General features: G+C 47.9%; 170 protein-coding genes, 1 tRNA gene and 2 pseudogenes (1 of these 173 only partly in view). 92 read left to right on the forward strand and 81 right to left on the reverse strand.

Going from position 1 to position 205,955, the window contains the following annotated elements:
• A protein-coding gene (locus GC178_04360; GenBank protein MBI1286792.1) for a hypothetical protein crosses the window boundary here: on the forward strand, nt 1-192 show its 3' portion. 312 nt of this gene lie to the left of the window's left edge; 192 of the gene's 504 nt are visible here — the last part of the coding sequence; its start codon lies off the left edge, out of view; it ends in the stop codon at nt 190-192.
• Here GC178_04360 and GC178_04365 read toward each other — a convergent pair.
• The 6 genes from GC178_04365 to GC178_04390 all read right to left on the reverse strand — a co-directional run bounded on the left by GC178_04365 (nt 176) and on the right by GC178_04390 (nt 8,744).
• Nucleotides 176-1,828, reverse strand: a complete 1,653-nt coding sequence (locus GC178_04365; GenBank protein ID MBI1286793.1) for an alpha/beta hydrolase fold domain-containing protein — start codon at nt 1,826-1,828, stop codon at nt 176-178. The two genes, GC178_04360 and GC178_04365, sit on opposite strands and share 17 nt — an antisense overlap.
• Nucleotides 1,825-2,682 carry a redoxin domain-containing protein gene (locus GC178_04370; protein MBI1286794.1) on the reverse strand — a complete coding sequence of 286 codons (858 nt, stop codon included), beginning with the start codon at nt 2,680-2,682 and terminating at the stop codon, nt 1,825-1,827. Before GC178_04370 ends, GC178_04365 begins: the two co-directional genes overlap by 4 nt.
• Before the next feature lie 15 nt (nt 2,683-2,697).
• On the reverse strand, nt 2,698-3,495 hold the full coding sequence (locus GC178_04375; protein MBI1286795.1) for a glycerophosphodiester phosphodiesterase: 798 nt from the start codon (nt 3,493-3,495) through the stop codon (nt 2,698-2,700).
• Between the two features lie 75 nt (nt 3,496-3,570).
• Nucleotides 3,571-6,420: a T9SS type A sorting domain-containing protein gene (locus GC178_04380; GenBank protein MBI1286796.1), complete on the reverse strand. Its 2,850-nt coding sequence runs from the start codon at nt 6,418-6,420 to the stop codon at nt 3,571-3,573.
• A gap of 12 nt (nt 6,421-6,432) precedes the next feature.
• Nucleotides 6,433-7,350, reverse strand: a complete 918-nt coding sequence (locus GC178_04385) for a T9SS type A sorting domain-containing protein (GenBank protein ID MBI1286797.1) — start codon at nt 7,348-7,350, stop codon at nt 6,433-6,435.
• Nucleotides 7,347-8,744, reverse strand: coding sequence for a T9SS type A sorting domain-containing protein (locus tag GC178_04390; protein ID MBI1286798.1), 1,398 nt, complete (start codon nt 8,742-8,744; stop codon nt 7,347-7,349). The genes GC178_04385 and GC178_04390 overlap by 4 nt, the downstream gene beginning before the upstream one ends.
• A gap of 474 nt (nt 8,745-9,218) precedes the next feature.
• Between GC178_04390 and GC178_04395 the strand changes: the two genes are divergently transcribed.
• Nucleotides 9,219-11,399 (forward strand): prolyl oligopeptidase family serine peptidase, encoded by a 2,181-nt coding sequence (locus tag GC178_04395; protein MBI1286799.1) that lies wholly within the window; start codon nt 9,219-9,221, stop codon nt 11,397-11,399.
• Nucleotides 11,400-11,510: 111 nt separating this feature from the next.
• Nucleotides 11,511-12,212 (forward strand): methyltransferase domain-containing protein, encoded by a 702-nt coding sequence (locus GC178_04400; GenBank protein ID MBI1286800.1) that lies wholly within the window; start codon nt 11,511-11,513, stop codon nt 12,210-12,212.
• Between the two features lie 213 nt (nt 12,213-12,425).
• Here the strand turns inward: GC178_04400 and GC178_04405 are convergent, their stop codons facing one another.
• From GC178_04405 to kynU, 12 genes are all read right to left on the reverse strand, one after another.
• Nucleotides 12,426-13,301 (reverse strand): methyltransferase domain-containing protein, encoded by an 876-nt coding sequence (locus GC178_04405; protein MBI1286801.1) that lies wholly within the window; start codon nt 13,299-13,301, stop codon nt 12,426-12,428.
• A 65-nt stretch (nt 13,302-13,366) separates the two neighbouring features.
• A complete protein-coding gene (locus tag GC178_04410; protein MBI1286802.1) occupies nt 13,367-15,697 on the reverse strand; it encodes an OmpA family protein in 2,331 nt (776 codons plus the stop codon).
• Nucleotides 15,698-15,730: 33 nt separating this feature from the next.
• Nucleotides 15,731-17,386, reverse strand: a complete 1,656-nt coding sequence (locus GC178_04415) for a hypothetical protein (protein ID MBI1286803.1) — start codon at nt 17,384-17,386, stop codon at nt 15,731-15,733.
• 46 nt (nt 17,387-17,432) lie between these two features.
• Nucleotides 17,433-20,162 (reverse strand): DUF3352 domain-containing protein, encoded by a 2,730-nt coding sequence (locus GC178_04420; protein ID MBI1286804.1) that lies wholly within the window; start codon nt 20,160-20,162, stop codon nt 17,433-17,435.
• A 42-nt stretch (nt 20,163-20,204) separates the two neighbouring features.
• The gene (locus tag GC178_04425; protein ID MBI1286805.1) at nt 20,205-20,867 is read right to left on the reverse strand and encodes an ATP-binding cassette domain-containing protein; all 663 of its coding nucleotides are present in this window, start codon (nt 20,865-20,867) and stop codon (nt 20,205-20,207) included.
• Nucleotides 20,868-20,977: 110 nt separating this feature from the next.
• Nucleotides 20,978-21,940 carry a type II site-specific deoxyribonuclease gene (locus tag GC178_04430; GenBank protein ID MBI1286806.1) on the reverse strand — a complete coding sequence of 321 codons (963 nt, stop codon included), beginning with the start codon at nt 21,938-21,940 and terminating at the stop codon, nt 20,978-20,980.
• Complete coding sequence (locus GC178_04435) at nt 21,933-22,343, reverse strand: modification methylase (protein MBI1286807.1); 411 nt, start codon at nt 22,341-22,343, stop codon at nt 21,933-21,935. The genes GC178_04430 and GC178_04435 overlap by 8 nt, the downstream gene beginning before the upstream one ends.
• The gene (dcm, locus tag GC178_04440) at nt 22,333-23,091 is read right to left on the reverse strand and encodes a DNA (cytosine-5-)-methyltransferase (GenBank protein ID MBI1286808.1); all 759 of its coding nucleotides are present in this window, start codon (nt 23,089-23,091) and stop codon (nt 22,333-22,335) included. The genes GC178_04435 and dcm overlap by 11 nt, the downstream gene beginning before the upstream one ends.
• 24 nt (nt 23,092-23,115) lie before the next feature.
• On the reverse strand, nt 23,116-26,547 hold the full coding sequence (locus GC178_04445) for a T9SS type A sorting domain-containing protein (GenBank protein ID MBI1286809.1): 3,432 nt from the start codon (nt 26,545-26,547) through the stop codon (nt 23,116-23,118).
• 12 nt (nt 26,548-26,559) lie between these two features.
• Nucleotides 26,560-27,633 carry an alpha/beta fold hydrolase gene (locus GC178_04450; protein ID MBI1286810.1) on the reverse strand — a complete coding sequence of 358 codons (1,074 nt, stop codon included), beginning with the start codon at nt 27,631-27,633 and terminating at the stop codon, nt 26,560-26,562.
• A 9-nt stretch (nt 27,634-27,642) separates the two neighbouring features.
• On the reverse strand, nt 27,643-28,239 hold the full coding sequence (locus tag GC178_04455; protein MBI1286811.1) for a ribonuclease HII: 597 nt from the start codon (nt 28,237-28,239) through the stop codon (nt 27,643-27,645).
• A 92-nt stretch (nt 28,240-28,331) separates the two neighbouring features.
• On the reverse strand, nt 28,332-29,594 hold the full coding sequence (kynU, locus tag GC178_04460) for a kynureninase (GenBank protein MBI1286812.1): 1,263 nt from the start codon (nt 29,592-29,594) through the stop codon (nt 28,332-28,334).
• A 313-nt stretch (nt 29,595-29,907) separates the two neighbouring features.
• On the opposite strand from kynU, the pseudogene GC178_04465 reads away from it, so the two are divergent.
• The 3 genes and pseudogenes from GC178_04465 (at nt 29,908) to GC178_04475 (ending at nt 32,798) form a co-directional block, all read left to right on the forward strand.
• Nucleotides 29,908-30,048, forward strand: a pseudogene (locus GC178_04465) (xylanase).
• A gap of 367 nt (nt 30,049-30,415) precedes the next feature.
• Nucleotides 30,416-31,780, forward strand: coding sequence for a hypothetical protein (locus GC178_04470; GenBank protein ID MBI1286813.1), 1,365 nt, complete (start codon nt 30,416-30,418; stop codon nt 31,778-31,780).
• Nucleotides 31,781-31,784: 4 nt separating this feature from the next.
• Nucleotides 31,785-32,798, forward strand: a complete 1,014-nt coding sequence (locus GC178_04475; protein MBI1286814.1) for a DUF1295 domain-containing protein — start codon at nt 31,785-31,787, stop codon at nt 32,796-32,798.
• A gap of 14 nt (nt 32,799-32,812) precedes the next feature.
• On the opposite strand, the gene GC178_04480 is transcribed toward GC178_04475, so the two are convergent.
• The 4 genes from GC178_04480 to GC178_04495 are packed head-to-tail and all read right to left on the reverse strand — an operon-like array spanning nt 32,813 to nt 36,294.
• Nucleotides 32,813-34,219 carry a hypothetical protein gene (locus tag GC178_04480; protein MBI1286815.1) on the reverse strand — a complete coding sequence of 469 codons (1,407 nt, stop codon included), beginning with the start codon at nt 34,217-34,219 and terminating at the stop codon, nt 32,813-32,815.
• Between the two features lie 11 nt (nt 34,220-34,230).
• Nucleotides 34,231-35,040, reverse strand: coding sequence for a hypothetical protein (locus GC178_04485; protein ID MBI1286816.1), 810 nt, complete (start codon nt 35,038-35,040; stop codon nt 34,231-34,233).
• Between the two features lie 9 nt (nt 35,041-35,049).
• Nucleotides 35,050-35,892, reverse strand: coding sequence for a hypothetical protein (locus GC178_04490; protein MBI1286817.1), 843 nt, complete (start codon nt 35,890-35,892; stop codon nt 35,050-35,052).
• A gap of 3 nt (nt 35,893-35,895) precedes the next feature.
• Complete coding sequence (locus GC178_04495; GenBank protein MBI1286818.1) at nt 35,896-36,294, reverse strand: hypothetical protein; 399 nt, start codon at nt 36,292-36,294, stop codon at nt 35,896-35,898.
• Between the two features lie 20 nt (nt 36,295-36,314).
• On the opposite strand from GC178_04495, the gene GC178_04500 reads away from it, so the two are divergent.
• Together GC178_04500 and GC178_04505 are read left to right on the forward strand one after the other, a co-directional pair.
• Entirely contained in the window at nt 36,315-37,058 is a 744-nt protein-coding gene (locus GC178_04500; GenBank protein ID MBI1286819.1) for a response regulator, read from the forward strand.
• The gene (locus GC178_04505) at nt 37,042-38,853 is read left to right on the forward strand and encodes a hypothetical protein (protein ID MBI1286820.1); all 1,812 of its coding nucleotides are present in this window, start codon (nt 37,042-37,044) and stop codon (nt 38,851-38,853) included. Before GC178_04500 ends, GC178_04505 begins: the two co-directional genes overlap by 17 nt.
• A gap of 15 nt (nt 38,854-38,868) precedes the next feature.
• Here the strand turns inward: GC178_04505 and GC178_04510 are convergent, their stop codons facing one another.
• Complete coding sequence (locus tag GC178_04510; protein ID MBI1286821.1) at nt 38,869-40,848, reverse strand: mucoidy inhibitor MuiA family protein; 1,980 nt, start codon at nt 40,846-40,848, stop codon at nt 38,869-38,871.
• A gap of 99 nt (nt 40,849-40,947) precedes the next feature.
• On the opposite strand from GC178_04510, the gene hemL reads away from it, so the two are divergent.
• On the forward strand, nt 40,948-42,246 hold the full coding sequence (hemL, locus tag GC178_04515) for a glutamate-1-semialdehyde 2,1-aminomutase (GenBank protein ID MBI1286822.1): 1,299 nt from the start codon (nt 40,948-40,950) through the stop codon (nt 42,244-42,246).
• Nucleotides 42,247-42,248: 2 nt separating this feature from the next.
• On the opposite strand, the gene GC178_04520 is transcribed toward hemL, so the two are convergent.
• Nucleotides 42,249-43,280 carry a c-type cytochrome gene (locus GC178_04520; GenBank protein ID MBI1286823.1) on the reverse strand — a complete coding sequence of 344 codons (1,032 nt, stop codon included), beginning with the start codon at nt 43,278-43,280 and terminating at the stop codon, nt 42,249-42,251.
• 105 nt (nt 43,281-43,385) lie between these two features.
• A complete protein-coding gene (locus GC178_04525) occupies nt 43,386-44,561 on the reverse strand; it encodes a hypothetical protein (protein ID MBI1286824.1) in 1,176 nt (391 codons plus the stop codon).
• A 25-nt stretch (nt 44,562-44,586) separates the two neighbouring features.
• Between GC178_04525 and GC178_04530 the strand changes: the two genes are divergently transcribed.
• The 5 genes from GC178_04530 to GC178_04550 all read left to right on the forward strand — a co-directional run bounded on the left by GC178_04530 (nt 44,587) and on the right by GC178_04550 (nt 49,435).
• On the forward strand, nt 44,587-44,964 hold the full coding sequence (locus GC178_04530) for a hypothetical protein (protein ID MBI1286825.1): 378 nt from the start codon (nt 44,587-44,589) through the stop codon (nt 44,962-44,964).
• Nucleotides 44,965-45,013: 49 nt separating this feature from the next.
• Nucleotides 45,014-46,114 (forward strand): P-loop NTPase, encoded by a 1,101-nt coding sequence (locus GC178_04535; protein ID MBI1286826.1) that lies wholly within the window; start codon nt 45,014-45,016, stop codon nt 46,112-46,114.
• Nucleotides 46,115-46,122: 8 nt separating this feature from the next.
• Entirely contained in the window at nt 46,123-46,362 is a 240-nt protein-coding gene (locus tag GC178_04540) for a NifU family protein (GenBank protein MBI1286827.1), read from the forward strand.
• Between the two features lie 60 nt (nt 46,363-46,422).
• Nucleotides 46,423-48,303 carry a 2-oxoacid:acceptor oxidoreductase subunit alpha gene (locus GC178_04545; protein ID MBI1286828.1) on the forward strand — a complete coding sequence of 627 codons (1,881 nt, stop codon included), beginning with the start codon at nt 46,423-46,425 and terminating at the stop codon, nt 48,301-48,303.
• A 106-nt stretch (nt 48,304-48,409) separates the two neighbouring features.
• Complete coding sequence (locus GC178_04550) at nt 48,410-49,435, forward strand: 2-oxoacid:ferredoxin oxidoreductase subunit beta (protein MBI1286829.1); 1,026 nt, start codon at nt 48,410-48,412, stop codon at nt 49,433-49,435.
• On the opposite strand, the gene GC178_04555 is transcribed toward GC178_04550, so the two are convergent.
• Genes GC178_04555 through GC178_04565 form a run of 3 tightly spaced genes read right to left on the reverse strand, consistent with a single transcriptional unit; the run spans nt 49,436 to nt 52,371 of the window.
• Nucleotides 49,436-49,840, reverse strand: a complete 405-nt coding sequence (locus tag GC178_04555; GenBank protein ID MBI1286830.1) for a hypothetical protein — start codon at nt 49,838-49,840, stop codon at nt 49,436-49,438.
• 12 nt (nt 49,841-49,852) lie between these two features.
• Nucleotides 49,853-51,490 carry an NAD+ synthase gene (locus tag GC178_04560; protein MBI1286831.1) on the reverse strand — a complete coding sequence of 546 codons (1,638 nt, stop codon included), beginning with the start codon at nt 51,488-51,490 and terminating at the stop codon, nt 49,853-49,855.
• Between the two features lie 56 nt (nt 51,491-51,546).
• Nucleotides 51,547-52,371 (reverse strand): outer membrane beta-barrel protein, encoded by an 825-nt coding sequence (locus GC178_04565; protein ID MBI1286832.1) that lies wholly within the window; start codon nt 52,369-52,371, stop codon nt 51,547-51,549.
• Between the two features lie 47 nt (nt 52,372-52,418).
• Between GC178_04565 and GC178_04570 the strand changes: the two genes are divergently transcribed.
• The 3 genes from GC178_04570 (at nt 52,419) to GC178_04580 (ending at nt 55,822) form a co-directional block, all read left to right on the forward strand.
• The gene (locus tag GC178_04570) at nt 52,419-53,432 is read left to right on the forward strand and encodes a hypothetical protein (protein ID MBI1286833.1); all 1,014 of its coding nucleotides are present in this window, start codon (nt 52,419-52,421) and stop codon (nt 53,430-53,432) included.
• Between the two features lies 1 nt (nt 53,433).
• On the forward strand, nt 53,434-53,760 hold the full coding sequence (gldC, locus tag GC178_04575) for a gliding motility protein GldC (protein ID MBI1286834.1): 327 nt from the start codon (nt 53,434-53,436) through the stop codon (nt 53,758-53,760).
• A 121-nt stretch (nt 53,761-53,881) separates the two neighbouring features.
• Nucleotides 53,882-55,822 carry a T9SS type B sorting domain-containing protein gene (locus tag GC178_04580; protein MBI1286835.1) on the forward strand — a complete coding sequence of 647 codons (1,941 nt, stop codon included), beginning with the start codon at nt 53,882-53,884 and terminating at the stop codon, nt 55,820-55,822.
• Between the two features lie 48 nt (nt 55,823-55,870).
• On the opposite strand, the gene GC178_04585 is transcribed toward GC178_04580, so the two are convergent.
• Nucleotides 55,871-56,491, reverse strand: a complete 621-nt coding sequence (locus GC178_04585; protein ID MBI1286836.1) for a YihA family ribosome biogenesis GTP-binding protein — start codon at nt 56,489-56,491, stop codon at nt 55,871-55,873.
• The gene (locus tag GC178_04590) at nt 56,491-57,249 is read right to left on the reverse strand and encodes an alpha/beta fold hydrolase (GenBank protein ID MBI1286837.1); all 759 of its coding nucleotides are present in this window, start codon (nt 57,247-57,249) and stop codon (nt 56,491-56,493) included. Before GC178_04590 ends, GC178_04585 begins: the two co-directional genes overlap by 1 nt.
• A gap of 255 nt (nt 57,250-57,504) precedes the next feature.
• Between GC178_04590 and GC178_04595 the strand changes: the two genes are divergently transcribed.
• From GC178_04595 to GC178_04685, 19 genes are all read left to right on the forward strand, one after another.
• Nucleotides 57,505-57,978 (forward strand): division/cell wall cluster transcriptional repressor MraZ, encoded by a 474-nt coding sequence (locus tag GC178_04595; protein ID MBI1286838.1) that lies wholly within the window; start codon nt 57,505-57,507, stop codon nt 57,976-57,978.
• Nucleotides 57,965-58,864: a 16S rRNA (cytosine(1402)-N(4))-methyltransferase RsmH gene (gene rsmH / locus GC178_04600; protein MBI1286839.1), complete on the forward strand. Its 900-nt coding sequence runs from the start codon at nt 57,965-57,967 to the stop codon at nt 58,862-58,864. Before GC178_04595 ends, rsmH begins: the two co-directional genes overlap by 14 nt.
• Nucleotides 58,861-59,226, forward strand: a complete 366-nt coding sequence (locus GC178_04605; GenBank protein ID MBI1286840.1) for a hypothetical protein — start codon at nt 58,861-58,863, stop codon at nt 59,224-59,226. Before rsmH ends, GC178_04605 begins: the two co-directional genes overlap by 4 nt.
• Entirely contained in the window at nt 59,223-61,322 is a 2,100-nt protein-coding gene (locus tag GC178_04610) for a PASTA domain-containing protein (GenBank protein ID MBI1286841.1), read from the forward strand. The genes GC178_04605 and GC178_04610 overlap by 4 nt, the downstream gene beginning before the upstream one ends.
• Entirely contained in the window at nt 61,319-62,779 is a 1,461-nt protein-coding gene (locus GC178_04615) for a UDP-N-acetylmuramoyl-L-alanyl-D-glutamate--2,6-diaminopimelate ligase (GenBank protein MBI1286842.1), read from the forward strand. The genes GC178_04610 and GC178_04615 overlap by 4 nt, the downstream gene beginning before the upstream one ends.
• Nucleotides 62,779-64,029: a phospho-N-acetylmuramoyl-pentapeptide-transferase gene (locus GC178_04620; GenBank protein ID MBI1286843.1), complete on the forward strand. Its 1,251-nt coding sequence runs from the start codon at nt 62,779-62,781 to the stop codon at nt 64,027-64,029. The genes GC178_04615 and GC178_04620 overlap by 1 nt, the downstream gene beginning before the upstream one ends.
• Nucleotides 64,029-65,360 (forward strand): UDP-N-acetylmuramoyl-L-alanine--D-glutamate ligase, encoded by a 1,332-nt coding sequence (gene murD, locus GC178_04625; GenBank protein MBI1286844.1) that lies wholly within the window; start codon nt 64,029-64,031, stop codon nt 65,358-65,360. Before GC178_04620 ends, murD begins: the two co-directional genes overlap by 1 nt.
• Nucleotides 65,361-65,380: 20 nt before the next feature.
• Nucleotides 65,381-65,926, forward strand: a complete 546-nt coding sequence (locus tag GC178_04630) for a hypothetical protein (GenBank protein MBI1286845.1) — start codon at nt 65,381-65,383, stop codon at nt 65,924-65,926.
• Between the two features lie 3 nt (nt 65,927-65,929).
• Nucleotides 65,930-67,150 carry a cell division protein FtsW gene (locus GC178_04635; GenBank protein MBI1286846.1) on the forward strand — a complete coding sequence of 407 codons (1,221 nt, stop codon included), beginning with the start codon at nt 65,930-65,932 and terminating at the stop codon, nt 67,148-67,150.
• The gene (gene murG / locus GC178_04640) at nt 67,143-68,300 is read left to right on the forward strand and encodes an undecaprenyldiphospho-muramoylpentapeptide beta-N-acetylglucosaminyltransferase (GenBank protein MBI1286847.1); all 1,158 of its coding nucleotides are present in this window, start codon (nt 67,143-67,145) and stop codon (nt 68,298-68,300) included. The genes GC178_04635 and murG overlap by 8 nt, the downstream gene beginning before the upstream one ends.
• A complete protein-coding gene (locus GC178_04645; protein ID MBI1286848.1) occupies nt 68,297-69,316 on the forward strand; it encodes a DUF1016 family protein in 1,020 nt (339 codons plus the stop codon). Before murG ends, GC178_04645 begins: the two co-directional genes overlap by 4 nt.
• Before the next feature lie 19 nt (nt 69,317-69,335).
• A complete protein-coding gene (locus tag GC178_04650; protein ID MBI1286849.1) occupies nt 69,336-70,685 on the forward strand; it encodes a UDP-N-acetylmuramate--L-alanine ligase in 1,350 nt (449 codons plus the stop codon).
• Nucleotides 70,682-71,476 (forward strand): hypothetical protein, encoded by a 795-nt coding sequence (locus GC178_04655; protein MBI1286850.1) that lies wholly within the window; start codon nt 70,682-70,684, stop codon nt 71,474-71,476. Before GC178_04650 ends, GC178_04655 begins: the two co-directional genes overlap by 4 nt.
• The gene (ftsA, locus tag GC178_04660) at nt 71,476-72,870 is read left to right on the forward strand and encodes a cell division protein FtsA (GenBank protein MBI1286851.1); all 1,395 of its coding nucleotides are present in this window, start codon (nt 71,476-71,478) and stop codon (nt 72,868-72,870) included. Before GC178_04655 ends, ftsA begins: the two co-directional genes overlap by 1 nt.
• A 135-nt stretch (nt 72,871-73,005) precedes the next feature.
• A complete protein-coding gene (gene ftsZ / locus GC178_04665) occupies nt 73,006-75,141 on the forward strand; it encodes a cell division protein FtsZ (protein ID MBI1286852.1) in 2,136 nt (711 codons plus the stop codon).
• Nucleotides 75,142-75,386: 245 nt separating this feature from the next.
• The gene (locus GC178_04670) at nt 75,387-75,890 is read left to right on the forward strand and encodes a hypothetical protein (protein MBI1286853.1); all 504 of its coding nucleotides are present in this window, start codon (nt 75,387-75,389) and stop codon (nt 75,888-75,890) included.
• Nucleotides 75,881-76,102 (forward strand): hypothetical protein, encoded by a 222-nt coding sequence (locus GC178_04675; GenBank protein MBI1286854.1) that lies wholly within the window; start codon nt 75,881-75,883, stop codon nt 76,100-76,102. The genes GC178_04670 and GC178_04675 overlap by 10 nt, the downstream gene beginning before the upstream one ends.
• A gap of 293 nt (nt 76,103-76,395) precedes the next feature.
• Nucleotides 76,396-77,529: an AI-2E family transporter gene (locus GC178_04680; protein ID MBI1286855.1), complete on the forward strand. Its 1,134-nt coding sequence runs from the start codon at nt 76,396-76,398 to the stop codon at nt 77,527-77,529.
• Nucleotides 77,530-77,691: 162 nt separating this feature from the next.
• Complete coding sequence (locus GC178_04685) at nt 77,692-78,390, forward strand: hypothetical protein (GenBank protein MBI1286856.1); 699 nt, start codon at nt 77,692-77,694, stop codon at nt 78,388-78,390.
• A gap of 482 nt (nt 78,391-78,872) precedes the next feature.
• Here the strand turns inward: GC178_04685 and GC178_04690 are convergent, their stop codons facing one another.
• Nucleotides 78,873-79,226 carry a hypothetical protein gene (locus GC178_04690; GenBank protein ID MBI1286857.1) on the reverse strand — a complete coding sequence of 118 codons (354 nt, stop codon included), beginning with the start codon at nt 79,224-79,226 and terminating at the stop codon, nt 78,873-78,875.
• 114 nt (nt 79,227-79,340) lie between these two features.
• Between GC178_04690 and GC178_04695 the strand changes: the two genes are divergently transcribed.
• Both GC178_04695 and GC178_04700 read left to right on the forward strand, forming a co-directional pair.
• Nucleotides 79,341-80,738, forward strand: a complete 1,398-nt coding sequence (locus GC178_04695; GenBank protein ID MBI1286858.1) for a T9SS type A sorting domain-containing protein — start codon at nt 79,341-79,343, stop codon at nt 80,736-80,738.
• A 46-nt stretch (nt 80,739-80,784) separates the two neighbouring features.
• On the forward strand, nt 80,785-81,204 hold the full coding sequence (locus GC178_04700; protein MBI1286859.1) for a hypothetical protein: 420 nt from the start codon (nt 80,785-80,787) through the stop codon (nt 81,202-81,204).
• A gap of 62 nt (nt 81,205-81,266) precedes the next feature.
• On the opposite strand, the gene GC178_04705 is transcribed toward GC178_04700, so the two are convergent.
• The 4 genes from GC178_04705 to GC178_04720 all read right to left on the reverse strand — a co-directional run bounded on the left by GC178_04705 (nt 81,267) and on the right by GC178_04720 (nt 87,183).
• Complete coding sequence (locus GC178_04705; GenBank protein ID MBI1286860.1) at nt 81,267-83,366, reverse strand: methyltransferase domain-containing protein; 2,100 nt, start codon at nt 83,364-83,366, stop codon at nt 81,267-81,269.
• Nucleotides 83,363-84,838: a glycosyltransferase gene (locus tag GC178_04710; GenBank protein ID MBI1286861.1), complete on the reverse strand. Its 1,476-nt coding sequence runs from the start codon at nt 84,836-84,838 to the stop codon at nt 83,363-83,365. Before GC178_04710 ends, GC178_04705 begins: the two co-directional genes overlap by 4 nt.
• 140 nt (nt 84,839-84,978) lie before the next feature.
• A complete protein-coding gene (locus GC178_04715) occupies nt 84,979-85,671 on the reverse strand; it encodes a glycosyltransferase (protein MBI1286862.1) in 693 nt (230 codons plus the stop codon).
• 27 nt (nt 85,672-85,698) lie between these two features.
• Nucleotides 85,699-87,183, reverse strand: a complete 1,485-nt coding sequence (locus GC178_04720; protein ID MBI1286863.1) for a helix-turn-helix domain-containing protein — start codon at nt 87,181-87,183, stop codon at nt 85,699-85,701.
• 222 nt (nt 87,184-87,405) lie between these two features.
• On the opposite strand from GC178_04720, the gene aceB reads away from it, so the two are divergent.
• Together aceB and GC178_04730 are read left to right on the forward strand one after the other, a co-directional pair.
• Nucleotides 87,406-89,001 (forward strand): malate synthase A, encoded by a 1,596-nt coding sequence (aceB, locus tag GC178_04725; GenBank protein MBI1286864.1) that lies wholly within the window; start codon nt 87,406-87,408, stop codon nt 88,999-89,001.
• A 161-nt stretch (nt 89,002-89,162) separates the two neighbouring features.
• Entirely contained in the window at nt 89,163-90,752 is a 1,590-nt protein-coding gene (locus GC178_04730) for an isocitrate lyase (protein MBI1286865.1), read from the forward strand.
• A 78-nt stretch (nt 90,753-90,830) separates the two neighbouring features.
• Here GC178_04730 and gldN (GC178_04735) read toward each other — a convergent pair whose 3' ends face one another.
• The 12 genes from gldN (GC178_04735) to GC178_04790 form a co-directional block, all read right to left on the reverse strand.
• Nucleotides 90,831-91,673: a gliding motility protein GldN gene (gene gldN, locus GC178_04735; GenBank protein ID MBI1286866.1), complete on the reverse strand. Its 843-nt coding sequence runs from the start codon at nt 91,671-91,673 to the stop codon at nt 90,831-90,833.
• Between the two features lie 143 nt (nt 91,674-91,816).
• Nucleotides 91,817-92,659: a gliding motility protein GldN gene (gldN, locus tag GC178_04740; protein ID MBI1286867.1), complete on the reverse strand. Its 843-nt coding sequence runs from the start codon at nt 92,657-92,659 to the stop codon at nt 91,817-91,819.
• A 33-nt stretch (nt 92,660-92,692) separates the two neighbouring features.
• Nucleotides 92,693-94,315 carry a gliding motility protein GldM gene (gldM, locus tag GC178_04745; GenBank protein MBI1286868.1) on the reverse strand — a complete coding sequence of 541 codons (1,623 nt, stop codon included), beginning with the start codon at nt 94,313-94,315 and terminating at the stop codon, nt 92,693-92,695.
• Between the two features lie 52 nt (nt 94,316-94,367).
• On the reverse strand, nt 94,368-95,150 hold the full coding sequence (gene gldL, locus GC178_04750; protein ID MBI1286869.1) for a gliding motility protein GldL: 783 nt from the start codon (nt 95,148-95,150) through the stop codon (nt 94,368-94,370).
• A 50-nt stretch (nt 95,151-95,200) separates the two neighbouring features.
• On the reverse strand, nt 95,201-96,472 hold the full coding sequence (locus tag GC178_04755; GenBank protein ID MBI1286870.1) for an SUMF1/EgtB/PvdO family nonheme iron enzyme: 1,272 nt from the start codon (nt 96,470-96,472) through the stop codon (nt 95,201-95,203).
• Between the two features lie 180 nt (nt 96,473-96,652).
• Nucleotides 96,653-97,588 carry a type IX secretion system membrane protein PorP/SprF gene (locus tag GC178_04760; GenBank protein MBI1286871.1) on the reverse strand — a complete coding sequence of 312 codons (936 nt, stop codon included), beginning with the start codon at nt 97,586-97,588 and terminating at the stop codon, nt 96,653-96,655.
• Nucleotides 97,589-97,749: 161 nt separating this feature from the next.
• Entirely contained in the window at nt 97,750-98,922 is a 1,173-nt protein-coding gene (locus GC178_04765) for an arginase (GenBank protein MBI1286872.1), read from the reverse strand.
• Nucleotides 98,919-101,222 carry a type I DNA topoisomerase gene (gene topA / locus GC178_04770; protein MBI1286873.1) on the reverse strand — a complete coding sequence of 768 codons (2,304 nt, stop codon included), beginning with the start codon at nt 101,220-101,222 and terminating at the stop codon, nt 98,919-98,921. Before topA ends, GC178_04765 begins: the two co-directional genes overlap by 4 nt.
• Nucleotides 101,223-101,285: 63 nt before the next feature.
• Entirely contained in the window at nt 101,286-102,284 is a 999-nt protein-coding gene (locus tag GC178_04775) for a two-component sensor histidine kinase (protein ID MBI1286874.1), read from the reverse strand.
• Nucleotides 102,284-102,937: a response regulator gene (locus GC178_04780; GenBank protein MBI1286875.1), complete on the reverse strand. Its 654-nt coding sequence runs from the start codon at nt 102,935-102,937 to the stop codon at nt 102,284-102,286. The genes GC178_04775 and GC178_04780 overlap by 1 nt, the downstream gene beginning before the upstream one ends.
• Nucleotides 102,934-106,293, reverse strand: a complete 3,360-nt coding sequence (locus GC178_04785) for a PAS domain S-box protein (protein ID MBI1286876.1) — start codon at nt 106,291-106,293, stop codon at nt 102,934-102,936. The genes GC178_04780 and GC178_04785 overlap by 4 nt, the downstream gene beginning before the upstream one ends.
• A gap of 67 nt (nt 106,294-106,360) precedes the next feature.
• Nucleotides 106,361-106,433 (reverse strand) — tRNA-Phe (locus tag GC178_04790).
• Between the two features lie 93 nt (nt 106,434-106,526).
• Between GC178_04790 and GC178_04795 the strand changes: the two genes are divergently transcribed.
• The 8 genes from GC178_04795 (at nt 106,527) to GC178_04830 (ending at nt 113,793) form a co-directional block, all read left to right on the forward strand.
• A complete protein-coding gene (locus tag GC178_04795; protein ID MBI1286877.1) occupies nt 106,527-107,243 on the forward strand; it encodes a type III pantothenate kinase in 717 nt (238 codons plus the stop codon).
• Nucleotides 107,218-108,582, forward strand: coding sequence for a hypothetical protein (locus tag GC178_04800; GenBank protein ID MBI1286878.1), 1,365 nt, complete (start codon nt 107,218-107,220; stop codon nt 108,580-108,582). The genes GC178_04795 and GC178_04800 overlap by 26 nt, the downstream gene beginning before the upstream one ends.
• A 2-nt stretch (nt 108,583-108,584) precedes the next feature.
• Nucleotides 108,585-109,946 (forward strand): hypothetical protein, encoded by a 1,362-nt coding sequence (locus GC178_04805; GenBank protein MBI1286879.1) that lies wholly within the window; start codon nt 108,585-108,587, stop codon nt 109,944-109,946.
• Nucleotides 109,882-110,541 carry an LPS export ABC transporter periplasmic protein LptC gene (lptC, locus tag GC178_04810; protein MBI1286880.1) on the forward strand — a complete coding sequence of 220 codons (660 nt, stop codon included), beginning with the start codon at nt 109,882-109,884 and terminating at the stop codon, nt 110,539-110,541. Before GC178_04805 ends, lptC begins: the two co-directional genes overlap by 65 nt.
• Nucleotides 110,510-110,728 (forward strand): hypothetical protein, encoded by a 219-nt coding sequence (locus tag GC178_04815; GenBank protein MBI1286881.1) that lies wholly within the window; start codon nt 110,510-110,512, stop codon nt 110,726-110,728. The genes lptC and GC178_04815 overlap by 32 nt, the downstream gene beginning before the upstream one ends.
• Nucleotides 110,725-111,975, forward strand: a complete 1,251-nt coding sequence (locus GC178_04820) for a DUF21 domain-containing protein (protein ID MBI1286882.1) — start codon at nt 110,725-110,727, stop codon at nt 111,973-111,975. Before GC178_04815 ends, GC178_04820 begins: the two co-directional genes overlap by 4 nt.
• A 71-nt stretch (nt 111,976-112,046) precedes the next feature.
• Complete coding sequence (locus tag GC178_04825) at nt 112,047-112,727, forward strand: response regulator (GenBank protein MBI1286883.1); 681 nt, start codon at nt 112,047-112,049, stop codon at nt 112,725-112,727.
• 166 nt (nt 112,728-112,893) lie between these two features.
• The gene (locus GC178_04830; GenBank protein MBI1286884.1) at nt 112,894-113,793 is read left to right on the forward strand and encodes a sensor histidine kinase; all 900 of its coding nucleotides are present in this window, start codon (nt 112,894-112,896) and stop codon (nt 113,791-113,793) included.
• Here GC178_04830 and GC178_04835 read toward each other — a convergent pair.
• Nucleotides 113,777-114,832 carry a glycosyltransferase gene (locus GC178_04835; protein ID MBI1286885.1) on the reverse strand — a complete coding sequence of 352 codons (1,056 nt, stop codon included), beginning with the start codon at nt 114,830-114,832 and terminating at the stop codon, nt 113,777-113,779. The genes GC178_04830 and GC178_04835 overlap by 17 nt on opposite strands.
• Nucleotides 114,833-114,931: 99 nt before the next feature.
• Between GC178_04835 and GC178_04840 the strand changes: the two genes are divergently transcribed.
• Nucleotides 114,932-116,833, forward strand: a complete 1,902-nt coding sequence (locus tag GC178_04840; protein MBI1286886.1) for a CocE/NonD family hydrolase — start codon at nt 114,932-114,934, stop codon at nt 116,831-116,833.
• A 48-nt stretch (nt 116,834-116,881) separates the two neighbouring features.
• Here GC178_04840 and GC178_04845 read toward each other — a convergent pair whose 3' ends face one another.
• On the reverse strand, nt 116,882-117,538 hold the full coding sequence (locus GC178_04845) for an MIP family channel protein (GenBank protein ID MBI1286887.1): 657 nt from the start codon (nt 117,536-117,538) through the stop codon (nt 116,882-116,884).
• A 356-nt stretch (nt 117,539-117,894) separates the two neighbouring features.
• Here GC178_04845 and GC178_04850 point away from each other — a divergent pair, with 356 nt between their 5' ends.
• Nucleotides 117,895-118,491 (forward strand): hypothetical protein, encoded by a 597-nt coding sequence (locus GC178_04850; GenBank protein MBI1286888.1) that lies wholly within the window; start codon nt 117,895-117,897, stop codon nt 118,489-118,491.
• Nucleotides 118,492-118,495: 4 nt separating this feature from the next.
• Here the strand turns inward: GC178_04850 and GC178_04855 are convergent, their stop codons facing one another.
• The 3 genes from GC178_04855 to GC178_04865 are packed head-to-tail and all read right to left on the reverse strand — an operon-like array spanning nt 118,496 to nt 122,422.
• Nucleotides 118,496-119,542 (reverse strand): RluA family pseudouridine synthase, encoded by a 1,047-nt coding sequence (locus tag GC178_04855; GenBank protein ID MBI1286889.1) that lies wholly within the window; start codon nt 119,540-119,542, stop codon nt 118,496-118,498.
• Nucleotides 119,539-121,491 carry a T9SS type A sorting domain-containing protein gene (locus GC178_04860; GenBank protein ID MBI1286890.1) on the reverse strand — a complete coding sequence of 651 codons (1,953 nt, stop codon included), beginning with the start codon at nt 121,489-121,491 and terminating at the stop codon, nt 119,539-119,541. The genes GC178_04855 and GC178_04860 overlap by 4 nt, the downstream gene beginning before the upstream one ends.
• Nucleotides 121,478-122,422 (reverse strand): PASTA domain-containing protein, encoded by a 945-nt coding sequence (locus tag GC178_04865; protein ID MBI1286891.1) that lies wholly within the window; start codon nt 122,420-122,422, stop codon nt 121,478-121,480. The genes GC178_04860 and GC178_04865 overlap by 14 nt, the downstream gene beginning before the upstream one ends.
• A 63-nt stretch (nt 122,423-122,485) precedes the next feature.
• Here GC178_04865 and GC178_04870 point away from each other — a divergent pair, with 63 nt between their 5' ends.
• The gene (locus tag GC178_04870; protein ID MBI1286892.1) at nt 122,486-123,466 is read left to right on the forward strand and encodes a D-alanine--D-alanine ligase; all 981 of its coding nucleotides are present in this window, start codon (nt 122,486-122,488) and stop codon (nt 123,464-123,466) included.
• 25 nt (nt 123,467-123,491) lie between these two features.
• On the opposite strand, the gene GC178_04875 is transcribed toward GC178_04870, so the two are convergent.
• Complete coding sequence (locus tag GC178_04875) at nt 123,492-124,067, reverse strand: non-canonical purine NTP diphosphatase (GenBank protein MBI1286893.1); 576 nt, start codon at nt 124,065-124,067, stop codon at nt 123,492-123,494.
• A gap of 78 nt (nt 124,068-124,145) precedes the next feature.
• Here GC178_04875 and GC178_04880 point away from each other — a divergent pair, with 78 nt between their 5' ends.
• The 27 genes and pseudogenes from GC178_04880 (at nt 124,146) to GC178_05010 (ending at nt 150,550) form a co-directional block, all read left to right on the forward strand.
• Complete coding sequence (locus tag GC178_04880; GenBank protein ID MBI1286894.1) at nt 124,146-125,777, forward strand: hypothetical protein; 1,632 nt, start codon at nt 124,146-124,148, stop codon at nt 125,775-125,777.
• A gap of 24 nt (nt 125,778-125,801) precedes the next feature.
• On the forward strand, nt 125,802-126,632 hold the full coding sequence (locus GC178_04885) for a hypothetical protein (GenBank protein ID MBI1286895.1): 831 nt from the start codon (nt 125,802-125,804) through the stop codon (nt 126,630-126,632).
• Nucleotides 126,629-127,252, forward strand: a pseudogene (locus tag GC178_04890) (ATP-binding cassette domain-containing protein). The gene GC178_04885 and the pseudogene GC178_04890 overlap by 4 nt, the downstream one beginning before the upstream one ends.
• A gap of 575 nt (nt 127,253-127,827) precedes the next feature.
• Nucleotides 127,828-129,801, forward strand: a complete 1,974-nt coding sequence (locus tag GC178_04895) for a glycosyltransferase (protein MBI1286896.1) — start codon at nt 127,828-127,830, stop codon at nt 129,799-129,801.
• Nucleotides 129,802-129,820: 19 nt separating this feature from the next.
• Nucleotides 129,821-130,762 (forward strand): glycosyltransferase, encoded by a 942-nt coding sequence (locus GC178_04900; GenBank protein MBI1286897.1) that lies wholly within the window; start codon nt 129,821-129,823, stop codon nt 130,760-130,762.
• Complete coding sequence (locus tag GC178_04905; protein MBI1286898.1) at nt 130,720-131,700, forward strand: glycosyltransferase; 981 nt, start codon at nt 130,720-130,722, stop codon at nt 131,698-131,700. Before GC178_04900 ends, GC178_04905 begins: the two co-directional genes overlap by 43 nt.
• Before the next feature lie 29 nt (nt 131,701-131,729).
• On the forward strand, nt 131,730-132,587 hold the full coding sequence (locus GC178_04910) for an ABC transporter permease (GenBank protein MBI1286899.1): 858 nt from the start codon (nt 131,730-131,732) through the stop codon (nt 132,585-132,587).
• The gene (locus tag GC178_04915; protein MBI1286900.1) at nt 132,587-133,840 is read left to right on the forward strand and encodes an ATP-binding cassette domain-containing protein; all 1,254 of its coding nucleotides are present in this window, start codon (nt 132,587-132,589) and stop codon (nt 133,838-133,840) included. Before GC178_04910 ends, GC178_04915 begins: the two co-directional genes overlap by 1 nt.
• Nucleotides 133,841-133,847: 7 nt before the next feature.
• Entirely contained in the window at nt 133,848-134,516 is a 669-nt protein-coding gene (locus GC178_04920) for a methyltransferase domain-containing protein (protein ID MBI1286901.1), read from the forward strand.
• Nucleotides 134,486-135,292: a DUF616 domain-containing protein gene (locus tag GC178_04925; GenBank protein MBI1286902.1), complete on the forward strand. Its 807-nt coding sequence runs from the start codon at nt 134,486-134,488 to the stop codon at nt 135,290-135,292. Before GC178_04920 ends, GC178_04925 begins: the two co-directional genes overlap by 31 nt.
• Before the next feature lie 55 nt (nt 135,293-135,347).
• Nucleotides 135,348-136,439, forward strand: a complete 1,092-nt coding sequence (locus tag GC178_04930; GenBank protein MBI1286903.1) for a DegT/DnrJ/EryC1/StrS family aminotransferase — start codon at nt 135,348-135,350, stop codon at nt 136,437-136,439.
• A complete protein-coding gene (locus GC178_04935) occupies nt 136,436-137,173 on the forward strand; it encodes a dTDP-4-amino-4,6-dideoxyglucose formyltransferase (protein ID MBI1286904.1) in 738 nt (245 codons plus the stop codon). The genes GC178_04930 and GC178_04935 overlap by 4 nt, the downstream gene beginning before the upstream one ends.
• A complete protein-coding gene (locus GC178_04940; protein ID MBI1286905.1) occupies nt 137,173-137,871 on the forward strand; it encodes a hypothetical protein in 699 nt (232 codons plus the stop codon). The genes GC178_04935 and GC178_04940 overlap by 1 nt, the downstream gene beginning before the upstream one ends.
• Nucleotides 137,868-138,497, forward strand: a complete 630-nt coding sequence (locus GC178_04945; protein MBI1286906.1) for a methyltransferase domain-containing protein — start codon at nt 137,868-137,870, stop codon at nt 138,495-138,497. The genes GC178_04940 and GC178_04945 overlap by 4 nt, the downstream gene beginning before the upstream one ends.
• Nucleotide 138,498: 1 nt before the next feature.
• Nucleotides 138,499-139,152 carry a sugar O-acyltransferase gene (locus tag GC178_04950; protein ID MBI1286907.1) on the forward strand — a complete coding sequence of 218 codons (654 nt, stop codon included), beginning with the start codon at nt 138,499-138,501 and terminating at the stop codon, nt 139,150-139,152.
• Complete coding sequence (locus GC178_04955; GenBank protein MBI1286908.1) at nt 139,149-140,084, forward strand: hypothetical protein; 936 nt, start codon at nt 139,149-139,151, stop codon at nt 140,082-140,084. The genes GC178_04950 and GC178_04955 overlap by 4 nt, the downstream gene beginning before the upstream one ends.
• Before the next feature lie 6 nt (nt 140,085-140,090).
• Complete coding sequence (locus GC178_04960) at nt 140,091-140,918, forward strand: phytanoyl-CoA dioxygenase (protein ID MBI1286909.1); 828 nt, start codon at nt 140,091-140,093, stop codon at nt 140,916-140,918.
• Entirely contained in the window at nt 140,915-141,637 is a 723-nt protein-coding gene (locus GC178_04965; GenBank protein MBI1286910.1) for an FkbM family methyltransferase, read from the forward strand. Before GC178_04960 ends, GC178_04965 begins: the two co-directional genes overlap by 4 nt.
• Entirely contained in the window at nt 141,549-142,574 is a 1,026-nt protein-coding gene (locus tag GC178_04970) for a glycosyltransferase (GenBank protein ID MBI1286911.1), read from the forward strand. The genes GC178_04965 and GC178_04970 overlap by 89 nt, the downstream gene beginning before the upstream one ends.
• A gap of 61 nt (nt 142,575-142,635) precedes the next feature.
• Nucleotides 142,636-143,664 carry a hypothetical protein gene (locus GC178_04975; GenBank protein MBI1286912.1) on the forward strand — a complete coding sequence of 343 codons (1,029 nt, stop codon included), beginning with the start codon at nt 142,636-142,638 and terminating at the stop codon, nt 143,662-143,664.
• 31 nt (nt 143,665-143,695) lie between these two features.
• Complete coding sequence (locus tag GC178_04980; GenBank protein ID MBI1286913.1) at nt 143,696-144,547, forward strand: glycosyltransferase; 852 nt, start codon at nt 143,696-143,698, stop codon at nt 144,545-144,547.
• On the forward strand, nt 144,544-145,560 hold the full coding sequence (locus tag GC178_04985; GenBank protein ID MBI1286914.1) for a glycosyltransferase: 1,017 nt from the start codon (nt 144,544-144,546) through the stop codon (nt 145,558-145,560). Before GC178_04980 ends, GC178_04985 begins: the two co-directional genes overlap by 4 nt.
• Nucleotides 145,557-146,570 carry a glycosyltransferase gene (locus tag GC178_04990; protein ID MBI1286915.1) on the forward strand — a complete coding sequence of 338 codons (1,014 nt, stop codon included), beginning with the start codon at nt 145,557-145,559 and terminating at the stop codon, nt 146,568-146,570. The genes GC178_04985 and GC178_04990 overlap by 4 nt, the downstream gene beginning before the upstream one ends.
• A gap of 41 nt (nt 146,571-146,611) precedes the next feature.
• Complete coding sequence (locus tag GC178_04995; GenBank protein MBI1286916.1) at nt 146,612-147,631, forward strand: glycosyltransferase; 1,020 nt, start codon at nt 146,612-146,614, stop codon at nt 147,629-147,631.
• Nucleotides 147,632-147,750: 119 nt separating this feature from the next.
• On the forward strand, nt 147,751-148,458 hold the full coding sequence (locus GC178_05000) for a methyltransferase domain-containing protein (GenBank protein ID MBI1286917.1): 708 nt from the start codon (nt 147,751-147,753) through the stop codon (nt 148,456-148,458).
• A gap of 2 nt (nt 148,459-148,460) precedes the next feature.
• Nucleotides 148,461-149,411: a glycosyltransferase gene (locus GC178_05005; protein ID MBI1286918.1), complete on the forward strand. Its 951-nt coding sequence runs from the start codon at nt 148,461-148,463 to the stop codon at nt 149,409-149,411.
• On the forward strand, nt 149,408-150,550 hold the full coding sequence (locus GC178_05010; protein MBI1286919.1) for a glycosyltransferase: 1,143 nt from the start codon (nt 149,408-149,410) through the stop codon (nt 150,548-150,550). The genes GC178_05005 and GC178_05010 overlap by 4 nt, the downstream gene beginning before the upstream one ends.
• Here the strand turns inward: GC178_05010 and GC178_05015 are convergent.
• Both GC178_05015 and GC178_05020 read right to left on the reverse strand, forming a co-directional pair.
• Nucleotides 150,545-151,603: a glycosyltransferase gene (locus GC178_05015; protein MBI1286920.1), complete on the reverse strand. Its 1,059-nt coding sequence runs from the start codon at nt 151,601-151,603 to the stop codon at nt 150,545-150,547. The two genes, GC178_05010 and GC178_05015, sit on opposite strands and share 6 nt — an antisense overlap.
• Entirely contained in the window at nt 151,600-152,676 is a 1,077-nt protein-coding gene (locus tag GC178_05020) for a hypothetical protein (GenBank protein MBI1286921.1), read from the reverse strand. The genes GC178_05015 and GC178_05020 overlap by 4 nt, the downstream gene beginning before the upstream one ends.
• A gap of 42 nt (nt 152,677-152,718) precedes the next feature.
• Between GC178_05020 and GC178_05025 the strand changes: the two genes are divergently transcribed.
• Nucleotides 152,719-154,497 carry a hypothetical protein gene (locus tag GC178_05025; GenBank protein ID MBI1286922.1) on the forward strand — a complete coding sequence of 593 codons (1,779 nt, stop codon included), beginning with the start codon at nt 152,719-152,721 and terminating at the stop codon, nt 154,495-154,497.
• Between the two features lie 145 nt (nt 154,498-154,642).
• Entirely contained in the window at nt 154,643-155,794 is a 1,152-nt protein-coding gene (locus GC178_05030; GenBank protein ID MBI1286923.1) for a glycosyltransferase, read from the forward strand.
• Here the strand turns inward: GC178_05030 and GC178_05035 are convergent.
• Entirely contained in the window at nt 155,774-157,051 is a 1,278-nt protein-coding gene (locus GC178_05035) for a glycosyltransferase (GenBank protein MBI1286924.1), read from the reverse strand. The genes GC178_05030 and GC178_05035 overlap by 21 nt on opposite strands.
• An 80-nt stretch (nt 157,052-157,131) precedes the next feature.
• On the opposite strand from GC178_05035, the gene asnB reads away from it, so the two are divergent.
• Nucleotides 157,132-158,964 carry an asparagine synthase (glutamine-hydrolyzing) gene (asnB, locus tag GC178_05040; protein MBI1286925.1) on the forward strand — a complete coding sequence of 611 codons (1,833 nt, stop codon included), beginning with the start codon at nt 157,132-157,134 and terminating at the stop codon, nt 158,962-158,964.
• On the opposite strand, the gene GC178_05045 is transcribed toward asnB, so the two are convergent.
• On the reverse strand, nt 158,940-160,361 hold the full coding sequence (locus GC178_05045; protein MBI1286926.1) for a hypothetical protein: 1,422 nt from the start codon (nt 160,359-160,361) through the stop codon (nt 158,940-158,942). The two genes, asnB and GC178_05045, sit on opposite strands and share 25 nt — an antisense overlap.
• Before the next feature lie 77 nt (nt 160,362-160,438).
• Between GC178_05045 and GC178_05050 the strand changes: the two genes are divergently transcribed.
• Nucleotides 160,439-161,659, forward strand: coding sequence for a glycosyltransferase (locus GC178_05050; GenBank protein MBI1286927.1), 1,221 nt, complete (start codon nt 160,439-160,441; stop codon nt 161,657-161,659).
• 74 nt (nt 161,660-161,733) lie between these two features.
• Here GC178_05050 and rlmH read toward each other — a convergent pair whose 3' ends face one another.
• Complete coding sequence (rlmH, locus tag GC178_05055; protein MBI1286928.1) at nt 161,734-162,204, reverse strand: 23S rRNA (pseudouridine(1915)-N(3))-methyltransferase RlmH; 471 nt, start codon at nt 162,202-162,204, stop codon at nt 161,734-161,736.
• A 99-nt stretch (nt 162,205-162,303) separates the two neighbouring features.
• On the opposite strand from rlmH, the gene GC178_05060 reads away from it, so the two are divergent.
• From GC178_05060 to GC178_05085, 6 genes are read left to right on the forward strand one after another with little or no spacing between them, the layout of a single operon-like run.
• The gene (locus GC178_05060; protein ID MBI1286929.1) at nt 162,304-162,693 is read left to right on the forward strand and encodes a DUF4783 domain-containing protein; all 390 of its coding nucleotides are present in this window, start codon (nt 162,304-162,306) and stop codon (nt 162,691-162,693) included.
• Nucleotide 162,694: 1 nt separating this feature from the next.
• The gene (nadC, locus tag GC178_05065) at nt 162,695-163,528 is read left to right on the forward strand and encodes a carboxylating nicotinate-nucleotide diphosphorylase (protein MBI1286930.1); all 834 of its coding nucleotides are present in this window, start codon (nt 162,695-162,697) and stop codon (nt 163,526-163,528) included.
• A 4-nt stretch (nt 163,529-163,532) separates the two neighbouring features.
• On the forward strand, nt 163,533-164,519 hold the full coding sequence (locus GC178_05070; protein MBI1286931.1) for a YihY family inner membrane protein: 987 nt from the start codon (nt 163,533-163,535) through the stop codon (nt 164,517-164,519).
• Between the two features lie 40 nt (nt 164,520-164,559).
• Nucleotides 164,560-164,832, forward strand: a complete 273-nt coding sequence (locus GC178_05075) for a hypothetical protein (GenBank protein ID MBI1286932.1) — start codon at nt 164,560-164,562, stop codon at nt 164,830-164,832.
• A 40-nt stretch (nt 164,833-164,872) separates the two neighbouring features.
• The gene (locus tag GC178_05080; GenBank protein ID MBI1286933.1) at nt 164,873-168,067 is read left to right on the forward strand and encodes a M1 family peptidase; all 3,195 of its coding nucleotides are present in this window, start codon (nt 164,873-164,875) and stop codon (nt 168,065-168,067) included.
• A 52-nt stretch (nt 168,068-168,119) separates the two neighbouring features.
• Nucleotides 168,120-168,551 carry a DUF2147 domain-containing protein gene (locus GC178_05085; GenBank protein MBI1286934.1) on the forward strand — a complete coding sequence of 144 codons (432 nt, stop codon included), beginning with the start codon at nt 168,120-168,122 and terminating at the stop codon, nt 168,549-168,551.
• Here GC178_05085 and GC178_05090 read toward each other — a convergent pair.
• Genes GC178_05090 through carB form a run of 8 tightly spaced genes read right to left on the reverse strand, consistent with a single transcriptional unit; the run spans nt 168,548 to nt 180,931 of the window.
• Nucleotides 168,548-169,681 (reverse strand): glycosyltransferase, encoded by a 1,134-nt coding sequence (locus GC178_05090; GenBank protein ID MBI1286935.1) that lies wholly within the window; start codon nt 169,679-169,681, stop codon nt 168,548-168,550. The two genes, GC178_05085 and GC178_05090, sit on opposite strands and share 4 nt — an antisense overlap.
• Nucleotides 169,681-171,159: an oligosaccharide flippase family protein gene (locus GC178_05095; GenBank protein ID MBI1286936.1), complete on the reverse strand. Its 1,479-nt coding sequence runs from the start codon at nt 171,157-171,159 to the stop codon at nt 169,681-169,683. Before GC178_05095 ends, GC178_05090 begins: the two co-directional genes overlap by 1 nt.
• Nucleotides 171,160-171,216: 57 nt before the next feature.
• Nucleotides 171,217-173,028, reverse strand: a complete 1,812-nt coding sequence (locus tag GC178_05100; GenBank protein ID MBI1286937.1) for a T9SS type B sorting domain-containing protein — start codon at nt 173,026-173,028, stop codon at nt 171,217-171,219.
• Nucleotides 173,010-173,987 (reverse strand): hypothetical protein, encoded by a 978-nt coding sequence (locus GC178_05105; GenBank protein MBI1286938.1) that lies wholly within the window; start codon nt 173,985-173,987, stop codon nt 173,010-173,012. The genes GC178_05100 and GC178_05105 overlap by 19 nt, the downstream gene beginning before the upstream one ends.
• Nucleotides 173,984-175,270: a glycosyltransferase gene (locus GC178_05110; GenBank protein MBI1286939.1), complete on the reverse strand. Its 1,287-nt coding sequence runs from the start codon at nt 175,268-175,270 to the stop codon at nt 173,984-173,986. The genes GC178_05105 and GC178_05110 overlap by 4 nt, the downstream gene beginning before the upstream one ends.
• Nucleotides 175,271-175,275: 5 nt before the next feature.
• On the reverse strand, nt 175,276-177,717 hold the full coding sequence (locus GC178_05115; GenBank protein ID MBI1286940.1) for a hypothetical protein: 2,442 nt from the start codon (nt 177,715-177,717) through the stop codon (nt 175,276-175,278).
• A gap of 26 nt (nt 177,718-177,743) precedes the next feature.
• Nucleotides 177,744-178,022, reverse strand: coding sequence for a DUF4834 family protein (locus GC178_05120; GenBank protein MBI1286941.1), 279 nt, complete (start codon nt 178,020-178,022; stop codon nt 177,744-177,746).
• Nucleotides 178,023-178,036: 14 nt separating this feature from the next.
• Nucleotides 178,037-180,931, reverse strand: a complete 2,895-nt coding sequence (gene carB, locus GC178_05125; GenBank protein ID MBI1286942.1) for a carbamoyl-phosphate synthase large subunit — start codon at nt 180,929-180,931, stop codon at nt 178,037-178,039.
• Nucleotides 180,932-181,041: 110 nt separating this feature from the next.
• Between carB and GC178_05130 the strand changes: the two genes are divergently transcribed.
• The gene (locus GC178_05130; protein MBI1286943.1) at nt 181,042-181,857 is read left to right on the forward strand and encodes an alpha/beta fold hydrolase; all 816 of its coding nucleotides are present in this window, start codon (nt 181,042-181,044) and stop codon (nt 181,855-181,857) included.
• Nucleotides 181,858-181,924: 67 nt separating this feature from the next.
• On the opposite strand, the gene GC178_05135 is transcribed toward GC178_05130, so the two are convergent.
• Nucleotides 181,925-182,083 carry a 50S ribosomal protein L34 gene (locus GC178_05135; GenBank protein MBI1286944.1) on the reverse strand — a complete coding sequence of 53 codons (159 nt, stop codon included), beginning with the start codon at nt 182,081-182,083 and terminating at the stop codon, nt 181,925-181,927.
• A gap of 145 nt (nt 182,084-182,228) precedes the next feature.
• On the opposite strand from GC178_05135, the gene GC178_05140 reads away from it, so the two are divergent.
• Nucleotides 182,229-184,064, forward strand: coding sequence for an ATP-binding cassette domain-containing protein (locus tag GC178_05140; protein MBI1286945.1), 1,836 nt, complete (start codon nt 182,229-182,231; stop codon nt 184,062-184,064).
• Here the strand turns inward: GC178_05140 and rsmG are convergent.
• From rsmG to GC178_05155, 3 genes are read right to left on the reverse strand one after another with little or no spacing between them, the layout of a single operon-like run.
• Nucleotides 184,061-184,711: a 16S rRNA (guanine(527)-N(7))-methyltransferase RsmG gene (gene rsmG, locus GC178_05145; GenBank protein MBI1286946.1), complete on the reverse strand. Its 651-nt coding sequence runs from the start codon at nt 184,709-184,711 to the stop codon at nt 184,061-184,063. The two genes, GC178_05140 and rsmG, sit on opposite strands and share 4 nt — an antisense overlap.
• On the reverse strand, nt 184,708-185,322 hold the full coding sequence (locus GC178_05150; GenBank protein ID MBI1286947.1) for a sigma-70 family RNA polymerase sigma factor: 615 nt from the start codon (nt 185,320-185,322) through the stop codon (nt 184,708-184,710). Before GC178_05150 ends, rsmG begins: the two co-directional genes overlap by 4 nt.
• Complete coding sequence (locus GC178_05155) at nt 185,313-186,488, reverse strand: glycosyltransferase (GenBank protein ID MBI1286948.1); 1,176 nt, start codon at nt 186,486-186,488, stop codon at nt 185,313-185,315. The genes GC178_05150 and GC178_05155 overlap by 10 nt, the downstream gene beginning before the upstream one ends.
• Before the next feature lie 34 nt (nt 186,489-186,522).
• On the opposite strand from GC178_05155, the gene tgt reads away from it, so the two are divergent.
• Nucleotides 186,523-187,653 (forward strand): tRNA guanosine(34) transglycosylase Tgt, encoded by a 1,131-nt coding sequence (gene tgt / locus GC178_05160; GenBank protein ID MBI1286949.1) that lies wholly within the window; start codon nt 186,523-186,525, stop codon nt 187,651-187,653.
• A 3-nt stretch (nt 187,654-187,656) separates the two neighbouring features.
• The gene (locus tag GC178_05165; protein ID MBI1286950.1) at nt 187,657-188,736 is read left to right on the forward strand and encodes an LptF/LptG family permease; all 1,080 of its coding nucleotides are present in this window, start codon (nt 187,657-187,659) and stop codon (nt 188,734-188,736) included.
• A 74-nt stretch (nt 188,737-188,810) separates the two neighbouring features.
• Here GC178_05165 and GC178_05170 read toward each other — a convergent pair whose 3' ends face one another.
• The 11 genes from GC178_05170 to GC178_05220 form a co-directional block, all read right to left on the reverse strand.
• Nucleotides 188,811-189,551 carry a hypothetical protein gene (locus GC178_05170; protein ID MBI1286951.1) on the reverse strand — a complete coding sequence of 247 codons (741 nt, stop codon included), beginning with the start codon at nt 189,549-189,551 and terminating at the stop codon, nt 188,811-188,813.
• Nucleotides 189,552-189,638: 87 nt separating this feature from the next.
• Entirely contained in the window at nt 189,639-190,997 is a 1,359-nt protein-coding gene (gene aroA, locus GC178_05175) for a 3-phosphoshikimate 1-carboxyvinyltransferase (protein ID MBI1286952.1), read from the reverse strand.
• Nucleotides 190,994-192,007, reverse strand: a complete 1,014-nt coding sequence (aroB, locus tag GC178_05180; protein MBI1286953.1) for a 3-dehydroquinate synthase — start codon at nt 192,005-192,007, stop codon at nt 190,994-190,996. The genes aroA and aroB overlap by 4 nt, the downstream gene beginning before the upstream one ends.
• Complete coding sequence (locus GC178_05185) at nt 192,004-193,074, reverse strand: 3-deoxy-7-phosphoheptulonate synthase (GenBank protein MBI1286954.1); 1,071 nt, start codon at nt 193,072-193,074, stop codon at nt 192,004-192,006. The genes aroB and GC178_05185 overlap by 4 nt, the downstream gene beginning before the upstream one ends.
• Nucleotides 193,074-194,156, reverse strand: a complete 1,083-nt coding sequence (aroC, locus tag GC178_05190) for a chorismate synthase (GenBank protein ID MBI1286955.1) — start codon at nt 194,154-194,156, stop codon at nt 193,074-193,076. The genes GC178_05185 and aroC overlap by 1 nt, the downstream gene beginning before the upstream one ends.
• 70 nt (nt 194,157-194,226) lie before the next feature.
• A complete protein-coding gene (locus tag GC178_05195; protein ID MBI1286956.1) occupies nt 194,227-195,015 on the reverse strand; it encodes a DUF1295 domain-containing protein in 789 nt (262 codons plus the stop codon).
• 92 nt (nt 195,016-195,107) lie between these two features.
• Nucleotides 195,108-195,719 (reverse strand): 2-hydroxyhepta-2,4-diene-1,7-dioate isomerase, encoded by a 612-nt coding sequence (locus tag GC178_05200; protein ID MBI1286957.1) that lies wholly within the window; start codon nt 195,717-195,719, stop codon nt 195,108-195,110.
• Entirely contained in the window at nt 195,716-196,495 is a 780-nt protein-coding gene (locus GC178_05205; protein MBI1286958.1) for a 3'-5' exonuclease, read from the reverse strand. Before GC178_05205 ends, GC178_05200 begins: the two co-directional genes overlap by 4 nt.
• Nucleotides 196,495-198,534: a hypothetical protein gene (locus tag GC178_05210; GenBank protein MBI1286959.1), complete on the reverse strand. Its 2,040-nt coding sequence runs from the start codon at nt 198,532-198,534 to the stop codon at nt 196,495-196,497. The genes GC178_05205 and GC178_05210 overlap by 1 nt, the downstream gene beginning before the upstream one ends.
• Nucleotides 198,431-202,471: a hypothetical protein gene (locus GC178_05215; protein ID MBI1286960.1), complete on the reverse strand. Its 4,041-nt coding sequence runs from the start codon at nt 202,469-202,471 to the stop codon at nt 198,431-198,433. The genes GC178_05210 and GC178_05215 overlap by 104 nt, the downstream gene beginning before the upstream one ends.
• 53 nt (nt 202,472-202,524) lie before the next feature.
• A complete protein-coding gene (locus GC178_05220) occupies nt 202,525-205,689 on the reverse strand; it encodes an OmpA family protein (protein MBI1286961.1) in 3,165 nt (1,054 codons plus the stop codon).
• Nucleotides 205,690-205,955 lie beyond the last annotated feature (266 nt).

The following is a 205,955-nucleotide window of genomic DNA, read 5'->3' on the forward strand; positions in this document are numbered from 1 at the left end:
GGTTCAAAGGAATTCCTTCTTTACCGCTTGGACGTGTTGCCAGGGATGAGCATGACAATGTATGAGGTAACCGACAATATTGATGAACAATTCACCGATCCCAAGCAGATGCGGGAGTTCTTCAAGAAGTACATGAACCTGAGTTTCTTCTACAATAAGGATAGTGTGAAACTCATCAGAATGAAGGAGTAATGTTCCGTTTTTCCTCACGGATCACGTTCATATCCTGATCGAAATAACGCAGTAGCAGAAGCTGCTGTCCGTTCCAATATCTGTTGATCAATTCCTTTTCGGAGGCGAATACTCCGAGCAACCTTCCCTGAAGATCGTAAACGCGTATTTCCTTGACCATCCCTTTTGGTAATGGGAGTTCCTCGATACCGACCATGACCAACGGTTCAGAGAATGAACTGCATCCTTCGGCTGTGAATGATTGCACCATGAATGTTCCTGATGAAGTTGGAACATACTGCGATTGATCGGCCCCAACGATCGGATTTCCGTTCAAGTACCATTGATACGAGGCGTAACCTGGCGAGGCTTCCAGCACACCGCCATTCTGGGTAATGGAAACCCATGGATTGGCAACTACTTCAACCTGAACCGAAGTTGGAACCGAATACGCGTCCAAATGATTGATAGCCACAGCCGAGACCTCATAAACGCCTGGGTAATTCCAGACCACGGTCAGTTCGGATGAATCGGCATTGGCATCAATGACCAATCCGCCTTGCACCGTCCAACAGACACGTCCATTCGCAGGAACATTGGAAGCGATCAACTGCGTTGTATCATCCTGACAGACATTGAATGGCGAGATCACCACGGGTTCAGGCCGAATGTTCTCGTACAGGAACGAAATGATGCTGTCCGTTATCGGAACCCAATATTCGGTCGGACCACCAACCAATTGGTTGTTCACGTTCACACCCCAAATATTGTGTCCAACGCCCTGAAATGTGTTCAGTTCGGCATTGCCGCCCAAATGATTGACCCGTGCCGCCACATTGAACGAACCGTAAACTTCAGGCATCAGGAACAGCGCAGTGAAAGGAAATCCATGATCATAAGGAACGATCGCATCGTTTGTCCCATGGAAAAGCGTCATCGGCACCAATTCTTCCTGCTGGATGTAGTTGGTATCGAGCAGCGCGCCCCACAGATTGATGATTCCCCGAACATTGGCCGTGTGGTTATAGCTGTTCCCTGCGCAGGCCAAACATCCCAGATCGGGATTGATGCCGCCAAGCCCTGATTGATATGTTTCCGCAGGGCGCTCGCTTTCATCCATAAAAACGGCATGCATGGCCGAAAAGCCACCAGCGCTTACTCCACCAACGAAAATGTAATTGGTATCAATTCCGTAGGTGTTCGAGTATTCTTTGATATGTCGGATGGCCGAATGGTAGTCTTGCGCAGCGCGATAGATGGCACGCACCGCACTTGCAGGATCGGCCACGTTCATATTCATGCGGTAATTGATGCTGGCCGTTACGTAGCCTTTTTTGGCCAAACTGTCGCACGTGGCCCACACATCCTCGTCTTCCTTGCTTCCCACCAAGTAGCCGCCACCGTATGCCAAAATAACCGCTGGACGTTTTGCAAGCGCATCTCCCACAGGGAAGAAAACATCCATTGTCATCTGTTGGTTGACGGTGACATTCTCCGCCACATAAACAGTGGTCAACGCTGGGGAATTCCCAAACACAACATCCTGTGAAACAGATGATTGAAAAATATTACTTAAATATCTTTCTGAAGTACATGTCTGCGAATTTGCGACCAGCGCAAACACGGATGAAAGTAAAAAGAGAAAGCCCCGTTTCATGCTTGTAATGCCCTGATAATATCCTCTGGTCGTGGACGAAGTCGGTAGTTCTTGGTCAGATCTGCAAACACCACCTTCCCTTTTTCATCCAGAACAAAGGTTGTCGGTTTCGGAACATTGGATTCGTAGCCAAGAACCTCATATCCTTTCGGAAGTCCATCGGTGTGAAGAATGCCCAATGTTCTGGCCGCAGCGTTGTCCACATCCACCAGAAAATCATAATCCGCACCCACCTTCTGCGCGTGGCGTCTGCTTTTCTCATGCGATTGCGGACTTATGAGCGTAATTTTCAAACCGAGTTCGTTGAATTGCTTCTCGAAGTTACGGAGTTCATTCACTTGTGCGGTGCAGATCGGACACCAATTTCCACGATAGAAGATAACCAGCCGCTTATCGCCTACCCAATCATCTGAACTCAATCTGCGGCCGTCATAATCTTCCAATTCGATCTTGGGCAGCCTCTTACCAACTTTGATCCTGTCTTTGCTCCTATCTCCTAATTCTGAAGACCATCCCACATAAGCCAACCAACCAGACAAGGAGATGAACGCCAACAGGGGAGCTGCCGAGGCGATCTGCTGCGCATAACTGGCATAGACCGAATAGAGCGTGGCTGCAAATATGCCAACGGAGAAACCCATCAGTCCAGGCGAAGTACGCGGAACCTGCGCCACCTCCAACCATAGAAAATACAGCGCAATCTGTGCTGATGCCATGGTAACGGCCAGCCAAATGGAGAACGAGCCCAGTTCGCTTATAAGCATGAATCCGCCACCCAGAGTAACTGCCCAACTATAAACGACCAAGCCGCTCAGAAACCACGATTTCAACTTGTTCTCCAGTTCGCTGCTCATAATTTCAAATGTAGATCAATTTCTTCCCAACAGTTTTTTCGTCCTGTCGGGATAGTTGCCAATGATGCCATCCACCCCAAGATCGATCATTGCTTGAATGTCCTCCTCGCTGTTCACCGTCCAAACATGCACCACTTTACCAAGATCGTGGATCTTCTTCACCAACTTCTCCTTGGCAGCGCTCTTGGCTATGCCAAAACCCTCCACGTAATCATACTTGGACAACTTGACGGAGTGCAGTTTGAAATCGAGCATGACTCCTGCTGAATAGGACACAAAGAGTTTCTGCAATCGGATCTCTGGATAATTCCTGTGCAGATACTTAAGCACCTTATCGTTGAAGCTGTGCACCAACGCCCATTTTTCGGCCTTGTATTTCTTGATGAGTTTGACCACGTTATCCTCAATGCCTGGATAGGTCTTGTTGCCCGCTTTGATTTCAATGACGAACTGCGTCTTTCCATCCATCAATTCGAAAACCTGTTCCAAAGTCGGAATCGGCTCATTCGGGAATTCGGATGGGAACTTACCATAGGCCTTCACCTGTTTCAGCTCCTCCCAGGTTTTCTTGCCCACTTTTCCTTTGGAGTCGGTTGTACGATCAAGTGTTTTATCATGCATCACCACCACAACGCCATCAGAACTCTGCTGAACATCAACCTCAATGCGGTCTACCCCAATTTCCAAAGCCTTTTTAACGGCAGAGAGCGTGTTCTCAGGCGCATAACCCGAAGCACCCCGATGAGCCGTTACCAATACATTCTGACCGAAAACCTGTGTGGAAAGCACCATGAGGAGCAGCAATTGTCGCATGGTGCGAAAGTAGACGGTTATACGATTATTGCAACCCTTATCTTGGCATGGTGCTCTCGGTTTCAGAGCTACTTCCTACCGCTGCAACACCACCATTTTGGAGATACGGTTGCCGCTGGTGGTCAATGTAAGAATGTACTGTCCGTTGGCAACGGACCGTGTACTTTGGTCAGTTCCGTTCCATACGGTACGCATACGGTCGGCATAGCGCATGCCTTTGCCCAATGTTGTCACCAAACGACCGGTGAGATCATGCACCTGTAGGCTTACGAACTGCTGGTCGCCCAAGAGGTAGTCGATATAGAACATGTCTGCACTCGGATTGGGAAAGACCATCATACCTAACGGATTGTCTGCAAGGTCAGCTATACCATCAGGTCCCGGCTGCGGTGTGAAGGATGTGTCCGGTACATCCAGTTGCTGATCGGTGTAGATGTAGTACTGGCCCGGTTCGTAGTGCAGCGTCATGTTGGTCTGATTTACTTCCAAGGGTTCTCCCGTAAGGTAGTTGTACCACGTGCCGGTGTGCTGAAAGTCCGGTGTCATGTCAAATCCGTTCACATCGAAGTTGGCCGTTACGCTCACATTCATGTCTGGATGCGATAGCCACATGCGCTTGCCCGTTCCACTGAGGTCCAGACCGTAGGTGGTACACGAATAGACAGGTTGCATGTGCTTGAGCGCATTGATAGCACTCCAAACCTTGTACAGTTTTTGACGAGGTTCCTCCCAGTAATAGTTCCAGCGGATAGGCTTGGCGGCCACCCTCGAAAGGTCGAGACCGGAAGGCCAGAAAATGGAAATATCGTAACCCAATTCTCCGAACTGCCAGATCATCTTAGGCCCTGGAACCAATGAGAACATGGCCGCAGCGGCCTGCATGCGATAAAGGGCCGTGGTGGTATCTGCACAGTTGTATGGCGCATTGGTATCGTTGCCATAGCTCACATTTTTGAACATGATGCGTTCCTCATCATGGCTTTCCATATAACCTACCGCACGGGGCATGTTCCAGCCTTTGGCCTGATAGCTCATTTGCCAGCCCCAGTCGGCATTGGTGCTCCAACCCATGGTGGCCTGATTGTACTGCTCGCTGGCCTTGCTCCAAAGCATCATGTTGCCGTTGGCAAGAACGGTCTCTTCGCTATTGTCGGCCAAATGCTCCAAAATGAAATGAAAATCTGCATCGTAGGACCAAATGGTGTTGGCATAGTCGAAAAGAATATTGATGCGGCTTTGGTCGTACTGACTCCAAGCACCCACGTCATTTCCGCTCCACGTCTGCGTCAGGCCCTTGGAGAGGTCGAGACGGTAACCGTCAATGTGAAACTCTTCGATCCAATATTTGAAGATGCGATGGAACATCGTCCGGGTGTAAGTGCTCTCGTGATTGAAATCGTAACCCACGCTGTACGGGTGGGTGGCCACAGGATTGAAGAACGGACTGTTGGCCGCAGGACGCTGCAAGCCCGGATCCCAATACAACTTAACGTACGGACTTCTGCCAAAGGCATGATTCGGCACAATGTCCAAGATGACGGCAATGCCCCGCTGGTGCGCTTCATCAATAAGGCGTTTGAGCTCGCTGGCCGGACCATATTTCTTATCTACAGCCGTAAAGAAGATGGGATTGTAGCCCCATGAGTCATTCCCTTCAAACTCGATCACAGGCATCAGTTGGATGGCATTGATGCCCAGTTTGTGCAAATAATCGAGCGAATCGATAACGGCACCGAAACTCTTGCGGAAGGCGAAATCACGTATCAGCAGTTCGTAGATGACCAGATCCTCCTTGGCCGGACGCTGAAAGTTCTGTGCCTGCCATTGATATTGCGGCATGTCGGTCTCGTACACCGAAACGTTGCCGTGGGTCTGATCCGGATAGTCGATCAGGTTCGGGTAGATGTTCGGATTGATGGCCGCATCAGACTGTTCTTCCAGGATCTTGTACGAATACGGATCGGCCACCTTGAACATGCCATCCACAAAATACTGGAATCGATACTCGGTCTGTGGCGTTACATTATTCAAAGTGATCCAGTAGCGTTCACCATCTGTAGCGCGCTTCATCTGGTAAGCAGGGTCCACTTCCCAGTTGGTGGCATCGCCAATAAAATAGGCAAACTGCTTATTGGGCGCCAACAGGCAGAAGGTAACCGTGGTGCTGTTAATGAAATTGATACCGGGAACTACTCCCTGTGGCGGATCCTGCGTCACGGCATTGTCGCGCACAATGAAGTACGTGGTATCGGCCACGGTCTGCCCTCCCACTTCCACCGTATAACTGAGGTAATACTTGCCGGGAGTTGATGTATTGACCGATGCACTCGCAGCATCTCCCAACGCCTGACCTATCAGGGTTCCATCCTGATACAGATTGATCAAACTGTTGGGGTTGTTGGAACGCACATCAAAGACCAACGGGTCGTTGGGTTCCACCGTTTTTCCATCCACAACCGGATCCAGCACTACGGCATCCAGATCGGTGGTCGTTTCAAATACCGGTATCAGAATATCGCTGCCATTGGCATTGGTACCGACCGTATTGCCAGCTTCATCGCGGAAAACCATGGCCAAGGCCAACACACCATCCCATGTCCCAGTGTTGTAAAAGCTTTCGATGTTGATGCCCAAGGTCTGAATGCCCCCTCCTTGGTTGTTCATCAGCAGTTCGGGGTCTGCTTGCCCCCAAATGCCCCGTTGGTTGCCCCAAGCACCTTCGTAGTCGCTCGATTCTTTGACCAATCCGGTGTGGATATACACCTGTCCAGTACCAGAAAGTGCGCCATTGCCCAAGTTGCTATTGAACGTAAGTGTGATGGAATCCTGCACCGTTATATATGGTATATCGGTAGTGACCACTTGTGCCATCAACGCACTTGAAAAGAAAAGACATACCGCAAAAGCGGCCAACGATCGGGTCATCAACGTATGTTTTTAGTGACTTACAACCAGTTTCTGCTGCGTTACCACACCTTTAGGGCTACGGATGGAGAGAGTGTAAAAGCCATTGGCCATGGTACTGGCATCAAAGGTCATGTAGTTGGTTCCGAGAAGAAGGTCGCGGGTCTCGCTGTGAACCACCTGACCAAGCATGTTCACCACCTCCAAGGTGCTGTTCGGCAGATCCTGAACAATGGAAACACGCACCGAGATGTTGTCTCTTGCAGGGTTGGGCCCCACGAACACATCGTACGCAAGATCCTGCTCCACAATACCCACAGAGTTTTTGGTGAACGTGACGTAGTTGCAGGTAGAATTGTCTGTAGAATTGATCACTGTAGGATTCTCGGTGTCCACGTTGATGATGAAAATATCCTGACAGCCCTGCTGATCGCGGCCAGAGGCCGAACCATCCTCATTTCTGAAAACCAGACCGATAAGGTAGATGGGGTTGTTCGGATCCAGTGGCGCACTTTGGGTCGTTCCGGTAGAATTGATCTCGTTGTTCACCAAGTTCGGGTCGCTGTAGTAGTCTTCCATCACAAAGGTCTTGCTGTAAACCCCGTTTCCAAGGTCATCCATCTGCCCTACGCCATCGTCCTGAGGCGCCTGTCCCCAGTTGCCTACCACGTGCTGCCACACATCCGATGCGTACGGAACGATCTGATCGGCACAGTAATCATGGGCCGACTGCTGTGGATCGTTGCCTCTGTTCTCAGAACAGGCACCACTGTGCATATAGACCTTGTTCACCTGCGCAGGGCCTCCGGCACCATCGCCAAGTAGGTTACAGTCCACATTGAACATCAATTTGGTATCGATGGCAATGGTCACTTCGGTATGTGGCTGCGCCAAGGCCGCCAAGGCAAATACGGCCCCTGCCGTGGTAAGTAGAACTCTTTTCATGGTCATAGTTTTAAGATGCGTTCGTTAATGATTCCTTTCGATGTGCTGACGCGCAAAACGTAAACACCGTTTTTCAATGGTGCCAGTTGCAGGTTCCGGGCATTGCTGTTGGCCGATGGGAAACGTAGAACCACCCTTCCCTGAACATCCAATAGCACCATATCGTTCACCGACACTCGCGAATCGGCCACACTGACCCGCACCATGTCCGTGGCCGGATTTGGATAAACCGAAAGGCCTATCTGCCCTTTCAGTTCCTCAATTCCAACGTCATGCACCAGCACGTTCTGCGAACTGGTGTCCGTTCCGCAACCGTTCTCCGATATCATCACCACCCCAAAGACGCTTTCTGCACCGAAATCGTACTGCACCGAAGCACCTCCGGCCGTGGTCTCATCAATGTTGCCGTCTCCGTTAAAATCCCAATAGACCGTAGTGGCCCCCGAACCGATATCGGTAAACTCAACAGTTGTACCCACCGTTGCATTGTAAGAGAAATCTGCCGTAGGCGATGTTCCCGTGCTAATGTGTATCAGATCGATACCCGTACACCCTGCCTGATCGGTCACGGTCACCGAATAATCTCCGGGCTGGTCCACTTGCAACGTTTGAGATGTTTCGGAGGTTGACCACTCATAGCTTGCAAAACCGGAACCGGCATCCAAAGTGATGGTCTCTCCATCGCACAGCGAAGTATCGGCTCCCAAGTTCACCTGCACGCTACCAGCACCGAAGGTTACTTGCACGTTATCGGTACTCTGACAACCGAGGCCATCGGTAAATGTAACCGAATATGTTCCTGTTTGAGTGACCGTGATGGAAGTGGTCGTTTCGTTGGTGCTCCAAAGGAAGCTTCCCGTGCTTCCGGGAATATCCGTTCCGGTTACACCTCCGAAATCGCAGGTGTTGCCGTTGGACGTATAAAGGAAAATGTCACCATCGTTGTCGTCCTTGCCCGTGGCCGAACCATCCCCGTTTCGGAATACCATCCACAGTCCGTTCACATTCGTCCCGCCCGGATAGCCGTAATAACTGGCCACGTGGATGGTGATCTGCCAGAGGTTGTTTCCGAGCGGGGTCATCTGTCCTACCCCATCGTTCATTCCCCAATTGCCTACCGTGTATTCCCATCCACCGAAAGGCACCGTTTGTATGCCCGAGTGGAAATAAACCTCCGAAGCACCCACCAGCCCCGTAACGCCCTGCGTGGCATCGTACGTAATGCGAAGCGAATCTTGCGCAACACCTCCCGAATACACGGGTGTAAGTGTAACGGGGTTGCCGTTGCATTGCAGAACGTCATCGCCCAAATTGACCGAGCATTGACCAAGAACCAACAATGGAGCGGAGAACAGACCGAGAAAGAACAACCGAAAATTCATCATATTACTTAGTGTCATTTTAACACTTACTAATACAATAGTAGGAAATTTCTCTTAATGAATATGGTCAGCCATTGGCATTTGGCTGCAAGCCGTCTGTAAAACCTCACAGCCCGTTCCTTCGTCAGGGAAAGAACTGGAAGCGCTGGCATGACAATTTGCTTCGCTGAGGAACCAAGCGTCTCACCTATCATCCTTTACCGAACCCATCTAACGCCCCATGTCCATCACTTAAATCTCCATCTCTTGTCTCCATTATCTAATTTTGAAACAGCATGGACTTCAAACACAAGGGCCGTTTACCGTGGCTCAGCCACTTCATCTATTCTCTTCGGCATCGGGGGTTGATGAACACCTGCTCCATGGGTTTGAAGGAATGGCAGAGGTTCACACATAGACCTGTTCAAAAGAGGCGATTTATAACAAGATTCAGTTTATTGGACAGAATCATTGGTATATTCGCCTCGATCTTTTTAGGACGTAGAAAAGTAGGTGAACAAACGATTAAAATACTTGATCGGTACCATACTGAGCTTATGCTTCCTATCATCAGCATACGGCCAGGCAGATTTAAAAAAAAGCGCACGCTTGGATTACCCGAAACTGAAGAAGGATACCACTTCCACTACCCTTTTCGGTCGAAAATTCACAAACCCGTATAAGTTCACAAAGGGTAATTACAAAGAGGCAAAAGACTGGTTGCTGGCTGAGAAAGAGCTCACAAGGATGTATTTGCGACAATGCAGGTTCAAAGATCGAATCAAAGAGAACATCAGGCACTACGCTGGCGTCAACAATGCAAGATTGACGAAGGAAGGAGACTATTACTTCCGTTTTGGCCTTGATCCAGACAATTATGGATCACTCGCTCTCTTCTCTCGCAAGAAACTGGATGAAGATGATAAAAAACTGTTATCGTTCGCTTCATTGCCCAAAGAGAAAAACGAACGGGTAGATGTTGATGATTTTATCCTTTCCAATGATAGTAGGTACCTCGCACTGACATGTTCAAAGAACAGCAAGGAAGCAGAAGACATCTACGTTTTTTCGATTGAAGACGATTCCCTGACCAGAGATCACATCAGAGGATTTGCTTACTCCGACATGATCGATCAGAGCAATGGACTTGCTTGGCGCAAAGATGGCTTTTACTATGTAAGAAGGGGCAACGTGAAAAATCTTGCGCCCATTGACCTTAAAACCTATGACTTCCAAAATCCAGACAAGGCGGATCAGGCCCAGTATTTATACTATCACAAATTGGGAACCGACCAATTGGATGATCAAGCGATTTTTGTACGAAAAAGCAATCCACAAGCATATCTGAATGTGTTCGTATCATCGGACGAAAGGTTCTTGGTCATTATTGAGTGGAATTCTATCACCGACAAAACCAACGTTTTCGTTGATGACTTTGAAGATCAAGTGGATGGATTGAAACTGGCATTGAAAGGAATAGACGGATATATACGGTTCATTGAATCGCTGGACAACCGCCTTTTGATACTGACCGATGCAGAAAATGACAATTTATGGTTAGGCTACCTTGACCCGAATAGACCCAACGAACTGGCAAAGGCGTTGAACGTTGATGAAACAGGAAGCCTTTTGAAGAATGCCTATGTTGCCGGTGAGAACATCATTACTATTTACACAGCAGAAGACAAACAGATCATGTTGGTATTCGATTTGTCGGGCAATCTCCAATACCGTGTGATGGTGGAAGATGGCATGTCATTCACCCGGTTCATGGGAAGTAAGGGCGACCCCGAACTATTTGTTTTCATTGAGTCAAAGGTCCAAGGAAGGGTCTGTGGGGTCTTCGATCTGAACCAGAACAAGTTTGTAGCCAAATTCGGTGCTAAGAATGACCGTTTCAATGAAGACGATTACCTGTACGAATACCATACGTTCATCTCTTCCGATTCTGTAGAGATCCCTGTAATGACCATTCGTCACAAAAAAAGGTTCAACCCTGATGGAGACAACCCGATGTTGCTCAACGTGTATGGAGGATACGGGCTTACCATGGAGCCGTATTTTGATGCATCAGTGGTATACCTGTTGGAATGTGGGGGTGTTTACGCCCAAGCCTTTATCAGAGGGGGCGGTGAACTGGGTCCATCATGGCACAAACAAGGCTCTGGACTGAATAAACAGAACACGGTCAATGACCTGATAGAAGCGGCAGAGTATCTGATAGAGAATAAATATACCACGGCCAATAAATTGGCCATTACAGGCCAATCGCACGGTGGTTTTGTTGTTGCTTCGGCCATGGCCAAACGACCCGACCTGTTCAGAGTGGTCATTCCCCGTGCCGGTATCTATGATCTTTTGGATCTGCAGTTTCACGGAAGCGAATTCGGAGCTCCCATTGATTCCACAGCATTCTTCAATAAAATCGATCTGTCTGCATATCATAATCTGGGCAAGGCCATGTACCCTTCAGTTTTGTTCATTACGTCATTGAACGATCAGCGAGTAAGTCCGACACAGGCTTTCAAAATGACCGCCAGACTTCAGGAAGAGTCGATATCCGACAATCCCGTTCTCCTCTATGCTTTCGGTAGCGGACATTATCAGGCATACTCATGGTCAACTTGGTTGCAGTTGCGTACATCCATGTTATCCTTCATGTTCAATGAAATGGGCATCAAGCCTCGGTTTTGATCAATATGGTCACCGACCTGGTCCCAATAAACTCCATACCCCCTCTATCTCTTTGTGTCTCCATCACTTAAATCTCCATCTCTTGTCTCCATTATCTAATTTTGAAACAGCATGGACTTCAAACACAAGGGACGTTTACCGTGGCTCAGCCACTTCATCTACTCTCTGCGGCATCGGGGGTTGATGAACACCTGCTCCATGGGTTTGAAGGAATGGCAGAAGGAGCGCGAGCTGGGCATCGATACCTTTGGTGCGAAGGGGCCCGATGAACTTTCCATCGATGCCGACAGCAGACCGGAAGGCCATCTGTATCAACCCTCCAGTTCGGTCATCTTCAAAAAGGCCATGAATGTGCTGCCCATCCATTTCAACGAGAAGGTGTTTTTGGATATCGGTTCGGGCAAAGGCCGCGCATTGATCCTTGCGGCAGAGTTCGGTTTCAGAAAGGTGATCGGTGTGGAATATGCTGCCGAGCTCAATGACGTTGCTTACACCAATATTGAACGGGTCAGAGAACGTTTCCCGAACACGGAATTCATCTTGAACGAAGGTGATGCCCTGACATTCGACATCCCAGAGGAAGTGGATGTCATCTACCTCTTCAATCCGTTTGATGAGGAGGCCACCCGCAAACTGCTAATGAAGGTGAAACCTACCTTCAAACAATCCAAGCAGATGTATCTGGTGTACGTGAATCCCGTTCATTGCAATGTTCTTCAACAGGAATTGGGAGAACCAACTGCCATTGTCAAAAACGCAAAGGGAATTCCGGAAGTGAAAGTTTTCAGTAACAGAAAAGGCCCTCATTTATGAACGGTCATTAACAATATAACCGCAACACGCCATAATTCCTGTGTAAGGCTCGGTAATAGCTCCGCCAATGCCAATAATGAAACTCCGTCCATAGATAGGTACGGTAAAATGAATATCCCAGCAGCATTCGTATTTCCTAAACCCTGACCAACTCAGCTTCAAATGGTATCGAAACTCCCATGATCAAAGGTTCCCACCATCATCCAACGCCAATCACTTCTTCACAAACCAACCTTTCAGCGAGTTGCCCACACCGAATAGGGTGAGTTTCCAGTTGATGATGTCCTTCGCGATTCTGAGCAGCGGATTACTGGCAACCTGATTTCGCAGTTTTTCATCATCTGAAGTGGCCGAAATGGTTGCCTGGTTCGATTTCCCTTGGCTCTTTTTGATGCGCGTGATGCTTACACCTGTGGTCTCCATTTTCTTGGCCTCAAAGCCTGTTTCCTTGAAAACACGCTTCAAGGTGGAAGGTGTGTAGTACGAAAGGTGTTCGGGGTAACCGAGCACGTTCCATCCCGATTTGAGCATGTGCCGTTCCACCGCATTGAAATTGGGCGTGGTGCAATACACCAATCCGCCTTTGCGAAGGATCTGGTTGAAATGGCTCAGTTCCTCGCGTGGGTTGTTGATGTGCTCAATGACCTCGAACGAGGCAATCACATCAAAGCTTTCGGGTTCGTAATTGTCTGGGTTCAGCACACCCAATTGCATCTTGGCACCTTTAACCTCGCAGATCTTCACGGCCTCTTCCGTGAATTCCGTCCCGTAAACCTCCCAACCTCTGCGCTTGGCCACTTCCAAGAAGTAACCGATACCGCAACCGACATCGATCAGTCGGTTGGTCTTTCGGAAAGGTTCCATTTTATCGAGAACCTTCTCATAGGCTTGGATGGTCAGATCACTCAGATAGTCGTTGCGGCCGTAGCCTTCGTAAACCTTGTCCAGTTCTTCTTTGGAAGGAATCGGTTTGCAGAACACAAAACCGCACGAGCCACACTTCACCAAATGGTGTCTCTCGAAACCGACCAACGGTTTCAGCTTCGTTCCTTCGCAGACAAGGCATTTGCTATGTTCTCCCAGCGGCACGGAACGAATGTAGCTTATTCAACCAATCGTAGAACTTCAACGCGGAAATAGAAGGCGACCTTCCATCAATCGAACACCACCTCCATTTCTACACGTCTGTTCTTCGCACGGCCTTCGGGCGTATCGTTCGGATAGATCGGTTTGGTTTCTCCGAACCACTCTACAATGAGACGTGAACTATCGACACCTTTATTTGTGAGATAATTGCTGACCGATCTGGCCCGTTTCTCCGATAGCTTCATGTTGTTCTCATCGCTTCCCACATTGTCTGTGTGACCAGATATCTTCAGTTTGTAAGATTCTTTCTTCTTGAGCAGTTCGGCCAATTCGTCCAATGACGCGTAAGAGGATGCTTTGATCACATCTTTTCCGGTCTCGAACTCAAGGTCATCGAAGGCGGTGTTCAGCACTTCCTGTTCTTCCTGTTCAATTACGGGACAGCCTTTGTTCTCAGCGGGCCCCGGTGTACGCGGACAATCATCCTCCAGATCGATCACACCATCGCCATCTGAATCCTGGTACGGGCATCCATCGTTATCGGCCGGGCCAGGAACTTCTGTACAGCGGTCAACGTTGTCGAGCACGCCATCGCCATCCTTATCGCCCCACGGACAACCATTGTTCTCGGCCGGACCTGCCTCATCCGGACACTTGTCCTCATTGTCAAGAATTCCATCATTGTCGCGGTCTCCCCAAGGGCAGCCGTTGTTCTCAGCAGGACCTGCTACATCCGGGCAGGCATCGACATTGTCTGTTACTCCATCTCCATCTCGGTCGCCCCACGGACAACCGTTGTTCTCGGCCGGACCGGCCTCATCCGGACATTGATCCTCAAAGTCGTTCAGGCCGTCTGCATCCTTATCGCCCCACGGGCAACCTCCGTTCATTCGTGGACCAAACTCTGTAGGACAGTTGTCCATGTGATCAGGGATGCTGTCAAAATCCGTATCAGGACAACCGAGATATGCTTCCAAACCGAACTGATCGGGGCAGTTATCATCCTTATCAAGAATGCCATCGCCATCGCGGTCGCTCTTCTTGCCTTCTTTGTACCCTACCACGAAATTCAGCCCGCTGTGGAAATGCGCATTCTGCGTGTGCTGCGGCATCATCGGTGCCAGAATATTGTCCATGGCCAAGTACCACTGAACGGGGCCAAGGGTCAGCGCGAAACCCAATCCGAGATTGGCAAAGCTGCGATTGTTGTACATGTAACTTCCAGACAGTTGGAAGATGGTTCCGAACTTGCGCGTGTAGTTGAAGGCCACGGCAGGCTCAAAGTGTGTCTTGAAGATCTCTCCGTAGAAATCCAATCCCAATCGGTCCTTCTCGGTGAATTTGTACGCACCGCTCACATACACCTGCGAACTCAGGTTGGTATGGTATGAATTGGTGTTGTCCTGCACATTGAAAACCGCCTTTAGCGTATCTGCAAAACGTTGGAATTCGTCTGCGCTGTCAGGCTGCGTGAGATACTGGGCCAGATCCAATCCTTGATATTTGAACTGCGCATCGTTCAACTCATAATTCTTCACATTATCTTTCCAGAAGATCATCCCAAGGTCGTTGACGCTGGCTGCCACTTCCCAATGATCATCGATCATGTAATGCGCTCCCAGATTGAATGCAAATCCGTGGTTCCCAGAGAAGATGATATTGGTGGCATTGACATTATCCAGATTGTTGAAGAACCCTGAAGTTCTGGCAGTAAGATCCACCTTGGCGGTGATGTTGTAATTGTTCGGGTCGGTGTAAAGCGTTGTGCCACGGTTATCGGTTGAAGCGTTCATTTGCCCGTTCAGATATTTGACCGTGATGCCCACTCGCAACTTTTTATCGAGCAACTTTCGTGCATAGCTGATGCCGTATTCGGTGAAAACTGAAGCATCTCCATTCATCCTGCTCAGATCGAGTGTTTGGCTCAAGAATGCACCGTTTCCTTTCCAAAGAAAATCGATGAGTTTGCTTGGCATGGCCATGCGCATCGCCACGCGCTGCGTGATGTTGGCGTAGATGAAGTTGTTCTTGTTCGGACCGACCGTAAAGCTGAACGATAGCAGATCGATCCGTGCATTCATCGACATGTAATTCGTCTTGCCCATCTTGTTGATGGCATTCTGCAGATCGACATACAAGGAGTCATTCCCATCTTTTTTGATGAGCTGCGAGTAGGTGTGAGCATTGTACCCAAGCGTGAAGTGATTGCTCGAAAGCGCAGGAATGCCGATGTGCCATTTACTATCAGGCACAAACGCGGGGTTGATGTACATGCGCTGCGGCACCATCGTCATGCCCTGCATGGTAAAATCGTACTGCGCCTTGGACTGGAAAGCCGCAAAAACAAGTACGGCTGAAATCAGAAACGCGAGGCTTTTTCTGTTGAATGGGTTGGCCATGATTGCTGGTCTGGTCGTTACTTGGTTCGGTTATCAGAATTTGTTGATGTCGGATGGTTTGGCCTTCAGTTTTACCCGAAGCCCGATGCGCACCTCAATGTTGTCCTCTGTGTAGAGTTTAATGTTCCTTCCGGCATCGTCTGTTGAAGTAAGATCGGCATAGATCAATAGATAGCGCGAATCAAAGAGGCTGTTGATCCGTGTGGTATCGAGCTCAACGTCATTGTTCGTCTGTGTGGAGGCAATGGTTTTGCCATCTGCATTCACCTGTCCGGAGCGGATGATGAACGAACCATCGGTCAGAACTGAATCAAGTACCACATGATTGGAGTCCGCAAAATAGAGTTTCAGCAGCCCATCGACCGGGAAATGACTGACCGTGTTGATGCGCAGCAGACCATGCTCAATATTGTCGGCAAAGTCAGAAGCATCATCGAACGGAACCTCCACGGTATCGATAATGGTAAAGTGATCGGAGTAGCCCCAGAATGGCAATTCCACATCCGCCACAACTTCAATCGCGCTATTCAACGTGGCGAAATTGGTGGCCGGTCCATTGGGATTCACTTGTGCACTAAGCGCATGGTTGACCTTATCATAGTCGCCATTTACCACTTGGCTGATGTTGCTGTTGTCCTTCGTAAAATAGAAATCCGTGATGGATGAATCGCCCACACTTGGCGCACCGGCAATGGTGAACTGCCCGGATGGAATAAGGCTAGAAACATCAATGTTCAACTGACCTGCATTACCTGATGCATACAGCTGATCGATACCTACTTGGATCTCAGCACCGATGCTGTTCTTCACGTGTAATTTGAAACGTGGGTCCTCGAAATAAAGATGTCCTCCATGGCTTCCTTGTTCCACATCCAGTTCCACTTCACCCGGATTGATGACCAACGAGAAGTTTCCAAAATCGCCATCGGCATATTGCATCACCATTTCCTGGAAACTGTGAGTGATCTGAACCTGATTGACAGGCGTTGGAACGGCTCCGTTCCCTTGGTTCAGCGTAAGCGTGTAATCGATCGGAATCGTGTTAGGGCCGTTACCGTTGTTCAGGTTCATGGTGTAACCTGCCAGCGGAATATCAATGGTGTAATTGACCGAACCACCCTGATAATTGATCGGATAGGATTGTAGGAACGGTACTCCGTTCAGCTTCATCTCTGGCATGGAAACCTGTAGTGTTCCGCTATGCTGAAAATCACTTGTAAAAGCGATGGTCATCGTTCCGCTGTGGAAGGTAACGTGGTCAAGCTGAGAACCTCCGGGACCGGAAATTCCGAATGTGATTCCGCTATTCGTTGTGGTAGAAGCAGAACCGTTGGCCGTGAACTGCGCGATCTCCACCGCACCGAAACTCATGTTCTCGTTTACCTGTTGATTGAATGGGAACTGGAAAAAGTCGTTCACCGTCTGTGAAAAAACCCTTCTGCGATAGATGAGCGTAATGAAGTTGTTGCCATCGTACTGATAGATGTTGGTGGAGTCTGAAATGCTGATGATCTCCTCCGCATCCATCGTAGAATACACGATGGGAAAAGCAATGTCCGGTTCCCAAGTGATCGGATCCTGCTTTACTTTATTGAAGTCGAAATTGTCTTTGTAGCAGCCGGAAAGCGCAAAGATGGCTGCCCCAATGGCGAACAGCGCGGTGAAACCACCGATCGGGAATTTTCTCATGGCAAAATAATTTGTCGCGTACGTTGCGAAAATAGGAACTTAAACCTTAGCGAATGTTCTGAATGAGCAGTCCACCTTCGGGTGCGGCAGTAACAAGAAGCATGTGGTCTCCAGTAAGCAGAAGATCGAATTCTGACATTCCCGAAACGGGAAATCCGCTCACCATTTCTCCTTTGGAATTGAAAAGCACCAATTGCTGCGAATCGGGATAACTGAAACCGATACCGGTTTCTTCAACCAGATCGACAAGGAAAGGTGCAGATGCGTTCGGTTCAATACGCACCTCAAACAGCTTTTCCTTCTTGTAACTGAAGACCTGCAACAAGTTCAGGTCGAAGAAAATGAACTCCGGACCACCGTCCTTGTCGAGGTCGGTCACCAGAAAATGATGTTCCGGACTGAACTTTCCAAGTTCCATCGGTTGTACGTCACCATCAAGTGCCACCCGGAAGATCTTCCCTGTCTCATCCGTAATGTAAACACCCGTGAACGCAGTTTCTGAGGACCTGAAAACCTGCAAGTGGTTGTTCTTTGAACTCGGTATGCGTTTTTCCACCGTCACACGGTTCTTGCCTCTGCGGTCAAGCAGATGGATCTTGCCGTTGCTTTCGCCCGTTATGATATAATCTTTGCCCGAAACAAGCAGCCGCTTGAACGGATGAATGGTGGGATCCGAAGCGCGGTTGTGGTGCCAGCCGCTCACCTTCTTGCCTTTGATGTCGTAGTTGTAGATGTGGTTGTTCTTGCACGTGATCAGCATGCGGTAATCCTTGTCCTTATCGTAATCGAAAACCACCAGATCGGTTTCGGCAGGTGAGTTCAATTCTATCGGATAACCATCCACCAGATTTCCTTCTCTATCAATGAGATAGATGAAATTCTTGGTATTGAAAAGGTATTGGAGCTTGCCATTTTTGAATGCGTCCACCTGAACGGGACGGCTCAAGATCGGCTCTTTTATCTCCGCTTTGAAAAGCTCCTGCCCCAGCTGATTGAACAGATAAACATTATTGGTTTCGTCTTGCACAAGAATTTCGGGTTCGCCACTGATGTGGTTTGTCACGAAAACGGGCGGAATGATCGGTGCTGCATCCATCTGCGCCAACCAATGCGATTCTTTCTGCGCTTTGGAAGAAGGGTTGTATTTGATAAACGTATTGGAGTAAAAAGATTGACCTGTGGAAGAAAACTGCGTGCCGATGGCCTCGAATTTATTGATGTGTTCACGGTTGCTTTCCAGCATACTGACAGCATCATGATTCAGGTAAGATTCAAAGATCTTCTCCGAACTTGGGATGTGATTGTAACTGAACATGTTGAAGGCAGAGCCCAGATTCTCCACAAACCGCGAGAAGGAAAGATCCTTGCCCAGCGTGCGGTCCGCCTGTAAATGTTCGATGTAATCGGCCACCGATTCTGACGAAGTTCCGAACACGACACACCCTTTGTAAATGGCATAGAACGGATTGTCGTATTCCTTCAGCGTTTCGCCAAACAGAACTCCAAGAATCCCATCCAATCTCAAATGTCGGATCTGCGTTCCATTCACCTCTTCGGATTCCAGTTCCTTTTCGTGTTTTGCGTCCAGTTCATCCGCAAGATCGGAAAGCAGCTTTTCGGCCAACTCTTCCGAGCGGGTCTCGAAAACCAGATAACCGTTATCAGCAAACGATGGGCTTGTCGGCCGAGTGATGCACATACCGAAACTGTTACCCATCCAGGCCAGCAGATTCTGCTCCAGATCAACCCCCAAGAGCTGATTCGCGCTGTCCAATTCAGCTTCCATTTTGCTCAGATCGCCCTGTTTGCTCAGCAATTCGCGGTAGCCGCTCGAAAACGCAATGACATCTTCAATTCCGTAAAAAACGAACGAAGCCGTATTGGACGGAATGAATTCTGCAAACTGCATGCTCTGCGGTTTCTGATCCAGGAAAAGCGACAGAAACTGCGGCAGCGAATCATTCACATACGTGAAACCATTGAGTGTAAAACCCTCCGATTTCATGTTCACATCAAATTCGCTCCAATCAGCAAACTCCACCATCGTTCGGTTCAACGACTGAAGCCCAGGCTTTAGCGCACCCGCCAAATACTTGGGCAGGTTTCCGTAGTTCACATACAGGTTGGCGTCCACGTTCTTCCCAGCTGTTTCCAGCGCAGAGCGGAAATTGGCATCGTTGCTCAGGTTTTGGCCTCCTGCCAATTGGCTCAACGACTGTTTCAGCAAACTGGCGGAAGAACTGGAAAGCAACAGTCCGTTTTTCAGCGTAAAGAATGAAATTGAGTAAGGGTGCGAAGTGACCACTTTGAAAATCGAGGTTTCTCCGTTCTTCTCTTCCGTAATGGCTCCTGCATCGCTTCCGAAACTCTTTTTCCACGCTTCCAACGCACGGGCACCAAAACCCGATCGCACCTTAATGACCTGAAAAACCTGCAACGAATCGGCCTCAGTGGCATGATACGACCGCCAGACCATCGCGCCCTTCAACGCTTCTTTCAGTTCTGCGTCTTTGGTAAGCAACGAATCGAGCCGCGCATTACGGGCCAGAAAAACGGTCAGCTCATCAATTTCATGCAAAACCCTGCTGTAATCACGCTCTTGGAAAGCCGACCACGTTGCCGTCAGGTTCGGATAGGCCATGATCAGCGAAGCAGAAGTTGGAATCGCATCCACCGGATCGGAATCCACTTCGGGCTGTTGCAGCGACTTCCAATAGATACCACCTCCCGCAAGGAGAATCGCCAGAACGGCCAAGGCTATCAGAAGCTTTTTCACAGAATGGGGTCGTTTAGAAAAAGGTACGTGATCAAGGCAAAGTTAGTATTCGGCCTGAACGATCTGTCCATCCTTCATTTCCAGTTTGCGGTCGGCCATGTCGGCCAGTTCCTCATTATGCGTTACGATGACAAACGTCTGATTGAATTTGTCACGCAGATCAAAGAACAGTTGGTGCAGTTCTTTGGCAGATTGGCTGTCGAGGTTTCCTGAAGGTTCATCCGCCAGCACAACTGCTGGTTGGTTGACCAACGCCCGTGCCACCGCCACACGCTGCTGTTCGCCACCAGAAAGTTGCGATGGCTTGTGGTCCGCACGGTCGGCCAGACCGAGAAAGCCGAGCAGTTCCTTGGCTTTTGCCTGCGCTTCTGCCTCGCTTTTCCCTGCAATGAAAGCAGGAATGCACACATTCTCCAGCGCAGTAAATTCTGGCAACAGATGATGGAACTGGAACACGAACCCAATGGCGCGATTGCGGAAATCAGACAGCTTTTTGTCTTTAAGTTTGCCTGTTTCGATGTTGTTGATGGAAACAGAACCGGAATCTGCTTTATCCAGCGTGCCGATGATGTGCAGCAGCGTGGACTTTCCAGCACCCGAAGCACCCACAATACTCACAATTTCCCCTTCAGCAATTTCGAGGCTCACGCCTTTCAGCACTTCCAGTTCGCCATAACGCTTGTGAATGTTCTCCGCCTTTATCATCACGTGCGAAGATAGGCGAGACTTCATGCTAAATAGTAATTACACTAACGAACTGCTAACAGGTGGTTTTTAATGAGTGGGGAGAAGAGCGGTTGCCAAGTGCAGCCACATTATTTTGACACTATCCAGTTACATAGTGACAAAAGTTGATTGTCTACCGTCAGATTAGCACAATTGGCAATTCTTCCATCGGAATACTGTGCGAAGATTTCACGGGACATACTTGTTTCAATTGCCGCACCGATGAATACCAGAGGAATATCAATTCGGTTCTTCTTGAATCCATCTCTAACACGTGTCAGGGCAGTATTTGCTGTTTTCCAATGTTCGTCTGCTCCTGCGGGATCAATACCACCTTTAAGCTCTCCGAGCATGACGTAGCTCTTGGCGTTTTCAATGATTGACTTAAAGGAACTACCACTAATTTCCTCCGAGTGTTTATTGAGAATTACTAAGTCAATGTTCTTCTTTACAATCGGTACGGTCAAATTATATATGAGTTGGCGTTTCTTACCTGACTTCAAAACCCATCTAATGGCTCTTATATCGGGAACTTGGTCAATTGTGTACTTATTTGATGCCAACCAGAGTTTTGATTGTTTGTCATAGAATTCAAACGGAAGGCCAAGCACTTTTAATTGAGAAACGATATTTCTCGTAAGTTTTTCGTTTGCAATTGAACCTACCAAGTTTCTCATTCTACCACCGAGAGCATCTCCAGAGGTAAGCAAATACCGGTAAATAAGTTCATCAATGTATTTCGATCCAGCAGGTTCAAGAAACTCCTTGATAAATTCTTCAAGAATGCCCTTTAAGTCATTCGATGTCAAATAGTTGTTTGCTTTGACAGAAACACCAGCGGCCTCATAACAGCTACTCTGTATTTCATCCATATTCAGGATGTCCCTTGGTTGTTTGGTTTTTTGTTCCAATATCAACTTCAGAGCCTTTGCTTTGTCGATGTATGGAATAGACTCCTTACTCTTTCTCAAGGCGTATTCCAAAAAACCACTTCTGGTTGACTCATGTGTATTTACAAGGTCAGAAGCCTTCTTTACAAATGCATTATTCATCTGATTCGTTTTCAAAGAGTTGCTCCATTATTGAATTAGCCAATGCACATGCTAAAACGGGCGGAACCGCATTTCCAACCTGTCCAAATTGAGTCATTGAAACTTCTCGTTTACTACTGTAAGAATCTAATCTTGTACCTGTAAACTCCCAGTCTTCGGGGAACGATTGTAAACAGGCCAATTCACGCACAGTAAGCATTCGGTTTTCGTATGGGTGAATAAAATCCCTATATCCGCTTCTTGTGACAGTAGGAGAAGGTTTGTCGGGGTCAAGTCGTCTGTAGGTAGAACCAAATGTTTGAAGAATGTCAGAAAGCTTTCCGCCAATCGGCACCATTTCAATCTTCTCCATCGTTGAAGGAGAATGTGCTGTTTTTTGATGATTCTTAATCTTAGTAGCCATGATTCTTAATTCTTTCCTTGATGGTTTCAGATACTCTTAATGCAGTTTCAGAAGGCTCATCTGCGACAGGTAAATCGCCAATGGCATCCCATACCGAACGGTGCTTTTCCAATTTTTGTCCGAACAGGTCAAGGGCTACATTCTCTCCATCCGTGTGTGTTGGTAATGGAAATTCAAACTTTCTATTTATCCGATTGCCAACTATAAAAACTCTCTCCCGAAATTGTGAAACTCCATAATCCGCAGCATTGAGAACGGATTTGGTCACTTTGTACTCGTACTTTTTACCTTCAAATATGATTGGCTCAGAAATTTCATTCATAATGGCCTCGATAGCTTTCCCACCTTCCCAGTTCACCATGCCTTTTACATTCTCCATAACAAAAGCTACGGGTAAACTCTCACGCACAACTCTTATGAACTGAAGTACCAACATTCCTCTTGGGTCATTCATACCCATCCGTTTTCCCGCTAAACTGAAAGATTGACATGGTGGACCGCCAATAACCAAAGCCGCTTGAGTTGGTTTCAAATTGGCCGCGTTTAGAATTTCTTCTGTCGAAATTTCCGCTAAATCTCCTTGAATGATCGGTAAATCAGGCTTGTTGGCCTTCAGCGTTTCACAACAGGATTTGTCATATTCAACAGCAACTGCTGTTTTAAAACCAGCCATTTCAAATCCGATGTCCATACCACCTGCACCGCTGAATAGGCTAATAACCTGATTTTGCTTCTTGGACTTCTTCATTTAACAAATAACCGATTTTCAGTTCTATCGCACCACCAATACCTCTTTTTTAATGCGTTTGCTCGATGAGAGCATGGAGATGTACGTGCCTGCCGCCAGGTTCGAAATGGAAATGTCTGCGATCGGGTTGTGTTGCTGGTGGTAAATGCGTTTACCGTCCATCGAATACACATCTACCATGATCATTTCGTTCAGGTTCGAATACAGATGAACCGTTCCGTTTTCGGCCACAGGATTCGGGTAGAGCGAAAGGATCGTTTCTTCCTCAGGTTCTTCCACCGCCACCACATTCACCGCGTCAATATTGATGTTATCGAGATACATGTTCTGTCCCCATCCACAATGGAAACGGAAAACGATCATCACATCCTCATTTCCCATAAAACTGCTTAGGTCAATGCTATCGGTGCGCCATTCGTTGGCCGCTGGAACAAACACATCGCTTGAGTTGTCGGGAGCCGTGGCAATGTCGGTTCCGCCCTTGAAATAGAGACTCTGATAATTCGCTCCGCAATCGGTGGAAACAAGCACTTCCAACGAATCGGAATAGCCGCCACCCCAGCGGGCGTAGGCCACATCAAAGGTCAGCCAGGCATCCTGCAAATAGGTCATGTCAACGCTCACCACAGCGTCATCAATCTGTCCAGCAGCGTTGTAATCATACCCACGGATGTACATGCATTGGTCGCTCGCATCAAAGCCACCGACCGTGTCCTGCAATTCCCACGTAATGTTCTCGTCCGAGTTCTTGATCTCGAATCCGTTCGGAGGAAAAACCATCTCGAAACCTTCCTGCAGATCGCTCAGCGGCTGGTAGGCGTCAATGGTGATGTAGAGCGAATCGATGCTGAAATCGCCATCGCTTTCGGTCACTTTCAAAATCGTCAAATGCGTTCCGGGCGAATCGTAAGTCACATCCGCATTCCACGTGTTTGCCGTGGATGGCGTTCCGCCCTGAAAGGTCCATTCCCACGTGGCGTTGTCGTGATTGAGCATGGAATGGCACACGTAGTGGAACGTGTCTGCTTCGCAATGCTGTGTGGTTTGGAGTTTGTCCACCATCACTTGCGCGATCGGATTTGATTGCGCTTCGTAGAAATTGCTTTCCCAGATGCCTTTTCCGTAAGACGCAATGCGCATTTTCCCATCGCGGTAAAACGGTCGCGCAATGCACGTGTTGGTCACAACGGGAAGTCCATCACCGAAATCCACCCAATCGTTCATGGAATTGTTGCGATAGAAAATGGTCTTGTTGGTGGAGAGGTAGATGCCGCCATCCGTGCCACCGATCAGGTTCAACGACCGTGGAGCTTGGCCATCGAGGGTCGAAGTGGTCAGATTCGTCCAACTGCCGCCACCGTTGACCGATCTGTAAACGCGCTGTCCGTTTCCCGTGCTGGCAAACGCGATCCAGACTTTTTCAGGATCGGTGGGGTCCACCTGGATCAGCATTTTCCGGCTGTTGCTTACCGATGGCAGCGTGACCGTATTCCAGTTCTGGCCGCCATCGGTGGTTTTCCAAAGCGTTCCGCTTGATGATGGATTCACGTTCTGCTGGCACACGTACATCACATTTGGGTCGGACCACGATTGCTCGATGTAAGTGACCTGATTGTCTGCATCCGAACCGAACTCCGCGAAGAGTTCAAACGTTGTGCCTTTATCGTCCGTTCGCCAAAGCTGATGGTCCTTGCCCGTGTAGGCAATGGAATAGCAGCGCGGGTCGAATTCCATTTCGGAAGATTGCACCACCGAATAACTCTCGTTCGGGTCGATGCCGAAACCGACATTCTCTACGGTTTCTCCAATGTTCTCAGGCATGATCTTTCCGTTGATGTCGGATGAATAGACTCTTCGATTTTCGCCTTGGTTCACGTAGCCGCTGGCAGGTTCGCCACCGCCAAGCTGTAGGAAATTTCCCTCGCCATAATTCTCGTAATACGAAAGATTGCCGTTGTGATAGAGGCCACCGATCAGCACATCCTCGTTCCAGCCGCTACCGAAACCCCAATAATCTGCACTGCTGATGCCGTACATTCTTGGTTCAAAATTGGCGGAGTTGAAGAAATCGGTCGAGCGGTAGATGCCGCCATCGCAGGTGATCCACGTGGTGTTGCCAATGGCTCGGAAATCCTGCATATCCACATGCATGTTGTACGGACCGCCCACATATCCCGCCAAGGCGTAAAACGTGGCTCCGCCATCATCCGAACCGTAGAGATTCAAACCTCCCAAACGGATCTGATCTGCATCGGTGTTCGAGGCCATCAGCGCACAATTGTAATAACCTTGATGGTATTGCCAGTTCACCGTGCCGATGGCCAAATTCATGTGATTCGCATCATACGGACCACCCGCAGGACCATTCGGCAGCGTCCATGAAGTTCCGCCATCCGTGCTTTTCCAAACCCCGATATAACCTGTGTCGCCAGCCTTGGCCTCCCCGATCAGGTAAGCGTAAACGCGGTTGGGGTTGGCATCGGTCACCGCCAAGCGGCCGCCACCATCATTCCTGTCGGGATCGGTAGAGGAGAACCAACCGCTGGATTGCACCGCGAAATTCGCACCCGCATCGGTAGAGCGCAGGAACTGGCAAATGTTGAGCGCATCGCTGTGTTTGAGCAGATACACCATATTGTCGTTGCTGGTGTTACACTTCAGGTCAAACGCTCTTTCGGAGTACAATTGCGACCAGTTTTGTCCACCATCGGTAGTTCTGAAAACGCCTTGATCGGTGGCGGCAAGCACCACATTCGGGTTGGATGGAATGATGAGGATCTCGTTGGCGTTGAGCTGCCACGTGTAAAGCGACTGATTCCATGTGGCACCGCCATCGGTCGATTTGAAAATGTAGCTGCCTGAACCGATGTAAACTGTGTTCGGGTCGGTGGGATGAATGTCGATGGCGCGGACAGCTCCGTCCAACGGGTCATTCAAACTGACGTTGAACCAGTTGTTGCCGCCATCGTTGCTGCGGTAGCATTCGCCCGTCTCCGATCCACAATACAGCACATTAGTGTTTGATGGAGCTTGGTCAATGGAATAAATGTTCGATTGCTGCGAAACAGGATTGCCATTTGTATTGTAGGCCACCAACGGCCCCACCAGCGACCAGTTTCCTGCACGGCCGGAACCGACACTTGCCGCCATTTCTTGGTGTTCTCGAAGGAAATCCTGTTCGGTTGGCATGTCCACAAAGCCATGTATGTCAATGAAATCATCTACCGAGCGCCTCCACCGTTTGTAGAACTGCGTGTGGTAGCTCTTCTCAAATTCGTGTTCGCGATAGTATTCCCGATATGCCTTATCGACCGCAAAAACATTCGGGTTTTCCGCGTACATCATCTGCGCCCAAGCAGGTGCTTTGGAAATTTCATAGTCTGATGGACGGTACATTTTCTGCGCAAAACCGCTGAGGGCAAGCAGCAGAAAAAAGGCAGGTAAGAGTTTCTTCATGCTCAAATCTAATCAGGGCATCACGGCAGATGTGTCTGCGGCAGACAGTTCTGCGGAGTTGCCAGCGTTTGCCATCAGTGCAGTCATTCGCACAACCATGGTATCGGCATACATTCTTGGAAGCGTGTGGCCCATGCCGTCTATCCAAAGTGTTTCTGCATGTGGGATGAGTTTGGCTGTTTTTTCGCCATGCGCAAATGGAATGAGTGGATCGGTTTTTCCGTGGATGACCAAGGTTGGCGTTTGCAGTTGTTTCAAGGCTTCCTCTCGCGAACCCGAAACCTCAATGGCCTTGGTCTGCTGAAGCCCCGATTGCTGATTATAACCGCTTCGTTTTTCAATATCATATCTGGTAAGCTGTGCAATTCCGTTTATGTCCAGATCGTATTTCTCCGAACCCATCAATAGCGACCTGATGGCAATTCTCAACTTAACGGCATCCACCACATCTCCGCTCAGTCCGTACTTGATGGTGTTGATGCCGATCTGCTTGAAAACGTTGAGGTCAATGGCTGGCATTTCGGGATCATCCGCCCAAGCGGTTGACATGATTGAAGTGAGACTTTGTGCTCGCTCAGGATGCTCAGTGCAGAGCGTCTGACCGATCATCCCGCCCATGGATGCACCGACCACGTGCGCTTTCTCAATTTTGAGCGTATCCAAAACCGCAATGGCATCATTGGCCATATCGCTCAGCGTGTACGGATTTTCTGGATCGAAGGCATTCCAATCGCTGTTTCCAACGCCACGGTTGTCAAATCGGATGACCTGGTAACCGCTGTCCACAAACGGCTGATAGAAGAAATCGGGCCACACCAGTGCATCGGCCGAAAGGCCCATGATCAACAGCACACTTCCTTTTATGGTGTCCTGAGGTCGATGAACGTCATACCAGATCTTCACACCATCATTCATGGCATAACCGGCCTCACCAACCAACTCTTGAAGTGGAGCATTGACCGCGGCTTTTATTGCTGCGGTTTCCTCATCAGAGAATTCCCGTGCGCTCAGCTGGATATAGGCATAACCGAAACTCACCGCAGCAAGAACAAGGATGAGCAACCCGATAAGTATTCGTTTAAGCATCTGTCAAATTTAATGGAACGGCAGTTCAGGTTGCAGCAACTGAAAACTCATGCGGTGCCATTCCGTTGGGCCGTGCTGGCGAATGGCCAAACGGTGTTCCTTGGTCGGATAACCTTTGTTCCGATTCCAACCGAAATGTGAGTATTGATCGTGCAGCTTTCGCATGATCTCATCACGGTGTGTTTTGGCCAGAATAGATGCTGCCGCGATGTTCATGTACTTGCCATCGCCTTTTACAATGCACTCGTGCCGAACATCCTTGTACGGAATGAACCGGTTGCCATCCACCACAATGAACTCAGCTTTGGTCTTGAGTTGATCCAATGCGCGATGCATCGCCACGAAACTTCCTTTCAGAATGTTTATCTGATCGATCTCTTCATTGGAAACGATTCCGACCGCCCAGGCCAAAGCTTTGGCCTCCACTTCGGGTCTGAGCAACTCTCGTTTTGCTTCGGTGATCTTCTTGCTGTCATCCAAACCTTCAATCGGGTTTTTGGGGTCGAGGATGACGGCAGCGGCAACCACAGGTCCTGCCAAACAGCCGCGGCCTGCTTCATCGCAGCCTGCTTCGAGGAGTTCGGTTTGATAGGAGTTAATTAGCATGATTTAACCGCAAAGACGCGGAGAAGGCGCAAAGTGCGCTGAGATTAAAAATAGTTCTTTGTGTCCTTTGCGAAAACTTTGCGCCTCTGCGGTTAACATAAGTGCCTTCTTAGAACATCCGCAAACGTCCAAACATCTTCAAACGAATTGTAGAGCGGAACGGGCGCCAAGCGGATCACATTCGGTTCGCGGTAATCGGTAATGATGCCTTCATCCAAAAGAGCTTGGTGTAATTTTTTTGCTTCGCGATCGACATAAAGTGAAAGCTGACAACCGCGCTGGTCAGGGTTTCTTGGCGTAATGATGCGAACATCTTCCGAGTTCAATTCATCTATCAGAAATTCCAGATAACCTGTGAGTTTCAAACTCTTTCCGCGCAGCTTCTCCATGCCCACTTCTGCATGAACATCAAGCGCAGCTTTGTGTACCGCCATTCCAAAAACTGGAACGTTACTCAACTGCCAACCTCTGGCCCCTTCGGCCGGAACAAAACCCGGTTCCATTCTAAAACGCGAATCAGGATCATTTCCCCACCAACCTGCAAAGCGATAAAGTTTTGGGTTGTTGCAATGCCGCTCGTGAACGAAAACCCCAGAAACATTTCCTGGCCCAGAATTCAAGTATTTGTAACTACACCAACAGGCAAAATCCACATCCCAATCGTGCAGTTGCAATGGAATATTTCCAGCACCGTGGGCTAAGTCGAATCCAACAACAGCACCGACCTTATGCCCTGCTTCGGTTATCGTTTTCATATCGAAAACCTGTCCCGTGTAGTAGTTCACACCACCGAACATGACCAACGCCAACTCATCGCCCGTTTCGTCAATGGCCTTCAGAATATCTTCTTCGCGGATAAGGTCTTCACCATCGCGCGGAGCGATCTCAATAATGGCTTCTTCAGGCTCATAACCATGGAATCTCACCTGACTTTCCAATGCGTACTGATCGCTCGGAAATGCTTTCGCTTCGCAGATGATCTTGTAGCGCTTGCCTCTCGGAACGTAAAATGAGACCATCAACAGATGAAGGTTCACCGTCAGACCGTTCATCACAGTTACTTCTTTGGGTTGCGCACCGACCAGTTTGCTCAATTGTTCTGGAAAAATATCCTGGTAACTGAACCATGGCGTTTTGGCGTGGAAGTGTCCTTCTACGGCAAACTCGGCCCAATCATCCAACTCCTGATTAACGAAATCCTTAGCGGTTTTCGGTTCCAAACCCAACGAATTGCCACAGAAATAGGTGGCCGCCTTTCCGTTCAGTTTCGGATGATGAAAACGGTTGCGGTATTCCTTCAGCGGGTCTTCCGCATCCAGCTGCTGCGCAAAGCTTTTTGAATTTTCGAACTGCATGCGGCAAATGTCGCTATTTAGGTGAATGCCCCGAATATGACCCGATAGGGCTATTTCCTCTCGCATTGCATGTCGGTAGTTTTGAATCATGAGATCAAACCCCTTCCTTTCCGTTCTTGGAGTGGCCTTTTCGGTCGCCATTCTTTCGTCTGGTTGCCTTTTTAGCAAGAAGGATAAACCGAAGTGTGATAATACCTGTCAGTTCGCTTATGATGGCGTGTGTGATGATGGCGGGCCCAACTCCAGTTACTCAGTATGCGATTGCGGAACAGACTGCTCTGACTGCGGCAACCGAACAGAAATTGAGTGTGAAACAGGTTCAAGCTCCTCAAGCAGTAGTTCTTCAAGTTCGGGAGGAAGCTCTTCGAGCAGTTCCAGCGGTGGGTCTTCCAGCTCCAGCTCAAGCGGTTCAAGTTCGGGAGGAAGCTCATCAAGTTCAAGTTCAGGAGGTGCGTTCACAGGTGCCTACATGAACAGTGCTTCCTATTACTTTCCGAATGTCAACAACTGTGACGCTGGCGGTTCAGTCAATGGTAGTGATGCAATGATTACCGTCATGTACGATTTAGATAGCGGATCTGGTGCATTGGACCCAAGCAATATTCAAGTTCACAGCACTTTTGCATTCAGTAATGGAACCACCATCAATCAATCAAGCGGCCATGTATTTGATGTAACGTCAAGCAGCTTCGTATTACGAGATTGCCTTTTGTTTGATGATGCCAGCTATGTAAACATCGACTTCAGACTTTGGTCGGGAAGCACCCCTGTATCAAACACCAAAAGCATTACCGTTTACAGACCTTCTGGAGGGAATTAATATGAACACATCAATAGCATTCAGAATAACCATAGTACTTCCCCTGTTGGGCATTTCCCTGATCACGCTGCAAGGTTGTTTCAAGGATAAGAACGCCACACAGGAAGTCTGCAACAACACCTGTCAGTACGCCTACGATGGCGAATGCGATGATGGCGGTCCCAATTCGCTTACATCGCTATGCGATTGTGGGACAGATTGCGCAGACTGCGGAACACGGGAAAAGTCTGACAATGATTGCTTGGACGGAAGCTCTTCAAGTAGTTCGAGTTCATCCAGCGGTAGTAGTTCTTCCAGCTCTGGCGGGGGTTATAGTATTTCGGATCTGAACGGCTTTTGGACCTCTCCTTCGGGCGCGATCGATGGCAATGACTGGTTTCTGTACCTGTGTGACAACGGACTTTTCGTTTTCAAAGAGTACAATCCGGTCGGAGAACTACAGTTCAACCAGAACGGAAACTGGTCGGTCTCCGGGTCTAACCTTTACCTTACCGGTTCCAATAATTGGACATTCACGGTTCAAAGTTTGAACACCGTAGATGGAATTCTCGTCCTGTCAACCAATGGCCATCAGTCCACGTTCACGCTTGGTGGTCTGGACCCATGCCAAACAACGGGGTCTTCAAGCAGTTCAAGTGGTAGTTCCAGCGGTGGTTCGTCCAGTTCCAGTTCTTCGGGCGGGCCTGTTTCCTGCGGTTCATCTGTTACTGATATTGATGGCAACACGTATCAGGTGGTTCAGATCGGAAACCAATGTTGGATGAAGTCGAATCTCCGCACGAAACACTTCAGAGATGGCTCGGCCATTCCCGAAGGAAGCCCCTGTAATATTGTTGGAGAGAACGCGTGGGCCGGTTTCGCTGGCGCCTATTGGTGCTATCCCGGTTGTGATGCATCCAACCTCTCAAGAGATGGGCTGCTCTACACCGCACAGGTAATGACCGATGCGAGAGGAATATGTCCGAACGGTTGGCATGTGCCCACACGCACCGAATACAAGGAGCTGATAGACTATATAGATAACGGCACGGTCGGAACGGTTTCGTGGAACATCGCCATACCGAAACTCAAGGCCACAAGCGGTTGGTATGGAGAGGATATAGGCGGTGGCACGGGAACCTATTATAATAATGGAACAAACAGCACCGGTTTTACCGCTTATCCGGCAACGCAGGTTACGGATTACGGAGTTGGAAGCGATGGGCTGCACGGTTATTGGCACCTCATAGATGACATAAATGCCGGCAATATGGGCACGTTGCATATGGAGGCGGTTCCTCAGTGGCTGCTTAACGGCAGTAATTACACGGAGGGAAGCTTTGAACAGGCGGGTGAAACGGCAAGTTGCCGTTGTGTAAAAGACTGACCGCGTGCGTGAGATACTTGTTCGGCTGCTTGCCAACGCCATGCTCATTTGGAGCTTCGCCTGCTTCTATTTTTTCAATGGCTATTACAGCAACTTTCTGAATGCCGATGCCAAGAACACCATCTTGGTGTTGGCCATTCTGCTTTCGGTCATCAGCTTGGTGGAAGCGTTTTTTCTCGCAAAGCGGAAACGACTGAACCATGGGTTGAAACTGTGGCTATCGCTGAAACAGCTTTGGAGTTCCCTCCGAACAATGGTGCAGCAACCCGAAAAGGGATTCAAACTGGGTTTCTCCGCCAAGCGGAATCTGCTGTTCGCGTTGGTGAAGTTCTTCTTCACGCCCATCATGATCAAATTCGTGGTGGGGAATTTCAACGCCATCCAATTCAAGTTGAATTTCTTCGCTTCGCATGAAATGGATTGGTTCTCCATGCAGTTCTTCAACGACCATTTTTACGGCTTGGCGTTGGCCGCCATTTTTATGATCGACACCGCGTTTTTCGCCTTCGGTTATCTGTTTGAGGCCCGTTGGCTGAAGAACAGAATCCGTTCGGTTGACACCACTTTTTTCGGTTGGCTGGTGGCGTTGGCCTGCTATCCGCCATTTACCGATTCGGTTGCCAAATGGGCTCCGTGGCATACCAACGATTATGCTTGGTTTGGGTCTACTGAACTGACCTTTGCCGTTCGAATTCTCCTTTTGACATTACTTGTGGGATATGTGGCCGCCACGGTTTCACTCGGCACCAAATGTTCCAATCTCACCAATCGGGGAATTGTGACCAAAGGCGCGTATGCCATTGTTCGGCACCCTGCGTATTTCTGCAAGAACCTCTTCTGGTGGATCGTGCTTATTCCTGCCATTTTCAATAACCCTTGGGCAATTCTGGGAATGGTCTTTTGGACGCTGATCTATTTTTTCCGCGCCATTACCGAAGAACGCCACCTCGTCAAAGACCCTGATTACCGAGCCTATTGCGCGAAAGTGAAATGGCGTTTTGTGCCAGGATTGATCTAAATCTTGTAGAAGGATTACTGTGGTGTGCAGTAATACGTATCCTCGGCATCTGAGATGATCAGCGAATTCTCCGTCAGCGTAAGGATGTGAAGTTTGGCATCTTCCGCCAGCGCAGGGTCGCCCGTCCACGGACATGAATCGTAAAATCCGATCGTGTACCCATTTTCAATCATGGTTCCATTACAGTTCTGTCCAGAATCCCACAGCACAAAATTCCCGTCATGGTCCGAATCATCATAGATCGAGTTGGCATAGCAGATGCATTGGCCCGTAGTGCTGAATTCGATCACCACATAATACGAAGCACTATCGAGCAGATCGGTCTGCCAAGGCCCCCATTGAACCAGTTTGTCAACCACGGTCATATCGCCAATGGTTGCATAACCCGTTCCTGCACAGCCGTTGCTATCAACAGCCGTTACTGCGTAAGTACCTTCATCACTTACCTGAATGCTATTGTATGTGTTTCCTGTGCCTGTTTGGCCTGTACTCCAGAAGAACTCATACGGACCGTACGTGCCTCCCTGCGCCAATGCCACGAGCGTATTACCTGGATCGACACCAACAGTAACCGACACTCGATTGGTGAGACACGGATTTTGAGGAAGTGCTGGATTCGGTTCTACTTGGTTTGTCGTGTTGTTGTTCGGGGTATTGTTGGGTACAGGAACGTTCTGCGGATCCAACTCCGAGGCATTGGCAGATGACATTGCAGCAATGGTCGCACCAACTGCCGCAACAGCAACTACCGTGGTCACGCTAACAGCCGTAACCGCTGCTGCTACTGCACCGACAGCTGTTCCTACGATGCTCGTTCCCACAATTGCTCCCGTGGCTACGGCAACTTCGGCCACGCCAACGCCAATTCCAAGACTCACCAATCCATCAACAAAACCATCCGATTGCGCTTGTTTCTGCGCCACATAAACAGAGCCTGCTCCTGCATTTCCCATGCTCAGGTAACATTCTCCAGAATAGTACAGGTCACTTTCCCCCGTGCTCCAATTATAGTTGTAATGATTCAAGATCATGCTCGTATCCCCCGCAGGGAAATCGAATGTGACCAGAAGGTTCAGTCTCTCCCCGTTCACCTCAAAAACCGCTCTGTCAAAGTTTTTGGTGACGGGGTCGAGGATGAAATTGACCACCGTGTCGGAAGCAGTTCGGGCTACGCGAATGCTACTCACATCCTTCGGGGAGCCATCAGCATTGAAAGTCCCGTAGAAATCGACCGTGGTTCCCGCATCCGAATCGATCACTTCCGCCTGAAGACCGTTGGCCGTTGCGTTCGGTTCTCCTGTCTGGTTGGTGAAAACCGTTATCTGAGGCGGTGTGCTGCCATTCGGAGTCTCATCCTTCTTGCAGCCATTGGTAGAAACGAGCAGCGCAACGGCAAGCATGGAAAGTCGTAGTCGATTCATTTGGGCAAGGTTCAAAAATTATACGAAAAGCTCACCCCGAAACCAGGGTTCGATCTCACGTTCACTCCGCTGTAATGCGTGTCATTCAACAGAACGGGAGACAATCTGGCCGTTCCGTTTGCCAGCAAGTTTGCGCGTTTCTTGTATTTGGCCGAGGAACCCATGACGGCCGCACCGGCTATCAACATGGCCGTTCCTCCGACAACACAGATGGCACCCGCCACCCGAAAGGCAGTTGCCTGAGCGGAGTAATCAACAACCGAGGTCGTATTGAGGTCATCGTAATACACTCCTCTGGAAAATAGAACGACTCCAGGAACTATCAGAACGGCACCGACACCCAATACCACAGCTCCTTTGATGATCTTCTTCTTGTAAAGGCTGCGGTTCTCCGCCTCGGTCCTGCCCCATTTGTCCACGTTGGTCGGTGTGGTGGCTACTGGCTCATCGGTCACTTGAACCCCGCTGCTCAAACCACCTCCCGAACTGGAAGGTGCGGTCTCTGTTGTTCCCGCATCTTGCGTGGTGTATTCTTCCGCTGGCGCGATGGGCTGTTCCTGCTGTGCGGGTTCGGGAGCAGCAGAGGCGGTGATCATTTCCTTGGTTCCGTTGGCATATTTGATCATAAACAGTTCCGATTTGAGTGTGGAGAAGGTAGGACCCTCCAGATTGTCCATGCGCTTGTACTTCACTTCGGAAGAGGTCACTTCGGTGATCTTCACATCGGTTTCATCGCCACTGAGAAAGAACAAACGGTCTTGCGCCAACGATTGCGAAACACTCAATATGGCAATGCTTAGAAAGAGGATGATGTTTTTCATGTTCATGATTTAGTCGATGCCGAAGGCGTAAAATTTGTGCATGATGTAAAAGCCGTATTCATTCGGAGGCAATGCCGATTTTGGAATGATCTCGTACACACCATCATCCAATCGCTTTATATCGAACTGGATGTCGTTGCCCGAAACGTGTTCTGAACTTGCACCGCCCCACGAACCCGTGGTTTTGGTGGAAGGCATGTGACGGTCTTTGGCAGGATCCCTTCTTCCACGCGCCAATAGGTCGAAACGCACCAGACGTATGTAATCCATCGGGTCGAGACCAGGCGCAAACTTCACCACAAAATTGAATCCGCCATTGGAGCTGAGCCGAACGGTAGAACGGTCGCCACGCATCATCCAAGAAGAACTGCTGCTGGCGTAGAAAGGCGCTGCCACGGTAGATGTTTTGATCTCAGGTTTTCCCTTTTCCAACTGAATGAGCTTGCCCGTTGCCTGATCGAGCACATAGGGTTGGTTATTGAAATAGTTGCCATCTGCTTTGAACGTGGCCGCGTTGAACGGTCCGCTCGATGTAGGTGGAGCAGCTGACGAAGTGGTATTGGAATAGCTCGGGGCCGAAGCCGGGGCAGCCGCAACAGCTGGCGCAGCACCCGGTTTGGTCATCACCTCGCTCTGTCCGTTGGCATACTTCACTTTGAAAACCTTGTTGCGCTCGATCACAAACACAGGTCCATCCAAGTTGTCCATGCGCTTGTACTTGAGTTCGGATGACGAGATCTCGGTGAGTTTGGCCTCAACCTCATCGCCATTGAGCATGTAGATCACATCCTGCGAAAAGGCGGCATTGCCAACGATCAGATTAATCGCCAGAAGGAAAAAGAGCTGTTTCATGCTTTATCTTTTGGTGAATGAATAGCCATAGAAAATGATGACCTGCGTGTCTTTGCTTACAATGGTGGATTCGGCCGGAGGCGCGGTCTGCTGTATGGAACTGCATACCATCAGCGCAGAACCGCTGGGATCGTATGTCACGGTCAGCAGACCCGTCTTCTCATCCACCGCCCAATCGAACGGCAGCACATTCAAACACGAGGAACCGACCTCGCATTCCTCATTCACGTGCAATTGTCCCGTGTTATCGTTATCGAAGATCATCGTACCGAATTCGTCACAATAGTTGTTGACATCCCAAGAACCCGTCATGTGCTCTTTCAGCACGTCTTTCTTTTTGAGGCATCCCGATTGGCCGATCAGCAACGCTGAGAGAAATAGAATGGAAAATACTCTTCGCATGGTAGTTTGTTAAATTGTCAATGCATTTGCAGAGCGCAAGTTTTCAAGACCTGCTTATCGAAACAATGGCCCTTTCGGGTCATATTTCCTTGCGAAAAGAGCATCTTTGGAACCATCCATCTGAAACAGTTCGGTTGAAAAAGGTTTACATCTGTGAGGATCATCCCCTGTTCCGAGAATCGCTGGAACAATTGGTAAACATGGCCGATGACATGGAACTTGTGGGTTCAAATTCGGCTGCCGCTGATGCCATCTCCGAACTCAAAGAACGGACTTCCGATGTTGTTCTTCTCGACCTGAATCTCTCCAAAGGAGATGGTTTTGAGGTGCTGGAATTCGTACAAGCGAACATTCCCGAAACCAGAGTGATCGTGCTCACCAGCTACAACGACAGACTCCTTGCCGATAAGGCTCGCAGAGCAGGTGCTTCGGCCTACATGCTAAAAGATACGGATGGCGAAACGCTGCTGGAATCGATCCGCGGTCTGAAGGATGGGAAGTTTGTCTCAAATGTTGTGGGAGACGAAGCCAACACGGATTTCGACCCAGACAGAGAATTTGCGTCCATTCTGAAACTCACCCGAACCGAGAAAAAGATCGTCAAAGAGCTGATCGGTGGAGCGTCCGTGGCCGACATCGCTGGTCATCTTTTCATTTCTGAGAACACCGTAAAGAACCACAAGAAGAACATTTACCGCAAGTTGCAGGTAAGCACACAGCCAGAGCTCATTCTATTGTGCCAGAAACATGGGTTGCTGGATTGATCGATATAGATGGCCGTCCATCCTTTTGGTGTGTCTGCTCCTGGTAGGTTCCAAAGGTTTCGGACAGGGAATCGATCTTGTGCCGTTCTCAATTTCGGTGGAAACGCCAGAAAAACTTCGTCCCGAAGATGCGCTGAAGCTTTTCTCCGATTCGTCTCTTCTCATTTCTGAGAATACCACGTTCGGTTTTTCTGAGAATTACTTCTGGATATTGCTTACGCTGCCGAAGGATGTCTCAACATCGGAAAGCTATTTTCTGGACATCGACAATCCGCATATCGACCACATTCAGGCGTATTGCATCAGCAATGGAAAGCTGTCATTTCTGGGCAGAAGTGGCGACCGCATGCCGTTTTCCGAACGCACTTACCAGAACAGACGCAACGTGTTTCCTGTGCAGTTCAATTCGTTGGAAGACCGCATTCTTCTTTTCGTGGACAAGCGGAATGCCTCGGTCACAGTGCCGCTGAAGCTCTGGGAAAGCCACGCGTTTTTCCAGCACGAAGCGCGGTCGAACATGGTCTATGGCCTCTACTTCGGCATGCTGCTCATCATCATCCTCTATTCGTTGCTGATCTTTTTGGTGCAGCGGTCGGGCGTTTACCTGTGGTACATGATCTATGTTCTCAGCATGTTCCTGTACCTGTTTACGCATGTCGGCTACGGCTTTCAGTTCCTGTTCCCAAACCAGTTTGAATGGAGCAACTACCTACGATTGATCATGATCGTGCTGATCGTCATTTCGCAGATCCGCTTTACGCAACTGTTCCTGCCTATCCGTTCCGTGGCCATTTGGGTCAATCGTATTTACAATTTCATCATTGCCGCGCTTGTCGGGATTGTGCTTTGGTGGATTCTCGTTCCAGGTCTGTTCACCGCCAACACCATCATCGTTATCAATGTGATCTACGGCTTCATCGGGCTGACGGCCATTCTGCTTTTCGTGGCACTTATCCGTTCATGGAAACCCGACCGCACCTCGGTCTTGTTTTACACCGCAGCCTTCGGCATGAACCTGCTTGCAACGTTCCTCATGATCGCAGAAGAGTACGGGGCCATCCGACTGACCTGGCTGCCGTTGCCGCCTATTTTCATCGGTTCACTGTTCGAAATCCTGATCTTTGCTGTTGGATTGAGTTACCGTTCCAAGTTGATCGGTGACGACCGCAGGAAACTGCTGGCCGACATCAATCACCTGCAGCAGCACGCCATGCAATCATTTGTGCGCGGCATGGAAGAGGAAAAGGTGCGCGTGGCCAACGAATTGCATGATGATGTTGCTTCGCGGCTTTCCCTACTAAAAATGAAACTGACCGAAAGTTCCGACCAGGAATTGAGCGGGCAGTTGGCCGAAATTGCGGATGGCGTGCGCAGGATCTCGCATCAGCTGAATCCTGTTTCGTTGGATGACCAGACGTTCTTGGAAAAGATGAAAGAGCTGGTCTCGGAACACCGAAAAAGTGGCATGCAGATCGACCTGCAGGTTTTCGACATGCGGAAATCGGTCCCTAAGGAAACAGGCCTGCAACTCTACCGCATTTTACAGGAAGCGTTGCAGAACATCCGCAAACACGCCAAGGCGAAGATGGTGGAAGTTCAACTTTTTCAGCACGAAAACGAACTGGTGATGACGGTTGAGGATGACGGAGCAGGCTTCGATCAAACAAAAAAGAACACCGCTGGCCTTGGCACCAAGAACATGCGTTTGCGTGCCGAACAAATGAAAGGCGAATTCAGCATTTCCTCCGCAGTTGGCGAAGGCACAAGCATTATGGTTTCGGTGCCGATCGGCTGATGCGCTACTGTTCCATCAATCGATGTAAACACGCATTTCGTTCGGGTACTTAACGCTGAACGTGAAGGTGGTTTCCCAAGTCTGCCCTGCGGGAATCTCCACTTCCCATTCCAGAACACCCGTTTCCTTGTTGAGTTTGGCGTTGCCGCTTTCAAGCAATTCCACCTCTACTTCCTTGTCAGAAGAAACAGGGATCTGATCCTGGACAATGGCTTTGATCGCCTCAGAACGTGTGTTCTTCAAACTCAATTTGTAGCTTCTCTCTTGAATTTTCTTCCCGCCCAAAACCGTTTTCTTCGAGAACTCCTTGAGTTTGGTACGGTTTACCAGCACCTTCGTATCCGTTCCAAGCGATAGCACCAGCGTGTCGGCCACTCTTCCCGCGTGCAGCGTTGACTCGCCAATGTATGTGCCATCAACATGCAACGCTACCAGCCCGTCCAGCAGATTGTATTCTTCCCATCCCACCACTTTGCTGATGAGGAACGCCTTGTTCAATTCAACAGGAGCGCTGTAGTGTTTGAAACTGGCCACAATATCCAGCGCGTCCAATTGCACGGTGTGTTTTTCCTTGTCAGAAGGTATCGAACGTGTTGACTTCACCTCATACTGAATTCGAGTGGTCTTTTGAGCAATGGTTGCTGCGTTGTACGTGCCTCTGATCCTCACGCTATCGATGTAGGTGTTTGTTGCTCCATCACGGGAACCCTTTATTGAACCGATTTGACCATCATTACTTTGAACAGCAGCATACCTACCCCTACTTGCCAACTTAGATTTTTCCGTTGTGATCATAACTTGCTCAAGCTGCACATTTGCGGTCATAACCACATCGGCCTGAACGGATTGATCTGCTCTGACCGAGATGTACTCACGCTCTTTAGGAGAGAAACCGACACAGCTGACATATAATGTATAATTGGTTCCCGCTGGTACATCATTCATGGTGTACTTTCCTTCAAAATCAGTTGATACTGCCGTAACCACTTCGTCCCCATCCTTTAGAAGCACATTGGCAAACGGGATGGCCTCATAGCTGGAACCGTCCTTAATGTAACCGAATAGTTTTCCCGTTCCCGTTTGCGGGGCAACCGTACTTCTTCTGATGGCCGATGGACGGTACCCTTTCAACGGATCCCACATGATCAATTCCGGTTTTTCGGAACTCGTGAATGGATCTTCGGATGTGAGAATCAGGTCCACGTCCTTCCAATCAGACCCGGTCGACTGATTGATCTCTGCCTTCACATCCAATTCCAACGGGCGATCCAACCCTTTCATTTTCAGATCATATTTGGGTTTCCAGGTGGCATCGGGCACAATGTAACTCACCAGAAAATTACCGTTGCTGATGGTTTTCTCGCAGGTCGCTTCAACCAGAAGATCGATGGTCTGCTTCTTTGCCGTGCCGGTTATCTTACCCAGTCGGTCCATTCCGCTCTGTATTTCGGTTTGAATGACCAATGCCTCGCGTTCCAATTTCCGTTGTTTCAACTTCAGCTCGCTGGTCTTCTCTTCATAATAAGCGACTCCGTTTTTCCAAGCCTCAACCGTCATTCCAGATTGGGTGGAACTGATGTTCCTGTTCTCATCCAACATGGCACGCTGAACATTTATCAATGCGATCTGGTCGTTCTTATCCTCCAAATTGAATTTCAGCTTTTCAAGCTCCTTGTTGATGGCCTCTATCTCACTATCGTGGTTTTCGAGTGCCGTATATTTCACTTCGTTACCGATCTGATTGATGGAAATGCCATCAGGAGACTTTATCTGGAGCGATGTGAGCACGATTCCTGGCTCAATTCCCTCAATTCTGAAAAGATATTTGTTTCCCTTCGTGGCGCTGAATCCGCCTTTCCTACCGATCTGCGCCCCCTTAAAGTAAACCGTCACCTTTTCGATTTTGGAAGTTACCTTGACCTCAGTCCGTTCTTGCGCCCTGGCCGTGGCGGCCAAAATCACACAGGCAAGTAAAATGACAAATGGATTTTTCATTGTTCTTCGATTTACCAGTTCAGATTACGCAATGTAGGATATTCCATAAACGGCTTCAAACAAAAGTTCGCGGTAAGATTACTTTTGCAACCAGCGAAAATGGAGATGAGCACAGAACGATCAGAACAACTTTTTGAGAAAGCAAAAACACTTTTCCCCGGTGGGGTCAATAGTCCTGTAAGGGCATTCGGCAGTGTGGGTGGAACCCCGCGTTTCATCACCAAAGGAAAAGGTAGCAGAGTTTGGGATGCAGATGGAAACGAGTACATCGATTTCTGCGCTTCGTGGGGACCGCTGATCCTTGGCCACGCCAACGAGAAGGTGGAAAATGCCATCATCGAAGCGGTGAAAAATGGCCCGTCATTCGGTGCACCAACCGTGCAGGAAAATGAACTGGCCGATCTGATTCTCTCGAATCACAGATATGTTGAACGGATCCGTTTTGTGAGTTCAGGAACCGAAGCTGTGATGAGTGCCATCCGGTTGGCGCGCGGCTATACGGGAAGAAACAAGATCATCAAATTTGAAGGATGCTACCACGGCCATGTCGACTCACTTTTGGTGAAAGCAGGTTCTGGTCTGGTGACCTTCGGTGAATCGAGTTCTGCTGGCGTGCCAAAGAGTTTTGTGGATGAAACCATCGTCATTGCGCTGAACGATATTGAAGCGGTGAAAGCTGCTTTCGAGGAATTCAAGAATGAAATTGCGGCCGTTATCATTGAACCCATTCCTGCCAATAACGGATTGCTTTTGCAGGATGGAAAGTTTCTCCGCGCGTTGCGCGAAATCTGTTCGGACGAAGATGCGCTGCTCATTTTCGATGAGGTCATCAGCGGTTTCCGCGTGGGTTTTGAAGGTGCCGCAGGGCTTTACGACATCAAACCGGATATCATCACGCTTGGGAAGATCATCGGTGGCGGCATGCCTGTCGGGGCGTTTGCATCCAGCGAGAAGATCATGAATTCCATCGCACCGCTTGGTCCCGTTTATCAGGCGGGAACGCTGAGTGGAAACCCCGTGGCCATGGCTGCTGGTAGAGCTGCGTTGGAACAATTGCTCGAACCCAATTTCTACGCCACGCAGGAAAAGAAGACCAAAAAACTGGTTTCGGCCGTGCTGGAACATGTGGAGGAAAAGGAATACAAAGTGAAAATGTTCTCGGTCGGTTCCATCTATTGGATCGCATTTTCCGACCGTCCCAGCATCAGAAGTTCAGCAGAAATTGACCCAGAAAGCATGAACATTTACCGCAAATTCTACCACGCGCTTTTGGACAATGGCTTTTACATCGGCCCATCTGGCTACGAAGTAGGATTTGTAAGTGCGGCCCACACGGATGAGGACATTGCCGAGGCAGCACGCATCATAAAGCTGGCGCTGGACAAAGCACTCGGCTAAACTTACTTCTTGCTCTCTGCAAGAATGTAAGCCGCCAGATCCTCGATCTGTGAATTGCTCAACTTCTCTTTGGAGTAGATCGGCATGTATTCGGGGGTCTTCTCCTTCGACTCCGTTCCGTGGCGTGTGATGAAGTACACCGAACCGCCATTGCTTTTCTTGAAATACTTTACCAGCCAGTCAAAATCTTTCATATCCTCCCCGCTTCCGAAGACGGTCTTCTTGGTCACTTTTCCTGGTCCATGGCAATGCAGACAACTGTTCTCGAAGATCCATTTTCCGTTCTCCAAATTCCCCTTCTCGCCCATCTGACGGTCTTTGGTGGGAATCTCATCAACAAACGTTGCAGGATAACCCTCAATATACTTCGATTTGATCAACTTGATGTTGGCAGCCTTTTCTTCAGGCGTCTGCCCAGATTTTGAGATCTGCTTCAACTCGTCATCAGATAGATTCAGATCTTTCAATTTCAATTCAATGGCACTGAAATAATTGAGCACACCTTCCATTTCCTCATCTGTAAGTTCTCGGCCAACAGAACATTCCTTTGAACATAGATTGATCGCATTCTTCAAACTGTGTCTTGCAGGCCCGATCAATTCGATTCCGTACTTCTTCTCATTATCACCATTGAACCAACTGGTGCGGTTCATAATTCCATAGAATGTAGAACCAGGCAGATACGGCTGATTGAACTCCATGGAATATTTCAGTCGGCTATCCGGGTCGTTATCATCCGCATACTTGGATTCTGGCAGTACATTATGACAGTCGGTGCAAACAAAATATTCAGACACACGATACTCGTTCTTGCCGTTCATCCACGGACCGCCCAACTGCACAATATCCTTGCCCAGCCCCATCTTTTCCATGTTCTGTGTCCCCACATAATGCTCCGGCATCTCATCCCCAAGAGCAAGAAGGATACTGCTTACTGGCGTGTTCGGGTCGTATGGGGTTGGGTTGAGGAATTTACTGGCAGCAAAACCGCTGCATACCACGAAGGCAATGATGACGATGGAATACTTGTACATGGTGCAGATCGGTTATTGTTCGAACCTCAATTTTAGTGAAAAAGGCTGAAACCAAGAATCAAAGATGGGTAGCTTATTTCCCATCGTGAGGCTCATGTTGTATTGTTAGATCCAATCGGTAAGAAGATGCAGGAACGCTATCAGGCGATTCCACGAGAACCGAGTGCCTTTTACCGTTGAGGATTGGAAATTTGATTCTGGTTGTGAAGCCGTATCCGTTCGCTTTACTGCCATGGATGAAAAATAATTTTCCCATTGTTCCTCGCTGACCTTAACCCGTTCCACCTGTATTCGGTCAATCACTCTTCCTTTTAAACCATTTCGGTCAGCCGATTCAAAATTGTCACTCTGGAACAGATCTTCCAGCTCAAGTTCCAAAACATTGCATTCATTTTCATCCCCATCAAATGCAGGCACCGTCATTTTAAGGGGAGCTGCCTCCGGATATATGTAGCTGACCACCGCTACTCTTTCCTTGTCCGTCATATTTGGCAGAGAATAATGTATCAACCTTGAGTCAAATACCAAGAGGTCCCCGGCCTTCATGCTTATTGGTATCGCATAGCGTTTTAAGAACTCAGAACATTCATTGATAGCCTCTTCCGTTAGACCAGTACGACATGGTGGAAACACATATTGTGTCTTCGGGATCACGCAAACAGCACCATTGTCTACCACATCCATCATACATGCCCAAATATTTATGGATGAATACTCGCGCTCGTCAATAAACGCAGGATCCTGATGTAGGGGTAGAGAATGTTTAGGTCTTGGATGTTTTACAACAAAATTGAATATCAAGGGTTTGAATTCGCAGAACACCTTATGCAACTCCGGCTCAAGCAATTTCCAAAGACGGTTATGCACCTGCTTACGATAATGCACATCGTTCGAATAAGCACTCATATACATTCCTATCTGATTGACCCCAGCGTGCTCAAAATCGTTGTATATAGACCACGCATCACGGATAGTGTTTGTCGAAAAAAAATCTTCAAGCACAAAATAGCCATCCGTCTTAAGTTTTTCTCGGTGAGCAGCATTCAACAATTGGAAATAATCCTTCGGAAACCATCCTGTTCTGCGAAAAGGACTTACCTGGCCCCTTTTAACACCGTACGCTTCTGGTTCAGCCCCCATGTTACCCGTGATAATGAAGTCAACGACCAGACAGTTCCTTACGCCAACCATAACTGTTGGCTTTGACTGCCTCTTGCCGAAGACATCAACAAGTATAACAATAAGATTCAAACACCAATGTCCACCAAAAATCACCGACAAGAATTACTTACGTACATTAAACCCTATGCAACTCACCATCCTATATGATGCGGATACAGCCATTGTCAGGGCTACCCCCGTAGCTGCAATTACGAAGGAAAATGTGCGGAAAACCATTCAAAGAGCGTTGAAAGTAGCCAACGATCATGATTGTTTGCTCTTGTTTTTCGACATCCGAAAATGCCTGTTGGGCCAATCCTTAACTCAAGGGTTAAATACGATGAGTCATCTAATGGACATACCGGGAATGACCTTCAAACATAAGACGGCCGTCATTTTTGACCCAGAACGATATCCCACCGAAAGAGCAGAATTCATAGAGAACGTGGTTAACAATCGCGCCAACCCTGCTTTCCGGATTTTCCTGAACGAAGATGAGGCTGTCAGATGGCTGACTGGATAGCATTCAGCCGCTTCATCGCATCGTTGCGAATGTTACCTTTGCATTTAGAATGAATCTAAATAAGCAGAGCGTAGCCGAAGTGCTACAGAAGGTGAAATCGCCTGCGGGCAATGTGAGCATTGCCGAAAGTGGCGAATTGAAGAACATTCAGGTGTTCGGAAAGGAAGTGGATATTGATCTGGAGGTGAAAAGCCCTGCGCTCAACATCCGTAAGAAACTGGAAAGCGACATTAATACCGTGCTTTTCGAAGCGTTCGGAGATGTGAAGATCCGCGTGAATATCGCAGCCAAACCCATTCAGCAAGGACCGCAAGGCCCACCGACCATGAGCAAAGTGAAGAATATCATTGCCATTGCTTCGGGCAAAGGTGGCGTTGGTAAAAGCACCGTGACCGCCAACTTGGCCGTTGGGCTTGCCAAACTTGGCTACAAAGTAGGTTTGGTAGATGCCGACATCTACGGCCCGAGCATGCCACTGATGTTTGATATCGTTCACGAAAAGCCGAAGGTGCAGGTAATCGATGGCAAACAGTATATGATGCCTGTGGAAAGCTACGGTGTGAAAGTGATGAGCATCGGGTTCTTTGCCGACCCGCGCCAACCGATTGTTTGGCGAGGAGCAATGGCCACCAAAGCACTGAAACAGATGTTCGGTGATGTGTGGTGGGATGAACTCGACTACCTCCTACTCGACCTACCTCCAGGAACAGGCGATGTGCATCTTACGCTTGTTCAGTCCGTTCCAGTAACAGGTGCGGTTGTGGTGAGCACACCACAGGAAGTAGCTCTGGCCGATGCCCGAAAAGGCGTGGCCATGTTCCAACTCGACTCCATTAATGTTCCAGTAATTGGCTTGGTGGAGAACATGGCGTGGTTCACACCTGCCGAACTTCCTGAGAACAAGTACTACATCTTCGGAAAAGATGGTGTGAAAGGTTTGAGCGAACAATTGAACATTCCGTTGCTTGGACAGATTCCGCTGGTACAATCGGTTCGCGAAGCTGGAGATGTTGGCCGTCCAGCACTGTTGCAGGAGACCACCGAAGTCGCAGAGATCTTCAAGCATCTGGCGACAGCCGTAACGCAGCAAGTGGAAAACCGCAACCAGAAATTGGAACCAACTAAAAAGGTGGAAATAACCACCCGATAATTTTGCAAATGGATAAGGAGTTAAAAGAAAAGGTTGAGAGCGCGCTCGAGAGCATGCGCCCGTTCTTGGCTGCTGATGGTGGCGACATGGAACTGGTAAACATCACCGATGATATGGTAGTGCAGCTGCGATTATTAGGTTCTTGCAAAACCTGCAACATGAGCGAAATGACACTGAAAGCGGGCGTTGAAGAAGCTGTGAAGCGTTCCGTACCACAGATCACAGCCGTTGAAGCTATCGCTCATTGAACCAATCGTCATTTCCATTGCTGATAACCGTCAAGGTTTTCCGCAATTAGCAAACTACCTTTGCCGCCCACAAACACAAGTATGTCCGCAACGTTAGAAACGACCAAAGAAATAACCATCCTGTTTGCCGGTGATTCCGGAGATGGAATTCAGCTTACAGGAACGCAGTTTACCGACACCAACGCGCTTTTCGGAAACGACCTGAGCACCTTCCCGAATTTCCCTGCGGAGATCCGTGCCCCGCAAGGAACACTGGCGGGAGTTTCAGGATTCCAACTTCACTTCGGAAGTATTGAGATTTTCACTCCGGGTGATGAGTGCGATGCGCTGGTTGTGATGAATGTGGCCGCGCTGAAGGCCAATCTCAAAAGCCTGAAAAAAGGCGGGATCATCATTGCCAACACAGATGGTTTCGATGCCAAGAATCTTCGGTTGGCGAAGGTTGAAAGCGGCATCAGTCCGTTGGAAGATGGTTCGTTGAGCAACTATAAGGTCTATCCGATAGAGGTTACAAAACTTACCCGCGAATGTTTGAAAGACAGCGGTCTTGGCACTAAAGACATCGACCGAACCAAGAACATGTTCGTGCTTGGTTTTGTGCTGTGGATGTTCGATAGAACGTTGGATCCGACCATCAAATTCGTTTCGGAGAAATTCAAAAAGAAGCCTGAAATAGTGGACGCCAACGTCAAGGTGCTTAAGGCTGGTTACCACTACGGTGACACGACCGAAACGGCCACAACCCGTTTCAGCGTGGACAAAGCGGAGATGCCGAAAGGCACGTATCGCAACATGATGGGAAATCAGGCCACCGCATTAGGGCTCATTGCCGCTTCCAAACGTTCTGGTCTGGAGTTGTTCTACGGAAGTTATCCGATAACACCAGCTTCTGATGTATTGCATGAACTTGCCAAGCACAAGAATTTCGGTGTAAAGACTTTTCAGGCGGAAGATGAAATTGCCGCTGTGGCTTCGGCCATCGGGGCGTCTTTTGGTGGCGCGTTGGGCGTTACTGCATCCAGCGGACCTGGAATTGCGTTGAAAGGCGAAGCCATAGGACTGGCCTTGATGCTGGAACTTCCGTTGGTTATTGTAAACGTGCAACGTGGTGGTCCATCAACCGGACTTCCAACCAAAACAGAGCAAGCCGACCTGCTTCAAGCAGTTTACGGAAGAAACGGTGAAGCGCCAGTAGCAGTTGTTGCGGCAGCTACGCCAGCCGATTGTTTCAATATGGCTTTTGAAGCTTGCCGATTGGCCGTGCAACACATGACGCCTGTATTCTTCCTCTCGGATGGTTATCTGGCAAATGGTGCAGAGCCTTGGAAATTCCCAACGGAAGATGAATTGCCATCCTTCAAAGGAAACTTCGCAACGCCAAGTGACCTGAAAGACGGAGAATATTTGCCTTACGAACGCGATGAGAATCTGGTGCGCAAATGGGCAATCCCTGGAACACTTGGTCTGGAGCATCGAGTTGGCGGAATTGAGAAGCAGGACGGAACGGGCAACATCAGCTACGATCCGGACAACCACCAGCACATGGTGAACACCCGTGCTCAGAAAGTGGCAAACATTGCCAAGAATGTTCCATTACAGGATATTGAGCTTGGCTCAAAAACCGGAAAAGTGTTGGTTCTTGGTTGGGGCTCAACTTACGGAGCTATCAAGGCTGCGGTGAAAGACCTGACGGAAGAAGGACATTCGGTTTCGCACGCACATGTGCGCTATCTGTTTCCGTTCCCTCAGAATTTTGAAGAAGTACTGAGAAGTTTTGACACAGTTCTGATCCCTGAAATGAACATGGGACAACTGCGAATGATGATTCGAAGTGAATTCCTGATCCCAGCAGTTGGCTTGAACAAGGTGAAGGGAATTCCTTTCACCAAGGGTGAGATCAAGAATAAGGTGTTGGAGTTATTGGATCAGTTAATTAAGTAAAGCTATTAACCACAGAGAACACGAAGAATCCACAAAGAATCACAGAGAATGTCCTCTGTGTACCTCGGTGAAAAAACTCCGTGTTCGCTGTGGTAAAAAATAAATCATGGCAGAAGTTTTGAATGGCGCAATGACCGCCAAAGAGTTGGAAACCGATCAGGAGGTAAGATGGTGCCCAGGTTGTGGCGACTACTCTATTCTGAAACAAGTGCAGAAGGTAATTCCTGAACTCGGCATCAAGCGCGAGGATATCGTTTTCATTTCGGGCATTGGCTGCAGCAGCCGTTTTCCGTACTACATGAACACGTACGGAATGCACAGCATTCATGGTCGCGCCCCAGCTGTTGTAAGTGGATTGAAATCCACAAATCCTGATTTGAGCGTGTGGATGATCACAGGAGATGGCGATTCACTTTCCATCGGTGGAAACCACTTGATCCATCTTCTCCGAAGAAACTTCGACATAAACGTACTGCTGTTCAATAACCAGATCTATGGCCTGACCAAAGGACAGTATTCGCCAACATCGGAAGAGGGAAAGACCACGAAGTCGACTCCAATGGGTTCATTGGACCATCCATTCAACCCAGCGGCTTTGTGCTTGGGTGCAGATTCAACGTTCTACGCCAGAACCATGGACCGCGACCCTGTTCACATGCGTGACATTCTCCTGAAAGCGAGCCACCACAAAGGCACGAGCATGATCGAGATCTATCAGAACTGTAACGTCTTTAACGATGGTGCATTCTTCGGCATGACCGACAAGGAGACCAAGAAGCAGCAGACGCTATTCGTTGAGCACGGAAAACCGCTGATCTTCGGTCAGAACAATGAGTTCGGAATTAAACTGGATGGATTCAAGCCCGTGATCGTGAATATGGATTCAGCAAGTGCAGATGACCTTTGGATCCATGATGAGAAAGATCGCGCCAAAGCGAATATCCTGGCGCGTTTCTACGGAAATCCTGCCACAGAAGGGGAACTTCCAAGGCCGTTCGGAGTTTTCTATTCTGAAGACAGACCTTGCTATGAGGATCTTTTGGTCAACCAAGTTGAAGTTGCCAAAGAGAAATTTGGAGAAGGCGACCTGAATGCGCTTCTGAGAGGAAAAAACACGTGGACGATCGGCTGATCAATCAGCGATAAGTTCGAACCTGCGACCGTTGCTGTTGGCACTCAGGTCGGTAATGTTGAAGTTGTCCTTGTCGAGCTGATCGATCTGAAAGATCCGAGTTTGATTACCATCGGTAAGCGTCACCTTGCGGATGCCGTCTGTGAAAAGCCACGAGCCTGTCACTTCCACCAACTGACCTCCACTTTCCGGATAGTATGATTCGTTGAAACCACCATCGTTATCAAGGGTCAATCGATAATTGATGTGCGTAGCAGTATACGTACTTGTAATATCCTGATCGTTCTGATAGACCTTGAATATCTTCCAGGTCTGCGCAATATTGGTTTTGGCCTTTTCGGCTTTGGTAGCGCAGCCAACGCCCACGATCACCACCAATAGAAATGCTATTATCGTTCTGCTCATTTTCAATCAATTTCAACAAAGATACTTACCAACGATCGGAACTCTGCGTCCCATTCCAAACGCTTTACGACTGACCCGTAGTATCGGTGGTGTCTGATAACGCTTGTACTCGTTCAGATTCACCAAGCGGAGCACACGGTTCACCAACGCCTCATCGTGTCCCATGGCAATGATCTCCGCAGGTCCTTTTCGGTTCTCGATATACTGGATCAGAATCTCATCCAAGATGTCATATTCAGGTAACGAGTCCGAATCCTTCTGATCGGGGCGCAACTCTGCGCTTGGGGCTTTGGTGATGATGTTCTCAGGAATGACCTCACCACTTCTGTTCACCCATCGCGCCAGCTCGTAAACCTCTGTTTTGTAGAGGTCAGCAATCACCGAAAGGCCACCGTTCATGTCGCCATAAATGGTAGAATAACCGACCGCACATTCGCTCTTGTTGGATGTATTGAGAAGGATGTTCCCGAACTTGTTCGACACCGCCATCAGCAGCACGCCACGGATGCGCGCCTGAAGGTTTTCCTCTGCCAAGTTGAACGGCAGATCACCAAAGATCGGATTCAGATCCTGACGGAAATTCTTGAATAGATTCTCAATCGAAACAATATCGTACTGCGTACCAAGATTCTCGGAAAGCTGCACCGAATCATCCACAGAATGTTGGGATGAAAACCCAGATGGCATCAGCAACGAACGCACATTTTCCGCGCCCAACGCCTGCTGCGCGAGGTAGAGAACAACGGCAGAATCGATTCCGCCAGATAGGCCGATAACTGCCTTGCTGAACCCAAGTTTCCCAAAGTAATCGCGGATGCCAAGAACCACCGCATCATGAATGCGCTCGATCTTGGATCGCTGATCAACGTTCCGTTCTTCACCGATCAATTTCAGATCTCCATCAAACTCGAACGTGGATGAATCTTTTTGGAAGTAATCGAGTTCGTGAAGAAGGTTTCCATTCGCATTCAGCGCCATGGAACCACCATCGAAGATCAGTTCGGTCTGCGCGCCCACATGATTCGTATAAAGCACCGGCAAACCGTACTTGCGACAGTTCTTCTCCAAAATTCGAATACGGTCTTCGCGATGCGAAAAATCGAACGGAGAAGCGGCAATGTTCACCATCAACTGCGGAGCGTGTTTCATCAACTCGTCCATCGGACTGGTGATGTACAACGGATCTTCAATGTTCCAAAGATCTTCGCAGATGGTCAGCGCAATTCGGGTTCCGTTCAACTCCACGGTCTCGAACGCACGGTTCGGTTCAAAATAGCGGTACTCGTCAAAGATGTCGTAGTTCGGAAGCAACGATTTCTTTACCACTTGCTTCACCTTGCCATCGGCCAGAACATACGCTGCGTTGAAAAGGCTTTTTCCACTTGGCGCGTCATTGCGCAAAGGCGCACCGACAATGGCCGAAATTCCCATACATTCCGCTGCAATTTCTGCGATTGAATCCTCACATCTTCGAATAAAATCCTCGAACTCCAGAAAATCGCGAGGCGGATAGCCACATACGGAAAGCTCGGAAAAAACCACCAGATCCACTTGGTCGGTAGCCGCTTTTTTCACCTCCGCAATGATCTTCTGAACATTCTGTTCGAAGTTGCCGATGTGGTAATTGAGCTGCGAAAGACGGATCTTCATGCTATAAAAAAGCCGAGGTTTTGAGGCCTCGGCAAAGGTATTCTTACTGGTGGGAATCAGAAGAGGATTCCGACATTCAATGCCACATGATGCATGTTCGCGTTCAATTCGAACGGAACTTTCGTTTTTGGATCCTTTGAATCGTATCGGTATAAACCTTCTTTCTTATCCAGATCACTGCTCTTCGGGTCGCGCATCAGATCGATGAAACCGTTGTGGTACGACACACTCACAACCAGCGAGGTGTTGCCAGAGAATCGCCACTCGAAACCTGCTCCGATACGCAACTTGATATTGGCAAATGAGGTCTGATTGTAGACAGGTTTATAATCAGCAGTTTCGGATGCGCCAAGCGTTTCAGTCACCACCAACGTGCTATCATCCACACTTCTACCGGTTACCATTTGCCGCGTATCCTTGGCCCTTGCCGCCACCAAAACGGATAGATCCACACCGAACTGACCGAAATACGTAAAGTACCCGATCTCGTTGGTCATCAACTTCAATGTGATCGGCAGATTCACGTAATCATATCGATACACGCGCGAACTCAACCGATAGGTAGAATCGTTCTGTGTGGACAGATAACGCACATCCGCTCCATTGAAATTAAGTGCCGCCCCGGCCATCTTGTGTTCCAGCCCGAATGCCACCGCATAATTGTTGGTGAAGGCGTATTCGGCCATCATGCCGTAACCGAACTTCATCCGCGCACCACCCGATTTCACGCCTTCTGTGTTGGGCTGAAAGAAATCGACAGATGGCGAAAGGTTGAACCCGATCCGGAACTTTTTCCGAAGCTGAGGACCGACCTTCTGATCCTGTGCAAAACCCGCCACACTCAACGATACGGCAATCAATGTCAGAAATAGGTTTTTCATAATTTCGACCGCTTCAATTCGTTGCCAAAATTACACGATCATTCGGCATGAGAATTTCACGGCATTGGCCGATCATTTTATCGATTCTTGCTTTGATGGGCTGCAACAGCAACCCACTCGATGTGGATGTGAGCCATATTGAGGTGAACATGGGTTACGGTCGCTTGGACCAAGAACTCTTCGCGCTCGACCCAACGGCAGGAAAAACCGACACCAAAACGCTCCAAGACAAGTATGGAGAATTTTTCACGCTCTACTCGGAAGGTGTTCTGCAACTTGGAAACCCCGAAGATGGCTCGTTTCCGTTTGCGGTAGCGCAGTTCATCACCAACGAGAACATGCTTACACTGCACAGTGATGTTGAGAAGCAATTCGGGAATCTTGAAGGAATTGAAGAACAACTCACTGACGGATTCCGTCACTTCAAGTATCATTTTCCAGATAGCTTGGTGCCGAATGTCGTGTTTGTCATCTCGGCCTTGAACAACAGCGTCATTGCAAGCAAGACCACATTGGGCATTGGACTCGATATGTTTCTCGGTGCGGATTATCCCGTGTATCCTCTGGCAGGATTTCCGAAATATATGTTCGACAACATGAAACCCGATCAGGTGGTTCCGCAGGCCATGAAAGGTTGGTTACAATCCATGTTCGAAACAGAGGCAGAACGGAAAACGCTGCTGGACCACATGGTTTTTGAAGGTAAATTGCTGTATGCGCTTGATGCCACGCTCCGAAACACGGAAGACTCTGTGAAAGTCGGATTCAGCCCCTACGCCATGGAATGGTGCCAAACATACGAGCCACGCATTTGGGCGCATTTGGTGGATGAGGAACTCCTCTACACCACCGATTACATGACTATCAACAAGTGGATAAATCAAGCTCCGTTCGTGGCTGGAATTCCAAAAGACTCACCAGGAAGATTGGGTCAATGGGTCGGCTGGCAGATCGTACGGAAGTACATGCAGGAAAACCCGAACATCAGCCTTCAACAGCTGATGCTGAACCAGAACGCGCAGGATATTCTGGCGCATTCCAAATACAAACCGAAACTGTAACATGAGCAAGACATCAAAGATCACGTTCAACGTAACCCTTGACGAGAACCAAGTGCCCGAAAAGATCGATTGGATGGCCACAGACGCTGGCATGGAAACCAATCTCGACAGCAAGGCGATTATGATCTCTGTGTATGACACCGATAGCGAAGAAACACTCCGTATGGACCTCTGGACCAAAGAGATGCGCGTAGATGAAATGAAGCGGTTTTTCCATCAGACCATTGTTTCCATGGCCGATACGCTGCAACGGGCCACAAGCGAAGACAAAATGGCGGCCGATATGCGCGAATTCGGACAACATTTCGCCAAAGAGATGTTTGATTGAACTTGGGCGCAAGTGCAATGACGCGCTTACTACGCCCCAAGTTTTATTTGAAGATTTCGCCCCGCGCGTATATATTTGTGAACTTTGACAAAACCAAATAGGTAAAACCTTTTACTGTCCAATGAAAATCTCAACCCCGCTTAATGGATTGTTCCTGTTGTTGCTTCTAACGATCGGAATGGTTGACCTCGTACACGCCCAAGCCGAACCAGACCCGCTGGTATTCAACAACGGAGCCATGTTCTTCATCAATGGAGGGATCAACGACTCTGCTGTAGTTTGGGTAGATGGCACATTCACAAACAATGACAGTACACTTGTCAACTTGGGCAAGTTGATCGTGAAGAACGACTTCATCAATAATGCGCAGTGCGGTGGCGACAACACATTCCCGCTACAGATTCCCGGAAACAACGGCATGTTTGACGTTTACGGTGACTGGGAGAACAACGGCATCTTCTATGCAGGAACGGGAAAAGTCCGATTCTTTGCCAATGACACAATCGATGGCGATTCCATTCAAGGTGTTTCCATCACACGCTTCCATGACGTGGAACTGATGGCACACAATCGAAGAGTTCAGGACAGTATCGATACAGAGATCGACCCAAGCGGAACGATCAACCTGCACAGAGGTGAGTGGGCAACCGATGTCAACATCCTTTGGGTATTTAACCCCGCTGTTGGTGCTGTACAGCGCAATGCAAACTGCGACACATGTGGTTTCGTCTCAAGTTTGGACAATGGGAATTTGGCGCGTGCGGTTGCACAGAATACCAACTATCTTTTCCCAACCGGTTCCCGTTTGAACGTTTCACCCAATCAGATCAAGCGTTACCGTCCGGTGATCATCAAACCACAGACAAACGCGGTTGATACATTTCACGTGAGATTCGTGAACCGTAATGCGACCATCAACGGCCTTCCGGTTACGAATTTGGACACTAACCTCTGCTACGTAAACCCATGGTGGTATCACAGAATCAACAAGGACAATGGCGGTGTGGCCGCAGCGGAAATTGATATTCGTTCCAATCCATTCGCGCCACTGATCGATGAGGATTACAACACCATGGCCAATTGGAGTACCAGTAACGCTGTTTGGGAAGACCTGATCAACACCGCATCGGGTGTAGTGAATTTCTACCCTCAAGTAGGTGTTTACAACTATTCTGATTTCGCAACCTATCCAGAAGACGCTTACATTCTTGGCTTCCGTGTTCCGCCAGCACCAGAAGTTACCGGAGATACCGCGCTTTGCGCAAACGTCCCTACGACCTACTCCGTACCTGATAACGGATCTTCTTACGATTTCGTGGTTACAGGCGGTACGGTAATAGCTCAAGACAGCACCTCTGTAACGGTTATCTGGCACAATGACAGTCTTGGCGCTGTTTACGGTTCGGTTGATGTTTTAGAAACCATTCCGAATTCGATCAATGGAGGATGTACTTCACATCTTCAGAACTACAGTGTAGAGATCTGGCCGCTTCCTATCGCCAACTTCTCAATCAGTACTGACACGACCTTGCCAGGAGGAATTTTCGTTGACGACATTCTCGGAATGGTGGATTCGAGCATATTGACGAGCGAATGGTATTGGGATTTCGGTGATGGCGTAACAAGCAATGACTCCACTCCTTACCATACGTACGGTGAAACAGGTACGTATGATATTCAACTCATTGTGCGAAGCGGACTTGAGTGTTTGGACACCATGGTCATTTCAGTCAATGTTGTTGAAGGAATGATCATTCCTAACGTATTTACCCCTAACGGTGATGGATGGAATGATGTGTTTGACGTAAGAACAAGCGCAGTAGGCGACTACAAACTTCAGATCTACAACCGCTGGGGCAATATTGTGTTCGAAAACACTTCTCCACTTATTTCTTGGGATGGCACCACTTCGGCTGGCGTGCAAGCTCCGGCTGGAACGTATTTCTACGTAATTACAAACCCAACGATGGTTTCCGGTAACGCCATTGAAGACAACGGTGACAATTTCAGTACGCCTCCGGGAGGAGATGTAAACAAAGGTTGGCTTCAGTTGATAAGGTAACCGGACCGGTGTAAATACACTAAAAAGGCTTCCATTAGGAAGCCTTTTTTATTGGCCGAACTTTCCTGCGAAATCAGAATTCAACTGATTGACATATTCCAAAAGCTCTTCCCGACCATCAAACTTTTCTGCTGACGTTAAGAACTGATGTGGGAGCTCATCCCAGGTTTCCAGCATCTTATCCTGATAGGCCTTTATCTTGGCTTCAACCTCTTTGGGTTTCAGTTTATCCAACTTTGTAAAGACAATACTGAACGGAATCTGCGACATACCAAGCCATTCCATGAATTCAAGATCGATCGTCTGAGGAGAATGCCTTGAATCAACCAGCACAAAAACATTCACCAGATTCTCCCGCTGTAGAATGTAATCCGAGATCATCTTCTCAAACTTCTGCCTATGGGCTTTTGGAACCTTGGCAAACCCATATCCGGGAAGATCCACCAAGTACCATACATCATCCACCAAAAAGTGATTGATGAGTTGTGTCTTACCAGGCGTGGAACTGGTCTTGGCCAGGTTCTTCCGCTGCATCAACATATTGATCAGCGAAGACTTGCCAACGTTGGAGCGACCAATGAATGCATATTCAGGACGATCCGGCTTCGGACATTTACGCACGTCCGAATTGCTCATCACAAAACTCACATCTTTAATTACCACCGACATCAGTTGGCTTTAACGTGCTGCTTCAGCCACGGGGCAAGCAATTGATTGAACTGCTGCGGATGCTCCATCATTGGTGCATGTCCGCACTTTTCAATCCAATACAACTCTGAATTTGGAAGGAGCTCATGAAACTCATCAGCCACCTCCGGAGGAGTAACACCGTCTTCTCTTCCCCAGATCAGACAAACCGGAGCGTTGATACTTGGAAGATCGTCCTTCATGTTATGACGGATGGCCGACTTGGCAATAGCCAGAATACGAACCAATTTGTTCCGATCATTGATGATCTCAAAAACCTCTTGAACCAATTCTTCTGAGGCAGTAGCAGGATCATAAAAAGTAGCCTCCACCTTCTTCCTTATATATGCCTTATCCTCTCTTCGAGGGAAAGAACCTCCGAAGGCGTTCTCGTACAGACCAGAACTTCCGGTCAGAATCAGCGCGTCCACTTTTTCGGGATGAACAACCGTGTAAACCAACGAAACGTGACCGCCCAACGAATTTCCAAGTAGCGAAACGGTATTGTAGCCTTTGAAGGTGACAAACTCATGGATGTATCCCGCCAACTCCTTCACGTTGGTTTTCAATAGTGGAAGATCATAGATCGGCATCATCGGGATTACCACTTTATAATCCTTCGAGAATTCATCCAGCACACCGTGGAAATTGCTGAGCGCACCGAAAAGGCCATGCAGAACCAGCAACACCGGCCCTTCACCACGCTCAATGTACTTATGCCCTGCTTCTTCCTTTATCATCCGTTGAAATGACGTTCGCCCAAAATTAACCAAAAATGAAGGGGCGGAAAGCCGAACAGAACAACCCCGAAATTTCACCTTTATCAACACTACCTCCACTTTTTACCACCACCAATTTTATACTAAAACGTACTTAATCTTCGTTAATCCGTAACCTTTATGTAGCTTTGAACTATAAAGTTTTCAACAGTTGTGGTAAACTGTGGTAAATAGTGGTAGATAATCCATTACTTTACCTGATAAATCCCTGAGGAATTGACCAACATCATCGGGACATACGAGTGTAAGGTGGACGCCAAAGGCCGACTCATGCTTCCTACAGCATTGAAGAAGCAGTTGATGTCTGACCTCGAGCGTGGCTTCGTTATGAAGCGCGGCATGTTCGAGAAATGCCTTGAACTCTACCCGATGAGCGAGTGGGACGACAAGATGAACTTGGTGAACAGACTCAACAAGTTCGTTCGCAAGAATGTCGAGTTCATTCGATTGTTCACTGCCGGGGTTAAGATCGTTGAGCTTGATGTGACCGGTCGATTGCTGATCCCCAAAGACCTTGTGGGATTCGGAGCAATTGACAAGGACATCGTTCTCGCAAGTGCCGGTACCTATGTGGAAATATGGGACAAGGACGCTTACGAGGCCAAGCTGAGCAATCCTGAAACAGACATTGCCACACTGGCTGAAGAAGTCATGGGCAGCCTTAAAGACGGGGCTGATGACCTACCATGACCCCGTCCTGTTACAGGAATGCGTTGACGGCTTAATGATCGACCCTGATGGGGTTTACGTGGATCTGACCTTCGGAGGAGGCGGCCATTCACGGGAGATCTTAAAGCATTTGAAAGGTGGACATCTGTTCGCCTTCGATCAAGATAAAGACGCACAAATGAACTTGGTTCAGGACAGTCGATTCACATTCATCCCGCACAACTTCAGATACGTACGCAACTTTCTGAAGTACTACGGAGCGTTGCCTGTGAACGGTATTTTGGCCGACCTCGGTATTTCATCACACCAAATTGATGAGGCAAGCCGAGGATTCAGCACGCGTGCTGATGGCCCATTGGACATGCGCATGTCCGCTGGAATTGAGCTTACCGCACACAAGGTCATTAACGAGTATTTGGTCGAAGACCTTGCGCGGATCTTCCGAGAAAACTCCGACCTACAGGAGGCTTGGAAACTCTCGAATGCGATTGTGAATGCGCGCGGCAACGGCTCCATCGACAGCATCGAAGCATTCAAAGCAATTGCCACACCATTGGCGCAAAGAGGAAAGGAGAACAGTTTCCTGTCTCGCGTTTTTCAGGCCATCCGCATTGAGGTGAACGATGAAATGAACGCCTTGAAAGAGATGTTGACTCAAATGCCGAACCTGTTGGCCGAAGGCGGAAGATTGGTGGTCATTTCTTACCACTCACTGGAAGACCGCATGGTGAAGAATCTGGTCCGTAGCGGCAACATTGAAGGAAAGATCGAGAAGGATTTCTACGGAAAACCGATCGTGCCGTTCGAGGCTGTGAATCGCAAACCAATCATCCCAACGGATGAGGAAATAGAAAGGAACCCGCGCGCACGAAGCGCCAAGCTCCGCATTGCAGAAAAAGTGAAATGAGCACCGAAGCGAAAAATACCAACGGAGATTCCATCGCGAAGCGCGTGCTTGGTGTGCTGGACGGAAGTTTCCTGACACGCGACAACGTGCTCAACAACATCCCGTACCTGCTCTTCCTGTTCGGCATCGGCATCTTCTACATCGGCAACAGCCACTACGGAGAGGGCACCATCATCGGCATGGAAAAACTGAACCGCGAGTTGAAAGACCTGAAGTCGGAATTCATCTCCACGCGCTCGGAACTGATGTTCGTGAGCAAGCAGAGTGAGGTGGCAAAAGCAGTTGCCCCAATGGGCATTTACGAGAGCGTGGTTCCACCAAAGAAAATCGTCATCAAACCAGAAGAGAAGCCAGAGAATTGAGTCTTGAAAAACAAATAAAGACCCGAGTCTATCTGTCGTACGGACTGATGTGCGTGTTTGCGCTGGCCATTGTTGGTCGCGTGGCGCAATTGCAGTTCATTGAAGGTGAAAAGTGGCGCGAAAAAGCGGAATCGCAGACCACCGCCTTCCGAGAGATCGAAGCTGCGCGTGGCAACATCTTCGCGGCAGACGGAAGCCTTTTGGCCACTTCCGAACCGATCTATGAAATCCGTTGGGATGCGGCCATTCCAGCACTTTCTGATGAGTATTTCAACGAACACATCGACAAACTCTCGCAACAGCTTGCTGGTCTTTTCAAGGATAAATCTGCCCAAACCTATAAGCGCGAACTGACACAGGCGCGCCTCAACAAGAGCCAGTATTTCCTTATTAAAAGGAGAGTTGGCCACAAGGAACTGAAGGCGCTTCGCGAGTTTGAGATCTTCAATCGTGGCAAGTACAAAGGCGGGCTGATCTATCATCAATACAACAAGCGCGCGAAGCCGTTCAAGCATCTTGCAGCGCGAACCATCGGTTACGACCGCCCCGACTTTAGCGTTGGGCTGGAAGGTGCGTACTCGAAAGAGCTCTCTGGAGTTGGCGGCAAACGACTGATGCAGAAGATCGCTGGCGGAAACTGGAAACCGCTGAACGATGAGAACGAGGTGGAACCTGAGGATGGCTCCGACCTTATCACTTCCATCGACATCAACATTCAGGACGTAGCCGAACATGCGCTTTACACACAACTTCAGAAGCATGGCGCGCACCACGGCTGTGCTGTTCTGATGGAAGTGGAAACAGGTGCCATCAAGGCCATCGCCAATCTTACCGAACAGGAAGATGGCAGCTACGCAGAGGTCTTCAACTACGCCATTGGTGCGGCCACCGAGCCTGGTTCAACCTTCAAACTGGCAAGTATGATCTGCCTGTTGGAAGATGGCTATGTGGACATCACCGACTCGGTTGACATCGAAGGCGGCATCAAGCGCTATTACAGCGAGACCATGAAGGACTCGAAAACGGGCGTTTATGATAAGATAACAGTCGCCAAAGCATTCGAAATCTCCTCCAACGTTGGAATCTCAAAACTGGTAACGCAACACTACCAGAAAGACCCGAAGAAAATGGTGGACCGTTTGCGAAAAATGCACCTCGACCAACCGCTTGGATTGGAGATCAAAGGGGAAGGACAACCTTCCATTCCATCGCCAGATGATAAAACGTGGTCGGGCATCTCGTTGCCTTGGATGAGCATCGGGTACGAAGTATTGGAAACACCTCTTCAGATACTGACGCTTTACAACGCAATAGCGAACAATGGCCGCATGGTGAAGCCGCGTTTTGTCAACAGCATCGCGAAGCATGGAAGCATTGAAAAGGAGTTCCCAACGGTCGTGTTGGAAGAAAAGATCTGTTCCCAAGAAACGGTTGACAACCTCAAACTCCTGATGGAAGGCGTGGTGGAACACGGAACAGCTCGCAACCTGAAGCACGCCAACTACAAGATCGCAGGTAAAACGGGAACCGCGCAGATCTCGAAAGGTGGAAGTTACCACCAGAACCGAAGCTATCAGGCATCTTTCGTAGGCTATTTCCCTGCGGAGAAGCCACGCTATTCGTGCATTGTGGTAGTGGATTCGCCAACCAGTTCGGTTTACTACGGAAACCTGGTTGCAGGCCCCGTTTTCAAAGAGATCAGCGACAAGGTCTATTCCACGCAAGTGAAGATGTTGGAGGAAGTTGCCTCCGACCCTGAAATGGCAGATGGCCGCATTCCATTTGCCAAAGTCACCGAGAAAAAAGACCTGATGACCGCACTTGGTTCACTTGAGATCAAGGCCGAAGTGAAAGACCCAGACGCGAAATGGGCCGTGGCAAGTGCCGACAGCAATGAAGTAGAAATCACGGAGCGCGAAGTGATAGAAAACCTTGTTCCACGAGTGGTAGGAATGGGCGCCATGGATGCGCTCTATCTACTCGAAAACGCTGGTTTGAAAGTGACAATGGAAGGTTCGGGAGTTGTCCGTCAACAGTCGATCATTCCAGGAACACGCATCACCGAAGGACGCGAAATAACCATCCGCCTATCATGAAATTGCTGAAGGACATATTGTATCGGGCAGGCATTGAAGAGGTGGTGGGTTCAACCAACGTGGCCATTGAAAACGTGTGTATCGATTCGCGCGAAGCGAAGAAATTCTCGCTTTTCATCGCTGTGAGAGGCACGCTGACTGACGGCCATGCTTACATCGAAAAGGCGATTGAGCAAGGCGCATTGGCCATCGTTTGCGAGGAGCTTCCGAAGGAACTGAAAAAGGAAGTGAACTACGTGCAAGTGAAGAACAGCCGCTATGCTGCAGGCGTCATCGCTTCGAACTTCTTCGACAATCCTTCGCAAGATTTGAAACTGGTTGGCGTAACTGGAACCAACGGTAAAACAACCACCGCCACGCTTCTCTACGAACTGTTCAGGGCGTTGGGCTACAAGGTCGGATTGATTTCAACGGTCAGAAACCTGATCAACGATACCGTTGTTGCAGCCACGCACACCACTCCAGACCCGATCAACCTGAACAGACTTTTGGCTGAAATGGTGGATTCTGGTTGCGAATTCTGCTTCATGGAAGTGAGTTCGCATGCGTTGGATCAGCACCGTGTGGCTGGAATCGAATTCGCGGGAGCCATTTTCACCAACATCACTCACGACCATCTCGATTACCACCAGACGTTCAGCAATTACATCAAGGCGAAGAAGATGCTGTTCGATGGACTTTCATCCAAGGCATTTGCACTGGTCAATGTGGATGACAAGAATGGTGAGGTGATGGTGCAGAACACCAAGGCCAAGATCGTTACCTATGGTCTGAAATCGATGGCTGATCGCAAGGCCAAAATCCTTGAGAACAACCTTACTGGACTGATCCTGAACATTGACGGACAGGAAGTGATCACGCGATTGATCGGTTCGTTCAATGCCTACAATATTCTGAGCGTTTACGGAGCAGCGCTCGAACTGAAAGAAGAGAAACTGCAAATCCTGACCACACTCAGCAACTTGCATTCGCCAGACGGTCGCTTCCAATTCATCAAAACGGAGAACAACATTCTTGGGATTGTGGATTACGCCCACACGCCCGATGCGCTGGATAACGTGCTTTCGACCATTCACGAACTGCGCACCGGAAATGAAAAACTGGTCACGCTTGTGGGTTGTGGTGGCGACCGCGACAAGACCAAGCGACCAGAAATGGCCCGCATTGCAGCTGAAGGCAGCGACAAGGTCATTCTCACTTCTGACAATCCGCGAAGCGAAGACCCGCTGGCCATCATCGAAGACATGAAAGCTGGCCTTGACCCAGTTCTGAAAAAGAAAGCTGTGACCATCATCGACCGCGCGGAAGCTATCCGCACGGCCTGCATGTTGGTTCAGCCAGGCGACATCATTCTTGTGGCTGGAAAAGGCCACGAGAAATACCAGGAGATCAAAGGTATTCGCACGCCATTTGACGACATGGAAGTACTCACCACCAACCTCAAACAGATCCACTGATGCTATACTATCTGTTCGACTTCCTTGAATCGCATTACCATCTGCCAGGAGCTGGCGTGTTCCAGTACATCTCATTCCGAGCGGCTGCGAGCATCATCACTTCGCTTATCATTTCGATGTTGATCGGCAAGAAGGTGATTGAGTTCCTACAACTGAAGCAAGTGGGTGAGATCGTTCGCGACCTCGACCTCGCAGGCCAAGTTGCCAAGCAGGGAACACCTACAATGGGCGGAATCATCATCCTCTCCTCCATCGTCATTCCAACGCTACTATTCGCGCAGCTTCATAATGTGTACGTGATTCTGATGCTGGTCTCCACCGTTTGGTTGGGACTGATCGGCTTCGCGGATGACTACATCAAGGTCTTCAAACGAGATAAGGAAGGTTTGGCCGGAAGGTTCAAGATCATGGGCCAGATCGGCATCGGGATCATCGTTGGATGCACGCTTTATTTCAACGAAGATGTAGCCATAAAAGACCGACTGGTACATGGCGGAGAAACCGTTGAAACGGTTGTGGATGGAAAAACCGTTGAACTCCAGCGAACTCCAGTTTATGGCGAACCTGAACACTCACTGGTCACTACGATTCCGTTCGTAAAAGACAACGAATTCGATTACAGTTCGCTCCTATTCTTCTTGGGCGATAAAGCGAAAGACTGGGGTTGGTTGATCTTCATTCCGATTGTCATCTTCATCGTGACGGCTGTTTCCAACGGAGCCAATCTTACCGATGGTCTGGATGGTCTGGCCACTGGAACTTCAGCGATTGCGGGAGTCACACTTGGAGCATTGGCCTACGTTTCGGGTAACATCATTTTTGCCGATTACCTAAATATCATGTACATCCCAGGTTCGGGCGAATTGGTGGTGTACATCGCAGCCTTTGTTGGTGCATGTGTCGGTTTTCTATGGTACAACCAGTACCCAGCTCAGGTTTTCATGGGCGATACAGGAAGCTTGGCATTGGGCGGCATCATAGCGGTTTTCGCGTTGGCAATACGTAAGGAACTGCTCATCCCGATTCTGTGCGGAATCTTCCTGATGGAGAACCTTTCGGTGGTGATGCAGGTGAGCTACTTCAAGTACACCAAGAAGAAATATGGCGAAGGCCGCAGAATCTTCCTCATGTCTCCGCTGCACCATCACTACCAGAAAAAGGGCTGGCACGAAGCGAAGATCGTAGGCCGCTTTTGGATCGTAGGCATCATGCTCGCAGTACTCACCATTGTAACCCTGAAACTCAGATAATGGCAGAGCGACTCGTCATATTGGGCGGTGGTGAAAGCGGTGCGGGCGCAGCGTACCTCGGTCAGAAAAAGGGCTGGGACGTCTTCCTTTCCGACAAAGGAAAGCTGAAGGAAAAGTACGCGAAGAACCTGAAAAGCTGGCAGATCGACTTTGAGGAAGGCGTGCATTCCGAAGAGAAAATCCTGAACGCTGACCTCGTGATCAAAAGCCCTGGAATTCCTGAAACGGCTCCTTTGGTTCAGTCGCTTCGCAAGAAGGGTGTTCCTGTGGTTTCGGAGATCGAATTCGGGTTAAAGTACACGAACGCGAAGACTATCGGAATTACAGGTACAAACGGCAAGACCACTACTACCCTGCTCACCCATCACATGCTTACCAAAGCAGGTTTGAATGCTGGTTTGGCTGGCAACGTTGGTAAGAGCTTGGCTTGGCAGGTAGCCGATACGGAATTCGATTACCTCGTACTCGAATTGAGCAGCTTCCAGCTGGATGACATGTACGACAGTCGCATCAATCTGGCTGTGTTGCTGAACATCACTCCAGACCATTTGGACCGCTACGGAAACATGGAAGCCTACATCAATTCCAAATTCCGCATCACGCAGAATCAGACGGAAGAAGATGCTTTCATCTACTGCGCGGATGATTCGAATATCACTTCATCGCTGAACGCCTTACAGAAAGCCAAGCGCTACCCATTCAGCCTGAACGCAACTGTTGCCGAAGGCGCTTACATCGAACAGAATAATCTCAACATAAACCTCAACAACTCAAACTTTACCATGTCGATCCACGAACTTGCACTACAGGGCAAACACAATTCCTACAACTCAATGGCCGCGGGAATTGTAGGTCGCCTCTTGGAGCTTCGCAAAGAAACTGTCCGAGAAAGCCTGAGCGATTTCAATGCCGTTGAACACCGCCTCGAATCGGTCGGGAAAGTTCAGGGAATTGAGTTCATCAACGACTCGAAAGCCACCAACATCAACTCTACATGGTATGCGCTGGAGTGCATGAACCAGCCTGTGATCTGGATCGTGGGCGGGGTTGATAAAGGCAACGATTACAGCATTGTGGCCGATCTGGTGAGGGACAAGGTGAAGGCCATCATCTGCCTTGGCACAGACAACGAGAAAATCCACAAAGCCTTTGAGGGTATTGTTGAGACCATTGTGGATACGCAGTCTGCCGAGGAAGCCGTGAAAGCGAGTTACTATCTGGGCAAAAAAGGAGATGCCGTGTTGCTTTCGCCAGCTTGCGCCAGCTTCGACCTGTTTGAGAATTATGAGGACCGCGGACGCAAGTTCAAAACTGCTGTTCGATCACTATAAACCAAGGAAACCTAAACCCCATGAGAGATAAAAAGTGGAACACCCCAGTGCAGACTGAGCAGGAAATGTTCAACAGTTTGCTCGAATTGAGAAAGCAGATTCTTGAGGAAAGTGTGTCTGATGTTCAGAGCACGCGTCACCGCCAGGAGAGCGTAGCTGTTTGGAATGACATCGAGTTCATTAACGATTCGAAAGCCACCAATGTGGATCTGACGTGGTATTCGTTGGAGCGTTTGCAAGGAACAGCTGTTTGGATTGTGGGCGGACTGCAACCCGGACAGGATTACAGCATGCTGAAAGAGCTGGTTTCAGATAAGGTGCGTGCCATTGTTTGTCTGGGGCGTGAGAACGGAAACGTCTTCAAAACCTTCCTCACAGATGCGGAAGTGATTGTTGGGGCAAGCACAGCCGATGAGGCCGTGAAAGCTGCCGCAACCTTGGCTCGTCCAGGCGATAAGATCATTCTTTCACCAGCCTGTTCAAGCCACGATCTATTTGACAGCTACGAAGACCGCGGAAATCAATTCACGAAAGCGGTTCAAAAATTCATTGACTCCAAGAAGTAAGAAATGGGCTCGCTGATGCGGAAATATCTTCAGGGCGACATGGTCATTTGGGCCGTGGTGTTCCTGCTGTCCCTTATTTCCGTGTTGGCCGTGTACAGCGCCACCAACAATTTGGCGCACATCGAAAAGGCCGGAAACACCGAATTCTACCTTTTCAAACACTTCCTCATCATCGCACTCGGCTGGGGAATCATCTACTTCGTACACAAGATTCCGTACAACTATTTCTCGCGCATTGCGCAGATATTCCTTTGGATCTCCATACCGCTGTTGGCCGTGACATTGGTTGCGGGAACATCTGTGAACTCAGCTTCGCGCTGGCTCACACTTCCCGTCATCAACATCACATTCCAAACCTCCGACCTTGCTAAACTGGCGTTGATCGCCTACTTGGCGCGACTCCTTTCAAGAAGACAGGAAGTTTTGGACGATTTCACGGAAGGCTTCCTTCAGATCGTGTGGCCAGTACTGATCATCTGTGCATTGATTCTTCCAGCGAACTTCTCTACTGCGGCCGTGCTATTTGCTACATCATTGATCCTCATGTTCATCGGCCGCGTTAAGATCAAGTACTTGGCCGGACTCGTTGGCTCCATCATCATATCAGGCGCATTCGTATTCCTGCTTTCCTACGCACTTCCGATTGAGAAAGTGCTACCACGTTTCGGAACGTGGAAAGCGCGTGTGGAAACCTTCATGAGCAAGGAGGAAACACAGGAAATGGCCGATGCCAATTACCAGACCGAGCAAGCCAAAATTGCCATCGCCACAGGCGGAATCACAGGTGTTGGACCTGGAAACAGCGTTCAGCGGAACAGACTTCCGAGTGCGTACGCGGATTTCATCTACGCTATCATTATTGAGGAATGGGGCTTCATTGGCGGCATGTCCATTCTGTTCCTGTATCTGATTCTACTGTTCCGCGGATTGCGAATCGTACATAAGGGAACAACCGTATTCGGAACGCTGCTTGCGTTCGGCTGCACGTTCAGCCTCATCTTCCAGGCGTTCATCAACATGGCGGTGGCCGTAAATCTGTTCCCCGTAACTGGACAACCATTGCCGCTTCTGAGTATGGGCGGAACTTCCATTTGGTTCACCTCCATTTCCATTGGAATGATCTTAAGTGTAAGTCGCGCATTAGCCCCCTCATCCCCCAAAGGGGGAAGTGTCACAGAGATTTCCGACAACAGTTTCACCGAAGCTCAACTTGTCAATGGATAATCGCAAAAACATACAGTTTGCTCCAATCCCCCCTTTGGGGGGCGGGGGGGCTGTCCGCGTGATCATATCAGGTGGAGGAACGGGCGGACACATCTTCCCTGCCATTGCCATTGCCAATGCGTTGAAGAAACTGCAATCAGATGTGGAGATTCTTTTCGTGGGTGCTTTGGGTAAGATGGAAATGGAAAAAGTTCCAGCCGCGGGATACAAAATTGTCGGGCTGAACATTTCGGGGCTCAACCGCAGCAACATGCTCAAGAATTTGGCCTTCCCATTCAAGTTGATCGGAAGCCTATTGAAGTCATTGAAGATCATCAAGGAATTCAAACCGAACGTGGTTGTGGGTGTCGGTGGTTTCGCCAGCGGACCAGTGATGTATGCTGCAAGCAGCGTTCGAATTCCAACGGTAATTCAAGAGCAGAATTCCTATGCAGGAATCACCAACAAATTGCTTGGTAAGAAGGCAAAGAAGGTGTGCGTGGCCTACGATGGCATGGACAAATTCTTCCCGGCAAAAAGTCTCATCCGAACGGGAAACCCTGTTCGTCAGGATATTCTGAATCTGGACGGAAAACGCGAGGAAGGACAGAAGACCTTCAACCTCGACCCAACCAAGAAAACGCTGCTAGTGATCGGTGGAAGTTTGGGCGCGCGCTCCATCAACTTGGCTGTGAAAGCACACATCGAAGACTTCATAAAAGCCGATGTACAAGTGGTTTGGCAAACAGGCAAACTCTTCATCGAGGAAGCGAAAAAAGCGGTGGCAGATGCCAACGCCACCAACTTCTTCGTATCAGATTTCATCTACTCCATGGATCAAGCGTACGCGGTGGCCGATGTCGTGCTGTCGCGCGCGGGTGCCAGTTCCATTTCAGAACTGTGTATCGTGGGAAAACCATCGGTGTTGGTTCCATTCCCATTTGCAGCAGAAGACCATCAGACTAAGAATGCACAAGCGTTGGTGGATGTAGATGCAGCCATTCTTGTCCCAGATGCAGAAGCTGGCGCAAGAGCGTGCGAAGAAGCATTGAAACTATTGTCCGATGAAGCCACTCAAACACGCTTCATAACCAACATAAAGAAACTGGCACTTCCGAATGCAGATGAGGAAATCGCCAAAGAGATCTTGAAACTGGCAAAGGCCGCATGAGACCGGAACAGAACATATCGGTTTTAGAGAACAGGCTACTGAAAGAGCTTTCTGTGCTGATTGAGCGTGGCAGACAGGAAGCTACAGCACATGTCAATAGCACCATGACCTTGGTGTTTTGGGAAATCGGGAAACGAATCAACTCGGAAATCCTTGACAGCCAGCGTGCTGCGTATGGAAAACAAATTGTCGCGACAGTGTCGCGACAATTGACAGAACTGTACGGAAGGGGTTTCACCGAGAAAGGCGTGAGGCGTATGATGCAATTTGCAGAACAGTTTACCGATCGAGAAAAAGTCGCGACACTGTCGCGACAATTGAGTTGGTCACATTTTGTCCTTCTGCTTCCACTGAAAAAAGAAGAGGCCAGACATTTCTATGCCGAGAAAATAACTTTAGAAAACTGGAGCGTTCGCGAATTGCAGCACAACATCAGTCGAAAGGCATTTGAGCGGACAGCAATCACCGACCTTCAACTACAGAACACCAATCTTGAAGCAAACCGCATGTTCAAGGATCCATACCTCCTTGACTTTCTCGGTCTGAAAGACACGTATCTGGAAGCCGATCTGGAGCAAGCGATCATACAGGAACTTGAAAAGTTCATACTCGAAATCGGTCGGGGATTTGCCTTTGTGGAACGGCAAAAGCGGATAATAATAGACGGTGAGGACTTCTATCTGGATCTCCTGTTCTTCCATCGCTCATTGAGAAGACTGGTTGCCATCGAACTGAAGTTGGGCAAATTCCAAGCGGCACATAAGGGACAGATGGAGCTCTACCTGAAATGGCTGGACAGGCACGAACGCCAAGACGGAGAAGAAACGCCCATCGGCCTGATTCTCTGCGCAGAGAGCAACAAGGAGCAGATAGAACTGCTGGAAATGCACAAGGACGGAATCATGGTGGCGGAATACTGGACAGAACTTCCCCCGAAAAAAGAACTTGAAAAGCGACTTCACCGCGCCTTGGAAGAAGCCCGTGAAAGAATTGAACGCAGAAAGATCGCTGAATAACGTGAAAGCGCTGAACGACATACAAGCTGTCTATCTGATCGGTATCGGAGGTATCGGTATGAGCGCGCTTGCTCGCTATTTCGCGAAGCAAGGAAAAGCCGTTGCAGGCTACGACCGCTTCTCCACCGAACTCACCAAAGAGCTGGAAGCGAGTGGTATAGCGGTGCATTATTCGGATGATGTGAATGCGATTCATTCATCATTCAAGAGTGCTGCAAGTACGCTTATCATCTACACGCCAGCCGTTCCGAAGAATCATTCAGAATTGAACTTCTTCCGTGAGAACGGATTTGAAGTATTGAAGCGCTCGGAGGTATTGGGCGTGCTTTCCAACACCTACAGAACGGTTGCGGTAGCAGGAACGCATGGCAAGACGACCACAAGTTCAATTATTGCGCATTTGCTCAAGTCGTCATCGAAAGACTGCAACGCTTTCTTGGGCGGCATCAGCACCAACTACAACACGAACCTACTCACTTCAACAAGTTCTGACCTGATGGTAGTTGAAGCGGATGAGTTCGACCGTTCGTTCCTGACGCTTTCGCCAGAGATTGCCATCGTCACTTCTGTAGATGCCGACCACTTGGACATTTACGGCACGGCCGATGACATGCTCGATTCATTCAAGCAGTTCACTGAGCGCGTGACGGAAAACGGAACGTTGATCTACCGTCTCGGACTTCCATTTTCGGAAACATCAAAACGCAATTTCACTTATTCGGTGAGTGAGAAAAGCGACTACTATACCTCTGCCCTTTCCATCGAGAACGGGCAGTACAAATTCGACCTTCATTCTCCCTCGGGAAAACTGAAAGACCTGAAATTCGGAATGCCTGGTCTGCATAACGTGGAGAACGCGGTGGCGGCTTTCGCGGCTGTGGATCAGTTGGGTCTTTCGGAAGCGGAGATCCGCAACGGATTGGCCACTTACAAAGGCGTGAAGCGCAGATTCGAAGTACACATCAATACTGACAATCTGGTTTACATTGATGATTACGCACATCATCCAACGGAAATCTCTGCATGTATCGGTTCGGTTCGTGAACTGTTCCCAGGACGCAAGGTAAAAGGCATTTTCCAGCCGCACCTGTTCAGCCGCACCAAGGATCACATGAACGAATTCGCCAGCAGCCTTTCGCAGTTGGATGAAGTGACCTTGCTTGAGATCTATCCTGCACGCGAAGAAGCGATTCCTGGAATCACCTCATCTGCTCTGCTGGAAAGAATCTCGAATCCTGCCAAGGAATTGGTGAGCAAGCAAACTATGGTGGATGAACTTTCTGCCGCAGAACTGGACATACTGCTCACCATGGGTGCGGGAGACATCGACCAATTGGTTTCACCCATCAAACAGAAACTGATGTCATGATCAAGCGCATTCTGAACATAGCATTTGTGTTTCTGGGCATCATCGGGCTCTTCGTTTCATTGGCGTTCACCGCCCGCGAATCGGACAAGATCCTGTGCGAGGACATCCGCATTGAGGTGGATCCGGGAAGTGGCGTGTTCTTCGTGACGAACGAGGATGTGATGGACATGATCAACAGCAAGGGCGGTCCGAAAGGCAAGCCGATCTCTTCTGTTCCGATCGCGGCTTACGAGCGCCACATTGCTTCCGATCCATCGGTAAAACGAGCCGAAGTATACACCAAGCACAATGGCGTGTTTGCGGTGAAAGTGTATCAGCGCGAACCGATCCTGCGTGTGTTCAATTCCAACGGGGAAAGTTTCTACCTCGACAAGGAAGGAAACGTGATGCCGACCAGTCAGAACTACACCGCGCGTGTGCCTGTGGCAAGCGGTTTCATCATGGAGAAGACGCATTTGATGCAGCGCTACAATGTGGCAACCATGAAGGACAGCCTCAAGAATGTTTCATGCTTGGACGAACTGTTCGACCTGGCCACATTCATCAGAGGCACCGAATTCTGGAAAGCGAACATCCAGCAAATTGTGGTAGAACCGAACGGAGAGCTCACACTTATCCCAACCGTTGGAGACCACTCCATTCTGCTTGGCCGCACCGACAAGATGGAGGAGAAATTCAAGAAGCTTCACCTCTTCTATACCAAAGGACTCAACAAAACCGGATGGGAGCCTTACTCCCACATCAACCTTAAATACAAAGACCAGGTTATCTGCACCAAAAAGAACAGCTAATGGAAAATTCAGACATCGTAGTAGGACTTGACATCGGAACAACCAAAATTGCTTGCATTGTTGGTAAACGCGATGAGCATGGCAAGATCGAGATTCTCGGCATCGGCAAATCGGAGTCGCTGGGCGTGAGCCGGGGCGTGGTGGCCAACATCGACAAGACCGTGCAGTCGATCCGCACGGCTGTGGAAGAGGCCGAGCAGAAAACGGGCATCAAGATCAAGTACGTGAATGTGGGTATTGCAGGGCAGCACATAAAGTCGTTGCAGCACCGTGGCATTTATACTCGCGATTCTATTGAAACGGAGATCGCCAAAGAGGACGTTCGCAACCTGATCCGCGACATGTACAAACTACAGATGTTGCCAGGTGAAGAGATCATCCACGTGCTGCCACAAGAGTATATCGTAGACAACGAGCAAGGCATCAAAGATCCTGTGGGAATGAGCGGCATCCGTCTGGAAGCCAACTTCCACATCATTACAGGGCAGATCGCTGCCGCGAAAAACATTCACCGTTGTGCGTTCAAAGCTGGTCTTTCGGTTACTGAGTTGATCCTTGAACCACTTGCTTCTTCTGCCGCTGTTCTCAGCGATGAGGAAATGGAAGCAGGTGTGGCCTTGGTTGATATCGGTGGTGGTACAACCGACATCGCCATCTTCCAAGACAATATCATCCGTCACACGGCTGTGATCCCGTTCGGTGGTAACATCATCACCGAAGACATCAAGGAAGGTTGCACCATCATCAAGCATCAAGCAGAATTGCTGAAGGTGAAATTCGGTTCGGCCCTTGCAACTGAAGCGAAGGACAACGAGATCGTTTCCATCCCAGGATTGCGTGGTCGCGAACCGCGCGAGATCAGCCTCAAGAATCTGGCGAGCATCATTCAGGCGCGTATGGAAGAGATCATTGAGCACGTGTACTACGAGATCAAGAACTCCGGGTACGAGAAGAAGCTTATCGGAGGCATCGTGGTAACGGGTGGTGGTTCCAACCTCCGCTACTTGCCGCAGTTGATGGAGTACGTGACAGGAATGGACGTGCGTGTCGGCTATCCGAACGAGCACCTCGCCAGCGGCAACACCGATGACGTGACCAGCCCGATCTTCTCAACGGGTGTTGGACTTGTGATGAAAGGCCTTGAGTTCAAAGACGAGTTGGCTGCCAAAGGCATGACCATCGAAGACTGGGCGGAAGGCCGCGAAGGAACGCCTGTTGTGAAAAAGACCGCAGAACCTGCTGCAACAGCTGAAGCAGAAGAAGAGGAAACAACGCTTTCGGAGGCGGAAGAAGTGGCCCGCGAGGTGGCGGAAGAAAAGAACAACAGCCCATTCGGCTCATTACGTAATCTGGGCAAACGCCTCGAGCGCTGGATGAACGAAGGCATTGAATGACAATGGTTCCTGGTTATTGAGAAGACAGTTATTAAGGTCAGAATCAATACCAGTTTCAATAGAAAAGCACACAACCCAATAACGAATAACCAAATAACAAATAACCAAACAGGAGGAAAAATGGCTAAGGAAATGATGAATTTCAATCTCCCCCAGGAGGATAGCTCCATCATCAAGGTGATCGGAGTGGGTGGAGGCGGCTCCAACGCTGTCAACCACATGTACAAACAAGGCATTCGAGGTGTCGACTTCGTTGTCTGCAATACCGACCAACAGGCGCTCGATACGAGCCCGGTTCCGAAGAAGATCGCGTTGGGATCGAGCCTTACTGAAGGCCGTGGTGCAGGTGCGCAGGCCGAAGTGGGCCGCAACGCTGCCATCGAGAACCTTGACGACATCAAGGAAGTGCTCGAGAACAATACTAAAATGGTGTTCATTACCGCTGGTATGGGCGGTGGTACCGGAACAGGTGCCGCTCCTGTGATCGCAGAAGCTGCGCGTGAGCTTGGCATCCTGACCGTTGGTATCGTTACCGTTCCGTTCACGTTCGAGGGCAAGAAGCGTAAGCTTCAGGCCGATGCCGGACTGGAAGAGCTGAAAAAGCACGTGGATACCGTGATCGTGATCAGCAACGACAAGCTGCGCGAGATGTACGGAAACCTGAAACTGAGCGAAGCTTTCGGACAGGCCGATGACGTATTGACCATCGCGGCAAAAGGTATTGCCGAGATCATTACCGTAGAAGGTTATGTGAACGTGGATTTCGAAGACGTTCGCACCGTAATGACCAGCTCTGGCGTGGCCATCATGGGTTCTGCAACCACTTCAGGTCCAGACCGCGCCATCAAGGCCGTGGAGCAGGCATTGGCCTCACCACTTCTTAACGACAACAACATCTTCGGGGCGAGCAACATCCTCCTTTACATCAGCTCTGGCAACGAAGAGGTTACTATGGACGAGGTGGCCGAGATCACCGACTACATTCAGGAAGAAGCAGGCATGGATGCCGATGTCATCTGGGGTAATGGCACCGAAGAATCGTTGGGCGATCAACTGACGCTGACTATCATCGCCACTGGTTTTTCAGGCGAGAAACTGGAGCGTGTAACGGGCAAGGAGAACATCATTCGCCACACGTTGGACACACGTCCTAAGAATGTGGTAACGCCTCCTACGCCAGCGCCAACCGCTACTCCTACTCCAACGCCTACACCAACGCAGAACACCACGCCAACCGAGCCAGAAGCGAAAGCCTCCGTTCCTTCCGGTCTCTCCGCGCGCCCTGTGTTGATGAATCCGAACCTACAGCGCGAAGTTGAGAACAAGCCGCAGGCCGAATTGATCACTCCTCCTACAAATGAGACCACTTCGGAAACAACTGACAACGTTATCAAATACACGCTGACGGACGATACCGAGGAAGAGGAGAAACAGCCGCCATTGATGGCTTTCAAGGTGGATGAGGAAGATGAGGAGATCAATGCGTTCCTGGAAGCAGAGGCTCCTGAGATGATCGGTATCAAGGAAGGCGAAGAATTTCCACTTTACGAGGAAGAGGAAGACGAGGATTATGAGGACGAATTCGAAGTGGCCGCGTCATTCGATACCGAACTGACCATCGAATCAACTGAGGAAACCTTCGAAGAGGAGTTTGAGGAGAACGAACTTCCTACCATGGAAGAGCAGGAAGAGGAGACCGAAGAAGAAATTACCGAGGTTCCAACATTCTCGCTTTTCAAAAAGGAAACACTGCTTTTCAATGAGGAAGAGGATGAAGTGGAAGACACGAAAGACGACAATGTCGTTACCACCGAAACAGCCACGGAGTTCGAATTCGAACTGAAGAAGCCAGAGCCAACGGCTGAAACTGAGGTGACCAAGTTCAGTTTGTATGACGATTCGCCAGAGACCAAAGCGAAAGCCGAGGAGAACCTCACAGGCGAGCCGAAGCTCATTACGCGCACAGAAACGTTTGCCGCTTCCAAGGTGGAAGATTCATTGGATGCAGAGGAAATGCAGCGCAAGCAGCAGGAGCGCATGGAGCGTCTGAAGAACATGAACGCGCGTTTCCGCAGCCCGACCAACCTGGCCGAGTTGGAGAACGTTCCTGCCTTCAAAAGACGTAACGTAAGCTTGGACGACACGCCACATTCATCCGAAAGTTCGGTAACGCGCTACCAAGTGAGCGACACGGACGAAAACGATGAGAACGGCAACAAGCGTGGCGGCCTCAGCGATGGCAACTCGTTCCTCCACGAGTCGGTCGACTGATAAGACCACTTCCGCCCATCACCCTTTAAAAAGGGCGGGGGATTTAAAAGAAGCAATCTCCACAACGGAGGTTGCTTCTTTCGTTTTAGACGCTTCCTTCGTCAGCGAAGCAACCGTTTTTTGTTTCCCCGAGGAACGAGGGGTCTCTACCTTCGTATATTCGTAACAGAGATTATGGGCGTTGACAGCCGGCCCGACTCGATAAGCAAAAAAGGGAATGGTCATTTAGAAAACTGATACCATAGATGGGACATTCATTCCAAATTGTTGACCGGGAGATCAGACGTTTAATTGTGTACATCGGTGTTTTGGTCTCACTTGTCAGTTGTGATGCCGGACATTCTGGTCATGTTGAAGAAGTGTTTCCATGGGACACTATTCCACTGCTACCCGATTCAGGAATTCATGATTCTCGGAGTGGGTATTATAAATGGCTTTACGATGATGGTAAACTATGGGAAGTGAGTAGCTATTGTAATGGAAAACGAAATGGAATTAGTCTTGAGTTCTTCAATACAGGACAATTATCAAAGTATTTTGTTATGGTAAATGGGAAAATTAAAGACGATTGCATGTTTGACATTGAAGGAAGTCCTATATTGACAATCTTTGATAGGGCATTTTATTTTTGTCAGGAAGACACGATACCCTGTGAGGTTTCCAACAGGGTTGATAGTATTTTCAGAAAATACGAGTCCGTTTCCAAAATAGACTGGGAAGTGTTTTTCAAAAACAGAACATGCGACTGAGTGCGTCATTGACCTTGGTTGCCTTGCAGATGTTGACGCTGATGGTCGGCATGTCGGTATCGCTTGTCAGTTGTAATGCCGGACATTCCGGTCATGTTGAAGAAGTGTTTCCGTGGGACACTATTCCCACACCAGCTGATTCAGGACTCCATAATGTTCAAATCGGTTTTGCTAAATGGCTTTATGATGATGGCAGTTTAATACGGCAATAACCCATTGCGATGGAATCGTGAATGGGGTTACTCTTGATTTTTACAAGAACGGGCAACTGGCTAAGTATAGGATTTACAGCAATAAAAAGATTCGTGATTATTGCTTGTTTGATAAGGAGGGGAATCCCATTATTGTAGTATTTGATAGGGTTGATTATGCCTGTTGGAAGGACACCACCCCGTGTGAAGTTGCAAACAGGGTTGACAGTATTTTCCAGAAATACGAGTCCATTTCCAAGATAGACTGGGAGGCGTTTTTCAAGAACAGAACATGCGACTGAGAATATCTACGGTTGATCACCTTCGTATATTCGTACACATTCGTAATTCGATACCCTTCCGTGAAACGCAACTGGTTCTACATCCCGCTCATCATCCTGTTCATTGCCTTGGCGTGGTACTTCCACACCATCATCGCCTACATTCTGGTGGCAGGGGTCCTTTCGCTCATTGGTGAGCCGATCATCCGTTTCCTGCTCAAGCTGCAGTTCAAAGGCAGGCAAATGTCGCGGGGGTTAGCGGCCAGCCTCACCATTGGTGGACTGCTCTCCTTCTTCGGAGGTGTGATCAGCGCATTCATTCCCATGGTGGCCGATGAGGCCCGCAAACTCTCCGATGTCAACACACAGGAGGTGGTGAATAACGTCCGTGGCCCCATCCGCGTGGCAGAAGACTACATCAACCAGTTTCAGCTCACCGAAGTACCCATCATGCTCGAATCAGAGCTCAAGCACATGCTCACCAACCTCTTCAACATTTCGGCTGTGGGCGATAGCGTGCAATACGCCTTGGGCCTTACGGGCGACATCTTCATCGCCTTCTTTGCCATCACCTTCATCACCTTCTTCTTCCTCAAAGATCAAGGGCTTTTCAAGAACATGATCATGACCCTCGTGCCAGACAGGCACGAAGAGCGTTTCGGCAAGGTGCTGCACAAGAGCAAGGAACTCCTCACCCGCTACTTCATCGGGGTCATCATCGAGGTGGCCATTGTGATGAGCATCGTTTCCATCGGACTGGCCATTGTTGGGGTTGACAACGCCATGCTCATCGGCTTCATTGCGGGCCTCTTCAACGTTATTCCGTATGTAGGACCGATGATCGGGGCCGCTGTGGGCATCACCATCGGACTCAGCACCAACTCCGCAGGTCTCGACCCAGCGGGCATGCTCAGCCTTACAGGCCAAATGGCCTTGGTGTATGCCGTGGCACAGCTGCTCGACAATATCGTGCTGCAACCGCTCATCTACTCACAGAGTGTGAAAGCCCACCCGTTGGAGATATTCCTTGTCATTCTGATGGCGGGCAACGTGGCAGGCATTGCGGGTATGATCCTCGCGGTTCCCACCTACAGCATTGGCCGCGTATTCGTGGGTGAGTTCTTCAACCAGTTCAAAGTGGTTAAGGCGTTGACGAATGAGGTTTGACTGAACCTTTTGTCATTCCGAGGAACAAGCCGAGGAATCTTACCTCGCAGTTCGAGCAATGACCAATAACCCTTTCCTTGGTTAGAGACAATCCTACTGTCTATACAATCAAATGCCTTTAGCATCGTTCAGAGGTCGATGCAAAACTTACCCCATCCCCTAATGGCATATTCCTTATTGCAGTTCAAGCGTAAGCGGCTTCTACAGACATTCTCATGGCTTTTGCTGTTTATATCAATTTCTGGCTGTTCCGTTATTGAGAAACACATCAACCTGACCATGGATTCGCCCATTGGGAATTGGGCGCAGACCAAAAACAAAAATTTCAAGCGGAAACTCACATGGAAATCGGTTCACTACCCATGGAGTTCGTATGTATATCATAATTGCGACAGCAACGCTGCGATTGGTTTCTACTTTTCCAAATGCCCAAAAGTTCTTTTCATCGGTCCTCCATTACTGCCTGTTTTCCACAGAACTGGCAATAGACAGTATTATCAATACGAGGAGTTGCAAGTGAGGCTGGTGCTACATGGCAAGCCAACCTGTCCGACCGACAGCCTACTGAAATGTGTTCATTTTTTCTTCAATGACTCAATCGAACCACTCAATCCCGCACAAGTGATTCCTTGCGAAACACGCCCTTCATACACGAGGGAGAATGATTATTTCTGCGTGGACGTAGCAAATGGCAACCCTTACGTGGTCGACCTGATCTTCAAACGAGAACCCGATAGCATAAAGAAGATAGCGATCAGATTTGACCAACGGTTCAACACGTACCTAAATGCTGATTTCTCCGATCTGGTACTCGATAAAAAAGACCAGACCAAGTATTACCCGATCGGTTACGTTCCGTAGCAATCAAAAAGGCTTCTCGATTGTGGTGAACTGTCTTGATGATCCTCGCAGTTCCGACCTACAGCATTGGCCGCGTATTCGTGGGCGAGTTCTTCAACCAGTTCAAGGTGGTGAAGGCACTTACGAGTGAGGTTTGACCACTCCTGTTGTCATTCCAAGCGAGGAACGAGCCGAGGAATCTTACTTCGCAGTTCGAGCAATGCCCAATAACTCCTTCATTCGTAAGAGACATTTCGCAGTTGATACAATCAAATGCCCGACCAAGCAGCATAAACGATACCCTGAACGAATCCAAAGGATCAAGTAACAACCACTTCAAACCCATTCCATTCCCAATCCCGAAAGGCTCCGTGCCAACTTCCCCTCTTGAGAGGTTAGGGGTGTGTCCTATTATCATCTCAACCCAACCCCACTCCATTCAACCGTTGAAAACCGTCAAATACTTATCCGAGCACATCATCGGCCTCGGAATTCAAATCGGGCTACCCGCAATACGAAGTGACCGCCAGAACGGGGCGCGGAAGTGGAGCGTAGCGTAACGGCTTGGTCCGTTCAGGTTGTGAAGTAGTTGCGGGTCGATGAGAATTCCAAGCCTTGATCTTTTGGTTCTTTTCAATCAAGAGAAAAGAACGATAAGAATCCTTCCAACCAACCCCACACACCAGAACAACCGCCTCGATCATCTCCACGATCAGCCCTCCCCGCTTCCAAACAACTGCTTTTGGCTTCCCAACCACCGCTCTCGGTTTCCCGAACACCAATTTATGTTTCCCGAACACCAGTTTTGGTTTTACAACCACCGCTTCTGGTTTCAAAACAACTGCCAACGGTTTCACTGCAACATCTCTCGGTTTTTACATCACCGCACACTGCTTCCCAACCACCGCTATCATCACCTCAAACAACCCATCTCCTCAGTATCTTCGTACTGAACCCCGATCAGCAGCCTCATGCGCCTCTTCATCACCTTTTTCATTTTTCTTTTCTCCTTTTCATCCCGATCTCAAAGCCTCTTCGTCCACACCTATGGCACCGCCTCGGCCGAAGAGCGCGCCTTCGATATGGTCATCCTCCCCGACCACAGTATCATAACCGTTGGCGACCGATACGAAACGTCCACCTTTGCCCGCACAGGTTACTTGCTCAAAGTGGATGCAGATGGAAATGAGCAATGGAACCGCCAACTCTCCAGCAACGCAGAGCTATACGGAAGCAGCATCTGTCTGCTTCCCAACGGGAACGTCTTCGTGGCAGGCTACGATTATGATGTTCCGAATAGGAACTTCGGCATCGTGGTGGCCGAATACAATTCCAGCAACGGACTGCCCGTTTACCAGCACACCCACGAGTTCGGCAAAGATGCAGAGGCGCGAGATGTCGTTCCCATGGCAGACAATGGCGCCATCGTGCTTTCAACCTACGAAGACGCTTCTACCAAGACCAACATGCTCGTACGTTTCAACTCCGATGGCGATACGCTGTGGACAAAGCTCGTGGACCCCTACCCAGGCAAGGAAGACCCGAAGGAATTGCAGCTGGTATCCAACGGATTGGTCATCACAGGCTCCGTACATAGCGGTTCTTCCGATAATGTCCTCATCATCGGCACCGATATGGACGGCAACATCCAATGGCAGCAGGAATACACCTCCTCAGGTCTTGAGTTCGGGGAAGCCATTACTCCCAATCCGTCCGGTGGTTACTACGTGGCCGGAACAACCAACGACATTGGCAATGGAGGGCTCGATCTGTTGGCCATGAAGGTGGATGCATCCGGCCAAGTGCTGTGGCGAAAGGGATTCGGTCGCAGTGGCAACGAGTTGGGTTACGATGTGGCCCTGATGCCTGATGGCGGAGCCGTATTCACAGGCTCGCTTTACCCCGCAGATACCGCAAGCTTCCGCGATCTGGGCCTTATCCGCACCAATGCGGACGGTGATACGCTCTGGACGCGCTATTTCGGTGGCGTACGTACCGAAACAGGTTACGAAGTGCAGGTGGATGGCAACACAATTGTCGTTTGCGGCAAAGCCGATGTCAACAACTCCGAAGACATTATCATCCTACGTGCCGATTTTGATGGCAATGCGGCCGTAGGCATCCACGAGACCACGGCAGAAAACCGTTGGAACATCTACCCAAACCCGTTCACAGAATCCATCAACATTTCATCCAACTCACCTGCCAACCGACCCATTTCAATGGAGGTCCTCGACCTTTCAGGACGGGTACTATCCCGATCAACGGTCACCCACCGAACTTCGCTCAACCTTGCATGGCTGCCATCAGGCACCTACCTCCTCCGAATCGAGAACATGTTTACCACACCGATTGTTAAAATCCAGTAAAACCACACATCACACAGGGAAGATTCATTAAACTTGTCGCCCTCTTATGAATTACGTTCGTTTCATAGCCGCTACCATTGCCGCCTGGCTCATTTTCACGCTGGGAGGGGTGCTATGGCATGAAGTGATCTTCGAATCCTGGTACAACGAGTGGGTTTTCGGCATCGAGCGCATGCAGATGCCCATCGCCTATTTCCTCATCACCCACGCCATGCGCGCATTGGTGTTCGTGTATGTATATCACATGCTCTACAAGGGCGGAACGCCACTCGCCAAGGGGCTTAAGTTCGGTTTCCTAATGGGAATCCTCACCGGACTCACCGTTACCAGCTACTATGGCGATTTCAACATCACCTCACCTGGCTGGGCGCTGCTCGAATTCATGTACAATATAATTAGAGCCTTGTTCGTGGGTGTTTCCACCGCTCTCATCATCGGAGAACGCAACCGCGAACCGATTCCTTGAAAAGGATGTGCAATTGACAATTAGCGATTGGCAATTTTCAATTTAGTTTCCCAGTTGCTGATTCAGGATTTTTCTCCGCGTCTCTGCGTCTCGGTGTGAGATAGAACATACGTCACCTGCTTGAAGAACACCAAGAATCTGTAGTACTCAACCGTCTCCACCACCAGCCCATTCCTTTCAAACAGTTCCCTCCACTCCGCATCCGTTCGGTTGGTGTGCGGATGTCCGAAGAACTCCCAATTCACCAAGCTGTCCGTAAACCACGTAATGTACTTCTGAAAAGGATTCTCATAAATGTCCTCCATAATGATAATGCGATGAGAAACACGCTTTGCTTCGCGAACCAGTTCCTCCGCATTCGTGGTATGATGAAGCATCGTTATCAACTGACACACATCGAACTGCCTGTCTCCGAACGGGAACTTCGCCCCATCATAAACCTGCACATGCACATCATTGAACAGGCTTTTGTCTTCAATATCGATTGCCGACAACTTCATTCCCTCCTCATTCAGCAACTTCACCAACGCCCCATTTCCAGCACCGATGTCCAGCACACTCAGTTCTTGTTGCTTCCCCGAACGCAGTGAGGGGTCTCCCTCCAACAACTTGAGTGGTTCTTGACTTTCCGAGCGTAGCGAGGAATCTCTATCCATCAACAACGGCAACAACCGCTTCCGCTTCACTTCTGCCCTGCGCAACGCCCACCATCGCTGCAACGGTCGCAGCAACCCCAATTCAAACCCAAGCCACACGTAAACCGGCACATACTCTGCGGCCAGCAACCATCCATTTTCGTGAAAATCTGTACTTCCGTAAACGTGATACGAGAGCGGTATCAGCATCAGCCACACCAACGCAAACCGATACTTCACAAACGGAAGAAATGCAGCTAAAACTGCGATGTACCACGGGTGCACCGTTGTGGCAAAGGCATAATAAGTGAACCACGCCAACAGCATGAGCTTCGGCAAGCTGCGCATTTCCTTTTCCTTGTTCAGTAAGGCAATGAGCAGAATAATCAACAGCACCACCCGAGGCAACCACACGGCCGTTTGCCCGATAATGTTGTAGCCGACCACCCAAAACCCGACCGACCGGATCAGGTGATACAAACTCGGATTGAACTCAAAGTTGGCGAAGTACAACCTCAGCGAAGCGGAAACATTCGCAAGTAGATCTGGCGTCCAGAACGGAATGAATAGCAGCCCGGTAACAAGCATGGCGATGCCTCCATAGATTGCCGTCTTCCACCAACCCAATCGCTTGATGTAGAACGGCAGGAACAGCAGCGGCAACAGCTTAGTTCCTATACTCAGGCCAAAGGCAATGGCAGACAAAGCCCCACCCCTAACCCCTCCCCAAAAGGGAGGGGAACTGACACTTCGACCCAACACTCGCTTGCCAGACTCTCCCCTTTGGGGAGATGCCGAAGGCAGAGGGGTTTTCTCCCCTCCTGGAAAGAGCCTGTCCTGAGCTTGTCGAAGGAAGGGGCTGGGGGAGGTCAACAACCACAAACTCAGCAAAAGGAAGAAAACCATGAAAACCTCTCCATGCAGACTTCCAGCAAACTCAATGATCACCAACGGATTCAAGGCATACAGCATCAAGTTCCGCGTATTGAGTCTCCACGCTTGCAGCAACTTCCAGATCAATAGCATGGAACCGAACTCCGCCACTAATACAAATCCGCGAAGCGCGATAACAGAAGAGAGCAACTTGCCATCGCCCAACCACACACTTGCCGCAAAAATGCTCTGCAGAACGGGCGGATAGACCGAATAATAATCGGGCGAATTGAGTTGATGCAGCATTTGCCCGAACGACTCTCCTAAACCTGCTTCCGCCCATTCATTCGGAACAATCGCATAAGGAGAGATTCCTTCATTGGTCAACATGCCATCCCAGAGATAACGGAACACATCATCCGACAATTCGGGAAACGTCAACAGGTAGATGCCTCGGAAAAGCATTCCAAGCGCAATCATCCGTTTCACCGATATTTCCCGATCGGCCCACTGTATCAGAAAGATCAGCCAAAGGCCAGCGAATGACCACAGCACCGCTGGCGTATTGAACCGGTCAATGACAATGGCAAACGCCAAATGCCACTGGAAGACCGCAAACATCAGGAGTTTATGCACCCATCGCGGCAGCATCATACCCGAACCACGCTATGCTTGATGGAGTAGAACGTGATGCCCGCAAATCCGAGCATCAACAGCAAATGAAAGGGCAGAAACGCGTAGTACCCGACCTGCACCGCCCAAACAATGGCGCCCAGAAAGTAGATGGCCAACAGCGCCTCAAACAGCACGATCATCGGTGGGCGCGATATCATGTATTTGTTCTGTTTCACATCGGTCCGGTCCCCCACAATATTGAACTTGGGCGTTCGGATAAATGGCGAGCGGATGCCCAGGTAACCCTCCGATACCGCAATGGTATTGTACAGGGAAAGCCCCATCGACAAACTGAGAAAGATCGGAAAATAAAGAATGAACCACCCTGTGGTTTTAGCTGCTGACCCGTACCGCTGCCGAATGGTTGTCCAATAGAAACCCGACAACAGAAAGAACCCAAGGAAGAACACCGCTGCGTACTTCATCAACTCAGCAGCCAACCCTTTACTGGCCATGAAATAGAGCAACGGAACGCTCACAAAAGCAGCCAAGAAAACACAGATGAAAATCCCCGTATTGAACAAGTGGAACAGCGCATGAAACTTGACGTGCAGTGGCAGATTCGCTTTCATCACATTGATGAAATTCTTCCGCGCCACTTCTGCCCCGCCCTTGTTCCAGCGGTACTGCTGCGAGCGCACCGCCTGAATGAATGCAGGAATCTCTGCAGGCGAAGTCTGCCCTTCCAAGTACTTCATTTTCCAACCTTTCAGCTGCGCGCGATAACTCAGATCAAGATCTTCCGTCAGCGTTTCGGCACTCCAACCACCAGAAGTTTCAATGCATTCGCGTCTCCAAATCCCAGCCGTTCCATTGAAATTCATGAAATCACCATTGGAATTCCTTCCGCGCTGCTCAATGGTAAAATGCGCGTCCAGCGCCATAGACAGCAGTTTGGTCAGCAGGTTGTAATTCCGATTGAGATGCTCCCATCGTGTTTGCACCAATCCGATGTTCTCATTTTGAAAATACGGCAAGGTCTTTAGCAAGAAGTCTTTCTCTGGTAGGAAATCCGCATCGAAAATGGCGATGAATTCTCCTTTCCCAATCTCTAATCCATAAGCCAACGCACCTGCTTTAAAACCCGTTCGGTCTGCTCTTCGGATGTGTTGTATGTCCAATCCCGTTTCGCGAAGCTCAGCGATGAGCTTTGCCGCTACTTCCACGCTTTCATCGTTTCCATCATCAAGCACTTGGATTTCCAATCTGTCCAGCGGATAGTCCAATTGCGCCACACGTCTAATGAGGCGCTCCACCACGTACAACTCGTTGTAAACAGGTAATTGAACAGTCACGAAAGGAAGTTCCGCAGGCAATTCGGGTGTATCTGTTTCTCCTTTTCGCTTCGAACGGAGATAGAGCATGGTCAGATGACCTTGCGCCAAACTGTAGACCAGAATAGCCAGCAGACAAACGATATAAATGACCAGAAGAACGTACCCCAAGATCATGCAACCAGAACTTTCGACCACCCCCAACCCCTCCTTTCCAGGAGGGGAGTTGCGCGTCCCTTAAACGCTTGATCAGAGAACCAACTCTCCCCCTTGAAAGGGGGAGTACCGCGTAGCGGGGAGGGGGTCATTTCCATCATTCAAAGGTATTTGAAAAGGGTAAGAATGATCTTGTATCCTGCACCAACGGCCCCCTTTACCGTACCCGAGACTTTTGACTCTCCAATGCGAATACGGTAATCGACTGGAACTTCTACACTTCGGAGTTTCTGTTTGGCAGCTTTTATCTGCATTTCCACGGTCCAGCCGTAGTTGCGGTCAATCATATTCAATTGCAACAGACTTTCATATCGAATGGCACGGAACGGACCAAGATCGGTGAACTTCACTCCGTAGAACAATCGAAGCAAAACCGTAGCCAACCAATTGCCAAAAACCTGCTGTGGGGTCAGACTTCCACTCTCCGATTTCCCCAACGCACGGGAACCAATCACCATATCTGCCTCTCCATCCAGAATTGGTTTTACCACTTCTGGCAATTGCTCAGGATAATCGGAATGGTCACCATCCAAAAAGACAACGATGTCGGGTTTTACTTCCTGCTGCGCAATGAATTCCATTGCTTTCAAACACGCGTTTCCGTAGCCTGGTTCGGGCTGAAACACCACTTTCGCTCCATGTTCCAGCGCAACTTCACCCGTTCTGTCCGTTGAGTTGTTATTCGCCACCACCACATTCCGAACCCACTGTTTAGGAATTTCATCCAGCACCAAACCGATGGATCGCTCCTCGTTGTACGCAGGAATAATGACATCAATGACCGGACGCTCCATCATGCCACAAAGAACTCAGAAATTGAATTACGATTCGGTGAGTTCGCTCACCGCAGCAGTCTTCTGACTTTCCATCAGCGCTTCCATGGCTCGCTGAATATTGGTGAACTCCGCTTCGCGTTCCACCTCCTTCGCGTCCAGTTCCATAACGGTTGCCTCGATGGAACCGTCCTCTGCAAAACCGATCTTCCGCGTAAACGCAGCATTTTCCTCAAAGCCAATCATCACGCTCAGAGCCGCGTTCGGATTCCGCTTCATCGGACGGCTAAGCGCCATCACAAAAAACCGTTGGCTTTGATTCTCTGTCTCGAAACGGTGACAATATGCCTTAGGCGATTTTCCAAGGTCATTGAATATCTGCTCATCCGCCCAAGTGCGGCAGTAATTCTCAAGCAAGGTGATCTTCTTCGGATTTCGCGTTCGCGAGAGGTGCAATTGCTTCTTCAGTGAAGTTTCTTGCTGTTCCTTTTTGTGGTCGAAACGCATGAAGAACATGCCGCTCAACCCAAAGTATTTTGGAATAATGTTGATGAGGCGCAGCATGAACATCTCTGGCGAACTGTTGTATGTCTCCAGAATTCGGAGCAACGCATCACCATCCCATTTCTTAGCTGCGAAAAACGGCTCCAACTGCGAAACCAGATCCTCAGGAGAAATGAGCAATGCTCCAGCGAAATAACTCGCGCGACTGTTGTTCAGCACGTGGTCGAAACTCGTGGCACGCGGCCAAGGCGTCATCAACGCACGCTCACCGCTCATTTCCAAAAACTGGTAACCAAGCTCCTTCGCGTACAAAAACGCCTTCTGGTTTTCCGCCATCTTGGCGTTGATCAAGATCTTCTTCGCATCCTCAATAAACACTGAACGGATATGCGTTAACTCTGGGAATTCGTTCAGGTCATTCTCCTCCACACGGTAACCGAATTGATCGAGCAAAATATTGCGCAGAACTTCTGATGGAATGTTGCCGCTTGCAGGCAGATCATACTCCTTTCTAAACCGCTCAGCTTCTTTCTCCAACTCCTCAAAATAATTCTCGTGCATTTCCTGGTACGAGCGCAGCATCGCGAAGTAGAAATTCTCCTGCGTGAGATTATAGGTGCTCGAAATCTGCGCAATCGTGCTGATGAAAGCGGTAACCTTCGAAGGCGCACTTGCAATGATCTCAATGAGTTTGCCTTTGTCAATACCGAAAAGATCGAGCGGAAGTTCCTCCAGCAATCGCGAATTCAAAACCTCGCCAACTGGTGCCAATTGCTTATCGAGTTTCAGCGAAACGAGCTTGTCGTAAGTCACGTCCAGCGCATTAGCCAGCGTAGAAATTTTCTCTGCTTTTGGGTATTTCTTACCCTTTTCAATCTCATTTATATAGGACACGGAAAGCCCTGCTTTCTCAGCCAATTCGGTCAGCGAAAGCTTCTTTGCCGTGCGGAACTGCTTGAGTTTCAGCCCGAAAATGAGTTTGATATTTTCTTCGTTCAGCGACACTTGATATAGCTGCAGATTGAACATTTTTTGGCCACAGAGGCACAGAACACACAGAGGATATTCACAGAAAAACTTCTTTTTCTTCTGTGAAAATCTGTGTTTCTGTGGCTATTTCATGTCTCATTCTTAACCAACAAAATTACAATTAACTATGCCGCGAAATTCAACTTTCGATGAAAATTCACAATTAGCGAAAATTCGCTGGATAAGTGAAATTCATTTATACCTTTGCACAAAATTCAAAGCATGTCAGAACTAACCGTATCGCTGGAAGGCGTTGAAATCAAAGGAGAGATCAAAGCAGGATATGATGAGATCCTGACACAGGAGGCGTTGGAATTTGTGGTGAAATTGCACCGCGCTTTCAATGGCCGTAGAAAAGAATTGTTGGCGGCACGTCAGGTGCGTCAGAAGGAGATCGACAACGGGAAATTCCCGGATTTCCTTCCTGAAACCGCTCACATCCGCGAAAGCGAATGGACGGTTGCGCCACTTCCAGAAGACCTATTGGATAGAAGAGTGGAGATCACTGGTCCGGTTGACCGTAAGATGGTGATCAACGCATTGAACTCAGGCGCCAAGATGTTCATGGCCGACTTTGAGGACAGCAACTCCCCTTCTTGGGATAATAATGTCAATGGGCAGATCAACTTGCGTGATGCAAACAAACGAACCATCACGTTCGAAAACCCAGCCAACGGAAAGAAATATGCGCTGAAAGACGAAATAGCAACCTTGCTCGTCCGTCCGCGCGGATGGCACCTGTTGGAAAAAGGATTGATGATCGATGGCGAGCCATGTTCTGGTGGTCTGTTCGATTTCGGTCTGTACTTCTTCCATAACGTGCATCAATTGTTGGAAAACGGTAGCGGTCCTTACTTCTACCTTCCAAAAATGGAAAGCCATTTGGAGGCGCGTTTGTGGAACGATGCGTTTGTGATGGCGCAGAACGAATTGGGCATCGCGCAAGGAACCATTAAGGCAACTGTTTTGATCGAGACCATCCTTGCTTCTTTCGAATTGCACGAAATTCTTTGGGAGCTGAAAGACCACTCTGCGGGCTTGAACTGCGGGCGTTGGGATTACATCTTCTCGTACATCAAGCGTTTCCGCAACCACCCAGAATTTGTGGTTCCGAACCGCGATCAGGTGACCATGGCATCTCCTTTCATGGATGCTTACTCTCGTCTGGTGATCCAAACATGCCACAAGCGTGCGGTCCATGCCATGGGCGGAATGGCGGCTTTCATTCCAATTAAAGGAGATGAGGCGGCCAACGCTGCTGCCATCGAGAAAGTGCGCAACGACAAGATCCGCGAAGCGAAAAACGGCCACGATGGAACGTGGGTGGCGCACCCTGGATTGGTTCAGGTTGCCATGGACGTTTTCAACGAATACATGCCAGAGCCGAACCAAATTACCAAGCAACGAACGGAGACCATTACTGCTGCCGACCTGATTGAAGTTCCAAAGGGAACCATCACGGAAGAGGGCGTCCGCAAGAACATCAATGTGGGTATTCTTTATATCGAAAGCTGGTTGCGCGGAAACGGTGCTGCTGCCATCTACAACCTGATGGAGGATGCGGCAACAGCCGAGATCTCAAGAACGCAGGTTTGGCAATGGATCCAGCGTGGCGCTGAAATGGAAGATGGCCGAAAAGTGACCTACGCAATGGTTGAAGGCTTCATTCCAGAGGAATTGAAAAAGATCGAAGCGTATGTTGGAAGCGATGCTTACGCCAACGGAAAATTCGAATTGGCAACGGAGCTTTTCAAGAAGCTGGTTGCAACGGAGGAGTTCGAGGAATTCCTCACGTTAAATGCTTACAACTATATCTGAACCGAATAAAATGAACAGCCACAGAAGCACAGAATACACAGAGGTTTTCTCAGAAAAACCTTCTTTTTCTTCTGTGAAAATCCCCGCCTGCCGGACGGGCAGGTGTGCATCTGTGGCTTAAAAAATTTCAATCACAAACTCGATAATCAACAAGAATAAAGATGAGTAATTCACAAACCAGTTACGTTTCTGCTTTAGAAACAGTAAAAAACCTGAAAGCAAAGTATGGCGATGCTTGGGGAGAAATTAACCCAGAGCACGCAGCGCGCATGTACACGCAGAACCGTTTCAAAACGGGATTGGACATTGCAAAATACACTGCCGCTATCATGCGTGAGGACATGGCTGCTTACGATGCAGACAACTCAAAATACACACAATCTTTGGGTGCATGGCACGGGTTTGTGGCGCAGCAGACGATGATCGCTGTGAAGAAGCATCACAAGACAACGAAAAGACGATACATCTACTTGTCTGGTTGGATGGTTGCTGCGTTGCGTTCTGAGTTCGGACCGCTTCCAGATCAATCCATGCACGAAAAAACCACGGTACCGCATTTGATCGCAGAGATCTATGATTTCTTGAAACAAGCGGATGCAACTGAGTTGAACGACCTTTTCCGCAGAAAAGCTGCTGGCGAAGATGTTCAGGATCAGATTGACAACTTCGAAACGCACGTAGTTCCAATTATCGCGGATATTGATGCTGGTTTCGGTAACGAAGAAGCTACTTACCTTCTTTCGAAGAAAATGATCGAAGCGGGTGCTTGTGCCATCCAAATTGAAAACCAGGTGTCTGACGCCAAGCAGTGTGGTCACCAAGATGGTAAAGTAACCGTTCCGCATGAGGATTTCATCGCGAAGCTGAACGCAATCCGTATGGCATTCTTGGAATTGGGCGTTGAAGATGGAATTATCGTTGCACGTACCGATTCTGAAGGAGCAAGCTTGACACAGAAATTGCCTGTGTCTTTGGAGCCAGGAGATCTTCCTTCTCAGTACTTGGATTTCGTTGATGCTGAAGAGGTAACTCTTGATGAGGTGAACGAGAACGATGTATTGCTGAAACGCAATGGCAAATTGGTTCGCCCAGTACGTTTGCCTAACGGTCTTTACAGCTTCAGACCAGGTACGAACATCGACCGCGTTGTATTGGACTGTGTAACTGCTTTGCAGCACGGTGCCGATCTTCTTTGGATCGAAACTCCAACGCCAGATGTTGAAGCGATCGCTGCCATGGTGAACAGGATCAAGGAGCAAGTGCCTAACGCCAAATTGGTGTACAATAACTCTCCTTCTTTCAACTGGACCTTGAACTTCCGTAAGCAGGCCTACAAACGTTGGGAAGCGGAAGGCAAAGACCTTTCTGCATACGATGCTAACGATCTGATGAACGCGAAATATGATGATTCTGAATTGGCCATTGAGGCAGATCAGAAGATCAGAACATTCCAAGCAGATTCATCTCGAGTGTCTGGTATTTTCCACCACTTGATCACGTTGCCAACTTACCATACAACAGCTCTACACATGAACGACCTTTCTGCAGGTTACTTCGGAGAAGAAGGCATGTTGGCTTACGTAGGTGGTGTTCAGCGTCAGGAGATCCGCAAAGGCGTTGCTTGTGTGAAGCATCAGCGCATGGCAGGTTCTGACCTTGGCGATGACCACAAAGAGTTCTTCGCTGGCGACAAAGCCCTGAAGGCTGGTGGTGCCAAGAACACTTCAAACCAGTTTGAGGTAGCTCACTGATCAGAATAGTTTTTTGGTTAACAGGAAAGGGCGGGATGCAAATTGCACCCCGCCCTTTCTAATTCTAACTAATCGAGATCAGTATTCCCAAAGATCCGATTCCATGACGAAAATGTCATCCTTAATGCGTTCTGCCTCCAACATTTGGTCAAGTCCATTGAGTGTATAATCGGCTATCTGTCGGTCATACACGTTCTGAATCTTGTAGATATAGGAGCCAAACATCCGTTTCCAGAACACATCATCAAGTGTCCATCTTGCGGCATCATTGTGCCGATTGAACACATCCACATTGGCAAAGATGTTCCTCGCTTCAGGAAAGTAAACCCAGAACATGGGTTCTTTGCCCCTGACCTCGCCAGTTTCCGGATCGATATTGTCGGCTACAGGCTGAATGCCGATGATGCGAACATCCATGACCGAACGTTGCTTATCGAAGAACCATTCCTCCTTAAGACGAATTTCCTTGACACGACCAACGTCAAACGGTTCTTCTACTACTACAAGCTCAGGTTCGTAAGGAGGCAACTCACCTTCCATCCAAATGCTATCAATCCTTACCAATCTTCTATCAATCTCTGCGCTGGTAAGTGTTCTCGTGAATTCGTCATCCAACGGGTCGTAAGCAGTTAAACTTCCTTCATCAACCGATTCAATAAGAACTTGCACCAAACTTCTACGATCCTTTATCGATTCGGTAGGAAAATAGAATGGATGGTTCATCTTTTCTCTCAGATCCAATTTTCGCCAAACGCGTGTTGCCCACATTACATCAGCTTCTCGCAAATGTGCATACGGAATCGGATCTCTTGTGAGGTTCTTGTCTCTGGGGAATACCCCGTCACGAATATTCTGGGCGAATGATGATGGTAAAACTGCGGTTGTTAGCAGCAAGCATAGAACGTTAACATTAATTCTCATGGCTCTGGATTTTGGTGGTTACTTATATCATAACGCCAAACCAGACAACCATATTTTGTACAACTGTTTACAATTCAGTCATTTGTAAACAAAAAGGCCGAAACTGTAATCAGTTTCGGCCTTTTCCTAACTCAATTTAACTCTTAGTATTCCCAAAGATCATGCTCAAGGATAAAGATGTCCTCCTTGATACGTTCAGCCTCCAACAACTGATCGATACCATTCAGCATGTAATCAGAGATCAAGCGGTCGTAAACGTTCTTCTCCTTGTAGATGTAGGAACTGAACATTCGCTTCCAGAAAATATCTTCCAGTGTTCTTCTTTCGGCATCGTTCTGACGATTGAAAACCTCAGCACTTGCAAAGATGTTTCTTGCTTCAGGGAAATACACCCAGAACATCGGCTCTTTACCACGAATCTCTCCTGTTGTTCTGTCGATATTGTCAGCTACAGGCTGGATACCGATGATACGAACATCCAACACGGATCGCTGTCGGTCGAAGAACCAATCCTCCTTTAGACGAACTTCTTTGACGTTCGCAGGGTCGAATTCCTCCTCGATCACGGTCATCTGCAAATCGTATGGAGGATCTGGACTCTCGATATACTGCGTATCAATGAAGCTCAACTTACGCTCAATTTCCGCCTTGGTCAAAGTCATTGTGAACTCGTCATCCAAAGGATCGTAGGCAGTCAGACTACCTTCACGAACCGCTTCGATAATAACCTGAGTCAAACTCCTACGATTCTTAATTGGCTCCGTAGGGTAATACAATGGAAGATTCATCTTCTCCCTCAGATCAAGCTTACGCCAAATACGAGTTGCCCACATGACATCCGCTTCTCGCAAGTGCGTGTAAGGGATGACCTTTCTTGTAGGGTAATGTTCTTTTACATAAACACCATCCAGTACATTCTGAGCAGTAGCGTTCATGGAACCCACGGCACCGAACGCAATCGTCAATATGATGAGCAACTTTTTCATGGCATTTGCTTTTTGAGTTTTACCTCCAGCCTATCAATTTAGTTTCAAACTGACAGGAGATAGTTTCTTAGGAGTAACGCCAGCAGCAGGTCGATTATTTTCATCAAGCATTACTGCTGATATATTTTCGATATAGACCCTTGAACCTTTCTTAAGTCTCTTGATCTGATCCAAATCCCCATCAGGAATTCTACTTCCTGTAACAGGTTTTGTTATCAAATCCGTTCCTACCTGATAAACAAGGTCAAACTTGGTTACTTGGAAGAACAACTCGAAATCGAAGTTCTGCATCTTAGGAATTACCGTAGGAGCCGCAGCCAATCGGTTTGCAGAAACAAGTCCTTCTTCAACGCCAGCAATCGTAGCTACCGGTGGTGGCACGTCTTTAACACGGAACTTGAAATCCCCCATTGGACGTACTTTACCTCCAATCTCGGCACTAACCTTTACGATGGCCTCGCTACCGCCTTTTACTTCGGCAATGTAGTTACCCTTTCCCTCCTTTCGGTCTGGAGAAAGCGTACCTCCTGATAGAGATGGCTTAACCAATTCAGGCGCTACACCTGGGACCGATATTGAAATTGGGTTTTTAACTCCTCGGTAAAGTACATTCATCTTGGTTGGTGAGACAACGACACCTGACTTCATAACCATGTACTCTCCCTCGAATGGTCGGTTGATGAATGCACCGGAAGGAGCTTTCACACGAATTACACCTGAATACTTCTGAACACCTTCACCAGATGCTTTGACAGTATAGACACCAACTCCTCTATCCACCACAACGGATGTGCTGTCGATCGGCCCTACGATCTCGTCTTTAGTTGTATCAACTTTACCCAAGTAGACGTCAGGATTCTGAGTAGTACTGAACGCAGCTACAAAAATCTCAGCTTTATACTCGTCTCCTTGAAAAACCAAATTTGGAGCAATGATCTTCGCAGCAAGTGTATCGAATTTGAAGTCACTCGCATCAACCTGACGAAACAGTTCATTGACAATATCAGCCTCCACATTCATTACGTCACTTTCCAACTTGCTAAGAATAGTCAAGCTACCGGCCGCCACAGTATGATAAAAATTCTCGTTTTCCCACGAATCGATGTCCTTATCACTCTTATCCTCGGTGTCAATGTGAATTTTAACCGCGCCTTTCGATTCGGCCGGAAGCAATTCTTCCATTCTGGACTTGAACTCCTCAAGCTTTGCTTTTAGCTCAGATGCTCTTGCTCCTCGGCCGTCCACTTTTTCTCCACACATCAAGCGAGTGGGAGTGTCGTAGTCGTCCTTCTTCTGCATGTACTCTAACGTCAAGGTATCAGCAACCTCCCTTGGGATTTGATCTACCTTCATCTTCATAAGAACCTTGGTCGAGTCCAAATATGTGAGCATTTCCTGCGCATATTTCTTTGCCTCGTAGGCTTTATTCCAATAAGGAGTAACCTTATCTGGGTTGTTGCTCTTTGCACGATCGAAAGAGGCATATGCCATTTCAGTCTTATTGTGAAAGCCAATGTTCGTCAACTCGATACCATCGTTTACCACCACAAAGGCTTCCAAGATGTCCTTGGATACGTTCAGTGCCAAGAGCGCTGTAAGTACCAAGTACATCATCCCAATCATTTTCTGTCTTGGGGTTTCTTTTCCTCCTGCCATTTTCTAAATCAGTTCAGATTTTCGTTTGAATTAATTATGAAAAGAATCGTCCTTAGGAACGATTCATAGCAGAAAGCATGTTTCCGTAAACAGTATTGAGGGCGCTGATATTCTGAGCCAACTGAGAAACTTCCTCCTTGTACTTACGGGCATCATCTACCGAATCGTTCAACGTACCCATCAGTTCACCCATACCAGCATAAAGTGAATCGGATGATTCCAAGAATTGCTTAGTACCCTGCAATTGGAGTTCGTACTGCGAATTCAACTGAGTAATATTCTCAGCCATTTTCTTCATTTCAGAACCAAAATCAACTCCGTCACCATCTACAACCATGGCACCCAGAGACGCACTTGCCTTCATGTAAGCGTCCGACAGACTTCCAACTGTCTCAGCAGCCTTCTTCACATTACCAACATATTCTTCCGTGGCAACCGATGCGTTTGTAATATCGCTCATCTTGGAAACATTTTCGCCAAGCGAACGAAGGTTATTGCCAAGACTTTCTATCAACTCAGGCCCGATCTTCGCGTCTTCAAGCAAGTTGTCCAACTCTTGAGACGGGGAAAGACCAGCATTTCCTTTTCCGCCACCTTCGCCACCTTCACCTGGAAGACCTGCCAACTCTGGATAAACAAGGCTCCAATCTGGTTCCTCATGTGGTTTTTCGAAAGCAGAAAAGAAGAAAATGACCGCTTCAGTAGAAAGACCTACCGTAAGCATGATACCCGCACCTGGCCAGTGCTGAATTTTAAACAATGCCCCAACAATTACGATTGCCGCTCCGAAGCCATAGAGCTTCGCCATAAAACTTTTCCACTTTTTCCCCTGCATGATTTAAAGTAATAGATTAATAATTGATTTGGTTTTAACTCTTAAACAGATTAGAAATCGGCCTTGTCTCTTCCAAGGAATTCCATTACACAACGGAAACCAACATAGCACTTGGCCGTATCTTGATATTCGTAGGTTCTTGTTCCTGTTTGGATATAATAACCGATATCCTTCCATGAACCGCCACGGATAACTTTTCTTTTTAGTGAAGGAGGATCTGAATCCTTGGCTTCGTAATAATAGTCAGGATTGAGGTCGTGCGTAAAACTGAATGCACTTTCGTCATAAGCATTCTTGGTCCACTCGGCAACGTTTCCGGACATACAATAGAGACCATAATCGTTCGGTGCATAACGATACACCTTCACCGTATGGAAACCACCATCTGCCACATAATTTCCTCGAAGTGGCTTGTAGTTGGCCAAGAAGCATCCTCTACTGTTTCTGATATATGGCCCACCCCAAGGATAAGGTGACAGGTCGAGACCTCCACGCGAAGCGTACTCCCATTCAGATTCCGTAGGCAATCTGAAGTCTTGTACGAAAGTCTCATCATTGTGCGCCAACCAGCTGTTCAGCAACTGCGTTCTCCATATACAGAATGCGCGAGCCTGCTTCCAAGTAACACCAACAACAGGATAATCATCGTAAGCTGGATGCCAGAAATACATCTTGGTCATCGGCTCATTGAATGAATACGTGAAATCGTGAATCCATGCCAGCGTGTCGGGATAGACATTAATGATATCCCTCTTGATAAACACCGAACGATCTTTCATACCCTGCTCACGATTCTCCTTTCTTGCTGCTTCCTTCAGATCGATCCAGAAGTACTCGAAATTCAGTTTTCGTGTATCAATCTCCCTTCTTCTGTAGAAACGCTCATGTTCTGGAAGGTACATTTCTTCCAAAACCTCCATCATTTCCTCGTCATCGTACTCGATGTACTCATCCCAATTGATTCGCTCACCGTACTCTCCTTCTTCGAGCAAGTGATCTTCGCCAATCAGCAAATGTGCTATGGAGTCGCGAACCCAATAGACAAACTGTCGATATTCATTATTGGTGATCTCGGTCTCGTCCATATAAAACGCCTGGACAGAGACGGTCTTGGCCTGAGACGTAATAGCATACGGGACATCTTGATCGCTTGGCCCCATATTGTAACTTCCCATTGGGATAAAGAGCATACCATATGGATCATCCATATACCATTCTTCTCTTCCCTGCACTCCAACCAACTGGCCCCGACCGTAGTTTCCACAACTTGTGAAACTACTTACGCCAGCTGCCACTAACAACAACATAAGCAGCTTTTTCATGGTATTTCCTTTTGATATGGAAGGCATAGGGAACGTGCCCACCATATTGGTTAAGATCGTTTGAATAAACTGTTTCGCAATTGACATCCCTAAAACTTTTTCCCAATCAACCCGCATCGATCAGGTCCGGCCATGCTTTAACGAAACTTTTTTTCAAATGTTGCAAAGAATGATTTCTGATTAGAGGAAACGAACGTTTCTGTAACGCTGATTTGCCACAGGAGACTTCAACTTGTAGCAGTATCCCAACATGATCTCGTGGCTTCCGCTGCTGTACTTATTAAGACCAGAAGTTGTAATATCATACGAGTATCCTACGCGGAATTGCTTGATCTGCACACCTGCCATGACACCAACTGCGTCATCGATTCGGTAAGAAACACCAGCCCAAACCATGTTTCTCCAAAGAGCACGCACGTTGATATCGAACTGTACTGAAGCAGCATCGGTCTTCAAGAAAATAGATGGATTCAGAGCCCAGTCTGGATTTGGCAAATGCCAAGTATAACCCGCCATTGCGTAATAGTGACGGGCAACTGTATACTTGCTCAACGTTGAACCTTGCTCGAACTTGATGGTTGGTCCAATCAAGTGATTCGCAGATATACCTGCATAAAGATTATCTGTATGATAGTAAACACCTACACCAAGATCAGGAGCGATTCCGCTTGACTTTGAATTAACGATGTTCGGATCTCCTTCTTGAATTGGATCCAACTGAGAACCATCCAACGTGTTGTAGAGGAAGCCCACATCAACCCCAACACCAATGGTTCCAGGGCCGAGTGTATGACGATATGCATAAGACAGTTTGACACCGCCCGAGTACTGAGCACCCAATTTATCAGACAAGATAGAGATACCAACACCACCATGAAGCACCTTCACGGTACCATCAACGTTGATCAGTGTTGTAATAGGACGGCCATTGAAGCCCACCCATTGCTGACGATGCAAAGCATTTGCACAAATACCGTTATTGCTACCCGCATAACCAGCATTTGCATAAAGCCTATTGAACATGTTCATGGTCAACTGCGGGTCTTGCTGTGCAAAAACCGTTGTTCCGATGAAAAGTAGTGCCAATGAAGCGACAACAGTAAAAGTCTTTTTCATATCAAAGTAGTTCGATTTCCTTCTTTTTCCCTTTAAATCTTGAATTTTCAGTCCTTTTTCAAGAAGCGGCTAAGTAAACAAATATTTCAATCATCATCAAGACGCCTCTACGATAAATCGACTAAAAACACATACAAACAGCAAAATTCTAAAGACCCAGGTCAACCAAGCTTCTGAAAAGTTTGCCACCAACGGTCTGGAATTTCGTCTTCGCAGGCCCGAAGATAATCATCATAAGTACATGGCACCATAAAGTGTCGCTCATATTTCTTTCCGCGTTGCGAAGGATATGGCACCTCCATCCACCAGCGGTCACTTCTCGGGCTCTTGTAAAACACTACATCATACTTTCCGTCTCCCAGCGTGACGGTGTACTTGGTGTATTCACTCTTATCTGCAAACGGATAATCCTTTTTGCGTTTGTAAACGCCCCAAATGAAATACCACAACATTTGGGCAATCAGGTTTGCCGATCGTTCATCTCCAGCAACAAGATCGGAATTGTAAATACCGAAAGAGGTCAATTTATCGCTCAGACCCGCGTAGCGGGAAATGGCACATATCTGCTCTCCGTAAAAGCCGTTGGGCTCTTTTAGTGGGTTCAAAGGGAGATCTGAACTTCTGATTGAGGTAAGGTCGATACTTACAATATCTGCATTGCGCACAACGGGCTCCACCGTTTCCAATCCCGTTTGAACCTCTCCCAGACGATAGATGTCAAAATACATCTTGTGCAACAGGTCGACCTCGGTCTCCAGCACATGATGCGTTTGATATCCGAGATTGCTATAGTTGAAAAGAATGTTCGGTTGGTGAAGAATGATCTTTTGTAGAAAACGAGAAGCGTGAAGTTCGTCTTCCGCATCTCCAAGGTCGAACCGCGAATCGACCGTCACCAAGTTGACAACCTGTTCCAACTTCTCGTAAGCGAGATAATTGGCCAATGTAAGATCTTGACTTCCACCAAGCACAACGGCCAAGCCGCCTTGCCTCACAATGGAAGCCACCGCGTTGGTAACCGCGTAATAGGTATCTCCAACTGTTTCTCCTGGTCCAATGTTTCCGAGGTCGGTAATTCTAAGCGAACCGAAATGGTGTTTCAACCCATAAAGTTTCTCACGGATGAGCTGAATTCCACTTCCATTCGAATTCGGATCATCAGAATTCCTGCTTTCAACAACACCGAAGAGTACAACCGTACCTTTTTCAATCTCAGGAAACTCACTTCCTATTGTGAATGCTGAGACATTCGCTCCCAATGTTCCATTGTCATGTTCGGCCAGAAGGTCTGGCGACAACGGCTCGAAGAACATGGCAATATCGGACACCATCATTTTCTTGATCGAGCGGTACGCTTAGGCTTATCGCCCTGCTTGGAGATGATCTCTTTACAATCCTCCAAACTCAATGATTCGGGCTCTGTTCCTTTCGGGATCTTGTAGTTCTTTTTCCCTCTTGATATATACGGTCCGTAACGGCCGTTCTTTACCTGTATCACTTCGCCATCATCCTGAAACTCGCTGATGAGCATCTTTTCCATCTGCTCTCGCTTCTGCAGGATCAGTTTCACAGCCGTTTCCTTGTCAACCGTCATCGGGTCTTCCTCTCCCAGCGAAACATAGGACTTGCCATGACGAACGTACGGGCCGTACTTGCCAATACCGATTGTCAACTTTTCCCCTTCAAACTCACCGATCTCACGCGGTAATTTGAAGAGATCGAGCGCTTCCTCAAGCGACACGTCATCCATACTTTGGCCTGGCTGAAGACTTGCGAATTTGGGTTTTTCCTCATTGTCCGCTTCCCCGATCTGCACCATTGGCCCAAAACGTCCTAAGCGGGCGTACACGTTCCTTCCAGATGCAGGATCAACGCCAAGCAAACGTTCACCAGTTGCCTTCTTCGAATTCTTCTCCGTATCAACCGTGGTTTCATGGAACGGTCGGTAGAATGAATCGATCATCGCAGTCCATTCATTCTGATTGCTGGCAATGTCATCAAACTCCTTCTCTACTTGGGCCGTGAAGTTGTAATCGAGGATGTCCGTAAAATTCTCAACCAAAAAGTCGGTGACGACCTTTCCAATATCTGTTGGAAACAACTTGGCCTTTTCTGCACCTGTGATCTCGGTCTTGGTCTCTTCTTTCAGGGCATTTTTGGAAAGAAGAATGTAGCCATACTCGCGCTCCTGACCAGGACGGTTCTCCTTCACCACATAATTCCTCTTTATAATGGTATTGATGGTTGGTGCATAAGTTGATGGACGACCAATTCCGAGATCCTCCAATTTCTTCACAAGGCTCGCTTCTGTGTAGCGCGGTGGAGGCGAGCTGAAACGCTCAATTCCTTCAATCCTGTCGGCATCCAAACTTTGGCCCACTGACATCGGAGGCAGAATTCCTTTTGCATCCTCCGTCTCATCATCGGTTCCTTCCATATATACTTTCAGGAATCCATCGAATTTGATGACCTCGCCTTGCGCTTGAAATTCCAGTTCGGACGTGGAAACCGAAATGCTCACATTGGTCCGTTCCAGCTGCGCATCTTCCATCTGCGATGCGATGGTACGCTTCCAGATGAGATCGTACAGACGCTGATGCGAAGCGTCTCCTTTTATGTTCTGGTTAGACATATATGTAGGTCGAATGGCCTCGTGTGCTTCCTGAGCCCCTTTTGCCTTCGAGCTGTATTTCCGCGTTTTGCAATAATTCTCCCCGTAAAGTTTCGTGATCTCTTCACGGGCGGTGTTCAATGCAAGGTCAGACAGATTGACGCTGTCCGTTCTCATGTACGTGATCAACCCCTGTTCGTACAGGTCTTGAGCCAACTTCATGGTTCGCGTTACACCGTAACCGAGTTTACGGCTTGCCTCCTGTTGCAACGTGGAAGTAGTGAACGGAGCTGCAGGTGTTCGCTTGCCTGGTTTGGTCTGAAGGTCTTTCACCTTGTAAGCCGCATCCCGACAATTTTTGATAAATGCCAACGCTTCTTCCTTCGTGTCGAAACGTTTTGAAAGTTCTGCTTTCAACTCTGTTCCATTTACCACGAAATACCCGTTGATTCGGTAGGATGAAACCGCGTTAAAACCTTCAATTTCTCGCTCTCGCTCAACAATCAACCTCACGGAAACCGATTGAACGCGACCTGCGGAAAGATTCGGTTTCACCTTTTTCCAAAGCACAGGCGAAAGCTCGTAACCTACCAATCGGTCCAGAATTCTACGCGCCTGTTGGGCGTTCACCAGGTCATCATTCAGCGTGCGCGGATTTTCAACTGCGTTGAGAATAGCAGATTTCGTGATCTCGTTGAAAACGATGCGCTTGGTCTTTTCCTTCGGGATCTTGAGCTCATCATATAAATGCCAAGCGATGGCCTCTCCCTCACGGTCCTCATCCGATGCCAACCAGACAACATCCGCCTCTCCACTCAACTTCTTCAATTCCTTGACCACCGCCTTCTTGTCATCGGGCACAATATATTTCGGCCTGTAGTTGTTTTCGATGTCGATGCCCAGCTCCTTTTTAGGAAGGTCTCGGATATGGCCGAAGCTGGATTTCACGGTGAAATCCTTTCCAAGGAAACCTTCGATGGTTTTTGCTTTTGCGGGCGACTCAACAATTACAAGATTCTTCATTCTGTCCGTTTGGGTACTCAATTTTGGGCAACAAAGAAAGCCAAATATTGAAAGTTCGAGCCGTTACGGAGAAACCTGAGGAAGTGTTACTGTGAATCTGGTGCCTTTTGGATGATTGTCTGAAACTGTGATGCGACCACCGTGTTTTTCTACCAGAAGTTTTACCAGATAGAGTCCGATGCCTGTTCCTTTTGTCTTACGCACATCTTCATTTCCCCTTCGGTAGAATCGTTCGAAAACCTTCTGCTTGTCCTCATCAGGAATTCCTGAACCTTCGTCTGACACTTCCAATTTGATGGCGTTCGCATCTTTCAAAACGGACACCTCTACTGCGCTTCCCTCTCCATATTTAATGGCATTGCCGATCAGATTGGTCAAAATGATCTGCATGGCCATTTCATCAGCATCCACCAAAATATTTTCGGTAGTATTCAATTGTATACGTCCCGCATCTATTTCTGAAACGAACGCAGATCTGAGGATCCCTTGCACGAAGTTGTTCAGGTCGAATTTCTTCTTTTCCAACGGCAGCCCACCCGACTCGACCTTATTCACAAGAAGTAGGCTTTCCACCAGTTTCTCCAATCGGTCGGCATCACTCAATGCGCGTTTATAAATGGTAGAACGTTTCTCTTCATCCAAACTGCGCGATTGCAGGGTTTGCAACTGCAGTTTGATGGCGGCCAGAGGCGATTTCAACTCGTGTGTAATGGAAAGCAGAAAATTCTTCTGCTGCTCGGCCACGGCCAATTCCTTGGCAATACTTCTTCTTACCGACCAAAATCCCAAAAGCAGGATGGAAACGAAAACAGCTCCTTCTCCCAGCACCATCCAAATACGGAGCGCGAGTTTTTCGTCCAGTTCCCCTTTTCGAATGAGAAATTCGGGGCCAATACTTTCTGTGACCGAAAGAAGTTCCAGTTTCAGCTGGTAGATCTCTGCATTGAGGTTGACGAGCATGTATGCCCACCATGCAAACTGAGCGAGCACATAAAAACCGAGAAGATAGATGACAAGCCCTTTGGGAGCTTTTTGCTGGAGTTTGAATAACCAGTTCTGCATTAACTGATGTCGAGAAGTGGGCCTTGCTCAAGCGCAAACCGTACGAGTCCGACCACATTTTTGACCCCCAATTTTTTGATCAGATTGCGTTTGTGCGTTTCCACCGTACGAAGGCTGATGTTGATCGTGTCGGCAATTTCCTGATTGGTATATTCCTTGGCCACGTAGTGAAGCACCTCTTTTTCGCGGTTGCTCAGAACAATGTCAAAATTATCCGAATCGCCTTCGGTGGTCAGCGACTGGGTCATGATGTCCAATACCTCCTGACAGAAATAACTGTCACCACCGACCACGGTCTCAATCGCTTTCTTCACTTCATTGTGCGAGGCATTCTTAAGGATGTATCCCGAAGCACCGGCCTTCAGCATTCTTCGTATCACCTGAACCTCTTCGTGCATGGAAAAGGCCAACACTTTAATATTGGGCCATCTCTCTTTGATGGTTTCTGTTGTAGAAACATCCAATTTCCCTTCCATGTTAATGTCCATGAGCACAACATCCGGTCTGGTCTTTTCAATACAGCCCAAGGCCTTTTCCCCATTCTCGGCCTCACAGACCACTTCAATCCCGTCCGATTTGTCGAATAGCGAAACAATGCCGCCACGCAGCATGGGATGATCATCGACCACAAGTAGCTTCACCTTGTTCATCATAACATCTTTGGAACTTCAATATTAATAAGAGTACCTGAATCCAACGCACTTTCTATATCAATCTGTCCTCCCATCAACGCAACCCTCGATCTGATATTTTTCAACCCGATACCATTCACATCCTGCGACCTGTCGAATCCCTTTCCATCATCTTCCACCATCAGGTTCAAACTATCACCATGATCCATTAAACTTACGAAAACCCGTTTACAATTTGAATGTTTCTGTATGTTGTTCACCAATTCTTGGGTTATGCGGTAAAGGTTCATTTCAATGAGCGAATTGTAGCGAGGTTCAAGATCTGCATGATCGAATTTTACTTGAATGCCCGACCTGTCCTGCAAACTGGCGCAGATCTGCTTCACGGCTTCTTTCAACCCGAAACTCTCCAGTACTTCCGGCATCAGGTCATGCGAAATTCCGCGCACTTCCCGAATGGCGCTTTGCAGGTTGGTGTTCAGTTTCTCAAGCTGATCTGAAAGTTTCTTTGAATTGAAAACAGCCTCATCTTCTCGGATCTGTGAAACCAACAGACCGATTGCCGAAAGGATCTGGCCGATTCCATCGTGCAACTCTGCGCCAAGACGTTTGCGCTCTTGCTCCTGTCCACGCAGCACCGCGTTCATCTCAGAGCGTTCCTTGTTCTTCTCCTCAGTAATATCGCGGATAATGAGAATGGCCTTGAAGAATTTACCATCCTGAAACTTGGCCAGGTACTTATTGTAGTAGGTGCGTACCGAACCATCCGGACCGGTATAACTGGTCGTTTCCACTTCAAAGCCCTTGCCTGTGGTTCGGAGCAACTCAAAACCGGTCCTGACAGATGCCTGAACCTCGGAATCGGGGTACCAGTCGAAAACGCTGCTTCCGACCACATCTTCGGTTCGAAGACCCAATGCTGTTTTATTTACAGATTCAACCGTGCCGTCCTCGCTAAGCGTTGCAATGAAGTCCTCCACATTATCGAAGATCAAACGGAGCTGATTTTCAGACTGCTTGAGTTTAAGTTCCTGTTCCCGCTTTTCGGTCCTGTCCCGTATAAGCGACTGGATATACGTTTTTCTACCCTCTTTACGCTTCACAAAACGAACCTCTACAGGAATCGAATTCCCATCCTTTTTAATAACAGTTGTATCGAATGTCTGAGGTAAATTGGTCGGTAGTTCCTTCAGGTAATTCTGATACGTCCTGCCATTCCACCGTGGGTCGATATGATGCGCTTTCATAGACAGAAGTTCCTCTCTGCTATACCCCAACATATCAGAAGCAACCTGATTGACGTCCAGAATATTCTGTGCCGCATCATGGAAAAAGAAGGCATCTCCTGAGTTGAGCGAAAGCGTTTCCATACGATCCTGAGTAAGCTTTGCCGCCAGTTCGGCCTCAACTTTAGGTGTTATATCCGTTGAGCAGACGTAGAACCCGACCACCTCTCCCAGTTCCGACATTTCGGGACCAAGGGCGACACTGAAATAGTGATGCACTCCGTCTGCCATCACTCCATCATAATCATAGAACACCATATCGCCAGATGCTGCCATTTCAAATTTCCCCTTCAACCGAGAGAATCCATCTTCTCCAAGCACTTCTTTGATATGACGCCCTTCCAATTTCTTGGGGTCAATGCCCATCTTATTATAGGTGTCATTGAGAAACAGGTAGCGATAGTCCTTTGAGACCCTGGCTATGTAAATTGGTATGGTATTCAGAATTGCACGGGTATCTGCCTCCATCCGCTCCAAAACCTGGTGCGTACGCTCAAGTTTGTGTTCGGCCTTTTTTCGAAGACGGATCTCTTTCTTCTGCTCTGCCTGAAGCACGCGGTTCTCAATGATCATGGCCGCGTGTTCAGCAAGGTCGCGCGCCTGTTTGAGTTCCATTTCGGTCAATGACGGCTGCCCTGACAGGCGAGTAAGGTCCAACGTTCCGAGAATACGCTTGTGGCTTACCAAGGGAATGTATGCGAATGAGGCGGGTAGAATGCGCACATCGATCCCTGCCTCTTCGGTCTTTTTTCGGAGTTCCTCAGACAGCTCTTTTACATAAACCTCTTTTCCAGTAGCTACCGCTTTGCCCACCATGCCTTGCCCCACCTTCAATTGTCGGCTGACCAACTGTTGTTCAATGATGCGATGGATCTTCTCGTCCCGATAATGAATTGCCACCAGATTCAGTACCTGATTCTCCTCATCAAGAATATGTACATCGCACACTACATCGAAAAACAGCGAAACCCGTATTACGAACTCCTGAAGGATGGAGTCGATACTGGAAGAGACATCGGCCAACACGGCCGATATTTCCAATTTGAACTCCGCCCATTGTTTTTCCCGTTCGAGACGCGCCTCCGCCTCCATTCTCCTGGCCACCTCTTGCCGCTGTCGTGCCTTAAGCAGACTGTTCTCTACAAAGAGTGCCACATAGTCTCCCAACCTACGAATCTGATCGGCCTGACTATCTGAGAATGCCTCTTGACCTTCGGTCCGGGTCAGATTCAATGAACCCAGCACCCTTTCGGCTCCCCGAAGCGGCACATACATTATGGATGACGGGACGATCTTCGGACTGACAGCACGCGGATTGACCCTCATGGCCTCTGGGACCGAAGGAATGAACAGTTCGTTTCCCGTGGTGATAACGCGTCCTACCAACCCCTCGCCTTTCAGCACCGTACTGCTCTCAAATATCCTCCCGATGGTCTTCCTCACTTCGGGATCTGGATGGAACATGGCCTCTGGCCGAATGATTCCGTTTGCTGTATCGAGCATCGCAATGTCGCACACCGCATTCAAGAACAGCGAAACCTCTTTGGCAAACTGCTGAAGAGCTTCTGCGTATTCCAATTCGGGTTTGGAAAGAATGCGTGCAGCCTTCAGCAAAAACTGATTGACACGGTTGAGTTCGTCCAATTTTTGACGCTGATCAACACTTTCGGTAATGTCTGTCGCGTAACCGATGCATTTGATCGGTCTTCCATCTGCATCGCGCTCATACACATATTCTTCGCTTCGGAACCAGATCCAATCTCCGTCCTTGTGACGCATGCGGTAATCGAACTGCACAAATTCGTTGTCCTTCAGCTTTTGCAGGTCACGAGCCGCTTGTCTCATTGTAGGAAGATCATCTTCATGCACCAGTCCACGAATTCCAGTCCCTTGCTTCAGAACTGGATCTTCCTCGAAACCAAGCATTTTCTTCAGGGTCCACGAACGGTAGAGATTCACATCGTTTACGAGGTCGTGGATATAGATCATTCCAGGAACACGGTCAAACACCGATTCCAAGAACTTTCTATCCGCCTGAATTTTCTCGAAGAGTTCTGAATTAGAACCTGCTATTCCAACCGCCTTGCTCACAACGCTAAATTACCGAAAAGCAAGAGGCAAGAAACAACAAAGCCCCGCAGAGGCGAGGCTTTGAGCGTGGTACCAGCTGGAGTCGAACCAGCGACACACGGATTTTCAGTCCGTTGCTCTACCAACTGAGCTATGGTACCTCTTTTGAGGGCTGCAAATGTAAAAATATTTCGAATTGAGAACACCTCGTAAAATCGCGTGTCAACATTCGGTTCGCTACCTTTACGTCTGTAATGAATCTGGCCATCGACATCGGAAACTCACGCACTAAATGGGCGCGTTTCAACCATCGGGATGTGATCGAATCGGGCATGACGCCCGAAACCGATTGGGATGCGCTGATGTCCATCATCGATTTTCACCCGAAGGATGCGGTCACCATTTCGAGCGTGGTGCATTTGCCTGAACCTTTCCTGAATTTCTGCGCCAACAGAAACGTGTTGCTCATCGACCATTCGACCCCGATCCCGCTCAAGAACAATTACAGCACGCCAAGTACGTTGGGCATGGATCGGCTCTGTTCGGCCATCGGTGCCAAAAGTCTGTTCCCAGAAAATCCAGTACTGGTCATAGACATTGGCACCTGCATCAAATTCGAGTTTGTCTCAAATGACAGCACTTACGAAGGCGGCAACATCTCGCCTGGACTTCGAATGCGGTTTGCCTCGCTTAACAATTACACCTCAAAACTTCCTTCGCTGGAACCTGAGCTCACCGATGGCCCGATCGGCAGGTCAACAACCGAGGCACTTCGACTGGGTGTTCAACAAGGAATGTTGTTCGAGATCTGCACAATGATCGAGACCATGAAAGCGTTACACCCCGACCTGAAAACGGTGGGTACAGGAGGCGACCTTCCCTTTTTTGTAAATGACCTTAAAACTCACATCTTTGCAGACCTTTTGCTCGTGCTACGAGGCATAAATGAGATTTACCTACACAATTCTTAGTTCGGTCATCCGATCTGCGGTGTTCTTTTTCCTATTCGGAGGGGCGCTCGTAGCAACTGGTCAACCTTCCAACAATTCTCCGTATGCGAGGTATGGCTTGGGCAATTTAAACAATGGTGTCAACGTTCGCTCTGCAGGAATTGGTGGTTTGAGCATCGCCATGCGTGAAGACAGTATTCCATTTCTGGTCAATTTTCTGAACCCCGCGTCCTACACTTCGGTAGGTTTCACGGCATTCGACATCGGTGTTTACGGTAACGTGGCCAAACTATCCACCAGCACGGCTTCGCAGAATGTGAACAAGGCCAATCTTTCCTACTTCGCATTCGGCTTTCCTGTGGTAAGCAAATGGTGGGGCGGAGCTTTTGGGCTTCGCGAGTTCAGCAGTGTGAACTATTCCGCATCCGAATCCAAATTCGACACAACAGGAGCCTTCGGCCAGACCGACAAGTTCGAATATCAATACAAGTTCCAAGGCACAGGCGGTGTCAACCAGTTCTTCGTTGGAATGGGACTGCGGCCTTTCAAGAATTTCTCCATCGGCATCAATGCCTCGTACCTGTTCGGAAGATTGAACCGTATTCAGCGTTTGGAGTTTCAAGAGAACTACTACTTCAACGTAAAGACCGAGCGTTTTACCGATGTTGGCGGATTCTACGTGGACTACGGTCTCCAATATGTTGCGCCTCTTAAAAAGGGACAGAACGTGCTGATTTTCGGAGCCACGTTCGCACATCCGATGAAGGTTCGCGCCAACAGCACCACGCTGGCGCAGACATACACACTCACATCTTATGGCGAAGACATTCTCCGCGACACCATGCTCTACAGCGTGATCAAAGGCGGTTACATTACCATGCCCTGGAAATACGGTTTCGGGGTCACTTATAAGGTCGGAACGAAGTGGTTGATCGGGGCTGAGGCCCAACAACAACTCTGGAGCCAGTACCGCGATGTGAACGGAAAGAACGATTCGCTCTCCGATTCATGGAAAACTGCCGTAGGTCTCGAATACAAACCTTCGGTTGCGGAGACGGCACGGGGCATTTGGGCCTATTTCGGTAAGATGCATTACCGCTTTGGCGGCTACTATGGACTCAGCCAGTACAAGCTCAATGGCGTGCAGTTGCCACAGTATGGCATAACTCTTGGTTTCGGGTTCCCGCTAAGAAGAACAAGAGCAGGTTCCGACAAGTACATTCAGAGCATGATCAACTTTGCAGTTGAATGGGGACAAAGAGGAATGACATCCAACTCCCTGCTGCTGGAAAACTTTTGGAATTTCAAACTCGGATTCACTTTAAATGACAGATGGTTTATAAAACGCAAATACCAATAATGATGAAAAAGACAGGTTTTACACTTACAAACATTTCGATGCTCGTTATTGTACAACTGCTGCTAATTGGAACATCGGGCTTTGCCCAAGATGGCGATGACAAGTTCGGTGCCGACCCAGACAAATGCAGAGAGAACGTCTCCCTTTACCGAGAATACTACAAGCAGAAGAATTATGATGACGCCATTATGGGATGGAGATGGGTTTTCAAAAACTGCCCTGCCTCTACCAAGAACATTGTGATCAACGGACCGACCATCATCGAGCATTTCATCAAGAAGAATGAAGGAAATCCAGATGTGAGAAAGGCCTACATCGATACGTTGATGATGGTTTACGACAAGCGTATTGAGCTTTACCCAGATGACAAAGGATATGGTTTAGGTCGTAAGGGCATGGACATGTACGAGTATGCCGAAGATGACTATACAGATGCTTACAACACTTTGATGGAATCGATGGAAACAGATAAGTTGATCACCGATCCGTACGTGTTGATGCGACTTTACCTGGCAGGCATGAAGCGTTTGAAAGCGGAGCAGGTAGAACTGGAGACCATGTACGACCTATATGACAAGGTTTCTGAGATCCTTGATGACCAGTACAGCAAATTGCCTGAAGGAGCGACTGAAGACAACAACATTGATATGAAGAAAATCAATCAGGCGCGAAGCGTGATCGATCCGAACTTCGAGGCCATTGCCAAAGAAGACCAGTATGTGGCGTTGATGGAACCGAAAGTTGACGCAGAGCCAGATAATGTGCAACTGTTGGAGAAAGTGGTTGTGATGATGACCAAGAGAAAGTGGACAAACAACGATTTCTACCTGAAAGCCGCTGAGTTGCTGTACAAGAAGAATCCTTCAGCAACTGCCGCTTACGGTCTTTACGAAGGCTACGCCAAGAAAGGTCAGGATGATGAAGCTGCCAAGTACTTGGAAGAATCTGTAAAACTGGAGCAGGACAAGAACGAGAAGGCCGACAAGATGCTGAAACTGGCCAAGGTTTACGGTGGACAGAAAAACTACAGCAAGGCGCGCTCAACCGCGCAGGATGCTGCAGCGTTGAAACCAGGTTGGGGCGAGCCATACATTTACATTGGCGAGCTCTATTTGGGAACTGCGGCAAGTTGTGGCTCTACTCCGTGCGATTCTAAATATGGCATTTGGGCTGCTGAGGACATGTTCCTGAAAGCGAAAGCCGTTGACTCTTCTATGGCTGAGGAAGCTGGAAAGAAAGCTGCTTCCTGCAAGAAGTACTACCCGATTGCCAAGGATTGTTTCTTCGAAGGAATCAAAGATGGCGACAAGGTTACCGTTGGAGGTTGGATCGGAGTTGAAACCACAGCTCGCATTGGTAGCTAATTCACCTGACACGACATTGACAAAAAAGGTAGGGAAGCTCTTGCTTCCTTGCCTTTTTCTTTTTGCACTTGTGCTTGGTGGCTGCGTGAACGACATGGACGAGGTGAACGCCATTGTGGAAAATGAACTTCTTCCTGTAGAAACGGCCGACAACATCCGCATCATCTATTCCGATTCGGCTGTTCTGAAAGTGATTCTTGAAGCGAAACACTTGGAACGCTTTATGGGCGAAGAGCCTTATTTGGAAATGACAGGAGGTGTGCATGTTCGGTTTTTCAATAACTTGGGTGAAACTGAATCGGAATTGCGCTCGAACTATGCGGTCAGCTATCAGAACAAGGATGTGATGGAAGCCAAGGAAAACGTGGTGGTGGTGAACAAGAAGGGCGAAACGCTCAATACGGAACACTTGGTGTGGGAAAAGAAGACCGAGCGCATTCACACCGAAGAATTTGTGAAGATCACTACCGAAGATGAGGTTATCTTCGGCCATGGGCTGGAGTCCAATCAGGATTTCACCAAATACAAGATCAAAAACATAAAGGGAACGATCAATCTAAAGGATGGAGAACACACGGGTACTGAAGATTCTTGAAATAGCTTGGCTCATCATCGGCATCGGAGCCGTGGTGATGGGCGCATACCAATACAACACGTACGGTTGGGAAACCGCGAAATGGCTCTTCTTGGGAGCATTGATCGCGGGCATCTTTTACGCAACCCGCAGGCGCATGCGCATGCGAATCGAGGCGGATAAAAAGAACAGAGAAGACAAAAAGTGAGTTCACTTCTTATCATACTTATCTGCTTGGTGCTTTCGGCCTTCTTCTCAGGAATGGAGATCGCCTTTGTTTCGGCCAATCGTTTTAAAATAGAAGTTGACCGAAAAAAGGGAAACCTTTCGGGCAGCATCATCGGTGGATTTTTGGAACAGCCGTCACGTTTCATCAGCACGCTGCTGGTAGGGAACAATATTGCGCTGGTCGTTTACGGCATTGTGATGGCCAATGTGCTGGAGCCTTGGATCCGGACCTTCACCGAAACGGAATCGGCCATTCTTGTGGTTCAGACCATTCTTTCCACGTTGCTCATTCTGGTTACGGCCGAGTTTCTTCCCAAAGCATTTTTCCGCATCAACCCAAATCGCATGCTCGACCTTTTTGCTGTTCCTGCAAAGGTGTCGTATGTGCTGCTTTACCCGCTGGTTTGGGTCATCGACCGCTTCTCCAAACAGATCCTTTCTGCGCTGTTCAAAGTGAAGTTGAACGAGGAGAAAATGACCTTCGGGCGATCCGATCTGGATGAATACGTGAACGAGTTCACCAGTTCGGATGAGGAACAGGAAGTGGACAGCGAGATCAAGATATTCCGCAACGCACTCAGTTTCAGCGACATCAAAGTGCGCGAATGCATGATTCCGCGAACGGAGATCGTGGCGGTGGATATTGAAACCGACATCAACGAACTGAAAGCCAAATTGGTGGAAACAGGACTTTCCAAGATCCTCATTTACCGCGATGAGATCGACAACATCATCGGTTACGTTCACTCGTTCGAGCTTTTTCAGCGGCCAAGCAGCATCAAGAACATCATCCGTCCGATAAGTCTTGTGCCCGAAAGCACCAAGGTGAAAGACCTATTGAAGCAGTTCGGGCAGCAGCGCAGAAGTGTGGCCGTGGTGCTGAACGAGTATGGCGGCACGGCTGGAATGGTCACCGTGGAGGACATCGTGGAAGAGATCTTCGGAGACATTGAAGATGAGCACGACAAGGAAGATCTGGTGGAGGAACGCATCAGCGAGAACGAGTATCGGCTTTCAGCCCGATTGGAGATCCATTACATCAACGAGGCCTTCAATCTCGACCTGCCCGAATCGGACAATTACACCACGCTGGCCGGCTACATCATCGAACATTACCAGAGCATTCCGCAACTGGATGAAGTGATCCGCTTCGAAGATTATGAGTTCACCGTGACCAAAGTCGATAGCACGCGTATTGACGAGGTGGTGTTGCGCGTCTTAGATTAAACAAATGTTAATGGTATATTAACGCCTCAACGCGGCAAGTTGAGCAACTTTGCGCCCGAACACGCTCGGATATGAAGGATAATCCAGTAATTCTAATTGTCGATGACGAGGAAGACATCCTCGAATTTCTCGAATACAATCTGAAAAAAGAGGACTTTGAGGTGCATGTAGCTTCGTCTGGTCGTAAGGCCATTGACATTGCTCAGCGCGTTAGCCCCGACCTGATAATATTGGACGTGATGATGCCCGATCTGGATGGCATCGAAACCTGTAAGGAGCTGCGCGATCTTCCGAACATGAAGAACACACTGATTGCTTTCCTTACCGCCAGAAATGAAGATTATTCGCAGATCGCAGGCTTCGATGCTGGCGCGGATGATTACATCAACAAACCGATAAAGCCGCGTGTGCTGGTGAGCCGCATCAAGGCATTGCTTCGCAGACACAATCCGATCAACCAGAATCAGGTTTTTGAAACCGGATCAGGATTGAAGATCGACCGCAACAAATACGTGATCGAGTTACAGGGAAAAGAGCTGACGCTGCCGAAGAAGGAATTCGAACTGCTGGCGTTGTTGGCATCCAAACCTGGTCATGTTTTCACTCGCGATTTCATCCTCAGCTCTGTTTGGGGCGAGCAGGTGGTTGTGGGCGATCGCACCATCGATGTGCACATCCGCAAGCTTCGCGAAAAGATCGGTGACCGCTCCATAAAAACGGTGAAAGGAGTTGGGTACAAATTCGAAGAGTAACTTTGGGCTTGTGAAAGCCCCGAAGCAGAAAGATCTTATCCTATTTACTTCCATTGCGCTGTCGGTAGCACTGACAGCGGTGATCGCATTGCTCGACTTTTTGTTGTTCGATCAGTTCAACTGGATCCGCTCGCTGATCACTTTCCTGCTGGTTTTTGGAGTGTCCATGTTCATGGTGCGCTATGTGGTGGATCGGTTCATCTACGAGAAGATCAAACTCATTTACAAGACCATCTACAACCTGAAAACCCCGAAAGCCGACCTGAAACGGAAGCTGCGCGAAGATGAAGACGCGCTCGATACCGTGAACAAGGAAGTGGTTTCGTGGGCAGAAACGCAAAAGCGTGAAATTCAAACACTTAAAGATCAGGAAGAGTACCGAAGAGATTTTCTCGGAAACGTTTCGCACGAGTTGAAAACGCCCATATTCAACATTCAGGGTTACATCCACACGCTTTTGGATGGCGGGTTGGAGGACGAGGAGATCAACCGCAAATTCCTGATACGTGCCGATAAAAGCGTGGAACGCATGATCTCGGTGGTGGAAGATCTGGAGGTCATTTCGAGATTGGAATCAGGAAGGCTGGAACTGAACATCCAGCGCATCAATATTGTGGAGTTGGCCAAGGAGGTGATCGAGCTACAGGAGATGAAAGCAGAGAAGCGCGATATCGTTATCCGTTTCAATGAGAAATACGACAAGCCGATCTACGTGTTGGCCGATGGCGACCAGATCCGTCAGGTGTACATCAACCTCATCGACAACAGCATTAAGTATGGTGTGAACGAAGGCACCATCAAGCTGCGCTTTTACGACATGGATCAGAACATTCTGTGTGAAGTGGCAGATGATGGCCCCGGAATAGAACCGAAACACCTGTCGCGCCTTTTCGAACGTTTTTACCGCGTGGACAAGGCCCGCGACCGTCACGCTGGTGGAACAGGTCTCGGACTGGCCATCGTCAAGCACATCATCGAAGCGCACGAACAGACCATCAACGTGCGTTCACAAACGGGAGAGGATTCTGGAACCACCTTCTCGTTCACGCTCAAGAAAGCGAAGTAACCAACGCATCGACTGCCGCTTTGTAATCATCGCTCAAACGCGGCTTGAACCCAGAGAACTTGTCGCGTTGCTCCCACGCCTTCGCAAGGTTGAAACTGCGCTGATTCATCATCATGTGTTTTCCTTCACGATGGTATTTCTGTGCGAGATATTCCTGCTCGGTCTGCCCTGGAGTGGGTACAAAAACCGCCTGCTTGCCCAAGGCCGCAAGGTCCATAATGGTGGAATAGCCCGAACGCGAGACCACCAATTTCGCGGCAGCCATTTCCTGTGCCAACTCGTTGGCTGAAAGATGAGAGACGATGCGAACATTGCCAATTGTTTCATCCCGTTCACGGTCGGGCGTGCCGAGTACCGCTACGGCCTTGCCATCAAAATCCTGTAGCTGTTTCAGTACTTGTAGTTCAAAACGTGTGCGCTGCGGTTCGGGTCCGGAGATCACCACCAAAACGTCCGTGGTTTCTTCTTTCTGCTCCGCATGAAACCGTGAAAGCGGACCGATGTACTGCCCATTCTTCGGTAACGGAAACTTGTGGGCAAGATCGCCCGAAAGGCCATCCACCGCATAATCGGGAACCCACACTTGTCTGAACTTCCGCATGTAATCGGCATGCATGCGATACAGGATCGGCTCCACCAACATTGGTGCTTTGATCATAACCTGATGCGTCATATACACACTCGGGATCTTGCGTGTGTGCAGCCCGAAACGGTTGTCCGAGATCACCGCATCCAATTTCAGTTTCGGAATGAGGCTTTGCAGTTCATGATGTTCCTCGCGAATGCGATTGAGAATATGAGGCGTTGAGCGAAACATCTTCCAAGCCATGCCGCTGCCTTCGGGATAGGAAATATCATAGCCTTCAAATTCAACAGATTCCACCTCAGGAAACTCCGACCGAAGCAATAGCAACGATCTTCCCGAAGCCGCAACAATCGGCTGCTGCCCCATGTTGAGAAGATGACGGATGATGGGAACACACCGCGTGGCGTGACCAAGTCCCCAGTCCAGCGGGGCTATCAGAATCCGCTTATCCATAATTATGTCGCAAAATGATAAAATTCGACAGATGCACCATTAACACATTAAGAATAAACCTCTTACCCCGTTATCTTTGCACTCCCCTTAATTCACATCATGCAAAAGTTAATTGTTACAATAGTAGGCCTCGCCTTCTATCTTGTTTCCTATGCTGCTGACCCGACAGGACCAGACAGCACCTACAACGAAGTTGAAGCGCCCGTTTATCAACGAGAAATGGACTATAAGGGGCATACCAAGACCAGCTATTATGTAACCATGGACGATGGTGTTCGCTTGGCGGTGAATGTCTACTTGCCCAAAGGGCTGAAAAAGGATGAGAAGATTCCTGCCGTCCTTTTCATGACGCGCTATTGGCGAGGTGTTGGTATCAAATGGCCGTTCGCTGGCCTGTTAGATATCGTTCCGCACACACCGAATTTCCCTGTCCTGGAACTACCAAAATATGGCTACGGACTGATTACTGTGGATGTTCGCGGCAGCGGGGCTTCCGAAGGGACCAAGACCCTCACGCTCTGCGACATGCGCGAAGTGCTGGATTTCAATAATCTTATCGATTGGGCGGTGGATCAGGAATGGTGCAACGGGAACGTTGGCGCTACGGGCGTTTCATACATCGGAAATACGGCACTTTACGCCACTTACAACGAGCATCCAAACCTGAAGGCCATCGTTCCCACCTATTCTGTGTGGGATCTTTATGATGATGTTTCCACGCCAGGCGGCATCTATTTCCACCAGTTTCTGAAGCAATATGGCTACTTCTGTTCATCGCTCGATAAGAACGTCATCCCAGATAGTCGCAAGCAGAAAGGGGCTGCGCTTGCCTATGGCGTGGAGCGCGTGAAAGGCTACAGTAAAAAAGACATGGAAAAGGTGTGGGAATCGCACACGTGCAACCACTACCAATGCACGGAAGGCAGCGTTGCCAACTTCGCAGATGACGAATGGACCATCAATGGCAATTTCCGTCTGAAAGATGTTCTTTCTCCACACATGTTTGCAGACAGGATCAGAGAATCAGGTACAGCCGTTTACTCGTGGAGCGGTTGGTGGGATGCGGGTTTCTCTCACTCTGCCATCCGCCAGTTCATCAATCTCAATGATGGAAGAAACCGACTACGATTAGGCCCATGGAACCACGGTGGCGGGGCCAATGTGAGCCCGACCATGGCAAGCGCTTCCGAGCATGATGACGTGAAGGAGGTCGTTCGGTTTTTCGATTACTATCTTAAAGGTATTGACAACGGTTTTGAGCGTTCTCCTCGCGTGTACTATTACACCATGGTGGAGAATGAGTGGAAGACCGCAGACAAATGGCCGATAGATGCGCAACGCAAAAATCTCTACCTCGCCCCAAATGGAAATGCTTCATGGGATGAGACGACTGACGCAGAAAGTTTCACCGCCTACACGGTTGATACAACCCATGGCATTGGTGCAGATTGCCGCTGGAATTTTGGTACTACACATACAGGAGTGACCTACGCGAACGCAGATGCCGAGGACAGCATCACAGCCGTTTTCACCCTACCTGTGCTGGAAGAGGACATGGAGGTGACAGGCCATCCGCAAGTGAATCTTTACCTCAAAAGTGCAACGCAGGACGGTTCTGTTTTTGCCTACTTGGAGGACATGGACGAGAACGGAAACGTATGGAAGGTAACTGATGGGCAGCTTCGGTTCATCCACCGAAAGATCGTTGCGGAAGCTCCGCATTATCAGGATGTGGTTCCTTACCATAGCTATGAACGGGCCGATGCAGAACCCATGGACACCACGGCCGTGGAGTTGGTCTCATTTGATATGCTGCCAACCTCTCATCTTTTCAAGAAAGGACATCGCATTCAGATCCGTTTGGCGGGTGTGGATGTGTACAATTTCAAGAACCTGTATCCTAACGGAGGTTCATGGGAAATTCACCATGATGCGGAACATCCAACCTCTGTTGAATTGCCTTTGGTTGACAGGAATGTTGCCATGGGAATGGGCGAATGATCCAACTCTCCCCCATCCCCTCTCTTGCAAGAGAGGGGCGAGTTGTAGTTAAAGCACCTTCGGTCCTTTGATGAAACTGCTGACAGGAACTGCCAGCACAGCCCCAATGATGGGTGCAGTAATGTAAAGCCACAAATTTTCGAGATGACCTGAGACCAGCGCGGGTCCCAGCGAGCGAGCTGGATTCATACTTGCGCCCGTGATCGGCCCACCGACTAAGGCCAACAGTGCCACGGTGGCACCGATGGCAATACCCGCCAGCGTTCCTACTTCTTTAGAACCTGTGGCCACCATGATGATGATGAGCATGAGCAGGAAGGTGATGACCACCTCCATCAAAAATGCCTGCGAGATGGTATCGGAAACGAGTGTGGCACCGAGGTAGGTCGATTCGTTGGGGAACATGAACCGCAGCAGCACGCAGGCCAAGATGGAACCCACGCTCTGAGCAAGGATATACGGAATCACTTCCTTCATCGGGAATCTGCCAGAGATCCAAAAGGCGATGGTGACCGCAGGATTGATGTGCGCGCCTGAAACATCGCCAAAGGCATACACCACCGCCATGACGATGAGGCCGAAAACGGTGCAGATGGCCAAATGGCCCACTACGCCACCCGTTACGTCATTCACTACTATGGCCCCGCACCCTGTGAAGACCAACCCGAAGGTTCCGAGTACCTCTGCTAAAAGTTTCCGTGTCATGGATTAAATGTAGAGAATACATCCCAACCTACAACTTACAGGAACCGTCAACACAATAGCATGGTTTGAAACTAAGACCTGTTTGCACGAACTGAACAAACTTCGGTAGATAAAGGGAATTACGGCATTGAGCGCGATACGGTGTACAATACCGTGACCGACTATATGGATTACGACTTCGCTGCGGAAGTCTTGGGGGAGCAGCTATCCAATTTACCTTAGACATATCCACTCTTCCATTCATTTGGTCGTAGTACGGCCGAATGATACTCCCAATTCATTGCCTGAGTTTCCATTCTTGCCGTCTGAATGAGCACCCTTGGTATCTCGGTAAGCATTGTATATAAATTTGCAGCATGATCAAACCAATGGCCTTTTTGCTTTCGTTCGCGCTGGTGCTGGGCGCAAGCGAACCGTGGGTGCTTACCAAGGATAAGAACCGCATCAGCACCTACATTGGCAATCCCGGCCAGAACGGGCTGCGCCCCACCCGCTCGGTAATGGCCGTTAGCGGAAGCCCCGAAATGGCGCTCAAGGTCATCCTCGATATTGCTTCCTACCCCCGTTGGATACCTTACTGCGAAAGCACAAAGATGCTTGACCGCCCCAACGATTCCACCTTCTTCTACTACCAGTTCATGGACATGCCGCTGGTCAAGAACCGCGACCTCATCGTAAAGGTGATCTCCTCCAAAATAGCCTCCGGCTACAGCATTACCATGCGTGTGGCCCCCGACCATATTCCGGTGGATGAGGATGCGGTGCGCATCGCCATTTTTACGGGCGATTACACCATTGAACAACAGGGAACGGACAGCACCCTGATAACGTTCGACAATATGGTGGACCCGGACGGGCTCATCCCCGATTTTGTACTCAATTGGGCCAGCCGTTCGCAGCCGTTCAAGACCTTCAGCAACCTGAAGGAACACATGGCCAACTACGGCAAGTAAGCTCCTAATCCTTTCTACTGGAAATATAGACGCGCCATTTGTCCAGCACGGTCTGCATGTCTTCGGGCAGGTCGGCCTCAAACGATAGGCGCTCTTTGGTAATGGGCTGCGTAAACGCCAACGAACGGGCGTGCAACGCAGGCCGTGGCATGGCATCGAAACAGTTCTGAATGAACTGCTTGTATTTGGTAAAGGTGGTGCCCTTCAGCACCTTGTCGCCCCCATAACGTTCGTCATTGAACAGCGGGTGGCCGATGTGTTTCATGTGCACCCGTATCTGGTGCGTGCGTCCCGTTTCGAGCTTGCATTGCACCAGCGTTACGTACCCGAAGCGTTCCAAAACCCTGTAGTGCGTAACGGCATGTTTGCCTTGGTCGCCATCGGGAAAAACGTCCATCTGCAGGCGGTTCTTGAGCGAACGGCCGATATTGCCGGTAACGGTACCCTTTTCCTCTTCAAATTCGCCCCACACCAGCGCGGTGTAGAGTCTGTCGGTGGTACGGTCGAAGAACTGCTTGGCCAGTCCGCTCATGGCCAGTTCATTCTTGGCCACTACCATAATGCCCGATGTGCCCTTGTCGAGCCGATGCACCAGCCCGGGGCGCGGCTCATCGAATTTGCCCATGTCGGGCAGATTCTTGAAGTGATACATGAGCGCATTGACCAGCGTACCGCTGTAGTTGCCATGGCCAGGGTGCACCACCATATCGGGCGACTTGTTCACCACCACCACATCGGCATCCTCATAAACGATGTTCAGCGGAATGTTCTCTGGGATGATGGTGCGGTCGCGGGGCGGTTCGGCCATCACCACCGTGATGACATCCCTGGGCTTCACCTTGTAGTTGGGTTTCACCTCGTTGCCGTTCACCAGCACATTGCCTGCGCGGGTGGCCACTTGTATCTTATTGCGCGTGGCGTTGGCCACACGGTCCATCAGAAACTTATCGATGCGCAAAGGTTCTTGGCCGGGGTCGGACACAAAACGATGGTGTTCGTAGAGGTCCTCCTGCTCGTCCGCCTCTTCGTACAGGTCGTTATCCCCGCTCATTGGCGCACTACGCGTTTGGTAAAGCTTCGGCCATCGGCCAGAATGTTGAGGAGATAGGTACCTGCGTGCAATCCGCTCATATCAATGGAACCCAAGTAGCCGCGTTGCGAAAGCACCCTCCTACCCGCAAGGTCGAACACTTGAATGGTGGCATTCTTGGCCTGGGTGGGGTTCAGTCCCTGAAGCCGCACCTCTCCCGTTGTCGGATTGGGAAATACGTTGAGGCTCACCACCTCGGGCATCTCATCTGTACCTGTCCACGTGTACGGTTGCCCGAACACCGGACGGATCATAACAGATCCAGCTATGGAACTCTGCGCCCAGTAGTCTCCAAGGTTGTAATACACTTTATCCGAATGATCGGCCCGTAGGTCGAAACCGATGGAAAACTTCTGATCGGTGGCCGGTTGTTGTGTCCAACCGATCCAAATATTATCACTTACAATCAGTTCGCGGTCCAGCATGTAATGGTAGAAGTAATTGACCTGATCCGTGTAGTGCAAATTGAGTTCCTGCGAGGTCCACATGGTATCTCCTGGTTCCTCATTCCCAGACCACACCACCAATTTCACAGGCTCATTCGACAAATCGTACTGAACTGGATTGAGATAGATCTGAATACCTCTGAGTACACTTTCGGGTCTCTTAATGTTGTATTTAACGGCCACCTTCCCTTCATTTTCCAACTCACCAAGTCCATATCCGAGTTCTGCGGTACCATCATCATACGCATAGTAATTGTAAAACTCCTGTTTGAAAACAGAGGTATCATTGGGATGATAATCATCCTCCAAGTTTTCCATCAAGTGTTTCACTACGAAGTACGTTGAGTCCCAGGTCAGTTCATTATCGGTCGGGAAACTCCAATTGTCTGTCCAGTAGGTAAAGTTGCTATTGATGTTGAGGTTGCACGTATTTCTTTGGTTGCCACAGACCACCCAAGGATCGACCAACGGAGAAGAAAGGGTGTCGTCAAACACTTTGGTGCCACCTGGGTTAAATATGTTGAATTTGTAATCGGCACGGAGCACCGTATCTGCATTATTACGGATCATGAAGAAATTCGTGTCTCCCATAAGCGAGAGTGCATCTCCTAAACTGTCGATGTACTTGTAGTGGTTCCAAGGCATGCTGTTGAATTCTTTGAGAATACTTGCCGTGGCACTCTGAAAACCAATGGTGTCATTGTCCCAAGAGGTCTGCCCAAGAAAGGCCAGATCCTTGATCAGCGTATCAGCCGATGTTCTTCCTTCATCAAGCTCAATATAGTCGATATGCCAATGATCCACGCTTCCGGCCCGCGAAGCAAAGTTCTTGAAACGGAACTGAAAGCCGTTGTACAGGTATTCCTCTCCCATGATCGGCAACATCACTCTGCGGAACTTATTGTCCTCCAGAATATATCCTGCATGCTGCCATACCTGCACCCAAGCTCCTGAAGTGTCTTTGAAATCCAGGATCAGATAATCCTCCGATTCGGGAGCATTGCCAAGACCCTGAGCCTGATAAAAGAAACTCAGAAACACCGTATCGGTAGCACCTTGAAGATTGATCGGTTTGGACCTCAGGCTATCGGACTGATAAGATTGTGAAATACCAAAACCATAAGCTCTTCCCTGTTCATCAAGTCCATCAAATGTGGCCACTCCCTGCGAAATGGGGTTGATGGCCATGTGGTTGTTGATGTAAACGGTGTTCCCGATCCACAGGTCAGGGTTCGGGTAAAGGTCTGCAGCGGTTCTCAAGCGAGAAAACGGCTCCGAGAAATCATCGAAAAAAGGAAGGTCGAGCGTGTCTCCGGCAGCTCTTGCACCAACCGAATGTTGCCTCGAAACCTTCTGCCATGCCTCATAAAGAAGCGGATTGGAATTGAGGTCATACAACTTCTCCTGTGCCTGTGCACCAAAGGCAAAGCCAAGAGCAATGATAAATAGGCTAATCTTCGCCATCTTTCTGTTCAAAATCTTCTGGATATTCCTCCATGAGCAGTGTATCCAAATTCAATGTTTCCCGGCTGTATAACGTGGAATCGTATTCAATGGATGCCGTGTCTTCTGTCAGGTAAAGGATGATGGAACTGCCAAGTGCCATCATTTCACGTTCGTTGAACTCAGGTATCTGTCGGTAAACACGTACAAGTCCGGTATCGGTAACGGGTGTATCCACTTTAAATGTTGCCAAATTGAGCGATAAGGCCTGAATGCGTTCCAGAGCCTCGTCCAATCTGTAATGTATCAGATACGGAATAGGTACCTTTTTATTGCTCAGTCCGAGACCCAGCACCAGATCGACCACAGTTCCTTGAAAAACGGTCTTTCCTTTCTGTACCGATCTGCCGTTGATCTTCTGCCCGATGACCGCGTTCTTGGCAATGTCGGGTTGATATTCCAACGTTCCCAATTTCAGTCCCACACTTTCAAGCACCGCTTTTGCCTGTCTCAACGAGAGGTTGTGTACATCGGGCATCGCTATCTGCTTCGGAAGCATGGCGTTCACCGTCAGGTAAACCTTGCGTCCCTTCTTTACCGAATAACCGGCAGCAGGATCCTGATCGGCAACTGCGCCTCTTGGAAGGTCATCCGCGTAAATGGAATCTACAACCTCATATTCCAGGTCGGTGGTATCGAAAGCAGCTTCGATCTCCGATAGCGGAACGCCCACAAAATCAGGCACCTGAACCGTTACACCATGCTCCGTGTAGGAATCGAGCCAATAGTAAAGACCCACCGCTGCGATGGCTGCCACCACCAATGCAATGGCCACGTTGACCACAAAAAGTTTGCTGAAAATGAACCTGATAAATCCCACGCGTTGTGTTGAAATTGCCTGATTGGAACGGCAGCCAAAGATATAAATTATGAACCCGCGGCTGTTTAGCATTTATTGGGAAGAACATGGAGCAGCGACCATAATTTCAACTACATTTCATCCGTTCGAAAAAACATGAAAAAACGCGTTGCAGTTGTTTACGGTGGCTATTCTTCAGAGGTGGTCATTTCTGAGTTGAGTGCCAAAGTCGTGTTCAATCATTTGGATGCCGACAAGTACGAGAAGTACATGGTGAAGATCGTTCGCGAAGGGTGGACGGTTGAAGCAGACGGCAATTCAGTCTCTGTAGACCGAGATGATTTTTCATTCGAAATGAATGGTAAAAAACTCACGTTCGATGTGGTTTTCAACGCGATTCACGGAACTCCGGGCGAAGACGGCAAACTGCAAGGTTATTGGGACATGCTGGGAGTTCCGTACACGTCTCCAGGAGTTTTGGCTTCCTCTCTCACCTTTAGCAAAAGTTATTGCAATGGTTTTCTGCGCCAGTTTGATGATGTGAACATTGCAGCTTCTGTGATGATCCGAAAAGGTGAAGCGGTGGATTCCAAAGCGATTCTTGAGAAGATCGGTCTGCCATGTTTCGTAAAACCGAACAACATGGGATCCAGTTTCGGCATCACCAAACTGAAGCAAGCTGACAAATACGATGAGGCTTTGGCAACAGCGTTGGAACATGATGACGAAGCGGTGGTTGAGCAGTTCATTAACGGAACCGAAATTGCCAGCGGTGTATTCAGCCACAATGGCGAAGTGACCGCTTTGCCGCTCACCGAGATCGTTTCCAAGAACGAATACTTCGACTTTCAAGCGAAATATGAAGGAGCAAGTGAGGAGATAACGCCCGCGCGGATTCCAGATCCGGTACGTGACCTGATTCAGGAAACCACCCGCAGGGTTTTCACGCGATTGAAACTGCGAGGCATGTCACGCGTAGATTACATCGTTCAGGATGGTGTGCCATATCTGATCGAGGTGAACACGATTCCTGGGCTCTCGGAAGAAAGTCTGCTGCCGCAGCAAGTTGCTTATTCAGGAATGAGTCTGAAAGAGTTTTTCGGACTACTTGTTGAAGACGCCATGGTAGGGGCGTAAATCCTTACGCCCTAACAACGCAATCTCAGTATGGCATGAGGAAATCAACCAGTTTCTGAACCGCTCGTCCTCGGTGACTAATCTTGTTCTTCTGGTCTAAACTCATTTCGGCAAATGATTCCTTAAAACCATCAGGTCGGAAGATCGGGTCGTAGCCGAAACCTTTTTCACCGTGTTCTTCAGTTAGAATCTCGCCATCTACACGACCTTCAAAAAAATATTCCTCACCATTCAGGATCAGGCTGATCACGGTACGGAAACAGGCAGAACGGTCTTCCACGCCTTCCATCTTTCCAAGCACTTTATCCATGTTATCCTGAAAAGAACAGCCTTCGCCAGCGTAGCGCGCAGAATAAACACCCGGCTCACCGTTCAGCGAAGCAATTTCCAAACCCGTATCGTCCGAAAAGCAGTTCTTTCCGGTTCGCTCAAACACGTATCGCGATTTAATGCTGGCATTTTCATCCAGCGTAGCGCCCGTTTCGGGAATATCCACATCTCCCAACACATCTTTCAACGAAAGCACCCTGAATTCCTTCGGAAGTTTGGAACGCACCTCCTCCAATTTGTGCGCATTATTGCTTGCAAAAACGATTTCCATGGCGCGAAAATAACCAGCAGACCTTCAAGGTTTCGGAAACCTTGAAGGTCTATCCACTTGGGTTCGTTAATTAGCAGAATGGAATTCCTGAAGAACAATCGTTTGGTTCTGCATCTGATGATGGGCATTCTGCTCACCATCATCTATCCGATGCAGGAACTGTTCTCAGGCAACCAAAACATCTACTTTCTGTGGGGAATGGCCGATTTACTTCCAAATGCATTTACAGCCGACCCACTACTCCAATCTTCCGATCCGTACCCACTTTTCAGTTGGCTCATTTCCATTTTTCCTGTTGCGTTCTTGGACGTCTGGACAACTATTCTTTACGTTCTACTCAACGCGATCTATTCATTTTCACTTTTCGGAATTGCCGACCAAGTGGCCAACATCTATCGCCACAAAAGCCGACTTTTTTCCTTTACGGCACTCTTCCTTTTTCTCCATTCATCGCCCATTTGGGGAACGTATTTCAATCTTATTTCCGGCCTCGACCTCCGTTGGATTTGGGACAGCGGTATTGCCGAGCAAGGAGTGCTTCGCGGCTACCTGCAACCCAGCGTTTTCGGAGTATTTCTTTTGCTGAGTTTCTATTTCGCTTCGCGGAGAAATTTTACCGCGGCCATTTTGGCCGTTGCACCAGCAGCAGCCATCCACGCCAATTACCTTTTTCTTGGAGGAATTCTCACGTTCATTTATCTGATTCAAGCACGGTTTGAAAAGAAATCCATCCTGGCATCCAGCGTCCTTTTGGCTGCAGTTCTCCCCTATTCCATCTATTTGGCAAACAACTTTTTCCTTCTTGAAGCGGAGCTCAAAACGGCAATCGAACAAGCGGTTTTGGCCAGCTTTGAAAGCAACATTCATCTGAATCCAAGCAACTGGATAAATCCAAAGTTCTTCGTTCAACTGGTAGCGCTGTCATTGGGCACCTGCTCAATATGGAATACACGTTTTCGAAACCTCTTTCTCACCATTTTGGGCATTGCGGTTGTGCTCACCGCCATTGCGTATATCACAGAAAACACAACGCTGATCAGCCTCAATCCTTGGCGGTTTTCAATTCTGCTGATTCCTGTTTCGGTCTCGGTTCTCCTCTCAAAATTGATTTCTGCTGGCACTTGGAATCTTCTAAAATCGATTGTAATTCCACTCATTGGAAGCATCTGTGTGATGCTGGTCTATTATCGCATTTTCGGGAATTCCTCGTCCGAATTCAAGAATCAATGGTCGGTCATTCACCTTTCCCTTTCTGCGGTCCTGGTGGCTTCCACAGTTTGGCTTTACAAATTTGAATGGTACTCAAATAGTCTGTATTCACTTTTGATTTTTGCATTGATCTTGGTCGGAATCACAGACATGTTTATTGAGAAGAAAACCAAGTCAGCCTCGGAACAATTTCAAGTCATTTCGAAACTGAAAGGCTCAGAGCCGAACACCATCTACATCATTCCACCCGATTGGACCTCCTTCAGAATGAACGCGCAGAAAGCTGTTTTTGTGGATGAGAATCAGGTTTACGGTCCCGCACTTCCCGCTTTGATGGGACGGAAAGAATGGCTCGAGAAAGGTGATTTCAAATCGATTTTTGGTTCAGTGCCATCTGAATACACAGTAAAACTAATAATACCGGATTCACCACAAGCGGACGAAGCCATTCCACGGGAATCCATTACGGGAATCTACACCTGTTACGTGATAAGACCATAATGCGTCAATCGTACTTTTGAATTCATGTCCGCAGCAAAGCCCATTCGTCACATCCGTTCGAAACAGTCGTTCTCCGATTGGCTGCGGCAACTCATAGAAAGGCGCGAAACGCTGTGGTTCTTCATTTGGAAAGATCTGAAAGTGCAGTACCAGAAACCCGTTTTCGGTTTGCTTTGGTCTGTTTTCCAGCCACTTGTCTATTTCGGGATCATCCTTTCGGTGATGCGATTTTCAGGCAGAACATCAAGCATTTCAGAAATGTCATTTTCGCTTTACCTCATCAGCGGTTTGGCCATTTGGAACTTCACCACCTCCAGTATTTTGGGTGCGGTGAACAGCATTCAATCCAATGCTGGCATCATCAGCAAATCATTCTTTCCGAGGTTTTACTTGATTCTCGCACCCGTTCTCAAAAGCACATTCGACTTCCTCATCATGCTGCTGATTGTGCTTGGTTTTGAAATCTACTTTCAACAACCGTTCGTGTTCGAAAACCTCGGTTTTGTGATGACTTCAGTGTTTATCGCGATGACAACCGCACTCGGTTGGTCAGCCATTGCGGCAAGTTTGGTTGTGGCCAATCGGCACATCAGACATGCCATTCCTGTACTGCTTTATGCCATGATCTTTGCCCTGCCTGTTTTCTATTCGATGCAGGAAATCGGCAACCCAACGCTTCAAACTGCTTATCACTTCAACCCAATTGCTGGCGCGATGGACCTGCTGCGCAGCGGTTTCGGAAGCGGAATCACCTTGCAGCCGATGGTTTCATGGTTACTTCAATCCGTAATCTGGTTAGCGCTCGGAATCATCCTTTTCCGAAGAACAGAAAGAACCTTGGCAGATAACGTATGAAGGTGATCAGCGCAGAACGGCTTTCGAAATCGTACTTCCTGAAAACGGAAGGCGACCGCGAATTCCACGCGCTGAAAGACATTTCTTTCGACATCAACGAAGGCGAAATAGTTGGCATTATTGGCCACAACGGAGCGGGAAAAAGCACGCTTCTGAAACTGCTTTCTGGCATCACACTCCCTACTTCGGGCGAAGCCAAAGTGGTCGGCTCGTTCTCCAGCCTACTGGAGGTCGGCACAGGTTTCCATCCTGATCTGAGCGGCCGCGACAATATCTTTCTGAATGCTTCCATTCTCGGCATTTCCCGTAAGGAAGTCCAAGCAGAAATGGACAATATCATTGCGTTTTCGGGCGTGGAAAAATTCATCGACCAACCGCTGCGCACTTACTCCAGCGGCATGAAACTGCGCTTGGCGTTTTCCATCATCGCGCACCTCAAAACCGACATCATTGCGTTGGACGAGGTGCTTGCTGTGGGCGATTCCATGTTTCAGTTGAAATGCATGGAGCGCATCTTTGATTTCAAGCAGCAAGGTCGAACGATTCTGTTCGTCTCACATAATCTGAGTGCAGTGAAAAAACTCTGCGAACGGACAATTGTGCTTAATGCTGGCGAGATTATCTACGATGGACCGACAGAGGAAGCGATTGACTTTTATTTGGATTCGAACCGAACGGGAAATGCACTTGACGAAATAAGATTTGTGAAGAGAATTGAAGTGATGACCTCCCCCAACCCCTCCTTTCCAGGAGGGGAGCTGTCACTTCGCTCTGACGCTGGATCAGCGAACCAGCTCTCCCCCTTGAAAGGGGGAGTACTCCGCCTGAGGCGGAGGGAGGGGGTCTATACAAGAATTCTCCTCCATTTTCATGAGCTCCCATCCGATTCCGAACTGGACCTCGGCATCAACATCAGCACACAAGATGGCATGCCACTCTATCATTTCAGCAACCGATTCTTGGGCAAAACATTGATTCCCAAAAACGGAGCGTTAGAGCTCGAACTGGCCTTCAATCATCAGTTGAAAGCAGGTAATTACCACGTTTCAGTTTACATCGGCCAAGATGAACAGCAGTTGCTTTGGCAAGAAAATGCTGCCACGCTGACCGTTGCTCCATTTACGCCTTACGGCTTCCACAATCCTGATGCAATTCAAGCATCAATCATCACAGATTTCGACATTAAGCAGCTGTAGTGAAAACGCCCATTCTTTTACTGGTTTACAATCGCCCGAAGCAGACCTCAATGGTCCTGAAACGGTTGCAGCAATGTGATGTAAAGAACGTTTTCGTTTCTGCTGATGGACCGAAAAACGCTGAAGACAGAATGCTCACCGAAGAAGTGGAATCGGTTTTGAACCGCTTCGATACTATCTTCAAAAGCAAACGCTTTTCCGATAAGAATCTTGGCTGCAAGCACGCAGTCATTTCCGGAATTGACTGGTTTTTCAATCAGGTTGACGAAGGCATCATTTTGGAAGATGATTGTCTTCCATGTCCGCACTTTTTTCCATTCGTAGAAGAACTGCTGAACCGCTATCGCGATGAGCGGAAAGTGATGATGGTCGGTGGCAACAATCCGCTGGGTGAATGGCAAACCGAAGGCGGCCATTTCTTCTCGCGTATCGGTACCGTTTGGGGCTGGGCCACTTGGAAAGACCGCTGGCAAACATTCAACTCCGAACTTCCTGAGTTTGACCATTTCATTTCGAGTCGAGGTTTTGAACGCGCATTCGGGCCTACGAAATTGGCCGCATCACGACTTGAATTGACACGAAAATCATTGCGTGGAGAAATCGATACATGGGATTATCAATGGAATGCCCACATGCTCATGAACCAAGGTGTGGCTGTGATTCCTGAACGGAATCTGGTTGAGAACATTGGTTTTGAAAATAGTGGAACGAACATTAACTCAAAACCGAATTGGATAGTGAATGAAGTCTCTAATGAACCATTGAAAATCGGTTCACAAAAGCTCCATTCCGACCGCGAATTTGAAGTGGAATGGGAATTGGCGAGACGGTCGAATTTACCCGGAAATACTTCTTCGAAATCGTTTCAAGAAAAAGGAGAAAAGGAAAAACGGAGGTGGAAAATCCTCATCATCAACTCAACCGACATGGGCGGTGGCGCGGAGAAAATTGCGTTTACGCTTCATGAACAATTGTTAGCACTTGGACATGATTCGCAGTTGCTGGTTCAGGTCAAAAAATCGGATTTAGATTCCATCCAAGAGATTGCGGATTGGAAATCGCAGATTGAGAACTTTCAACCCGATGTGATCCATATCCACAACCTCCACGGGACTTCGATTCCGTTGGATGTATTGTCCGAAATCTCACGAAGCATTCCCGTGTTTTTCACATTGCATGATTCCTGGCTGGCAACAGGAAGTACAGAACATCCTTTCGAACCGGAGCCAGAAAAACTGAATCTCTTGGAATTGTTAGAATGGCAGAAGGAATTCACCCATCGACACGAGGTGATTTCCAATAGTAATTTCTGTTTCACCGCCCCAAGCCAATGGATGCGCGAATTGTTTTTCAATGCTCATGGCATCCGGCCGTTTTTCGTTCCGAATTCCATTGAAAAAGTAGCCCCAAGTGAGATTGAAATTCCATCAAAGCGTTTCATTCTTTTTGTGGCCAATCGGCCTGAAACGAATCCCTACAAGGATTTTGCTACGCTAAAAAAGGCGTGGAAAAAAGCCAATGAAACACAGGGAGAATACGGTTGTGACCTGATTGTTCTCGGGGGCGAACCGAAAACCGAAAAAGTCGGAAACCGAACGCTTTTCATCATAGAAAAACAGTCAACAGAAAATGTCTTGGCCTTCATAGAAAAATCACTTTTAGTGATCCAGGCAAGTTTGCAAGACAATGCTCCGCTCACCATTTTGGAAGCGCATTCTGTGGGTAAAAGCTTGGTCGGTTCTTTGGTTGGTGGTATTCCTGAATTGATGGATGAGGAAGAAAAAGAGTGGCTTTATGAAGCGGAAAGCGCGGATGACCTGTGCGAGAAATTGATTGCTGCGTTGCAATCAGAGACAAGAGGTAGAGAGACAAGAGACAAGGAAACGTGTTCTATATGTTCTATAGAATCAATTGTCAACACGTATCTTGGTCATTATCTGTCTCTCCAAAGTCGTCAACTTTCACAAAGTTGACGACTTTCAAGCGCAAGAAATGCCCGAATTCTCCATCATAACACCGGTGCTGAACCAAGCTTCGACCATTGAAAAATGCATCGAATCGGTTGCCATGCAAAACGTGGATGTTGAACACATTATCATTGATGGTGGCAGCACTGACGGAACGGTTGACATCATCCGAAAACACGAAGACAAACTTGCGTTTTGGGTAAGCGAGCCTGACCGTGGACAAGGCCATGCCATCAACAAAGGATTGAAACGGACAACTGGAATTTGGTTCAACTGGCTGAACGCAGATGACCAACTGACGGAGAATGCTTTGCAAACTGTTCTTGAAACCGCAAAACCAGACACCGAAGTGGTGGTTGGCAAATGCCGACACATTAACGAGAAAAACGATACCGTTGCGGAAGGTTCTGCGCGCATTTGGGATTCATTGGCAGCCACTTTGGGCAACTACAGCATGGGGCAGCCATCCGTCTTTTACCGAACAGAAACCGTGGAACAGTTGGGCGATCTGAACGAAAACCTCCACCTCTGTTTGGATATGGATCTGTGGTTCCGTTTTCTGCTGAAATTCGGGCAAGACCACATTCAAACCACTGATACGGTTCTGTCAGAATTCTTGGTTCACAAGGGCGGAAAATCCTCTTCTCAGGCTGAGCAAATGCGAGCCGAGAAATACGGCATTTACCATGCGCTTCTTTCCAATTTTGAACTGCCAGAGGTAATTGCGCACTTCCTTTCACTTCATCCGATCCCTGAATCTGTCAGCTACCAACCTCCATCCGGCCTGAACGCAGAAGAACTGTTATCCAACTTTGCGTGGCATCTGATGGTAGGTGCTTATGACCAGAACGCGCTGGAGGTATGCCAACTCTTTTTTGACGTGGTGAAAAAAGGTTCCCGATTGTCCGAACGGCAGAAGTTGGAATGGATTGCCCGTATCGCATCGGCCAAATTCACGCTACGATGACTACGGGACCATTAGTCAGCATTCTGATGCCTGCTTACAATGCGGGGAAATTCATTACAAACTCCATCGAATCAGTTCTGAATCAGGATCATCAGAATTGGGAATTATTGATTCTGGATGATGCGAGTACAGACTCTACCAATGAAATCATCGAGTCATTCTGCGATGAACGAATCAAAATCTCAGCACATCGGGAAAACCAAGGTTATCTGATTACATGCAATGAATTGTTTGAGAAAGTACAAGGTGACTTCATTACATTTCTGGATGCGGACGACACCTGTTCCAAGAATAGGATCTCAACCTGTTTGGCGGCATTCGAATCTGACCCGCAATTGGATTTTCTGACCACGGATCATTCCAAAATTGACGAATCGGGGCGGCAACTTTCGGAACAACAGGTATCGGTTGATTACGACAGATACGCAACGGATCCAAACTATTACCCGACCATCTGCTGTGCTACGATCTTTCTTCGAAAAAAGCTGCTGCAACAGGTTGGTGGCTACCATCCGTTCTTTAAAGAAATTGGAGGTGAGGATTACCATTGGCTATTCCAATTGAGCAGGAAAGGAAAAGGCAAGCACGTGTCAGAACCCATGTATTTCTACCGCAAACATGCAAATCAGCTTCACCTAAAAAACCGGAATCCGCTCAAGTATTTTGCAAAAGAGATCGATCAGGAGATAAGAAAAGAACTGCTGGTTGGTAATGCCCTGCTATCTGAACCGGAGTCTTTGAGGGAGAAATGGCAATCCAAAATTGAAAGCCAACCATCCGAACTTTCTTTCAGGAAAGCTGCTGAAGCAATCAATGAAGGAAATCTAAAGTCGTTTTTATCTTTTTTGACAGCTGGTATTTTTGCCAGCCCATTGAAACTGAAGAATGTTAAACGAGGTGCTTACCTCGCTTATTCATTTCTTGCGCGAATCGCGTAGCCGAAATACTATCTTTGGGCGCATTCGGAATGGCTACAGGCACAGAAGAAAATTGGTCGCTCGTCATCAAGCCGCAGTCAAAATGGCTTGACCTTAAACTCGATGAGATCTGGGATTACCGCGACCTGATCTGGATTTTCGTGAGAAGGGACATTGTGGCAGTTTACAAACAGACCGTGCTTGGTCCGTTGTGGTTCTTCCTTGCACCAATTTTCACTGTCATTGCGTACAATTTTGTTTTTAACACGATTGCCGGTATTGATACTGATGGTATTCCTCCGTTGGTATTTTATATGGCAGGCACCACACTTTGGAATTATTTTCAGGTCAGTTTTACAAGTACATCAAATACGTTTACCGGAAACGCGGCCATTTTTGGCAAGGTCTATTTTCCCCGAATGGTGGCCCCTATCTCCATGGTTATTTCCGGCATGTTCAAATTCGGAGTTCAGATGTTGATGTTCCTGACCTTTCTTGGATATTACTTGATATTTGAGCAGACCAGCTTACATTTTACAAAGTGGGTGTTTGCATTTCCTTTACTCGTTCTTATGATGAGCGGTCTATCGTTGGGATTTGGAATTATTGTTTCCGCCCTTACCACGAAGTATCGTGACCTTAAGAACTTCATTGGATTCGGAGTGACTCTGCTGATGTATGTTACCCCTATCATCTATCCGGCATCCGCTCTCAAAGGCAATCTTGTTTGGGCGGTCAGGCTGAATCCCATCGCTCCGATCATTGAAGCCTTCAGGCTCGGTTTTACCGGAAACGGGACTGTTTCGGTAGCTGAGGTGGTATATAGCGGAATTTTCACACTGATCATTCTGTTTATTGGTTTGGTAACATTCCATCGTGTGGAACGAACATTTATGGATACTGTCTGATGAGCGATGTGGTCATTAAGGTTGAAAACCTTTCCAAGCAATATAGGCTTGGAATGGTCGGTGCAGGGACCTTGCGCGAAGATCTGGTCGGATGGTGGTACCGAGTTCGAGGAAAAGAAGATCCCTACCTGAAAATCGGTGAGGCCAATGATCGTTCCTCTACGGGAAACAGTGATTACGTCTGGGCACTTCGGGATATAGATTTTGAAGTTAAAAAAGGGGAAGTTTTAGGAATCATTGGCAAAAATGGAGCAGGCAAGAGTACACTTCTAAAACTACTTTCCAGAGTTACAGCACCAACTTCTGGGACAATCAAAGCCAAAGGAAGGATTGCAAGTCTTCTGGAAGTTGGAACAGGTTTTCATCCTGAATTGACAGGTAGAGAGAACATCTACCTGAATGGTGCCATTATGGGAATGCGGAAATCTGAAATTACCTCCAAATTTGACGAGATAGTCGATTTTGCAGGTGTGCAGAGATATGTTGACACACCTGTAAAAAGATATTCATCTGGAATGTATGTGCGGTTAGCATTTGCAGTTGCAGCACATCTGGAACCGGAGATTTTGATCGTAGATGAGGTGCTTGCTGTCGGTGATGCCGAATTTCAGCGAAAGGCCATAGGTAAGATGGAAGATGTTTCGAATGCGGAAGGGCGCACGGTTCTTTTCGTAAGCCACAATATGAAGGCTGTACGTTCTCTATGTTCGCGTGCTATCTTATTAGAAAATGGTCAAGTTACAATGAATGCGGACTCAGATGATGTGGTTGATCGCTACCTGTACACCAACTACCATAGCGAGAGTAAGCTTGTTTATGAAGTTCCTGACGTAGACAATTCATCGGAGGCCCACCTGCTATCAGCCAAGGTAATCAGCGACACACCTATAACTACGGAGAGCACCATCATGCTTGAAGCAGAGGTTTTGTTCAACGCGGCAGTAGAATTCCACATGAACATTCATGTCTATTCCTTCGAGCGAGACCACTTGTTCCAAGCTTCGAGTAAGGTACTAAAGTCGCAGAAGGGAGATAAGGTAAAAGTCCGTTTTACTATTCCGCCACACCTACTGAATGAGAAGTTGCACTCCATCACGGTCACCTTCGTTAAAAACCGATCGACCACCTTTAAACTTATCGATAACGTGCTGGTATTCGGTATTTCCGAAGACAGGAACAACCTGAACTGGTATGGCAAAACTCCAGGACTGCTGAAACCGGAAATTCCGTCAATCGTTACCAAGCTGAAATGAACCGACCATGATCAAGAAACTGATATACAGAAGTCTGTCCGAACGAAACCGGATGCTGGTTGACTTTGACTGGCTGCGTTTCAAGGCTCGACATTGGGGCAATCGTCCAAAAGGTGAACTACCAAACAAGCTTCACTTAGGATGTGGACGAAGAAAGGTGACAGGATTCTTGAATGCTGACATTATGGGGTCAGACTTCGACATGGACTTTGGCGTTGGAGTCCTTCCTTTACCATCAGACCATTTCGAAGCCATCGTATCTCAGGAAGTGATTGAGCACTTGGAGCTCACCCAAGAACTCATTCCACTTTTACGAGAGTTGAAAAGAATTCTGAAATCTGGTGGTGAGCTTTGGCTATCATGTCCAGACATGCAAAAAGTGTGCGCCAACTACATGAAGGACAAAGGTGTTGCATTATTGGAGGACAGAAAAAAGCGGATTCCAGATTTCGATCTGGGAGACATGCCCGTACAGCACATCATCAATCATCTTTTTCATCAGGATGGGGAACACAAGAACCTGTACGATTTCGAACTCTTAGAGTGGGCCATTAAAAAAGCCGGTTTCAGCGATATTAAAGAAATTGATGAAGCAACGCTTCTCAAAAGATTCCCCGAATTTCCTCCAAGAAATGATGGCTTCGTGTGCATGTATGTGAAAGCGGTCAAAAGGTAGTCTTGACAATGCCGCGTATCGTAGTCTATACGGCCATTTTCGGTAATAAAGATGATGCTCCAGAACTCATCAACAAGAAACAGCTTGGTAATCTTGATGTTACATTTGTATGCCTGACCGACAATCCGAATCTGAGGTCGTCTGACTACGAAGTGAAACTGGTAGAAAAACGCTTTTCAGATATCACAAAAAACGCCAGGAACATAAAGATCAACGGGTTTGATGGCATCGAGAATTTTGACATCGCCATTTGGCACGACTCCAGTATACAATTGCACTGCGATCAATTGGCAAAGCTCGCTGAATTTGGACACGAACACGGGATATCCGCATTTCATCACGTTCGTTACTGCGTTTATCTTGAAACGATTGCCTGTATTGACCAGAAAAAAGATAATCCGTTAACTCTAACCAAGCAGGTATACAATTACTTCAAAGAAGGGTTTCCTGCAAATTTCGGTCTGCACGAAACCACAATAATGGTATTTAATCTCAAAACTTATTTGCAGAGTGAACTGAGAACAATTTGGTGGAAAGAGATTGAAAAGCATAGCAGACGAGATCAAATATCCCTTCCTTACGCAAGGTGGAGGTCGGGCATTGAGGTCAACCTGCTCGCACATTGGAAGGAAAAGGGTCACAATAATGAGTTCTCCACTTATGTAGGTCACCGTTACGCCCACTACAACGACTCATGGCCTTATTCATTTCTAACTTCATTTCTCGTCAGAACGATATGCAAAAAGCTGTTGTACGAAATGAGGCGCAGAAGATGACTTGTGCTGAATGTCCTAACCAAGCCAAATCTTATATTGCATCGATTTCCCACCAATGGCCGACCGCATTAACGTAACCAAAACACACTTGCCTCCGCTGGATGAATACCAGCGGATGATCGGAGAGATATGGAAGTCCGGTCAGTTGACAAACGTGGGGGCAAAACATGTTGAGCTTCAGAATAAACTGAAAGAATACTTAGGAGTAAAACACTTGCAGCTGGTCTCTAACGGGACGATAGCCATACAGCTTGCCATTAAGGCCTTGGGGCTAACTGGCGAGATCATTACAACTCCATTCTCATACGTAGCAACGGTATCATCCATTGTATGGGAAAATTGCTCACCTGTTTTTGTAGACATTGACAGAGACGATTTCTGTGTTGATGCAACCAAGATCGAAGCAGCAATAACCGAGAATACCTCGGCCATTCTTGCAACACACGTTTATGGTATTCCATGTAACGTGGAATTGATACAAGAGATCGCAGACCGACACAACCTAAAGGTGATCTACGATGCTGCACATGCTTTCAGTATTGAACTGGATGGAAAGTCACTCTTGAACTACGGAGATGTTTCAACGCTCAGCTTTCATGCAACCAAAGTGTTTCACACGGGCGAGGGCGGTGCAGTAGTAACCGATAATGATGAACTCGCTCATAAATTATGGTACCATGGAAACTTTGGGCACCGCGGACCAGAAGAGTTCTGGGGATTGGGCATTAATGCAAAAATGTCGGAGATACATGCTGCTTTGGGGTTGTGCATTCTTCCATGTATGGATGAAATTCTCAGAAATCGGAAAAAAACGGTAGTCCTTTATGATAAGATTTTCACTCCTGTAAAATCGGTCAAACGCTTGGACATCAAGAAAGGAATCAAACACAATTACTCATACTATCCTGTAGTTTTCGATTCGGAAGAAACGCTGCTTTCAGTGCTTGATGCGCTTCAAAAGCTGAACATTTATCCGAGACGTTACTTCTACCCTTCGTTGAACAAGCTTCCATATCTGCACAAACATGTAGAAATGCCTGTTGCCGAAGACATAAGCAGGAGAATTCTTTGTCTTCCACTTTCTTCAGATCACAACGCTGATGTGGTGAATACGATCGGGTCAGCAATCATTGATATTGTCAAATGACCAGAATCCTACTCATTTCTGACATTGGGTTTCAGATCGAACATTTCAGGAAGCTGTTCGCAATTCATAAGTGCGATTCATTTGCCACACTCTCCGTTCACTGCTCACCTGGCAGCGAAACAGAACTGAAGAATGTGAGTCCAGCGGTCACTTCGTTGAACATCAAAGAAAATGTTGAGTGGATATTGACCTCTTTCGATGTTGTGGTCTCCTACCATTGCCGTCAACTGTTTCCAGCAGAAATTGTACGCCATCTGCGCTGCATCAATATTCATCCTGGTCTTAATCCGTATAACCGCGGTTGGTATCCGGGAGTGTTCAGCATTGCCAATGGACTTCCCGCTGGCGCTACCATTCATGAAATTGATGAGAAGATCGATAATGGGCCGATAATAGCCCAGAAACAGATTGAGATTCTCCCAGAAGACACTTCAGGCACGGTCTACCCCAAGATCATTCAGGCGGAATACGACCTGTTGGAGGAGTGGTTCATGCCCATGCTTACTGGCAACTATAAGACATTCAGCCCGAGCGAAACGGGAAATCTCAACTACAAAAAAGACTATTACGCACTTCAGCAACTTGACCTGAATCAGACCTCAACTGTTGGAGAAACCATTGATAAGTTAAGAGCGCTAACCCACCCACCCTACAAGAACGCTTACTTTATTGACAAGGAAACGGGTGATAAAATTTACATCTCCGTGGAGATGAAACGCGTAAAAAAAGAGTGATGAGGGTGGCAATAATGCAACCGTATCTCTTTCCGTACATCGGGTATTTTCAGCTTATCCATGCGGTGGATAGGTTTGTGGTGTTTGATGATGTGAACTTCATTAAACGCGGGTGGATAAACCGGAACCGAGTTCTTCTCAACGGAAACGACCACATGTTTACTGTGCCACTTATTGGGGTCAGTCAGAACAAACTCATCAATGAAATAAGGATTGACCCGAACACAAAATGGCGCGAAAAGATTCTGACCACGATAAGGCATGCCTACAAGTCAGCACCTCATTTCGATGAAGTTTACCCTTTGATTGAATCCGCTTTCATGAATGATTCTGACATGATATCAGACTACGCCAGAAACAGTTTGGAAGTAATCTGTAAGTACCTGAAGATCGAAACATCCATCATCAGCAGTTCCAAAACTTACAATGGCTCTGAACTGAAAGGAGTAGAACGAATTATTGACATCTGCAAAAAGGAAAAAGCTAATACATACATTAACGCAATTGGAGGAACCGACCTGTACAATCAATCTCAATTTGAAAGTGATGGTATCAAACTTCATTTCCTAAAGACTGACAACATCAGCTACACACAGGGTAAAAATGAATTTGTGAAAGGTCTTTCCATTATTGATGTCGTTATGTTCAACTCCGTTGAGCAGACCCGAAATCTGTTGAACCAGTATCAGCTGATATGACCAAGAAGTACGACAAAATTGTAAAGCATTACGAAGATTGTCTTGACCAGCATGGCGACACTCACAAGGGAGTTGACTGGCCAAATCCGGAGGATGCTGAGGTTAGATATTCGGTGATGTTGGGAATTGCCACGTTTCATGATGTTAATGAAACCACCTCCATTCTCGACTTTGGCTGTGGCACTGGTCATCTACTGGAGTACATCTCGGGCAATACTGAAATAAAAATTGAATACAGCGGACTGGACATTTCCAAGAAGTTTGTTGATGTTGCCCGATCGAAGTTCCCGAACAACACCTTTTACTGTTTGGACATTCTTGAAACACCGATCGGAAGAACATTCGATTTCATTGTAATGAATGGCGTTTTCACCGAAAAACGAGAACTTTCCTTTGATGAAATGTGGGAGTATTTCACCAACATGCTCAAGGTGGTTTTTGACTATTCCGATAAAGGGATCGCCTTCAACGTAATGTCTAAGAACGTTGATTGGGAGCGCGAGGACCTTTTCCATGTCTCTCTTGATAAACTGACCGACTTTCTGGTCAAGAACCTAACCCGTAACTTCGTTATCCGCAACGATTACGGACTCTACGAATACACCGTTTACGTTTACAAAAACTGACATGGCCAAAGTTGTCGTATTTGGAATTCAAGATTTTGCCGAACTGGCCCATTACTACCTGACAAACGACTCTGACCACGAAGTGGTGGCTTTCTCTGTGAACGCATCTTACCTCCCGGAAAGCAAAGAGTTTCGCGGACTTCCAGTTGTTGCATTTGAAGAAGTGGAGCACATCTATCCTCCATCGGAGTTCAAGTTCTTTGCACCTATGGCTCCCAATAGAATGAATCGTCTTCGTGAAGAGGTCTACTTGGCCATAAAGGAAAAGGGATATGAATGTATTTCTTACATAAGTACGAAAGCAACTGTTTGCGATAATAAAATCGGTGACAATTGCTTCATTCTCGAAGACAATACGCTACAACCGTTCACTACCATTGGCAACAACGTTGTGATGTGGAGCGGCAATCATATTGGGCATCACGGAGTTATCAAGGATCATGTAATGTTCACATCACATGTGGTTCTTTCGGGCCATTGCGTGATCGAAAACTATTGTCTCCTTGGTGTAAATAGTACCATACGAGATGGTATAACATTAGCCGAAGGCACATTCGTAGCCATGGCAGCGGCAATAACCAGAAATACTGAGCCTTGGAGCTTTTACAAGGGGAATCCAGGGATTTCGACTGACAAATCCACGAAAGACCTCTGACCGTGTGGATCAAGAAAGGGCTTGTCTTTAATGTTGATGGAAGCCAAGCATGGAATAAGAGCCATGCTCAGGTTCCTGTAGTAGACGTGTTGGCAGACCGTCTGCGCATCTATTATGCAACAAGAAATGTGGAGGGTAAAAGCAATATTTCGTTCATCGAAACGGATAAAGAAAACCCTTTGAAGCTCACCTATGTCCACGACAAGTGCCTATTCGATTTTGGCCAATTAGGAACATTTGATGACAGCGGGATCATGCCTTCGTGCATTCTTAATGTCGGTGAACTTAAGTACCTATACTACATAGGTTGGACCACACGCGGAACGGTTCCTTACCAGAACGCAGTTGGCTTAGCTGTAAGTTCTGATGGAGGAATCACATTTTCAAGAGTTTCTGAAGGCCCGATCATCACCGTAAATGCAATAGAACCATACTTTTCCGGGACGTCATTTGTCATGCACGAGAATTCACGTTTCAAGATATGGTACCTCTCTTGTACAGGTTGGACGAACATGGAAGGCAAACCCGAACCGCTTTACAATATCAAATATGCAGAATCGAATGATGGGAGAAACTGGAACCAAACAGGTACTGTAGCCATCGAATTGCAGGATGATGAAGGTGGTCTCGTAAGTGCCAGTGTTATCCGCACTGACGGCATTTACAAAATGTGGTTTGGCAAAAGGAAAGCCACAGATTACAGAAACAATCCAGACAATACGTACCGTATCGGCTATGCTGAGTCAACGGATGGAATTAATTGGATCAGAAAAGATGAACTTTCAGGAATAGACGTGAGCGAGGTCAGTTGGGACTCTCAAATGATCTCATATCCTTATGTGGTAGAAGTCGATGGTCGGCTGTTGATGTTTTACAACGGAAACGGATTTGGCAAAAGCGGATTCGGATATGCTGAGTGGAATTCTAATTGAAAGCAAATGAGCGAACTGGAATTTTATAATGAGAACGGATATGTACTCAAACAATCGTTTTTCGATACAGGTGAAGTCGCAAACATTCTTAATGAAGCCAAGGGGGTTTTCCTGAAACAATTTCAAGCAAAAGGTTATTTCAACGACTCCACCTTGCTGAAAGACATCTCTGAAAAGGGCTTTAATTCCGCCTTGTTCAGGTTGTTTCAAGAAGACTTTCAGTGCCTCAGTAATTGTGGAAAGCAAGTTCAGCATCTGATTGACCTACACCGCTTGAGTTTGGATGAACGCATAGTTAGAACCATCCGTTCCCTTGGAATGGAGGTTCCTGTTGTCAGCACTCGCCCGGTACTATTCTTCAATCATCCAAATCTGGCTAAAGAAAAGGTCTACTATCAAGTCGATGCACATCAGGATTGGCGTAGCATGCAAGGTTCTTTGAACTCAATGGTAGTCTGGATTCCACTCGTTGATGTTCCGTTGGAGTTGGGTGCCCTTCAAGTGCTACCGAAAAGCCACTTGATGGGGCTCAGAACAGACCATTTACACCAAGGTTTTGGTATGGTGAAGCTAACGCCCGAGGAGGAGAAATCGCTGGTATCGGTTGAAGTAAAAGCAGGGGATGCACTTTTCTTCTCCAGCTTTCTCATTCATCAGAGCGGACAGAACACCAGCGAAAATCCACGGTGGAGTACACATTTCCGCTACAACGACCTCAATGAACCGACCTTTGTACAGAGAGGTTACCCACATGCTTACATTTACCGTCCGGTCGGTGAGCAACTAACCCCAGACTTTCCCAGCTTGGAACAGGTAAAAGCAACATTTAAATGAAAACGGTAGAAACCAAGGTACGTTCGACTCCAATGAAACTGATGGCACATACTCGGTCATTGGAACTATGCTCAAGAATGAACTACGAGACTGAGAACCTGGATTTCATCGACAAGATGAAGGAAGGTGATGTGATGTACGACCTCGGTGCCTGTGAAGGCCGGTTCTCCGTTTATGCTGCCCTCCATGGAATTAGATGTGTGTCATTCGAACCAGAGCAGGAAAACTTCAAGGTGCTGACCAGCAATATTGAACTCAATGGAATAGACGGTTCGCTTATAACCCCGCTGAACTATGGCGTAAGTGACCAAACGAAGGAAGGACGCATGAACATTGGTCAACCTTGGGCCGGAGGTCATCAAAAAGTAGTGGACAGTGGTGAAAAACGAGCTGATCTTGACTTCGATTTCAAAACGGTGCAAGAAATCAAGTTGATAAGCCTTGATGACGCAGTTGTCAAATTGGGCATTCCGTTACCAAACTATCTCAAAGTTGATATTGATGGTTCGGAAATACCTTTTATGCGAGGTGCGCAGAAGGTTTTGTCAGGACCTCAACTCACGGGAGTCATTTATGAGTTGCAAGTTGAAGATGAGAGTTATGATTTTGTCGTAAAGAACCTTGCAGAACATGGCTTCAGAGAAAACTCTAGGCACCAAGTACCGAACGAGCCGAACCTGTTCAATATCATCTTCTACAGAGATGAGCAGCCCAGCTGAACCATCTTACCCTAAGGTTATTGTTTGGATAGTAACCTACAAGCACGAAGCTTACATAGAAAAAGCCGTCCGATCCGTCCTTGCGCAGCAGACAGATTTCCCTTTCGACATTTTCATTGCAGAAGACAATTCGCCAGATGGCACCCGTGATATCTGTAAACGATTGGCTTCAGAACACCCAGATAGAATCACGCTTTTTTTGAATGACCCGAACAAAGGAGCCACGCAGAACGGATTCTTTCTGTACCACCAATGCATTGATCATGGTGCTGACTACATAGCCACCCTTGAAGGTGACGATTTCTGGATGACGACAGACAAGTTACAAAAGCAGGTGAACGTGCTGAATGCTCAGCCTGACGTTTCCCTTGTCTTCACGGATGCAGTAAAAGTCAAGGACGGTTTAAATGTTCCGTTTTACCACCAGGATAAACCTCCGAGAACCTTAGACATGGCAGGATACGTTCGCGGTAAGTTTCGCATTCCAACATGTACTGTTCTCATGAGAAGTAGCATCATGAAAGAAGTACTTGCCGCAGTACCAAAACTGGAAGGTCTGTTTCACGTAGACTTTTTCATGTGGTGCGTAGCTGGAAAACAGGGAAGACTCTATTTCATAGACGAGGTGACAGCAAGCTACACTGTGCATTCAGCAAGCATGACCCGTGCAACTACTGAACTGGACACGCTCACTAAAGGCATGAACATGAATGCATTCTTAGCGGATTATTTTGGTTCTCCGATCAGCAAACATTTTCTTCAGAATAATTGGTGGTATTATCTGGAATACGCTTTCATGGAAATTCGTAACAAAAAGTATTTCAACTCCTTGGGATGGCTCCTAAGGTCCTTATCTAACTCCTTGAAGTTCAACCACAGAAATCAGGCTCAGATCATAAGGGATTATGTTTATCGGCTACGTCATCGCTCTGTTTAGGAGTTATTATCATCTTCAGTTTGAGTAGAAAACAATAATTTTTCAGTTCTTAGGTACCAATATGCGATTTACCAAACCAAAGGGAACCAAATTGATCTGCCTGACCCCAGTGGTCAATGAAGCCTTTGAATTGCACCGGTTCTTAAGGTGTGCAAGCGTTTGGGCTGACCACATTATTGCAGGCTATCAAGAATCAACGGACAACACACTGGAAATCCTTCAGGGTCACGAAAAGGTCACCATCGTAAACAGCCCTAATAAAGACTGGAACGAACTGGTTATGCGTTCCATGTTGTACGAGGCAGCGAGAAAAGTTGAAGCAGAAAAGCGCATCATCATGAATTTGGATGCCGATGAACTTTTCTCGGCCAATTTTCTGACCTCTTCAGAATGGAAGACCATTCTTGAACTGCCTGCCGGTTCGATTGTTCGAATGCCATGGGCCAACCTTCATGCGGATATGAAAACGTACAGTCCAAGCAACATGATAGAAGTAGGATTCGTGGACGATGGAACATCGACTCTGACAGGTAGCGTAATGCATATGGGCCGTGTTCCTTGGCCAAACTACGATATAACGATCCTGAGGTGCAACGAAATCAAATTGCTGCATTATCAACTGACAAACCCGGAAAGGCAAGAGAGTAAGTCGAGATGGTATAGAGCATACGAAAAGGTAGGGAAAGGGCAGTTTGGCCCAAACATTTTCCGAAAATACTCCCCTCCTCTTCAAAAACCAGCCGTACTTCCCGTAAACGACAGTTGGTTCAACGGGTACAATGAATTAGGAATTGACGTAACCTCAGCCGTTTACGGATATGACTACTCACACGACTATCGGCTATTAGAATACTTGGATGAATTCGGAACCAAATACTTTCGTATGACCAATATTTGGGGAAAAGACTGGGTTCAATTCGCCACTGGTAAAAAAGAAAACCCAGAACGATTCAAAGACCCTAGAGGGAAGTTTGACAGATTGATTTTCCGATACATGCGCTGGTCTTTCGCAACCCAAAAAACTCCATTGAGCAGACTCATCATTGGCATGATTGACCGAACGTTGAAACTCATCGGTTACTCCAGTTAAACTGAACAAACCTTTCGTTTTACCCTACCGAATGACCCCTGTTGTAAGCGTATGCATCATCAGTTATAAGCAGGAAGCTTTTATTGAAGCAACTCTTTCGGGGGCAATGCGACAACAATTGAATGTTCCGTACGAAATTGTGGTTGGAGACGACAGTTCGCCAGACAGTACCCTGACCATAATTGAAAGGCTGGCAAGCCAGGACTCAAGAATTCGAATTCTTGAGAAAGAAAAGAACCTGGGAATGCACGGCAACTGGGCACGAACAATCAAGGCGTGCAACGGAAAATACATTGCTCTTTGCGAAGGAGATGACATCTGGAACGACCCGATGAAACTGCAGAAACAGATCGATCTTCTTGAGAATAACCCAAACGCTTCCGCTTGTTTCAGTAATGCTGATGTACTCAATGAAGATGGTTCGGTCAGTCCGTATGCTTACGTGGACACAGAGTTTGAGATCTTATCAGCAAAAGACTTTTTCGAACTGAACTTCAACCCGGTTCCAACCTGCACATTGGTTTTCAGACGTTCTTGTTTCCAAGATTTTCCACCAGCGTATTTTCAAAGTCCGTTTGCAGATTGGATCCTGCACACGCTTCTCATCCAAAAAGGCGACTACATCTATCTGCCTGAAAAAACATCTACATATCGCAAGCATGATGGAGGTGTTTGGTCTGGAATCAAAGAAGAAAAACAACTTCAGAACAAGTTAAAGGCACTAAGGCTGATTCGTTCAATCGTGGGTGATTCTTTCAAAAACGCCAATGCATCAGCCATTCGAAAACAACTGGACAAGCTCCTCTATTTTTATCGGGGACAGAAACAGCACGGTAAGTTTTGGAAAACGTGGTTTGAATTGAAAATACTGGTGTTCAGATGAAAAACGAAGGCATTTCGGTCATCGTTTGCTGCTATAATAGCACGAGTAGAATTGAACCTACGCTACAGCATATACTTCAGCAGGAAACGGATGGCTCTTTCAATTGGGAGATCATTGTAATTGACAACAATTCAACCGATGGTACAGCACAGTTTGCCAAAAAGCTTCTCGCGGAAGCCGAAACCCCAGTTTCAAATCGAGTGGTCTTCGAACCAAAACCCGGACTGAGCAACGCCCGCAACAAGGGCTTCGAAGAAGCCACGTACAATATTGTACTGATGGTGGATGACGACAACAGTCTTTGCTCCGATTATCTCCAAGGTATTTGGAACGCATTCAAAAAAAACGCGAGCGCAGGCATGGTCGGTGGCCTTGGAATTGCAGCTTTGGAGGCTACCGCTCCCGCTTGGTTCTGGGAATATGATTATTGCTATGCCATTGGTCCGCAATCAAACAACGGCAAAGCCATCGAACACCTTTATGGTGCAGGATTAGCCTTGCGTATGGATGTCATGGAAAAAATCCGAGGTGCGGGTTTCACCGGTCTTCTTTCGGATAGAATTGGGAAAACCCTCATGTCTGGTGGTGATACTGAATTGTGCTATGCTTTCAGAATGGCCGGTTACGAATTGGTTTTCAACCCAGAGATCTTCTTTATGCATCATCTGCCCAAAGGCAGGGTCAATTGGAGGTATCTGCGTAGATTATTCTATGGTTTTGGGCAGACAAAGGCATATCTTGACATATACACATCTTGCTTGGCAGGAAGAGAAATGCCAGAGAATGGCCGTCTTCCGTTCTGGTTCAATCGAGCCGTGTACCTGGCAAATAATGCAAAAAGTGATTTAACGATCCTTTTGCTGGGAGCGTTCTTCAACTTGGAGGGCAATGACCGATTGTTAAAGGCACTTGCCCGATTAGGACAAGTGAAAAGAATTGTTCAGCTGAATACTGCCTACATCAGCCTCTTCTCAAAAATTCACCTGCTCAAAAAACACCTGAACAAAGGATGAATCAGCCGTTGGTCACAGTACTTATCCCAATGTACAATGCCGAGGACTTCGTGGAGCAATCCGTTCGAAGCATTCTTGAACAGACCTATACAAATTTTGAGTTACTGATAATTGATGATGGATCTACGGACCGATCCGTACCCGTTGTGGAATCCTTCAGCGACCAACGCATTAAACTTGTTCGGAACGAGAAAAACCTGAAACTCATTGCCACGCTGAACAAAGGTCTTAGCCTTGCCAAAGGAAAGTACATCGTAAGATTGGACGCTGATGACATTGCCATCAAAGAAAGAATAGAAACGCAGGTATCGTTCATGGAAGAGCACCCCGAAGTAGGGTTATGCGGAACCTGGTATGAAGCGTTCGGTGATGTTTCTTCCGTGGTCAGATACCCAACAGACCACCAAAGTCTCAAGTACATGTCACTATACCAATGCCCGATCATTCACCCTTCCACTATTTTCAGAACTTCCGTAATAAAAGAGCACGGTCTGAAATATGATCTGGATTACCCACATGCAGAAGATTATAAGCTGTGGGGGCAATTTGCCATGGTAAGTCAACTTGCAAATGTTCCAGAAGTTTTACTTCGATACAGATTACACGACAGTAATATTTCGAAACAACAGGCGTCAACACAGAAAAGCAACAGTATTCGAATAAGAACGGAGTTGTTCCATGAACTAGGTTTGAATGTAAGCCCAAACCAATTGGAAGCCTTTATGCAAATGAATCATCAGGTTGACAACTTGACTTTGGAGCAACTGAAAAGTTTGGGCACTTTACTTAGCAACATGATAGTGTCCAACAACAACAGCTCCTATTTGAATTCTGAATGGCTTTCTCGAACATTGAACAATAAATGGTATGAGACCTGCTCCAACCATGCTCACTTGGGCTGGAGCGTATTCAAGACGTATTTGTCTTATGAAAATCTCTTGTCAGAAAAACCTCGATTAGAGAAAACGTCAAAGATTTTCGTGAAATCAATTCGCGGAGAATTGCAATAGCCACTTTCAGAAATTTTTCCGGAGTTCTAATTTTGTTCTTCATGGGACAATCGATTCTGACAGTTCTCATGCCGGTTTACAATGCCGAACAACATTTGAAAGACGCTATTAATAGCGTTTTGGATCAGTCTTTTCAGAATTTCAAACTCCTGATCATCAATGATGGGTCTACTGACGGCTCAATGAATATCATTGAAAGTTTCAATGATAAACGGTTAGAAGTTATCCAACTTCAAGAAAATGGGGGGGTGGTAAATGCACTGAATATTGGAATTGACTCCATTGACACCAAATATATTGCTCGTGCAGATGCCGATGACATCTGTCTGCCAGATCGATTCAAAAAACAGATCGACTTCATGGAAACCCATTCCGAAGTGGGAGCTCTTGGAACAGGATTTGACAGTTTGATGCCAGATGGCTCCATCAGATCGGGAGGCCGATTTTCTACTGAACATGACATTATCCGTTTGCGGCATCTGTACCAGATACAGATCATTCATGGTACTTCCATGCTACGCACGGATGTTCTGAAAAACTATGGATTGAAATTCGACCCAGACTTCAAGCATGCGGAGGATTACGACTTCTTCGACCGAGTGGGAAATGTGAGCCGAATAGCCAATATTCCCGAACCGCTCTATCTGATCCGGCATCACGAAACCCGCGTTTCTGAACAGTTCTCAGATATACAGAAACGGAATTCAGACCGAGTGAAAGTCAGAATCTTTCAGGCAATGGGAATTGATGTTACCGAGACAGAATTGGAACTCATCCAATGGTTGATGTACCAGAACTATTCTTGGTTTGATCTCGAAAAGGTTTCCGCTCTTTCATCTCTGCTGGGCCGAATCATTCAAGCCAATAACAATAGCGGGTATTTCGAACCTGAATTTCTCCGTTTTCAGCTGTGTTCACGATTTCTTCACCTCTGTAATTTCATGGCGAAAACCGAACCTGAAATCCCACAGATTCTTCGCGGCCTGAAAGAAGTTCGCTTTTCGGATGGCCCGAAATTGTTCTTCAACATTAATCTCAAATCATTCTTAGCGCGATTCTGATTCGACTTCTTTGAATCATTGAATTACCAAAATCACGTAACGAACCAGCCTTTGTGTCTTTAGTTTTTCTTTCTTTAGGCCAACGATCGCAGGTTTGCGACAAACAGAATGCAATCTGAATGAGCTGGTTCTACCGTTTGTACTACCCTCTAAGGCTTAGAGCCATTTACTCGTATCATCTTCGCCACAAGAACAAGAAGAACGGTTTGGGGGAATTGCTCCGCTCACAAGGGAAAACCCGTTGGTTGGATATGGGCGCATCGGGCAGTTTCAGTGATGGTTTTTTCTTCGCGGATCTGTACCCACCGGAAGAAGCGAACGATAAATTGAGAGACCACTACTTTCAGTTCAATGCCACTTTGGATCATCCAACGGAAAAGTTCGAATCGATGGGAAAGTTCGACCTCATTCGAATGCAGCATGTGCTGGAACATTTGCCGATTGAGACACTGCCAAAGGCGTTTGAGAACTTCCATCGACTGATGAATGATGAGGGCTGGATCCTGATAACCGTTCCAGACCTACGACTGATGGCCAAAATGTATCTGAGAAGTGCGCTCGACACTCCTTCGGCATTTTCAGAATGGGCGGAAACCCGAATTGAAAAAGGAAGCCCACAAAGCTATTATTTCTCCATTTTCACCCATAGCGTTCCATATCAGGCGCATCATTGGTGTTTTGATGAAGAGGGAATGCGTTACGCCATGGAAAAATCCGGCCTGTTCAAAAACATTAAGGCTTTAACCCCATTCAGCAGGTTGGCCGATGTGCCTTTCACACATAATCGACCGGGCGAAGACCTCTGCATTGTAGCTCAAAAGGCCTGACAATGTCTGGATCCGACCATAGTACAAAACCTTTCTTTTCAGTCATCATCCCAACTTACAATCGGGCCAGATCCATCATGGATGCGGTGAAGAGTGTTCAGGCGCAGACTTTTACGGACTTTGAGCTTTTGGTAATCGATGATGGCTCGAAGGACAACACGGGAGAACTGGTGAAAGCGGCTTCGGTGGCAGATTCCAGGGTCAGATACATTTATCAGGATAATGCCGAAAGAAGTGCCGCGCGTAACCACGGAATTGAACTTGCCCAAGGCCGCTACATCTGCTTTTTAGATAGTGACGACATCTATTTGGAAGACCATTTGGAGCAATTCCATCGAACGATTGTGGCGAATGATTTTCCAAGGGCTATGGTTTTGGGAAATTCATTGGCTGAAATAAATGGCGAATACCGAAAAGACCCGCCTTACGTCACGGAAACGGACGACCCGATTGAACTTGTGCTGAAGATTTCCATCTGTTCGCAGCGCGTTTGTATTGAAAACTCCATCCTGAAAGAGAACCGATATGATGTAAAGCTTCGGGTTGGCGAGGATCAGGAGCTCTGGAGCCGAATCGTTCGGAAATACCCGATCGTTCATTCCGACCAATACACGGTTGTGCTGCGCGATCTTGGCGACCGCACCATCGACTACCTGAACACCGACACCTACTTGGCCAATCTGCAAATTCGAAAACGGATCATTGCGCAAGATGTGGACGGACGAATCCGACCAGAATGGAGGAAGTTCGCACTCAGCGCAGCGTATTATAAACTGGCGGTCAGTTACTTGAAAAGAGGAAAACTTGCCGCCTTTTACTTGAACATGATCCGCTCAATTCTTGCTGATACGGGTCATTTTTTGAAGGACAAATTGCTGGTTATCGGCTCGACCATTCCGTTGGTAAAGCGACTTACGGTTGGAAAGCTGCCTAAATTCGTTCAGCAGGCATGAGAATTCTCCAGATTGTTCCATCATTGATCCGAGGCGGGGCCGAACGACTTGTTCTCAACCTTACCCAAGAATTGGAAGCGCAGGGACACGAAGTAAAAATCTTCGCGTTGCACGATGAGAACCTTTACCGTTCGCTTCAAAGCAAAACCGAGGTGGTGATCACACCTGCTCGCGTTTCCTATTCGCTGCTTGGTCAGGACACTTCTGATACCGAAAGTTTCGACAAAGCCGTTCGCGAGTTCGACCCGCAGATCATTCACAGTCATTTGATTGAAGCGGAGCTAATCAGTCGTCATAAACCTTACGAAAAGGCAGTTTACATTTCGCATTGGCATGGCTGCCCTGAGATGCTTCGGAAAGTTCCATTAGCCGCATTCCTAAAGAAGGATACTTGGTGGAATTGGAACGTTAAACGCAACCTGATAAGCGGTTACAAAGAGTGCAACAACCATTTTCTGTGTATTTCTGAGTTTATGAAAGAATGGGTCATGGAGCATTTGGAAGCCGACCCGAAAGCCTGTTCCATCATCAATAATGCAGTGGACACCAGTCTGTTCCGACCTATGGAAGTTGAACGTGACAATTCCGTATTCCATCTAATTGCGGTCGGAAAACTGAACTACAACAAGAACCAGCAGTTTTTGGTGCGAGTAGTGGCTGAACTGCTGAAGCTTGGGGTTGAATCAGACCTGACGTTGCTCGGTAGTGGTGCTGAGGAACCCAAGCTAAAGCAACTTGCATCCGAACTTGGCGTTGGCGAACGAATCCACTATCCAGGAACGGTAGATAATCCCGAAATCTACTTGAACAAGGCGGATCTTTTGGTGCATGCTTCGCATTACGAAGCATTCGGATTGGTACTACTGGAAGCGATGGCATGCGGAAAGCCCGTTGTCTGTTTCAATGATGGTGGTCCAGCCGAAGTGGCAGTTGATGGACACAACGGTTTTGTTGTGAAACGAAATGATCTGAAAGGTTTTTCTGAAGCCGTTGCAAAACTGGCGCAAGACCAGGACCTATACGCTGAATTGAGCCGAAACGCGTTGGATTTCAGCGCGAATTACGGCTTGAAGCAATACGCAAATAAGGTTTTGGGGCTTTATGAAAAACTGCTTTCCGAACGGAAAATCCGGTCATAAATCTTTCGAATCAGTCCAAGCCAGGTCACCTTCGGTAGGCTGATAATTTTCCATTTCCTTGTCTGATCGATCAACCCTGTAAAACGGCTTCCCGTCTTTCAAAATCACCTGAAAACGCGTTTCCGCTGATTCAGATTCAGCTTTCAACACGTCAGGATATTCCCCGAAAAGTTGCTTGTCGATGACTTCCAACCGATTGCAGAACTCACGCTGAAATCGCCATTTCAAACTCCTATGATCACTCGTTCCTAACTCGCGTTCGCACCATGCTTTCTTGAACGTCTCAAAGTCCGCAATCTCTTTTGGACGATTCGAATCCGAGTACTTGTTGAAAGCCTCTCGCCATTCGAAATACTGCCTGCGGTAAATAAGATTATCATCCGATTTCAACCCTTCGCAGTGGAAGTAATATCGCTTGATTTCCTTTTCAATGGCGTAGTAGAATGGCACGCGGATCACATCGAACTTGCCGTATTCCACGTACTCAATATCTTTTCCATAACGAACCAATATCGGCTCGCCTGGGTCGATGGCGGGAAGGTTTTTCCGGGTGTGATGAAAATCTCCACGCAAGTTGGTTCTCGGCAGCTGAATCGTTCTTGGTCGGTCGTCTTTCAGCACCTTTTCGCGCAGCAATTTCATATCGTCTGAACCAGAAGTCCGACAGACCATGTCCGCATCCCAGCGCAAATGCCATTTGAAGCGTGTGTGTTCCAATCCTGCGTTTCGGCAATCGCCTAAAAGTGCACCTAGCATTTCCAACACATCTACTTCAATCCTGTCTCCGAATTCAGCCTTAAAATCCTTCATCACCTGAAGTGTGGCATCATCGGAACCATTGTCGATACATACCACTTGATCGACAACTCCGACTAGACTTTTCAGACAGAATGGAATAATGTATTCCTCATTCTTGGCAGAGACCACGGCCGTAATGCCATCTTTCAGAGGTTCTCCATTTTTAGCCCTGTCCCAATTTCGGTTCCAACGGTACCAGCAATTGTAAAGCACCACCGAAAGGATTTTCCGAACGAGCGATTTCAGCTGATTCATGCGAGGCCAAAGATGCGTTTAACCTTTTGAACCGCCACCCCGACCATAGTCGTGTTGTTCTGCTGCGCATGAAAATGGACCGGTTCCCATCGTTTCAGCAGATAGTAATAGAGTGAATATCCGCCTGGCAGATTGCGAAAGAGATTGAAACGTCTTTGCCATTTCGCAAATTCCGGTTTCAATGAATCATCGCGTTTCAGTTCAAGTCCATCTAACCGAAATGGAAAAACCTGATGTTCGGTTTTCTCACCTGAAAACTCCAACTCCACTACTCCACTTTTTCTTCCGCTTCCGCGGATTGGCCAAACGTTCTTTCCCATCACAATATCATCGAAACAGAAATTGCCCAAACTGAAATAAATTGGTGCCTGCTTGTAAAGCAAATGAGATTGGAAGGTATGGGTGTGGTGACCGATGATAGCATCCGCACCTGCATCCACCATTTTCTTGGCATGGTTGATTTGTTCTTCGTGCGGGAAATAACCGTAATCGCATTTTCCACCCCAATGAAGGAGCAGTACCACTTTATCAACTTTGGATTTCAATGATCGAATATCCTCCAAGATCTTGGGAAGATCGTACATGTTCGGATAGACTTTCGCTTCAGCGGGCATTTTCGGATTCGTATCCTCATGCACGCAATTCAGGAATCCGATCGTCATTCCATTCTTCTCAAAAATGAATGGTTTGGCCGCCATTTCCTGGTTCAGCGAAGCGCCTAAATGCGCAATTCCCAACTCGTCCAGTTTCTGAACCGTGTTCTGAAATCCCTCTTCGAGGTTATCGTAAACGTGATTCGTGGCAAGCGAAACCAAACCAAGGTTCAGGTTTTTCAGCGCATTCAACGCCTTCACTGAAGTATGGATCCGTGGGATTTTCTTTTCGTTCTGAGCCGTTCCTTCAGCCAAGCATTCTAAATTCCCAACCACCAGATCGGCATCTTGAAGAATCGGGGCAACGGCTTCAAACGGGTTCTCGCCCGATTCCAAAAGCTGAATGTATCTGTTGTTGAAAGCCACATCACCAATGAACTTGATCCGTATGGGTTGCGTGCTTGCCATGTGCTCGTTCAATACTAAATATAAATTGCGAATTTAGGCCGCAACGCGCGGCAGATGTTACTCGGAACGGTTCGGAATTCAAGCAGGTTTTTGGCGGAAAGTGACCATGGGTTTCGAAAGATTCCTTTCGGTGAGATTTCGCTGCTGATCAATGATTTCGGTCGAGGAACCCGTGGACTTTTTGAGCAAACGGACGACCGTTTCACCTTTACTTCCGAAAAGCCTTACCTAAGAACAGAGAACGGTTACCGAACGGTTGAAAAAGCCGAGGAGAATCTGAAGGAAATCGTCTCGAAAGCGGAGAACAACTTTGCGGCTTTCGAGATCGGCAAGACTGTTTCGGGCTGGTCGGCTTATGCTTCTTCCGCACGGATTACGCGGGCGCGGATGTATTTCCTGTTTGTAGAAGACGGCATTCTCTGGTCGGATGATCTGCGGGAGCTTATTCCCTACTCTACCCGCGAAATGAATCCGATGGGTGCGTTTTCCATTCTCAAGTATGGCGATGTACCCGAATTCATCACGGTGGTGAAAGGCATCTTTTGCGTTCCTGTCGGACAGCGATTGACCTTCAACGAAAAAGATTTTGAAGGTTGGTTGAGCAAAGGCGAAATTCCACGAAGTGCCTTCGAATTCTTCTTCAACCTCGATTTCCCGATGGATGGTGGCGACATCCCAAAAACGGAGAAATTGATGGAAGCCGAGTTTGAATTCGTTTCCACTTTAAACCCAATTGTTCCCGTCTCTGGTGGTGTTGATAGCACGCTGGCCAACTGTCTCATCGATAAGTTCATTGAGAAACCTTACCCAGCGTATTACATTCAATTTGGGAAGGATGACCCCGAAGTGAAATTCGCGAAGGAAGCAGCCGCTGCCACCAAGGCCGAATTGGAAATTGCGCTGTTCGAGCCTGAAGACACCATTCCGAGCTTCGAATATCAGAACGAACACGCTATACAGCCGATCGGTGAAAGTTCTACCATTTCAACCGCGTATCATTTTATGCGTCAGGGTCATTCGGGCTACAAGATCATTGATGGCACGCTGGCCGATGGCTGCTACGGTTCCACCAATTACAACCGAAACGTGATCGGTGATCTGCCCGAACGGCCGCAATGGCAACAGCGTTTGAATGAGTGGATCGCAGCACAACTCCAAAGCAGAAAGTTGCCTGGTTACGAGCGTTTCCATCCTCGCGATAGCTATATCGATGATCCGTATCTGCAGTTCATGGATGTGTACTTGGGGCCATTCGGCAATATGTGGTTGAAGGATTCTAAGAAGCATTCGGAGGCGTTGCTTCCGCTGTGGCAGTACTATTACGACTATCTAAAACCTGAAAAAGCGAAGCAGGACGATTGGATGCGCTACAGTGTTTTCAAGATGGTGAACTACGCTTGCAAGAACAATACAGCCAAGAGTTACGACAATTCGCAGCCGCAGAATTCGGGGCTTTATCCATTCACTTGGAAGTCGATTCTCGAAGACCAAGGGCATTACTCTTGGGCGGAAAAAACGCTGGAGAACACCATCAAATATCCGCTCAAAAAAATCCTGTCGCAGTACATGAACCACGATTTCATCTACCGCAAAAAGGTCGGGTTGAACTCATGTTTCGAGGATTGGATCCATTTGCCATTCCTGAAAGACCATTTCTCAAAGATCGTAGGTCGACCGAATGGCGTTGGGGAATATTTCCTTGGAGGAAGGAAAAACTTCTTGCTGAATCTTTACGCCAAAGACGAACCGTTGCATACCAACTTGGCGCGACTGGTCATCAACATCAGCATCTTGGATGCGTGGTTAGAGCGACATAACATTTCTGTCAAATGAAGATTTGCGGAATAATCGAACGTCACAAACACCGTCATGCTGAACTTGTTTCAGCATCCATTCAGACCCTGAAACAAGTGCAGGGTGACGGAATCTGCGAAGTTTTAAAGAATAAGCAACTTGGACTAAACCCGCAACTGATCAAATGACGCGCGTACTTTATATCGGTGACCCGAGCAGCGTTCACGATCTGAAATGGGTCAGTTACTTCAGCACGCGAGATGATTTTGAAGCGTATTTCCTGGTTCAGGAACACGAAATGCACCTGATAACGCCCGAGCGGAAGAAGCAGTTCGAAGAGCTTGGAATTACGGTCGAAGGCCCGATAAAAAGCTATTCGCTGTGGCGATTTTGGGAAAACCGCGCTTCCATCAACAAAATCAAAAAAGTCATCGCGAAGCGAAAAATTGATGTGGTTCATCCGCTTTTTGCCACACCATTTTCGCTGTGGACACGGAATCTTCCTGTTCCATCTATTATCACTTGCCGAGGTTCAGACATTCATGTCGTTCTGGCCAGTTTGGGCAAAGGTTCTTTTCTACAAAAGATCCATGGAAAGTTGCTTTTGAAGCGGTTCCGATCGGCATTCGAAAATGCCGCTGCAATCACATGCACTTCACAAGGACAATTGGACAGAATCAATTCCATTTTCGGCACGGATCTGAAAGCAGAGATTATCCGAACAGGCGTGAATGTGGGCGAGATCAATCAGCTGGAAGCAAAGCTAAAATTGCCACCGATTTTCAGTGGCAAGAAGATCATTTTCCTTCCGCGCTACATCCGACCCATCTACCAAACGGAGCTACAGCTGAAAGCATTGATGGAGACACCCCAAAACCTTCGACCACAACTGGCATTGGTGCTCATCAAAGGGAATCGGACTCCTGGTTCGTACATGGTAAAAGTTGAGCGTTTGCTGAAGGAATGTGGATTGCCCTATCACATCTTTGATTCACTGACACAACATGAAATGTGGTCAATGTTCAAGTTGAGTTCGCTGGCCATCATGACCCCAAAAACAGACGGAACTCCGAACTCGGCCTTGGAAGCCATGGCTGCAAGATGTCCACTCATTCTGGGTTCGTTCAAGTATGATGAGGATTTATTTTCCGAGGAATTCTGCCACCGAATGAACACCGATTCGGTCGCTGAACTGACGGAATTAATCACGGAATCACTTCAGAATTATCCTCAGAAAAAAATCAGTGCCGCTTTTGAGAATGTCTCAAAACGTGGCAATCGACCTGTGGAAATGGAGCGTTTGAAGGCGCTTTATCTATCCCTCGCGAAGGGATAAAACCTTCTTGCAGAATTCTGGGTAATTGATGTCGGCCGAATAAAAGGTTCCCCACATGTTCTTGGCTTCGGCACGCATGGCGTCAATTTTCTCAGCATCCATCGAAGCCACTTTTTCGATGACCTCCGCCACATCTTTCGGGTTCACTTCCTGATCAAGCAGAAAGCCCGTTTTTCCGTTGATGACGATTTCTGAAACACCACCAACATCCGTTGCCAACGCGGGAATTCCGAAGGACATGGCTTCCATAATGCTTACGGGAATTCCGTCATACCGACTAAGCGTTATGAACAGATCGACTGTGTGGTCGGAATAGTATTTCAACACCTGCCAATTCGGAAGCCGACCCGGAAAATGGTATTCGATGTTTTCTTTTCCATCCAACAATTGACTGGCAAGAACCCGCATGTTCGTGTGCTCCGAGCCATCTCCGAAATGCGTCCAATCGATTTCCAATTCTCTTACGAATGAAAGCGCTCGGATGATCAGTTCAACCCGCTTTATTGGAATAAGGTTCGAGCAACTGATCAATCGGAAACGCCTGAATTTTCTGTTCTGTTCGGGAAGCGCATCTACCGTTCTGATTCCCAATCGGCTTGGATACACCCGACCACGATTGATGATGGTGTCGAAGTGACTCAGCAAATAGTTTTTACCGTTCTCCGAAATTGGAAAAACTGCATCCAATCCATTGAAAATCAACTTCCTGAAAGGCAGATAGAAATACGGACTGCGTTCGAAGTACAGATCCCAACCGTGAATGCGACAGAATGCGGTAACGTCTGGCCTTTCCCGTTTTATGTATGTCAGCGCCAAAGCCGCATCATCCGCCCAATAGCTGTAGAGGAAAATCTGCTGATTATCAGCACGAAGCAACTTCTCCTCAACGAACTTTTTGATTCTGAGTGCCCGAAGTTTTGACACCAGCATCGTCTTCAGTCTGCCCCAACTTGTTTGGTTGTGATAAGCTTCACGAATGACCTGCATTTCCTGTCCAATATCCTCATCTGTGAACATTTGAAAGACAGAAAGAGTCTTTTCCAACAGGTTTGGATTCGGTTGAATGTTCAACAATTCAACACCTTCTGGAACCTCAAACTGAGGCTCGTTGCCAGACGCTGGAAGAGCCGTGGTGCAAATAGTAATTCTCTGAAAATGTGCTTTGAGGTAATTGAGTTCAACCTCAAGAAACGGCTCAGCGAACCCGAACGGGAAATTCCCGCAGAAGATCACCAGATGTCGCTGCTCCGAAGCCATGGTGCGAATTACCACATTATTGGTGTACTGAACTGCGTTCGAAGCGCATTGCGTATCATTGGAATCACGAAATCTGACCCATGTGCGGCATTGCAGGCATCTACCATCCCAAAGACGTTCAGCAGGAAATGCTGAAGCAAATGAGTGATGCCATTTCGCACCGTGGACCAGACGCAGAAGGCTTTTTTGTTGATGGAAATTTCGGTCTTGCGCACCGAAGATTGAGCATCATCGACCTGAGCACGGCTGCCAACCAACCCATGCAATCGGGTTGCGGGCGATATTGGATGGTTTTCAACGGTGAAGTTTACAACTACCGCGAAATCGCCAAAGAGTTGGATGTGAAGCTGAAAACTTCGGGCGATTCGGAAGTGATTCTTGAAGCCTTTGCCAAGTGGGGAGCGCAAATGGTTAACCGACTCAACGGCATGTTCGCCATCGCCATTTTCGATACCTCAGAGAAGAAACTGTACCTGTTCCGTGACCGATTGGGTATCAAACCGATCTTTGTTTATCGGAAGAACGGAATCATCGCTTTTGCTTCAGAACTGAAGGCGATTACTGCACTGAAGGAATTGTCATTTACCATAAACCGGCAGGCAATTCCATACTTCCTGCATCTCGGTTACATACCGCAACCGCTTTCCATTTACAACGAGGTAGAGAAATTCCCGTCAGGAAGTTGGGCGGTGACAGATGGTGAATCTTTCAAGGTTGAGAAATACTGGAATCCTGAAAAAAAAGTCGGTTCCAGTGTTCTTTCGGATGAGCGCGAGGCGAAGGAACAATTGACCGAATTGCTTCAAGCTTCGGTAAGCAGAAGATTGGTTGCGGATGTTCCGTTCGGCACGTTTTTGAGTGGAGGAATCGATTCGAGTTTGGTCACTGCCTTGGCGCAGAAAGCCACTTCCGAAAAGCTGAAAACCTTTTCAATTGGGTTTGATGATGCCAAGCATGATGAATCGGGTTTTGCCCGAAAGGTTTCAGAATACCTCGGAACGGAACATCACGAATACCGTGTGACCGAAAAAGATGCTTTGGAACTTGTTCCTGAGATTCTTCCGCAGTATGACGAACCATACGCGGATTCATCGGCCATTCCAACCATGCTGGTTTCCAAAATGGCACGGCAAGAAGTGACCATGACGCTTTCTGGCGATGGTGGTGATGAGCTTTTCCACGGCTACGGAATGTACACTTGGGCTGAACGTTTGGACAACCCACTGACCAGAACAATTGGCAATTCTTTCGGGCAATTGTTGACTTTGGGAAATGACCGATTCAAACGTATTGCCAAGGTTTTTGCCACATCGAATTCAAGTCAATTGCATTCGCACATTTTCTCGCAAGAACAGTACATGTTCTCAGGTGCTGAGATCAACAATCTTCTTGTGGATTCTGAAGAAATTGACTTCTCGCTTTTGGACATGAACGTATCGCTTGCCAGGAAGCTATCACCAGCTGAGTTCCAAGCCCTATTCGATATTGAATTCTACTTGAAAGATGACCTGTTGACCAAAGTTGATAGAGCTTCGATGAAGTATTCTCTTGAAACACGAGTTCCGATCCTTGACCACACAGTTGTTGAATTCGCCCTGAACCTCGACCCAAAACTGAAAGTGAAAGATGGGGTGAGCAAATACCTCCTCAAGCAAGTCCTTTTCGACAACGTTCCAAAAGAGCTTTTCGACCGCCCGAAATGGGGTTTTAGCATTCCGCTGGATAAGTGGTTGAAGACGGATCTTTCCTATTTGGTTGACGAGTATCTGAATGAAAAATCGGTAACCGAAGTAGGAATTCTAAAGTGGTCAGAGGTGAAATTTCTTCTCGCAAAATGGCGAAACGGACAAAATCACCTTTACAATAGGGTGTGGCTGATGATTCTGCTTCAGCGTTTCAAAGCCTCGGTCTGACCCGACTCGGGATTGGGCCGTGTATCCCCTTCTCTTTCAAGTTGCTGGCGCACCCTAACGGGAAGCGCTGCAATCACCGACTCTTCTCTGTTATGCCGAATCATGTACAGACTTGCCAAGAAAAAAGGGAGGGCGGGTATCTTATATCGTACCAAAGCTCCAAAATTGGAGGTTGTGAGTCCTACCGCAAACGAAAAGAAGATGGCAAACACAAACGAGAACATGATCATGGGTTTGGCAAAAACATATCGGGCGAATTCCAACGGCCCGATCTTAAACAACATATAGATTAAAAAAAACATCAAAACCGTGTTTTCCAAGGCGGATAGAAGCATGAACGGAGTTCTTACATCAAGCAAGGTGGGGCGAAACAAACCCGCGAAAATGGCAACAGGAGCCTTTGATGCCATACCGCCAACTGAAGGGTCTATCGTGCCGATGTCAAATGTATTTCCAGCATAAGCATCCCGCTTCAGGTCTTCTTGCGTAGCTACTGCCCGATCCAAAATGGCATCTACCGATCCGTAATCGCCAAGATTCGAAGAAGCTCGTGAAAAAATGGCAGCTGCCCCCACAAATCCAAGCATCATTATCATTGGGGCAGCAAGGAGTTTCATCATCGGGTTGTCGATACGCTGAATACGATTGAACACGACCCAAAGTAGAATTCCTGGCAGAAGTGCCACAAAAACATAAGGTTTCATTGACACCATTACGTATGCCGAAAAGATTATATAAACCATATTCCAGAATACGTTCCGTCTTTTGAGTAGTAGCCCATACACAGAAGAAGTCATCCAACAAGCTGCGGTAAATGTGTACGTATCCTTCATTATTCCAGAGCCCCAGAAAACAACCGATGGAAAAAACAGAAAGGCGATCGCTAACTCTTTAGAAAGCTTTGGATACTCTTCACAAAAAACCCGGTATAACCTCCATACACCACCAAAAGAAGCCCATGCAACAAGAATGGTACAGCCAAAAAAACTATCCACCGAAACAAAATGGAACAAGGCCGTGAAACGCGTTACGGCATAAGCCTGATGATCCCGCAAGTAGTGTATCGGAGTACCTTGAGAAAGGTCGAAACAGTAGAACCATTTTGTCTGCAGATCACCGAAAAGAATCCGAAAAAAACAGAGCGGTTCGGTAAATACAAGATTGGCCAAACGCCCCGCATCGATCCAATAGGCCGTTGTGTCTCCACCCTCATAGTAAAAAACATAGACCAACGCAAACACCAAACCTCCATAGATCTTGGCCAAAAGTCCACGCCTGTAATACTTGTATTCCGGGTTTTCGGAAATCCTGTCCCGCGGAATTCGCTTAGCGAAATAATGCACCAGTAACAGGTAGATCGGCACCCAAATAAAATCCCATATACCGATGTACTTCATGCGATTGCGGAAATATGGTTAGGTGCCATGTGCCCAAAGTTAAAGAAGGTGTTCGGAGATAGGCTATTTTCGTCCAAATGAATGTGCTATACCTAACGTACGATGGCTTGACGGATGGACTGGGACGCTCCCAAGTTCTTCCGTATATCTTCGGGCTATGTCGAAAAGGTCACCATTTCACAATTGTCAGTTTTGAGAAAGCCGAACGTTTTTCGAAAGAGCAGAAAGCCATAAAGCAGCTTTGCGCCGCCAATGGTGTGGATTGGATTCCACTTACATACACAGCATCTCCACCCGTTCTCTCAACCGTTTACGACATTCTGAGATTACGGAAAACGGTGCGGAAACTTCATCAGGAAAGGCACTTCGACATCATTCATTGCCGCAGCTACATCACATCATTGGTGGGATTGCACATGAAGCGGAATTTCGGAGTGAAGTTCATTTTCGATATGCGCGCATTTTATGCGGATGAACGTATTGACGGAGGACTTTGGAATCTGGAAAACCCTGTTTTCAGAGCCGTTTACAATTTCTTCAAGCGAAAGGAAGTTGAGTTTCTGTCCGAAGCTGACCACAGCATTTCACTTACCTCGAAAGGAAAGGATATCATCCATTCTTGGAAAAATGTAAACCATCAGCCTGTACCAGTTAAAGTAATTCCGTGCTGCGCGGATCTGGAGCATTTTCATCCAACGCAGGTTGATGCCGAACTTCAATCTAAGTTGAGAAGCAGACTGAATTTGACCTCGGAAGATTTTGTCATCACCTATCTCGGTTCTATCGGCACTTGGTACATGTTGGATGAGATGCTCGATTTTTTCAACGTGCTGGTTGAAAAACGTCCTAACTCGAAATTCCTTTTCATCACACCTGATGAACCGAAAAGCATTTTGGATGCGGCCAGAAAACGAGGAATTCCAGCTGACCGATTTGCCATTGATAGCGCAAAACGGGAAGAAGTGCCAACGTTTCTGAGTTTGGCCAACGCAGCCATTTTCTTCATCAAACCTGTTTTCTCCAAATCAGGTTCATCCCCGACAAAACATGGCGAAATGCTTGGAATGGGATTGCCTGTCATAGCCAATGTTGGTGTTGGCGATGTGGATTCTATCACCGAAGACACGAAAAGTGGAATTCTCGTTGAGGAATTCACTACCGAAGCCTATGAAAAAGCCGTTGACCAGATTGATGAGCTTCTGAGAATTCCTACCTCAACACTTCAAGCTGCCGCTCAGAAATACTACTCGCTGGAAGAAGGCGTGGAACGATACGATTCGGTTTACCGGTCAGTTTAAAGCCCCTCTGCCTTCGGCATCTCCCCCAAGTGGAGAACACGCGCAGACTCTCCCCTTTGGGGAGTTGGAGCGGCTTAATGATGATATTTCTCGTTCTTGAGAATGGTGAATGCGCGGTAAAGCTGTTCTGTGAACACCAATCGCACCATTTGATGCGTAAACGTCATGCTGGAAAGTGCCATCTTGAAATCAGCCCGCTGATAAACATCTTCAGAAAACCCGAACGCTCCACCAACGAGAAAGACAATTCGTTTGTGGCCGCCATTCAACCACTTTTGCAACTGCCCCGAAAAAACAACCGATGAGAATTGTTTTCCTTTCTCATCCAGCAAAACGAGGAAATCCTGATTGCTGAGATTGTCAAGGATCAGTTTTCCTTCTGCCACTTTCAACGCTTCCATGTCCAATCGTTTGAACTGCTTCGGGGTTTTAATCACCTCCACATCGAACGAACAGTAGTGTGACAGCCGCTTCACATAACGGTCGATCGCATCTTTCAGGTCGTTATCATCGGTTTCTCCTACCAGCAACAGGCAAAGCTTCATCACATTCTCTTTGGGATTGGTCAAAGTATAGATTTATTTTGTGCAGATAACTGCTCCGCATGGCGCGATTCTTGCCAAGTGAAGAACGAATTGAAGCGAATGAGAACAATTTCATCCATATTAAGCGTACTGCTGCTGAGCGTTACGTTGGTGTTTGCACAATCTGACGAAGCCAACATCACCTCAGCCATGAAACTTGGCAACTACAAGGAACTGTCGAAATTCTTTGACACGAAGGTGGATCTGACCATCCTGACCAAAGAGAACAACTACAGCAAGGCGCAGGCTGAGTTAATCATCAAAGACTTTTTCTCAAAGGACAAAGTGAGCAACTACCAGGTCATTCACCAAGGGAAATCGCGCGATGGTGCGCAGTACGCCATCGGTACGCTGACCACGGCCACTACATCTTATCGCACGTACGTGCTGACCAAGAACGTGAACGGCAGCACGCGTATTCAGCAACTCCGTTTCGAGGCGAACGAGTAACATGACCATCGATCAGATCATTGATGAGGCGCTCCGCGAAGACATCGGAGATGGAGACCACACGGCCGATGCCTGTATTCCTATTGATGCCAAAGGCAAGGCACAACTTTTAGTGAAGGAAGATGGCTTCATTGCTGGCGTAGAACTGGCGCAACGCATCTTTTCCCGTTTCGACCCAGAACTGAAAGTCGAAGTTTTCATTCAAGATGGTTCGAAAATCAAGGTTGGAGATATTGTGCTGACGGTTGAAGGTTCTTCGCGTTCCATTCTTAAAACCGAACGTTTGGTTCTGAATTTCATGCAGCGCATGAGTGGAATCGCTTCCAAAACGGCCAATCTCAACAAACTTATTGAAGGCACCAACGCCAAACTGCTCGATACGCGCAAGACCACGCCCTTGCTTCGCGAAATTGAAAAGTGGGCGGTGAAGATCGGTGGTGGTGTCAATCACCGTTTCGGGCTGTATGATATGGTAATGATCAAAGACAATCACATTGATATGGCAGGTGGAATTCCGCAAGCGATTGAACGTGTTCATCAGCATTTGAAATCAATTGGCAAAGACCTGAAAATTGAGATCGAGGTACGTGATTTTGACGAGTTGAACCAAGCACTTGCTGCGGGTGGTTTCCACCGCATCATGCTCGATAATTTTCATCCTGATGACGAGAAGAAAGCAGTAGAACTGATCGCTGGCAAATACGAGACGGAATCTTCAGGAGGAATTACAGAAACCACAATCCGTGCACACGCTTTGGCCGGTGTTGACTATATTTCGGTTGGTGCTTTGACGCATCACATCAAAAGTCTCGATCTTAGCCTGAAAGCTATCTGACCCCGTGAGAAAACTCATCGTCAAATTCCTGCGACTTCCCATCATTCGGAGCATCATCCGATTTTCGAAAGAGGTGCGGATTCCAGGATTTGACGGTCTGCCGCTTTATGATGTCACGGCTTTCTTCGTGAAAGGATTGCAGAACGGTTGGTTGGGACTGCGCGCTTCAGCCGTGGCCTTCAACTTCATTTTGGCCATTTTCCCCGCCATCATTTTCGTGTTCACACTCATCGCTTACATCCCGATAGACGGATTTCAGGAACAACTGCTGAGCCTGATGGAAGTGCTGCTTCCAACCAATGTTTTTGAAAGTGTGAATGAGACCTTCACCGACATCATCACACGCCAACGGACTGGACTTTTATCGGTAACCGTGGTTTCCGCCCTTTACTTCTCCACCAACGGATTGCACGCTTTGATCGATAGTTTCAACACGACCTATCACACGATTGAAAGCCGTTCGTACATCGTACAGCGTGGCATAGCCATTCTCCTCACACTTATTCTTGTTGTATTCACCTTGGTGGCCATTGGATTGATCGTGTTCGGGACGTTCGGTATGGACCTCATCCGTGAAAAGGGTTGGATCCAAGACAACATCTGGCAGTTTTCACTGAATTTGGCGCGCTGGCTGGTTATCCTCATTTTGATGTTCTTCGCCATTTCGGTGCTGTACTTTTTGGGTCCCGCCAAACAGACCAAGTGGCGATTCTTTTCGGCCGGTTCCACATTGGCAACGGTTCTTGTACTTATCACCTCACTTGGCTTCAGCTATTTTGTAGAGAATTTCGGGCAGTACAATAAACTTTACGGATCCATCGGAACGCTGGTGATCGTGATGCTTTGGACGTATTTCAACGCAATTGCGCTTCTCATCGGTTTCGAACTGAACGCAAGTATTGAAGACGCGAAACTCCGCGAACTGGAATTGAACAAACGCTCGCTCCATATTTCGCTGGAAGATGAGATTGAAAAGGGCGGAGAATTGTGATTCGTGCATACATTGAAGTCTAAAATCTGAGTTAAAATCCATGGATGGAAGTTTAGGTCATTTCAGAGCAACTCAACAAAGAAGGCAGGAAAGACGGTCCAATAAACAGGCTCATTTCACGCAAGATGGGAATCTTCATGAGCATCCGAACGATCACAAATCAATTATTGAACCCGATATTTCAAAGGAGGAATTAGAAAAAATTAAGGCAGAAATCAGAATCAATAAACAGAAACACAGAACGCGTGAACTCGTGCTTTATGTATTTGTGAGTGTGGTAATTATTGGAATTGCATTGTGGACCATCCTCTAAAAAGTAACTGAACCCACGAATTGGAACCATACTGACTTTTATGAGAGAAATAAAATCACTTATCGTTTTGTTGTTTATGCTTGAAACGGTAAGTGTTTCAGCCCAATACAACCCGCTTTCTCCACCAAACACGTTCCGTTCGGCAGATAATCCGCTGTACTGGCAGAACCGCGAACATGCTTCTGATTATTGGCAACAGGATGTGCATTATCGCATTGCGGCCAATGTTGATGAGCAGACCGATATCATCTCGGCCAAGATGGAGTTGAGCTATTGGAACAATTCGCCCGATACGCTTTACGAGGTTTTCTTCCACCTGTACCAGAATGCGTTTCAGCCAGGTTCTTACCACGACCTCTTGGATGAAGTTCACGGCCAAAAGAACCGTTTCGGGAAATACGAGGCTGACGGAAAAGGCACCGAAGTGCTTTCGCTAATGATGAACGGCCAGGAAGTGAAGCAGGAATTGGACAACACCATTCTGCGAATCATCCCGAACAAACCGATTCTTCCAAACTCAAAAACAGAGTTTAAAGTCGTGTTCAAAACCTATTTCGACCAAGGTTCGATGGAACGAAGAATGAAGAAATTCTCTTCTGGGGATTTCACGCATTTCGATGGCGTGCATTGGTATCCACGCATTTCGGTCTATGACCCGAAATTCGGTTGGACAACCGACCAGCATCTCGGTCAGGAATTCTATGGTGATTTCGGAACGTTTGATGTGGCGCTGACTTTCGCCAGTAATTACATCGTTGAGGCAACGGGGTTTCTGCTAAATCGCGAAGCGGTTCTACCAACTGAATTGCGCCAAAAACTCGACCTGAAAAACTTTGCCGATAAGCCGTGGGATGAGCCTGCTTCAGAGATCATTCCTTACGACACAAAGGACCACAAAACATGGATCTTCCATGCAGAGAATGTGCATGATTTCGCCTTTACGGCAGACCCAACTTATCGCATCGGTGAAACGGAATGGAACGGCATCAAATGCATTGCGCTGGCGCAGGAAGGTCATGCTTCGGGTTGGCAGAATGCTGCTGAATACACGGCCAAAACCATAAAGGCATTCTCCGAAGGTATTGGCATGTACAACTACCACAAGATGATCGTGGCCGATGCGCAGGATGGCATGGAATATCCGATGTTGACGTTGGATGGCGATGAAGACCCGTATTACCGCGGGCTGTTGGTGCACGAGATCGGCCACAACTGGTTTTACGGTCAGGTTGGGAACAACGAAACATATCGTGCTGCCTTGGATGAAGGTTTTACGCAGTATCTCACGGTTTACGGAATGCGGAAAATCGATGGCGACACGGTGGTTACGGAAGAACCCGAAGGTTGGTATCGCAGAAAATTTGAGAAGCCCGAATTGGCCATTGATGATGAGATCTACTACGGTTTCATGCGAAGCGCCACGCAGTATCGCGACCCGCAACTGAACACGCACTCAGACCAATTTGAAAACAATTACATGCACGGCTATGGCCACGTTTACTTCAAGACGGCCGCCATGCTTTACAACTTGGAATACGTGTTGGGCGACACGCTTTTCAACCGTGCGATGCAGTTCTATTTTGATGAGTGGAAATTCCGCCATCCATATTTCGATGACTTCCGAAACGCCATTATCCGCTACACGAAAGTGGACCTGAACTGGTTTTTCGATCAATGGATGGAAACCACCAAACACATCGATTATGCTGTGAAGCGAATCCATAAATCAGAGGAAGGCGCGTACAACATTCGCTTTAAGCGAAAAGGAGACATGCAGATGCCGATCGATTTTACGGTGGTGGACAAGAACGATAGCGTGCATCAATTCCACATTCCTAACACATGGTTTGTGAAGGAAACGGACGCGACCGTACTCCCAAAATGGACAGGTTTCGGTGATTTGAACCGAACGTACGAAGCCGAAGTGATCGTTCCTGATGGCATCAAACAGGTGATGATTGATCCGAGCACACGGTTGGCCGATGTTTACATGCTGGACAATACCAGCTACACGCCCCTTTCGGTCGAATTCGACCATCAGGTTTACAACCGTCCCAATTGGCGCAAGTACGAACTCTCTGCCCGACCCGACCTGTGGTACAACGGCTTTGACGGCATGAAATTCGGGCTGCACGTGCATGGCGAGCACTTCAACACCAACCATGTTTTCAACGCGTATCTCTGGGCCAATTCGGGTTTTCTGCAATGGGACATTCCGAATAACGTTGAGAAGAACCAGTTCATGCCCGTGAACTTTCTGTTCGATTACCGCACCTCGCTGGCCAAGTATTGGAAGAACAGTCAGGTGGATGTTTCGGGGCGCGTGCTGGACGGACTTTACAATGGCGAGGTTGGATTTCAGAAAAAAACGAAATCGGAAAACACGACCTTCCGTTTGTACTTCCGTGCGCTTTACAGACACAACGACCGCGACATTGCCTACCTCCTGAACCGCGATACTTGGAACGCTGGGAAGTGGAACAACTCGTTCAATCTCGACATCAAACATGTTTATCGCTACCAATCTGGAAATGGCGAACTGAACATTGGGCTGAGAAGCAGTTCGTTGGGAAGTGACTACGATTATCACCGACTGAAACTGGAAGCGAAGAACACCACCAAACTGTGGCGACTGATTCTGAAAACCCGTGCGTTTGCCCAACTCGGAACGGGAAGCAACTGGGCTCCCGAATCACAACTTTACTTGGGCGGAGCAAACCCCGAACAAATGATGTACAACAAGTTCATGCGCAGTTCGGGAATCTTCCCTTCTAAGTGGGCAACATTCCAAGAATCAAGCAATCATCTGCAGTACGGAGGCGGTTTGAACATCAGAGGTTATGTCGGCTATCTGGCACCCGAAAGTGTTGGAGACGGTGTGGTGCTTGCCTACGCGGGAAATAGCGGAGCTTCCATCAATGCCGAACTGGAATTTGACGAGATCTTCGGACTCAAACCTTGGTGGACGCGCAATTGGCTGGATATTGACACCTACATTTTCGGAGACCTCGGATTCATCAGCACCAACAAACCCAGCGAAAAACTGGCCTTTGCCAAACCACGTGCCGATGCTGGTCTGGGCGCATCGCTCACTATTAAAAAATGGGGACCGTTGGACAAGGTAAAACCGCTGACCATCCGATTTGACATGCCGTTGTTCCTGAACCGAACGCCCGCATTGGACCCGAATCCGTGGGCGTTCCGCTGGATGCTGGGAATCAGCCGAGCATTTTGATTTTGGAATGACGGTTGACGATTTTAGATTTACCATTAGCAAAACAGACATTATGAAAAGAACACTCAGCCTTTCAATCGTTTTCTCATTATTCATTTTCTCTGCCTTCGCGCAGCGCTCTACACCTGTTGGCAAATGGAAAACAGTGGATGACAATACTGGGAAAACCAAGTCCGTAGTGGAGATCTATGAGAAAGGCGGAAAGCTCTTTGGAAAGGTTTTGGAGCTTTTCGATCCCGAAAAACCAGATCCGAAATGTGAAGAATGTGCCGCAGATGACCCACGTCACATGAAGCCGATCGTTGGATTGGAGATCATCCGAAATATGCAACAAGATGGCACGGAGTGGGAAGATGGTGACATCCTTGATCCTGAAAACGGAAAAGTGTACCGCTGTAAATTGTGGGTTGAAGAAGGGAAACTGATGGTCCGCGGGTACATCGCGTTCCTGTACCGAACTCAGACCTGGCTGCCAGCCGATTAACTGTTTCTGTACGCTTCGAGCAACATTTCGCCAACCTCGTTATAACCGAATTTGGTTTTGAAGGATTCGGCAATTTCCTGCTTTTCGTATCTGTTGTGCATCGCCTGCACAATCGCGTCTTTCCACGCAGCAACCTGATTCTCCACCAGAATTCCGTTCGAGTCATCTATGAGTTCGGGAATGGCGCAAACGTTGGATGCCACAACAGGCGTTCCGCATTTCAACGCTTCAGCGATCACCACCGAGAAGGTCTCATACTCTGAACCGTGCAGAAATAGGTCGGCCTTTTGGAACTCCTTGGCAATGGTCTCTTTGGAAATGAACCCGAAGAACTGTGCGTGCACATCATTCTGTAAACAGAACTTCTTCAGCTCGGGAACTCTGTCGCCATCACCGATAATTCCCAGAATCACAGGTTTGTCCAATTCTTTGGAGGCTTCGGCCACGGCCTTGATCAGCAATTTCGGACGTTTGATAACGCGTTTCGTGCGGTTCCATTTGGCCGCCATCACGAAGTAATAACTACTTCCGATAGCACTCGGTCGGAACTTGAACTCATCGGCAGAGACCACATTCGGTACAACCGCCAGCTTCTCTTTATGAGCAACGAATTTGGCCGTTCTTTCCTTCAGAAATTTGGAGACCACAAAGATCTTCCGCGCGTTAGCGTAAGCTTCCTTGCCCCAATTTCGGAACAGATTCTTCTCGAAATAATAGGCCAGATTGGACCAATGCTCGCTGATGTAGAACGGCAATCCGTTCTCCTGTGCCAAACGGTTTCCAATGGCTCCAGCGGGATGGATGACGTGCGAATGCAGCACATCAAAAGACCGCAGATCGACCTGCGCTTTGCGCAATGCTTTGCGCACCAACAAAAGTTGAATTGGGTAAAACGTGTAGATCAATTTCCACAGTGCTCCTGAAAGATCGACCGTAACCACGGGAATCCCTTCCATTTCGGTGCTACTTACCGTATTTCGGATCAGACCCTTTCCTGATTCCACCTTTACATGAACGATGGTGACGCTTGCGCCCACGCTTTTGAGCGCTTTTGCCTGTTCCAGAATGAAGATCCCCTTTTGCGGATTTCCCTCCGTTGGGAACCAATGGGTAAAAAACAGCACTCGCATCACCTTCCGAATCGTTTTCTCACTGCCTGCACGAACTCAAGTGCATCTTCCGACAATCGCAAACCTATTGCCACGGGAACAAAGATGACCACAATGATGAGTGATCGTAAGAGGATGTCCAGAATCAGCTCCTGTTGAGGTAGAAATGTGCTGACGAAATAGGCAACTCCACCCAAGGCAATCGTTACCAAAGACCTCCACGAAAACGGCCCGAAACCGAACTTGATCTTCAGGAATAGATACTTGGCCAGATTGAATGCCAGCAGCGAAATTCCAGTCGCAATGGCAGCTCCCACAATTCCATACATCGGGATGAAGATGAGGTTGAGTACAACCGTTACAACCATCAAGGTGAGGTTGGCATACGTATCGAATTTGAAGTACTCCGAAGTGGTGATAATACCGCCATTCACTCCGAAACCGACATCGGCCAATCGGGCAAGTCCAACGAAAAACAGTACCCACTTTCCATCTTTATATTCTTCTGGAAGAATCTCAAACAGGTTGGCTTCATTGGCCCAAATCCCCACAAACAGAAGCGTTCCGATCAGCAACTGGTTGATGGAAGTTTTCGAGTAGATGTTCTGGATGGTCGCATGATCTTTGCGTTTCCATGCATCGGAAATGACAGGCACAGCGATATTGCCGATCGCATTCCGCGGAATGTTCAGCAACGCCACAATGTAGAATGCAACCGAGTAGAATGCCGTTTGATCCAGACCGATCATTGCCCCGATCATGATCACATCGATGTTCATCAGAAAAAGTGCGCTGACGCTGGAAAGCAGCGTGAACATGCGATAATGCCTGAGTTCGCTTTTCAGCTCTGGCGTGAAGAAGCTTCCATCTACGCCTAAACTGAAGTTGCCAATGGCTTTGAGGTAAACGGCCAAACCAATGGCGAGCAGTCCGTACTGAGCAATGAACAGCTGCATAAAGAGTTCAAAATCGATGAGCTTGAAATAGAACAGAACGATAAGAGTGGTTCCCAACAGCCTGAGGAAAACATCCTTGAAAAACACGTTCACCACCGAGTGGTAAAGTGCCCGAGTGTAGTTGGTAAAGATGTTAAACAGTACCTCGAACAACAGAAACGGGAACAGCAGGTAGTAGAACTGAACGAAAAGCTCAGACTTCTGCTCATAATGCTCCACGATCCAAGGTTTGGCCAAAAGGAGAGCCACTGCCACCACTGCGGTCCCGATCAATCCCCACATCAAGACCCAACCGAGCAGACCGTGCTGCTGCTTCTCATCGCCATCCTTGAATCTGGGAAAGAAGCGGATGATGGCATTGCCGAGTCCGAAAAGGGCAAACTGACCCGCTATACCGATGAATCCTATGAGAACCCGCGTCAACCCGAACTCCTCTGGCTCAAAGAACTTGGGAAAGAGCCACGCGACATTGATGTAACCCAGCACCACTCCCACATAGGAAAGTAGCGAGGTCTGAATGCTCTGTTTGCGGATTACGCCCATTTCCCGCCAAAGGACGTAAATCGCTGTTGCTTATTAAACCGGATTCGCTAAAAACAGTTAATTGTGGCGGTACAGGGTAACCGTTCCCTTGTAAACCTTGGGCTCAAATGTGTTGAACTGCCTCAACCTGAACTGATACACGTAGAGACCTTGCATCACGCGATCATTGCTGCTCATGTAGTTTCCATCCCACCACTTGAGAGGATTGTCTGTTCTCCAAATTAGACCTCCCCAGCGGTCAAATATTTCGAGTTCATAACTCTCAACCTCATAATTCAGCCCAGCTGGCCCCCAAGTGTCATTCTTTCCATCTCCGTCAGGAGTAAATGCATTTGGAACATAAAAAGTGAAAAATGGATCGACCTCCACATAACCGTAGGTCGTGTCAATGCAACCGAAACCAGACTGACCGTACGCTACGAGCATCACCAAAAACACACCAGCAGTATCGTATGAATGTTCAGGATTCTCTTCATACGATGTCGCACCATCTCCAAAATGCCATTCGTACGAACTGGCTCCTGCGCTTTCATTATCAAACAAAACCAACGGGTCAATAAATTCCACCGGCTTTGACCTTGTATAGAACGCAGCCAAAGGAGGATTCATCACAGGCACCGTTACCGAACCGGTCACTTGGTAACCATTTGCATCTTGAACCACTACAGAATATGTTGCAGCCGACAGAGCATTGATCAGATTTGTGTTTGTAACCGTGTCAGTAAAAAAATGTGCTGAGTCTGCAATTGAATTCCACATGAAAAGATACGGAGCCGTTCCTCCGCTGACCTGCACTTGAACGAACCCTGTATTCCTGTAACACGTATCCATCCCCGTTTCGAATTCCAAAATCAATTCTGGTACTTGGGTTGTATCCTTAACGAATCCGGCCAACCCACCGCTGTTCATTCCCACCCACGGTCTATTCAAGTTGTCTATATCAATGGTCTCAATGTAATTGTCAGGCAGGGTTGAATTTGTGATATCGTAGATCTGAAATGAACTTCCATCATATTTGGCCACTCCGCCATTGACCGTCCCCAGCCACAGGTCTCCATTCTGATCTTCTACTAAGGCGGAAACATCATTATCCGGAATTCCCGAGTTGGAGGTAGTGAAATCGGTGAGCGTTCCTCCGCTCACCATTGTCAATCGCGTAGTGGATGCCAACCAAACGTTTCCATCAGAAGTTTGAATGACAACACGACCATAATCGCCAACGTTATATGTTGTCCAATTGGCCCCATCAAATTTGGCAAATCCACCACCTGTAGCCACCCAAATATTTCCTTGATTGTCTTCAGAAACATAATTCACCCAATTGTGTGGTATTCCAGAGTTTCCGGTACTATACAACGTCCAGTTAGAGCCATCGAATTTGACCAATCCAGAGTTGCCCGCGCCAGCCCAGATATTGCCAAACTGATCGGTGGTCATTCCCCAGCATTCTATGTCAGGCATTCCAGAATTGGAAGGATTATAATCGACAAAAACGTTATTCGTGGTATCGAAAGAGAATATCCCATTATCCTTCGTACCAACCCATAGAATTCCATTCGGAGCAAAAGTGAGGGTTCTCAACTTATCCGATGGAATCCCAGAATTGGCGGTGGTGAAAGTGGTAATGGTTTGACCAACGACCTTTGAAAGACCTCCATTAAATGTGGCCGCCCAATGAACATCAGTAGCCTGATCGTGCAACAGAAAATAAATCCTATTGTCCATCAATCCTGAATTTCCAGTTGTGAAAATGTGCCAATTAGGTGGCTGTTGAACTTGCGCTTTCGATGCTTCTGAAAACCAAGCCGAAAAGACTACAAAGAGAAAAAACGTTCTAAGCCTATACAACATTACAGAAGGAGAACACATAACCTGTTAAAGATAAACCTTAACAAGCTCTCTTCAGGTTTCTTTTTAATGAACGAACCATTTGAGGTAATGAATGGATATCTGAGAGAATGAATGATTTCTTTGGCCACACTATTCACACATTTCACCTCTATTGGAAGTATCTCATTTTTCCACTCATCAAGGTTGACGGAAGATACACTTTTGAACTTCTTTCCAGACGTACTGTTGCCACCCCATTGTTCTCCGAGATGGCTCGGAAAAAGCAGTTTTTCATTGAACGGTATTCCTATGAACCCTGCAACTTCTTGCATGACCCGTTCTGTATCCGTTAGGATGTCTTCATAGCGGACAACCAGGTAATGTTCAATCTGTTTCGGGTTCTCTTCCAGATAGTGATAACTGTTCTTAATCGTCTTGACCATGCGATTGAGCAATGGATAACCAACACCAACACTCTTGTATTTGCGCAGCGAAACGAAATTGGCATACGGATTCCGGACAATATGAATGAATCTGGCCTGTGGGTACATCTTAGATAACTCTACAGCAAATTCAGCATTCTCCACCGACTTCTCCACTACACGCTTGTTGTCATCTAAGTCTCCAAGCCCCAAACATTGGTGAACGGCCGACATGTACTTTTCGAAGATCACGGTTTGAGTATCACCCTCTTTCAGGCAAAAATGTTGATTGAATGCATCAACATTCAGTTTTCCGGTAACGAACGTATCTCCCATCGGATCGACAGCCTCATTCTGCAACTTGATCCAGTCTTTGAAATTGGACTCAATCTGTTTTATGGAAAGTCCTTGCTTCTTATTCTTTCGGTATTCATAATCCACATCCCAATCGGAAAGCTGAAACACATGTGATTCGAATGGGATCACAAACAGATCGGGATGCCCACTTAGCATATTCCGAAGCATAGTTGTACCAGACTTATGCGCTCCTAAAATGAAAATGGGTTGTTGATTCATTTCAATGATTCGATTGTCCTGATCAGTCGCTCCGTCAAACCTTTCCTCGAAAACTGGGCAATCTCACTTTTATCACCAATCAAACTCGCATCACCTTCAAACAGCAATCGAATAGCCCGCTTCATCCCCTCAATATCATCGCGTTCTACGATCATTCCAGCATTGGTTTTTGAGAGTACGGTGCCGATGTCACTTTTCTTTGGGCCGATGGCCAAGATGGGTCGGCCAGATGCCAGGTATTCGAAGAATTTGCCGGGGAGAATTCCTGTGGCGTTGGGAGTATTGTTGATGCTTACCAATAAAACGCGGCTGGAACGCTGATATTCCAACACTTTATCGTGCGAGACGTAATCGATGCGTTCCCAATTCGCTGCAAGACCAGCTTCCTCAATGGAAGCGGCCACGCTATGGTCGACCACCCCAACGGTTCTGATCTTCAGCGCTTTGGCAAACTCAGCATTTTCGGCTTTCAGTTCAGCCAATGCCTGCCACAGTTTTGGGTGATTACGGGCCGGTGAGAACGTTCCGATGTGACTGATGCTGAATTCCTTGTCCAACGGTACTTCCGTTTCTGGAAAGTCTTCTTCATCAAATCCATTGGTGATGGTTTCGACCGAACTGGCACCAAGCGCGCGCATCTCTTCGGTCATGGTGTACCCGATGGTGACCACTTTATCTGCTTTTGTCAAAACCTCGCGCTCCAACTGGCGATGTTTCCTATCCGCCCATTTTGTAAGCATGAGTTCCTCATAGAAATCAATATTCGTCCAAGGATCACGAAAATCTGCAATCCACTTCACACCCAGTTGTTTTTTCAATTCCAACGCAATGAGATGCATGCTGTGCGGAGGCCCCGTGGAAACGACCGCATCGACTGGGTTTTCCCTGAGATATTCAGTAAGAAAACGAACCGATGGTCTGATCCAGAATTTCCGTGCATCAGGTATAAAGAAGTTGCCACGAACCCAGACCGAAATCTTGTGGAGAAGTCCAGGCTCTTTCTTCTCCGACACGAACCCAGCCCCGATCTTTTTGTCCTTCTGACCTAAGAACTGACGGTACCAATTGTACGGTTCCCAGATCGGTTGTTTCAGCACTTCCACCGCTTCGGGAACATCTTTCATCAACGACTCATCGATCACAGGGAATTCTGGATTCTCTGGCGTGTAAATGATCGGCTTCCAGCCGAACTCAGGCAGATATTTGGCAAATTTTAACCAACGTTGTACACCCGCACCGCCACTTGGTGGCCAGTAATACGTGATGATGAGCACTTTTTTCAAAGCGTTCAGTCCTTTTTAGAACGGGCATCCAGCACAACTCCGCCAATCACGAACAGTACCATCAGTATAGAGCCGGCCAAGGAAATCTTCTCTCCCGTGTAATAGATCCTCGGTTCAAATTTGAACTCGACCACATGTTTCCCAGCTGGAACGATCATACTTCTTAGCACATAATCGGCTCGCCAATGAGGCTTCAGTTCGCCATCCACATAAGCGTTCCATCCATTAGCGAAATAGATCTCTGAGAACACCGCCAATTGATCTTTGGCCGCCTCCGTTTCGTACTTCAGGTAGTTCGGTTGATACTCGAGGAAGTAAATGGATGCCGTACTATCGACCGTTGGTTGGAAACCACTCAATTCCGATTCGAAACGTTTGTCAATGACCGCCACTTCTTCTGGATTGAAATCGTTGCGATTGAGGTAAGAAAGCTCCTGATCGGCATTGTCGACCAACGCTACATCGCTAACGAACCACGCATTACCCAACGCCAGCGGATTCCGTCTTACCGAAGGTTTGCCAGTTGCTCTGTCGGGCGTGATGAAATACTTGGTATTGAGCATGTTGAGCACCGCCAAATTGGTGTTGCTGATGCACGAATCGATCAACTCCTGATAGCGTTCCAACTTGGCTCCGTGGTAACCACCGATCGACTTGTGGAAATACGAAGTTTTGGAATCATTGAACGTATTTGTTGCCAAATTGATGACGCGGAAATTCGGGTCTTTATCGGCAAGGATCTGCTTGTCCGCATCGGTCGGTGCGATCACATTTTTCGCTTGGCTCTTCCTCACGAAATCATCTTCACTCAAGTAACGTTGATCCACGTTCCAAAGATCGACCAGCACCAGCACCGAGATGAGAATGCCGGCAACTCCAGCCTTCAACTTGTTCAAATGATACACAAACAACAAGGCTGCGGCAAGTAGAATAAGCACCAACGATCGCAGCGCATCCGATTTGAGAAGTGCAGTACGATCTTCCTGAAGTGCATCCAGCAACCAATCGTATTTGGTGCCGATGAGAGCCGCATCGGTGTTACTCATAAAATCCAAGAACATGCTTGGCGCCAACCACAGCAAAAGACAAATGCCGCCCGAAACTCCGGCAGCGATCATAAGACTTTTCTGCCGTTCGTTCTTGTCCGTCATTTCGAAGAACGACTTGAGACCAAGCACCGCAAGAATCGGCAACACAAGCTGCGCGATCACCAAGGTCATTGACACCGCTCTGAACTTGTTGTAACCGGGGAAATAATTGAAGAACAGGTCGGAGAACCACGCGAAATTCGTTCCCCAAGAGAGCATGATGGAAAGCACAAAAGCGATGAAAAGCCACCAACGGTCGGAGGTTTTCACAACCAGCATTCCAAGCAAAGCCAAGAAGCAGATGATGGCTCCGAGATATACCGGACCTGAAGTAAACGGCTGTGCGCCCCAATAAGCCGTGGTCTGCTGCTGCAAACGTCCCAGTTCGTTGGCTTCCTGCTGTGTGGTAGGACGATGCGACACAAACGCTTGGTACGTGGCCGAATTCTCATCCATCAGGAAGGACTGCATGCTGCTTCCTCCCATGAAATCAGGAATCATCAACGTGAACGTTTCACCCACTCCGTAGCTCCAGCGCATGGCGTAATCCTTCTCCAAGCCAGAACTTTCCTTCTTGGCGGTGAGTTCAGACTTGCCACGCATCGTTTCCTTTCCGTAATCGGCTGTGGTCCAAAGCGAACCGAAATTCGGCCCGACCGCAATAATGGCAGCTACAACCATTAAACCTGTTGCCTTGGCAAAATTTGGCAGCTGATTGTTCTTGATGGCATCTACCAATTTCACGGCTCCGAGCACAAGAATGGTCAGCAACAGATAATAGGTTATCTGAAGGTGATTGGTGGCAATCTGCAACGAAAGGAACAACGCCAAAAGTGCAGATCCGAGCAAGTATCTGCCACGATACGTCAGCAGAATGGAACCAATAACAGGTGCCATGTAGGCCATGGCGTGTGCCTTGGAATTGTGGCCAGCCTCAAGAATTATCACCGTGTAGGAGGCCAGACCGTATGCTATGGAGCCAGCCAGCGCGTAACGCCAATTCACACCCATCATCAGGAACATGAAGTACGCTCCCGCCAACATCAAAAACAGATAATTGGCCGGCTGCGGTATAGAATGGTTGATGAAATGAATGATCTTCTTTGACCAGTTGTTCGGGTACAGCGTTGAGATCTGGTACGCGGGCATTCCACCGAACATGGAGTTGGTCCAAAGCGGTTCTTCTCCTGTCTCCTCTCGGAAATCCACGATCTCTTTGCTCATTCCGAGAAAGTTCACGATATCCGACTGGATCAGCTCCTTCTTCTCCAGAATTACGGGATGCATGTACGCCAAAGCCACGATCAAAAGCCCCAATGTGACCAGCACATGAGGCAGGAATTTCTTCAGTTTATCCATGTTATGAGATTGGTTTTTGGAGTTGGTCAGTCTTTGATCTCTTCAAACTCCACGTATTCGCCTTCAGAATCGGAAACTCCGTTCGGTTTCTTCTTCTCGACTCCTTTCTGAATGATCACATCACCTTCTTGGTCGGCATAGCCGCGACCTTGCTGCTCGTACGATTGCCGCATGCGGTCGTCCATGTTCTGCTGCGCCTTGTCTACCACTTTCTTCACCACAACTGGGAAGAACAGTCGGAACAACATCTTCCAAACGTAATAGACTACGATGAGGAAAAGTATGGTTTTGAGTACGCCTAACATGCGCGATGCAATTTCTATCGGCTAAGATAGAGGTTCCGCTCTGAATAGACCTCGCGGAAGAACTCGTCCTTCAGGTCGTCAATAAAGCGGATGGCCTCTCCTGTCGATTTCATTTCTGGCCCCAATTCCTTATTTACATCGGGGAATTTGTCGAATGAGAAGACCGGGATCTTAATTGCGTAGCCTTGTTTGTGAGGTGAGAATTTAAAGTCTTTTAACGTTTTCTCGCGCATCATCACCTTGGTGGCGTAGTTCACATAAGGCTCGCGATACGCTTTGGCGATGAACGGAACCGTCCGTGAAGCGCGCGGGTTCGCCTCGATGATGTACACCACTTCATCCTTCACCGCAAACTGAATGTTAATCAATCCAACTGTATTCAACGCAAGCGCGATGGTCTTGGTGTGTTCTTCGATCTGCTTCATCACATTCTCACTTAGGTCGAAAGCAGGAAGTACCGCATAGCTGTCGCCAGAGTGAATTCCGGCAGGTTCGATGTGTTCCATGATGCCGATGATATAAACATCTTCGCCATCGCAGATTGCATCTGCTTCTGCTTCAATCGCACCTTCCAAGAAGTGATCCAGAAGAATTCTGTTACCAGGAATGTCTTTCAAAAGATTTACCACATGATTCTCCAGTTCCTGCTCGTTGATCACGATCTTCATGCTTTGTCCTCCAAGCACATACGATGGACGAACGAGCAACGGAAAACCGAGTTCTTTGCAGAGTTCCAATGCTTTGTCGGCATCTTCGGCCACACCAAACTTCGGATATGGAATTCCCTTTTCTGCAAGCAGCGTTGAGAACCGTCCGCGGTCTTCGGCAAGGTCGAGCGATTTGAAATCCGTACCGATGATCTTGATGCCATGACGTTCCAGTTTCTCAGCCAGTTTCAATGCTGTTTGTCCACCAAGCTGAACGATAACTCCTTCTGGTTTCTCGTGAAGGATGATATCGTAAATGTGTTCCCAAAAAACTGGCTCGAAGTAGAGTTTGTCCGCCACATCGAAATCGGTTGAAACCGTTTCGGGGTTACAGTTGATCATGATGGTCTCGTAACCGCACTCTTTCGCAGCCAAAACGCCATGCACACAGCAGTAGTCGAACTCAATTCCTTGACCGATTCGGTTCGGGCCTGAACCAAGAACCACGATTTTCTTCTTGTCAGCCCCTCCCGACCTCCCCACAGGGGAGGAGATGGACTCGTTGACGATAAGGTCCGGATGTGGAAGCAGTTCTCCCCCTTCGGGGGAGTAAGAGGGGGCTTGTTCGAAAGTGGAATAATAGTATGGTGTCTGTGCTGGGAATTCGGCCGCGCATGTATCAACCAATTTGTAAACGCGCTGAATATTGAAATCCTGACGCTTCTTGAAAACCTCACTTTCCCAACAGTTCAGCAAGTGTGCGATCTGTCGATCGGCATAGCCTTTCTGCTTCGCCTCGTACAGTAGTGCTTTCGGTAGCGAAGCAAGAGAATGACGCTCAATCTCGTTCTCGAGCTCGATCAACTCATGAATCTGCTCCAAGAACCAAGGGTCGATGCGGGTGATCTTCTGAATGGTCTTGGTTGGAATTCCCAACTTGAAGGCATCGTAAATATGGAACAAGCGGTTCCAACTCGCATGCTTCAAGCTGTGAAGAATTTCATCCTGATTGCGAAGTTCCTTACCATCTGCGCCAAGTCCGTTTCGTTTGATCTCCAACGATTGACACGCCTTCTGAAGGGCTTCTTGGAAGGTTCGTCCGATTCCCATCACCTCGCCTACCGACTTCATCTGCAAACCAAGCTCTCGGTTGGAACCTTTGAACTTATCGAAGTTCCAGCGCGGAATCTTCACAATCACGTAATCCAATGTTGGTTCGAAGAACGCAGATGTGGTTTTCGTGATCTGGTTCTCCAACTCATCCAAGTTGTACCCGATGGCCAGTTTCGAAGCGATCTTCGCAATCGGATAACCTGTTGCCTTCGATGCCAAGGCCGAAGAACGGCTCACACGTGGGTTGATCTCAATGGCAATAATGTCCTCGTTCTCATCATCGCTCACCGCAAACTGAACGTTACATCCACCCGCAAAATTCCCGATGGAGCGCATCATGTGAATGGCCATATCGCGCATGCGCTGATAGGTCTTGTCGCTCAGCGTCATAGCAGGCGCAACCGTGATGGAATCTCCAGTATGAATTCCCATCGGATCGAAATTCTCGATAGAACAGATGATCACCACATTGTCGTTGCTATCGCGAAGCAACTCCAGCTCGAACTCTTTCCAGCCAAGCACTGCTTTATCGATCATCACCTCATGAATCGGTGACAAGTGCAATCCGCGTGTCAGCTGTTTATCAAACGTCTCCTGGTTGTAAACGATGGCAGCCCCTGCACCACCCAACGTGTAAGAAGCACGGATACAGACTGGAAAACCGAATTCCTGCGCAGCTTCTTTCCCTTCCAAAAATGATTTGGCGGTGGTTTGAGGTGCCATCGGAATACCGATCTCACCCATCTTCAGACGGAACTTTTCACGGTCTTCGGTCAACTCAATGGCATCCACATCAACACCGATCATCCGTACACCATATTTATCCCAAATGCCCATTTCCTTGCACTTGATGGCAAGGTTGAGAGCAGTTTGCCCACCCATTGTAGGAAGTACACAATCGATGTTGTGTTTCTCCAAAATCTCAACGATGCTTTTCGGTTCCAGCGGCTTCAAATAGACATTGTCCGCAGTGACGGGATCTGTCATAATAGTGGCTGGGTTGGAGTTGATGAGGGTTACCTCGATTCCTTCGTCACGCAATGATCGTGAAGCTTGAGAACCAGAGTAATCGAACTCGCATGCTTGGCCAATTACGATGGGACCGGAACCAATGATCAGAACGTGTTTTATGGAATTGTCTTTTGGCATTTTCTGTTGGATTTATCGACTGCGCAAATTCCTGCGAAGGTAGGTTCTATGCTTCGGACTGTTGCCTTCAAAAACGATTCAGTTTTAAACATTTTATCTACCATTGCTACATGCGAAAGGCCCTGAAAGTGGGAGACGTAACTTGGAGCTATCTCGACAGCGGTTCTGGAGATGAGCTTTGGCTGGCGTTTCACGGTTATGGGCAAGAAGCGGAAGTGATGCTTCACTTTATGCAAAACCTGCAACCCGAAGCGCACATTCTGAGCTTTGATCTTCCACTTCACGGGAATACAACCATCAGGAAAAATAAACCGCTGAGCATTGGCGATGTAGGCGAACTGCTTGGAACAGCCATGCGCGAAGTTGGTGCCACCCATTGCTCGTTGACTGGGTTCAGTTTAGGAGGGAAAATTGTGCTGAAAATGGTGGAAATGACACCAGGTAAAATTGACCGAATATTATTGATAGCTCCAGACGGACTGAAAACCAACCCACTTTACTGGTTTGTGACGCACACACTTTTTGGGCGATTGCTCTTTCAATTGGTCATCGCATTCCCTCAGCCATTTCTATTGTCGAGTCGACTTCTTGCTTCACTTGGATTGATGAACAAGAAGATCGATCAATTTGTAGCTGCGCAGATGGGAACGCGCGAGAAGCGTGAGAAGGTTCTGCGTACCTGGATCACGTTTAAGCACATCCGCCCTTCGCTGGATCAAGTACGGAAGCGGATCTGGCGGTACAAGATCAAACCAACATTGGTGTTCGGAAAAAAAGACCGCGTTATCCATCCCAAATTGGCAAAGAAACTTTCGGGCGAGAACTGCAAAACCGCAGAACTCATTCTTCTTGACACAGGACACAATTTGACTACGAAAGAGATTGCACTTGATTTAAGGTCAAAGTCGTCAGCTTTCAAATGTTGACGACTTTTCTGAAAAGAAAAAGCCCGTCCAAAAACTGAACGGGCTTCCAATGTTTAACCTTAAAATCTTATTTCTTGTCTGCGCGCTCGTCAGAAACGGTCAACTTTTTACGACCTTTTGCTCTGCGTGCCGCCAATACATTTCTACCATTGGCACTTGCCATACGGCTACGGAAACCGTGCTTGTTGGTTCTCTTTCTTCGTGATGGTTGAAACGTTCTTTTCATAACTCCTACTTATTTGGGCGTGCAAAGATAATCTTCGATTCTATTTCTGCAAACAAATATTCCGAGTTATTGGTTAATGGTTATTTGTTATCGAGGAATTGGCTGAATAACGAATGACCATTTAAATACCTTTGCACCGCAAAATATGGCAAGAAGAGACAGATTGGACACGGAAGACCTGCCGAAAGTGAAAGTTTCGGGCGAAAGCATCAGAAAAGTCTCGCGGCTTTTCGGCTACTTCAAGCCGCATCGATGGAAATATTATCTGGGACTTTTCTTCCTGTTTCTGACCAGCCTTACCGCTCTCATCTTCCCAAAATTGCTAGGAGATATGGTGGATTCGGCCGAGACCGCCATGCTTCAGGACATCAATCGCATTGCGCTGATTCTGTTCGCTGTATTCATTCTACAGGCCATTTTCTCGTTTTTCCGCATTTACCTGTTTGTGAACGTGACGGAGCACGTGCTGGCCGACCTGCGGAAGGACACCTACAACAAGTTGATCCGCTTGCCGATGTCGTTCTTCTCGCAGAACCGTGTGGGCGAAATGAACAGCCGCATCGCCACGGACATCAACATGCTTTCGGATACGTTCACAACAGTTGTTGCGGAATTTCTGCGGCAGTCCATGTTGATCGTGGGCGGTATCGCATTCCTCGCTTACACCTCCATCGAACTAACACTTGTAATGCTCTGCATTGTGCCGTTGGTGGCAGTTTTCGCGGTCGTTTTCGGAAGAATGATCCGAAGAATTTCGAAGGAAACACAGGACAGAATTGCTGAATCGAACACCATTGTAGAAGAAACACTGGCTGGCATCACAAATGTGAAATCGTTTGCCAATGAGGTGTACGAAAGTGTGCGCTATGCGAAAAGCACCGATGCCATCATCGAGAAAGCGCTTCAAGGTGCCAAAGCACGTGGGTTTTTCGCATCGTTCATCATCTTCTGTCTTTTCGGGTCCATCGTTGGTGTGATCTGGTACGGAGCAACGCTCGTCAATCAGGACATTGCGCGACTGGCCGCTGACCCGACCATTCCAGAAGACCAACTCTTCACACTCGGAAAGCTGATTCAGTTTGTACTCTATTCGGTTTTTGTGGGTGCTTCCATTGGCGGCATTGCGGAGATGTATGCACAGATTCAGAAAGCGATCGGTGCCGCTGAACGCATTCTCGAGATCATGGACGAAGAGCCTGAGCCTTATAATGCAGGCAAAGCCTCCGCTGGAATAGAGGCCATTTCGGGGGCGTTGAAATTCGATCATGTCCAGTTCCGTTATCCGAGCCGCCCAGATATTTCGGTATTGAATGGTGTGAGTTTTGAAGCGAAACAAGGCGAAACGGTGGCACTTGTCGGGCCGTCAGGTTCTGGGAAATCGACCATTGCTTCATTGGTGCTTCGGTTCTACGACCCCAATTCTGGAACGATTACGATCGATGGCATCGACTCGAAAGAAATGGATCTGACCTTCCTTCGAAATCAGATGGCCATCGTTCCGCAGGATGTGATCCTGTTCGGAGGAACGATCCGCGAGAACATCGAGTACGGGAAACCAGGAGCATCGCTTGAAGAAATTGAAGCCGCAGCCAAAAAGGCGAACGCGCACATTTTCATAGATAGTTTCCCAGAAAAGTATGACACCGTTGTGGGTGAACGCGGCATTCAGCTTTCTGGCGGTCAACGCCAGCGAATTGCCATTGCGCGTGCAGTTTTAAAAGATCCGCGCATCTTGATCTTGGACGAAGCCACCAGCTCGCTCGATTCTGAATCGGAACGTTTGGTTCAAGAAGCGTTGGACAAACTGATGGTGGGAAGAACTTCTTTGGTCATTGCACATCGACTTTCAACCATTCGCAAAGCAGATAGAATTCTGGTGCTGGACAAAGGTCTCATCTCCGAAAACGGGAAACACGAAGAATTACTTGCGAAGGAAAACGGCCTGTACAAAGGGCTGTTGGAATTGCAGATGCAAGCCTAAAACCTCGGCACCCAAACCACCATTTTCGTATCGAAAAACTCCTCTTCAAACAGGTCGCTGATCTTGTAGAGATTGGCTTTAACCCGTGCTTCAATGATCTCTTCGGTCAGGTCACCGCCTTTCAGGCAGATCAAACCTGTAACCGCTTTCTTGCTTTTAGAGTCGAGTTTACCATTGAGCCAGTTCTTGAGTTTGAGCAATGGCGCCACCGCACGCGTAACGATCACATCATACTTTTCCTTCACCTGCTCCATCCGAGCCTGTTCGGCTTTCACGTTTGTTAATCCGATCTGAGCAGCTACTGCATCAACCACTTTTATCTTCTTGCCAATGCTATCAACCAAATGAAACTGACAGTTTGGAAACATGATGGCCAACGGAATACCTGGGAAACCGCCACCAGTTCCTACGTCCAGAACACGACTTCCGTCTTCAAAATTGGCAACCGCAGCAATCGCCAACGAATGCAGCACGTGTCGCTCGTAGAACAAATGGAAATCCTTACGCGAAACCACGTTTATCTGCGCGTTCCATTCTTCATAAGCATCATACAGCGCGGCAAACTGCTGCTTCTGCACATCGCTCAGTTCAGTAAAATACTTGAGGATGATCTCCCACGAAACGGGAGCTGAATCTACTGGATTCAAATCTTCTCTTTGCTGTTCTTAAGGATGTTGTAGAGGAATTCACGGGCGCGGAACAACTGTGCTTTCACCGTTCCCAACGGAAGGTCGAGTTCCTGCGCGATCTCTTCGTAAGAATACTCTTTGAAGTAACGCAACTCAACCAGCGTGCGGTAACGCGGCTTCAATTTTTCCACCACGCCATGCATCAGAATTTTCTTCTGTTGCTTGATGTAGGTCTCCTCTGGGTCCAACGTTCCCGAAGGAACATCCATGGTCATTTCGCCACCGTCATTTCCTTCTATCGGCTTATCCAACGAAAGCAGATTCTTCTTCTTCTTTCGGATGAAATCGATGCAATTGTTGGACGCGATCTTGAACAGCCACGTGCTGAAAGCGTAGTTAGGAGTGTACTGATGGAGCTTATTGAACGCCTTTCCGAAAGCTTCGATGGTCAGATCGTCCGCATCATCACGGTTATTGACCATTTTGAGCAGCATGAAATAAATGCTGTCGCGATAACGGTCCATCAGTTGCGCATACGCCTTCTGATCGCCATTATCGATGGCTGCCCGCACAAGACGGTAATCCAACATGGCTTTTTCGGAAAGATCGGGATTGACTTCTACCTCCATCTAATGGGTGGTTTTATTCGGTTTGAGAGGGCTACTGCCGTATTGAAAAACGGAGTGAACAGATCACCCAATAGCGAAAATAACAAAAGATCACGCGCGTCCAAGATGCGCGTCACCGCTGCGATGATCGACAAATGAACGGTCCATTTGAGGAAAATACCACAAAGCGCCAACCAATACAATGTTTCCATCGACAGAAGTCCAAAAAAGGACAGGTAAAACAAAACATGGCTGAGCGTGAAAATTCCAAGAAATATTTTTGATAAGAGTTTGTAGAAACTCCCAGTTGAAAGATGGCGCCTTTTCTGCAGCCACCATGCAGCCCACGATTCTGGTGCCGCTGAAAGCGTTTGCGCTTCCTTTCTGGTTTCTACGGTTGTGTTCCTTCCCGATGCCACCTCATTCACCAGAAGATCATCGTCTCCCGATGAAATATGACGGTGTTTGATGAAGCCCTTGGTTTGAAAAAACAGCTCCTTTTGATAGGCCAGATTGCGTCCAACTCCCATGTACGGCAAACCTGCCAACGCGTACGACATGTATTGCATGGCGATGTGAACGGACTCGTAACGGTAGAACATGTTCAAAAGGCCCGAACGCTTTTCGAACCCCCCAAAACCGAGCACCAACTTCTTCTCGCCTTTCAATCCTTCGGTCATGTAGCGCAACCAATGTTTGGATGTCGGCCTGCAATCGGCATCGGTGAATAACAGATGCTCATACTTAGCGCCTTTTATCCCCATGGAAATGGCGAATTTCTTTCCTCGGATGCGCACATTCTCACGTGTAAGGTTGATCACGCGCAAGTGGGGATATTTCTGTTGCCACGATTGCAGCATCAGATCTGTTTCATCCAACGAATGATCGTTCACTACGATCACTTCGAATTCAGGATAATCCTGTTCCAATACAGACTGAAGGTTTTTCTTGAGATTGTCCTCTTCATTCCAAGCGCAGATGATGACCGAAACAGGTTCATTCGAACCCACACTTTGAGTGGGGCGATGAAACGCCAAACGTGCGAAGAAGAACGCATAATAGAACAACTGGACCAGCAGCGAACCGATGAAAACAATGGCCAACGTCAATTGCCAGATCGGAAGCGAATGAAGGTCGATGATTTCCATGGATGCGTGCGGCAAAGCTAACCAACGGCTGAAGGGCATTTAAGTACATTTGAGCCATCTTTTCAACATGGCATTGCGATTTAAACTGACGCACACCGACCCGAATTCCAAAGCACGGAGAGGGCAGATCACCACCGACCACGGAGTGATCGAAACGCCCATTTTCATGCCTGTGGGAACGCTCGGCACCGTAAAGGGCGTTCACCAACAGGAACTGATCGATGAGGTGAAAGCGCAGATCATTCTTGGCAACACCTATCATCTGTATCTGCGGCCAGGAACAGATATACTGGAAGAGGCTGGTGGCCTGCACAAATTCATGAACTGGGAACACCCCATTCTGACCGATAGTGGTGGTTATCAGGTCTATTCGCTTTCCAACCAGCGGAAGATCAATGAGGAAGGCGTCACGTTCGCTTCGCATATTGACGGTTCCAAACACTTTTTCAGTCCAGAGGCTTCGATGGACATCCAGCGCAGCATTGGTGCGGACATCATTATGGCGTTTGACGAATGCACGCCTTATCCGTGCGAATACAGATACGCCAAAGATTCGATGGAAATGACGCACCGTTGGCTGAAACGCTGTTGCGACCACGTGGACAACACCACACCGCTTTACGGTCATCATCAGTCGCTTTTCCCCATCGTTCAAGGTTCCACTTACAAGGATCTGCGCATCCAAAGTGCTGAAACCATCGCTTCATTCGAGCGGGAAGGAAACGCCATTGGTGGCCTCAGCGTGGGCGAACCTGACGAGGAAATGTACGCCATGACAAACATCGTGTGTGGCATTCTTCCAGAAGACAAACCGCGCTATCTAATGGGTGTGGGAACTCCCGCCAACCTTTTGGAGAACATCGCCTTGGGCATTGATATGTTCGATTGTGTAATGCCGACACGAAACGCACGCCATGGGCTCATCTTCACCTGGGATGGCATTATCAACATCAAGAACAAAAAGTGGGAACGCGATTTTTCCCCATTGGATGAAAATGGCACGAGTTCGGTCGACTCGATTTACAGCAGGGCGTATGTACGCCATCTGTTTGCCTCGAAGGAATTACTTGGTCCGCAGATAACCAGCATACACAATTTGGCGTTCTATTTGGAGTTGATGCGACAGGCGCGACTTCATATCGAAGCGGGTGATTTCCGCGCTTGGAAAGACCAGACCGTACCCAAACTTCTTACCCGACTGTAGCAGGTGCTTACACGGATCGATAGATATATTCTGAAGCAGTTTCTCGGAACGTTCTTCTTCATCATCGTGCTGATCATTTCCATCACGATCGTCTTCGACATCTCTGAAAAGATCGACAACTTCATCGCGCACCAGTTGTCCGTTTGGACCATCTTTTCTGAATATTACCTCTACTTCATCCCCTATTTCGCCAACCTGTTCAGCCCGCTTTTCATTTTTGTAGCGGTTATTCTGTTCACATCGCGCATGGCGTACCGTTCAGAAATTGTGGCCATTCTCAGCAGCGGTGTCAGCTTTTATCGGATGATGGTCCCATACATGCTCGGATCCACAATTCTTGCCGCTATGAGTTTGGTTCTCAATCATTTCATCATCCCGAAAGCGAACGAAGGGCGGATAAAATTCGAGAATACCTACATCAATCAACCATGGAAATTTTACGGGCGGAACCAGCACTATCAGGTGGAGCCTGGCACCTTCATCTATTTTGATTCATACAGCGCGGAACGGATGACAGGCTACAAGTTCGCGTTGGAGAAATTCAAGGATGGAAAGCTTACCTACAAACTCATTTCCGACCACATCATTTACGATACCACCATCAATAAATGGAGTGTAAAGAAATACTACGAACGCACATTTGATGGCGTAAAGGAAACCGTGCGTGAACACGAGCAGCTTGACACGGTATTTCCCTTCAAGCCATCCGATTTCAGCCAGCGGCTGAAAGTAGTGGAGGCCATGGATTACTGGCAGCTCAACGACTTCATTCATAGTGAAGAAATGCGCGGCTCAGACTACGTGGATTACTTCCGTGTTGAGAAGGAAAAGCGCACGGCCATGCCGTTTGCAGCGTTCATTCTTACCATAATCGGTGTGAGTTTGGCCAGCCGAAAAGTACGTGGCGGCATCGGTATGCACATCGGTTTAGGCATCGGACTCAGCTTTGCTTACATCCTTTTCATGCAGGTGTCGCAAACGTTCGCTATCGAAGGTAACATGAATGTGACCGTGGCCGTTTGGATTCCGAATATTCTGTTTCTGATTCTTGGAATTGTGATGCTTTTCAGGGCTCCGAAGTAGTTAATTGCAGAAGGCTTCTTTCTTGAAAATAGATACTGAACAACTTGAATTGTAGTTTCAGTCTTAAACATCTATTATTCTAAATCATGTAATTGAAATACTTCGTCAACCAGACTCTTCCTGATAGTAACATCCGAATTGTTCCTATCAACTTCAATCGCTGAAATGCACTTTCCAAGACTATCAACCTTCACCTCGTATGTGTTCACACAGATGTGGCAACCTGTAATCAGGTTTATCCAAACAGATGTATACCCATCTTGACTGAAAATCTTTAATCCTTCCATTGGAAATCTGCTTGAAATTGGAGTATAACGCCAAACCTCATTCAAGTTATTATCAAATCGAACCAACTGAACTTCATTGTCGGTTTTCCAATGTTCTCCATAGAATCCGAAGTTTCCAAAAAGTACTGTCACTCCTTTTGTATCGCTCGACATATCAGCTACTTTGAAGTCATCCACTGCACGAAATTTTGCAACGTTTTGTCCTTCCACCTTCAATACCATGCTGAAAAGCCGGGCCGCAGAATACATTTTACGCTGATTCACAAAATAGAAGACCGAATCTTCGGTATACACATCATATAATGATGAGGAATCCGATAAATTCTGTTTCGATAGGGTCAAGACATCTTGAAAATTGTTCTCTCGAATTTCTCCTGAACCCAACTCCAAAAGTTTATCTCCCAAAATCAAATCCAAAGGGTTCGTTGTCTTGGCTGTTCCATCGTTGGTATTCAACTGTTTGGGTGAACAGGAGCTAAATGCAACCAACAGCATACCTATATATGTTTGCCGCAGATTCACATACATCATTTGGTAGTTTTCGGTTAAACTAATTCGGGTTTATTCAATTGACGATTGAGTTCGAACGGGCCTTTTTGAAACGAGAAGATGTAATCAATCAACCCATCGGTTGAAATTATCCCAAAACCCTGGAAAGCTCTTCCGAACCACTTCAGGCTCTTCAATCTCCGTTGGAATGATGGTGGAAAGCACCGCAGCACTCATCGCCATACGGTGGTCGTTATAGGTTTTGACCTTTGCCTTTGAAGATGCGATTGAACCTGAAATGGTCATGGAGTCGCCACGGACCGAAACGGATATTCCCAGTTTTTTCAGTTCCCACTTCATGGCTTTGACACGATCCGTTTCTTTCAAACGCAAGTTGTCCAAACCAGTAAGTATGAGCGGTTTTCCGAGTGTTGCTGCAAGAAAAGCGAATGTTTGTGCCAGATCGGGATGGTCGGTGAAATCAATGTCTGTCGGAAAGTCAACCTTTTCTAAGGACCATATCTCAACTCCATTCTGCTTCTGAACTGATGAAACGCCCATTTCAGCAAACAAATCGGCAAGAATTGAATCGCCTTGCGGTGAATTGATCTTCAAGCCTTTCAGCAACAATTTAGAATTCGGTCTTGCTGCTGCCAAAGCATAGAAATAGGAAGCCGAGGTCCAGTCTGATTCAATTTTGAGTTTAGGAATTCTGTACTCCGAAGGCGGAATGGAGATCGAATTACCTTCAAATCTCACATCCACACCACAGTTTCGCATACAATCGGCCGTCAGTTCGATGTAAGGTTTGGAGAGCACTCTTCCTGCCAGGTGAATCTGAAGACCGTTTTCCATTGTCGGCCCAACCATCATCAAAGCAGAAATGAACTGGCTACTGACGGAAGCAGGAATCTCCACTTCACCGCCTTTCAGCTTTTTGCCAGTAGTTCTGAGAGGTGGAAATCCTTCATTTTCCAGATAATCGATCTCGGTCCCGAGTTTTCTCAAGGCATCAACCAGTTCAGCAATTGGTCGTTGCTTCATCCGTTCGGCACCCGTCAGCACAACCGTTCTTCCTTCTTGAACCGCGCAAAAAGCCGTAAGAAATCGCATGGCCGTTCCGGCCATTCCGATGTTGATCTCCGATGAATTGGAATTCAGTGCTTCGAGGAGAATTCGGACGTCTTCGGGTAAAATGACCTCCCCCAACCCCTCCAAAGGAGGGGAGTAAAAGACCCCCTCCCCGCTTCGCGGTACTCCCCCTTTCAAGGGGGAGAGTTGGTGCATTCCGCCAACCTTTGTCCGAAGAACCGACTCTCCCCTTTGGGGAGATGCCGAAGGCAGAGGGGCTTGCTCCCCTCCCTTTCGGGGAGGGGTTGGGGGTGGGGCTAAAGCCGAAATAATCAAATACCGATTGGCAATGCTTTTTGAAACAGGTAGTTCAACCTCGCCCACAAACGGCCCGTCTTTCGCGACCAATTTCATTTCTTGGAAACGTAGAATTCAAATGCTTGGTCGAGCAATTCTTCCATAACAGGCTGGTCGGTAATGGCTTCGCCAATACTCTTCAGAAGCACAAAACGAACTTGACCGTTCTTGTTTTTCTTGTCATGGATCAGCAGTTTTTTTACTTCCGACCAATCCGTTTTGGACAGAGAAACTCGCGAGAAAAGGGAATCTGTGAGCTGCAATATTTCTTGCAATTCAGGTTCAGAAAGGCCTGTCAACTTGGTGGAGATGAACGATTCCATGATCATTCCAGCAGCGATCGCTTCCCCATGCAGAACGGGATTTTCCGTTTCCAACAGATGACTTTCAATGGCATGCCCAATGGTGTGCCCGAAGTTCAATTTCTTGCGTTCGCCCGATTCAAACTCATCGCGCGCCACCACATCCATTTTCACTTTCACTGACCGTGAAATGAGTTCGTCCTCGTTCGCGTACATAAGATCCAGAATCGATGCATCCGAAATGAACGCATGCTTCAACACCTCCGCCAAACCGTTTCGGTAATGTCGCGATGGAAGCGTCTTTAAAAAATTAGAATCGACCAGAGCCGCTTCTGCTCTCGCAAACGTGCCGATCATGTTCTTCAAACCTCCGAAATCAATTCCTGTCTTACCGCCAATGGCCGCGTCCACCATTCCTAAAAGTGAGGTCGGAATCTGCACAAAGCGGATTCCACGCATGTAAGTTGAAGCGATAAAACCACCCAGATCGGTTACCACGCCACCACCCACATTCAACAGCACCGTATTTCGATCTGCGCCATGCTCGGTGAGTTGATACCAGACCATTTCGCAGGTCTTCAGGTTCTTATGACGTTCGCCTTCCGGCATTTCAATCACAGGCAGATCTTGCGTTTGCGGACAAGCCACATGCAAGTATTCCAAGCATCTTTTTGTGTTCGAATCACAGAGAATGATGGCCTTTTCTTTTACCAGCAGGTCACTCAAAAACCGCCAAGCTTGCTCTTTGAACAACACCTGTGTCATGCGTCCTCAGCTTTTTTTGTGTTCATCACATTGGTCTGCTGCTGGATGCTTTCCTCGTGAATTGCTTCGAGGAACTTGTACAGAAACCGTGACGAAAGCTGCTTTCCTTGAATGTATGCTTCACGATCGTGCAGAATCTCGTTCCAACGCTGATGTTGCAAAATGGTAATGTTGTGATTCTTCTTGTACGCTCCGATCTGCCGAGAAATCTCCAAACGGTCGATCAACAGATCCAAAATATCACGGTCAAGGCCATCAATGGCTGCGCGAAGTTCTTCGAGTTTCGCCTTTACTTCGAGGTCAAGCGAGTTCGGATTTCGCCAAACGAGTTCCAACAAGATTCTTTCCAACGCTTGTGGTGTGACCTGCTGTTCGGCATCGCTCCACGCTTTTGATGGGTCGCGGTGCGTTTCCAACATGAGTCCGTCCATGTTCAGGTCGATGGCCTTTTGCGCCACTTCGCTCAACAGTTCACGGTTACCGCAAATATGACTTGGGTCGCAAATAATCGGCACATCGGGCATTCTGCGCTTCAACTCAATCGGAATATTCCAATTCGGACTGTTCCTGAAAGGTGATTTTTGGAAGGTGGAGAAGCCGCGATGAATGGCTCCCAACTTGGTCAGACCAACGCTTTGAAAGCGCTCAATGGCACCGATCCAAAGTTCCACATCGGGGTTTACGGGATTTTTCACCAGCACAGGAACATCCGTTCCTTTCAACGCTTCCGCAATTTCTTGCACCATGAACGGATTGACCGTTGTCCGTGCCCCGATCCAGAGCACATTTACACCTCCCTTCAGTGCCAGTTCCACATGATTCGGATTGGCCACTTCAACCGTAACGGGCTTGCCGATGAGATTACCCGCCTCCTTCAGCCAAGCAATCGCTTCTTCGCCAATTCCTTCAAATTTCCCTGGACGTGTACGTGGTTTCCACACGCCAGCGCGCAGCAGATCGACATTCAAGTCTTTTAGACCCTCGGCTGTTTCCAGCACCTGTTCGCGCGTTTCCGCACTGCAGGGCCCAGCAATCACAAACGGTCGGTCTTTTCGTCTGAATTCCATCAACCGTTCTGTTGCGTTCTGTTTCTAAGATAGTGGTCAGCCAAAACGATAGCAGCCATTGCCTCCACAATCGGCACTGCGCGCGGAACCACACACGGGTCGTGGCGTCCTTTTCCTTCCAAGGTCACTTCATTTCCTTCAGTGTCGATACTCGGTTGTGCTTGCATGATGGTGGCCACAGGTTTGAACGCCACGTTGAAGGTGATGTTCATCCCGTTGGAAATTCCACCTTGAATACCGCCACTATGATTGGTTTCGGTGATGGTTTTTCCTTCTCGTGAAGCGAAAACATCGTTGTGTTCTGAACCACGCATTTTGGTAGATGCGAACCCTGAACCGATTTCAAAACCTTTCACGGCATTGACGCTGAGTATCGCTTTTCCGAGGTCGGCATGGAGCTTATCGAAGACTGGTTCTCCCAATCCTACAGGAACATTCCTAATTACGCAGCTGATAATTCCTCCAACCGTATCCCCTTCTTTCCGAACGGATTCAATCAATTTTTGCATTTCGGCAGATGTCTTTTCATCAGGACAACGGACGAGACTTTTCTCGACATCATTCAGAGAAACCGTCTGATCATTGACCGTTGCCACGACATCGGCAACCGAAGAAACGTAGGCAACAATCTCAATTCCAGCTTGCTGAAGCAGCATTTTAGCAAAGGCGCCAGCCACGACACGCGCAGCAGTTTCGCGAGCCGATGCGCGCCCACCACCTCGATAATCGCGATGGCCATATTTTGCCTGATACGTGAAATCGGCATGGCTGGGGCGGAACGTTTCCTTGAGGTGATCATAGTCCTTAGAACGCGCATCTGCGTTGGGAATTGTAACCGCGATCGGAGTTCCGAGCGATTTCCGTTCAAATACACCCGAAAGAATTTGGAATTCTTCCGTTTCCTTGCGTTGCGTAGTCAGTTTAGATTGGCCTGGTCGTCTGCGTTGAAGGTCTTGATGAATAAGGTCTTCGCTAATGTTAATCCCCGCAGGAAAACCATCGATCACGACACCAATGGCGGCACCATGGCTTTCACCGAAGGTGGTTATTCTGAAAAGTTGACCGAACGAATTACCTGCCATGGTGCTAAGGTAAATGAGGAAAAAGGAAAAACGGGAAAACGTTCTCTCCCAATTCAGTTCCGAACGTTTTTCATTTTTCATTCATCCTTTTCCCCTTCTTCGGGAACCACGGAATAAATGCGCTTGTGGTGGCAATGTAATCGGCATACTTGGGGTTGCCTTTGTACTTTTTCTCCAATAGCGCTACGCCCGAAACCTTTACCAGGAAGAAGTGCATGACGGCCGGGCCGATGGCCGCGATGTACCAGTAAGGCGACATCAGCGCCAGCAGGAAAATGCCCCACCATTGCGTGGCATCGCCAAAATAATTCGGGTGGCGCGTGTATTTCCAAACGCCATACCGCATCACTTTTCCTTTGTTTTCCAGGTTTGCTTTGAACTGTGCCATCTGATGATCGCCAACGGCTTCAAAGAAAAAGCCGATCAGCCATACGGCCATTCCGAGATACACGTTCCAGGTCAGTTCCAGCGGTTCTGAAAAAATGACATATAGCGGTGAAGCCACGATTAGCATGATGAGCCCTTGCAGCATAAACACCTGAAAGAAGGCGCGTAGGATCGCATTTTCACCCCATTCTTTGCGCCATTGTGCGTAGCGGTAATCTTCGGGTTTCCCCTTGTTGCGGTTATAGATGTAACTGGCCAGGCGAATGCCCCAGACCGTGACCAAGAGTAACGCGATCCACTGCACGGAAGAATGATGCGATTGCAACGAACACGAAATGGCGATAAGCACAAAACCGAGCCCCCAACCAACATCAACAATGCTGTTGTCTTTTAACCGCTGCGCGATGACGAACATCACCAACATGAATGAAAAAATGATCAGTGCGGAATGTTGAAGTAGGAGCCAGTTCATAATGAAGCGTTTGGTTCCAAATAAACAGCACTGGCCAACTATTGTTGGTTTAGATTCCTCGGCTTCGCTCGGAATGACAATCTAAGCGAGTGTCATTTGATGCGGAAATCCATCATTTTTCGGCCTTCGATGAAGGCTTCGAGGTGGTCGCCAACGTTGAGTTTACCTACGCCAGCTGGCGTTCCAGTGAAAATCACATCACCGATCTTGAGCATGAAATACTTACTGGCCTCTTCTATGATCCTGTCAACAGGAAAAAGCATATCACCCGTAAATCCTTTCTGAACCACCTTGCCGTTGATGTGCAACTCAAAGTGGATGGCGTTCACATCACCAAAATCAGAAAGTGGAAGCGTTTTGCTCATGGGTGCCGAACCATCAAAACCTTTTGCCTTCTCCCACGGTAGACCTTTTTCCTTGCATTTCTGCTGAATGTCGCGGGCAGTAATGTCAATTCCGATACCGATCTCGCGATAGTATTTTGGCGCAAACTTCTCCTGAATGTTCTTTCCCTTTTTGTGGATCTTCACATAGATCTCGGCCTCGTAATGCACGTCATTGGAGAAATCGGGCAGGTAGAAATCATCATTGTTCGGAAGAACGGCCGAATCGGGTTTGATAAAAAAAAGTGGCTCTGTAGGAATTGGATTGTTCAGTTCCTTGGCGTGTTCCGCGTAGTTGCGACCGATGCAGATGATCTTCATAGCAGACCTTTGTTGAATGCTTCAACCCGTATTTCGGTAAGCACTTTTTTGGTGTAGCTCGGAAACTGGGCATCCATCATCCAACCGTAGTAACCTGGCTGGGTTTTAAGCACTTCGACAACGGATTTCCCTTTGTTCTTCCCAAAATTGAATACCGCCTCGCCTTTCTCATTCTCTACGATATGCCCTGCGAAGTCAATCGCATTTCCACGTTTGGAGAAATCGCTGAGCATCTCCACATTTCCGTCCAGCTCATCATACTTCTCCACTTGGGCTTTCAGCACTTCCAATGTGGCGCGTGTATCTGCTTCTGCACTGTGCGCATTGGTCAGGTCGCCATCGCAATAGAACTTGTAAGCGGCCACCAATGTGCGTTGCTCCATCTTATGGAAAATGTTCTGCACGTCCACCACCTTGCGGTTCTTCATACTGAATTCAATCTCATTTCGGTGATACTCTTCAAGCAAAAGCGGCACATCGAATTTCAAGCAATTGTAACCCGCCAGATCTGCATTCCCGATAAAATCGGTAATTGCGGGGGCCAACTCATTGAAACTGGGCTTGCCGGCCACTTTGTCGTCTGTAATTCCATGAACTGCTGAGGACTCCAGCGGAATTGGCATCCCAGGATTGACCAACTCGGTCATGGTTTCTTCCGAACCATCGGGATTCAGTTTGATGATGGAAATCTCCACGATGCGGTCGGTGGCCACATTGACACCCGTGGTCTCGAGGTCGAAAAAGGCAAGAGGTCGTTTAAGATGAAGCGTTGACATTACTTCGCTGGTGGTTCAAGTCCATTTTCCACCAAGGTCCATTTCCGGTTGATGATCTTCTGGTAATCACCGAAGCCCATTACGTTGATCTTCTCTTTGATCGGCTGGAAACCGGGCGCTTCAATCGTAAACTCGTAGATCTGCCCTGGATAGAGTGCGAAGGTCATCTTACCCGTGTTGTAATTGGGCAGGTAAGTTCCGACCATCTCACCTGATTTATCCGTGACCGTTCCTGTGATCTCAAGGTCTTTCAAATTGATGATCGGTGAAACTTTCGGTTCAAATTTCTTTGCGGGAACAGCCACTTTCTTCACGCGCGTATCATACCATTGAAATGTTCCTTCTCCTTTTGGGAAAGTCTCAGGAGTATACTTTGCCACTTCGGCACCATTCCAAGAACCGATGATGGTGATCTCATAGGCCTCTCCGTTCTTCACCTCCACATTCTTTGTCTCCACAAATTCATATTCAGGATGATCGGTGGGCTGATATTCATCTGTGAACCATTTCACGTTTCCGTCTTCCGTGTTCTTCCATTCGTGGAAGGTCAAGGTTTCCTTCTCAGGCCCTTTCATGATCTCCAATTCCACCACCACTGCGGTCAACTGCTCCTCGTAATCCTCAAAGATCACGCGATAGATGTCAAGATCGCCAAAGCCTCCTTTTCGCAACTGCGCGGTGTAACCATATCGCGGATCATCAGTCGGACAGAATGTAAAATTGTCCATCGTATTGTTGATGGGATAGCAGAGACCTTCAGGCCGTTCCCATCTACTGAACTGCTCGTTCCATTCGCTCTTGTAGATGTCATAACCGCCCATACTCTTATGTCCCTGAGAAGCGAAATACAACGTTTTGCCATCAGCCGATATAACGGGAAACATCTCATCATACTGCGTATTGATGGTCGGTCCGAGATTGACAGGAATGGACCATTCTCCGGTCGGAAGCATCTTCGCCATGTAAATATCAAGCCCACCGAATCCGGGTTCCGCGATGGGCAAACGGGCAATGAACAGCGTCTGACCGTCCGGGGTGCAAGTAGCGGCCATTTCGGGTTCATCGGTATTAATCGATTCTCCCAATGTTTTTCCTTTTTCCCACCTTCTACCGCTGAACTCGCTCATCCAAATGTCATCGAACCCGTCCATGTTATCGATCATATAGAAGATATGATCGCCAAAGGCTGACATCCCAACAAACTCCTCTACAAATTCGGTATTGATGGTCATGCCAACACCTTTCGCTTTTCTGAATTCACCATACTTGGATTGCGTCCAAAAAATGTCTGCGGGTTTGTTGCCGTCATAGTCCAGGTTCTGTCCGGCAACACCTTTATCTCTTTTGGTGGAGAATACAAGGAAAGACTGATCGAGAGGTGTAAAAGGATTCAGGTCAGGACCGTCTGAATTGATGTCATCACCCAAATTCTCGAACCGTACATTGCACGGGTTCTTCATCAGTTTCCGTGCGTTCTCACAGAATTCGATCTGGCGGGTAACATCAATGATCCGCTCTGGCTTTGTAACGGTGAGTTTGTATTTATTGAAAAAGTACAGCGCACTATCGATCTGCTCGTTGTACATGTACGCGGTACCGAGATCATAAAAAACCTCGTCATCAAACTTCTCCTTGGTAATGACCTTTCTCAGGTACGGGATTGAACGACTTTTGTCAATATTCTGGTATAGGTGGCACAGGCCAACCCGCCAGTTCAGAAACACATCTTCCGGGTTTTCGGCAAGCAGCTGCGTGTACTCGATAAATGCGTTCTGATAATCACCGAGGTCGAAAAGGTTCTTTGCCTTTGCCATCGGTGTTGCCCCTTTCACATCATCAACTTGAGCACTTACTTGGTTCAACGAGAAGAGAAGGCATGCCAGCAACAGCCAACGAAATGAACTCAAACGTATGGGAATTCCTCGAAGCATATTGCTACTCGTATTTGCCGATCTCCAATTTATAAAGTGCCTCTGTAATGGCAATGTCTGAGTTTTTGAAGTAGAATACACCACCCCAATCCCATGTCTTTTTCTCATAGATGGTAACTACATTATTCTCATTGATCACGTGGCGCAACAGCACAAAGTTCTTGCCTTGAACGGTTTCCTTTGTAAGACCCGAAGGATAGATCTTGGCAAGCTCAGATAGGAAAGCCTGTCTTCGCTCGTCACCCGTCAGACCCATATCTTCAACCGCCTGTTGCAGTTTCGCATACTTCTCTTGGCGTTCCTGCTCCAACTCGGCAGCCGTTTTCTGCTGTTGTTGCTTTGCCTCATCCACTTTGGTCAAAGCTGCCAAGCGAGCCTCTGTTTCGGCTTCAATTCTTGCCTGTTCTGCCGCCTTGCGTTCAGCTTCTTCCTTTTGCTTTTTCTCGAAGTCACGCTTGGCCTGTTCTTTTCGTCTTGCTTCTTCCTCCTTGGCAAGTGCCACTTCCTCCTCTCTTGCTTCTACTTCTTTGAGTTTCGCCACTGGCTCACCTTCCTCCGGTTTGATGCTTGCTGCCTCTTCATACTTACTTCTTGCCACATCCAATTGGCTTGATTCAAGTGCTTTGGAGCCTTCCTGCATTAGCAGCACATACTTGCGCTCCAACTTAATGCGTTCCTTCTCAGCGGCAGCGATCTCATCCAATGTCCGATCGATATTTCTGATCTGTTGCTTCGGAGCCTGTTCTCCAGGTTTCAACTCGGATGCCTTTTCAAACTTGGTCTTGGCATCTTGGTATTTCTTATTCTTCAGGTCCTCTTCCGCATTATTGATGAGTTCATTGTAGCGCTCATCCAAAGCCAATTGCTCCGCCTCTTCCTTGTCAAGTCGCTTTACCTCCACATCTGCTTCGGCAAACTTCTTACTTGCTTGCTTATCGTCAGGATAAAGGGCAAGAGCATCTTTGTAATTCTTCCACGCATTTCGGAAATCCTGCTTGGCCATGTCGGCATCGGCCTTAGACATCAATTTGTCGTAGTTGGCCTTTCTTTCGGCTTCTTCGGCCGCTTTGGCTGCCGCGAGTTCATCCGCTTTACGCTTTTCCTCCGCAATTCTTGCTTCTTCGGCAGCCTTGGCCGCTGCAATCTCTGCCTCTTTGCGTGCCTTCTCCTCTGCCTCTATACGCTTCTCTTCATCGATTCTCGCCTGTTCAGCCAACCGAGCCTCCTCCAAAGCTTTGCGCTTCTGCTCATCTTCAAGTTCCTTCTGTCGCTTTTCTTCTGCTTTGCGTGCATCTTCTGCTTCTTTGGCTGCTGCCAATTCTTCAGCTTGACGTTGTTTTTCCTCCTCCGCTAAGCGTTTCTCCTCTGCTTTCTTGGCATCATCGGCTGCCTTGGCCGCAGCCAACTCTTCCGCCTGACGCTGCTTTTCTTCTGCTGCTAAGCGTTTCTGCTCCGCTGCTTCAGCGTCCCTTCTTTGCTTTTCAAGCAGAGCAAGCTGTTCTTTGGCCTGACGCTCTGCCTCTTCCTGCTCTTTTTGTCTGCGGGCTGCCTCTGCGTCAGCAAGTGCTTGCTGTTCCTTACGTTCTTTCTCCAGTCTGGCCTGTCGCTCCTTTTCTATACGCTCCAATTCGGCAGCGGCAACCCCTTGTTCAAGGGCCTCACGCTTGGCCTGTTCCATGGCCATTTGCTTGGCCAGTTCTTCCGCTTGCTTCTTTTCTTCGGCCAAACGCTCCTGACGTTGTACTTCCACCTTGTGAAGCGTTTCTTCGTAGGCAATTTCTGCCTGCTCAGCCTGCTTTTCTCCTTGCTTCTGTTCTGCCTTGGCTATTTCAATTCCGCGCTGAGTACGCTCCTCCTCATATTTTGCCAATTTCTCCTGTTCTTCCAGTTGCTTGGCTTCAAACTGACGCTGCAAACGCTTCAACTCGGCTTGATCAGCAGCTGCGAACAGCTTTGAGAAATCAACTTTTCCTCCAGAGTTTCCTGATGCGCGGAGTTCCTCGCTCTGCTCCAAATATGAATCATAGACTTCCTCTGCTCGGTATCTGTCAAGTTCTTTATCGTCTGTTGTCTGAAGAACCTTCTGAATAGCGGCTACCGATTTGTCGCGGTCGCCACCCCCAGACTCAATTGCCTCTGCAAGCTGCCGTTCCTTTTTGGTCTTCGCCTCGGCCAAACTTGCTTTCTGGGTTGCCTCAACAACCTTCTCTGCCTGAACGGCCATTTCGCGCTTCTGCTGGCGCACGTCCTCTCGCTTGGCCTCGATCATTTCAAGTGCCCGTTGCTTTTCTTCGGCATTGCGGATCTTTTCTTCCTCCTTGGCTTTTTCTTCCGTTACCTCTGCGACTTTAAAAAGTGAGCCAAAATCCATCTTTACCGAGCCCGTTCCACCTTGGGCCTGCTTGCTTTTCACGTATTCTTCCTGTATTCGCTCGGCCGTTCCTTGACGGTCGTAGGTATCTTCGGGCAATGCGTTGTAAACAGCCGCGATCTGGGCTTCCCTGTCATTGGCCGGTGCAGCTTTCAGGGCTTTCTCTATCTCAGGCAGAGCCTTCTTCTGTTTGAGGTATTCCTCATACATCACCTCAGCCTTCTCATCCTTGAAAGATTCATTCTTGGGCAACGCATCTTTGAAAGCCGCAATTTGGCTGGCTCTGTCTGAGGAGGCTTCCACCAAACCCTTCATTATGCGCTCTTTCGTCTGCTCCTGTTCCTCCCGCTTCTTCTCTTCCACTCGTTGCATGAACGCGTCCAATTTGGACTGTTGCTTTGAATTGTCATCTGCGATTTCTTTCTGAATCGCATTCTGCTCAGCAAGATCTGCCGCATTGAACAGTTTATTGAAATCCATGGCAGAAAGCGTAGTTCCTCCCATACGCTCCTTTTCATAGGCATCATAGATGGCCTCTGCCTTTTGCTTGGCATACTTATCCCCTTTAGGATAGGTCTTTATCAGACTTTGGACAGCTTCATCTCTACTCCCCGAATTGAAGATGGCGTAGTAAACGCTGTTCCTCTTATCCAACTCCTCCTGCTTCTTTCTCGCCTCCTCCTCAGCGATGGCCGCAGCCAACCGTTCACTTTCCTGAACTTCGATGGCCTTTTGTGCGATTTCCATTGCCTCTTGCGATTTGTGCTCCGCCTCTTCTTTCTCAGCCTTCAGGATAGCCACCTGTGCTTGCCTTTCCTCTTCGGCTTCCTTCACCACTTTCTCTTCAACGGTCTTGGCCGAATTGAAAATTGCTTGAAAATTGATCTTGTTTCCGGTTGCTTTCGACTGTTTGCGCTCTTCGAGCAATTGCGCATACATGGCATCCACTTTCTTTTCTCTTAGCGTGTCAACCTCAGAGAAGACCTCCATGAAACCTTTCTTGGTTTTTGCCTCATCACCATCACCAACGGTAATGGCCGCTTCTATCAATTGCTGGGCAGTTGCATTCTCTTTCTCTAAGAGGAGTTTGGCCGCTTCTTCAAGCTCTTTTTTCTTTTCGTATGCCAACTCAGCAAGCCGCTGCTTCTCTTCCCGTTCCCGCAATTCCTTTTCTTCATTCCGTATGTCTTCCTTGGAATAATCAAGCTGATAATCGAACTTGTTCTGCTTCGGGTAATAAAATACTGATGCTACTGACCCTGAGAATGGCAAACCATCCAGGTCAGGCACCATGTCCACCTGAAATTCGAACGTAGGCACCGTGGTATACTGCTCTCTGGCGGAACGTACATCCGTATCAATATCAACCATTTTAGTGGTATACCCTGACTTCTCCACAGAAAGGACATAAAACTTGTTGACCTCAGCCTTGAATGTGAATTCACCACTACCGGGCGTCACTGTTCTCAATACCTCAGTCAAATTATCGTGTGTACCATCTTCGGATTGATAGAGAACCACGATTGCACCTTTCAACTTTTTGGACAGTTCTATGACATGCCCTTTGAAATCCAAGGGGCCTTTGATGTTGGAACGGTTCATCAAACTGTCTCCGTTCACCTCGTAGTCATCCTGAGCAAATGCGGTACTTGAAATGCAAACAACTGTGGTCATAACCACCAGATAGGCACCAATTCGGAGCAATATTTTTGGCAACAGGCTCACGCTTATTTTCCTTCTGTTGTAATTATCTGTTCTCCGCCCACGCCTATGATGGTCAACTCAATTCTACGGTTCATTTGGCGACCTTCCGGATTATCCGTTCCATCAGGATTCTCGTTAGGTGCGATATTTCTTGTTTCGCCATAACCTTTTGCCACCATTCTCTTGGCAGGAATCTTCCTTTTCTTCAACCAGTTTACCACACTCTTGGCTCGGTTCTGAGACAATTTCATGTTGTATTCATCCGAACCGCGGGAATCTGTATGACCGGAAATTTCAACGATCACATCTGGGTTCTTATCCAAGAAGACTAACAGTTTATTGAGTTCAACCACCGACTCATCACGAATGTCAAATTTATCAAAGTCGAAATAGATCCGTTCAAGGATGATCTTCTGCCCAACCTTCAGTTCTTTCTCATTGAACAGGTCCACATCAAGTAGGGTCGGATCATATCCAAGCTTTTTCTGAGCCTCAATATTTGCCAACTCTTTTTCGAGTGCTGCTATCTCGTCCTCCAACTTGTCGGGTTCTTGCGACAAAAGTCTCGGAGAGACCTCCTGCTCCTCAGGGAATTTGAGGTATGGGGTAAAGCAAACATCATGAATACATCCGGTGTGTCCCTTCAAACTTACAACCTCCGAACCATCAAGGAAATCCCAAACAATCGGCTCTTTCTCCTTGCTGCCTGAAATGATATACTTGGAATCCTTGGAAACATAGAGCGAAGAAATTGGCTTGTCATGTCCGAGCAGCACATGTTTCACCTCACCTGTTTCGGTATCCCATACATAAATGAAACCATTGTCGCTGCCCGATACGGCCGTGGAACCATCTGGCGAGACCTCCACTGCATTGATAGGTGAACTATGCAGTTTGAATTCCAAGGTTTCCTGTGCTGTGGATGCATCCCATTTTTTCACGGTTCCATCCGTTCCTCCCGTTAGGATGAAATTCCCTCGTGGAGAGAACGCTGCGGTCCTGACAGGTCCTTTATGACCTTCAAAAACACCTACAAGGTCTTCGGTCATCATTTCCCACATGAGTACATTTCCGTCATCGGAACATGAAACGAAATAGTTTCCATCCGGTGAAATTGTTATTCCATTCACCTTATCGAGATGCCCGACATAGATCTTTTCCATAAGACCTGTTTCCACATTCCATAGTCGGATCGTTGAATCTGCACTTGCCGATAGCACATACTTTCCATTATTGGAGAATACCGCCTGAGTAACTGCCTTATTGTGGCCTTTCAGGGTCTTCTCTGGCATTCCCCCAGGCATCAACCACAGGTTGATATCTCCTTTATCTGTGGCCGAAAGCACTCGTTTTCCATAGGGATCCACTGCAACCGAGGTCACATCATCCCTGTTGTCGAGCGAGAGCACCTGAGTTCCGGATGGAAGATCCCACACTTTGGCCTTCCCGTCACAACTGCCTGACATGGCATAGATGAGACCTCCATACTTCTCTCCGGTACGTTTTCTGCGGATCGCGTCCGGATCTGGTCGTAGCGTGTAGTTCTTGATGATCTCGTTGACATGCGATGATTTCCCATAAACCTCCACCACAGCGCTTGTATCGAAATACAGTTCTCCTTCTACATAAACACAGTATTCACCTGGTTCCAATACCTGAGCGTAGTTGCTCGAAGCCATGTTTGGACGATAGGTTCCGATGAACTTGTCGGTATTCATGTCCGTCACGGTCATCTCAAAGGTGCCAATGTCCATACTCGGATCAACCAGCATGGAGTCGCGAATATTGGTGATGGAACCCCGCACAATAGTGTATACAGGGTCTACGTCATTGAATGTGATCCGGTAAATGTCACGCTCGCCATAACCTTCATCTCTTCTGAACTGGGCCACATATCCGTATCGGCCCGTAGTTGAGAGCGAAATATTGTAATCGTCATCCACCGTGTTGATCGGATATCCTGCATTTTTTGGTGGAGACCATGTGTTGGTCAATTCATCCCACTCGGAAATGAAAATGTCGAACCCGCCCATGGACTCGTGTCCTTCCGAGCAGAAGTAGAAGGTTTTCCCATCGGCCATCAAGTGCGGGAAACTTTCGTTGAAGCGGGTGTTGATGATGTCTGGTAGCTTTTGTGGAATCCCCCAATCACGATTGGGCAATCTGCGCGACATGTAAATATCGGTGCCCGTTCGGCCTTTCCCTGTTTCGCGCGAGAAGAAGATCAAATTTCCATCGGTACTCAGACTTGCCGTTGTCTCAATGTCATCTGAATTGATGTTTCGCCCAAGGTCCAAGTAATCATCAAAGAAACGTCCTTTCCGTGGCGACACATAGATATCGTCATATCCATCGAAGTTGTCGATGTAGACAAGAAGCTCTTGACCATCGGCTGAGATCCCAACCACCTCTTCGTACCATTCGGTATTTACCGCAGAGCCGATGTTGCGTGCCTGACGGAATTCGCCTTTGTATTCGCGAGCTCTGAAAATATCAGGCGTTTTATAGCCATCGTAATCCAACTGCAACCCAAGACAATCTGGGCGTTTGGATGTGAAAACGATGAACGATTCATCTTCTGGAATGAACGGATTGAACTCAGGATAGGCCGTGTTGATGTTCGGCCCGAGGTTTTCGAATGTGGCATCGATCGGATACTTGACAAGCTGTTTGGCGTTGAAGCATTGCTCAATCATCCGGCCACCAGAGATGATGTTGTCATTATCTCCCCTCGAAATATCCTTGTACTTGTTGAAGGTGGTAATGGCCTCATCGAACCGATGTGCGAACATGTATGCCCGCCCCAATTGGTAGATGGCCTCCTTCGGAAACTTTTCCTGCTGAACCACAAATTCCAAATAAGGAATTGCCTTCTCCTTGTCGATATTGCTTTCGAGGTAGGAAGCTCCGATGTAGAAGTTCAGGTCTACATCCGCTGGCTCCTTGGCCAAAAGAATCAGAAATTCATCCAACGCAGCACGGAAGTTGCCATTCCAGTACTGCTCCATCGCGGTCTTCTTGGTGATCTTCGCAATGCGCTTTTTCTTCTCTTCCTCGGTCTCGTTTATTTCCTCATTGAATTCCTCCTCGGTAACAGCCTTGATGTCTCTTGACTGAGCATAGAGATCCTGACAGAAAACCACCGACAACAGGAAGAAAAATGCAATGGAAGTAAGGCTTCGCGTCATTCGTATCGGTCTATCCAGAATCCTCTTTACTTAGTTCGGAAAGCTATGGAAAATATAAATAAATGCAACGATTGCGAAGGTACAATTATCCTTCAAATCGAATTCGGAAAGCAGAAAGCTTAAACTTATTCGCGCGTCTCCCTATAACGGATGGCAAGATAATTGAAACCCTTACAAATAAAGGATTGTAGCATGAATTTGATAGCGATACATAGAAAATACAATACACAGAAAAAGTGTATTCAATTACTGGAAGAAATACGCTG

It is taken from the genome of Flavobacteriales bacterium (assembly GCA_016124845.1).
Taxonomy (GTDB): Bacteria; Bacteroidota; Bacteroidia; order UBA10329; family UBA10329; genus UBA10329.

Excerpts from the sequence above, each read along its gene's own strand:
- GC178_04590 (MBI1286837.1), bottom strand. The coding sequence starts at position 57,249 with ATGATAAAGGAAGAAGCAGGGCATAAGTACATTGAGCGTGGTGAAGGG.
- GC178_04710 (MBI1286861.1), bottom strand. The coding sequence starts at position 84,838 with ATGATCTTGGGGTACGTTCTTCTGGTCATTTATATCGTTTGTCTGCTG.
- GC178_05140 (MBI1286945.1), top strand. The coding sequence starts at position 182,229 with ATGGCAAGAAGAGACAGATTGGACACGGAAGACCTGCCGAAAGTGAAA.
- GC178_04605 (MBI1286840.1), top strand. The coding sequence starts at position 58,861 with ATGAGCACCGAAGCGAAAAATACCAACGGAGATTCCATCGCGAAGCGC.
- GC178_04965 (MBI1286910.1), top strand. The coding sequence starts at position 140,915 with ATGAAAACGGTAGAAACCAAGGTACGTTCGACTCCAATGAAACTGATG.
- GC178_05025 (MBI1286922.1), top strand. The coding sequence starts at position 152,719 with ATGTTACTCGGAACGGTTCGGAATTCAAGCAGGTTTTTGGCGGAAAGT.
- murD (MBI1286844.1), top strand. The coding sequence starts at position 64,029 with ATGGCAGAGCGACTCGTCATATTGGGCGGTGGTGAAAGCGGTGCGGGC.
- GC178_05155 (MBI1286948.1), bottom strand. The coding sequence starts at position 186,488 with ATGCCCTTCAGCCGTTGGTTAGCTTTGCCGCACGCATCCATGGAAATC.
- GC178_05170 (MBI1286951.1), bottom strand. The coding sequence starts at position 189,551 with ATGTATGTGAATCTGCGGCAAACATATATAGGTATGCTGTTGGTTGCA.
- GC178_04930 (MBI1286903.1), top strand. The coding sequence starts at position 135,348 with ATGGCCGACCGCATTAACGTAACCAAAACACACTTGCCTCCGCTGGAT.
- GC178_04645 (MBI1286848.1), top strand. The coding sequence starts at position 68,297 with ATGAGACCGGAACAGAACATATCGGTTTTAGAGAACAGGCTACTGAAA.
- aroB (MBI1286953.1), bottom strand. The coding sequence starts at position 192,007 with ATGACACAGGTGTTGTTCAAAGAGCAAGCTTGGCGGTTTTTGAGTGAC.
- GC178_04970 (MBI1286911.1), top strand. The coding sequence starts at position 141,549 with ATGGCTTCAGAGAAAACTCTAGGCACCAAGTACCGAACGAGCCGAACC.
- GC178_04520 (MBI1286823.1), bottom strand. The coding sequence starts at position 43,280 with ATGTACAAGTATTCCATCGTCATCATTGCCTTCGTGGTATGCAGCGGT.
- GC178_05150 (MBI1286947.1), bottom strand. The coding sequence starts at position 185,322 with ATGGAGGTAGAAGTCAATCCCGATCTTTCCGAAAAAGCCATGTTGGAT.
- GC178_05060 (MBI1286929.1), top strand. The coding sequence starts at position 162,304 with ATGAGAACAATTTCATCCATATTAAGCGTACTGCTGCTGAGCGTTACG.
- GC178_05045 (MBI1286926.1), bottom strand. The coding sequence starts at position 160,361 with ATGAAGTACATCGGTATATGGGATTTTATTTGGGTGCCGATCTACCTG.
- GC178_04635 (MBI1286846.1), top strand. The coding sequence starts at position 65,930 with ATGGGCTCGCTGATGCGGAAATATCTTCAGGGCGACATGGTCATTTGG.
- rsmH (MBI1286839.1), top strand. The coding sequence starts at position 57,965 with ATGACCTACCATGACCCCGTCCTGTTACAGGAATGCGTTGACGGCTTA.
- GC178_05210 (MBI1286959.1), bottom strand. The coding sequence starts at position 198,534 with ATGAGAAAAAGACATGGGATTGGGGTGGTGTATTCTACTTCAAAAACT.
- GC178_05050 (MBI1286927.1), top strand. The coding sequence starts at position 160,439 with ATGAATGTGCTATACCTAACGTACGATGGCTTGACGGATGGACTGGGA.
- gldL (MBI1286869.1), bottom strand. The coding sequence starts at position 95,150 with ATGCAGGGGAAAAAGTGGAAAAGTTTTATGGCGAAGCTCTATGGCTTC.
- GC178_04380 (MBI1286796.1), bottom strand. The coding sequence starts at position 6,420 with ATGACCCGATCGTTGGCCGCTTTTGCGGTATGTCTTTTCTTTTCAAGT.
- GC178_04445 (MBI1286809.1), bottom strand. The coding sequence starts at position 26,547 with ATGAAGAAACTCTTACCTGCCTTTTTTCTGCTGCTTGCCCTCAGCGGT.
- nadC (MBI1286930.1), top strand. The coding sequence starts at position 162,695 with ATGACCATCGATCAGATCATTGATGAGGCGCTCCGCGAAGACATCGGA.
- GC178_04795 (MBI1286877.1), top strand. The coding sequence starts at position 106,527 with ATGAATCTGGCCATCGACATCGGAAACTCACGCACTAAATGGGCGCGT.
- GC178_04430 (MBI1286806.1), bottom strand. The coding sequence starts at position 21,940 with ATGAATAATGCATTTGTAAAGAAGGCTTCTGACCTTGTAAATACACAT.
- GC178_05015 (MBI1286920.1), bottom strand. The coding sequence starts at position 151,603 with ATGAATCAGCTGAAATCGCTCGTTCGGAAAATCCTTTCGGTGGTGCTT.
- ftsZ (MBI1286852.1), top strand. The coding sequence starts at position 73,006 with ATGAATTTCAATCTCCCCCAGGAGGATAGCTCCATCATCAAGGTGATC.
- GC178_04990 (MBI1286915.1), top strand. The coding sequence starts at position 145,557 with ATGAATCAGCCGTTGGTCACAGTACTTATCCCAATGTACAATGCCGAG.
- GC178_05130 (MBI1286943.1), top strand. The coding sequence starts at position 181,042 with ATGCGAAAGGCCCTGAAAGTGGGAGACGTAACTTGGAGCTATCTCGAC.
- GC178_04685 (MBI1286856.1), top strand. The coding sequence starts at position 77,692 with ATGGCATATTCCTTATTGCAGTTCAAGCGTAAGCGGCTTCTACAGACA.
- GC178_04815 (MBI1286881.1), top strand. The coding sequence starts at position 110,510 with ATGGAGAACACACGGGTACTGAAGATTCTTGAAATAGCTTGGCTCATC.
- GC178_04715 (MBI1286862.1), bottom strand. The coding sequence starts at position 85,671 with ATGGAGCGTCCGGTCATTGATGTCATTATTCCTGCGTACAACGAGGAG.
- GC178_04760 (MBI1286871.1), bottom strand. The coding sequence starts at position 97,588 with ATGAAAAAGACTTTTACTGTTGTCGCTTCATTGGCACTACTTTTCATC.
- GC178_04730 (MBI1286865.1), top strand. The coding sequence starts at position 89,163 with ATGAGTAATTCACAAACCAGTTACGTTTCTGCTTTAGAAACAGTAAAA.
- GC178_05075 (MBI1286932.1), top strand. The coding sequence starts at position 164,560 with ATGGATGGAAGTTTAGGTCATTTCAGAGCAACTCAACAAAGAAGGCAG.
- GC178_04835 (MBI1286885.1), bottom strand. The coding sequence starts at position 114,832 with ATGGATAAGCGGATTCTGATAGCCCCGCTGGACTGGGGACTTGGTCAC.
- GC178_05115 (MBI1286940.1), bottom strand. The coding sequence starts at position 177,717 with ATGGATAAACTGAAGAAATTCCTGCCTCATGTGCTGGTCACATTGGGG.
- GC178_04670 (MBI1286853.1), top strand. The coding sequence starts at position 75,387 with ATGGGACATTCATTCCAAATTGTTGACCGGGAGATCAGACGTTTAATT.
- GC178_05220 (MBI1286961.1), bottom strand. The coding sequence starts at position 205,689 with ATGACGCGAAGCCTTACTTCCATTGCATTTTTCTTCCTGTTGTCGGTG.
- GC178_05005 (MBI1286918.1), top strand. The coding sequence starts at position 148,461 with ATGTCTGGATCCGACCATAGTACAAAACCTTTCTTTTCAGTCATCATC.
- GC178_04950 (MBI1286907.1), top strand. The coding sequence starts at position 138,499 with ATGGCCAAAGTTGTCGTATTTGGAATTCAAGATTTTGCCGAACTGGCC.
- GC178_05200 (MBI1286957.1), bottom strand. The coding sequence starts at position 195,719 with ATGAAGATCATCTGCATCGGTCGCAACTACGCGGAACACGCCAAGGAA.
- GC178_04655 (MBI1286850.1), top strand. The coding sequence starts at position 70,682 with ATGATCAAGCGCATTCTGAACATAGCATTTGTGTTTCTGGGCATCATC.
- GC178_04775 (MBI1286874.1), bottom strand. The coding sequence starts at position 102,284 with ATGCAGAACTGGTTATTCAAACTCCAGCAAAAAGCTCCCAAAGGGCTT.
- GC178_04845 (MBI1286887.1), bottom strand. The coding sequence starts at position 117,538 with ATGACACGGAAACTTTTAGCAGAGGTACTCGGAACCTTCGGGTTGGTC.
- GC178_04435 (MBI1286807.1), bottom strand. The coding sequence starts at position 22,343 with ATGGCTACTAAGATTAAGAATCATCAAAAAACAGCACATTCTCCTTCA.
- GC178_04905 (MBI1286898.1), top strand. The coding sequence starts at position 130,720 with ATGGATTGCCCGTATCGCATCGGCCAAATTCACGCTACGATGACTACG.
- GC178_04490 (MBI1286817.1), bottom strand. The coding sequence starts at position 35,892 with ATGAAACAGCTCTTTTTCCTTCTGGCGATTAATCTGATCGTTGGCAAT.
- GC178_04975 (MBI1286912.1), top strand. The coding sequence starts at position 142,636 with ATGCGATTTACCAAACCAAAGGGAACCAAATTGATCTGCCTGACCCCA.
- GC178_05000 (MBI1286917.1), top strand. The coding sequence starts at position 147,751 with ATGAGCTGGTTCTACCGTTTGTACTACCCTCTAAGGCTTAGAGCCATT.
- GC178_04900 (MBI1286897.1), top strand. The coding sequence starts at position 129,821 with ATGCCCGAATTCTCCATCATAACACCGGTGCTGAACCAAGCTTCGACC.
- GC178_04780 (MBI1286875.1), bottom strand. The coding sequence starts at position 102,937 with ATGATGAACAAGGTGAAGCTACTTGTGGTCGATGATCATCCCATGCTG.
- gldC (MBI1286834.1), top strand. The coding sequence starts at position 53,434 with ATGAGCAAGACATCAAAGATCACGTTCAACGTAACCCTTGACGAGAAC.
- GC178_04560 (MBI1286831.1), bottom strand. The coding sequence starts at position 51,490 with ATGAAGATCCGTCTTTCGCAGCTCAATTACCACATCGGCAACTTCGAA.
- GC178_04500 (MBI1286819.1), top strand. The coding sequence starts at position 36,315 with ATGCATTTGCAGAGCGCAAGTTTTCAAGACCTGCTTATCGAAACAATG.
- GC178_04830 (MBI1286884.1), top strand. The coding sequence starts at position 112,894 with ATGTTCATGGTGCGCTATGTGGTGGATCGGTTCATCTACGAGAAGATC.
- GC178_04700 (MBI1286859.1), top strand. The coding sequence starts at position 80,785 with ATGAATTACGTTCGTTTCATAGCCGCTACCATTGCCGCCTGGCTCATT.
- GC178_04915 (MBI1286900.1), top strand. The coding sequence starts at position 132,587 with ATGAGCGATGTGGTCATTAAGGTTGAAAACCTTTCCAAGCAATATAGG.
- GC178_04765 (MBI1286872.1), bottom strand. The coding sequence starts at position 98,922 with ATGATGGTGTCCGATATTGCCATGTTCTTCGAGCCGTTGTCGCCAGAC.
- GC178_05205 (MBI1286958.1), bottom strand. The coding sequence starts at position 196,495 with ATGTCAACGCTTCATCTTAAACGACCTCTTGCCTTTTTCGACCTCGAG.
- GC178_05095 (MBI1286936.1), bottom strand. The coding sequence starts at position 171,159 with ATGGGCGTAATCCGCAAACAGAGCATTCAGACCTCGCTACTTTCCTAT.
- GC178_05030 (MBI1286923.1), top strand. The coding sequence starts at position 154,643 with ATGACGCGCGTACTTTATATCGGTGACCCGAGCAGCGTTCACGATCTG.
- GC178_04530 (MBI1286825.1), top strand. The coding sequence starts at position 44,587 with ATGCAACTCACCATCCTATATGATGCGGATACAGCCATTGTCAGGGCT.
- GC178_05100 (MBI1286937.1), bottom strand. The coding sequence starts at position 173,028 with ATGTGTTCTCCTTCTGTAATGTTGTATAGGCTTAGAACGTTTTTTCTC.
- GC178_04570 (MBI1286833.1), top strand. The coding sequence starts at position 52,419 with ATGAGAATTTCACGGCATTGGCCGATCATTTTATCGATTCTTGCTTTG.
- topA (MBI1286873.1), bottom strand. The coding sequence starts at position 101,222 with ATGAAGAATCTTGTAATTGTTGAGTCGCCCGCAAAAGCAAAAACCATC.
- GC178_05195 (MBI1286956.1), bottom strand. The coding sequence starts at position 195,015 with ATGAACTGGCTCCTACTTCAACATTCCGCACTGATCATTTTTTCATTC.
- GC178_04720 (MBI1286863.1), bottom strand. The coding sequence starts at position 87,183 with ATGTTCAATCTGCAGCTATATCAAGTGTCGCTGAACGAAGAAAATATC.
- GC178_04485 (MBI1286816.1), bottom strand. The coding sequence starts at position 35,040 with ATGAAAAACATCATCCTCTTTCTAAGCATTGCCATATTGAGTGTTTCG.
- GC178_04840 (MBI1286886.1), top strand. The coding sequence starts at position 114,932 with ATGCAAAAGTTAATTGTTACAATAGTAGGCCTCGCCTTCTATCTTGTT.
- dcm (MBI1286808.1), bottom strand. The coding sequence starts at position 23,091 with ATGAAGAAGTCCAAGAAGCAAAATCAGGTTATTAGCCTATTCAGCGGT.
- GC178_04630 (MBI1286845.1), top strand. The coding sequence starts at position 65,381 with ATGAGAGATAAAAAGTGGAACACCCCAGTGCAGACTGAGCAGGAAATG.
- GC178_04455 (MBI1286811.1), bottom strand. The coding sequence starts at position 28,239 with ATGCTAATTAACTCCTATCAAACCGAACTCCTCGAAGCAGGCTGCGAT.
- GC178_04615 (MBI1286842.1), top strand. The coding sequence starts at position 61,319 with ATGAAATTGCTGAAGGACATATTGTATCGGGCAGGCATTGAAGAGGTG.
- GC178_04450 (MBI1286810.1), bottom strand. The coding sequence starts at position 27,633 with ATGCTTAAACGAATACTTATCGGGTTGCTCATCCTTGTTCTTGCTGCG.
- lptC (MBI1286880.1), top strand. The coding sequence starts at position 109,882 with ATGGCGACAAGGTTACCGTTGGAGGTTGGATCGGAGTTGAAACCACAG.
- GC178_04875 (MBI1286893.1), bottom strand. The coding sequence starts at position 124,067 with ATGGAAATCGTTTTTGCAAGCAATAATGCGCACAAATTGGAGGAGGTG.
- GC178_04985 (MBI1286914.1), top strand. The coding sequence starts at position 144,544 with ATGAAAAACGAAGGCATTTCGGTCATCGTTTGCTGCTATAATAGCACG.
- GC178_04390 (MBI1286798.1), bottom strand. The coding sequence starts at position 8,744 with ATGACACTAAGTAATATGATGAATTTTCGGTTGTTCTTTCTCGGTCTG.
- GC178_05135 (MBI1286944.1), bottom strand. The coding sequence starts at position 182,083 with ATGAAAAGAACGTTTCAACCATCACGAAGAAAGAGAACCAACAAGCAC.
- GC178_04860 (MBI1286890.1), bottom strand. The coding sequence starts at position 121,491 with ATGGCGAAGATTAGCCTATTTATCATTGCTCTTGGCTTTGCCTTTGGT.
- GC178_04425 (MBI1286805.1), bottom strand. The coding sequence starts at position 20,867 with ATGATAAAGGCGGAGAACATTCACAAGCGTTATGGCGAACTGGAAGTG.
- GC178_04555 (MBI1286830.1), bottom strand. The coding sequence starts at position 49,840 with ATGAGCAGAACGATAATAGCATTTCTATTGGTGGTGATCGTGGGCGTT.
- GC178_04410 (MBI1286802.1), bottom strand. The coding sequence starts at position 15,697 with ATGGCCAACCCATTCAACAGAAAAAGCCTCGCGTTTCTGATTTCAGCC.
- asnB (MBI1286925.1), top strand. The coding sequence starts at position 157,132 with ATGTGCGGCATTGCAGGCATCTACCATCCCAAAGACGTTCAGCAGGAA.
- GC178_04400 (MBI1286800.1), top strand. The coding sequence starts at position 11,511 with ATGGACTTCAAACACAAGGGACGTTTACCGTGGCTCAGCCACTTCATC.
- GC178_04370 (MBI1286794.1), bottom strand. The coding sequence starts at position 2,682 with ATGAGCAGCGAACTGGAGAACAAGTTGAAATCGTGGTTTCTGAGCGGC.
- GC178_04510 (MBI1286821.1), bottom strand. The coding sequence starts at position 40,848 with ATGAAAAATCCATTTGTCATTTTACTTGCCTGTGTGATTTTGGCCGCC.
- GC178_04540 (MBI1286827.1), top strand. The coding sequence starts at position 46,123 with ATGGATAAGGAGTTAAAAGAAAAGGTTGAGAGCGCGCTCGAGAGCATG.
- kynU (MBI1286812.1), bottom strand. The coding sequence starts at position 29,594 with ATGCAGTTCGAAAATTCAAAAAGCTTTGCGCAGCAGCTGGATGCGGAA.
- GC178_05035 (MBI1286924.1), bottom strand. The coding sequence starts at position 157,051 with ATGGCTTCGGAGCAGCGACATCTGGTGATCTTCTGCGGGAATTTCCCG.
- GC178_04920 (MBI1286901.1), top strand. The coding sequence starts at position 133,848 with ATGATCAAGAAACTGATATACAGAAGTCTGTCCGAACGAAACCGGATG.
- GC178_04755 (MBI1286870.1), bottom strand. The coding sequence starts at position 96,472 with ATGAAAAAGCTGCTTATGTTGTTGTTAGTGGCAGCTGGCGTAAGTAGT.
- GC178_04385 (MBI1286797.1), bottom strand. The coding sequence starts at position 7,350 with ATGACCATGAAAAGAGTTCTACTTACCACGGCAGGGGCCGTATTTGCC.
- carB (MBI1286942.1), bottom strand. The coding sequence starts at position 180,931 with ATGCCAAAAGACAATTCCATAAAACACGTTCTGATCATTGGTTCCGGT.
- GC178_04800 (MBI1286878.1), top strand. The coding sequence starts at position 107,218 with ATGAGATTTACCTACACAATTCTTAGTTCGGTCATCCGATCTGCGGTG.
- hemL (MBI1286822.1), top strand. The coding sequence starts at position 40,948 with ATGGAGATGAGCACAGAACGATCAGAACAACTTTTTGAGAAAGCAAAA.
- GC178_04480 (MBI1286815.1), bottom strand. The coding sequence starts at position 34,219 with ATGAATCGACTACGACTTTCCATGCTTGCCGTTGCGCTGCTCGTTTCT.
- GC178_05085 (MBI1286934.1), top strand. The coding sequence starts at position 168,120 with ATGAAAAGAACACTCAGCCTTTCAATCGTTTTCTCATTATTCATTTTC.
- aceB (MBI1286864.1), top strand. The coding sequence starts at position 87,406 with ATGTCAGAACTAACCGTATCGCTGGAAGGCGTTGAAATCAAAGGAGAG.
- GC178_04415 (MBI1286803.1), bottom strand. The coding sequence starts at position 17,386 with ATGAGAAAATTCCCGATCGGTGGTTTCACCGCGCTGTTCGCCATTGGG.
- GC178_05120 (MBI1286941.1), bottom strand. The coding sequence starts at position 178,022 with ATGTTAGGCGTACTCAAAACCATACTTTTCCTCATCGTAGTCTATTAC.
- GC178_04995 (MBI1286916.1), top strand. The coding sequence starts at position 146,612 with ATGGGACAATCGATTCTGACAGTTCTCATGCCGGTTTACAATGCCGAA.
- GC178_05090 (MBI1286935.1), bottom strand. The coding sequence starts at position 169,681 with ATGCGAGTGCTGTTTTTTACCCATTGGTTCCCAACGGAGGGAAATCCG.
- GC178_05185 (MBI1286954.1), bottom strand. The coding sequence starts at position 193,074 with ATGGAATTCAGACGAAAAGACCGACCGTTTGTGATTGCTGGGCCCTGC.
- GC178_04825 (MBI1286883.1), top strand. The coding sequence starts at position 112,047 with ATGAAGGATAATCCAGTAATTCTAATTGTCGATGACGAGGAAGACATC.
- GC178_04470 (MBI1286813.1), top strand. The coding sequence starts at position 30,416 with ATGAACACATCAATAGCATTCAGAATAACCATAGTACTTCCCCTGTTG.
- GC178_04910 (MBI1286899.1), top strand. The coding sequence starts at position 131,730 with ATGGCTACAGGCACAGAAGAAAATTGGTCGCTCGTCATCAAGCCGCAG.
- gldN (MBI1286867.1), bottom strand. The coding sequence starts at position 92,659 with ATGAAAAAGTTGCTCATCATATTGACGATTGCGTTCGGTGCCGTGGGT.
- GC178_04620 (MBI1286843.1), top strand. The coding sequence starts at position 62,779 with ATGCTATACTATCTGTTCGACTTCCTTGAATCGCATTACCATCTGCCA.
- GC178_04675 (MBI1286854.1), top strand. The coding sequence starts at position 75,881 with ATGCGACTGAGTGCGTCATTGACCTTGGTTGCCTTGCAGATGTTGACG.
- GC178_04865 (MBI1286891.1), bottom strand. The coding sequence starts at position 122,422 with ATGCTAAACAGCCGCGGGTTCATAATTTATATCTTTGGCTGCCGTTCC.
- GC178_04885 (MBI1286895.1), top strand. The coding sequence starts at position 125,802 with ATGTCCGCAGCAAAGCCCATTCGTCACATCCGTTCGAAACAGTCGTTC.
- ftsA (MBI1286851.1), top strand. The coding sequence starts at position 71,476 with ATGGAAAATTCAGACATCGTAGTAGGACTTGACATCGGAACAACCAAA.
- gldM (MBI1286868.1), bottom strand. The coding sequence starts at position 94,315 with ATGGCAGGAGGAAAAGAAACCCCAAGACAGAAAATGATTGGGATGATG.
- GC178_04870 (MBI1286892.1), top strand. The coding sequence starts at position 122,486 with ATGAAAAAACGCGTTGCAGTTGTTTACGGTGGCTATTCTTCAGAGGTG.
- GC178_04850 (MBI1286888.1), top strand. The coding sequence starts at position 117,895 with ATGATCAAACCAATGGCCTTTTTGCTTTCGTTCGCGCTGGTGCTGGGC.
- GC178_04880 (MBI1286894.1), top strand. The coding sequence starts at position 124,146 with ATGGAATTCCTGAAGAACAATCGTTTGGTTCTGCATCTGATGATGGGC.
- GC178_04980 (MBI1286913.1), top strand. The coding sequence starts at position 143,696 with ATGACCCCTGTTGTAAGCGTATGCATCATCAGTTATAAGCAGGAAGCT.
- gldN (MBI1286866.1), bottom strand. The coding sequence starts at position 91,673 with ATGAGAATTAATGTTAACGTTCTATGCTTGCTGCTAACAACCGCAGTT.
- GC178_04375 (MBI1286795.1), bottom strand. The coding sequence starts at position 3,495 with ATGCGACAATTGCTGCTCCTCATGGTGCTTTCCACACAGGTTTTCGGT.
- GC178_04935 (MBI1286904.1), top strand. The coding sequence starts at position 136,436 with ATGACCAGAATCCTACTCATTTCTGACATTGGGTTTCAGATCGAACAT.
- murG (MBI1286847.1), top strand. The coding sequence starts at position 67,143 with ATGGATAATCGCAAAAACATACAGTTTGCTCCAATCCCCCCTTTGGGG.
- GC178_05010 (MBI1286919.1), top strand. The coding sequence starts at position 149,408 with ATGAGAATTCTCCAGATTGTTCCATCATTGATCCGAGGCGGGGCCGAA.
- GC178_04855 (MBI1286889.1), bottom strand. The coding sequence starts at position 119,542 with ATGAGCGGGGATAACGACCTGTACGAAGAGGCGGACGAGCAGGAGGAC.
- GC178_04505 (MBI1286820.1), top strand. The coding sequence starts at position 37,042 with ATGGGTTGCTGGATTGATCGATATAGATGGCCGTCCATCCTTTTGGTG.
- GC178_04585 (MBI1286836.1), bottom strand. The coding sequence starts at position 56,491 with ATGTCGGTGGTAATTAAAGATGTGAGTTTTGTGATGAGCAATTCGGAC.
- GC178_04695 (MBI1286858.1), top strand. The coding sequence starts at position 79,341 with ATGCGCCTCTTCATCACCTTTTTCATTTTTCTTTTCTCCTTTTCATCC.
- GC178_04550 (MBI1286829.1), top strand. The coding sequence starts at position 48,410 with ATGGCAGAAGTTTTGAATGGCGCAATGACCGCCAAAGAGTTGGAAACC.
- GC178_04960 (MBI1286909.1), top strand. The coding sequence starts at position 140,091 with ATGAGCGAACTGGAATTTTATAATGAGAACGGATATGTACTCAAACAA.
- rlmH (MBI1286928.1), bottom strand. The coding sequence starts at position 162,204 with ATGAAGCTTTGCCTGTTGCTGGTAGGAGAAACCGATGATAACGACCTG.
- GC178_04705 (MBI1286860.1), bottom strand. The coding sequence starts at position 83,366 with ATGATGCTGCCGCGATGGGTGCATAAACTCCTGATGTTTGCGGTCTTC.
- GC178_04495 (MBI1286818.1), bottom strand. The coding sequence starts at position 36,294 with ATGCGAAGAGTATTTTCCATTCTATTTCTCTCAGCGTTGCTGATCGGC.
- GC178_04565 (MBI1286832.1), bottom strand. The coding sequence starts at position 52,371 with ATGAAAAACCTATTTCTGACATTGATTGCCGTATCGTTGAGTGTGGCG.
- GC178_04940 (MBI1286905.1), top strand. The coding sequence starts at position 137,173 with ATGAGGGTGGCAATAATGCAACCGTATCTCTTTCCGTACATCGGGTAT.
- GC178_05080 (MBI1286933.1), top strand. The coding sequence starts at position 164,873 with ATGAGAGAAATAAAATCACTTATCGTTTTGTTGTTTATGCTTGAAACG.
- GC178_05105 (MBI1286938.1), bottom strand. The coding sequence starts at position 173,987 with ATGAATCAACAACCCATTTTCATTTTAGGAGCGCATAAGTCTGGTACA.
- GC178_04945 (MBI1286906.1), top strand. The coding sequence starts at position 137,868 with ATGACCAAGAAGTACGACAAAATTGTAAAGCATTACGAAGATTGTCTT.
- GC178_05215 (MBI1286960.1), bottom strand. The coding sequence starts at position 202,471 with ATGACCACAGTTGTTTGCATTTCAAGTACCGCATTTGCTCAGGATGAC.
- GC178_04535 (MBI1286826.1), top strand. The coding sequence starts at position 45,014 with ATGAATCTAAATAAGCAGAGCGTAGCCGAAGTGCTACAGAAGGTGAAA.
- aroC (MBI1286955.1), bottom strand. The coding sequence starts at position 194,156 with ATGGCAGGTAATTCGTTCGGTCAACTTTTCAGAATAACCACCTTCGGT.
- aroA (MBI1286952.1), bottom strand. The coding sequence starts at position 190,997 with ATGAAATTGGTCGCGAAAGACGGGCCGTTTGTGGGCGAGGTTGAACTA.
- GC178_04805 (MBI1286879.1), top strand. The coding sequence starts at position 108,585 with ATGAAAAAGACAGGTTTTACACTTACAAACATTTCGATGCTCGTTATT.
- GC178_04580 (MBI1286835.1), top strand. The coding sequence starts at position 53,882 with ATGAAAATCTCAACCCCGCTTAATGGATTGTTCCTGTTGTTGCTTCTA.
- GC178_04365 (MBI1286793.1), bottom strand. The coding sequence starts at position 1,828 with ATGAAACGGGGCTTTCTCTTTTTACTTTCATCCGTGTTTGCGCTGGTC.